Source organism: Ferrimonas lipolytica, from assembly GCF_012295575.1.
GTDB lineage: Bacteria > Pseudomonadota > Gammaproteobacteria > Enterobacterales > Shewanellaceae > Ferrimonas > Ferrimonas lipolytica.
In genome coordinates this window covers 980416-1211101 of record NZ_CP051180.1, presented here as the reverse complement: position 1 = coordinate 1211101, position 230686 = coordinate 980416, and the positions used below count along the sequence as shown (strand labels likewise).

Annotated in this window: 186 protein-coding genes, 42 tRNA genes, 3 pseudogenes and 3 riboswitches (2 of these 234 running past the window's edge); of the genes and pseudogenes, 96 read left to right on the top strand and 135 right to left on the bottom strand. The window is 48.9% G+C overall.

The features are described 5' to 3' along the window. A protein-coding gene (locus HER31_RS05785; RefSeq protein ID WP_168659675.1) for an efflux RND transporter periplasmic adaptor subunit crosses the window boundary here: on the bottom strand, positions 1–289 show its beginning. 854 nt of this gene lie to the left of the window's left edge; only the first 289 of its 1143 coding nucleotides appear in the window; it begins with the start codon at positions 287–289; the stop codon falls past the left edge of the window. Between the two features lie 147 nt (positions 290–436). Beyond that, a complete protein-coding gene (locus HER31_RS05780) occupies positions 437–1735 on the bottom strand; it encodes an MFS transporter (protein WP_168659674.1) in 1299 nt (432 codons plus the stop codon). 84 nt (positions 1736–1819) lie between these two features. On the opposite strand from HER31_RS05780, the gene HER31_RS05775 reads away from it, so the two are divergent. Next, on the top strand, positions 1820–2356 hold the full coding sequence (locus HER31_RS05775; RefSeq protein ID WP_168659673.1) for a hypothetical protein: 537 nt from the start codon (positions 1820–1822) through the stop codon (positions 2354–2356). Between the two features lie 154 nt (positions 2357–2510). Then, entirely contained in the window at positions 2511–4199 is a 1689-nt protein-coding gene (locus tag HER31_RS05770; protein WP_168659672.1) for an NAD-dependent malic enzyme, read from the top strand. A gap of 347 nt (positions 4200–4546) precedes the next feature. Here the strand turns inward: HER31_RS05770 and HER31_RS05765 are convergent, their stop codons facing one another. The 6 genes from HER31_RS05765 to ppsA all read right to left on the bottom strand — a co-directional run bounded on the left by HER31_RS05765 (position 4547) and on the right by ppsA (position 13379). Then, on the bottom strand, positions 4547–4975 hold the full coding sequence (locus HER31_RS05765; RefSeq protein ID WP_168659671.1) for a hypothetical protein: 429 nt from the start codon (positions 4973–4975) through the stop codon (positions 4547–4549). A gap of 85 nt (positions 4976–5060) precedes the next feature. Next, positions 5061–5879 (bottom strand): MaoC/PaaZ C-terminal domain-containing protein, encoded by an 819-nt coding sequence (locus tag HER31_RS05760; protein ID WP_168659670.1) that lies wholly within the window; start codon positions 5877–5879, stop codon positions 5061–5063. A 250-nt stretch (positions 5880–6129) separates the two neighbouring features. Further along, a complete protein-coding gene (dsdC, locus tag HER31_RS05755) occupies positions 6130–7077 on the bottom strand; it encodes a DNA-binding transcriptional regulator DsdC (protein ID WP_168659669.1) in 948 nt (315 codons plus the stop codon). A gap of 198 nt (positions 7078–7275) precedes the next feature. Beyond that, positions 7276–7779, bottom strand: a complete 504-nt coding sequence (locus HER31_RS05750) for a DUF1285 domain-containing protein (RefSeq protein ID WP_168659668.1) — start codon at positions 7777–7779, stop codon at positions 7276–7278. A gap of 30 nt (positions 7780–7809) precedes the next feature. Then, positions 7810–10815 (bottom strand): D-2-hydroxyglutarate dehydrogenase YdiJ, encoded by a 3006-nt coding sequence (gene ydiJ / locus HER31_RS05745; RefSeq protein ID WP_168659667.1) that lies wholly within the window; start codon positions 10813–10815, stop codon positions 7810–7812. Positions 10816–11003: 188 nt separating this feature from the next. Continuing rightward, a complete protein-coding gene (gene ppsA, locus HER31_RS05740; RefSeq protein ID WP_168659666.1) occupies positions 11004–13379 on the bottom strand; it encodes a phosphoenolpyruvate synthase in 2376 nt (791 codons plus the stop codon). Between the two features lie 142 nt (positions 13380–13521). Here ppsA and ppsR point away from each other — a divergent pair, with 142 nt between their 5' ends. The 6 genes from ppsR (at position 13522) to HER31_RS05710 (ending at position 19136) form a co-directional block, all read left to right on the top strand. Continuing rightward, entirely contained in the window at positions 13522–14334 is an 813-nt protein-coding gene (gene ppsR, locus HER31_RS05735) for a posphoenolpyruvate synthetase regulatory kinase/phosphorylase PpsR (RefSeq protein WP_168659665.1), read from the top strand. A gap of 153 nt (positions 14335–14487) precedes the next feature. Beyond that, positions 14488–15546: a 3-deoxy-7-phosphoheptulonate synthase gene (locus HER31_RS05730; protein WP_168659664.1), complete on the top strand. Its 1059-nt coding sequence runs from the start codon at positions 14488–14490 to the stop codon at positions 15544–15546. A 99-nt stretch (positions 15547–15645) separates the two neighbouring features. Further along, on the top strand, positions 15646–16293 hold the full coding sequence (locus tag HER31_RS05725; protein WP_168659663.1) for a response regulator: 648 nt from the start codon (positions 15646–15648) through the stop codon (positions 16291–16293). A gap of 183 nt (positions 16294–16476) precedes the next feature. Then, positions 16477–16836, top strand: coding sequence for a hypothetical protein (locus tag HER31_RS05720; RefSeq protein ID WP_168659662.1), 360 nt, complete (start codon positions 16477–16479; stop codon positions 16834–16836). A gap of 323 nt (positions 16837–17159) precedes the next feature. Continuing rightward, complete coding sequence (locus HER31_RS05715; protein WP_168659661.1) at positions 17160–17498, top strand: hypothetical protein; 339 nt, start codon at positions 17160–17162, stop codon at positions 17496–17498. Positions 17499–17768: 270 nt separating this feature from the next. Next, positions 17769–19136, top strand: a complete 1368-nt coding sequence (locus HER31_RS05710) for an MBL fold metallo-hydrolase (RefSeq protein WP_168659660.1) — start codon at positions 17769–17771, stop codon at positions 19134–19136. Positions 19137–20294: 1158 nt separating this feature from the next. Here HER31_RS05710 and HER31_RS05705 read toward each other — a convergent pair. After that, on the bottom strand, positions 20295–20597 hold the full coding sequence (locus tag HER31_RS05705; RefSeq protein ID WP_168659659.1) for a DUF3861 domain-containing protein: 303 nt from the start codon (positions 20595–20597) through the stop codon (positions 20295–20297). Positions 20598–20664: 67 nt separating this feature from the next. Further along, complete coding sequence (locus tag HER31_RS05700) at positions 20665–21156, bottom strand: DUF2798 domain-containing protein (RefSeq protein ID WP_168659658.1); 492 nt, start codon at positions 21154–21156, stop codon at positions 20665–20667. Between the two features lie 95 nt (positions 21157–21251). Here HER31_RS05700 and HER31_RS05695 point away from each other — a divergent pair, with 95 nt between their 5' ends. Further along, positions 21252–21680, top strand: a complete 429-nt coding sequence (locus HER31_RS05695) for a MarR family winged helix-turn-helix transcriptional regulator (RefSeq protein ID WP_168659657.1) — start codon at positions 21252–21254, stop codon at positions 21678–21680. 131 nt (positions 21681–21811) lie between these two features. Here the strand turns inward: HER31_RS05695 and HER31_RS05690 are convergent, their stop codons facing one another. The 4 genes from HER31_RS05690 to HER31_RS05675 all read right to left on the bottom strand — a co-directional run bounded on the left by HER31_RS05690 (position 21812) and on the right by HER31_RS05675 (position 26563). Continuing rightward, positions 21812–22777 carry an ABC transporter permease gene (locus HER31_RS05690; RefSeq protein ID WP_168659656.1) on the bottom strand — a complete coding sequence of 322 codons (966 nt, stop codon included), beginning with the start codon at positions 22775–22777 and terminating at the stop codon, positions 21812–21814. Between the two features lie 3 nt (positions 22778–22780). Further along, the gene (locus tag HER31_RS05685; protein WP_168659655.1) at positions 22781–23893 is read right to left on the bottom strand and encodes an ABC transporter permease; all 1113 of its coding nucleotides are present in this window, start codon (positions 23891–23893) and stop codon (positions 22781–22783) included. Further along, positions 23890–25464 carry an ABC transporter ATP-binding protein gene (locus tag HER31_RS05680; protein ID WP_168659654.1) on the bottom strand — a complete coding sequence of 525 codons (1575 nt, stop codon included), beginning with the start codon at positions 25462–25464 and terminating at the stop codon, positions 23890–23892. Before HER31_RS05680 ends, HER31_RS05685 begins: the two co-directional genes overlap by 4 nt. Before the next feature lie 94 nt (positions 25465–25558). Next, complete coding sequence (locus HER31_RS05675; RefSeq protein WP_168663177.1) at positions 25559–26563, bottom strand: BMP family lipoprotein; 1005 nt, start codon at positions 26561–26563, stop codon at positions 25559–25561. Between the two features lie 540 nt (positions 26564–27103). Between HER31_RS05675 and HER31_RS05670 the strand changes: the two genes are divergently transcribed. Together HER31_RS05670 and HER31_RS05665 are read left to right on the top strand one after the other, a co-directional pair. Next, complete coding sequence (locus tag HER31_RS05670; RefSeq protein ID WP_168659653.1) at positions 27104–28633, top strand: MFS transporter; 1530 nt, start codon at positions 27104–27106, stop codon at positions 28631–28633. 565 nt (positions 28634–29198) lie between these two features. Beyond that, positions 29199–29591 (top strand): nuclear transport factor 2 family protein, encoded by a 393-nt coding sequence (locus HER31_RS05665; protein ID WP_168659652.1) that lies wholly within the window; start codon positions 29199–29201, stop codon positions 29589–29591. Between the two features lie 134 nt (positions 29592–29725). Here the strand turns inward: HER31_RS05665 and HER31_RS05660 are convergent, their stop codons facing one another. Next, positions 29726–33142 (bottom strand): hybrid sensor histidine kinase/response regulator, encoded by a 3417-nt coding sequence (locus HER31_RS05660; RefSeq protein ID WP_168659651.1) that lies wholly within the window; start codon positions 33140–33142, stop codon positions 29726–29728. A 781-nt stretch (positions 33143–33923) separates the two neighbouring features. Here HER31_RS05660 and acs point away from each other — a divergent pair. Further along, on the top strand, positions 33924–35879 hold the full coding sequence (gene acs / locus HER31_RS05655; RefSeq protein ID WP_168659650.1) for an acetate--CoA ligase: 1956 nt from the start codon (positions 33924–33926) through the stop codon (positions 35877–35879). A 619-nt stretch (positions 35880–36498) separates the two neighbouring features. Beyond that, on the top strand, positions 36499–37098 hold the full coding sequence (locus HER31_RS05650; RefSeq protein WP_168659649.1) for a GNAT family N-acetyltransferase: 600 nt from the start codon (positions 36499–36501) through the stop codon (positions 37096–37098). A gap of 49 nt (positions 37099–37147) precedes the next feature. On the opposite strand, the gene HER31_RS05645 is transcribed toward HER31_RS05650, so the two are convergent. Next, positions 37148–38701, bottom strand: coding sequence for a peptidoglycan DD-metalloendopeptidase family protein (locus HER31_RS05645; protein ID WP_168659648.1), 1554 nt, complete (start codon positions 38699–38701; stop codon positions 37148–37150). 377 nt (positions 38702–39078) lie between these two features. Here HER31_RS05645 and HER31_RS05640 point away from each other — a divergent pair, with 377 nt between their 5' ends. The 4 genes from HER31_RS05640 to HER31_RS05625 are packed head-to-tail and all read left to right on the top strand — an operon-like array spanning position 39079 to position 45465. Next, the gene (locus tag HER31_RS05640; protein WP_476702605.1) at positions 39079–42765 is read left to right on the top strand and encodes an ATP-binding protein; all 3687 of its coding nucleotides are present in this window, start codon (positions 39079–39081) and stop codon (positions 42763–42765) included. Continuing rightward, on the top strand, positions 42762–43394 hold the full coding sequence (locus HER31_RS05635; protein ID WP_168659646.1) for a condensin complex protein MksE: 633 nt from the start codon (positions 42762–42764) through the stop codon (positions 43392–43394). Before HER31_RS05640 ends, HER31_RS05635 begins: the two co-directional genes overlap by 4 nt. Beyond that, positions 43391–44608, top strand: coding sequence for a phosphoenolpyruvate carboxylase (locus tag HER31_RS05630; protein WP_168659645.1), 1218 nt, complete (start codon positions 43391–43393; stop codon positions 44606–44608). The genes HER31_RS05635 and HER31_RS05630 overlap by 4 nt, the downstream gene beginning before the upstream one ends. Beyond that, positions 44596–45465: a DUF7281 domain-containing protein gene (locus HER31_RS05625; protein ID WP_168659644.1), complete on the top strand. Its 870-nt coding sequence runs from the start codon at positions 44596–44598 to the stop codon at positions 45463–45465. Before HER31_RS05630 ends, HER31_RS05625 begins: the two co-directional genes overlap by 13 nt. Here HER31_RS05625 and HER31_RS05620 read toward each other — a convergent pair. Then, positions 45462–46247 carry a methyltransferase domain-containing protein gene (locus HER31_RS05620; RefSeq protein ID WP_168659643.1) on the bottom strand — a complete coding sequence of 262 codons (786 nt, stop codon included), beginning with the start codon at positions 46245–46247 and terminating at the stop codon, positions 45462–45464. The genes HER31_RS05625 and HER31_RS05620 overlap by 4 nt on opposite strands. A 150-nt stretch (positions 46248–46397) precedes the next feature. On the opposite strand from HER31_RS05620, the gene HER31_RS05615 reads away from it, so the two are divergent. From HER31_RS05615 to cspE (HER31_RS05605), 3 genes are all read left to right on the top strand, one after another. Further along, the gene (locus HER31_RS05615; RefSeq protein ID WP_168659642.1) at positions 46398–47588 is read left to right on the top strand and encodes a class I SAM-dependent methyltransferase; all 1191 of its coding nucleotides are present in this window, start codon (positions 46398–46400) and stop codon (positions 47586–47588) included. A gap of 310 nt (positions 47589–47898) precedes the next feature. After that, the gene (cspE, locus tag HER31_RS05610) at positions 47899–48108 is read left to right on the top strand and encodes a transcription antiterminator/RNA stability regulator CspE (RefSeq protein WP_168659641.1); all 210 of its coding nucleotides are present in this window, start codon (positions 47899–47901) and stop codon (positions 48106–48108) included. A 113-nt stretch (positions 48109–48221) separates the two neighbouring features. Then, the gene (gene cspE / locus HER31_RS05605) at positions 48222–48431 is read left to right on the top strand and encodes a transcription antiterminator/RNA stability regulator CspE (RefSeq protein WP_168659640.1); all 210 of its coding nucleotides are present in this window, start codon (positions 48222–48224) and stop codon (positions 48429–48431) included. 79 nt (positions 48432–48510) lie between these two features. Here cspE (HER31_RS05605) and HER31_RS05600 read toward each other — a convergent pair whose 3' ends face one another. Further along, a complete protein-coding gene (locus tag HER31_RS05600; protein WP_168659639.1) occupies positions 48511–48858 on the bottom strand; it encodes a hypothetical protein in 348 nt (115 codons plus the stop codon). 199 nt (positions 48859–49057) lie between these two features. On the opposite strand from HER31_RS05600, the gene yfcE reads away from it, so the two are divergent. Together yfcE and HER31_RS05590 are read left to right on the top strand one after the other, a co-directional pair. Next, entirely contained in the window at positions 49058–49603 is a 546-nt protein-coding gene (gene yfcE, locus HER31_RS05595) for a phosphodiesterase (RefSeq protein WP_168659638.1), read from the top strand. Continuing rightward, positions 49600–50175 carry a VOC family protein gene (locus HER31_RS05590; protein WP_168659637.1) on the top strand — a complete coding sequence of 192 codons (576 nt, stop codon included), beginning with the start codon at positions 49600–49602 and terminating at the stop codon, positions 50173–50175. Before yfcE ends, HER31_RS05590 begins: the two co-directional genes overlap by 4 nt. Here HER31_RS05590 and HER31_RS05585 read toward each other — a convergent pair. Together HER31_RS05585 and HER31_RS05580 are read right to left on the bottom strand one after the other, a co-directional pair. Further along, positions 50172–51299: a MalY/PatB family protein gene (locus HER31_RS05585; RefSeq protein WP_168659636.1), complete on the bottom strand. Its 1128-nt coding sequence runs from the start codon at positions 51297–51299 to the stop codon at positions 50172–50174. The genes HER31_RS05590 and HER31_RS05585 overlap by 4 nt on opposite strands. A gap of 38 nt (positions 51300–51337) precedes the next feature. Next, positions 51338–52144, bottom strand: a complete 807-nt coding sequence (locus HER31_RS05580) for a M23 family metallopeptidase (protein ID WP_168659635.1) — start codon at positions 52142–52144, stop codon at positions 51338–51340. Between the two features lie 85 nt (positions 52145–52229). Here HER31_RS05580 and HER31_RS05575 point away from each other — a divergent pair, with 85 nt between their 5' ends. After that, complete coding sequence (locus HER31_RS05575; protein ID WP_168659634.1) at positions 52230–53576, top strand: dihydroorotase; 1347 nt, start codon at positions 52230–52232, stop codon at positions 53574–53576. Positions 53577–53934: 358 nt separating this feature from the next. On the opposite strand, the gene HER31_RS05570 is transcribed toward HER31_RS05575, so the two are convergent. Then, positions 53935–54795 carry an OmpA family protein gene (locus HER31_RS05570; RefSeq protein ID WP_238786897.1) on the bottom strand — a complete coding sequence of 287 codons (861 nt, stop codon included), beginning with the start codon at positions 54793–54795 and terminating at the stop codon, positions 53935–53937. Positions 54796–54914: 119 nt separating this feature from the next. Between HER31_RS05570 and rnt the strand changes: the two genes are divergently transcribed. Further along, positions 54915–55589 carry a ribonuclease T gene (rnt, locus tag HER31_RS05565; protein WP_168659633.1) on the top strand — a complete coding sequence of 225 codons (675 nt, stop codon included), beginning with the start codon at positions 54915–54917 and terminating at the stop codon, positions 55587–55589. Between the two features lie 139 nt (positions 55590–55728). On the opposite strand, the gene HER31_RS05560 is transcribed toward rnt, so the two are convergent. Then, positions 55729–56334 carry a peroxiredoxin C gene (locus HER31_RS05560; RefSeq protein ID WP_168659632.1) on the bottom strand — a complete coding sequence of 202 codons (606 nt, stop codon included), beginning with the start codon at positions 56332–56334 and terminating at the stop codon, positions 55729–55731. Between the two features lie 308 nt (positions 56335–56642). Between HER31_RS05560 and HER31_RS05555 the strand changes: the two genes are divergently transcribed. The 3 genes from HER31_RS05555 to HER31_RS05545 all read left to right on the top strand — a co-directional run bounded on the left by HER31_RS05555 (position 56643) and on the right by HER31_RS05545 (position 60161). Continuing rightward, on the top strand, positions 56643–57989 hold the full coding sequence (locus HER31_RS05555) for a Na+/H+ antiporter family protein (protein ID WP_168659631.1): 1347 nt from the start codon (positions 56643–56645) through the stop codon (positions 57987–57989). Positions 57990–58115: 126 nt separating this feature from the next. Beyond that, positions 58116–59852 (top strand): DNA repair helicase RadD, encoded by a 1737-nt coding sequence (gene radD, locus HER31_RS05550; RefSeq protein WP_168659630.1) that lies wholly within the window; start codon positions 58116–58118, stop codon positions 59850–59852. A gap of 45 nt (positions 59853–59897) precedes the next feature. Further along, the gene (locus HER31_RS05545; protein WP_168659629.1) at positions 59898–60161 is read left to right on the top strand and encodes a GrxA family glutaredoxin; all 264 of its coding nucleotides are present in this window, start codon (positions 59898–59900) and stop codon (positions 60159–60161) included. Between the two features lie 111 nt (positions 60162–60272). Here HER31_RS05545 and HER31_RS05540 read toward each other — a convergent pair whose 3' ends face one another. The 8 genes from HER31_RS05540 to HER31_RS05505 all read right to left on the bottom strand — a co-directional run bounded on the left by HER31_RS05540 (position 60273) and on the right by HER31_RS05505 (position 68541). Next, the gene (locus HER31_RS05540) at positions 60273–61436 is read right to left on the bottom strand and encodes a DcaP family trimeric outer membrane transporter (protein WP_168659628.1); all 1164 of its coding nucleotides are present in this window, start codon (positions 61434–61436) and stop codon (positions 60273–60275) included. Between the two features lie 360 nt (positions 61437–61796). Further along, complete coding sequence (locus HER31_RS05535; protein ID WP_168659627.1) at positions 61797–62048, bottom strand: hypothetical protein; 252 nt, start codon at positions 62046–62048, stop codon at positions 61797–61799. A 317-nt stretch (positions 62049–62365) separates the two neighbouring features. After that, positions 62366–62441: transfer RNA gene (locus HER31_RS05530), tRNA-Lys, on the bottom strand. 161 nt (positions 62442–62602) lie between these two features. Continuing rightward, positions 62603–63526, bottom strand: coding sequence for a glycosyltransferase family 2 protein (locus HER31_RS05525; RefSeq protein ID WP_168659626.1), 924 nt, complete (start codon positions 63524–63526; stop codon positions 62603–62605). Continuing rightward, positions 63519–64628: a polysaccharide pyruvyl transferase family protein gene (locus tag HER31_RS05520; protein ID WP_168659625.1), complete on the bottom strand. Its 1110-nt coding sequence runs from the start codon at positions 64626–64628 to the stop codon at positions 63519–63521. The genes HER31_RS05525 and HER31_RS05520 overlap by 8 nt, the downstream gene beginning before the upstream one ends. Then, positions 64628–65905, bottom strand: coding sequence for an O-antigen ligase domain-containing protein (locus HER31_RS05515; RefSeq protein WP_168659624.1), 1278 nt, complete (start codon positions 65903–65905; stop codon positions 64628–64630). Before HER31_RS05515 ends, HER31_RS05520 begins: the two co-directional genes overlap by 1 nt. After that, a complete protein-coding gene (locus tag HER31_RS05510; RefSeq protein WP_168659623.1) occupies positions 65860–67257 on the bottom strand; it encodes a GumC family protein in 1398 nt (465 codons plus the stop codon). Before HER31_RS05510 ends, HER31_RS05515 begins: the two co-directional genes overlap by 46 nt. A 12-nt stretch (positions 67258–67269) precedes the next feature. Further along, positions 67270–68541 (bottom strand): polysaccharide biosynthesis/export family protein, encoded by a 1272-nt coding sequence (locus tag HER31_RS05505; protein ID WP_168659622.1) that lies wholly within the window; start codon positions 68539–68541, stop codon positions 67270–67272. Positions 68542–69016: 475 nt separating this feature from the next. Here HER31_RS05505 and HER31_RS05500 point away from each other — a divergent pair, with 475 nt between their 5' ends. From HER31_RS05500 to HER31_RS05465, 8 genes are all read left to right on the top strand, one after another. Next, entirely contained in the window at positions 69017–70639 is a 1623-nt protein-coding gene (locus HER31_RS05500) for an LruC domain-containing protein (protein WP_238786896.1), read from the top strand. 42 nt (positions 70640–70681) lie between these two features. Then, positions 70682–71251, top strand: coding sequence for a hypothetical protein (locus tag HER31_RS05495; protein ID WP_168659621.1), 570 nt, complete (start codon positions 70682–70684; stop codon positions 71249–71251). Between the two features lie 398 nt (positions 71252–71649). Next, positions 71650–72225 (top strand): heme NO-binding domain-containing protein, encoded by a 576-nt coding sequence (locus HER31_RS05490; protein WP_168659619.1) that lies wholly within the window; start codon positions 71650–71652, stop codon positions 72223–72225. Continuing rightward, complete coding sequence (locus tag HER31_RS05485) at positions 72218–73183, top strand: sensor histidine kinase (protein ID WP_168659618.1); 966 nt, start codon at positions 72218–72220, stop codon at positions 73181–73183. The genes HER31_RS05490 and HER31_RS05485 overlap by 8 nt, the downstream gene beginning before the upstream one ends. Before the next feature lie 26 nt (positions 73184–73209). Next, a complete protein-coding gene (locus HER31_RS05480) occupies positions 73210–74667 on the top strand; it encodes a sigma-54-dependent transcriptional regulator (protein WP_168659617.1) in 1458 nt (485 codons plus the stop codon). A 563-nt stretch (positions 74668–75230) separates the two neighbouring features. Beyond that, positions 75231–76235: a glycosyltransferase family 2 protein gene (locus HER31_RS05475; protein WP_168659615.1), complete on the top strand. Its 1005-nt coding sequence runs from the start codon at positions 75231–75233 to the stop codon at positions 76233–76235. Positions 76236–76257: 22 nt separating this feature from the next. Then, on the top strand, positions 76258–77091 hold the full coding sequence (locus HER31_RS05470) for a hypothetical protein (protein ID WP_168659614.1): 834 nt from the start codon (positions 76258–76260) through the stop codon (positions 77089–77091). Continuing rightward, entirely contained in the window at positions 77088–78362 is a 1275-nt protein-coding gene (locus tag HER31_RS05465) for an oligosaccharide flippase family protein (RefSeq protein WP_168659613.1), read from the top strand. The genes HER31_RS05470 and HER31_RS05465 overlap by 4 nt, the downstream gene beginning before the upstream one ends. Here the strand turns inward: HER31_RS05465 and HER31_RS05460 are convergent. The 20 genes from HER31_RS05460 to psrA all read right to left on the bottom strand — a co-directional run bounded on the left by HER31_RS05460 (position 78350) and on the right by psrA (position 88989). Further along, positions 78350–78425: transfer RNA gene (locus HER31_RS05460), tRNA-Lys, on the bottom strand. The two genes, HER31_RS05465 and HER31_RS05460, sit on opposite strands and share 13 nt — an antisense overlap. Before the next feature lie 60 nt (positions 78426–78485). After that, positions 78486–78561, bottom strand: a tRNA-Lys gene (locus HER31_RS05455). Positions 78562–78621: 60 nt separating this feature from the next. Continuing rightward, a tRNA-Lys gene (locus HER31_RS05450) sits at positions 78622–78697 on the bottom strand. A 60-nt stretch (positions 78698–78757) separates the two neighbouring features. Further along, a tRNA-Lys gene (locus HER31_RS05445) sits at positions 78758–78833 on the bottom strand. A gap of 60 nt (positions 78834–78893) precedes the next feature. Further along, positions 78894–78969, bottom strand: a tRNA-Lys gene (locus tag HER31_RS05440). Positions 78970–79029: 60 nt separating this feature from the next. After that, positions 79030–79105 (bottom strand) — tRNA-Lys (locus HER31_RS05435). Positions 79106–79165: 60 nt separating this feature from the next. After that, positions 79166–79241: transfer RNA gene (locus tag HER31_RS05430), tRNA-Lys, on the bottom strand. A 60-nt stretch (positions 79242–79301) separates the two neighbouring features. Then, a tRNA-Lys gene (locus HER31_RS05425) sits at positions 79302–79377 on the bottom strand. Between the two features lie 60 nt (positions 79378–79437). Continuing rightward, positions 79438–79513 (bottom strand) — tRNA-Lys (locus HER31_RS05420). A 60-nt stretch (positions 79514–79573) separates the two neighbouring features. Beyond that, a tRNA-Lys gene (locus HER31_RS05415) sits at positions 79574–79649 on the bottom strand. Between the two features lie 60 nt (positions 79650–79709). Further along, positions 79710–79785 (bottom strand) — tRNA-Lys (locus HER31_RS05410). A gap of 174 nt (positions 79786–79959) precedes the next feature. Further along, positions 79960–80706: a tol-pal system protein YbgF gene (ybgF, locus tag HER31_RS05405; protein ID WP_168659612.1), complete on the bottom strand. Its 747-nt coding sequence runs from the start codon at positions 80704–80706 to the stop codon at positions 79960–79962. Positions 80707–80721: 15 nt separating this feature from the next. Beyond that, the gene (gene pal, locus HER31_RS05400; protein ID WP_168659611.1) at positions 80722–81264 is read right to left on the bottom strand and encodes a peptidoglycan-associated lipoprotein Pal; all 543 of its coding nucleotides are present in this window, start codon (positions 81262–81264) and stop codon (positions 80722–80724) included. 32 nt (positions 81265–81296) lie between these two features. Further along, on the bottom strand, positions 81297–82640 hold the full coding sequence (tolB, locus tag HER31_RS05395; protein ID WP_168659610.1) for a Tol-Pal system beta propeller repeat protein TolB: 1344 nt from the start codon (positions 82638–82640) through the stop codon (positions 81297–81299). Positions 82641–82653: 13 nt separating this feature from the next. Further along, a complete protein-coding gene (gene tolA, locus HER31_RS05390) occupies positions 82654–83607 on the bottom strand; it encodes a cell envelope integrity protein TolA (RefSeq protein WP_168659609.1) in 954 nt (317 codons plus the stop codon). Then, the gene (gene tolR / locus HER31_RS05385; protein WP_168659608.1) at positions 83600–84031 is read right to left on the bottom strand and encodes a protein TolR; all 432 of its coding nucleotides are present in this window, start codon (positions 84029–84031) and stop codon (positions 83600–83602) included. The genes tolA and tolR overlap by 8 nt, the downstream gene beginning before the upstream one ends. Next, positions 84031–84720 (bottom strand): protein TolQ, encoded by a 690-nt coding sequence (gene tolQ / locus HER31_RS05380; protein ID WP_168659607.1) that lies wholly within the window; start codon positions 84718–84720, stop codon positions 84031–84033. Before tolQ ends, tolR begins: the two co-directional genes overlap by 1 nt. Then, positions 84710–85120, bottom strand: coding sequence for a tol-pal system-associated acyl-CoA thioesterase (gene ybgC, locus HER31_RS05375; protein ID WP_202983610.1), 411 nt, complete (start codon positions 85118–85120; stop codon positions 84710–84712). Before ybgC ends, tolQ begins: the two co-directional genes overlap by 11 nt. 209 nt (positions 85121–85329) lie before the next feature. After that, positions 85330–87468, bottom strand: coding sequence for a prolyl oligopeptidase family serine peptidase (locus HER31_RS05370; protein WP_168659606.1), 2139 nt, complete (start codon positions 87466–87468; stop codon positions 85330–85332). A gap of 852 nt (positions 87469–88320) precedes the next feature. Next, positions 88321–88989 (bottom strand): TetR family transcriptional repressor PsrA, encoded by a 669-nt coding sequence (gene psrA, locus HER31_RS05365; protein WP_168659605.1) that lies wholly within the window; start codon positions 88987–88989, stop codon positions 88321–88323. Between the two features lie 297 nt (positions 88990–89286). Here psrA and HER31_RS05360 point away from each other — a divergent pair, with 297 nt between their 5' ends. Both HER31_RS05360 and HER31_RS05355 read left to right on the top strand, forming a co-directional pair. After that, the gene (locus tag HER31_RS05360; protein WP_420811017.1) at positions 89287–91077 is read left to right on the top strand and encodes a M2 family metallopeptidase; all 1791 of its coding nucleotides are present in this window, start codon (positions 89287–89289) and stop codon (positions 91075–91077) included. A 95-nt stretch (positions 91078–91172) separates the two neighbouring features. Further along, positions 91173–91979 (top strand): ribosomal protein S12 methylthiotransferase, encoded by an 807-nt coding sequence (locus HER31_RS05355; protein WP_168659604.1) that lies wholly within the window; start codon positions 91173–91175, stop codon positions 91977–91979. A 3-nt stretch (positions 91980–91982) separates the two neighbouring features. Here HER31_RS05355 and HER31_RS05350 read toward each other — a convergent pair whose 3' ends face one another. Further along, on the bottom strand, positions 91983–92696 hold the full coding sequence (locus HER31_RS05350) for a TetR/AcrR family transcriptional regulator (protein WP_168659603.1): 714 nt from the start codon (positions 92694–92696) through the stop codon (positions 91983–91985). 169 nt (positions 92697–92865) lie between these two features. On the opposite strand from HER31_RS05350, the gene HER31_RS05345 reads away from it, so the two are divergent. Genes HER31_RS05345 through HER31_RS05335 form a run of 3 tightly spaced genes read left to right on the top strand, consistent with a single transcriptional unit; the run spans position 92866 to position 97990 of the window. Then, positions 92866–93873, top strand: a complete 1008-nt coding sequence (locus HER31_RS05345) for an efflux RND transporter periplasmic adaptor subunit (protein ID WP_168659602.1) — start codon at positions 92866–92868, stop codon at positions 93871–93873. Then, positions 93873–94946 carry an efflux RND transporter periplasmic adaptor subunit gene (locus HER31_RS05340; RefSeq protein ID WP_168659601.1) on the top strand — a complete coding sequence of 358 codons (1074 nt, stop codon included), beginning with the start codon at positions 93873–93875 and terminating at the stop codon, positions 94944–94946. Before HER31_RS05345 ends, HER31_RS05340 begins: the two co-directional genes overlap by 1 nt. Further along, positions 94943–97990: an efflux RND transporter permease subunit gene (locus HER31_RS05335; protein WP_168659600.1), complete on the top strand. Its 3048-nt coding sequence runs from the start codon at positions 94943–94945 to the stop codon at positions 97988–97990. Before HER31_RS05340 ends, HER31_RS05335 begins: the two co-directional genes overlap by 4 nt. Positions 97991–98686: 696 nt before the next feature. On the opposite strand, the gene nrfA is transcribed toward HER31_RS05335, so the two are convergent. Beyond that, positions 98687–100021, bottom strand: coding sequence for an ammonia-forming cytochrome c nitrite reductase (gene nrfA / locus HER31_RS05330; RefSeq protein ID WP_238786894.1), 1335 nt, complete (start codon positions 100019–100021; stop codon positions 98687–98689). Between the two features lie 278 nt (positions 100022–100299). On the opposite strand from nrfA, the gene HER31_RS05325 reads away from it, so the two are divergent. Together HER31_RS05325 and HER31_RS05320 are read left to right on the top strand one after the other, a co-directional pair. Beyond that, the gene (locus tag HER31_RS05325) at positions 100300–100596 is read left to right on the top strand and encodes a GIY-YIG nuclease family protein (RefSeq protein ID WP_168659599.1); all 297 of its coding nucleotides are present in this window, start codon (positions 100300–100302) and stop codon (positions 100594–100596) included. Continuing rightward, positions 100593–101042, top strand: a complete 450-nt coding sequence (locus tag HER31_RS05320) for a nucleotide triphosphate diphosphatase NUDT15 (RefSeq protein ID WP_238786893.1) — start codon at positions 100593–100595, stop codon at positions 101040–101042. Before HER31_RS05325 ends, HER31_RS05320 begins: the two co-directional genes overlap by 4 nt. Here the strand turns inward: HER31_RS05320 and HER31_RS05315 are convergent. From HER31_RS05315 to smrA, 14 genes are all read right to left on the bottom strand, one after another. Further along, positions 101032–101514 carry a GNAT family N-acetyltransferase gene (locus HER31_RS05315; protein ID WP_168659598.1) on the bottom strand — a complete coding sequence of 161 codons (483 nt, stop codon included), beginning with the start codon at positions 101512–101514 and terminating at the stop codon, positions 101032–101034. The two genes, HER31_RS05320 and HER31_RS05315, sit on opposite strands and share 11 nt — an antisense overlap. A gap of 157 nt (positions 101515–101671) precedes the next feature. Beyond that, a tRNA-Leu gene (locus tag HER31_RS05310) sits at positions 101672–101757 on the bottom strand. Between the two features lie 36 nt (positions 101758–101793). After that, a tRNA-Cys gene (locus HER31_RS05305) sits at positions 101794–101867 on the bottom strand. A 42-nt stretch (positions 101868–101909) separates the two neighbouring features. Continuing rightward, positions 101910–101985, bottom strand: a tRNA-Gly gene (locus tag HER31_RS05300). A 16-nt stretch (positions 101986–102001) separates the two neighbouring features. Next, positions 102002–102087 (bottom strand) — tRNA-Leu (locus HER31_RS05295). A gap of 36 nt (positions 102088–102123) precedes the next feature. Then, a tRNA-Cys gene (locus tag HER31_RS05290) sits at positions 102124–102197 on the bottom strand. Positions 102198–102239: 42 nt separating this feature from the next. Next, a tRNA-Gly gene (locus tag HER31_RS05285) sits at positions 102240–102315 on the bottom strand. Between the two features lie 16 nt (positions 102316–102331). Further along, positions 102332–102417, bottom strand: a tRNA-Leu gene (locus HER31_RS05280). Positions 102418–102453: 36 nt separating this feature from the next. Then, a tRNA-Cys gene (locus tag HER31_RS05275) sits at positions 102454–102527 on the bottom strand. 42 nt (positions 102528–102569) lie between these two features. Continuing rightward, positions 102570–102645 (bottom strand) — tRNA-Gly (locus HER31_RS05270). Positions 102646–102837: 192 nt separating this feature from the next. Next, on the bottom strand, positions 102838–103389 hold the full coding sequence (pgsA, locus tag HER31_RS05265) for a CDP-diacylglycerol--glycerol-3-phosphate 3-phosphatidyltransferase (RefSeq protein ID WP_168659597.1): 552 nt from the start codon (positions 103387–103389) through the stop codon (positions 102838–102840). Positions 103390–103436: 47 nt separating this feature from the next. After that, a complete protein-coding gene (gene uvrC, locus HER31_RS05260) occupies positions 103437–105275 on the bottom strand; it encodes an excinuclease ABC subunit UvrC (protein WP_168659596.1) in 1839 nt (612 codons plus the stop codon). Between the two features lie 12 nt (positions 105276–105287). Then, positions 105288–105929: a UvrY/SirA/GacA family response regulator transcription factor gene (gene uvrY / locus HER31_RS05255; RefSeq protein WP_168659595.1), complete on the bottom strand. Its 642-nt coding sequence runs from the start codon at positions 105927–105929 to the stop codon at positions 105288–105290. Between the two features lie 382 nt (positions 105930–106311). Then, entirely contained in the window at positions 106312–106890 is a 579-nt protein-coding gene (gene smrA, locus HER31_RS05250) for a DNA endonuclease SmrA (protein ID WP_168659594.1), read from the bottom strand. Between the two features lie 185 nt (positions 106891–107075). On the opposite strand from smrA, the gene HER31_RS05245 reads away from it, so the two are divergent. Both HER31_RS05245 and HER31_RS05240 read left to right on the top strand, forming a co-directional pair. Continuing rightward, on the top strand, positions 107076–107618 hold the full coding sequence (locus HER31_RS05245) for a YybH family protein (protein WP_168659593.1): 543 nt from the start codon (positions 107076–107078) through the stop codon (positions 107616–107618). Beyond that, positions 107615–108073, top strand: a complete 459-nt coding sequence (locus HER31_RS05240; protein ID WP_168659592.1) for a YchJ family protein — start codon at positions 107615–107617, stop codon at positions 108071–108073. Before HER31_RS05245 ends, HER31_RS05240 begins: the two co-directional genes overlap by 4 nt. Here the strand turns inward: HER31_RS05240 and HER31_RS05235 are convergent. The 3 genes from HER31_RS05235 to HER31_RS05225 all read right to left on the bottom strand — a co-directional run bounded on the left by HER31_RS05235 (position 108054) and on the right by HER31_RS05225 (position 111180). Continuing rightward, the gene (locus HER31_RS05235; RefSeq protein ID WP_168659591.1) at positions 108054–110192 is read right to left on the bottom strand and encodes a sensor domain-containing protein; all 2139 of its coding nucleotides are present in this window, start codon (positions 110190–110192) and stop codon (positions 108054–108056) included. The genes HER31_RS05240 and HER31_RS05235 overlap by 20 nt on opposite strands. A gap of 86 nt (positions 110193–110278) precedes the next feature. Continuing rightward, a complete protein-coding gene (locus HER31_RS05230) occupies positions 110279–110557 on the bottom strand; it encodes a DUF406 family protein (RefSeq protein WP_168659590.1) in 279 nt (92 codons plus the stop codon). A 125-nt stretch (positions 110558–110682) separates the two neighbouring features. Then, complete coding sequence (locus HER31_RS05225; RefSeq protein ID WP_168659589.1) at positions 110683–111180, bottom strand: VC2046/SO_2500 family protein; 498 nt, start codon at positions 111178–111180, stop codon at positions 110683–110685. Positions 111181–111358: 178 nt separating this feature from the next. Between HER31_RS05225 and HER31_RS05220 the strand changes: the two genes are divergently transcribed. From HER31_RS05220 to HER31_RS05200, 5 genes are all read left to right on the top strand, one after another. Beyond that, a tRNA-Tyr gene (locus HER31_RS05220) sits at positions 111359–111443 on the top strand. 109 nt (positions 111444–111552) lie between these two features. After that, positions 111553–111637, top strand: a tRNA-Tyr gene (locus HER31_RS05215). Positions 111638–111746: 109 nt separating this feature from the next. Further along, a tRNA-Tyr gene (locus tag HER31_RS05210) sits at positions 111747–111831 on the top strand. Positions 111832–111940: 109 nt separating this feature from the next. Next, positions 111941–112025: transfer RNA gene (locus HER31_RS05205), tRNA-Tyr, on the top strand. A gap of 109 nt (positions 112026–112134) precedes the next feature. Continuing rightward, positions 112135–112219, top strand: a tRNA-Tyr gene (locus HER31_RS05200). A gap of 563 nt (positions 112220–112782) precedes the next feature. On the opposite strand, the gene HER31_RS05195 is transcribed toward HER31_RS05200, so the two are convergent. After that, complete coding sequence (locus HER31_RS05195; RefSeq protein WP_168659588.1) at positions 112783–112992, bottom strand: DUF3820 family protein; 210 nt, start codon at positions 112990–112992, stop codon at positions 112783–112785. Between the two features lie 43 nt (positions 112993–113035). On the opposite strand from HER31_RS05195, the gene HER31_RS05190 reads away from it, so the two are divergent. From HER31_RS05190 to rrtA, 3 genes are read left to right on the top strand one after another with little or no spacing between them, the layout of a single operon-like run. Next, a complete protein-coding gene (locus HER31_RS05190; RefSeq protein ID WP_168659587.1) occupies positions 113036–114097 on the top strand; it encodes a PLP-dependent cysteine synthase family protein in 1062 nt (353 codons plus the stop codon). Between the two features lie 3 nt (positions 114098–114100). Beyond that, positions 114101–114814 carry a 7-cyano-7-deazaguanine synthase QueC gene (gene queC, locus HER31_RS05185; RefSeq protein ID WP_168659586.1) on the top strand — a complete coding sequence of 238 codons (714 nt, stop codon included), beginning with the start codon at positions 114101–114103 and terminating at the stop codon, positions 114812–114814. Continuing rightward, positions 114807–115415 (top strand): rhombosortase, encoded by a 609-nt coding sequence (gene rrtA / locus HER31_RS05180; RefSeq protein ID WP_168659585.1) that lies wholly within the window; start codon positions 114807–114809, stop codon positions 115413–115415. The genes queC and rrtA overlap by 8 nt, the downstream gene beginning before the upstream one ends. Here the strand turns inward: rrtA and HER31_RS05175 are convergent. Next, positions 115375–115773, bottom strand: a complete 399-nt coding sequence (locus tag HER31_RS05175) for a hypothetical protein (protein ID WP_168659584.1) — start codon at positions 115771–115773, stop codon at positions 115375–115377. The two genes, rrtA and HER31_RS05175, sit on opposite strands and share 41 nt — an antisense overlap. A 396-nt stretch (positions 115774–116169) precedes the next feature. Beyond that, positions 116170–118176: an excinuclease ABC subunit UvrB gene (gene uvrB / locus HER31_RS05170; protein WP_168659583.1), complete on the bottom strand. Its 2007-nt coding sequence runs from the start codon at positions 118174–118176 to the stop codon at positions 116170–116172. An 893-nt stretch (positions 118177–119069) separates the two neighbouring features. On the opposite strand from uvrB, the gene HER31_RS05165 reads away from it, so the two are divergent. From HER31_RS05165 to HER31_RS05095, 15 genes are all read left to right on the top strand, one after another. Continuing rightward, positions 119070–119145 (top strand) — tRNA-Asn (locus HER31_RS05165). 68 nt (positions 119146–119213) lie between these two features. After that, a tRNA-Met gene (locus tag HER31_RS05160) sits at positions 119214–119290 on the top strand. 25 nt (positions 119291–119315) lie between these two features. Beyond that, positions 119316–119391, top strand: a tRNA-Asn gene (locus HER31_RS05155). A 68-nt stretch (positions 119392–119459) separates the two neighbouring features. Continuing rightward, positions 119460–119536, top strand: a tRNA-Met gene (locus HER31_RS05150). Between the two features lie 25 nt (positions 119537–119561). Then, positions 119562–119637: transfer RNA gene (locus HER31_RS05145), tRNA-Asn, on the top strand. 68 nt (positions 119638–119705) lie between these two features. Continuing rightward, positions 119706–119782 (top strand) — tRNA-Met (locus HER31_RS05140). A 25-nt stretch (positions 119783–119807) separates the two neighbouring features. Continuing rightward, a tRNA-Asn gene (locus HER31_RS05135) sits at positions 119808–119883 on the top strand. 68 nt (positions 119884–119951) lie between these two features. Continuing rightward, a tRNA-Met gene (locus tag HER31_RS05130) sits at positions 119952–120028 on the top strand. Between the two features lie 25 nt (positions 120029–120053). Beyond that, a tRNA-Asn gene (locus HER31_RS05125) sits at positions 120054–120129 on the top strand. 68 nt (positions 120130–120197) lie between these two features. Then, a tRNA-Met gene (locus tag HER31_RS05120) sits at positions 120198–120274 on the top strand. A 25-nt stretch (positions 120275–120299) separates the two neighbouring features. After that, positions 120300–120375, top strand: a tRNA-Asn gene (locus tag HER31_RS05115). A 68-nt stretch (positions 120376–120443) separates the two neighbouring features. Beyond that, positions 120444–120520, top strand: a tRNA-Met gene (locus HER31_RS05110). 174 nt (positions 120521–120694) lie between these two features. After that, positions 120695–120771, top strand: a tRNA-Met gene (locus HER31_RS05105). Positions 120772–120946: 175 nt separating this feature from the next. Next, positions 120947–121023 (top strand) — tRNA-Met (locus tag HER31_RS05100). 175 nt (positions 121024–121198) lie between these two features. Further along, positions 121199–121275 (top strand) — tRNA-Met (locus HER31_RS05095). 504 nt (positions 121276–121779) lie between these two features. Here the strand turns inward: HER31_RS05095 and HER31_RS05090 are convergent. The 16 genes from HER31_RS05090 to HER31_RS05015 form a co-directional block, all read right to left on the bottom strand. Beyond that, positions 121780–123129 (bottom strand): MATE family efflux transporter, encoded by a 1350-nt coding sequence (locus HER31_RS05090; protein ID WP_168659582.1) that lies wholly within the window; start codon positions 123127–123129, stop codon positions 121780–121782. 112 nt (positions 123130–123241) lie between these two features. After that, positions 123242–124051: an ABC transporter ATP-binding protein gene (locus HER31_RS05085; RefSeq protein ID WP_168659581.1), complete on the bottom strand. Its 810-nt coding sequence runs from the start codon at positions 124049–124051 to the stop codon at positions 123242–123244. Next, positions 124044–124853: an ABC transporter ATP-binding protein gene (locus HER31_RS05080; RefSeq protein ID WP_168659580.1), complete on the bottom strand. Its 810-nt coding sequence runs from the start codon at positions 124851–124853 to the stop codon at positions 124044–124046. The genes HER31_RS05085 and HER31_RS05080 overlap by 8 nt, the downstream gene beginning before the upstream one ends. Continuing rightward, complete coding sequence (locus tag HER31_RS05075; RefSeq protein WP_168659579.1) at positions 124846–126375, bottom strand: ABC transporter substrate-binding protein; 1530 nt, start codon at positions 126373–126375, stop codon at positions 124846–124848. Before HER31_RS05075 ends, HER31_RS05080 begins: the two co-directional genes overlap by 8 nt. Positions 126376–126414: 39 nt before the next feature. Further along, a complete protein-coding gene (locus tag HER31_RS05070; protein ID WP_168659578.1) occupies positions 126415–127236 on the bottom strand; it encodes an ABC transporter permease in 822 nt (273 codons plus the stop codon). Further along, complete coding sequence (locus tag HER31_RS05065) at positions 127233–128174, bottom strand: ABC transporter permease (protein ID WP_168659577.1); 942 nt, start codon at positions 128172–128174, stop codon at positions 127233–127235. The genes HER31_RS05070 and HER31_RS05065 overlap by 4 nt, the downstream gene beginning before the upstream one ends. Before the next feature lie 476 nt (positions 128175–128650). Next, a complete protein-coding gene (gene cobA / locus HER31_RS05060; protein WP_168659576.1) occupies positions 128651–129988 on the bottom strand; it encodes a uroporphyrinogen-III C-methyltransferase in 1338 nt (445 codons plus the stop codon). Then, entirely contained in the window at positions 129981–130757 is a 777-nt protein-coding gene (cobM, locus tag HER31_RS05055; RefSeq protein WP_168659575.1) for a precorrin-4 C(11)-methyltransferase, read from the bottom strand. Before cobM ends, cobA begins: the two co-directional genes overlap by 8 nt. Next, positions 130754–131581: a precorrin-3B C(17)-methyltransferase gene (gene cobJ / locus HER31_RS05050; RefSeq protein ID WP_168659574.1), complete on the bottom strand. Its 828-nt coding sequence runs from the start codon at positions 131579–131581 to the stop codon at positions 130754–130756. The genes cobM and cobJ overlap by 4 nt, the downstream gene beginning before the upstream one ends. Beyond that, on the bottom strand, positions 131578–132390 hold the full coding sequence (locus HER31_RS05045; protein ID WP_168659573.1) for a sirohydrochlorin cobaltochelatase: 813 nt from the start codon (positions 132388–132390) through the stop codon (positions 131578–131580). Before HER31_RS05045 ends, cobJ begins: the two co-directional genes overlap by 4 nt. Then, the gene (locus HER31_RS05040; protein WP_168659572.1) at positions 132387–132866 is read right to left on the bottom strand and encodes an NAD(P)-dependent oxidoreductase; all 480 of its coding nucleotides are present in this window, start codon (positions 132864–132866) and stop codon (positions 132387–132389) included. The genes HER31_RS05045 and HER31_RS05040 overlap by 4 nt, the downstream gene beginning before the upstream one ends. A gap of 2 nt (positions 132867–132868) precedes the next feature. Beyond that, positions 132869–134317, bottom strand: coding sequence for a cobalt-precorrin 5A hydrolase (locus HER31_RS05035; protein WP_168659571.1), 1449 nt, complete (start codon positions 134315–134317; stop codon positions 132869–132871). Further along, entirely contained in the window at positions 134318–135073 is a 756-nt protein-coding gene (gene cobI / locus HER31_RS05030; protein WP_168659570.1) for a precorrin-2 C(20)-methyltransferase, read from the bottom strand. Positions 135074–135075: 2 nt separating this feature from the next. Next, a complete protein-coding gene (gene cbiE / locus HER31_RS05025; RefSeq protein ID WP_168659569.1) occupies positions 135076–136326 on the bottom strand; it encodes a precorrin-6y C5,15-methyltransferase (decarboxylating) subunit CbiE in 1251 nt (416 codons plus the stop codon). Further along, on the bottom strand, positions 136323–136967 hold the full coding sequence (locus tag HER31_RS05020; protein WP_168663165.1) for a precorrin-8X methylmutase: 645 nt from the start codon (positions 136965–136967) through the stop codon (positions 136323–136325). The genes cbiE and HER31_RS05020 overlap by 4 nt, the downstream gene beginning before the upstream one ends. Positions 136968–136979: 12 nt before the next feature. After that, positions 136980–138077, bottom strand: a complete 1098-nt coding sequence (locus tag HER31_RS05015; protein ID WP_168659568.1) for a cobalt-precorrin-5B (C(1))-methyltransferase — start codon at positions 138075–138077, stop codon at positions 136980–136982. Positions 138078–138229: 152 nt separating this feature from the next. Beyond that, a riboswitch (cobalamin riboswitch) is annotated at positions 138230–138403 on the bottom strand. Between the two features lie 189 nt (positions 138404–138592). Between HER31_RS05015 and HER31_RS05010 the strand changes: the two genes are divergently transcribed. Next, entirely contained in the window at positions 138593–139150 is a 558-nt protein-coding gene (locus HER31_RS05010) for a histidine phosphatase family protein (RefSeq protein WP_168659567.1), read from the top strand. Between the two features lie 79 nt (positions 139151–139229). Here the strand turns inward: HER31_RS05010 and cobD are convergent, their stop codons facing one another. Then, entirely contained in the window at positions 139230–140258 is a 1029-nt protein-coding gene (cobD, locus tag HER31_RS05005; protein ID WP_168659566.1) for a threonine-phosphate decarboxylase CobD, read from the bottom strand. Then, a complete protein-coding gene (gene cbiB / locus HER31_RS05000) occupies positions 140255–141181 on the bottom strand; it encodes an adenosylcobinamide-phosphate synthase CbiB (RefSeq protein WP_202983608.1) in 927 nt (308 codons plus the stop codon). Before cbiB ends, cobD begins: the two co-directional genes overlap by 4 nt. A gap of 255 nt (positions 141182–141436) precedes the next feature. Then, a riboswitch (cobalamin riboswitch) is annotated at positions 141437–141625 on the bottom strand. A gap of 299 nt (positions 141626–141924) precedes the next feature. On the opposite strand from cbiB, the pseudogene HER31_RS18785 reads away from it, so the two are divergent. Then, positions 141925–142212, top strand: a pseudogene (locus HER31_RS18785) (IS5/IS1182 family transposase); the annotation flags it as partial. A 148-nt stretch (positions 142213–142360) separates the two neighbouring features. Here the strand turns inward: HER31_RS18785 and HER31_RS04995 are convergent. Further along, positions 142361–143104 carry a Crp/Fnr family transcriptional regulator gene (locus HER31_RS04995; protein WP_168659565.1) on the bottom strand — a complete coding sequence of 248 codons (744 nt, stop codon included), beginning with the start codon at positions 143102–143104 and terminating at the stop codon, positions 142361–142363. 223 nt (positions 143105–143327) lie between these two features. Between HER31_RS04995 and HER31_RS04990 the strand changes: the two genes are divergently transcribed. Genes HER31_RS04990 through HER31_RS04975 form a run of 4 tightly spaced genes read left to right on the top strand, consistent with a single transcriptional unit; the run spans position 143328 to position 149425 of the window. Further along, a complete protein-coding gene (locus HER31_RS04990) occupies positions 143328–144257 on the top strand; it encodes a DmsE family decaheme c-type cytochrome (protein ID WP_168659564.1) in 930 nt (309 codons plus the stop codon). A gap of 11 nt (positions 144258–144268) precedes the next feature. Further along, positions 144269–146269, top strand: coding sequence for an MtrB/PioB family decaheme-associated outer membrane protein (locus HER31_RS04985; RefSeq protein WP_168659563.1), 2001 nt, complete (start codon positions 144269–144271; stop codon positions 146267–146269). Between the two features lie 22 nt (positions 146270–146291). Continuing rightward, entirely contained in the window at positions 146292–148775 is a 2484-nt protein-coding gene (locus tag HER31_RS04980) for a molybdopterin-dependent oxidoreductase (protein ID WP_168659562.1), read from the top strand. A gap of 14 nt (positions 148776–148789) precedes the next feature. Beyond that, complete coding sequence (locus HER31_RS04975) at positions 148790–149425, top strand: DMSO/selenate family reductase complex B subunit (protein ID WP_168659561.1); 636 nt, start codon at positions 148790–148792, stop codon at positions 149423–149425. 211 nt (positions 149426–149636) lie between these two features. On the opposite strand, the pseudogene HER31_RS18780 reads toward HER31_RS04975, so the two are convergent. Next, positions 149637–149927 (bottom strand): annotated as a pseudogene (locus HER31_RS18780) (IS3 family transposase); the annotation flags it as partial. Between the two features lie 505 nt (positions 149928–150432). Beyond that, positions 150433–151176 carry a Crp/Fnr family transcriptional regulator gene (locus HER31_RS04970; protein WP_168659560.1) on the bottom strand — a complete coding sequence of 248 codons (744 nt, stop codon included), beginning with the start codon at positions 151174–151176 and terminating at the stop codon, positions 150433–150435. 228 nt (positions 151177–151404) lie between these two features. Between HER31_RS04970 and HER31_RS04965 the strand changes: the two genes are divergently transcribed. From HER31_RS04965 to HER31_RS04935, 7 genes are all read left to right on the top strand, one after another. After that, on the top strand, positions 151405–152334 hold the full coding sequence (locus tag HER31_RS04965; RefSeq protein WP_168659559.1) for a DmsE family decaheme c-type cytochrome: 930 nt from the start codon (positions 151405–151407) through the stop codon (positions 152332–152334). 11 nt (positions 152335–152345) lie between these two features. Then, positions 152346–154346 carry an MtrB/PioB family decaheme-associated outer membrane protein gene (locus tag HER31_RS04960; RefSeq protein WP_168659558.1) on the top strand — a complete coding sequence of 667 codons (2001 nt, stop codon included), beginning with the start codon at positions 152346–152348 and terminating at the stop codon, positions 154344–154346. A gap of 23 nt (positions 154347–154369) precedes the next feature. After that, positions 154370–156787, top strand: coding sequence for a DMSO/selenate family reductase complex A subunit (locus tag HER31_RS04955; protein ID WP_168659557.1), 2418 nt, complete (start codon positions 154370–154372; stop codon positions 156785–156787). A 10-nt stretch (positions 156788–156797) separates the two neighbouring features. Then, complete coding sequence (locus tag HER31_RS04950) at positions 156798–157430, top strand: 4Fe-4S dicluster domain-containing protein (RefSeq protein ID WP_168659556.1); 633 nt, start codon at positions 156798–156800, stop codon at positions 157428–157430. 124 nt (positions 157431–157554) lie between these two features. Further along, positions 157555–158175, top strand: coding sequence for a TorD/DmsD family molecular chaperone (locus HER31_RS04945; protein ID WP_168659555.1), 621 nt, complete (start codon positions 157555–157557; stop codon positions 158173–158175). A 165-nt stretch (positions 158176–158340) separates the two neighbouring features. After that, the gene (locus HER31_RS04940; RefSeq protein WP_168659554.1) at positions 158341–160824 is read left to right on the top strand and encodes a molybdopterin-dependent oxidoreductase; all 2484 of its coding nucleotides are present in this window, start codon (positions 158341–158343) and stop codon (positions 160822–160824) included. A 14-nt stretch (positions 160825–160838) separates the two neighbouring features. Then, a complete protein-coding gene (locus HER31_RS04935) occupies positions 160839–161474 on the top strand; it encodes a DMSO/selenate family reductase complex B subunit (RefSeq protein WP_168659553.1) in 636 nt (211 codons plus the stop codon). Positions 161475–161764: 290 nt separating this feature from the next. Here HER31_RS04935 and HER31_RS18775 read toward each other — a convergent pair. From HER31_RS18775 to HER31_RS04920, 4 genes and pseudogenes are all read right to left on the bottom strand, one after another. After that, positions 161765–162055, bottom strand: a pseudogene (locus HER31_RS18775) (IS3 family transposase); the annotation flags it as partial. A gap of 336 nt (positions 162056–162391) precedes the next feature. Then, on the bottom strand, positions 162392–164407 hold the full coding sequence (locus tag HER31_RS04930) for an MtrB/PioB family decaheme-associated outer membrane protein (RefSeq protein WP_168659552.1): 2016 nt from the start codon (positions 164405–164407) through the stop codon (positions 162392–162394). Between the two features lie 11 nt (positions 164408–164418). Then, positions 164419–165339, bottom strand: a complete 921-nt coding sequence (locus HER31_RS04925; RefSeq protein WP_168663161.1) for a DmsE family decaheme c-type cytochrome — start codon at positions 165337–165339, stop codon at positions 164419–164421. Between the two features lie 209 nt (positions 165340–165548). Continuing rightward, positions 165549–166448 (bottom strand): ABC transporter substrate-binding protein, encoded by a 900-nt coding sequence (locus HER31_RS04920; protein ID WP_168659551.1) that lies wholly within the window; start codon positions 166446–166448, stop codon positions 165549–165551. A gap of 185 nt (positions 166449–166633) precedes the next feature. On the opposite strand from HER31_RS04920, the gene HER31_RS04915 reads away from it, so the two are divergent. Together HER31_RS04915 and HER31_RS04910 are read left to right on the top strand one after the other, a co-directional pair. Then, positions 166634–167512, top strand: a complete 879-nt coding sequence (locus HER31_RS04915; RefSeq protein ID WP_168659550.1) for an ABC transporter ATP-binding protein — start codon at positions 166634–166636, stop codon at positions 167510–167512. Further along, entirely contained in the window at positions 167509–168492 is a 984-nt protein-coding gene (locus HER31_RS04910) for an ABC transporter permease (RefSeq protein ID WP_168659549.1), read from the top strand. The genes HER31_RS04915 and HER31_RS04910 overlap by 4 nt, the downstream gene beginning before the upstream one ends. 916 nt (positions 168493–169408) lie before the next feature. Here HER31_RS04910 and HER31_RS04905 read toward each other — a convergent pair. The 6 genes from HER31_RS04905 to HER31_RS04880 all read right to left on the bottom strand — a co-directional run bounded on the left by HER31_RS04905 (position 169409) and on the right by HER31_RS04880 (position 175971). Further along, a complete protein-coding gene (locus tag HER31_RS04905; protein WP_168659548.1) occupies positions 169409–170695 on the bottom strand; it encodes an FMN-binding protein in 1287 nt (428 codons plus the stop codon). A gap of 80 nt (positions 170696–170775) precedes the next feature. After that, the gene (locus HER31_RS04900; RefSeq protein ID WP_168659547.1) at positions 170776–171084 is read right to left on the bottom strand and encodes a hypothetical protein; all 309 of its coding nucleotides are present in this window, start codon (positions 171082–171084) and stop codon (positions 170776–170778) included. A 16-nt stretch (positions 171085–171100) separates the two neighbouring features. Next, the gene (locus HER31_RS04895) at positions 171101–172537 is read right to left on the bottom strand and encodes a reductive dehalogenase (protein WP_168663159.1); all 1437 of its coding nucleotides are present in this window, start codon (positions 172535–172537) and stop codon (positions 171101–171103) included. Between the two features lie 180 nt (positions 172538–172717). Next, positions 172718–173656 (bottom strand): SphA family protein, encoded by a 939-nt coding sequence (locus HER31_RS04890; protein WP_238786892.1) that lies wholly within the window; start codon positions 173654–173656, stop codon positions 172718–172720. A 52-nt stretch (positions 173657–173708) separates the two neighbouring features. Further along, positions 173709–174200: a cytochrome c3 family protein gene (locus HER31_RS04885; protein ID WP_168659546.1), complete on the bottom strand. Its 492-nt coding sequence runs from the start codon at positions 174198–174200 to the stop codon at positions 173709–173711. 61 nt (positions 174201–174261) lie between these two features. Continuing rightward, positions 174262–175971 (bottom strand): FAD-dependent oxidoreductase, encoded by a 1710-nt coding sequence (locus HER31_RS04880; RefSeq protein WP_168659545.1) that lies wholly within the window; start codon positions 175969–175971, stop codon positions 174262–174264. A gap of 193 nt (positions 175972–176164) precedes the next feature. Here HER31_RS04880 and HER31_RS04875 point away from each other — a divergent pair, with 193 nt between their 5' ends. Together HER31_RS04875 and HER31_RS04870 are read left to right on the top strand one after the other, a co-directional pair. After that, positions 176165–177784, top strand: coding sequence for a sigma-54-dependent Fis family transcriptional regulator (locus tag HER31_RS04875; protein ID WP_168659544.1), 1620 nt, complete (start codon positions 176165–176167; stop codon positions 177782–177784). Between the two features lie 536 nt (positions 177785–178320). After that, on the top strand, positions 178321–179214 hold the full coding sequence (locus tag HER31_RS04870; protein WP_168659543.1) for a LysR family transcriptional regulator: 894 nt from the start codon (positions 178321–178323) through the stop codon (positions 179212–179214). A gap of 312 nt (positions 179215–179526) precedes the next feature. Here HER31_RS04870 and HER31_RS04865 read toward each other — a convergent pair whose 3' ends face one another. From HER31_RS04865 to HER31_RS04840, 6 genes are all read right to left on the bottom strand, one after another. Then, positions 179527–181476 (bottom strand): hypothetical protein, encoded by a 1950-nt coding sequence (locus tag HER31_RS04865; protein ID WP_168659542.1) that lies wholly within the window; start codon positions 181474–181476, stop codon positions 179527–179529. An 86-nt stretch (positions 181477–181562) separates the two neighbouring features. Beyond that, positions 181563–182117 (bottom strand): helix-turn-helix transcriptional regulator, encoded by a 555-nt coding sequence (locus HER31_RS04860; RefSeq protein WP_168659541.1) that lies wholly within the window; start codon positions 182115–182117, stop codon positions 181563–181565. Positions 182118–182986: 869 nt separating this feature from the next. Continuing rightward, complete coding sequence (locus tag HER31_RS04855; protein WP_168659540.1) at positions 182987–183379, bottom strand: GIY-YIG nuclease family protein; 393 nt, start codon at positions 183377–183379, stop codon at positions 182987–182989. A gap of 650 nt (positions 183380–184029) precedes the next feature. Beyond that, the gene (locus HER31_RS04850; protein WP_168659539.1) at positions 184030–184710 is read right to left on the bottom strand and encodes a hypothetical protein; all 681 of its coding nucleotides are present in this window, start codon (positions 184708–184710) and stop codon (positions 184030–184032) included. A 155-nt stretch (positions 184711–184865) separates the two neighbouring features. Next, positions 184866–185495: a hypothetical protein gene (locus HER31_RS04845; RefSeq protein ID WP_168659538.1), complete on the bottom strand. Its 630-nt coding sequence runs from the start codon at positions 185493–185495 to the stop codon at positions 184866–184868. Positions 185496–186251: 756 nt separating this feature from the next. Next, entirely contained in the window at positions 186252–186968 is a 717-nt protein-coding gene (locus HER31_RS04840) for a DUF554 domain-containing protein (protein ID WP_168659537.1), read from the bottom strand. A 683-nt stretch (positions 186969–187651) separates the two neighbouring features. On the opposite strand from HER31_RS04840, the gene HER31_RS04835 reads away from it, so the two are divergent. Continuing rightward, positions 187652–188746 carry a porin gene (locus HER31_RS04835; protein ID WP_168659536.1) on the top strand — a complete coding sequence of 365 codons (1095 nt, stop codon included), beginning with the start codon at positions 187652–187654 and terminating at the stop codon, positions 188744–188746. A 527-nt stretch (positions 188747–189273) separates the two neighbouring features. Here HER31_RS04835 and HER31_RS04830 read toward each other — a convergent pair. The 15 genes from HER31_RS04830 to HER31_RS04760 form a co-directional block, all read right to left on the bottom strand. Next, a complete protein-coding gene (locus HER31_RS04830) occupies positions 189274–190284 on the bottom strand; it encodes a TIM barrel protein (RefSeq protein WP_168659535.1) in 1011 nt (336 codons plus the stop codon). Continuing rightward, on the bottom strand, positions 190281–191150 hold the full coding sequence (locus HER31_RS04825) for a cobalamin-binding protein (protein WP_168659534.1): 870 nt from the start codon (positions 191148–191150) through the stop codon (positions 190281–190283). The genes HER31_RS04830 and HER31_RS04825 overlap by 4 nt, the downstream gene beginning before the upstream one ends. 29 nt (positions 191151–191179) lie before the next feature. Continuing rightward, entirely contained in the window at positions 191180–191764 is a 585-nt protein-coding gene (gene cobO / locus HER31_RS04820) for a cob(I)yrinic acid a,c-diamide adenosyltransferase (RefSeq protein WP_168659533.1), read from the bottom strand. A gap of 61 nt (positions 191765–191825) precedes the next feature. Then, positions 191826–192581: an adenosylcobinamide-GDP ribazoletransferase gene (cobS, locus tag HER31_RS04815; RefSeq protein WP_168659532.1), complete on the bottom strand. Its 756-nt coding sequence runs from the start codon at positions 192579–192581 to the stop codon at positions 191826–191828. Then, on the bottom strand, positions 192578–193927 hold the full coding sequence (locus HER31_RS04810; protein WP_168659531.1) for a cobyrinic acid a,c-diamide synthase CobB: 1350 nt from the start codon (positions 193925–193927) through the stop codon (positions 192578–192580). The genes cobS and HER31_RS04810 overlap by 4 nt, the downstream gene beginning before the upstream one ends. Further along, positions 193921–195375: a cobyric acid synthase gene (locus HER31_RS04805; protein ID WP_168659530.1), complete on the bottom strand. Its 1455-nt coding sequence runs from the start codon at positions 195373–195375 to the stop codon at positions 193921–193923. The genes HER31_RS04810 and HER31_RS04805 overlap by 7 nt, the downstream gene beginning before the upstream one ends. Beyond that, on the bottom strand, positions 195368–196453 hold the full coding sequence (locus HER31_RS04800; protein ID WP_168659529.1) for a nicotinate-nucleotide--dimethylbenzimidazole phosphoribosyltransferase family protein: 1086 nt from the start codon (positions 196451–196453) through the stop codon (positions 195368–195370). Before HER31_RS04800 ends, HER31_RS04805 begins: the two co-directional genes overlap by 8 nt. Position 196454: 1 nt before the next feature. After that, entirely contained in the window at positions 196455–197084 is a 630-nt protein-coding gene (locus HER31_RS04795; RefSeq protein WP_168659528.1) for a histidine phosphatase family protein, read from the bottom strand. Beyond that, positions 197081–197602 (bottom strand): bifunctional adenosylcobinamide kinase/adenosylcobinamide-phosphate guanylyltransferase, encoded by a 522-nt coding sequence (gene cobU / locus HER31_RS04790; protein WP_168659527.1) that lies wholly within the window; start codon positions 197600–197602, stop codon positions 197081–197083. Before cobU (HER31_RS04790) ends, HER31_RS04795 begins: the two co-directional genes overlap by 4 nt. Beyond that, on the bottom strand, positions 197599–198465 hold the full coding sequence (locus HER31_RS04785) for a cobalamin-binding protein (RefSeq protein WP_238786891.1): 867 nt from the start codon (positions 198463–198465) through the stop codon (positions 197599–197601). Before HER31_RS04785 ends, cobU (HER31_RS04790) begins: the two co-directional genes overlap by 4 nt. Continuing rightward, the gene (gene cobU, locus HER31_RS04780; protein WP_168659526.1) at positions 198462–198992 is read right to left on the bottom strand and encodes a bifunctional adenosylcobinamide kinase/adenosylcobinamide-phosphate guanylyltransferase; all 531 of its coding nucleotides are present in this window, start codon (positions 198990–198992) and stop codon (positions 198462–198464) included. The genes HER31_RS04785 and cobU (HER31_RS04780) overlap by 4 nt, the downstream gene beginning before the upstream one ends. Continuing rightward, entirely contained in the window at positions 198989–199984 is a 996-nt protein-coding gene (locus HER31_RS04775; protein WP_168659525.1) for a FecCD family ABC transporter permease, read from the bottom strand. Before HER31_RS04775 ends, cobU (HER31_RS04780) begins: the two co-directional genes overlap by 4 nt. Beyond that, entirely contained in the window at positions 199971–200813 is an 843-nt protein-coding gene (locus HER31_RS04770) for an ABC transporter ATP-binding protein (protein WP_168659524.1), read from the bottom strand. Before HER31_RS04770 ends, HER31_RS04775 begins: the two co-directional genes overlap by 14 nt. A 52-nt stretch (positions 200814–200865) precedes the next feature. Further along, positions 200866–202668, bottom strand: coding sequence for a TonB-dependent receptor domain-containing protein (locus HER31_RS04765; protein ID WP_168659523.1), 1803 nt, complete (start codon positions 202666–202668; stop codon positions 200866–200868). Positions 202669–202843: 175 nt separating this feature from the next. Next, positions 202844–203014, bottom strand: a riboswitch (cobalamin riboswitch). A 243-nt stretch (positions 203015–203257) separates the two neighbouring features. Next, complete coding sequence (locus tag HER31_RS04760; RefSeq protein WP_168659522.1) at positions 203258–203983, bottom strand: helix-turn-helix transcriptional regulator; 726 nt, start codon at positions 203981–203983, stop codon at positions 203258–203260. A 236-nt stretch (positions 203984–204219) separates the two neighbouring features. Here HER31_RS04760 and HER31_RS04755 point away from each other — a divergent pair, with 236 nt between their 5' ends. From HER31_RS04755 to HER31_RS04730, 6 genes are all read left to right on the top strand, one after another. After that, positions 204220–206304, top strand: coding sequence for a hypothetical protein (locus tag HER31_RS04755; protein ID WP_168659521.1), 2085 nt, complete (start codon positions 204220–204222; stop codon positions 206302–206304). A 1871-nt stretch (positions 206305–208175) separates the two neighbouring features. Next, a complete protein-coding gene (locus HER31_RS04750) occupies positions 208176–208562 on the top strand; it encodes a hypothetical protein (RefSeq protein ID WP_168659520.1) in 387 nt (128 codons plus the stop codon). Positions 208563–208705: 143 nt separating this feature from the next. Beyond that, positions 208706–209845 carry a Shedu anti-phage system protein SduA domain-containing protein gene (locus tag HER31_RS04745; RefSeq protein WP_168659519.1) on the top strand — a complete coding sequence of 380 codons (1140 nt, stop codon included), beginning with the start codon at positions 208706–208708 and terminating at the stop codon, positions 209843–209845. Positions 209846–209955: 110 nt separating this feature from the next. Further along, positions 209956–211356 (top strand): KAP family P-loop NTPase fold protein, encoded by a 1401-nt coding sequence (locus HER31_RS04740; protein WP_168659518.1) that lies wholly within the window; start codon positions 209956–209958, stop codon positions 211354–211356. Positions 211357–211389: 33 nt separating this feature from the next. Next, complete coding sequence (locus tag HER31_RS04735; RefSeq protein WP_476702600.1) at positions 211390–211938, top strand: hypothetical protein; 549 nt, start codon at positions 211390–211392, stop codon at positions 211936–211938. A gap of 106 nt (positions 211939–212044) precedes the next feature. After that, positions 212045–212344, top strand: coding sequence for a hypothetical protein (locus tag HER31_RS04730; protein ID WP_168659517.1), 300 nt, complete (start codon positions 212045–212047; stop codon positions 212342–212344). Positions 212345–212462: 118 nt separating this feature from the next. On the opposite strand, the gene HER31_RS04725 is transcribed toward HER31_RS04730, so the two are convergent. The 4 genes from HER31_RS04725 to HER31_RS04710 form a co-directional block, all read right to left on the bottom strand. Continuing rightward, on the bottom strand, positions 212463–212924 hold the full coding sequence (locus HER31_RS04725) for a DUF302 domain-containing protein (RefSeq protein WP_238786890.1): 462 nt from the start codon (positions 212922–212924) through the stop codon (positions 212463–212465). A 324-nt stretch (positions 212925–213248) separates the two neighbouring features. Beyond that, positions 213249–213932, bottom strand: coding sequence for a TetR/AcrR family transcriptional regulator (locus HER31_RS04720; RefSeq protein ID WP_168659516.1), 684 nt, complete (start codon positions 213930–213932; stop codon positions 213249–213251). A 63-nt stretch (positions 213933–213995) separates the two neighbouring features. Beyond that, the gene (locus HER31_RS04715) at positions 213996–215786 is read right to left on the bottom strand and encodes a hypothetical protein (protein ID WP_168659515.1); all 1791 of its coding nucleotides are present in this window, start codon (positions 215784–215786) and stop codon (positions 213996–213998) included. A gap of 16 nt (positions 215787–215802) precedes the next feature. Next, positions 215803–216351, bottom strand: coding sequence for a helix-turn-helix transcriptional regulator (locus HER31_RS04710; protein WP_168659514.1), 549 nt, complete (start codon positions 216349–216351; stop codon positions 215803–215805). Between the two features lie 1524 nt (positions 216352–217875). Here HER31_RS04710 and HER31_RS04705 point away from each other — a divergent pair. From HER31_RS04705 to HER31_RS04695, 3 genes are all read left to right on the top strand, one after another. Further along, positions 217876–219975, top strand: a complete 2100-nt coding sequence (locus tag HER31_RS04705) for an ATP-dependent nuclease (RefSeq protein WP_168659513.1) — start codon at positions 217876–217878, stop codon at positions 219973–219975. 2 nt (positions 219976–219977) lie between these two features. Continuing rightward, entirely contained in the window at positions 219978–221738 is a 1761-nt protein-coding gene (locus HER31_RS04700; protein ID WP_168659512.1) for a UvrD-helicase domain-containing protein, read from the top strand. 126 nt (positions 221739–221864) lie between these two features. Continuing rightward, entirely contained in the window at positions 221865–222569 is a 705-nt protein-coding gene (locus tag HER31_RS04695; RefSeq protein ID WP_168659511.1) for an HNH endonuclease, read from the top strand. Positions 222570–222694: 125 nt separating this feature from the next. Here HER31_RS04695 and HER31_RS04685 read toward each other — a convergent pair whose 3' ends face one another. After that, positions 222695–223246: a TetR/AcrR family transcriptional regulator gene (locus HER31_RS04685; RefSeq protein ID WP_168659509.1), complete on the bottom strand. Its 552-nt coding sequence runs from the start codon at positions 223244–223246 to the stop codon at positions 222695–222697. A gap of 100 nt (positions 223247–223346) precedes the next feature. On the opposite strand from HER31_RS04685, the gene HER31_RS04680 reads away from it, so the two are divergent. Next, the gene (locus tag HER31_RS04680) at positions 223347–223805 is read left to right on the top strand and encodes an HPP family protein (RefSeq protein ID WP_168659508.1); all 459 of its coding nucleotides are present in this window, start codon (positions 223347–223349) and stop codon (positions 223803–223805) included. Between the two features lie 420 nt (positions 223806–224225). After that, positions 224226–224567, top strand: coding sequence for a hydrogenase maturation nickel metallochaperone HypA (gene hypA, locus HER31_RS04675; RefSeq protein ID WP_168659507.1), 342 nt, complete (start codon positions 224226–224228; stop codon positions 224565–224567). 27 nt (positions 224568–224594) lie between these two features. Here hypA and HER31_RS04670 read toward each other — a convergent pair whose 3' ends face one another. The 6 genes from HER31_RS04670 to HER31_RS04645 form a co-directional block, all read right to left on the bottom strand. Beyond that, positions 224595–226394, bottom strand: a complete 1800-nt coding sequence (locus HER31_RS04670) for a SelB domain-containing protein (protein ID WP_168659506.1) — start codon at positions 226392–226394, stop codon at positions 224595–224597. Beyond that, complete coding sequence (selA, locus tag HER31_RS04665; protein ID WP_168659505.1) at positions 226391–227758, bottom strand: L-seryl-tRNA(Sec) selenium transferase; 1368 nt, start codon at positions 227756–227758, stop codon at positions 226391–226393. The genes HER31_RS04670 and selA overlap by 4 nt, the downstream gene beginning before the upstream one ends. Before the next feature lie 42 nt (positions 227759–227800). Beyond that, positions 227801–227892, bottom strand: a tRNA-Sec gene (locus tag HER31_RS04660). Positions 227893–228038: 146 nt separating this feature from the next. Next, positions 228039–228935: a formate transporter FocA gene (gene focA, locus HER31_RS04655; RefSeq protein WP_168659504.1), complete on the bottom strand. Its 897-nt coding sequence runs from the start codon at positions 228933–228935 to the stop codon at positions 228039–228041. Between the two features lie 311 nt (positions 228936–229246). Then, positions 229247–230134: a formate dehydrogenase accessory sulfurtransferase FdhD gene (gene fdhD / locus HER31_RS04650; protein WP_202983606.1), complete on the bottom strand. Its 888-nt coding sequence runs from the start codon at positions 230132–230134 to the stop codon at positions 229247–229249. Positions 230135–230188: 54 nt separating this feature from the next. Then, positions 230189–230686: the 3' portion of a sigma 54-interacting transcriptional regulator gene (locus HER31_RS04645; protein WP_168659503.1), read on the bottom strand. The gene runs 1266 nt beyond the window's last position; only the last 498 of its 1764 coding nucleotides appear in the window; the start codon falls outside the window, past its right edge — the gene reads right to left on this strand; it ends in the stop codon at positions 230189–230191.

Below are 230686 nucleotides of genomic sequence, written 5' to 3'. Positions count from 1 at the left end.
GATCAATCTGATAAAGCTGCTGACCCTTTTCAACCATCGAGCCTTCTGTAAACAGCTGGGTAAGCACAATGCCGTTAACCTGCGGACGTACCTGTGCTTCAACCGAAGCGCGAGTCCGCCCAGCCAAAACCGTCGTTAACGTCACAGGTTGAGCGCTGACGGTAACAACCGTTACCTGCGGCGGTGGCATTCCTTGTTGCCCTTCAGGTGCCTTATCACAGCCACTAAGAGCCAAAACCCCTGCACATATCCAAGCTAGCGACGCTTGCCGCCACAGCACTTTATTCATATAACCCCTACCTAAATTCAGCGCGTAATATAAAAAAACACTATTTAAAAATAGCAGGTGTGGCATCAACACGGCGGATTTGCGTTTAATTTAACCAACCAAATTGAATACTTAGAAACTGCTAATGGGCAAGGCGCAACAGCCAGATTAATCGTTATTGGCTTGTTTTATCCCCTGCTCAATCGGCAACTTAATCACCAGTGCTGCACCGACAACAAAAAACAGCATAATCACCAATAACGCTTGCCGAGTTGAGACCAGATCCGCAACCATGGCAAATGCTGCGCTACCGATGATTGCCGCCAACCGAGCGAACATGCCCCAGTAACCGAACATCAATCCGCTGTGTTGGGCGGGGGTGAGCAAACCGACAATGGTGCGACTGGCACTTTGAGTTGCCCCAAGACCAGCACCTGCCACAACGGTACAGACAACAAATAGGGTATTTTCTGGCGTATTAAGCAGCTCCGATAACTGCTGTAATTGGTAGATACAGACAAGTCCAGCCAACCACCACAACAGGGTTAAAAACACCGTTAACCGTGGCCCAAGGCGAGACTCAAGTAAGCCAAAACCCACCGATCCCAGAAAGGCTGATACCTGCAACGCCAAAAACACAGTGGTCTTTTCAGCAGCACTCAGGGTTAATTCAGCTTCAACAAAGATCCCGAAGAATTTGATAACCGTCGCCATGCCGGCGCTATAAATGGTGAAAACAATAAAGAAGTTAAATAGCACTGGAAGGCGCTTGCTTAGGGCCCAGCTATGCTGAAACTGCAGTATTGACCGATGCCAGACCTCGCGCCAGCAGACCTGGCTTTTATCGAAGCCTCTAGGCTCAGGCAACCAGATCATAGTGGGCAGCGAAACGATAATAAAATACATCGCAACTGCAACCATAGCCCATTGATTTTGCTCGATATACTCTGCTTCACCAGCAACACTAGTAACCACCCCAAACAGCACCATCACCAAGCTAGCTAGCCCACCAAGGTAACCGAGCCCCCAGCCGAGGCCAGAGATCCAACCCATCGAAGACTCATCGGCAATGTCGGTTAAAAAGCTGGCACAAAACACCTCGGACAACATCCAACAACTATTACTGACAATCAGCAGCAGTAGCCCCAACGATATCATGCCTGGTTCAACCCAATACAATGACGCGGTGGCGCTGGCACATAACCACATATTAATCAGCAGTAGCCGCTTTTTTCCGCCGTACAGATCAACCCAACTACCGAGCAGCGGAGCCAATAGCATTGCCATGGCACTGGACAATATCATCGCCAACGCCCACCAGCTGTTACCCCAACTACTCTGCTGCGGCACAATTTGGCTAACGAAAAATGCGCTGTAAACCACCGTAACAACAACGGTGGTATAAGCGGAGTTAGCCACATCGAACATCGCCCAACCAAATAGCTGGCGTTTGCTGCTTTTGCTCATCCTTGTGCCTTGCCTATCTTTTTAATCACCCTAGCCTAAAGCCACTATGCTTGGTGATGCAAAAATGATCGAGGATTGATAACAATGGTGAGATTAATCGGGTTGCTGTGGTTGGTTGTGGCGACAGCCGCAAGTGCGGTTGAGATGTCGCGGCAGCAACAAACGCTATTGTTGTCGCTCGTTGGTGATTGGCACGGCACCATGGAGCTGGTCGATCAACAGGGTAAATCACAACAGCAGCAAACACGATTACGTGTTAAGGCGCGACAAGATATGCGTAGCCTTTCTATTGAGCGCCATTTTAGACATATCGACCAGACCGACAGTCTGGTAATCAGCAGCTTGGGACAACCGGCAAAGATGGTGTATCGCAGTCGCGACAACGAGCAAACCTTTTATAGCCGCACCAGCAATATGCAAGTGCTTAGCGCCGACAGCTGGGTCTTGGTTCAGGAGCACCAAGCGATAGAGCAGCACCGTCCGGCGACAGTTCGGTTTACGCTGCAGCGCAACGGTAGCGAACTTTCCAGCACCAAAGAGATCGACTTCGCCGACGATAAATACACGTTTTGGCAAGTTCGCTACAAAAGCCGCTATCAACAATTAAACCCCACTCAATAGATGCTCAAACGGGCCTAACAAAACAATAAAAGGCGTCAATCAAACAATCCATATAAACCCGTTTCATTGTCCGCTTTATTACTACAAGGGGCTGATTAACATGGTAAGATCGCGCTACTTTGCTGTTGCCAACCCCAGTCCGAAAAGGTCATCCATGGACGATAATAAACGCCCGTTATTTATCCACTACGCCGGTCCGGTGTTGCTTGAATCTCCTCTGCTCAACAAAGGCTCTGCCTTTACTGATGAAGAGCGCTCCTCATTTAACTTGCATGGACTACTGCCACGAGCGGTAGAGACCATTGAAGAACAAGTAATCCGGGCGGCGGAGCAATACCGTTCATTTACCACCGACATGGATCGCCACGTTTATCTGCGAAACATCCAAGACACCAACGAAACCCTGTTCTACCGTTTGGTTGAAGATCACATCAGTGAAATGATGCCGATCATCTACACCCCAACCGTAGGTGCAGCCTGTGAGCAGTTCTCAAATATCTACCGTCGTTCCCGTGGTTTGTTTATCTCCTATGAGGATCGCGACCGCGTTGATGAAGTACTCTACAACGCCGTTGGTCACAACGTAAAAGTGATTGTAATCACCGACGGCGAGCGGATCTTAGGTCTAGGTGATCAGGGTATCGGTGGTATGGGGATCCCAATCGGTAAATTGGCTCTCTACACCGCCTGTGGTGGTATTAGCCCTGCTTATACGCTACCGATTGTATTGGATGTCGGTACCGACAACCCACAGCGCCTGAACGATCCGGTCTACATGGGTACCCGCCATGCCCGAATCACTGGCGATGAGTACAATGAGTTTGTCGATACGGTAATGCAAGCGATCAAACGTCGCTGGCCCCAAGCGCTGGTACAATTTGAAGATTTCGCTCAGCGAAATGCTATGCCGTTGTTACAACGCTACAAAGACAATATGTGCTGCTTCAACGATGACATTCAAGGCACCGCCGCTGTCACCGTTGGTAGCCTGTTGGCTGCATGTAAGGCACAAGGTAGTGAGCTTAAGGAACAAACCATCGCCTTCTTAGGCGCCGGCTCTGCCGGTTGTGGTATAGCTGAAGCGATTATTGCTGAGATGGTATCGCAAGGCTTAACCGATAAAAAAGCGCGCTCTCAAGTGTTTATGGTCGACCGTTGGGGCTTGTTACTTAAAGGCATGCCAAACCTACTCAACTTTCAAGAGAACTTGGTGCAGCCACAACAACTGATTGAACAATGGCAAACCGGTAGCGACAACATCTCCTTGCTTGAGGTTGTTCAGAACGCCAAACCAAGTGTGTTAATTGGTGTCTCTGGTACCCCTGGTCTGTTTACTCAGCAAGTTATCGAATCGATGGCTGCCCATCACGACAAGCCGGTAGTATTCCCATTATCGAATCCAACCAGTCGTGTTGAAGCCACGCCAGAAGATATTCTGCGCTGGAGTAACGGCCGTGCCTTGGTTGCCACCGGCAGCCCATTTTCCCCGGTAACCATCGACGATACCGAGTTTGTTATTGCCCAATGCAATAACAGCTACATCTTCCCTGGGGTGGGTTTAGGGGTGCTCGCCGCTGGTGCCGATCGGGTAACCGACAACATGCTAATGGCCGCTAGCCGTGCTCTGGCGGAGTGTTCGCCATTGGCACAAAAAGGCGAAGGTGCGTTACTACCAAGTTTGGAGGAGATTCAAGAGGTAAGTAAACAGATCGCCTTTGCGGTTGGCAAAACGGCTATGGCGGATGGCGTCGCAATGCGGGTAAAACTTGACCACTTGCGTGAGGCTATCGACAACAGCTTCTGGCAACCTGAATATCGTCAATATAAGCGTTCAGCCTTCTAAACTTTAATCAGAAAAACAAAAACGCGGACTCGATAATGAGTCCGCGCTTTTTTAGGCGGTGTAGCAACTAAGTGTTGTTCTTTCCAATGCTGGTGGCTAGACCAGTTTTGGTACAAGGGGAAAGCACCACCGCTATTGATCTTCTGTCGCATTGGAACAGTCCAGCGAAGCGTTTTCGACTGCGACCTAAGGCAAGGGACGATTGCAAAGGGGGCGAAGCGCCCCCCTAATGCATACAACAATGTGCCGTCGCCACCGCGACATAACCTCTTAAGAGTACTGCAACCGGTAGAGCCGAAGGCTTAAGGTAAACTTCCACAGCTAACGACGACACCGCCTTTTATTAGCTAACGCACTACTTCGGTGCTGCTAAGCATCGACAATAATTCACGCTGGCTACGCTGCCATGTCTGGCCGCAGGCATTGCAACAACACCACTGTTTCATCTGAGGGTGTTCAATTACCTTCAACGCAGCATTAAATGCTAGTCTCGCTTGCTCCGCCGAGATCTTACAGCGACGGGCGTATAGTCCTTGACGCCGGTTTAACCAGCGCTGCGCGCTTGCAGGAATACGCTGGTGGTTATGGCTATAACATGCGGCAATGACTTCCGCCGATGCCAAGACCTCCCAACATAACTGTAAATCCCACGATCGAGAGCCATCCAATAATTGGCTATGAGGTGCCATTAACCGTGTTATACCGCGGCTGGTAACAAGGGTATTTAGCCATTGTTCGCCGTAACGGTTTTTAAAAGTGTGGCACGATTGCTTCACTTGCTGCTCCTGTGGTTTCTTTTGCTGTACCTCATCACCAGCTCAAGAAAACGAACTATTTACCAATAGCGACAGCCGCAAGCCTTCAGCCAAATTGGCATTCAACCACCGGCTTGTTCTTGTCATTAACAAAGCGCATTGCGCCGTCACAGCCTTCTACGGCACCGGATATCGGTAGCAGGGCTGGTCGTTTAAATTCAAACGACGCTTTAGTTAGATCGGTTGGACTTGCCGCCAATACCTTGGCAACCATATACATGCCATGGGCAATCGGTTCATCAAACCCAAATGGTTTCGACAATAATCGGTGCAAGTGAATCGGGTTATAATCGCCAGACAGACGCGCATAACCACGAGCTTGGGTACTATCAAGTTGCAACGGCGTTAACGGCGCCCATGTGCGCTTGACCGGTTTTACCCTAGCGGGGCGGCCACTGCCTTTGGTGCCTTCCATCTTAATAAAGCAGCGCGAGCGATAGCGTGCTACCGCTTCTCCATTGAGACTAAACTCGCCTACCAACTCGAACTCCAGGCCGCGCTCACCACGCTGTTGCTCGCCAACACTAAGTTCGAAACGATAACTTTCAGCACAATTAAATGGGGTTATTTGTTCAAAACTGACCCCCATGTGGATCATGCCAAGCGGCGTTACTGGGATACGATTATCCGTTAAGAATATAAGCTGTACGGGCTGTGTAGCGACGAAGGCGTAACAAAGTGGAAATGAACCAGACTCGAAACCGCAGTAACGGTTATATTTCTCAATCGCAGCTTCATCGAAACAAAAATCGTCAACCTGTACCCGCAACAACGGCAGCTTTGCTGGTTGAGTTTTCTTGGTGAACACCTTCCATAACAAGGAGATATGGGAGGGGATCTGCGATTGCTTCAGGCTAACCTTCATTACATTAATCTCGATGAATCTAAAGTTTTTCGAGCGCTAAGCTTACCCGCACTGCCATCGATTACAGGCCTGACCAGTAAACCACTGTTTTTACTAACATCAAATCAACAGTGCGATAACCGTACAATTGGGCTGATAGTTAAAACTGGAACAGTTTTACTAATTAAGCCACTAGACTTATTGGCAATTTCAATAAAAAACGCCGCTGGCATAACCAGCGGCGTTTCCGTGTCTTACTCGAAGCTCGTTGTTAGCTAAAACTCAGCAACTGTTTGTGTTTCATCATCAGCTCTTGGCTCTGTTCCGCTTGGAATGCCAGCCAATCAAACATCGCTTTGATTGCCGGTACATCACGGCGATCTGGATGGCAAACCGTTAGGTAAGATTGTTGCGATGGCACAAAGGCGTCAATCGGCACCACCAAGTTACCCTTCTCTACCTGCGGCGCGACCATTTGCCACCGCCCCAATGCAACCCCTTGACCAGACATCGCAGCACGATAGGCAAGGTCTGACCGGTTGAAGATAAAACCATGGGTAACATTTAGTGAGGTTAACCCCGCCTCTTTGGCCCAGTAGGTCCATTCATCATAATTAGCCGCACCACGCCATGCGCTTTCGTCATGGAGTAACAGGCAATTTGCCAAGGCTTCTGGGTTTTGCCACAGGTTATGCTCCTCAGCGTACTCTTTACTACACACTGGCACCAAGGTCTCACCAAACAGCACCTGCTGATGCAGGTGTAACCGCGCAGGGGTGTCGTAATACACCGCTACATCGACCTTCTCGTTCTGAAAATCGGTGGTGCGGCTCTGGGCACGAACCTGCAGTGTCATTTTCGGATATTTACTGTGCAGATCGCCCAAGCGTTCTGCCAACCAGCAGCGAGCAAAACTGTGGGGAACCGCAATACGTACGCTGGAGGTGAACTCCTGTTGGCGCAGGTCGCGAATGGCACCGTCAAGATCACCTAAGGAGCTATCCAATACAGCCAACAAGCCTTGGCCTTGATCAGTGAGCTGCAAGCGTCGGTTAAAACGCAGAAACAACTTAAAGCCAAGTTGCTCTTCCAACTTTTTTATACGGTGACTAACCGCACTTTGAGTGAGATGGAGTTCCTCTGCTGCCTTGGTAAAACTTAGGTGGCGTGCAGCACTGGCAAAGCAGAACATAGACGACAAGATGGCGCTACTTAACATAAGCTGGTCTCAGATTATCTTGATTCATTCGAGACCAGCTTATGGTGGATTACAAAATCCGCAACTAATCGCATTGAATGAGCATCAACAACGAGAGTCAGCTCACAAAGTTAGCGCCATAAAAATGGTGTTACCTCCAGCAACCTTCAACCAGACTCGTTGACGTTCAGTTCCTTGGCGTAATGCTGTAGCAAAGCACTAACAGGCGTCTTGCAGGCCTAAAACACACCACTGACCAGCCAGTTCAATTCCAAGCTCGTTACCTCTAGATAACGCTTTATCCGCTAGTTGATAGTATAGCGGCCGGCTCAACCTGGCCCAGTTGCCGTGCCATAATCTAACCGCTGGGATGCCATCAATGAGTTGCCATGGATGATCTGAATTCACCTTACACTCAATACCCAACGGCCCTGACAAGGTCGAACCGTGGTCATCACTGTGCAGCTGTGTTAACACAAATGGCAGATCATCGACCTGTAGGCGCCACTTCTCTACTGGGGTTACCAAATAGTAATCGCCATCTTGTTCTCGCCGCAGCACACTGGCGAACAGGCGCACCATGCGGTCGCGGTTGAACGGCGTTCCTTGACAGTGCCACTGCCCTTCCCGATCAATGCGAATGTCGATATCACCACACAGTGGTGGTTGCCACAGTTCCAGCTTCGGGTGTTCGCCTACTTGGGTAATCAGACGCTCTAACATGACTCTGCCTCCAATCTCTGCGTTGAATAGCTACTCAACCAGATCCAACAACGCTTGCAGCGGATGGCGCATCTGCCGTTTGTCCAAACGTTTAACTTGGCTACGACATGAATAGCCACTCACTAAAGCTTCACCATCGCCTTGATACAAGGGCCCGGACCAGTGCATCTGATACAGCTGCTTGGATATCTCAAGGTTGGCAACCTCATGGCCGTAGGTCCCAGCCATACCACAACAGCCAACACTAACAAGGTTAAGCTCGGCACCAAAATGACTCATCAACTTTTGCCACTCTGCAGCACCCTGCGGTCTAACACTGCTTTCTGTACAATGGCCCATCAAGCGAAACTTCTTGCCGGATGTAGGCACAGCTTGCCAGCGTGATAGGTGGCTAAGTAAAAACGGCGCTAATAACTGTACTTCAAATTTGATCGCCTTAATCCCAAGCGATTCAACGTACTCGTCTTGATAAGTCAGCACCATCGCTGGATCAATACCCACCATCGGCACACCGTAGGTCGTTAATCGGTTGAGCACCTCAGTGGTTCGAGTAGCGGTCTTCTTAAACAGGTTAGTGAAACCTTTAATATGTTGCGGCTTACCATGAGCTAAGTACGGCACCAAAATCGCATTAAACCCTAATTTGCTCAGCAGGTGTAATGCTTGCTCCACCACCAGCGCATCATAGTGGCTGGTAAAGGGATCCTGCACCAACAACACGGTGTTAGCGCGCTCTTGCTCATTGAGACGATGCAGTTGCTGCTCGAGCTGCTTAATGCTCTGTGGTTGGCTTGGTGCTCGTTGTTGCAAGGTCGGCACCGACAGTGCTGGCGCATCGACATAACCGAACAACAGCTTAATTACGCTTACAGCAATAGCGTTCTGGCTTAACGCATTAACCAACTTCGGCATCTTCGATTGCAGCGGCAAGGTGTCTTCTAAGCCTGCAACCAAGTAATCTTTGGCTGGACGGAGATAACGGCCGTAGTAGTGGTGAAGAAATTCTGCCCGCAAGGTTGGGATATCCACTTTAACTGGGCAGGCTCCTGAACACGCTTTGCAGGCTAGGCAGCTTTGCATTCCCGCATAGACTTCGTGAGAAAAGTCGTCGCCGTTGCGGTAACTGTTCTTGGTTCGCTCCCACACACTTGCTGGCTTGGGTGGGTATTGGCTTAAGTCGATGCCCTGCTCTGCTAGTAATCGCAACCATTCCCGCATCAGATCAGCGCGCCCTTTAGGGCTTTCAACTCGGTCGCCACTGGCCATGTATGACGGACACATCGGCGATTGTTTTTGGTAGTTGAAGCACAAACCATTACCGTTACAGCGAATGGCGCGCTCATACTCTTCACGGCTGTGGGGGCTGATCTGACGGTTAAATGCACCGCGGCTTTTGGTTTGCAACGGCAACAGTTGGTCGTCGCTGCCCAGTGGTGTACAGATCTTGCCGGGGTTGAGTTTATTATGAGGGTCAAACCACGCCTTAATCTGGCGCAAGTCATCAAACAGCTCACCAAACACATCCGGACCATATTTCGAACGAATACCGCGGCCGTGCTCCCCCCACATCAAACCGCCATACTTTTGGGTTAAAGCTGCCACCTCATCAGAGAGCCGATACAGCAGTTGTTCATCGGCGGGATCCGCCATATCCAGCGCAGGGCGAACGTGCAGTACCCCTGCGTCAACGTGACCGAACATGCCGTAGTTGAGCTTTTCTCTATCCAAAATAGTACGAAATTCAGCGATAAAGTCGGCCAACTTCTCCGGTGGTACTGCAGTGTCCTCGGCAAAGGCTATCGGTTTACGACTGCCCTTAGCTGCAGCAAGCAAACCAACGGCCTTCTTGCGCATGCCATACACTCGGCCAATGCTAACCAGATCGCGACAAACCTTATAACCAAGAATCGAGCTAGGTTTGGTATCTAATCGCGCTAGCAAGGCATCAACACCGGCTGCAACATCTTCTTCGCTACCAGCAAACTCAACCATATTGATGCCATCAAAACGACTGTCTGTTTGTTCAGGCTCAACTAAAGCGGCAACGTTATGCCAAATGATATCTTGCTTAGCTAAGCCAAGAACTGTGGCATCGATGGTTTCAACCACAGTAGCATTTGCTTCAACCAGTGACGGCGCATCGCGTAGTGCACTATCGAAACTGTCATATTGAATATTAACCAACACCCGTTGCACCGGAATATCGGTGAGATCCAACCGCGCTGCAACAACGAAACCCAAGGTGCCTTCAGCACCGCAAAGCAAGCGGGTAAGATCGAGAATATCGGTTTGTGGATCGTAGCAGTGCTTAAGATCGTAACCGGTAAGAAAGCGGTTTAACTTCGGAAAACGGGACTCGATCTGCTCCTGTTTCTGCTGGCACAGCGCCAAGATATCTTGCGCAAGTTGACGGCCACGGCCGGTCAATTTGGCTCGCGCCTCGGCATCCCACGGTGCGGTCTCCAACAATGAACCGTCATCGAGCACTGCGGTAATGCCCAACACATGATCGGAGGTCTTTCCGTACACCAGTGAGCCAGCACCAGAGGCGTCGGTGCTGATCATCCCACCAATGGTGGCGCGATTTGAGGTGGAGAGATCTGGCGAGAAAAACAGTCCGTGAGGCCGTAACTCATCATTAAGCGCGTCTTTAATAACCCCGCATTGCACTACCGCAGTCTTTGCGCTTGGCTCAACAACATCGACCTTAGTCAGATAACGGGCAGTATCGACAATGATACCGGTATTCAGTGCTTGGCCGTTGGTACCGGTGCCGCCACCGCGGGGGCTAAAACTAAGCTGTTGATATTGCACACTGCTAGAAGCAAGTTGCAGTGCTACCTGCAGATCTGCAACGGTCTTTGGACTGATGATCGCTTGCGGTAACAGCTGGTAGATACTGTTATCAGTGGCGTAGTTGATACGGTGGCCATAGCGCGTTTCAATATCGCCCCTAAAACCAGCCCCCTTCAGTGCGGTAAGAAATTGTTGGTAATCGGCGGCAACAGATGCCTCTGGGTGCAGTGCGGGCAGCATAAAAAGTCCTTGTAGAGCCACGAGTTAGAACCTAACACAGTTGGTATTAGTAACCGTGGCGGATCCGCTGCCAACAAACAAGATGGCATGGATCGAATCTGCGATCTAAGTTGCACTAGCATAAAAAAAAGAAGCCGCTTTAGCAGCGGCTTCTTTCGGATGTGTTTTTATTAGGTTATCTGATTAGCTTATTTTGCTAATTTTTTACCCAAGTACAACCAGGTATCAACCACAGTATCTGGGTTCAAGGAGACCGAATCGATACCCTCTTCCGCCAACCACTGAGCAAAATCTTCGTGATCGGAAGGCCCCTGACCACAGATCCCAACGTATTTATCACGCGCCTTACACGCTTTGATAGCCATAGACAGCAGTGCCTTGACTGCTTCGTCACGCTCATCAAACAGGTGGCTAATGATACCGGAGTCGCGATCTAGACCCAGAGTAAGCTGAGTCATGTCGTTAGAACCGATAGAGAAGCCATCGAAGTGATCCAAGAACTGATCCGCCAGCAATGCGTTTGATGGCAGTTCACACATCATCTGCACTTTCAGACCATTCTCGCCACGCTTGAGACCGTTCTTAGCCATCTCAGCAATAACTTGCTCAGCTTCGCCAACGGTACGAACGAACGGGATCATCATCTCAACGTTGGTAAGGCCCATCTCGTAACGAACGCGCTTAATCGCTTCACACTCAAGAGCGAAACAATCGCGGAAGCTATCGTCGATGTAACGGCCCGCACCACGGAAGCCCAACATTGGGTTCTCTTCTTCTGGCTCGTAGCGATCACCGCCAACCAAGTTAGCGTATTCGTTTGACTTAAAGTCAGACATACGAACGATAATGCGTTTCGGGTATACCGATGCCGCCAGAGTAGCCACACCTTCAGCCAAACGAGCGATGTAGAACTCACGCGGGTTATCGTAGCCCTGCATCATCTCTGCAATTTCAGCTTTGGTTGATGCATCCTGATCTTCGAGGTTCAACAACGCTTTCGGGTGCACACCAATCATACGGTTGATAATGAACTCAAGGCGGGCTAAGCCGATGCCTTCGTTTGGTAAACGACCGAAATCGAAAGCACGATCTGGGTTACCCACGTTCATCATGATCTTCATTGACAGTTCAGGCAGGCTATCAACGCGAGACTCTGTCACGTCAAACTCAAGCTTGCTGTCGTAGATAAAGCCAGTATCACCTTCAGAACAAGAAACAGTAACCTCTTGGCCATTCGCGATAACGCTGGTTGCATCACCACAACCTACTACTGCAGGAATGCCCAATTCGCGGGCGATAATTGCAGCGTGACAGGTACGGCCACCACGGTTAGTAACGATAGCTGCAGCACGCTTCATGATTGGTTCCCAATCTGGGTCAGTCATGTCGGTAACCAGAACATCGCCTGGCTGGATCAAGTCCATCTGCTCGATAGAATCCAGAACCTTAGCGGTACCAGCACCAATCTTATGGCCAATTGCGCGGCCTTCAATCAGTACATTAGAACGGTTGGCAAGGTTAAAGCGCTCAATAACCTGCGCGTCTTCATTAGAGCGAACGGTCTCTGGACGAGCCTGTACGATGTACAGTTTGCCGTCTAAGCCATCTTTAGCCCACTCGATGTCCATTGGACGACCGTAGTGCTTCTCGATGATTACCGCTTGCTTAGCCAGTTCCATCACCTCTTCGTCGGTGATAGAGAATTTGCTGGTCATCTCAGTAGGAACGTCGATGATCTCAACTTGCTTGCCGTGGGCTTCGTCACCGGAGTAAACCATTTGGATCAGCTTAGAACCGAGGTTACGACGAACAATGGAGTTGTGCCCCTGCGCCATGGTTGGCTTATGAACGTAGAATTCATCAGGGTTAACCGCGCCTTGAACAACCATCTCGCCCAAGCCGTATGCCGAAGTGATAAACACTACGTCTTCGAAGCCAGATTCGGTATCAATTGAGAACAACACACCTGAAGATGATTTGTCAGAGCGAACCATGCGCTGTACACCTGCGGACAACGCGACACCGCGGTGATCGTAGCCTTGGTGAACGCGGTAAGAGATGGCGCGGTCATTAAATAGGGAAGCGTATACGTGGTGAATAGCAAGCTTTACAGCGGCGATGCCACGAACGTTTAGGAAAGTCTCTTGCTGACCAGCGAAGGATGCATCAGGCATATCTTCAGCAGTAGCAGATGAACGAACCGCAAATGAAACCTCTTCGCTACCGTCAGCAGAAAGTTCAGCGTAAGATTCTTCAATGGCGCGGTTCAAGTCGCCTTGGAAAGGTGTATCGATAATCCACTGACGAATGTTCTTACCAGCTTCGGCAAGCGCATTCACGTCATCGACATCAAGCTTATCGAGAACTGTGTAGATTTTTTCGTTCAGGCCACTTTGTTCTAAAAATTCGTTAAAAGCATCTGAAGTAGTAGCAAAACCACCCGGCACCTGCACACCTGCGTTTGCTAGGTTACTGATCATTTCGCCCAACGAGGCATTCTTTCCGCCAACTCGGTTGACGTCGTTCATACCAAGTTCCTGATACCAGAGTACATATTGGGTCACAGTTCTATCCTCACAACCTCGGTTTTTAATTATAAACCCCCTTCCAGTAGGGGCGTCGGCATTTTACACTGACGTTGAAGCAACGGTAAATGACTAATTTTATTTGTAATTTTATTACTACATTATCCACGAAGAGGTAGTTATGGGACGTAAAGTGTTTTACATTTCGGATGGCACGGCAATCACTGCAGAGGTGTTTGGTCACGCTGTTTTGTCACAATTTCCCATAGAATTTGAACAAACAACCATCCCTTTTGTGGAGACAACGGCAAAAGCAGAAGATGTTAAAAAGCAGCTTAATGACTGTTTTATTACCACAGGAGAGCGACCTCTCGTATTTCATTCGATTGTTAATCCAGAGATACGTAGCATTATTTACTCCTCGGAAGGATTAGATTACGACTTTCTAAATACGTTCGTGGCTCCGCTTGAACAACAGTTAGGGATTAAATCCGACCCTAAAACACACAGAACCCACTCAATTGACAACGCTTCTTACAACGATCGTATCGACGCTATCCATTTTGCGATGGATAACGACGACGGTATCTCGATGAAGAATCTGGATCAGGCTGATGTCATTTTGGTGGGAGTGTCACGCTGTGGCAAAACGCCGTCGAGTCTCTACTTGTCGATGCAGTTTGGCGTAAAAGCCGCTAACTACCCATTTATTGCTGAAGACATGGATGAATTGAAGCTGCCTACTGAGCTAATGAAGCACAAACATAAACTGTTCGGTCTCACCATTGATCCTATGCGTTTGCACGAAATCCGTAATCAACGCTTAGCTGGCAGTACCTATGCGTCGTTGCGCCAATGCCGGATGGAAGTAAAAGAGGTAGAGATGTTATTCAAGAAACAGCGTATTCCATTTCTAAATACCACCTTCCATTCCGTTGAAGAGATCGCCACCAAGATCCTGTCGGAAACCAAGCTTGAACGTAAGATGTTCTAACCCGAAACCCTCGCTTATGGTCTGTTGATTGCACAGATAAGCAACAGACCTGCATTACCTCACAATTCGATCCGCCACATCGACGCCAAATTCGGTATACTCATGCCAATTTGCCGCCCATTGGCGGTTTTCCAGTTGTCCCGTTGGAAGCGCATGACCATAAAAACAGATGAACTTCGCACAACACTGTTGTCGAAGGTAATTTCTCCGGCTGAGCTGGCCGCAGAATACCCATTGAGCACCGTAGCTGCAGACAATCTTGTTCAAGCCCGCCGCGATGTTGAATCCATTTTAGGCGGCCAAGATGACCGTCTGGTAGTGATTATCGGCCCCTGTTCGATTCACGATACCAGTGCGGCTATCGCTTACGCTGAAAAGCTGGCTGAACTACAGCAAGAGCTAAAAGACGACCTGCAGATCGTTATGCGAGTGTACTTCGAAAAGCCGCGTACCATTGTTGGTTGGAAAGGCCTGATTTCCGACCCCGATCTGGACGGCAGCTTCAGTGCCAACAAAGGCCTGCGCTTAGCGCGTAAACTGTTGGTAGACATCACTGAGATGAACCTACCAATCGCTACCGAGTTCCTCGATATGGTCAATGGTCAGTACATCGCTGACTTGGTGACTTGGGGAGCCATTGGTGCTCGTACCACCGAAAGCCAGATCCATCGCGAGATGGCTTCGGCCCTGTCCTGTCCAGTTGGTTTCAAGAACGGCACCGACGGCAACATGAAGATCGCCATTGATGCTGCTCGTGCCGCCCGCGAACCACACATCTTCTATTCGCCAGATAAAGATGGTCAGATGAGCGTATACCGCACCCATGGTAATCCATTTGGTCACGTAATCCTGCGCGGTGGTAAACAGCCGAACTATCAAGCGGAATACGTTATTGACGCCAGCGAACGCTTGGCCAACAGCGGCGTTATCTCCAAACTGGTTGTCGACTTCTCTCATGGCAACAGCTTAAAGCAACACCAGCGTCAGCTATTAGTTGCGGATGACATCATCGAACAGATGAGCCAACCCCACGGCGATCAAATTGGCGGTGTAATGGCAGAGAGCTTCTTAGTTGCTGGTCAGCAGAGTGTTGAACCAGGTAAGCCACTGACCTTTGGCCAAAGCATTACCGATGGCTGCCTTAACTGGGACGACTCAGAACAGTTATTGCGTAAACTCGCCAAAGCAGTACAAGCTCGTCGTAACCGTTAAAAAACACAACGTTTCTCACCCCAATCCAAGGTTGGGGTGACTTTTGTCTCAATTTAGTTTTTTATAGTGGTACGAGTCACTTACTAAAGAATGAGATAGATGGACAGCACTGCACTTAATATCGTAATTGCCGACGACCATCCGCTGTTTCGCAGCGCCCTAAAACAGGCGTTGAATAGCCAAATGGAAGCCACTTGGCTCGAAGCCGACGGTGCCGCAGTGTTGGAAACCATCCTGTCACAGCACGACATCGATTTGGTATTACTTGATCTAGAGATGCCTGACAGCCACGGCTACTCCACCCTCATTCATCTTCGTAGCCATTACCCCGCAGTACCGGTTGTGGTTATCTCTGCCCACGAAGACACTACCACCATCAGTAAAACGCTTAAGTACGATGGTCAGGGTTTCATCCCTAAGTCCGCCCCACCTGCGGAGTTTGCCGCCGCCATTCAACAAGTGCTTGATGGTGAAACTTATATTCCAGCAAACCTGTCTGAACAAGACTTAACAAGCGAGAGTGATGACGTAGGTAATCGCTTAGCTGAACTAACACCACAGCAATATAAGGTGTTGCAGATGTTTGCCGAAGGGCTGCTCAATAAACAGATCGCCTACGATCTTGAGGTATCTGAAGCCACAATTAAAGCTCACGCAACCGCCATTTTTCGCAAACTTGGGGTTCGCAACCGCACCCAAGCCGTTATTGCCTTACAACAATTAGAGATGGCAAAAAAGGCTCTGTAACGGTTAATGAATGACACTGATTGTCGCTTTGCTAACCCTATTTAAGCACAGACGCACTGTCATCTAACGGCCTAACTAGTTCATTTTTAATTTGAACCCAGTCTGAATAACGGTCACTAATTGCTCTCTCGATAGTTACACTTGTGATATCATTCCACCATATTTGATTGGGAGACGACCGTTATGATGAGCATTCAGCCGATTATGCCGGCACCGATTACGATCCAACCGCAACCTACTCCATTGCCAGAGCCAATCGTTGATGACCCTAAGTCACTCAGCGACAATCAAAAAACAGCTGTGGTGGCCAAGGCACAGGTAAACCATTACCAAGGCATGATTGAGAGCTATCAAAATGGCTCCGACAGCGATAATGCCGAAAGTTCTGATGACAGTAATTCGGTTTCAATGCAGCAAGCCGTTGAGCTTAATCGCCAGATCCAGCGGGCAGAAACGTTAGAGAATCACAGCCAGAACTTTATTGAGTCGCGCTACTCTGAGCAGACACCAACAGCACCAATTGCCATCAACATCGCCGTCTAACGCGCTCGGCTGTGCCATCGCTTAACTCTGCTCAAACTGCCGTCATTGGACGGCAGTTTTCTTTCCAAGCAAATAATAATTGGTTCTAAACCGCTCTCAGCCCCGATGCAACGAGCGGCTGAATTGAATGGCATCATGTTGTCACATTTTTGATTATTTTCGAACCAAACGATCAATCAAAACACACAGAACACAATTCATCGACGAAGTTGAATGAAGCCTGAATCTAGCTTGTACGCTAACTGAATACGGATTCGTTATTATTCGAAGTACATAAATCAATCGGGCACCATTAACTTAACGTTATAAAGCAGCTGATTGTTATGTCGATAAGCATCATCCCAATACCTAAATTGCCACAAGCACGCTCACAATCTGAGTCGCAGCAACAGCAATCGCAGATGTTCTCGCTTCCTACAGAAGAAGCCAGTGTCGTCTGGGCCAATGATGTTACCGCAGCACCTAAGCCAAGCTTAACCGCTCAAAACGATTGGAACGGTAACTCGCAGCTTGATAGTCTCGACGCCATCAAGTTGGCATCGGCCTTCAACGAGCAGATCCAACGTAACCAGACGGCACTACCTAACGCACAACTGCCGCTGTCCGAGCGTTACTCTATCAAGCAAAACGTGCGCCCTAAACATATCAACATCGCGGTATAACCGCTCACTATCTACCGTGGGTATGTCGCTGCCATCGTCACTAATGGCAACCAATGCAGACAAACGCCCAGCCCAAACGCTTTGCTGAACTACTCCAATGCGGCAGAAGAACAACGACGGTAGTGCTTTGCCCTTGAATCGCAACTCGCCTAGCCGGTGCTTTAACAGCCTTGGAAAGAACAACACTTAGTTGGTACACAGCCTTAAAATATCTAACCGATTTAGACTAAGTTAACGTTAACTTAATCAAACACTCAGTTAGGGTTAGCGATGCGTATTGATCATCACGGGGCCGTCTCAGGCGTTACCGGTTCTTGTCACCAATTGTTCCTAAACGATAATCACAGCCTTCTCATCGATTGCGGTCTATTCCAAGGTGCTGAGAAAACAGCCGCAGTTGATGGCGACGAGCTGCCAATTGATTTTGCTATCGACACTATTGATGCATTGCTAGTGACCCATAGTCATATCGATCACGTTGGCCGCATTCCCTATCTACTGGCGAGCGGATTTAACGGCCCCATCTACGCCAGCGAAGCCACGTCAGCGTTGCTGCCATTGGTATTAGAGGACGCGCTAAAAGTCGGGGTTACCCGCAACAGTCGTTTGATTAACGCCGTAATCACCAAACTAAAGCGGCAGTTGCAACCGTTGCCATATAAGCAATGGCAAACCATGCCCAATCAACTGGCAAGGATCCGCTTACAGCCTGCGGGGCATATTCTGGGTTCAGCTTATATCGAGATCCAAACCTTAACGCTACAACCACAACAAACGGTGGTATTTTCTGGCGATCTCGGTGCGCCTTACACGCCATTATTACCTTCACCTAAACCGCCCTATCGCGCAGATATATTGGTTATTGAAAGTACTTATGGAGACAAACTTCACCAGCGAAGAAAAGCACGACGTGATGCCCTACAACAAACTATTGAGCGTGCTGTAAGCGACAACGGAATAGTATTGATCCCAGCCTTTAGTATGGGTCGGACCCAAGAGTTGCTGTATGAATTAGAGCAGATCCATCATAAAGGGGTGCCGCTGTGGCAGAAGTTAGAGATCATTGTAGACTCCCCCCTCGCAGCCAAATTCAGCGATTATTATCAACAGTTTAAACAGTTGTGGGATAAGGAAGCCAAACGAGAATTAGCCCAAGGGCGACACCCGCTCGACTTCGACACACTCTATACCGTGGATAGTCACGCTAATCACCTAGCCACCATCAACTACTTACAGCGCCGCAACAAGCCGGCTGTGGTTATTGCAGCAAGCGGTATGTGCAGTGGCGGCAGAATAATGAACTATCTCGAAGCATTCTTGCCAGACCCTCGCACCGACATTGTATTTGTTGGCTACCAAGCACAGGGAACCCCTGGACGAGATATCCAACAATTCGGCCCGAAAGGCGGTTACGTCATTCTCAATGGCAACAAGATCAATATTAACGCCAAGGTACATACAATCAGCGGCTACTCAGCCCACGCCGATCAGAAAAACCTAATCAGCTTTGCAACGCGAATGCGTCACCCACCTAAACATATCCGTATAGTCCACGGCGACAACGAAGCCAAACAACGGTTGCAATACAAGTTGCAGCAACAGCTAGTGGATGCTGCCGTGATAATTCCAACTAAATAATAACCAATAGCGTTGCAATACAGGTTAACTGCGTTCACACAAAGCCAGCAGTGAAGATGATTTAAGCCAACCTTTCTACGGTAACTTTTTCAAAGGAAAGTAACGTAAATTGATTCAGCATCAATATAAGGTGCAACTATTTTAAATTTTAGAGTGTGGTTAGATATTGCGTTTGAATAGAGAATCATTACCACTGACAACCTGCTATATAAAGCCATAAATCAAGGGAAGAGAAGAAACATTGGCTTCAACAAACAGCACTCGACTAATACCATACTAACGGCTCTCTGTAGTACCCTTAAGGGTTATGTCACGGTGGCGACGGCACATTCTAGTATGCATTAGGGGGGAGCTTCGTCCCCGTTAAAATCCCCGTTGCCTTAGGTCGCAGTCCAAACGCTTTGCTGAACTGCTCCAATGCGGCAGAAGATCAACGGCGGTAGTGCTTTACCCTTTGTATCAACACTCGCCCAGCCGGTGCTACTTTTTCTTGACCACTACAAACAGCATTGGAAAGAACAATACTTAGTTGGTACATAGCCTTCTAAAATAGGTAGCTCTTTAAACAGGGTCCGCACCACGAGGCCGACAACGACACATCCACCAGCTGACCGCTATTATCACTGACATAAATCTGATTGCCGCGGGGATCGGTTCCCAAATAATTTGGAGCTAGCTCACCAACCTCAACAGCATAAGCAGAGCCTATTCCCAGAGTACACATTGTAAATAACCCGATAAGGGTTAATACCACACGAGACATATTGCGTTCTTTCTATCTGATTTAACGGTCTGTACATCCTCCTATTTTACCCCCCATGCCGCCTGCGCATTGTTCTAGATTATCAAACCACAGATTAAAGCTCGCCGTTAGCCCATTTACTACCGCGACTAGCGCACAGAATTACAGCGACAACGCAGTATGAGCATTAAATAACATTGCAATAGTTATCAAATTAGCCGCAACGGGGCTACATTGGCCCCAACAATAAACGACAATATTCACCATGATATTCGTCGTTCGGTATTGCAAAAGGAAATATTAGGTCAGTATTTATTGACTGGTTTAAGTTTATAAGTGAGCATAGCTCACCATTAATCTGCCTCAGTAACAGAGCTAATCAATTGCCCAAATGCTGATTACATTTGAGCTCGACTCTACAGGCCCCGTTGCTGCTTCACTGTTGTTTTCAGGTTATGCATAAACGTTTTAAAGTGCGGCATAAAATCACTAAACAGCGCATGCTTCCGGTTGCCCATCATCACAGGGCCAAGCAAACGCAGTGCTACTCCGACACGGGTTGCATCAGCTTTTTCCAAGCCGCTGTGTTGGCCAATTTTATCGACCACATTGAGCATATCTTCACGATCATCAAACTCAAATTGTAGCGTGGCCGATGCCTGTTGCGATTCAGGATCAATCTCTTCAATGGTTACGCGATAATGATGTGGTTGTTTCATAGTTAACCCTTTTTCAATTAAAATTAGTCTTCTAATTAGTGCAAAACATTCAACTTATTTCGCACCATTAACTTCTTAAAAACGCTTCTACCTTAGGCTTTACTGTCATCGACATTATCAGCATTAATGTCAGTCCTAGCGGCAATGCAAACAGCAGCCCATCTAACCAGCCGCGCATGAACATACCTGCATCAGTAAAACCAATGTTCTTAATCGCTGTAGTAAACGACATAATCGATTCCATGATCAGTGCCATGCTAATGCCAACGACTGCATTTCGAGCGTTGCTACTGGCACTAGGTATAAAGTAAGTGGCCAACTTGCTAAGCAGCAAATTCATCAACACCCCGGTAGGCATCATTACTAATGCGGTGGTAACAAATGCGCTAAGCCAGCTTTGATAAAAGCTATCGGTATACCCAATGTTTGAATAGGTCATTACCCCGGTTAACGTGCCGCCAATCACAATCACCAAAGCCATTACAACCAGTACTTTTTGGAATACAGGCGTCTTTGTTTGCTCGGTGCTGTTTGTCACAGCTAAAGTCGATACCGTCATCACACCTCCGTCGTTGATGTTGCCAAGCATTTAGTTGATAATGTCAACTATAGCCTTTTGGTTGACATTGTCAACTATATTATTGAGGGATTTTTATGCAAGGCCAGTTCAATCCATTAGAAAACCTGTTTGGACTAGTGCACACGCTTAAGCGACAGGTCCATGCAGACATTGAACAATTGCATCTCGATATCACGCCGATGCATGTCCGTGTATTGAAGATCATCAGCAGTACACCGCAGTGCACCGCTAACGACATTGCCCGCTTTCTAAGCCGTGATAAAGCGCAGGTAACTCGCTTACTAAGCACGTTATTTTCGTTGGACTACCTACAAAAGCAGCCCAACCCCAATGACAAACGCAGCCAACTGTTGGTTGTTACCAGCGAAGGAGCCGCAGTGATGAAAAAGATAAGGGAGATTGATGCTGCACGATTACGCACCATGACCCAACATATGACCGAAGCAGATCAACAGGAGCTGCAACGATTATTAGGGTTGATGCTTGAGAATCTGCAAGATTAATTGCAACAATCGACGAAATTAGATAGCGCCGTTGCTCAATAACGGCAAAGGTATATGAGCGCTCTCGAACAGCAAAAAGGCCCCAACTATTGCTAGTTGGGGCCTTCATTCAGTGCTGCGCTAATTGGCGATTAACGCGACTTCTCGTATGGCGTGCCGACCGCTTTAGGGCCAACCGCTTTACCGATGAAACCAGCCAATAACAGTACAGTCAGTACGTATGGTAATACTTCAATCGCCTGCACTGGTACTTCGCCGATGACTGGCAGTTCAACACCTTGCAGACGTACTGCCAATGCATCCAACAAACCAAACAGTAAACAACCGAACATAACCGTAACTGGACGCCACTTACCGAAGATAAGTGCAGCCAACGCGATGAAGCCTTTACCTGCACTCATGTTTGGTACGAAACCAGCAGCGTGCGCGGTAGACAGGTAAGCACCGGCAATACCTGCCAATACACCAGCAATCATTAGTGCGCGGTAACGCATCCAGGTTACAGAGATACCAGCGGTATCGACTGAATGTGGATTTTCACCAACAGCTCGTAACCGCAAACCAAAGCGGGTACGTTGCAGTATCCACCAAGAGATTGGAACTAAGGCAAAGGCTGAGTAAACCAGCAGATTGTGACCAGACAACAAGGTGGAGTACAACGAACCGATTAACGGTACGTCAGCCAATGCATCTGCGAATGGCAGCGTAATGCCGGTAAAGCGCTGGTCACCGACCAATGCTGGGGTTTGTCCCCCCATTTCGAACCAGTAACGGCCCAAAGCAATGGTTAGACCCGCTGCCAACATGTTAATAGCGGTACCAGATACAATCTGATCGCCCTTGTGGGTAATGGACGCAAAGCCGTGGATCATTGCGGTAATAACACCAACAACAATACCAGCTAATAGACCAATCCAAACGCTGTTACTCCAGTAAGCCGCTGTGGCCGCAGCAAACGCCGACGCCAATAGCTTACCTTCTAAGGCGATGTTTACAACGCCTGAACGCTCAGAGAACAACCCAGCCAATGCCAATAACAATAGCGGCGTTGAGATCCGTAAGGTCGAATCAAGCAGCAAAATCACGGTATCAAACATGGCTTAGGCCTCCTTCGCTTGGCGGCTAGAAACGGCTTGGTAAATCTTGGTTACTGGATTTACCAGCATCATCGCCAAAGCACCGGAGAACAGAACAACCAGCGCCTGAACCACCACAACCATTTCACGGTCGATGTTGTCGTATTCAAACGCTAACTCGTTACCACCTTGGAACAGCACCCCAAATAGGATTGAAGCGAACAGGATACCGATTGGGTGACCACGGCCGATAAGCGCTACCGCAATACCGGTGAATCCGTAACCGGCAACGAAGTCCAAACGTAACTGGTGACTGTAACCGGTGATTTCGTTCATGCCCAACAAACCAGCCATAGCGCCAGAGATAAGCATTACGATTACGGTTAGGCGTTTCGGGTTGATGCCGCCGTAGTTAGTGGCACTTGGGCTAGCACCCAACGCTCGAATGGCAAAGCCCCAGCGGGTACGCCACAACAATGCCCAAACGAATACCAATGCAGCCAAGGCAATCAAGAAGCTGGCGTTAAGAGGGCTTTGCTCTAACTCAATGCCAACCCAACCAAACATGTCATGAATGAACGGTAAACGCGCACTTTCTTCAAGCAAACGTGAAACCGCAGACATCTGACCTTCTGGCTTCAATACGTTTACCATCAAGTACACCATCAACGAAGAGGCGATGAAGTTAAACATAATGGTGGTAATTACCACGTGGCTACCACGATATGCTTGCAAGTAAGCCGGAATAAATGCCCACAGCGCACCAAACAGCATGCCACCAAGCATCGACAGTGGGAACAGAATCCAGAACGGCATGCTGGCATCAAGTGCCAAACAAACCAAACCAGTGCCTAAACCACCAATGTACGCCTGACCTTCCCCGCCAATGTTGAACAAACCAGCGGAGAACGCGATGGCAACCGCCAAACCGGTAAAAATAAAGTTAGTGGCGTAATACAGGGTGTAGCCAATCCCCTCTTCGTAACCCAGAGCGCCTTCAATGATTAATCGAGCGGCTTCAACGGGATCTACGTCGATGGCGATAAATACCAAACCGGCGATAGCGAACGCTAAAATAAGGTTTAGTAACGGCAATACTAGGACGTTAATCCAAGTTGGTAAGTTATTATTGTTCACAGGTTTTCTCCTGCGTTTTGCTGTAGTAATTCATCTGGCATTACGTTCGCCATCATCATACCGAGGATGCGCTCATTGGCTTTATCCGCTGGTACTTCACCAACGATATTGCCGTCGAACATCACGACGATGCGATCAGATAGCGCTAAGATTTCATCAAGCTCTACTGAAACCAGTAAAACCCCTTTGTTTTGGTCACGCATGTCGATAATGCGTTTGTGAATGTACTCAATTGCACCGATATCAACACCACGAGTTGGCTGGCCAATCATCAATACATCAGGATCTTGGTCAACTTCACGGGCAATAATCAGCTTTTGCTGGTTACCACCGGAGAACAGCGAGCTACGCAGTTTTGGATTACGTGGGCGCACGTCCCACTCTTCCATCAGCGCGGCACACTTTTCAGTGATAGCTTGTGGTTTATTGAAGATCTTGCCGGTGTACTGCTCTTGCTCGTGGAAGCCAAGCATCGCTGACTCTTCGGCGCTAAAGCTCTTAATAAGCCCCATCGCCAAACGATCTTCTGGTACATGGCCGACGCCCATATCACGAACGTGTTTTGGATCGCTTGGGTTTTCAGCAGTGATGATGTGTTCACCAATCTGCACCTGACCTTTAGTTGGTACCAAAATACCAGACAGCACTTCCATCAATTCGGACTGACCATTACCGGATACACCAGCAATGCCCACAACCTCACCTGCGCGCACTTCAATGTTGACCTTTTTCAACATATCAACGCCACGACTGTCGGTGTAGGTTAGATCCTTAGTGGACATCAACACCTGCTTTGGTGTCGCTGCTTCTTTTTCAACTTTAAGACGAACCTTACGGCCTACCATCAGTTCAGCAAGTTCTTCTTTGCTGGTTTCTGAGGTCTTAACGTGACCCACCATGGCGCCTTGGCGCATTACTGACACATTGTCTGTAACCGCAAGGATTTCGCGCAGTTTATGGGTGATAAGCAGGATGGTTACGCCTTGCTCACGCAGAGTGTCTAAGATCTTAAATAGATCGTCAGTCTCTTGCGGAGTTAGTACACCGGTTGGCTCATCAAGAATCAACACCCGTGCACCACGGTAGAGTGCTTTGAGAATCTCTACTCGCTGTTGCAAACCCACTGGAAGCTCTTCAATTGTGGCGTCCAATGGAACCGTTAACTGGTATTCGTCGGCCAGACGTTGCAGCTCTTTACGAGCCTTACGTAAGCTAACGTTTAGCATTGCCCCTTCTTCCGCACCAAGCACTACGTTTTCAAGCACAGTGAAGTTATCAACCAACATAAAATGTTGGTGAACCATACCGATGCCTGCAGCAATCGCTTCTCGGGAGTTAGGGATGTGACATAATTTTTCGTCAACTAGAATCTCACCCTTATCCGCTTCGTAGAAGCCATAGATGATATTCATCAAGGTTGATTTACCGGCACCGTTTTCACCGATGATACCGTGAACCGTTCCGGCTGGAATTTTCAGGTTGATGTCTTGGTTGGCACGCACTTCGCCAAACCGCTTATCAATTCCGCGAAGTTCCAACGCCATACGTGGCGCGTTCGAGGCTTGAGCCATTGCTTTTCTCGCTATGCGGGTAACACTTTTTGGGGCAAAAGACTCACCAAGCATCGCTTGGTGAGGCTTTAATAGAGCGCTAATTCAGGACGAATTAGTAGTTACAGGTGCTGTCAGACATGTAGTCGTGAACCTTGATTTCGCCTGCAATGATCTTCGCTGCGATAGCGTTAACCTTTGCTTCTTGATCAGCAGAAACCAAGTCACGGTTGTACTTATCTAATGCCCAAGTGATGCCGCCGTCAGCTAAGCCATTCGCTTGGATACCAGCTTTGAAGTTACCAGCTTGGTAATCTTCGAATACTTTGAAGGTGGTGTAACCAACGCGCTTAACCATTGAGGTCAGCATCACACCTGGGTGCAGGTGGTTTTGGTTTGAATCAACACCGATGGCCAATTTGCCTTCGTCTTTAGCCGCTTGGTAAACACCGTTACCAGTACCGCCGGCAGCAGCGAATACTACGTCAGCGCCTTGAGAGAACTGAGACTTAGCCAGCTCAGCACCACGTACTGGATCTGCAAACGCAGCAGGGGTAGAACCGGTCATGTTTTCTAGTACTTTTGCGTCTTTAGCAACGTACTTAGCACCCTGCTCGTAACCACAAGCGAACTTACGGATCAGAGGGATGTCCATGCCACCGACAAAACCAACTGCATTGGTTTCAGACTTCATAGCTGCCAAAGCACCTACCAAGAATGAGCCTTCATGCTCAGCAAATACCAACGACTTAACGTTTGGCTGATCGACAACGGAATCGATGATTACGAAGTCGGTCTCAGGGAACTTAGGAGCAACTTTGCTCAGTGCTGCTGCGTAGTTAAAACCTACAACTACGATTGGAGAGTGGCCACGTTTAGCCAGCTTTTCCAAACCCTGCTCACGCTGAGTGTCGTTAGAAGGGGTGTATTCTTTAACCTTTACGCCTTTCTCTTTTTTGAAAGCGGTAACACCGTTTTCGTAAACAGCTTGGTTAAAAGATTTATCGTGTTTACCAGCAGTATCGTAGGCTACAGCAGGCTTGAAGTCTGCTGCAGAAGCAGCAAATGTGGTCAAGGCCAGTGAAACTGCAACAGCAGTAGAAGCGAGCGCTTTTTTCATCATTGATCTTCCGTTGTAGTAATTTTCTTATTAAATTCCCTTTAGTAGGGAACCACACCCACATCGATATAACGCTAGCCAATGACAATCAAGAGAGATAACCTTCCAGCTCCAGCGAATGTGATGCGCATCACACTATTGAGCTACTCCAACTAATCTGCGCTCAAAACTCGCTCAAGCTTTCGACAATCTCTGGTGAGCAAAAAAACACCAAATGTAGTTTTATTACGAACATATTACATTCACTAGCGAAAAAACTCCTGCGAATTTTCAATGATTTAGAAAATTTTGAACAGAACAGACTGTTCATAAATTGAGGTCGAACAAGAGAACAAACCATAGCCACCTTGGTTCACCATCTGCAACAAACCCACTACCGCAATCAAGTGCCTGAATCACACTTTTCGTTTATGCCACATTTTGTAAAAAAATAAGCACAACATGCTTTCTCTAATCGTTCAACTATCGAGCTGGCGCATGTAATTAGTTATCAATTTGATGTATTTTTACCGCCAAATTAAACAATGACGTTACGAATCTATGACAGGGAATACAACGCACGCCGACAATGACTTGCGTGAAGTAAAACAACTCGGACTATGGGCCTCTATTGCCAGCCTCAGCTACGTATTTTGGTTAGTTGGCGGTATGGAGCTAATTGAGCGCTTCGCTTACTACGGAATTAAGAGCAGTGCCGCGCTGTATGCACAGGCGCCCACTTCCGCAGGTGGTTTGGGGATCACCATGGGTGATTTCGGTATCATCTTGATGATCTGGGCATTGCTGCAAACCTTCGTGCCAGTTTTTACCGGCGGGATCTCAGATCGGGTTGGCTATAAAGAGACCATTTTCGCATCAACCATTTTGAAGATTGCTGGTTACTTAGTGATGGCCACCTTCCCTTCTTTCTATGGCTTTCTTGCCGGCGCCATATTGCTGGCAACCGGCACAGGTATTTTCAAACCGGGGATCCAAGGCACACTGGTTCTGGCAACCAAGAAAGAAAACGCATCCATGGCTTGGGGCATCTTTTACCAGACAGTGAACATTGGCGGCTTCCTTGGCCCGTTGATGGCGGTGCATCTGCGTCAGCTCGCGTGGGAAAACGTGTTCTACGCCTGTGCTGCTATTATCTCGCTTAACTTCATTATGTTGCTGGCCTATAAAGAGCCCGGCAAGACCGAACGACTTGAGCGCCAAGCTAAAGTGAAGTCTGGTGAGGTTGTCCAAACCGCGCTGTGGAAGGACGCCTTTAACGAACTAAAAAAACCAATCGTATTTTGGTACATGCTAGTGTTCTCTGGCTTTTGGTTCCTGTTCAATGCGTTATTTGATGTTCTGCCGGTTCATATCTCTGAATGGGTCGATACCTCCATTATTGTGCGTGACCTATTTGGTCCAGAAGGAACCCAAAACGGTTTCGCCCAATTCTGGTTGGGACTTGATAACTCTGGTACTAAGGTGATGCCTGAGGGCATGCTTAACCTAAACGCCGGTATGATTATGACCAGCTGTTTCCTGATTGCTGCGCTAACCGCTAAGTTCCGCATCATGCATGCGATGCTTGCCGGTGCCGTCGCCTCGATCGTCGCCTTCTTTATTATTGGTTCCTCCAACTTTGCTTGGGCAATGGTGTTTGCTATTGCTCTGTTCAGTTTAGGCGAGATGATGATCAGCCCGAAGAAGAACGAGTTTATGGGCAATATCGCGCCGGAAGGAAAGAAAGCGATGTACCTTGGTTTCGTTATGTTGCCGCAAGGAATTGGCTGGGGGCTGGAAGGCTACTGGGGACCAAAGCTTTACGAGATGTACGCTTCCAAAGAGATGTTTGCTCGGCAGATGTTTGCTGAGCAAGGTGCCTCTGCAGAGATGGTAGCCGCAATCCCCCATGGTGAAGCGTTCACCCGCTTGGTTGAGTTTACCGGCATCGACGCCATTACTTTAACCGAGCAGCTCTATCTTAGCCACGATATCGGCTTTGCTTGGTACCTAATTGCCGCTATTGGCAGTTTATCGGCACTCGGAATTATGCTTTATGGCTCTTGGTACCAACGTTTACAACAACGTTAATACCATAATGCTTAGTCACTACAGATAATGCCGCTCGCTCATCCGAGTGGCATTTTTGTTGGCTGTGTCGTAGTTAGCTGTTGAAGCTTATCTTAAGCCTTCGGCTTCATCGATTTCGGTGCTTTAGGGGTGAATGTCGCGGTGGCGACGGCACATTCTTGTATTCATTAGACCACTACACTCCGCCCCCTTTGCAATCCCCCCTTGCCTTAGGTCGCGGTCCAAAACGCTTCGCTGAACTGCTCCAAAGCAGCAAAATATCTACGGCGGTAGTGCTTTGCCCTAGTATTGGGACTCACCGAGCCGGTGTTTTAACAGCATTGGAGAAAACAACACTTAGTTGGTACACAGCCTTTTTATTTGCTGGCTGTTGATATTATCTGGTTAACGCCCCCCCTGCCCTAATCAAACTGACAACCCTCTAGCCCACCACAACATTCCCCTCGCACATCTAACCTTGGCTCGACTCAGCCACGGAGTATTAAAACCAGCTAAGCAAAAGCACTAGCCAGTGGATGTTTTCTGCGGCAGGATAAGTTGTCTCTCTAACAACAAGGAAAGTGACATGAATAGAACAGCTTACTGGCACGAGATGATCTCCAAACGCAATATCGGTGCCTTGGATGAACTGCTTGCCGATAACGCCACGTTCCACTCGCCAGTCGTTCATACGCCACAGGAAGGCAAACCTTTGGTAAAGCTGTATCTAAGCTCAGCCTTTTCAGTGCTACTAAACGACAGTTTTAGCTATGTCCGTGAAGTTGAATCTGGCACTAACACCATTTTGGAGTTCCAGCTGCAACTGAACGGCATCAGCGTTAATGGTGTTGATATGATTGAGTGGGATGACAACGGCCAAATCAAGGATTTTAAAGTAATGCTGCGTCCACTCAAGGGGATGCAACAGGTACAGATTGAGATGGCAAAGATGCTAGAAAAGGCCAAATCTAAAGGCTAAGCCTCAGCACGAGAAACGCCTATCGTAGCGCCGCCGACCATGAAGTTACGGCGCTGCTATCACTATCCTCGGCTGCTATTTAAACCAGTAAGTTCAAGGCTAACGCAAACCCTTTGATGGCACTGACATTGTCATCAACCGCGTGCCCGCAACATCGATGACATCATCGCCCGCAGTGCCGCCGGTTTCACCATCTTTGCCATAAAGCCAAAGTTGAGTGAGTCCACCTGTTCAATCAGTTCTTTACGGTTATCGGCGGTGATTAAGATCCCGGGAATATCATTCCCGTAACTAGCTCGAATCGCTAACATCGCATCTAAGCCGGTTTTATTGTTATCCAGATGATAATCCGCCAGCATCACATCCGGTGCTACCCCGGCAAAGCCAAGCTGGAGCTTAGCTTCCTCGAGACAGGTTGCGGTAACCACCTGGCACTGCCAGCGCTCCAACAAGCTTTTTAACCCAGACAGAATCGCCGCTTCGTTATCGATACAGAGCACTACTATACCTGCCAATGGTTGCGTTCGATTGGCTATCACACTGGTTTGCGTTTTGGCCGCGACGGCTTCGCTAGTAATAGGGACAGTAACTGAGAACATCGAACCGCGGCCCAGCGAAGAGGTTGCGGCCAGAGGATGATTTAACACTTTGGCAATTCGATCGGCAATGGCTAAACCTAACCCCAGCCCATTACCGCCGCGGTGCACATCCACTTGTTTAAATTCGGCAAAGATAAGCGACATATCGGCGTCATCAATGCCACAGCCGGTATCAAGTACCTGGATCTCGACTGCACCATGACGACGACGGCAACCAAGCAAGATGGTGCCGCGATCTGTGTAGCGTAACGCGTTAGTAAGAAAGTTCTGCACCACCCGACGGAGCATATTTGGATCAGTATCAACGTTTACATCTAACAACCGGTGACGAAAGCGCAATCCAGCCCCGGATACCATCGCTTCAAACTCAACCACCAAAGGTTCGAGTATCGACGATAACGCCACCGGCCGCCGTTTAATCGACAACGTGCCAGACTCTAACTTGGAAATATCGAGCAGATCCGACAACATCTCTCCGGCACTACGAAGCGAGCCGGCAATGTTCACCAGTGATGCCCTATCTGCTTCACTATGTTTAGTTTCTTGCAACAGTGAAGCAGTAAACAGTCTGGCGGCATTCAACGGCTGCATTAAGTCATGGCCAACAGCAGCGAGGAAACGAGTTTTTGACTGGTTAGCTTGCTCTTCCGCTGCCTTAGCCTGTAACAAGCGTTGGTTTAATTGGGTCAGCTCTTGAGTTCGCTCAGCAACCCTTAGCTCCAGCGTTTCATTTGCTAGGGTGAGCTCCTGCTGCTGTCGCCTAAAATCGGTGATGTCGGAGAATGTCATCACAAAACCACCGTCAGGCATAGGGTTACCTTGGATTTGAATCACGCGGCCATCACCGCGGCGACGTTCCGATTTATGGGCAGAGCCGGCCTTCATAAACGACACACGCTTAGCCACATGGTCTTCAACGGTTCCTGGTCCACAGCGCCCTAAGCTAGCGTTATAACGGACAATATCTGCCACTGGCATTCCCGCCACCAGAAAGTCTTGTGGATAATCGAATAAGGTTTCGTAGGTACGATTCCATGCCACCAGATTTAGATCCCCATCGACCACGCTGATCCCTTCTGCAGCATGCTCAATAGCGCCGCGCATCTGATCTTGACTCAACAGAATCTTGGCACTGGCGTCATCAACCAAACTGAACACTTGGTCAATGGCCAGATCTTGCCCCAATAACACACTATCGAGTACCGCCGATGCCGATGCCGCCCCAAGTACCGAAGCTATCAACCGTTCGCCGGTTTCCACCATGGCAGGGTCAGCGTGCTTGTTCCACGTATCGCGGGCGATCGAACTGGGGAATTGCTGGGCAAAATGTTGATAGGCCCGCTCTGGGCCAACAAAACGGCTCACTAGCAGTAACAAGTCTTGTTGCGAAATCGCCCCTGACCGGCGCTCGCTATTTTTGTCGCTTACCTGCGTTTGGGTGAAGATCCGCGCCTGTACTCTATCTGTTACCGACGGCCTAACCATGGTAGATACGGCGACATAAATTAGCCCGTTGATGGTCATTACCAACAACAGTTGGCTCATATCACTGGTTAGCCCAAACCAATCAAATGGCATTTCAACCGCTGGCCAAATAGGTTTCGCCAGCACCATTGCCCAGCCAATGATCCCTATGCTCAGTCCCGCTAAAACCCCGTGACGATGTCCACCACGCCAATACACCGCGCCTACTAGTGCGGGTCCAAGTTGAGCAAAGGCACCAAAAGCAAGCATACCTATCCGAGCCAAGCTTGGCGCATCACCGACTTGCAGATAGGCGCCGTAGGCACCAAACAACACCACTACGATAATAAATCGGCGGGTGTTAAGTAGCCGGGTTGAGAATTGATTAAAATTTTTGCCTCGAATACGACCACTGCGCAGTAACAGCGGGATCATCCATTCATTAGAGATCATGATGGCAACACTAACCACCGCCACGATCACCATCGAACTGGCCGCAGAGATCGCCCCAAGCAGTGCAACCACCGCTAGCCACTGCATCTCCAATACTTGGGGCAACACAATTACGTAAGTATCGGGGCTGGCTTGGTCACCAATCAATACCCGCCCGGCTATCGCAAGGGGAATCACAAACAGCGAGAACAACATTAAATAGATAGGTAACGACCAGCGGCTACGATTGATGTCCTGCGGCCGCTGATTCTCAACCACCAATACATGAAACATGCGCGGCAGCGCCACAAAGGCTGCCATCGCAATAATGGTGTCTGGAGCAACATCTAATAGATCGAGGCTAAGTGGCGGTAACTTCTGTTGCTGCTTAGCCTGTGCAAACAGATCCCACGGGCCATCAAAGGCGGTGTAGACCACCACCAAACCAACCAAAATAAAGGCCGCCAACTTAATAATGGACTCAAACGCCACCGCCATAATCATGCCGGGGTTGTGCTCGGTGGCATCGAGCTTTCTGGTACCAAAAAAGATAGCAAATATCGCCAGACTGATGGCAATGCCCAAAGCTAATAGGCTGGGGTCGATGGGGTGCTGATCTTGAAAAAGATTTATCGATACCACCATTGCTTTCAACTGCAGAGCGATGTAAGGCATCAATCCCAACAGAGCTAACAAGGTAACCACAACGGCCAGCACCTGTGACTTGCCATATCGTGCGGCAATAAAGTCAGCTACCGAGGTGATGCTTTGATCATTGGCAACCCCAACAACCTTACGCAGGAAGCCAAAGCCAAGGCTAAACAGCAGAATCGGGCCGATATAAATAGGCAAAAATGCCCACGGACTTTCGACCGCTTGGCCAACCGTGCCAAGAAAGCTCCAGCTTGAGCAATACACCGCTAACGACAAACCATAAATTGCTGGCAGCGCTCGCTCCATCCGCTTTCCGGTCCACCGCTCTCCAGCCCACGCCACCAAAAACAACAAGGAAATATAGAGCAATGAGATGGTGACAATGCCAAGCGAGCTATTCATGAGCCTTATTCCTTGATGATAACTTGTTCACATTGTGACATCTCGCCCTAACAATCAACCGCTTACAAAACAAAAGGCTGTGTGCCAAAGAAGTGTTGTTCTTTCCAATGTTGTTAAAGCACCAGCTAGATGAATTTTGATACAAGGGGAAAGCACTACCGCCGTTGCTCTTGCGCCGCATTGGAGCAGTCTAGCGAAGCGTTTTGAACTGCGACCTAAGGTAAAGAGGGATTCCAAAGGGGGCAAAGCTTCCCCCTAATGCATACAAGAATGTGCTGTCGCCACCCCGACATAACCCTTAAGAGTTCTGCAACCGGTAGAGCCGAAGGCTTGATATCAGCCGCAACACTTAACTGTGACACAGCCAAACAAAAGCCACTGTAGCCTTGCGTGGCTAGAGTTTTTAAGGGCATGGCTTTAGTAGTTGCTATATGCACCGTGCTTGCTGGTAAACGACTATAGAGTGACGGCACCATTGCTGCTTATCTGGGTACAATGTTGATGGTCACATCTCTATTTAAACAACATTGCACCGACACAATAACGCCGGATAGCTTGCAAAAAAGCTAAGCAAAAAAGCAATCTTTGCGCCCCATTGAGCGTGACTTATATCACACTCAACACCAAACCCAATGAGATCCAGCTCACGCAAAAACATTTAAAACCTAACAATCAAACGGTTACGATGCGATATTGGCCGGTAGACCATGGTCTAATGGTTGCGATCCGATGTGATTGCGACACTTAAATTAATTCTTTAGTTAGGAGAGGGAAAAACCTAATGAGTACGCAGTCTCTCTATCCAGTGAGTCCTGAACTGGCCGAAAACAGTAAAATTAATGAAGACCAATATCGCAAGATGTACCAAGAATCCGTGGTTAACCCTGAGGGTTTCTGGCGCGAACACGGTCAACGAATTAGCTGGTTTAAGCCTTTTACCAAGATTAAGAAGGTCTCTTTCGACGACCATAACTTATTCATCAATTGGTTTGCCGACGGCACCCTTAACGCAACCTACAACTGCGTTGATCGCCACCTTGAAGCACGCGGCGACAAGACCGCCATTATTTGGGAAGGTGACGACCCCTCTGAGCAGCGTACTCTGACCTATCGTCAACTGCATATAGAAGTATCAAAGTTTGCCAACGCGCTTCGTAGTCAAGGGGTTCGCAAGGGCGATGTAGTGACCATCTATATGCCAATGGTGCCAGAAGCTGCGATAGCGATGCTAAGTTGTGCCCGCATTGGTGCGGTACATTCGGTGATCTTTGGCGGCTTCTCGCCAGACTCTATCGCTTCTCGCATCAACGATGGTTCATCTCGAGTGGTTATTACCTCAGACGAAGCCATCCGCGGTGGCCGCACTATCCCTTTGAAAGCTAATATCGATTTAGCACTGCAGTCGCCTGACGTTAAAACCGTCGAAAAAGTGATAGTACTAAATCGTACTGGCGGCCATATCGACTTCGTCGAAGGTCGAGATGTATGGTGGCATGAGCTTATGGCTGTGTCGTCTGAATATTGCCAAGCGGAAGAGCAGAACGCAGAAGATCCGCTGTTTATTCTCTATACCTCCGGCTCAACTGGCTCACCTAAGGGTGTGCTGCACACCACAGGCGGCTATATGGTGTACGCCTCGATGACCCATGAGTATGTCTTCGATTACCGTGAAGACGAGGTGTACTGGTGTACTGCCGATGTAGGTTGGATCACCGGTCACAGCTATATGGTTTATGGTCCGCTAGCCAATGGTGCCACAGTGCTGATGCACGAAGGGGTACCTAACTGGCCAGACATCAGCCGCATGGGAGAGATGATTGAACGTCACAACGTCAATATCCTCTACACAGCGCCAACTCTAATTCGCGCATTGATGGCGCAAGCCACAGAAGGATACCCAAATTTCGACAGCAGCAGTTTGCGTATTATGGGCTCGGTTGGCGAACCGATTAACCCAGAAGCGTGGCGTTGGTATTACCAAGAGATTGGTAAAGAGCAGTGTCCTATTGTTGATACATGGTGGCAAACCGAAACCGGTGGGGTCTTAATTAGCCCGCTGCCCGGCGCGACCGATCTTAAGCCCGGTTCAGCCACTCGCCCATTCTTTGGGGTACAACCAGCGTTAGTAGACAACATGGGTAACCTGATTGATGGCGAAGGTGAGGGTAACTTAGTTATTCTCGACTCCTGGCCCGGACAAATGCGCAGCGTCTACGGCGATCATGAACGCTTTGTCTTAACCTATTTTAAGACCTTCCGCGGCATGTACTTTACTGGTGACGGTGCCCGCCGCGACGGCGATGGTTACTACTGGATTACTGGTCGCGTTGATGACGTAATTAACGTTTCTGGCCACCGTTTGGGTACGGCGGAGATTGAATCCGCCTTGGTTGCTCACCCTGATGTAGCCGAAGCTGCTGTCGTTGGATACCCCCACGATATCAAAGGACAAGGGATCTACGCCTACGTTACCCTTAATGCCGATAAAGAGGAGAGTGAAGAGCTACGTCAGGCGTTACGCCAATGGGTTCGCTCCGAAATTGGCGCCCTCGCCTCTCCAGATCTGGTGCAGTGGGCTCCTGGGTTACCAAAAACCCGCTCGGGCAAGATCATGCGTCGTTTTCTCCGTAAGATCGCCGCGGATGAAGTATCAGCCTTGGGCGACGCCAGTACCTTAGCGGATCCAACAGTACTTGATGGCCTGATCGATCAACGGATGAATCGCGGCTGCGACTAACCGATAAGGTCACCCAAACTACAAAATGCCATTCAGCTTAGCTGTCTGGCATTTTGCTGTTAGTAACAGCAACCACTTCCATTAGCTTTTGGCTGTTATCATTGGCTGTGTCGCAGTTAAGTGTTGAGGTTTATATCAAGCCTTCAGCTACACCGACTGCGGTGCTTTTAGGGAACTATGTAGCGATGGCGACGGCACATTCTTGTATGCATTAGGGGGGGAGCTCCGCCCCCTTTGGAATCCCCCTTTGCCTTAGGTCGCAGCCCAAAACGCTTCGCTGAACTGCTCCAATGCGGCAGAAGATCAATGACGGTAGTGCTTTTCCCATGTACCAACACTCGTCTCGTCGGTGCTTTAACAGCATTGTAAAGAACAACACTTAGTTGGTACACGGCCATTTAATTGGCTGTATAATCCGAGTCAATTTACATCGGTTTTTACAACCTGTGTGTCAATCAATTCCAATAGAGTTAAAGACTTATACCCAGAAAGGGTTATAGTCACTAGTGGCTTCGGTCACGTAAATTTAATTTTTATCATTTGGTTAACAAATTTAGTGCGGCGCCACACTTGCACCGTAACGGGCTGGTTATACTGGAATTAATAGAGGTGCTAAACAATGACTAATTCCAATCGTTTAACCGCTGAGCAGGCGGCACAGATATCGATTCCAGCCCACGCCACTGATGGCGAAGCGGTGCTGATCCGTGCCACCCGCCCACAAGACGCGGAAACCATTCTCGACCTCTACCCTGAGATCTCCACTCGCTCGTTATACATGCGTTTTTTACGTGTCATTGATAAACCGACCCTCAAGCAAGTGCAGCGTTATACCAATGTCGATTTTGATATCCATCTCGGGCTAGTGGTGCTCTACGGCCCTGAGCAAAAGCTGTGTGGTGCTGGCAGAATTATCCGTACCAAACCGGAAGAGTCGATTGGTGAGCTGTCGTGCATGATGATCGATAAGATGCAGCGTAAGGGATTAGGTCGACTGTTGGTGGCAACATTAATTGACCAAGCCCGCGCTTGGGGCATTACCGAAGTGGTTGCCTTGGTACACCCACAAAATGGGCCGATGCTGCGGCTGTTTAAGAGCCTCGGCTATCCCTGCCAAATAGTATGGGAAGAGGGAGATTACATGGTGAGCATCGACAACCGCCTGCCACCCGATTTCGAACTCAACCCGCCATACCAAAAGACGCCAGCGTCAGCTTAGCGTCCGTTATCTGGTCCGAAGCGCAATCGCTGCGCTTCAATAGATCCATTTAGTTGGTGCTGGCTAGCTCCGACGTACCACCCTGCTGTCTGGCCAACATCTCATTCATTTGGGTACGGTAGCGATTTACCTTAGCCAAAAACTGCTGCTTTTCATCACTATTTACTGATGTCGCCATCGGGATTTTCGCCCGTAACGAATCCACCGCACGGCCGCGAATATGGAACTCATAGTGAAGATGAGTTCCAGTCACTCGACCGGTTTTACCTACAGCACCAATTCGCTGGCCACGGCTTACCGTTTGGCCACGTCGAACGTCAATGCGCGACATATGAAGGTAACGAGTTCGGTACTCCCCCCCATGTTGGATAACCACGTATTTACCGGCGATAGGGTGATTTTCGACTCTTTTAACCACACCATCACCTGCTGCCAAAATTGCCGTACCGTATGGGGCAGCGTAATCCGTACCATTATGCGGTGAAACTCGTTTGGTTACCGGGTGTAAACGACGGGGGTTGAAACGCGAACTTAGCCGTTGATCGTTGGCAAATGGGTGGCGTAAAAACGCTCGCGCCAGGCTCTGGCCCTCGGCGTCGTAGTAACTACCGTCATCGTGGAGGTAGGCAGTGTGCTGCCAGTTACGGCCTTCAAATTCGATCGCCAGTAGACGTTCGTTACCGGTAAGCTCGCCGTCGATTGACTGCTGCTGTTTCAGCACCCGCACGGTATCACCGGCACGTAAAGCCCGGCGGAAGTCGAGCTTGTCCTTAAACATGTTGTAGATCTGCTGATTGAGTGCACTACTCAAACCAGCTTTTTGCGCCGAGCCAGAAAAGCTACCTTCAATCGAAACTTCGATACTTTTTGCGAGCCAATCGCCTTCTACGATAACTTCGTTTACTTCGTAACCCTCTGCAGCACGGGTAAATACCACCTGATGGCTGCGATCGAACTCAATCTCAAACTTGGTAAGCGTACTGTCAGCATCAATCCACAATTTAATCAAATTGCCCGGCATCAAAGTATCCAGAGCCAACAGCGCATAATCCGCTTCGAGCAGTTGGTACATCTGTTGTTGGCCAACCGCAAACCGGTCAAAAATACCGCTTAGGGTATCGCCCTTTTGGATCTGATATTCAACTTGGGGGCTGAATATCGACGGTTCCGGCGCTTGCACTTGTTCGTCAGTTGTTACTGCTGGAGTTGGCGCGGCATCAATAGTGCGTTCGGCTAAAGGATTGCCGGTTACTGATGAAGCCACTGGCGCAGTGCTGCTGATGGAGTTGTTAACCAACACTGGGGTTGAGCTGGACACTGCCGTAACATCACTTCGCTTGGAAAAGTCGAGCGCCGGCAGGCTTTGACGTTGATTGTTGGATAGCGGTGCCGTTTGCTGCTGACTAAATAGGTAGCCGAGTCCGACCAACACCAGCAAGCACAACATCGTTTTTTGCGCGGCCGGAGTCGTCGGTAACAAACACAGCAATTTTGAACGTCGAGAAGCACCATAAGAATGACGCCGAGCTTGGGGACGGAATCGACGTTTGGGACCGCTGAAGATGGCACGTTCGCGACGTGTTTTTAGCCAGTTAAACAACAATTTTTCACTCTTTGCAAAATAAAACGCGGTCTACGATGCAGAAGCAAAATGGAAACGTCAAATTGGAATGCGAGGATTATGACCCAGCCCGCATCCCTGAAACTGAGCTGTGACAACCGTTACAAGGGATCTGCCGCCAATGCTCATTCCGAGTGAACTGCCATTTTCGAACATTTAATGGCCAATCAATACATTAGCTCGGCTATTTATGGCGATTTAGCATTCAAGTCGATGCATAGAGCAATGCGTTAAAGATAAAACTTAGGTACATTACTTTGACAGTGTTATTGCTCGCACTCTGTCTGCTTTATCGACAGCGCCCTGACTGGCAAACACACAAACTAATTTGTAATTTAATCAGGCTTCATTAACACCCTATGTCGACACTAAATCGGATACTCTTGATCAACACCCACCTTAGTGGTGAGGTTGAGCTCAAATTGAATGGACACACCAACATTTGTGGCACCAATGCCTCCGGCAAGACCACGCTCCAACGACTTGTTCCGGTGTTTTATGGTGAGTATCCGAGTAAGGTTGTCCCCGCGACTCGCGATAGTTTCGAGCGTTGGTACCTGCCGACAGAATCCAGTTTTATCATCTACGAATACCTCCGTCCTAGTGGCGAGCTAGCGCAAACGGTGATGTCCAGCAGTGGCGACGGCAAAGGGGTTCAATACCGCTTTGTTGGTAAAGCCTTCGATATGGACGATTACATCAAGCGCCGTGACGGCAACAGCGTTGAGTGTAACAACGCCACCGAGTTGCGCCGCGTCTTCAAAGCGCAAGGCGTGCCCTTCTCCAACGCAATTAGTAGCGTAAAAGAGTATCGCGCGGTTATCCAGAATGACCGTAGCTTGATGAACACCGCCAGCAATGCCCGCGAATTACGCCAGCTCGCTAGCGTATTCTCCTTAGCCGAATCCAACGCCAATCTGCGCCACATCGAAAAACTGGTGCGCGCGGTTCACTCCAAAGAAGGCAAAATGGAGACCATCCGCTCGATGGTAGCGGCCATTTTGGAAGAGGATGGCGTAGAAACCCCAAGCACAAAACTAAAAGCAAGCAACGTCGACGAGTGGATCAAAGAGAGCATGTTAATGGCTCACTTCGAGTCGATTCGGCCAGATTTTGTCAAACTGGAACAGCGTTACGACGCGTTGGGACACTGCGAACTGCAACTGAAGGCCTTAGCCTTTGGCTTTGATAGCGACAAGATCCTGCTGACTGAAGCGATAGAACAACTCGAACGCGAACTCCGCGAAATTCGCTATCAGCAAGATGAAGCGCAAAAGCAGTACGACGAACAGTCCGCAGTAAAGAAAGGTCTACGCAGTGATGCCAAAGCGGATGAAGACAGCTTTAGCAAACGCCTCGACCTAATCGAACAAGATCATCAAAACTGGGAAGATCTTGGCATCGAAGAGGTTAAGCGCGATCTCGACCGACTACCGCAGTGGCGAGCCGATGGCGAGTCGATGCAACAACGGCTCGCGCTCCTGACCGAGAAACACCTCGATATTGAAGCCAGCTATAACCAACGTCGCGGCCAGATTGAGATCAGCAACAACGCTGCGATAGAAAGTCTGCGGGAAAAACAGGAACAGGCCCGCCAGCAACAGACCGACCTCCAACGTCAGCAGCAAAACGAACTGCGCCAGTTAGAAGATGGTTTCCGTAATCAAGCCAGCGCCGCCGAACAGCAACATCACCAACAAACTAAGGTGTTGGAGCTGAGCCAGCAAAAATGGCAGCTGCAGATCGATGCGGTCAGTTTCACCGCCGATGAACGACAACAGGTCGAACTGCTTGAAGGACGCATTGAGCGGGCCTTTAGCCAAAGCCAACAAGCGGAGAATGGCTTAGAACAGGCACGTCGTGAAGAACATAAGCTCAACCAACAGCGTCAACAGTTGCAACAGCAGCTGACCCAACAACGCTTAGTGGTTGAACAAGCACAACAACAATGGAACGCCATCGACGAGCTGCGCTTTCCAAAAGACAACTCGCTGTTGAAGTTCTTGCGAGAAGAACAGCCTGATTGGTGCAACAGCATCGGTAAGGTTATCCGCCCTGAACTGCTTAGCCGCAACGATCTAAAACCCGTTGTCGCCGCCCAGACTAGTGGTCTGTATGGCATAGCGCTAGAACTTGATCGAGTAGACCCACCTGAATACGCCCAAGACGAAGCACAACTGGCCAGCCGCGCTGAACAAGCTAGGTTGAAGTTGGAACAGGCTCGTTCCGCTCAAGCCGAGCTCGAAAGCGATATCGATAAACAGCAAAGTGGACTGCAGCAGCAAGCGGAAGTTGTTATCCGTGCCAATACCCAATACCAAAGCGATAAAGCCTCCCACGCGCGCCTGCTGGATGAAAAGCGCAGCTTACTGCAGAGCCAAAAAGCAGCATTAAGCGATCGCAAGCAGCAAGCGCAGCAGCAACTTAAGCAAGTTCAACAAGAGTTGGCCAAGCTGAACAGCCAGTATCGTACCTTCGTTGATGAGTTAAAGGGGCAGCAGCTTGAAGCGAGAATGGATAAAGAGTCCTTCTGGCAGGAGCGTATCGGTAACATCGAGCTACAACTGAGCCAGTTCAGTGCCGATTTGAGCAGTCGCCGCGAACAAAAGAAAACCGAGCTGAGCGAATGCGAACGCTGGTATCAAGCCGAACTGAAGGATCGCGGTGTCGATGACACTCAGATCATCGAATTACGCGAGCAGATCCAAACCCTTGAACAACGCATCATCAAGGTCGAAAACCTGCGCGATAAGGTGTCCGATTACGATCGGTGGTTTGCTACCGCTTTTAGTATCGAACAACCTAAGTTACAAACCCAGCTCAACATCGCTAAGCAGGAGATCCTCAGCCTTGACCAGCAACTGGCAACCATCGAACGCGACTTTAAGACGTTGCGTAATGAGCTTAAGCAAGCACACGGCGATAACGACCGTCAATTAAGCCAGAGTCGAGAGCAGCTGACCAAGTTAACAGAACTGCTCAGCGCCTTAGCCAAACTTACTCTGCCGGGCCTTACTGCTACTGATACCGTCACCACTGCGCCACTGGATGAGCGCTTACGCGATGCTGATGAACAGCTGAAACAACGCGAGCAACATCGCAGCGTAATCAAGGAACAGGTTGATAGCTTTGACAGCCAGATTGGTCATAAAGCTGGCCCGGAGCTCGCAGCCAACTGGGAACAGTGGCGCAGTGAATGTATAGAACAAAGCGACAACGGCGTTGCCCGCTTAAATCACATCAAGCTGGTACCATCGTTGCGTAACCTAATGAATCACTTGGTGCCACAGCGGATCGAAGTGCTACGTGGCCTCGGTCAAACCTATGGTATGGAGTTGGAAGGCTATTACGCCATTTTGGCTGATATCGACAAACGCATCGGAACTCAATCCAGTCGCATCACCAAAGAGGTTAGTGGCGAATTAACCCTTGATGGCGTATCGGGCTCGGCAGTGAAGATCCGTTCAAAAATCGGTGAGTTGGAGTTTTGGGATGAACTGAAGCAATTTAGTGCAGCCCACCAGAAATGGCGGGATCAGGGCTTCAACGATCTACCAGGGGAGGAGTACGCACAGCTGCTCCGCCGAACTCTTGAAGTCATTGGCCGCTCTGCTCTTACCGGCTCGGTCTCGAAATTACTGGAGATCGAGTTGCGTCTGCGCGAAGGCAATTCCGATCTGGTTATTCGGACCGACCGCCAACTCAATGAATCGTCAAGCCACGGTATGGCTTACTTGATTCTGTGTAAGTTCCTATTGGCCTTTACCCGCCTGCTACGGGGTAACTCCAACGCGATCATTCACTGGCCAATCGATGAGCTGGGGACTCTCCACCACGGTAACGTGAAGAAGATTTTTGACGCCTGTGAAAACAACCGTATCGCCGTGCTGGGAGCATTTCCGAACCCTGAGTCAGATGTGCTAAGCCTGTTCAACAACCGCTACATCATCAATAAACAGACCAAACAGTTGCAAGTTGTGCAACCGAAAGTCAGCCCTATCGCCGCGCGATTAGCGAAGCGCCAACTTGAGGAGCACAGCGCATGAAAACCGAATTAGGCCAAGTGATGGAGCAGCTATTGCAGGGGCAATTTATCTGCCGCATTAGCGATGAACAAAGCTGGACACTACTGAGCAGCGAAGACAAACGCCAACAGCTTAACGACATGTTGCGCCCGCTCAACCGCAGTGTGGCAACCGCGGCGGCTGGTACGGTGTTTTTCTGTAGTTACCAAGATCTTGGTGATAATGAACGCAAGGTTATCGGTAGTCAGTTCAACGATACCGTAGCCGCGTTGCAACCGTTGGTAAACTGGATGGTATTAGTGCAAGAAGCTGCCAGTGGCGATGAACCATTGAGTGAAGGGGTTCGAATTCGTCTTAATGAGATTCAAACCACGGTGGAAGATGTGCCGGCGCTGCGCGAGCAGTTGGAAAAAATCAGCCGCTATCGCCTGTTTAATTCAGCCTCTGCAGCGGTTGATGGTCAGCTCAAGCAGATCTTCAAGCGTTTGGTCGAGATGGGTTATCTCATCCGTCCTAATATCGAAAAACAGATCTATCAGGTAACCGGTAAAATTGAGTACCTGTATGAAGTTATCCGCTTTATTGACGAGACCGAGTCGCTCGCACTAGAGCAGAAAGCGGAGTCCGGCAGTCAGGAGAGCTTGTTGTGAGCGAGAACCTCAAGCAGGTAGGTAAAAAGTTTCTAGCGCTGCTTAATCGCAATGCCGATCTGTTACTCGACACCTATCTATCTGGCACCGTTAACGACGACGCGGATCCGAAAGCGGTCGACAAGCTGGTAAAACAGGGCGTGTTACGGCGCCCCGATGCTGGTGAATCGTTACGCCTAGCGCCATCGGTGCGCGATATGCTCGGCGAAGCGCTCAAAGATGAACGCAATCGCCAAGTCGATGCCAACGTTGGCTCGGCCATCAGCACCATGAAAACCCTAGCTGCACATTACAAAGAAGCCTTGCACCACAAGCGCTTCAGTGACGCTGACGTCTATTTAGGCGATCTCACTGAGGTGGTGTTTAGCCTCAAAGAGAGCTTGCGTCAAAGCACTCGCAGTTTGTGGTCGCGTATTAACAATGACTTTGGCTATGTGGGTTCCATCGACGCAAAGATCCGTGAAAACCAACTAGCCCAAGAGCAGGTCAGTGAACTCCTTATCAGCCTTGAACTTTTCCGCTTCGACGAACTGGCAGAATTGGCCGGCGACGCCCGCGAGCTGCGCCGTTTGTTGGTAATAAGCCTGCAACACGCTTTGGTCGATTGCGCGCAAGAGCTTGGGGTAGTACAGAACCGTTTGCTCGCCCTGCTTGGCCGTTTTCGCGAAATCCAAGGCCGTACTCGTTTGCTCAAAGGGTTCTTGTTGCACGTTGAACAGCACCCTGATTATCGGGTTGGAGAACACGCCGACCGAGTTAATGTACCGCCACTATTTAACCAAGCCAGCGCCTGTATCACCCCCGCTGCAGTAAACGTGAACGACAGCAATGAAGAACACACCCTACTGCAGCTGGTTAGTCAGATCCGGCGTAGCCAGAATAACGATAGCCACGCAACGACAAACCAGGCGACTGCATTTGAGTTAGGCCAAGCTGAAGCGTTTGAATTGCCAGATGAAGCGCTTAAACAAGCAGTGGATCAGTTTTATATCGAAGCCATTGATGGCAGTGGTGTTAAAATGTCAGCGCTCGAATACCACCAAAAAGCTGAGTTAACCTTTGCCGAGGAGACCTGGCTCTATCAGGTAATTTGTGGCTTTGATAGCTTGCCGTTAGAGCAGCGGCAGTTCTTCGAGTTGGAGTACGAGCAAACCCCACATCCGCAATTTTCCGGCAACCTCTTTATCGAAGATGTACGGGTATGGCTGCAGTAGGTCAAGTTACAACGCTCACCCGTAGCATGGTCAAGCAGGTCGATAAACTTCGGCGCGACCCCAGTGGCCGTGCCAAGCTTAACGTCAACCTCAACAAGCTGCACCTGCAGTTTGAGTTTGGCAGCACCGTTCTCGAGCATGGCTATCTTCGTTATACCCCAGAGCAATTAGCCCAATTAGAACGCGAGATCACGGCACTGGGTGGTTTTGCCGACAGCCGAGAAGTGGCCCAGCGTTGCGGAGACCGCCACCAAATGGCGGGCATCAGTAGTCAAGAAAAGTTAGCCGCACACACCCCCTCCCACGATAAAATCTACTATCGTCCCGGCGCCGATGATCTGGTTCATTGGGGCTTAGCTAATGATCGCGTCGATATGAGCCTGCGGATTGCGTGGCAGCAGCTACCACCATTAACCTCGGTACTGTTGGTGGAAAACCTTGATAGCTTCGATTGCATTCGCCAGTATCCACTTACTGATGAGTTGGCCAAGCTGCCGGTTATCTATCGTGGCCATGGCATCGATGCCAAAGCAGTCAAAGCGCTATTAGCTGCGCGGCCTCAACTGAAGGTAATTTGGTTTGGGGATTGGGATCCTAAGGGCTTGCTGCTGGCAGTAGAGTTTGGAGCCGGCGCCATTGTTCTACCTGCGTCGTTCGACAAGCTCAAAGGGGATCCGCATAAATGGCTCCAACAAGACCGACAACAACAGCAATTAGAGCAAGTAGCAAACCACGCAATCAAACCAATATGGCAGCAGCTAAAACCGCATAAAACCTGCTGGATGCAACAGCAAGTGCTAGCACAAAAGGTACCGTTAGTCGTGGTGCCGCTAACCCCTGCTGCGCTAAAGCGCTAATCGGTAAGATAAGGTTTACGCAGCAACAAATGAGTATAACGTCCTAAATCGCGATATAGCGGTTGCTGGCAGTACTCAATCTCCAACTCTATCAAACGTTCCAACTTGGTTTGTTGATGCGACTTATCACGCAGATAATCGTGAATCACCCGCACTCCAGCCTGCGACACCAGCTCAAACCCCAGCGCTTGTGTCATGGCCAACACCTGTTCATTTTGGAGTGGGCTATGGGGTACCAATCGAACTCGTTTGGTTTTTTTGGCGGTTAGTGCGGCACCGACATTATCGAAGTTGCCAGAGACCAAATTGTGCAGTTCAGCGCCGCGAAGATTAAAGAATGCCAACGACAACAAACCTCCGGGTTTAAGATGGTCAAACAGTTGCACGATCACCTGTTCCGGCTGCTTAACCCACTCCAATACCGCATGACATATCACGCCATCAAACTGGCCAAGTTGGTGTTGCTGCAGTTGTTGAATCGGCCCTTCAATCAGTTGTAATTGAGCCGCTACCGCTAGCTGTTGCGCTTGTTGTTGCGCGAATTGCAACATCTCGCTGGAGAGATCGGTCAGTACGACTTCATACCCTTGCTGGGCTAAGCGCAACGTCATCTGCCCTTGGCCACCACCGGCATCCAATACGCGACCACCGCAACACAAGCTCGGTAAAAATTGTTGCTGCAATAAGTGCCATAACACCGCTTCACGCACCTTCCCTTTGGTTGTGCCGTAGATGTTATTGGCAAACTTAGTGGCGCGATCGTCAAAGTTGGTGTCGTTCACTACATGGCCTCACTAAAAAATGGGGCGTTATTGTGCCATATTCCCAGCTTAGTTCGAGATGACGAACCGACAATTTTGAGCTGAACTTGCCCTGATGCGGATCCATGCCTACAATCCGCCCTCTTTCTCCCCAATATCAAAGTCGTAGCTATGTCAGCCAAAGTAATCCTCAAAAAAGCCCGTGATAAATCTCTACAGCGCCGTCACCCTTGGGTGTTTTCCAATGGTATTGAACGCGTTGAGGGCAACGCTGAGCTTGGTGGCACCGTTGAGGTGTACTCTAAAGAGGGCAAATGGCTAGGCCGTGGCGCTTACTCGCCACAATCGCAGATCCGGGTAAGGATCTGGACCTTCGATCAAGATGAAGCCGTGGACTTGGCTTTTTTCCAACGACGCATCGAACGCGCTCAAGCGGGCCGCGAACATGTCATCGCCCAGGGCGGATTAACCGGTTATCGCCTTGTTGCTGGCGAATCTGATGGTCTGCCAGGTATCACCATCGACCGCTTTAACAATGTATTGGTGTGCCAGTTATTGAGTGCCGGCGCCGAAGCGCAACGAGAGTTGTTGATTGAAGCACTACGTCTGCAATTTCCAAAGTTGTGCATCTACGATCGCTCCGACGTTGAAGTACGCAAAAAAGAGGGATTAAAGCCAACCTCTGGTTTGATCCATGGCGAACTGCCACCACAGCCAATGACATTCAGCGAAAACGGTTTAGAGCTGTTGGTTGATGTTATTAATGGACACAAAACTGGTGCTTACATTGATCAACGTGATAATCGCGCCATCGCTGCTAAATACGTCAAAGACCAGCGCGTACTTAACTGCTTCTGTTATACCGGTGGCTTCGGTACCTATGCACTGCGTGCCGGTGCTGCAGAAGTGGTTAACGCCGATGTATCGGCGCCAGCGCTAAAGTTAGCCCAACAGACGGCCGAGTTGAACCAACTCGATACCAGCAAGCTGACCAACGTCGAAGCCGATGTATTCAAGTTGCTACGCAAGTATCGCGAAGAGAAAGCGCAATTTGACGTCATTATTCTTGATCCACCAAAGTTCGCTGATAATAAGGCGCAGCTACCGGGAGCCTGTCGCGGTTACAAAGACATCAACATGGTTGCGATGCAGTGCTTGAAGCCTGGCGGAATCTTACTAACCTACTCCTGCTCAGGTCTGATGGACGCACCACTGTTTCAAAAAATCGTTGCTGACGCGGCATTAGATGCGGGTCGCGATGGCCAAATCATTGAGAAGCTAACTCAAGCTGCAGACCATCCAATTGGTTGTGCCTACCCTGAAGGCTTTTACCTCAAAGGCTTAGTAGTGCGTGTTTGGTAATTTTCCATTGGTTAGATAATGCATGATTAGATCAATAATTCTCCCAACAGAATTGTTTTTCTTTCTGAAAATATTATTTATCCAAATATTTAGCAGCAGAACAATGGTAATCGTCGGCTCACATGGTATAGTGCGGTTGTCCGTTTTTGGACGAGACCGCCACAATTTGATTTTGAACTCTTCCGCTCAAAAGCTTGTTCTACCAAATTTCAAGCCTTGTCGTCGTGAAGCGCTTCTCACCAAGCGACCACATAAGTGGTCTATTTGTGCGAATTGTGTGCGTTTAGTTTTAGTAGATTCAGGAGAGATCATGTCTCAAGCAACAGGTACCGTTAAGTGGTTTAACGACGACAAAGGCTTCGGTTTTATCAGCCAAGATAACGGCGGTGGCGATGTATTCGTTCACTTCCGCGCTATTCAAGGCGATGGTTTCAAATCACTGGCAGAAGGTGCTGCAGTGAAATTTGACGTTGAGCAGGGCCCTAAAGGTCCACAAGCTGCTAACGTAGTTCGTCTGTAATAGTTCTTGGGGATAATTCCCTTTAGCTATACTTACTACAGCCGCAAGGCTGTAGTCTTTTTTTAAATTCATGCTGATTAGCGTGAATTGCACAATTGATTCAGGAGAGACCCATGTCTCAAGCAACTGGTACCGTTAAGTGGTTCAACGACGATAAAGGCTTCGGCTTCATCAGCCAAGACAACGGCGGCGGCGATGTATTCGTTCACTTCCGTTCTATCCAAGGCGACGGTTTCAAATCTTTGGCTGAAGGCCAAGCTGTTAAGTTCGATATCGAACAGGGTCCTAAAGGTCCTCAAGCAGCGAACGTAGTTCGTCTGTAATTAACAGCCGGTGCGTTTAGCACAAGCTTAAAAAAACCCGCATCTGCGGGTTTTTTTGTATCTATTGAATTGGATGTTATTAATGCAGATGCTGCTTGGCGAACTGCGCATGATAATAACTTTCAGCGACCTGCTTCGCTAACTGCTTGCTTGGTAACGTCAGTGCCAACTTGCGGTTATATAACTCAAACACTTCAACCATTATGTCCGGCAAAGGAATGGTTTCCTCCTCCGCCACCTGAACTGCAATACCCAAATCAAATGCCAATTCCATATTGCTGTCGCCAAACTGCTCCAGATGCTGTTTATCAACAGCGGCAAGTAAGCACAACATCATAGTTGCTAACAGGCCATTGGGTAGGCTGTCAGTAGAATCATCTTGCGCAGCTGGACTTGAATGAAAACCGTCTTGTGAGGTGTTCTTCATATAGCCTCCTCGGCGCAAAGGCCCATCAATGCTTGTTAATTTAATGTTTCATCAACATTAAAATTACACTACTCAGTGCGCTAAAGACACTATTCTTTGCAGCCACTAACGGGTGCATTTGAACCAGCCGCAGTTAACACTAGCCCCTTTGGTTTTGGACGAGTAAAATCACAAAAAACCTATTAAGAGTCGCCATCCAATGCTGTTTATTGCTGATATTCACGGTTCGCTCCCCGCCCTTGAATCTGCCCTCCGTTGGCAAAAAAAATTACAGGCCTCAACCTTGGTTATACTAGGCGATGTGCTCAATCATGGGCCCCGAAACCCACTCCCTGCAGGCTATGATCCACAAGGCGTTGCGGCACTGCTAAACCAGCGAGCAGACAACATTATCGCCATTCGAGGTAATTGTGACTCCGAAGTCGATCAGATGCTGTGCGACTTTCCATTGTTAGCCGAATACAACTGGTTAGTGCTTAATGGCCGCAGATTGTGCCTTACCCATGGCCACTTATTAGGCCCCAACAACTTGCCACCATTAAAAGCAGGGGAAGGAATTGCTTATGGCCATACCCACCTGCCAATTGCACAGTGGCAGGAGGATCGACTTCATTTCAATCCTGGCTCGATCAGTTCACCAAAAGGGGGTAATGTACCTAGCTTTGGTCACTTTGACGGTAACGACTTCTCGGTTATCGATTTTGATGGCAACACCTTAGCCAGCGCATCTTGGAATAACGCATGAACTTCGAACAATTAATGGCCGGTTTGCCAGAGTTTGCCGACAAAGCTTATCGACTGGCGGATCGCCTCGGTTTTGTTAGAGCCCAGCTGCACGCCGATCATATCGCTTTGCGCATTACCGAATTAGCCGACGCCATTGCCATCAAAGAGGCATTACTGCAACGGGGCAAACTGCTATCAGAAAAGCAGATCAATGGCCGCCCCATTCTATTGATTCAATTAGATACGCCAATGCAGGTCGGTCCATGGGCGATTGAGTTAGTTGAACTGCCGTTCCCTGATGGTAAGAAACGTCGCGATGGCTGGGAGCACGTCGAGTTGGTGTTACCCTGTGATGCAGAAGATAAAGCGCAAATGCTATTGGCGATTCGCCAAGTTCCCGCAATTATCGCCAAGTGGCCAGTATTGTCTGATAGCAGTATTGGCATCGAGATGAAGGCTAGCTGCCCTAAAGGTGAAGGCGAACCTCTATCAAACCCCACCGTGGCGTTTCGCCACGACGGAATAACGGTAAAGGTTCACCCCTGGGATATTCGCCAAATTCTTGGCCTTATGCCGGTAGAAGATGTTTAACGACTCGCTTCCACCGCTAACCTAAATCGTGCCAATCCCTGCGCTAAGGTCTCTTTAGGGCAACCAAAATTGATCCTAACGAAGCCCGGTTTAGCGAATTCGGTGCCGTCAGAAACCCCAAGTCCAAATCGGCGTAGATGTTGCGCCGGTTTGCTCCAATTTAGCTTGCGACAATCGATCCAAGCCAAATAGGTCGCTTCAGGTCTTATCACCTCAATCTCGGGCAGATCCGCCAGCGTCGACATCAGATAATCACGATTCTCGGTTAACACCGTCAACAGCTGATCTAACCACGCCTCACCATGTAACCACGCCGCCTTTAGCGCTGTCATCGCCGCCACGCACGGAGATGGGGCAAAACCACTGAGTTTATCTTGCAGCGATTTACGCCAATGACGGTTCGGCACAACTGCAAAGGCAAAGGGTAAGCCGGCGATATTGAACGCTTTACCGCCAGCGACCAACGTTAGTACACGCTCTGCTATCTGTGGGCAAGCTTTAATGAGCGGCAAATGCTGCTGACCATCAAGCATTAGGTCGCCGTGAATATCGTCGCTGACCACATAGGCATCAAAACGCTCAATTAGCTCAGCCAAGGCTTGATAATCGTCCTGACTAAAACATCGGCCAATCGGGTTTTGGGGGCAGCACAGCATTACCGTGCGGGCACCTGCTTGTAGCTGTTGCTCTAGCTGTTGTAGGTCCCAACCATCGGCATCTACGCCGAAGGTACCGCCGCCAAGGTTGAGGTGACTAGCCACCTTAGCAATCGGCCCGTAGACCGGATTAGGCCAAGTTATCTTGCCTGGGTTATCAAGGGCTTGAACCGCGTAGTTTAATCCAGGAACCACCGCTGGAATAGCCACTAACCAACTCGGATCGATATGCCAATCCCAACGTTTGGCGAACCAGGCAATGGCAGCATGGACGAGCTGTGCATCAACATGGGCGTAGCCGAACACGCCATGGTCAACCCTATCCGCCAGCGCCTGCTTAATGGCTGGTGCAATGGCAAAGTCCATGTCGGCGACCCACATCGGGATCACATCCTCATCACCGTAGCGGTTCCACTTGATACTATCGCCATGACGGCGATCAATGTGTTGCTGAAAATCGTATTGCATGTCTATCCCTTTAAACGCAATGTTCACTTAATCCAAGGCTACTTTGTCATTGCTGGCACTAGCAGCTGTGGGTCAACCCGCTCTCCAAACCAGTTCATGCGCCAATCTAAGTGCGGTCCTGTGACTCGTCCCGTCGCACCGACTTGACCGACTAACTCGCCCTGCTTGACCTCTTGCTCAACCTCGACCGATAGCTTACTTAAATGAAGAAAGGTTGAGCTAACACCGTAACCGTGGTCAATAATCACCGTGCCGCCAGAATAGAACATATCCGGCACCGCTAAAGTGATGATGCCATCGGCTGGGGCGACCACAGTGGTACCGGTCGGCGCGGCAACATCAACACCATAGTGCGGGCTTTTCGGCTCGCCGTTATAGAAACGCTGGCTGCCGTATACGCCAGTGATAGGTCCTGTAACTGGCCAGATAAATTGCTGCTGCCAACTTTGGCGCTGTTCAAATCGACTGCGAGCTTGTCGAGCTTGTTTAGCATCCTGTTGCGCGCGGTCAACATTGGCCGGATTGGGCTTCATGATCTTTTTGGCAATACCTTCAATTCTTTGAATGCGATAATCACGTTTAGTTAGTGTAATGGCTTGGCTTTGAACTTCACCTGCAGGGCTCACAACCTCCAGCGTGTGTCCCAACGGTGTGTCGCGGCCAAAGCCAATAACGAAGTGGCCGGTTTCAGTTACGTTCACATCATCACCGTTCAAACGAACAGTGCTACCGGCTTCTACTTCACCACGGACTAAGCTTCCTTGGGTAAGTTCTCCATCCAGCTCGATAGATTGCGCTAAAAAACTCACTGAAATCAGCACAGATGCTGACAATAAACGAACCATCGAGTTACTCCTTTAATGGGCATATGTGTGATAACCCGTTATTATTAACAATGCCCTGTTAGTCAGAACAAGACGAAAAAATAATATGACCACCACTTTGATCAGTAATGCGAATATTCTCAACGAAGGGATCCGCCAAAGCGGTGATCTTCTTATCAAAAATGGCCGAATTGAACAAATCGGTGGCCAGATTGCCGCGCCAGCTGGTGCTGAGGTAATCGACGCCCAAGGCAAGCTATTGATGCCGGGTATGATTGATGACCAAGTTCACTTCCGCGAACCTGGCTTAACCCAAAAAGGTAGCATGGCGACTGAGTCGCGCGCAGCCGTTGCCGGTGGCATCACCTCCTTTATGGAGATGCCTAACGTTAACCCGCAAACCACCAATATAGAAGCGTTACAAGCTAAGTTTGCCCGCGCGGCTGAAGTTTCAGTTGCTAACCACAGCTTCTATCTCGGCGCCACCAACGATAACTTAGAGCAGATTAAGGCACTAGACCCCAACGCCGCCTGTGGCATAAAAATCTTTATGGGTGCATCGACCGGTAACATGCTGGTGGATAACGAGGAAACCCTTGCGGGGATCTTCGCTAATGCACCAATCCCAGTAGCGACTCACTGTGAAGACAGCCCGATGATTGCTCAACTGGAAGAGCAAGCTCGTGCCAAATATGGTGAAGCGGTACCGATGCAGATGCACGCTAACATTCGTTCCCGCGAAGCCTGCATCAAATCCACCAAAACCGCGATGGAGCTAGCACGCCGTTACGGCACCCGTTTGCACGTATTGCATATCTCAACCGCGGAAGAGCTGGCGTTATTCGAGGCACATAAGAAGCTTTCTTCATTAGCGACCGCCAACATTACCGCTGAGGCATGTGTTCACCACCTGTTCTACAGCGAGCAAGATTACTTAACCCTCGGCAGCCAGATTAAGTGCAACCCATCAGTGAAGACTGAACGAGATCGTTTGGCTCTACTTGATGCGGTTCGTCGTGACGTAATTGATATTATTGCTACTGATCACGCCCCACACACATGGGAAGAGAAACAGGGTACCTACTTTAAGGCGCCATCTGGTGTACCGCTGGTTCAACACGCCCTCCAATCGTTGTTTGAGCACTACCATGAGGGTGCATTGAGCCTAGAAACCATCGTACAAAAGACCAGTCACGCAGTTGCTGAGCGCTTCAACCTTAAGGATCGCGGCTACCTACGCGAAGGCTATCACGCCGATTTGGTATTGGTTGACCTTGATAAGCCTTATCCAGTGAACAAACAAAACCTGCTATATAAATGTAATTGGTCATCATTTGAAAACACCGTAATGCGCAGCACCATCAGCTCTACTTGGGTTGGTGGCCATCGGGTATTTGACGGTAGCCACGCTTCTAGCGAAGCCGTCGGCCAGGCGCTGACTTTCAACCGTTAAGCCCATTGCTAATTACTTCTATTAGCCCGCATCTTGCGGGCTTTTTTGGGCTGTGTCGTAGTTAACTGTTGAAGTTTATCTTAAGCCTTCGGCTTCACCGATTGCGGTGCTTTTAGGGGAGGATGTCGCGGTGACGACAGCACATTCTTGTATGCATTAGCGGGGAGCTCCGCCCCCTTTTAGAATCCCCCCTTGCCTTTGGTCGCAGTCCAAAACGCTTCGTTGAACTACTCCAATGCAGCAGACGATCAACCGCGGTAGAGCTTTCCCATTGTATCAACACTCGTCTAGCCGGTGCTTTAACAGCCTTGGAAACAACACTTAGTTACTACACAGCCGCTGTTAACCGGGCTAATTACTAGAACGGCTCGATTCTTAGCACAACTCGGCGATTACGCTGGCGTTCTTGATCGCTGCGGTTGTCCGCTACATGCCGTTTTTCACCGTGCGCTTGAGATGTAATTCGCTGTTCATTGATGCCATTAGAGATAAGATCCTCTTTCAGCTTTTGCGCTTGTTGTCGGGTTAGCGCCATATTGGTTTTATCTGTGCCGTAGGAATCGGTATAGACGTCAAGCAAGATGATTTCCGAGCGCGGATCTAAACTTAAAAACGTGATAATCCGGTCTAACTGTTCCACCGACTCACGAGTCAGCTCACCGTACTTATCGTGGTGCAACACGGTAAACGAGATATCGTCAAAATTGTAAGGCAATAAGCTATTGAGGCACTGTGAGAACTGATTATAACTGTGGGCAAAATTGACACTGGAAAGAGCAACCGAAACCGCTTGTTTATCTTGCCAATCTTGGTAGTAAAACGTTGGCTGCATACCCCGCTCTAACTCACTCAAGATAAGCCATGCATCGTCCTTCTCTAACTCACCGTCAAACTGACGATAAAAGGTCAGTTCGGTTAGCGGTTGCGACGGTACACCGGGGCGCCAACTTGGTGGCACAGATTGCAGCTTCACTTCGGTTTTCGAGTCTGGTTTGCGTAACATATGCAGGGTGAACTGCATATTAAGCAACTTCGAGGCATGACTGACGAACTCGGCGCTGCCGTAGCCCGGTATCTGATGGCGCAACACACATTGCAACGGCGAAGATTCACTGAGTTGCCATTGCGAGTTATCCAACTCAGCTTGATACTGGCGAATTCCTGCGTTACTGGTTGTGGCTGCCATAGTTAATAGCAGTGCCGCCAATCTTGTCATCATAATCCTCAAAGTCTACCGTTCAATTATTTATCGACTTCGCCAGCAAAAGCTTTAGAGCGTTTGCTAGCGCGTCTCGGTATGTAATAATGGCGCGCTAATCATAAGGCCTAATGAATTGCATGAGCAACACCGAAGACAACTTGTTATCCCAACGATTCCGCGGCTACTACCCCGTGGTTATCGATGTTGAAACCGCCGGCTTCAACTCTCAAACCGATGCGCTGCTCGAGATCGCTGCTGTTACCCTGAAAATGGACGATAATGGCTGGTTGCAGATCGATCAGACCTTCCATTACCACGTAGCCCCATTTGAGGGGGCGAACCTCGAGCCTGCCGCGTTGGAGTTTAATGGCATCACCGAACCGTTCTCCGCCTTACGTGGTGCAGTAGACGAAAAGGAAGCACTGTCCGAGATCTTTAAAGGGGTACGCAAAGGCCAAAAGGCAGCAGGATGTAATCGCTCCATTATCGTCGCTCACAATGCGACCTTTGATCAGAGCTTCGTTAACGCGGCCTGTGAACGCGCTAAAATTAAGCGAGTGCCTTTTCATCCCTTCGCCAGCTTCGATACCGCCAGCCTCGCCGGTTTGGCGTTAGGACAAACGGTACTGGCCAAAGCCTGTCGCGCAGCGCAAATTCCGTTTGATAACAAAGAAGCTCATAGCGCCCTGTACGATACCCTTCGCACTGCTGAACTGTTCTGTTTTATCGTCAACCGCTGGAAGCAGTTAGGCGGCTGGCCATTGGTGGCTGAGCAACCACAAACCCCAAGCGAAACCACCAGCGAGCAGTAGCAACAAACCGCTAAAGTTAGCTGAATATGCCAATGCCAGTCAGATCGCTGACTGGCATTTTTGCTGTTAGCGACATACAAAACGGGCCGGTCAGAAAACTGACCGGCCCGTTACCGTGAACTGGTACGACTAAACCGTCTTACAGGTCGTCGGTGTGCTCAGACAGAAAGCGTGCTACGCCGTCTGGAGAAGCGTCCATACCTTCTTTACCTGATTCCCACTGAGCTGGGCATACTTCGCCATTCTCTTCGTGGAACTGCAGTGCATCAACCATGCGCAGCATTTCGTCGATGTTACGACCCAGTGGCAGATCGTTCACTACTTGGTGACGAACCTGACCTTCTTTATCTACTAGGAATGAACCACGGAAAGCAACACCTGCTTCTGGATGCTCAACATCGTAGGCTTTGCAGATTTCATGCTTAACGTCTGCAATCAATGGGTATTTAACTTGGCCGATGCCGCCATCTTCGATAGCAGTGTTACGCCATGCGTTATGGCTGAACTGAGAGTCGATAGAAACACCGATTACTTCAACACCGCGCTTCTGGAACTCTTCAAAGCGCTTGTCGAAAGCGATCAACTCAGAAGGACATACGAAGGTGAAATCTAGTGGGTAGAAGAAGATTACCGCTGGCTTACCTTTAATCGCAGTAGCCAGGTTAAAGTTCTCAACGATCTCGCCGTTGCCTAAAACTGCTGCTGCTGTGAAATCAGGTGCCGGACGGCCTACTAATACGCTCATGTTTACTCTCCAATACTATGGTTAGATATTCCGTAATGGCTAACCTTGCGTTAACCGATGGACCCATTATAAATCGATTTTTCATACTGGCAATTGCATTTGGTTTCGATTTTACCGATTGCAACATTAGGTATTTTGAATGACTAATTAAGTGAGAAACTGTGGGTCACATCACTATTTTGCTAGCCTCGGACACGATATTACACTTGCGCAGCTGCACACAATGCGTTTTCGCCTTAATATGTTCAAGCTCAAAATAAAGCTCAAAATAAAGCTAAATTAAAGAAGAATAGAGAGAACCTAAAAGCATGAACGCTGTCATCATCGCCGTAGTTCTAATGTTGGGCTTAAGCCTAGTTAGAGTTAACGTCGTTATCGCCTTAATTATTTCGGCATTAGCGGCCGGACTAAGCTCTGGTATGAGCTTATCCGATACCATCTCCACCTTTAACAGCGGTCTGGGAGGCGGAGCTGAAGTTGCTCTGTCTTACGCACTACTTGGCGCATTCGCAGTTGCCCTAGCGCATACCGGCATCACCGATTTACTGTCGCGCGGTATCATCAGTCGTTTAGGCGCGTCTAACGACCCAAACACCGCCAAACACCTTAAGGTGTTACTGTTGGTTGCCATCATGGCAATGGCTGTCATGTCGCAAAACGTGATTCCGGTGCATATCGCCTTTATCCCTATTCTTATCCCACCACTATTACATGTGATGGAATCGCTCAAGCTTGATCGCCGCCTTGTTGCTTGTTGTATCACCTTTGGTTTGGTTACCACCTACATGTCGGTGCCAATTGGCTTTGGTCTGATCTTCCAAGAAGGCTTATTGCTGAAAAATCTGCTTAGCAATGGTCTAGCCGAAGTAGCCGGCGACAGCATTACCGTTGCCAACGTTGCTACCGCGATGATCATCCCTGCCCTTGGTATGATTGGCGGTTTGTTGGTGGCTATCTTCATCAGCTACAACAAGCCACGCCAATACGATGAGACCAAAACTGCGGCGGTATCACCCCAGCACGACGGGCCATTAAACAAACGTCGTATTACCGTTGCAGCCATTGCCATTGTTGTCACTTTAGGCGTACAGATATCGACTGGCTCGATGATCTTTGGTGCCCTTATCGGCTTCGTTATTCTCTCTTTGGCTGGTATCGACAAAAAAGAGATCAGCGCTCAGGACGCCTTTACTCGCGGCGTTCATATGATGGCTACCATCGGTTTTATCATGATCTCTGCACAAGGTTTTGCCGACGTAGTAAAAGCAACCGGTGAAGTTCCAATGCTGGTTGAATCCATCCAAGACATGATCGGTGACAGCAAGGCACTGGCAGCCATGCTTATGCTGGTTGTAGGCTTGTTCATCACCATGGGGATTGGTTCGTCGTTCTCCACTATTCCAATTATTGCCACCATTTACGTACCTCTTGGGATCAGCTTCGGCTTCTCACCAATGGCGATCATCGCTTTGGTTGGTACCGCAGCAGCATTGGGTGACGCCGGTTCGCCAGCGTCTGATTCAACCTTGGGACCAACCTCTGGTTTGAACGCCGACGGCCAGCATGATCACATCCGCGACTCTGTGATCCCGACCTTCCTGCATTTTAACCTGCCGCTGTTGGTATCAGGTTGGGTAGCAGCAATGGTGCTGTAATCAGTTAACCAGTATGGAAAAACCCCAGCAAATGCTGGGGTTTGTCATTCTAAGGGCATCTATCTTGTCCAATTACTGGTTACAATAACGCTATTGTCACCCTCATTGCAGACCACACTCACGTTCATGGCCTATACCCTTCGCCCCTATCAGCAAGACGCCGTTGATGCCGTTGTTAAGCACTTTCGAAAACATCGAGCCCCCGCGGTGGTGGTACTGCCCACCGGTGCAGGCAAAAGCTTAGTGATCGCGGAGCTGGCAAGGCTCGCCAAAGGCAGAGTATTAGTGCTAACCCATGTACAGGAGTTGGTGGCGCAAAACCAAGAAAAGTTTGCCGCCTTTGGCGAATACAGCACCATCTATTCAGCAGGACTTGGCCAAAAAGATCGCAGCGCTAAGGTAGTATTTGCTTCGGTACAATCGTTGGCTCAAATCAGCGATAAAATAACCGAGGCCTACTCCATTGTTATCATTGACGAGTGTCACCGGATAAGCCTCACTGACGATAGCCAATACCAACGATTACTGGCTAGACTCGGTCAACTTAATCCCCGTTTGTGTGTACTGGGATTAACCGCAACACCCTACCGACTGGACAGCGGCTGGATCTATCAACAACACATCAACGGTACAGTTCGCAGTACCGAACCAAAACCATTTCGAGACTGCGTGTTTGAATTGCCTATCGGTCAATTGATTAAACAAGGGTTCCTAACTCCGCCAACCATGGTTGATGGTGCCGTTGCCAGCTGGCTACTGCCTAATGAAGAGGGAGAACTGCCGCAGGTAAACCCAGAGCTGCGCGGCCGTGCTACCACCCTTATTTGTCAACAAATCATAGAACAGGCACAACAGCGCCAAGGGGTAATTATCTTCGCTGCTACGGTGCGACATGGAGAAGAGGTCCTAACCCAGCTTCCCACTGCGCAAGCGGCGCTGCTTACTGCTAAAACCAGTAAGGCAGAGCGCGCTGAATTGATTGAACAGTTCAAACTGAAGAAGCTTAAGTACCTAGTTAACGTCGCTGTACTCACCACCGGCTTTGATGCGCCTCACGTCGATCTTATTGCGTTGATGCGACGCACCGACTCAGCGGCGCTATTTCAACAGATGGTCGGCCGTGGCTTGCGCTTAGCGGAAGGTAAGACTGACTGCTTGGTGCTTGATTATGCAGGCAACGGCTATTCAATCTATTCGCCTGAAGTCGGCGAGCCTCGGCCTCATAGCGACACCGTTGCGGTTGAAGTTCCTTGCCCTAAATGTGGCCATCAAAATGCATTTTGGGGACGCAAGGACGAGTTCGATTTGGTCATTGAACACTTCGGCCGGCGGTGCCAAGGCTCGCACCAGTATGAAGGTAAGACGGAGCAATGCGACTATCGTTTTCGCTATAAAGAGTGTCCCGATTGCCTCGCTGAAAATGACATTGCCGCACGAGTGTGCCACAGCTGTAACAAGCAACTTGTTGACCCAGACAAGCGTTTACAAGAGGTGCTTAAACTCAAAGACTATAAAGTGATTCGTTGCGGCGGAGTACAACTGAGTAAGAGCCAAGGCAAAGATGGCAACGCGCGATTAAAAGTAACCTGGTTTGACGAAGACGGCGATGAACTTAATCGAACATTTGCCTTTGACGCGCCAGCACAAAAAGGGCATTTTTATCATCAGTTCATGCGACAGCATTTAAAGAATCCTGGCCAACCGTTGCGATTGAATAGCATCGACGAAGTAATCGCCCAACAACAACTGTTGCGCCACCCAGACTTTGTCATCGCTCGATTGGAAAAAAAACGATTCTGGAAAGTGATTGAAACCCTATTTGATTATTCTGGCCGCTATCGCAAGGCAGATAGCGCCGGCTAGCCCCGAAACTATGGTATAACGGGGCACTGCGTAAAAGGAGCAAACATGTTTGTAGTAATCTTTGGCCGCCCTGGCTGTCCTTACTGTGTTCGTGCGAAAGAGATCGCCGCAACACTTAAAGAAAACCGTGACGATTTTAAGTTCCGTTACGTTGATATGCACGCTGAAGGCGTGAGTAAAGAAGAGTTAGAAAAAACCGTTGGCAAGCCGGTTAACACCGTGCCGCAGATCTTCGTTGATCAAAACCACGTTGGTGGTTGTGATGAGTTCGAAGCCTACGCCAAAGCAAACTTAGGCCTTTACGCTTAAGCTAGCTTGTTCAAACAAAGCGACCTCAATGGTCGCTTTTTTATTGCCTAACTCGCGCTAACAATAAAGCCAGAGCATTGCTCTGGCTTTTACGACAATCTAACCAATAGCTTAGAAAGCGTATTTAACGCTCATCTGGACACGATCCATATCGGCGTCGCTACCATCAGTTTTTTCGTTCTCTGCATGCATGTACTCAATGCCGACAGTTAATGGCTTAATTGGCGAGTACAAAATGTTAGCCAAGTAGCTCATCGACTTCTCATTCATTGCAACCGTTGGGTTAGTATCGTAATCCGCCTCTAATGCCGATACCACAAAGTTAGAACGCCATTTATCGCTCCACCAATGCTGGTAGGTCGCAAAACCAGACATCACTTCGATCGTTTCTAACTCATCGTTGCCCGTAAGCACCGCATCATTAATGTAGTTTACCGCCAAGTAACGACCAAAGCCGTCGCCGTAGTTAACCATAAACTTGAATTTGTCGTTGCCTGCAACCGGCACAACACCAGAAAAACTCACACCGTAACCGGTATCAGTTTCATCCACCTTTGTGCCATTTACTGTTTCTTCAACACTGATCTGACGCAACAGCGCCGCCACTGACATCTTGGCTCCGCCAGCGTTGAAGTTATAGCGAGCAACAGCATCTGGCAGTAGTGAGCTACTGGTGGTTTCTTTCTCATAGGTATTCGCGCGTACATCAGAAATAACCGTTTCTGGGTTTTCTAATGACAACTGCAAGCCACCGTTGGTATAGCGTAACTGCGCTTGGCGAACGAACACCGTACCTTCAGCTGCACCGATGAAGTCTAATGCTTCTGGTAATGCTCCTGGGTTTTGGAAGGTACTCCAAGTTTGACCAGCCAACCAATTATCATAGGAAACATAGGCGTGGCGGATACGAGGGGAATAACTGTTCGAAACGGTTTCAGTGCCATCTTTATGTGGCAAAAAGTCCAGTTCAATAAAAGATTTTAATTTATGACCATCGAGGTTGGTGGTGCTGGATAAATTAAAGCGAGACTCACGAGCAGTAATATCGGTTACCGCGCTATCTCTATTCTCATCACCACCGACTATTGTGCCTGGCACATAAAAGTCACGACCTGTGCTGTCATCTGCAGGCGCACCTTCACTGTAATCAGATACCAATACGTCTAATTTAATGTAACCACCAAACTTAAAAGCAGTGTCATTCGCTTGAGCAAAAGGAACAGCTGCCAAGACTGCTACGGCAACAGCCGCTCGAGAAAAAGCTGTACAGTTCATCAATATTCTCCCTGTTTGTGATGAAACAGCGTCACTATTGATTGATTTATAACCCCATTCAACAAAATGTTCGACTGATCGTCACAATATTGCCATTACCATGATCTCACCCCAGATAAGTGAAAAATGAATGTGACCATGATCACATTGCATATCATTGGAAGGCTTTGACGGAATATGACTAATATTCTAAAAATAACCAAATCGGGAAGGTAAATACCTAATAAGGAATATGAAGTTATTAATAAAAACAGAGCGACAAGGTGGGAGTAATATAGAAAAAATATCTAACGTTATATAAAACGCTTAGCAAAACCGAGAAGGCGATCCATGCCTAATCAGTAATTGGTAACGAGCAAACTAATTAAATAAAAACTTAGCCTTACTATTAAGCAACCAATTAGTCGATGCAACAGCGACTGGTTTATCGTCACCAACGGCACTGGTTTCCATGGTTTCAATGCGCTCAATGACCTGAAGCTGAGCTGCAATATCGGTTACGAGCTTTTCTAAAGCAAACAGATCAGTCTCTCTGTCTCGCTTCAATCGAGCCTGATGCAAACGACTGTAACGAACTTGAAGTAATGAATAAACCTTGGATTCACCCTGCATAATTACCGCCAACCAGTTATTGATTTAGATCAAAGTTTAGTGGGTTAGTCGGCATTACACAATAATGAAACATAATTCAATAAACGATAACGAAATTCATCCAAAAATATCACTTTCGCAAGTGGTTGTTGCTAACTAAAGCAACCGAAGTCGATATTTTACGCTAGATGAGTTCTTGTGGAATCGAGACTAATTGCAGCCCATAGAACTGTGAATAACGCTCATCGAGTTTTTTTCAAGACGAAAAAAAACCCACCGCATAAGATGCTTGTGGGTTTTATTCATTGTTGTCGCGGCGAGGCCACAACAATTGTATTTGGTGGGTCGTGAAGGATTCGAACCTTCGACCAATTGGTTAAAAGCCAACTGCTCTACCAACTGAGCTAACGACCCGTTTGGTTCGGATGAGTTACCATCCAAGCACCGTATATTGCGGCACCCCTTAGAACGACGCGCATTATGAGGGTGAACCCCCACGGCGTCAACCCTAAATATAGAATTTACGCTAACTTTATCAATTTTATTAGAAAAATTAGACGGTGAGCTCTAACCCCCTAATGCTGAACCGCAACCAGCTGACAGCGTAGCCACCACCACCATTTTCTTAACCACAGTCTATCGACAACCTTTTGCTGTAACAGGTCTTTAGCTATCGTCACCTGCTTATTGCGAACATGCAGCGAAGCCAGATGAAGAATATGAGCGGCGCGATAATTGTCGATGCTACTGCACAACGATTCAGACTCAAGCGTTTGTGTTAGCTGATGTAGGCGAACACTAAACGGACACTCCTTGGCGGGGATATGCTGCAGACAAGCTCTGTTAGAAGCATCTAAATGATAATTCGCCAGTACCTTAGGGTTATAAGCGATACTGCTAAACAGTGCCGCTCGACAAAACAGCTCTTGATCTTCCCCCATAGGTTCGTTCAGTGGAAAACCTCCTAGTTGAGCCATAACATCCGCCCGAACAGCGATGGACGACATCGTAAATGGAAGATCACCACGGGCGCCGATATCAAAGTAATCGTCAAGTAGTCGTGACTGCTGCCCTCCTCGCCCACCGAAACGGATCTTAGGCAGGCGATATTCCTGTTTATTGATGCAGAATTGATAACCAGTGGTAAATACCCCCGCTTGCGGGAAACCTTTCGTTAAGATGACTATCTCTTGCAAAAATTGTGGTAACCAACGGTCATCGGCATCGATAAAGGCGATAAGATCACTGCTGGCCGCAGCAACACCCGTATTACGCGCGGCTGACACGCCGGCATTTTGTTGCTGCACCAAGGTCACGCGTTGATACTGGCGGACGATATCAGCGCCGTCATCAGTAGAACCGTCATCAACAACAATAATTTCAGTTGGCTGGAGAGTTTGGTTAAACACTGAAGCTAAGGTGTCTGCAATGTGCAGCGCCTTGTTAAAGAGTGGGATAACCACCGCAATGGTCGGCGGTAAAGTCGGTTGATTAACCATAATTACAGCTCCAATTTTGTTTAGCAGCGGCGATTGCCTCGGCGCGACACAATTGGCTCTGAGTAAAACCGTGCTCTAGCCCCTGCAGCATCACCTTAGTTAGCTGAGCTGGGTCTACGTCAGTCGCGTTAAAGCGCAGCTCTGGCGCCATACCAACTTGGTCACACCAACCTTCGCATTTACTGTGATAGTTCAGTGAAACCACTGGGGTCTCGGCTAAATAAGCCAAGATTGAGCCGTGCAAGCGCATGCTGATAACCACCTTAAATGCCGCAAGCGATCGTAATACCTGCTGCGGATCGGCGTTATATTCAACCATTTGTACCGGTACCTGCGGTCCTAAACATTGCTGTAGCTGCAAATGTACCTGACGATCACCCAAAGATGGATGGCCGTTGAGATTAACCAGATAGATGGTTTCGCCGCTGAGATTATGAACCGCAGTTAAAGCTTGTGCCAAGCGCTCGATACGACGCTGTTCAGCCTGCGGGTTGCCACTAAGCCGCTCTTTCGGGCATAAACATACTGCGATACCAGCTCGATGCTGACGTTGAGGCATGGCAATAGACGCATCGGCATTGCACAGCAGCAGTGGCGCCAGATCAAAGGTTAGCTTGACGTTAGCCGCAGGAGCCAATGCGGTTGCCATCTGATAGCTTTGCTGGTCGCGCAGACCGACAAACGAGCAACTATTAAGGAATTTGGCACAAGCTTTTTCAGCGGCAACATTAGCAAAGGGTCCTAAGCCAACCCCCAATGCAAGGTGGTTGTTGTTGCCAGCGATCATCATCATATGGCGCTTAACGTTGATGTCTTGCTCATTGTGGAATACCGAACCGCCGCCAAAAATAACCCGTTGAGCTTGTATCGCTTGGGCATAACGTTGCAACCGGTGCTGCGCACGAAAGCGCTGTGCCGTTGCTAAGGTAGCAGCAAAGGTTAATTTCTGATTCACTCGCACATCCGCTTGAGTGGTAACCGTTAATTGACGTGCATGCAGATAGGTTTGCGCGCCCCAAGCGGTGGCCGCAAGCAGTGCATCGTCACCACTGTTTTTCATGCCGTAGTAACCGGCGATGCAGGTATCAAATCGAGTCATCATTAGTACGCCACCTTTTGCAATGCGTTGGTTTTAAGGGGGTTCAGCGCTGCGCCTATCCAAAGTAACGCAGGCCAAAACAGATAAACCAAAATCTCTAGATTTTCAAAGAAGCTGTAGCCAACCAAAGTCAGTGCCAACAACAGCGCGGTACGCGAGACAGCAGAGCGAAACGCATCAACGAGCAGATAAATAACCGTAATGGCTAGCGGCAATGCTAACGCTAAGGCACCCACTGCTCCTTTAACAAACAGCAAGCCATACCAACTGTGATGAGTGCCAATGGGCATGTACTCAACCATTTTAGGGCCACGCTCAACGATTCCATGGCCCCAAATCGGCGCTTCAGCTTGCCACCGCTGCAGCGCAATATCGGCCAGAGCGCTTCGCACCCGGGTCGAGTCTGGTCGGCTATCTTTAATATGCTGATAAGCATCATTGCCATGCTCGAACAGCCACTGGCTCGATAGCATCATTACGACTGTGGCAATAGCAGCCACCAACAACATCGACGGGCTAATAGCGCGCCCAAACAACACCAGTAACGGAATCAATCCAGCAAACAACACCCAACCGGCTCGCGACTGACACAATAGACACATCACCGCCGTGCCGATAATACCCAATGCCCGCCAGCGAGGGTTCTGCTCTTGCCAACAGATAACCAAGCAGATGCAGCTCATCAAGCCGGCAGCAGGAGCCCATGGTGCGAAGAAGCTCCACCGCGGCAACCCAGTCTCTAGGTTTAACGCAAACCACCGCACCGTAAAAAACTCATAACCGGGGCCACCAATCGCTTTGAGCGGCGACAGGTAGATCTCTCCCGACCAGCCCAAAGCCACTGCAACTAACGAGATCAACGCCAATATGATCGACTGAGCTGCAACGATGCAGGTGCCGCGAGTAAGCAGAGCTAACCGAAATGGCAACACTGCCCCCAACAACAGAAACAGCGCCAACAATGCCCAGCCTTTGGCCCAACCGATGGTCGATTTGATGGTTTTAGCTAAACCCAACTGCCAATCAATATGAGCCACAATTAACGCTACTAGCATCAACGCCATCGCGGTAACCCATAACCATACGATTAGGGGAACTGGGCCATAATCAGCGCGCCCATCGACCCAGCAGCGCAATATCACCAGCGCTAACATCAACCAACCCAAAACACTGCCCCAGACATACAACGCCCCAAGCACATACATCGGATAACTGAGCACCAGCCCATACCAGATCAGCTTCTCTTCAACAGTTGTTTGATTAAGTAGTGGCGTTGCCATGCGATCAGCACTCCTACGGTTATCAAAATGAATCCAAACAGCGCAGCCGCAATGGCGATAACTGGGTTGGGGCTACGTTGTTTGGTTGGTACTGCCGGTGGAGTAAGCATCTGCACAACCGGGTAAGAGGCAAATATATTAGCCTGGCCCGCTTCCAGACGGGCAGCAGCGGAGGTATAAACCGCTTCAGCCAGTCGGGCTTGTCGTTGCAAACGTTCGAGCTCTGCGGACTCCCGCGCATACACCTTTAAGCGGTCCTGCAGTTGTTGTTGCGCCAACACCATCGATTCAATTTTGGCTTGATCCCCTTGTGCGCGCGCATAAGCATCAACTAAATCGGCAAACAGCTGTGCTCGCCCAGGGCTAACGCTCAAATCCATAGTGTGCAGTAACTCTGCAGTTGGCTCGCCAATCAATGAGGCGCTGCGTTGAAAGAGCGCGGTGCGAGCAAAAGCTAAACGCTGCTGCTCGGCTTTAACCTTTGGGTGGTTTTCGCCCCAGTGTGAGGAGAAACGAGTGATAAGCGCCGAACTGTCATCTAGCTCACGCATGTAGCCACGAAATTGAGTGTCGGTATTAAGGGCAAAAGCTTGCCCTGCTAGCGCCGGCGATACACCTAAATCAAGACTCAATTGACGGACGAAATTTTCACGACTAGTGAGCTCCGACTCCGCGTACAACCGCTTCTCTTTAAGCTCGGTTAAGGTGCGTATGGTTTGCTCCATCTGTGCCGACGATACCAATAACGAACGTTGCTGAAACTCAACCACAGCGCGGCGCTTCTCTGCCAGCTGGGCCTCATACTCAGTTAATACTCGCTCAACCCCCTGACTGTGGCGCAACACTTCGTCACTACGGAGATTATCAAGTTGTTGCTGGAACGATTGGTATAAGCTCCACGCTTTATCTTCCGCACCAAGCGCTGATGAGCCAGCGACGGTAATGGCCAAAATCGATGTTTGTTCAGTTAAGGTGACTCGTGGGTCTCCAAATTGAGTCTCATCTAAACCGATGTTATTTGCAGCTCGTCGAATCACGTCGCGGCTGGTTAAGATCTCTTTGTAATTGACCCTAGGGTTGAAGCCACCGCCACTAAAGGGCGACTTAGTTTGGGCGCTGGCCTGACCAACATCCTCAAGGCTGAAATTGCTGCTGGAGCCTGAGCCAGGTAGCACTAACGCCATGTCACTGTGGAAACGTGGCGCTTGCAACAGATAGATGGTCACCAGAATTACCACTAGGGCGTAGCCTAAGCCAGCAACCAGCACATAACGACTGCGACAAAACTGGTACAGCGCCGCCCGGCGGGAGTCTGCTCGGGTTCTTACTGCTATTGGATAGGTCATCGACATATCGGTATATCCCTACAGTAATTTGAACGGTGAAATAACGTCAACCAAACTGCGGGCAATGTCACGGAGGTTGGTTAGATCCGAGTCATAGCAAGCCACCGCGTCATTGGGCATAAGGTAGGGATTCACCGCGGCAATGTGAGGCTGGCGCATTAATTGTTCGACCGAGCGTTCAATCACCTGAACCTGTCCGGTAAGCGGGTTGTGCCCGGCGAGGAGTACTTTACGTGGCGCGTTGGTCCACTGTTTGCCACCGATGCAGTTGGCTGATACAGCCGCTTGCAATAAGCGACTACCGTAAGGCATGTTGCTGCTAAAACGCCCTACTGCGGCACTGGAGTTATTTGCAGCTGAGTCAATCAGGTTGGACATAAATACTCGCAACCCTTTAGGGGTAATTTGGGTCGGTCGAACCAGATGGGGTTGAAAACAACCGGTGCTTGGCACAACGATTCGGTCCCCCGCGACCAAGGCGATATCACGGGAAGAGGTACCAGTCATTACCCCGCTCATATCAAGCTGTACCTGCCAACCACTGCGCATTAGGGTAACTTGGTCGAGTTTGGCGTCTGGACGGATCCCCGATGCTGCACGCAGAGCTTCTGACAACATTCTATCGCCACTGTAATCGCCATAGGCGTTAATCCGTTGCTCGAGCACCTGTTCAGGGATGTTGCGATTAATCCGCACTCGGCCTGGTTCAAACACCGCCCCAGAAACCGTTACCTCAATGTCTGACCACTGTAATAAACGCAGATCGACCCGTGCAGTTGCTGGACGGAACAACTCTGCTCGTACCAAAGCCAACTCAATTTTCTCAGCCACCAGTTCAATTGGTAGGCCAAATACCATCATCGGCTCTAGGTATGGCACAACCAGCAAACCATTGGTGTTAACGACATAGTTACCACTAAAGCCGTCGCCATTTTCGATAGATAACGACACTAGATCGCCGGGGCTAAGCGGCACAGTGCCATGGAAATGGGGATCGGTTGGTCGTGACAGAGGCACATGTTCAGCGCCATCACTGATAATTTGATCGGCACGGTAATTAACCGCAGCAAAATTACTGCTGTAGGCGCGGCAATCTTTGGTGCCATAGCGCAACGAGTCAGCGGGTTGTTGGTGCTGGATAAACTCACCGGTTCCAGCAACTTGCTGGTAGGCGTTGCCATAGAAGTTGTCGTGGGGGACGGCTGAGTCTTGCAGACCGTGATGCTGGGTACAGCCCATCGTCACCATCGCTGCCGCTAATACTGCCCATAAACGTTTAGTCTTATCCATCTTATCCCCCAAGCTCCAAGCCCCTTTGCTTCTGGCTATAGCTAAAGCAACCGTCATGCCAATAACATCAATTAAATAAAATCAAACACTTAACCTAAATTTAATGTGGCAGATGAGAGAGAGCCTTTGCTGATGTTCGCAAAACAAAAACCATTACTCGAACTATTCGCAAATTGGCAAGGGACGCTTGCTAGCCGATATGAGTACGCACAGTGCAAAAATCCAACATCATCAAATAAGAGTCACGCCAATTCTCATTTAGCTAATCGATGCTAGTCATTTGCAGTTTGTTTCGCACAGTGCAAATGGTACTGGCTAACCCTGGTTAGAACAGACCAACAAACAACGCCACCTCCCAATTAAGCACCTGTTTAATAAAGATTATTTTTAGAGTCAAATTATTGGCATCGTTTTCGCATTGGTTTGCATCAACGTTCAATCACGCGTTCAACTTACCTTTGCCAGGAGTTTTATTATGGATAAAAAGCTGGGGTTACCTTTGGGCTTAATTGCCTGTATGTCTATGGGCTTATCGGCGCCGACAAGCGCGACCAACCAAGTTAACAATCAATACGTTTGGGAATTTCTTAGCGGAGAGAACTGGCCCATTGGCTATAACCAAAATACCGGTAAACCGGACACTCTAGCGTGGCACTACAACGACTACTCGCCGGAGTTCTTCGCTAGGATCAACAACGCGCTACCCGAGGCGCGGGTGAACGAAGCCTTTATGACGACGGACGACGGATCCAACGTTACCTTGACTGAAGAAGCAGAGGTATTCATCACCTTTATTCACGAAGGAGCTGGCTATAAGAATGCGTTCGGTTACTTTACCTTCGATAAAAATAATCCACCGCAAACTGCTGACGAGATTGATGAGATCATCGCCTTTCCCAATCTGTCGTTCCCGCACCTAGCTAATGGTCACCGTGTGAGTTTGGGGGTATTTCCGGCGGGAACCAGCATCGGTTTTTTCATCGCCGCCAATGGCTTTTCCTACTACACCGGCGTTAAATCCAACCCAGTTCCCTATTACTACTCACTCAAACACTTAAATCCCGATCCCACTGACGAATTGAGACAGCACAATGTCTTGCTGTTCGATCAAGAGGTGGCTGAGGTAATTATTGGTTTTGAGGATCTACCTCGTACTTGGGGCGATAACGATTTTAACGATGCCGTATTTTCGGTAAAGACCACCCCTGAAACCGCCATTGATACCAGTAATATCGTGGTTATGCCAGACGTTGATGACAGCGACGCCGATGGCATTGCCGACAGCGAAGATCAGTTCCCTAACGACTACCAGCGGGCGTTCAGCTCGTACTACCCTAGTGACTCCGATTGGGTAACGTTAGCGTTCGAAGACAACTGGCCGAACGTCGGCGATTACGATATGAATGATCTGGTGATTCGAGAGCGTCTACAAACCATCTACAATGCTGACGGTGCCATCTCAGGGTTTAAACTGGCTGGCTTTATTGATGCCCGTGGCGCCGACTTTCACAACGGCTTTGCGTTACGATTGATGGGCATCGAGCCGGACACTATTGCCAGTGCGGCGTTAGAGGTGAATGGGGAGTCATTCGATAAAACTACCGAAGCGGATCAAACCGATGCGGTAATTACCCTATGGAATGACAGCCATCGTTTTACTCAAACCAACGAGCCGGGTAAATGCCAACACTTTAATACGGTTAAGAGCTGTACCCAGTTCGACCCAGTTCCCTTTAGTCTGGACGTGCGCTTAAGCGAAACCATCGACGCCCTGCCCCATTCAAGCTTCGACTTCTTCCTGTTCCGTCGTGATTACCGCGGCCGTGAGATCCACTTCGCCGACTACCCACCAACGGATCTGTTCGATTACAGCCAACTTGGCCGTAAAGATGACACCTCTGACGTAGCCAGCGCACGCTATTTCCGCAACAGCGACAACCTGCCATGGGCGTTAAAGATCCCAACAAAATGGCGCTACCCACAAGAATATATCGATGTAATTTGGGCCTACCCGGATTACGAGGTATGGGTGGAATCGTCAGGCAGTGAAGCAACCAACTGGTTCACCACTAGCGATTTAGATAGCCATTTCTATTAAGCCAACACCGATGTCGACCCCTTGTCAGTTTGGAGAACAATTATGAACAATTACTTTACTCGCTATCACGTGCTTATCGGTGCCAGCATACTGCTGCTTAGTGCTTGTGGTGGAGGCGGTGGATCGGGCTCAGATCCAAGCGAAGTGGACGCCGGCGTAACAACACCACCGGTAACTGCGCCGCCAACGACACCACCACCGGCAGAAGATCCAACCACACCAGAACCGGATAATAGCTATGAGCCTGACAGCGAACGATTGACAAACGAGGCAGAAAGTTCAAGCGAGCTATACGCTGCTCCGGACTTTAATTTCGATCTTACCCGTCAGGTCAATGTGTTCTTAAGTGCTAATGATGCCTTAGGCGAACCACTAACAGACACCATCATTAAGATGTATGCCGTGCCTAATAATATTGAAGCCGTCGAAGATCTAACCGCTGAGGACAGCCAACTGATTTTTATCGGCATGACTAACGACAATGGTGTGATAGATCGCATTGTTGAGTTAACCCCAACGATACAAAAGGTGATGGTGGTGGTTGCTACCTTAGGCATTGACAACAAAGCGCTGCTTAACATCAACGAGGACTCGCTAAGTCATCACTTCTAGCCTTTGGATTTCCGCCTACAATCAAAGTTATTGAGCAAAGCCCCCGAAACGGTTCGGGGGCTTTTTAGATAAAAAGTTGATTACACTGCCCCTTTCCTCATCTACCGCGTTCAACTGAATGCGCTAGTCGCAACAACATTAGATAGCACTAGATCGACGTTCATCGTCACCATTGCCTGCTGTTCACACCAGTTTTCCATTTTAGCTAACCCTTGCAAAATGCAAATCGCTGGCCTAACAATGACCAATAACAATCGCTTTATTTGAGATTTAACAACTCATCAACCGCTACTGGCAAACGATGATAGCCACGATTCTCATACTCAAGCAGGCTGGGCCCAGAAGCGAGCATTGTTGCCGAGGCTCAAAAACGTGTGCTTGTAATCAGAGGTTTAACCATGAAAGGTGCTGTTTTTATTGCGTTTAATGAAATGATTGAGTCCACCGCGGGGATCGATACGTGGGAGCAATTATTACAAAAGGTGCAGCCGCAATCCGACGGAGTCTATACCTCGGTTGAAAGCTATCCCGACGAAGAGCTGTTTAACCTGGTGCAAGCGTTGTCGGAGATCAGTGGTATTGAAGTCGCTAGCCTGGTTGAGGCCTTCGGCCGTTCGTTATTCAAGTCACTCAATGATAAATACCCTCAGTTTACCGCCCAAGAAGAGACTTTCTTTAGCTTCATTAAAAGCATCGATGGCACCATCCATAAAGAGGTAAACAAGCTTTACACCAACGCACACCTGCCTAAAATCCAGTGCAGCAACAACAACAACGATGAACTGCTTATGCTCTACAACTCACCGCGCAAGCTGTGTGTATTGGCAGAGGGATTGATCGCTGGTGCCGCCTTACACTACAAGGTTGATTGCACCATAGAGCACCAACAGTGCATGCACCACGGCGCCGACGAATGCCTGATATTACTGCGTATAAATAGCCCGCAACCACCCCACGGCGTTGCCAATGAATAGTGCCGTAAACTATAAAGCCGCCTACGAAAGACAAAAGAAAGCACGAGCTAAGGCTGAAGATATCCTTGAGACTAAGTCACGAGAGCTGTACGACAAAAATCAATCGTTGGTTGAAGCGTACAACAACCTCAAAGCTCACAAGGCGCAGTTGGTCCATAAAGAAAAATTGGCCTCAATAGGACAGCTATCCGCTGGGGTTGCACACGAAATCAACAACCCGCTCGCATTTGTAAAAAGTAATCTCAATTCGCTTGGACGTTACACCGCAAACTTTAAACTGATGCTCGAGTGTTATGAACAAGCCTTTGCACAGCTATCAGAGCAGCAACTGCCGCCGGGCCTTAATAGTCACATCGAGCAAATGAGGAGTGAGTTGGATATGGCGCATTTGCTTGAGGATCTTGACGATCTGATGTCGGAGTCGCTGTCTGGCATTACCCGAATTGAAGACATCGTTAAGGGGCTAAAGTCATTCGCCCGCCCACCCAGTGACCAAAGTGAACCGTTCAATATCAACGATTGCATCAAAAACACCATTAAGCTGGTTTGGAACGAGATTAAGTACAAGGCCAAACTAGATGTGTCATTGTCGGAGGTTCCAGATACCGTTGGTTATCCCGGAGAGATAAGTCAGGTAGTTCTCAACCTGTTGGTTAATGCCACCCATGCAATTGACGATACTGGCACCATCACCGTAACCACGAGCTGCAACGATAACCTCATTGAACTGCGGGTTAGCGACAACGGTTGTGGGATAAGCGAACATCATCTCAGTAAGATTTTTGACCCATTTTTTACCACCAAAGACAGCGATAGCGGCACTGGCTTAGGGCTGTCCATTGCCCATGCAATCATCAAGAAACACCGCGGTAATATCGATGTAACGACGCAAACGGATCAAGGCACCACCTTTACTATCTGTTTACCCATACTCGACAGACCACTGCAGCATCAATAGCGTGTTTTCCCATAGGAGTGGGCCTTATGTATAACGGCGATAAGATAAGTACCGCCACAGTACTGTTTGTAGATGATGAACGGGAGATTTTGTCTTCGCTCAAACGTTTAGTGCGTAAACTTGATGCCCAGTGTCTATTCGCTACTAGCGGTGCTGAAGCACTGCAATTAATGGCGCAAAACAACATCGATGTGATTGTGTCAGATATGCGAATGCCGGAGATGAACGGCGCCGAGCTACTGGCATCAGTAGCAGATTTTTACCCGGAGTCTATCCGTATCGTGTTGTCTGGCCACAGTGACAGCGATATGGTGATGGCAGCGGTAAACGAGGGCCGGATCTGGAGCTACATCAATAAACCGTGGGACGATGAGCAGCTAATCCTAACCCTTGAGCAAGCAATATACACCCAACAACTGATTGCTGAACGCGCGCTGTTACGCCGAACGCTCGCGCAATATCAATTAACCAACAAAGAGCAATTTCAGGGGTTTATCGGTCGCTCTGTACCGATGCAATTCATCTATAGTGCCATCGAGCGGGCAGCACCGAGCTCGGCATCGGTATTCATCACCGGAGCGAGTGGTACTGGTAAGGAGTTAGCAGCTAAAGCGATTCACGATTTAAGTCAACGGGCCAGCAAACCATTCTTAACCCTTAACTGTGCCGCTATTCCTAATGAGTTGATCGAATCGGAGATCTTTGGTCATGTCAAAGGTGCGTTCTCTGGGGCGATAAGCCATCGCGATGGCGCGGCAACACTAGCAGACGGTGGCACACTGTTTCTGGATGAACTTTCAGAGATGGATATCGGCCTGCAAGCTAAGTTGTTGCGATTTATCCAAACTGGCACCTTTCAAAAGGTGGGTAGCAGCACGATGGAAACGGTTAGTATCCGTTTTATCTGCGCGACCAATCGCGACCCGCTCGTCGCTATTAAAGATAATAAGCTGCGTGAGGATCTGTACTACCGTTTGAACGTAATCAGCCTAAACCTACCGGCTCTTAGCGACCGCGATGCTGATCCGGTACTGCTAGCACAGCACTTTGTCCACCATTACGCGCAACTTGAAAATAAAGACGTCGTTGGGCTGTCACAGCAGGCCGAACTGTTGATATCTCAATACCCATGGCCCGGTAACGTGCGTCAATTGGAAAACTGTATCTATAGCTGTGTGGTTATGGCGACCGAATCGCTGTTGGATAATAGCGATTTAATTAACGCCTTGTCGCTCAGTGATACTGAAGCTGAACCCCTGTTACATAGCAAGCCACGCACTGCTATCAGCACCGTTGAACACCAAGCTTCACCACCGTGCAATGAGCCTATGTTGCCACAGCATATTGTTCCTCTGGCGGAAGTCGAAAAAGCCGCAATCCAGCAGGCGATTTCTATATGTGATGACAAGGTGGTTAAGGCTGCCGGTTATCTGGAAGTGAGCCCGTCAACTCTATATCGCAAGATGCAAGCGTGGGAGAACTAACCTATTAGGTTGCTGTTACTGCCTTTAGACGCCCTAAATAATTTTGGCTGTGTACCAACTAAGTGTTGTTTCCAATACTGTTAAAGCACCGACTTGGCGAGTGTTGATACAAGGGTAAAGCACTGCCGTCGTTGATCTTCTGCCGCATCGGAGCAGTTCAGCGAAGCGTTTTGGACTGCGACCTAAGGCAAGGGGGATTCCAAAGGGGGGGCGAAGCTCCCCCCCCTAATGCACACAAGAATGCACACAAAAATGCATACAAAAATGCATACAAGAATATGCCGTCGCCACCGCAACATCGTCCCCTAAAAGCACCGCAACCGGTGAAGCCGAAGGCTTAAGATAAACTTCAACAGCTAACTGTGACACAGCCTTTCTATATCGCATATCGCATATCGCATATCGCATATCGCATATCGCATATCGCATATCGCAATGCAGAATAGAAAGTTCGGTTAACAAAATCAAAAAATAAAAATTAAATAGTTATAAATCAACAACTTAAATATTGGCACTTAGATTGCTTTAGTTACTTCGACTTTCTGAAATTCGAGGTAAATGTGATGAAAACAGAACCACGCCCAGCCTTTTCGGTAGTAATTCCAATCTACAATGTCGCAGCTTATATTGAGCAGTGTCTTGATTCGGTACTCAAACAAACATTTACCGATTTCGAAGTTATTTGCGTTAACGACGGCAGTCTCGACAACTCCATTGAGTTAGTAGAGCAGTACCGCGACCCTCGCATCCACATTATTCACCAACCGAATGCAGGACTCTCGGCCGCCCGCAACACCGGCATAAACCACAGTCGAGGTGAATTTGTGGCGTTATTGGATGCAGATGATTTTTGGCTTCCCACCAAGCTGGCGAAACACTTTCGTCACCTAACCCAAAACCCACTTATCGACATCAGCTACTCAGCTTCGGAGTTTGTCGATAGCAAGGGTAAGCCGATGGGCATAGGCCAAAATCCGAGACTACGCAACATCGAAGCTGAACATATTATCTGCCGTAACCCAGTTGGTAATGGCTCCGCAGCGGTGTTACGGCACGCCTTTTTACAACGGTTTCAAGAACCAGCTTACAGCTCTGCACCAATTCGAACTGAGTACTTTGATGAAAGTTTGCGTCAGTCTGAAGATATTGAATTCTGGCTGCGCTCAGCCTTAGACATGAATGCCCAGTTTGAAGGCATTGCTGAACCCCTAACCTGTTACCGCGTCAACGCATCCGGTTTATCAGCCAACTTAGTAAAGCAGTACAACTTTTGGTGTGACGGCATGCAGAAGAACCGCGCCAACCACCCGGCCTTTTTTGGTCAATGGTTCTCACTGGCTAAGTCATATCAACAGCGCTATCTGGCACGCCGAGCCGCACAATCAGGCAACTCAGTTGAAGCACTGCGCTGGATGCATCGAGCATTACTCACCGATGTGCGCATTCTCACCCAGGAGCCAGCGCGAACTTTAGTGACATATGCAGCCACTCTGTGTTCGTTGTTGCCGCAAAAATCCTACAGCTCATTACAAAAATTGGCGATTGGCACCATAGGCACTCGCGCATAATCATTTGCCAATAGGAGCAGCTATGACAGGGACAGCAACAAGCAATAACGTATTGGTATTCAGCATCGCAGTGAATGGTTACCAGCAACTGTATCGGCGTAATCTTGCCAGCCATCAGCAATACGCTGATGGCCACGGCTACCATTACCAATGCGTCCAGCAGCCACGCTTATCACATTTAGGCAAAGAGGCGGTGTGGCTTAAAGTCGCGCTGATGATAAAGGCGCTGCAACGGGGCTACCGCTGGGTGATGTATGTTGATGCCGATGCATATATCGGAGCTGATACCCCTGATCTTTGCCAACTACAGCGCCCAGATAAGTACCTTTATGTCGCTAAAGGCTTTAGTGGACGTCTCAATTCAGGGGTGCTTATTGTCAACAATAGCCGTTGTGTTATCGACTACTTTCAACAAGCCTTGCGCCATGCTCACATGCCCTTGCCACCGGCTGATGATGTCGGCTGGGGAGAAAACGGCCATCTTATCTATTTTGCCCACCAACAGCCGTTCGTCTGTTTTATCGATAAACGCTGGAACAACAACACTAGCGCTGATTTAGACGACTACATTCGTCACTACAGTCGTGGGCCGCTATACCATCTTCACCGCGCCAACCTTACCGATAGACTCCGCTTTCGGCTATACCACTATGGCTGCTTTCTAGTTAAAGTTTGGACACGAATAGCGCATCGGCTAGCTCGAACTAAACCGCAGTCATTGCAAGTTGAAATCGACCAGCTGGTAACCCGTGTTGAGCGCCACTATGACTGTTTCAGCCACCCTAGTCGTCCCACCAATCAAAGCACATACTCAGCAGCGCCATCGAGTAAATCACGCTTGTGGGAGCAGCAATGATCTCCCTACAAGCGACCCAGCAACAACTTGCTGCCCTATTTCGCCATAAGGGGCTATTTAGTAACCTATCTTGGATGTTGTTGGCTGAAGTTGCAGCGCGACTATCTCGCCTTGTCACCGTTGTTTGTCTTGGGGCTTACCTAACTCCAGTGCAATATGGTACGGCGATGCTCGCCATCGTTTGCAATGATCTGCTGCGGGTATTTACCCGCATCGGCACCGGTGCCAAGGTGATTCAATGTACCTCACAACAACTGCCAGCATTTGCAGGTAATGCTGTCACATTGCAGTGGGCGGTATGCATTAGCCTTACCGTAGTGCAATTATTTACCGCTGAGATGGCCGCCAACTACTATCAAAACCCGCAGCTGGTGCTACCGCTGCAACTGATGGCGCTGTGCAATCTGCTCTACCCATTGGTAACCATTCGGGTGTTCTTGCTCCAACGAGACAACAACATGCGTTACTTTGCTATGGCAACGGCAATCACAATCATTATTGAGAATCTAGGTACGGCGTTGTTGGTGATCTGTGGCTTAGGCGTAATGGCCGTTGCCTACGCTAAAGTGGCTGCAGCACTCGCGTGGGTTGTTCTTTTTGCGTGGGCACGCGTTGCCCACTACCCCGCTACGTTCAATCGTAATTGTATGCGCCAACTGCTTGGCTACTCCAGTAAGATCCTCACCAGTGAGTTAACCAAAACGCTAAGATTACAGATAGATACCCTCTTTGCTGCAAAGATCCTATCCCCAGATCTATTCGGCCTATACAGCTTTGCCAAAAGCGCCGGCGTAGGCTTATCACAGTCGTTAAGCAACAGTTACCTAAGCAGCCTCTACCCCTACTTGACCCAACAACAGCGCCACAACGCTTTGCCTGCAAGCATCAACAAGGCCTACCTTATTGCCGCAGCGATCTCGGTGATATTTATGGTTCAAGCGTTACTTGCGCCCCTGTATATCGAATTGCTCTTTGGTCAACGTTGGCATGATGCTGCTTCATTGATGGCTATCCTCTGCCTCAGCGCGATACCAATTCTATTTATCGACGTCACTGCCACGATAATGCGTGCAAAAGATCAGGTAAGTACTGAAGTGATGTTATCGCTTTACAGCTTGCTGGTGTTAGCAACCGCTTTGATGATGCTAAATACCGACATTGCGCAGACGTTAGCGATGACAGTCGCTATCAGCAACATGGCAGTTTTGATAACCGTAATGATTTTTAGGGGGATTAAACGAGGTATTACAAGAAGAGATGGTGGGTCGTGAAGGATTCGAACCTTCGACCAATTGGTTAAAAGCCAACTGCTCTACCAACTGAGCTAACGACCCAAATTGTGTTCTTCTGCGCCGTAGCGCTACTCCCGTCTTTGGTAACGAAAGTAAGGAAGATGGTGGGTCGTGAAGGATTCGAACCTTCGACCAATTGGTTAAAAGCCAACTGCTCTACCAACTGAGCTAACGACCCAAATTGTGTTCTTCTGCGCCGCAGCGCCACTCCCGTCTTTGGTAACGAAAGTAAGGAAGATGGTGGGTCGTGAAGGATTCGAACCTTCGACCAATTGGTTAAAAGCCAACTGCTCTACCAACTGAGCTAACGACCCAAATTGTGTTCTTCTGCGCCGTAGCGCTACTCCCGTCTTTGGTAACGAAAGTAAGGAAGATGGTGGGTCGTGAAGGATTCGAACCTTCGACCAATTGGTTAAAAGCCAACTGCTCTACCAACTGAGCTAACGACCCAAATTGTGTTCTTCTGCGCCGTAGCGCTACTCCCGTCTTTGGTAACGAAAGTAAGGAAGATGGTGGGTCGTGAAGGATTCGAACCTTCGACCAATTGGTTAAAAGCCAACTGCTCTACCAACTGAGCTAACGACCCAAATTGTGTTCTTCTGCGCCGTAGCGCTACTCCCGTCTTTGGTAACGAAAGTAAGGAAGATGGTGGGTCGTGAAGGATTCGAACCTTCGACCAATTGGTTAAAAGCCAACTGCTCTACCAACTGAGCTAACGACCCAAATTGTGTTCTTCTGCGCCGCAGCGCTACTCCCGTCTTTGGTAACGAAAGTAAGGAAGATGGTGGGTCGTGAAGGATTCGAACCTTCGACCAATTGGTTAAAAGCCAACTGCTCTACCAACTGAGCTAACGACCCAAATTGTGTTCTTCTGCGCCGTAGCGCTACTCCCGTCTTTGGTAACGAAAGTAAGGAAGATGGTGGGTCGTGAAGGATTCGAACCTTCGACCAATTGGTTAAAAGCCAACTGCTCTACCAACTGAGCTAACGACCCAAATTGTGTTCTTCTGCGCCGTAGCGCTACTCCCGTCTTTGGTAACGAAAGTAAGGAAGATGGTGGGTCGTGAAGGATTCGAACCTTCGACCAATTGGTTAAAAGCCAACTGCTCTACCAACTGAGCTAACGACCCAAATTGTGTTCTTCTGCGCCGCAGCGCTACTCCCGTCTTTGGTAACGAAAGTAAGGAAGATGGTGGGTCGTGAAGGATTCGAACCTTCGACCAATTGGTTAAAAGCCAACTGCTCTACCAACTGAGCTAACGACCCAAATTGTGTTCTTCTGCGCCGTAGCGCTACTCCCGTCTTTGGTAACGAAAGTAAGGAAGATGGTGGGTCGTGAAGGATTCGAACCTTCGACCAATTGGTTAAAAGCCAACTGCTCTACCAACTGAGCTAACGACCCATCTAACTGTCTGCGGTGTCGGCGTTTACGGCCTCCCCTGCTGACGGGCGGCTATAATACCAAGTTCGTTTTGGCTTGCAATAGGAAAATCATATATCCGTGCCGCCTGCCCACAAAAGCGCCTAAATGAACAAAAAACAAAAACAATCTGCCCAAAGAAGCGCTAACTGACTTTTACTTAATGTGTTTCTGCGCCATTTTAGCTGCGCTACTACCTGGGTATTGTTCAATCAATTTTGAAAAATAGCCGTTGGCAGCCGTTCGATCGCCCTGCCGATCCGCAATAAGTCCTTGCTTCAACATCGAATCAGCCCGTTTTCCTGAATTTGGAAACTGATTAGCAACGCTAGCAAACATCTTAGCGGCTTCCGCCATCTCACCTTTGTTATATAACAGCTGTCCGAGCCAATAATAGGCATTAGGTGTGTAGTTCGACTTTGGATATTGCTTGATAAAGTCACGGAACGCTGGAATAGCATCATCGAAGCGACGCTCTTTGGTCGCTAGGTTTAATGCTGCGGTGTAACTGTCCGCTTCAGACAACGACACCGTAGTGGTCGATGCTGAGGTTGCCGACGCTTGAGTAGCAACAGCCTTAGCAGGTGTACTCTTTACTTTAGCCAGTTGCTGATAAAGCTGACGTTGACGCTCCAGCATCTGTTCAATCTGGTAGCTTTGCGTTTCAGTGATACCACGCAACTCGCCAATTTCTCGCTGCATCTGATCAACCATCTGCTCTAAACGCAGTTGAGATTGGCCATTGCTACGCAGCAGTTGTTCAAGCCGAGCAACTCGACTATTAAGATCACCAGCAGCAACTGCTGATGTGGCTCCATTAGACACCTCGACAACTGGAACAGACGCAGCCATCGACTGCGTCCCCCAGCTGAGCAGTGCCGCAACAATCACGGCTCTTTTCATTAGGCTAGTTTCCGATTAGTACACCAAAACGGCACGACGGTTCTTGGCATGAGCGGCATCGGTTGCGGCGCTATCCAACAGTTTCTCTTCGCCATAAGGAACTACTTCCATCTGGCTGGAAAGCACACCGAGGCTCTGCAAGTAACGTTGTACCGCTTTACCACGACGCTCCGACAGAGCGATGTTGTATTCTGGCGTACCACGCTCGTCAGCATGGCCTTCAACAATCACCCGAGTCGATTGGTTCTCAACCAAGAACGCTGCATGGGCTTCCAACATCTGCGCGAACTCAGGGCGGATATCACTGCGATCGTAATCGAAGTAAAGGATATGCTCTTGACGAAGTTCAGCGTATTTTTCACGTTGAATCTCTTCTGGAGTCATTGGTGCATTGATGCCACCCAACTCTGGCCCAGAACCATTCACACCGCCATTGCCCGCAGATTCATTGATTGCGGTTTCTGATTCAGCATCAACGCCTGAGGTTGAGCTACATGCGGTCATTGCCAATGCAGGGATAACAATCAACATTCCCTTCAAGATTTGGTTAAGTTTCATCTCTATGAATCCTTTTATATTTTTACTAAAAATTATAAGAACGGTGACCATGCGGGTGCTTTAACGTGCCCGACTTGCATCGGTAACCGTGCTTTGAATCGTCCGTCCATTGAAACTGCCGCCAACACTTGGCGACCGTTATGACTGGTGCCATAAATGATCATGCTGCCGTTTGGTGCCACACTTGGAGATTCATCCAAATAGGTTTCCGTCAGTACATCGATCTGGCCACTGCTTAGATCCATTCGAGCAATGTTATATTTGCCGTTGGTGCGGTTGACCATCACCAAGTTACGGCCATCAGGCGTAATCGAACCGCCTAAATTCCATTCCCCTTTAAAGGTGATTCGCTTGACCTTACCGGTCGCTGGGTAGACCCGATAGATCTGCGGTCGACCGCCACGCTCACTGGTAAATACCAATGACTGGCCATCTGGGGCCCAAGATGGCTCGGTATCGATGGAGTAATGGTTGGTTACTCGCTTCAAATCTCTAGTGGCCAAATCCAAGATATAGATCTCAGTGCTGCCATCTTTCGACAGCGTTACTGCCAGCGACTTGCCGTCTGGTGACCATTGCGGTGAGCCATTAATGCCTGGGAACGAGGTTACCCGCTCGCGTTGGCGGCTATAAAGATCCTGTACGTAGATTTCGGAGCGACGATTTTCAAAGGAAACATAAGCTAACTTTCGGCCGTCCGGTGACCAAGATGGCGACATCAGCGGTTCACTGGAGCCAAGCAACATAATTTCGTTATAACCATCGTAATCAGCAACCCGCAATTGATAGCGGTTCTTGCTACCTGCATCCGCCACCGTGACGTAGGCAATCTTGGTTAAGAATGCCCCTTTATTACCGGTAAGCGCTTCATAAACAATGTCGGAAATACGGTGGCCAAAGCGACGAAACTGCGCCGCAGGGATCACCGTCTTGCGGCTTTCCAGAATGTGAGCCTTAGTTAGCTCAGGTCCCGCAGTCGTTTCTTGTTTTGCTTGAGCACGCAATAGATCCACTAAATCAAACGCAACTTCAAACTGATCAGGGCCAATTTCAGTAATGGTGCCTACTACCGCAGCTTCCGCTCCGGTTGCAACCCAATCATCAAGGGTCATCTGATCTTCACTGCCGACCCCGGTTTGTGGCAGTTCTGACAGCGGCAGCGGGTTAAAGGATCCACTGCGGTGCAGATCAGAGCTAACCACATCACCCACTTGGCTTGGCAGTGGCGAGGTGCCTTGATATACAAAAGGGACAACTGCAACCGGACGTGCGGCATTTACCCCTTCGGTAATGACGATATCCAAAGCGGCCCACGCAGAGCTAGTGCTAACGGCTGCCCACAGCGCAAATGCAGCTGTTACTAAGGGGTTTCGCATAGTTATCATATCCTTACTGTTCTAGCGCGATGCGCAAGTTAATCTCTTTCATCTGTTCGTATACATCCGCTTCTGGCGATACTGGCAGGTTACCAGCGGCGCGAATGGCGGCTTCTGTGGCACGGCAAAGATTAGCGTCTCCACCTAATACCTTCGAGCTAAACACAAACCCATCAGGGGCCAAGCTCAGTCGCACCTGACACTCTTTACCAATGGTGTTTGGATCTGAGCGTAGGTTTCGCTTAATCGCTTGCCGTATCAAGATGGAATAACGCTGTACTTCCGTTAACACCTGCTGCTGCCGCGCCTGATTCAGCTCAGTTTGCTCAGCGGCCATCTGCGCCGCCAGTTCCGCTTCCGCCGCCAGGCGCGCGGCCTCTTTGGCTTTGCGCGCTGCTTCCTCTTCAGCTTTACGTTTACGCTCCGCAGCGGCGGCTTGCTCTTTGGCCTTACGATCGGCTTCCTGTTTGCGCGCTAGCGCTTCGGCATCTTTGCGTTTTTGCTCTGCGGCTTTTTGCGCTTGTTCCTCTTTACGTCGCTGCTCTGCCGCTTGCTTCGCTTTCTTCTCTTCGGCGTCCTTTTTCAACTTGGCTTGCTTAGCTGCTTCTTCAGCCTTCTTAACCTCAGCTTGTTGCCGCTTCTTCTTTTGCTCCAGCTGCTTTAAGTTCTCTTGCTCAGCTTTATTTTTGCGTTTTGCTTCCGCCAATTGACGCTCAAGTTCCTGCTGACGCTTGTTCTCCGCAGCTCGCTGAGCTTGTTCCTGCTTTTTAATCCGTTCTACCTGAGCTTGCACTTTGGCTTGATCTACCATGGTCGCTTTAACGATTGGCGCTGCCGTTGCTGAGCTTGGTTGTGGCTTTGGCTGATGGGAGAAATCAACACTGAACATCAACAGCGCCACCACACCGATGTGCAGGAAGATGGCTCCAGTAATTGGCAGACCAAGCGCGGCTTTATCTTTATTCATCGCCTGGCTCCGTCATTAACCCAACCGATGGCACACCAGCACTTTGCAACGACACCATCAACTGAATGATCTGATCGTAAGCAACCTGGCGGTCACCATTAACAACAACTGGTCGATCTGGGTGTACTTGCAATTCAGCGGCCACCAACGCTGCCAATTCGTCTAGCTGCAACGGCATGCCTTCGTCGACAGAGCCATTGTCCAGAAAGTACTCCCCCTCAAGAGTGACCGAAGCAACTAGTGGCGGCTTGCTATCAGTGGACATCGGTTCAGCTTCCGCTTGCGGAAGATCGACACTCACGCCTTGGGTAATGGCAGTAGCGGTAGCCATAAAGATGATCAGCAGTACCAACATCACGTCGATGTAGGGCACCACGTTAATTTCGGCGACCTTACGGCGCCGTTTCCGTGGCTGATACTGCATTACTGGGCGCGCTCCGTTTTGCTATGGGCTTGGCGGTGCAGAATCGCTGAGAATTCATCCATAAAGTTAGCGTAGCTGTTTTCCAGCTTTTCTACCTTAGTGCTCAAACGGTTATAAAAGATCACCGCTGGGATCGCGGCAAACAAACCCATAGCCGTTGCAATCAATGCTTCAGCAATACCAGGGGCAACCATGGTGAGGGTGGCATTCTTAACCTCACCTAACGCAATAAATGAGTTCATGATCCCCCATACGGTACCAAACAGGCCGATGTATGGGCTGGTCGAACCGACGGTTGCTAGCAGAGGTAGATTCATTTCGAGTTTGTCGACTTCGCGGCTAAGCGCCACTCGCATCGCTCGGTAACTGCCGTCCATTACGGCATCAGCGTGGGTCGCACTTTTGCTCAGACGGATATATTCCCGAAAGCCATTAGTAAACATCAGCTCCATACCGCTGTTACGTTCGCCACGAGCAGACAACTCTTTATATAACTGGTTAAGATCAACCCCAGACCAGAACCGGTCTTCAAATCGTTTGGCAATCAATTCGGCGTGTTTTAGCACCCGCTGACGCTGGAAAATTACCGCCCAGGCGGCAATCGACAACGCTAACAGCAGCAACATCACCAGCTTTACCAGCACACTGGCTTGCAAAAATAATCCAATAAACGAGATTTCAGCGTGCACGCATTAACTCCTTGCGAATGGGTTGGGGGATCCGGCATGGCCGAAAATGTTGGCAATCAACGCAAACTACCGTTACTACCGTTTGGCAATACTCGGTGTTAGCGTCATCAATCAGTGTTTGAGTAAATTCGAGGCTTACGCCACGAGCTTGGGTTATCTCAGTTACCACCACTAAGCTTTGATTTAACTTGGCTGGTTTACGATACTTAATCGACAAATCTGCAACCACAAACATCCAACTCTGGCTATTATCGTGGGATTGTTGATAACCCACACTTCGTAGCATTTCAGTCCGTGCGTGTTCGAAAAAGTTCAAATAGCTGCCATGATAAACCACACCGCCGGCATCGGTATCTGAGTAATAGACTCGAATTGGCCAAGAAAAAATTGGATTGCTCACCGATACGCCGCCAGTAAATAGTCAATCCTACTACTATACCCGACCAAGCGCAGTGCTGGGAGGGGCAAACGTGGTTGATATTGGCCACAAATACGACAATCAATGCCGCTCCGGTGCATTTTTGATCCAAGCCCAAATAAAAATACGCCACCTTTTCTAAAAGCAAAATTAGTGGCGCATATAAACTGCCAGCGAGTTAACGCTAAGCGTTAGATTTTACTTGGTAAATCTTTCTCGAAGTTGGTCATTAAGAAGGCAAAAATGTCGCGATATTCGGCAATTTTCATGGCGGTCGGCTTACCAGCTCCGTGGCCAGCGTTATGCTCAATTCGGGCAATTACTGGCGCATCACCACGCTGTAACTGTTGCATCATGGCGGTGAACTTAAAGCTATGACTTGGCACCACTCGGTCATCATGATCGGCGGTCATCACCATTGTCGCCGGATAATCTTGAACCTTAAGATTGTGGTATGGCGAGTACTTATAGAGATATTCAAACTGCTTCGCTGAATCGGCACTGCCGTATTCCGATACCCATGCCCAGCCGATGGTGAATTTATGGAAACGGAGCATATCGAGCACCCCTACTGCCGGTAATACCGCAGCAAATAGATCGGGCCGTTGAGTCAGGGCGGCGCCCATCAATAAACCGCCATTGGAACGACCATAAGCACCGAGCGAGGTCGAAGTGGTGTAACCCTGATCAATCAAGTACTCTGCCGCAGCATAGTAATCATCAAACACATTTTGTTTGTGCTCCAGCATCCCAGCTTGATGCCACTCTTCGCCATACTCAGAGCCACCACGAATGTTTGGCACCGCATAAACACCGCCCAGATCCATCCAGGCAATGTTCGCCGGTGAAAAACGAGGGGTAATATTGATGTTAAAGCCGCCGTAGGCATACAGCAGCGTTGGGTTGCTGCCGTCCTTCTTTAAGCCTTTCTTGTAGGAGATCAACATCGGTACTCGGGTACCGTCTTTGCTGCTATAAAACACCTGTTCGGTTTGATAGTCACCTGGATTAAAAGCGACCTCTGGCAAGTTGTATGTTTGAATACCTTTGCCGTCGAAATCATAGCGGTACACGCCAGTAGGATGGATGTAACTATTAAACTCAAAGAATAGCGAGCTCGAGTTGCGCTTTCCCTTTAAGTGACGAACGCGACCCGCTGCCGGTAATTGCAAATGCGTTTCCAAAGTACCGTCAAGACGGTAGACATTCATGTCCGCCAGCACATCTTTTAAACTCACCAACACCAAGCGTTCGTTAACCAGTGCCATGTCGGAGATTGGTTGTTGAGTCTCAGCGATTACCTCGTCCCAATTGGCTTTTGCTGGGGCGTTCGGATCAATTGCGACGATCCGGCCCTTAGGCGCTTGGTAATCGGTAAAAAACAGCAAACGATCGTCGCGTTCGCCCAAATAATCATAGGCAGCCTCAAGCTCAGGCAACAACGGCGATACCTTTAAGGTCGTTAGATCCTGAATGAATACCCGACGGCGCGGATCTGTGCCTTGTGAAGCATAAATAATAAGCTGATTACCGCTTTCTGTCAGATCGACACTGAAGCCCCATTCCTTCTGATCTGGACGTTGGTACACCAAACGATCTTGTTGTTGGCTTTGCCCCAAGGTATGGAAATAGAGCTTCTGGTCATAGTTGACCTGCTCCATCTTATTGCCATCTTTAGGCTCATCATAACGAGCATACCAAACGCCACTGCCATCCTTAGCCCAAGTAGCGCCAGTAAACTTAAGCCATTTAAGCTTATCACCACGGGATTGACCGCTATCAATATCGATAAATTGCCACGTTTGCCAGTCAGAGCCTGAAACCGAAGTGCCGTAGGCAAGAGTTTTGCCATCAGGACTCACTGAAACATCAGTCAGGGCAATGGTGCCGTCACTAGAGAACGTATTGGGATCAATCACCACTTGGGCTTGCGCGCCCTCGCTGGCCTTCATATATAAAACGTTCTGGCTTTGCAGACCGTTATTGGCGAAAAAGAACTCGCGACCATTATGAAAAAACGGCGCTTGGCTACTGGCGTAATCCCACAGTTCAGAGATCCGTTGCTCAACAACATCGCGATTGGGGATCTGGGCGAGATAATTATCACCGTATTGTCGCTGTGCGTTAACCCATTGGTTGGTCTTGGCACTATCGAGCTGCTCCAAGTACCGGTAGGGATCGGTAACGGCCACTCCATGGAGTTGTTCAACCAGAGGCTCTTGCTGAGAAACCGGGGGATGCAACTCATACTGAGTTACATTTGCGCTTTGTTGGCAGGCACACAGCAACGAAACCGTCACCGCCGCAATAGAGGCTTTTATGATATTCATCCACTTCTCCCTATGGATTATTATTTTTCGACACAATGCTATTAAACAGTGCACAAGTGTAGCGATGGCCGGATCAATTACGCAAGGCAAATGACTGCTTATGCATTGCAGCTTCATAACAATTTTTGTATGGATTTATGTATCACTATGTAATTTGCAGATATTGTGTCGAATGCTGTACAGCTTGAGTTAAGCTAGCCAAATGCAACCACTAGCGACAGCAGAAACACCCATCAGTAGATTAGAAAAAGTAATGATTGGTAGGTAGTTTTTCTTGGTTGTTAGGCCGACCGTCCATCCCTACAATGCATTGCATTATCGGAGCACACTGATTCGTCAGACATATCCGACGCGATTGAGATTGAGCACCTTGACTGCGTTCCCTGGTTCTTTGCTTAACTTCCCTTATTAGATTGTTGATTTTATTCAATCTCGCCCGCTGATGATTATCGGCGGGCTTTTTTTTGGCTGTGTCACAGTAAAATGTTGAGGTTTATATCAAGCCTTCGGCTCTACCGATAGCAGTACTCTTAAGCGGGGTATGTCGCGGTGGCAACAGCACATTCTGGTTTGCATCAGCGGCGAGCTTCGCCACCGTTGGAATCCCCCCCTTGCCTTAGGTCGCAGTCCTAAACGCTTCGCTGAACTGCTCCAATGCGGCAAAAGAGCGACGGCGGTAGTACTTTATCTTTGTATCAACACTCGCTTAAGCTCTGCTTTAACAGCATTGGAGAGGACAACACTTAGTTGGTTAGCCGCAACTTTTACCACAATTTCAGTAACTTGCACCAAAAACAACAAAGCACTGCCATCGGGCAGTGCTTTGGTTAGCGCGCTTAGCTGTTATTTAGTTCAATTGCCAAATACCGCTTCCGGCTGAGCCGCAAATTGTGGCATCGGCGCCGCGACGCCAGCGGCAAGGTATGGAATAATTCTTCGCAATACTGATTCAACATCATTCGATTGGTCGTAATCGGCTTGGGCGATGTCCGCTAATGCATCAAACGAACTCATAGTGAATACCAGTGTTCCCAAGGTAAAGTGCAATCGCCAGAACACTTCGACCGGTGATACGTGCGGTGCCGCCCTATGAACCAGCGTCGACATATACGACAACACATCACCATGGTGCGTGGTGACAAACCAGCGTAAGTGGCCTTGGCTCTCAATATAGCCTCGCCCTAGCAGCTGCAAAAAGATGGCGGTGCCGTTTTGCCGCACCTGATTGACCGACATCAGCGGTGTCACCATCGCTTCAAACACATCTTGCAGTTCAAGCGTTGGACGCTTGGCCAATGCTTCAAGTTCTTTATGCATCGCCGGCATAGAGTGATCGAGATAGCGTGCGAGCACCGCTTGAATCAACTCCTTTTTCGAGCCGAAGTGATAGTTTACCGAAGCTAAATTGACCTCTGCTTTACTCGTAATCAAACGCAATGACGTTTCTGAAAAGCCGCGTTCAGCAAACAAACGTTCCGCTGCATTCAAGATTCTATCTTTGGTAGTCAGTCTATTAGCCATGGCTCTAATTCCGCGCAGAAGTAATTAAACGTTTGTTTAAAATAAGCGGGGCGCTTTCTGTTGTCAAAGTAATGACCGTCACATCAACGTTATTTATTCATATTCAGCGATATCTATCGAATAAATGAATGGCAGCCAACCGTTATCACCAGTGAGTCGTTCCCACTCCCGCCGATATTTGTGTTATCGGTAGTGACTTCGATACGATATTTCAGCTGACTCGCGTTGAACAAAAATAGGGAAATCACTGTGCATCAACATCTCAAATGGATTTTTAGCGCAACCTGCCTCGCAGTCTTGCCAGGCTGTGCCCCTGCAGAACAAACCGCACATGCAGCCGTGGCAGAAATTCAACCACTAGCTATCGATCCAAAACGATTCATAGAAAATGCCGAAAAGGATATGGAACACAGCAGTGAGATAGCCGGTCGCGCCAAATGGATCTACGCTAACTTTATTACTGAAGATACCGCGGCACTGGTTAGTGAAGCGGGCCGGATCTACACCGAAAAGGCAGTACGATATGCCTCCGACGCTGCAGCCTTAGACAACAGTAAACTTAGTACGGTTGAGCAGCGTAAACTCGAAATGCTCAAACGAGCAATAACCCTACCCTCTCCAGCGGATCCGAGTAAAAGTCAGCGTCTGGCCAACCTTGGCACCGAACTTAACGGGCTCTACGGCAAAGGTCGCTTCTGTTTAAGCCAAGACAACTGCCTAAGCCAACCACAACTGTCATCGATTATGGCCAACAGTCGCGACCCTGAGCAGCTAAAACAGGTGTGGCAGGGGTGGCGAGAGATAGCCAAACCGATGCGGGCGCTCTTTACCGAGCAGGTACAACTTGCCAATGAAGGGGCTCTGGCACTGGGATATAACGACGTCGGCGAGTTGTGGCGAAGTAAATACGACATGCCGGCGCAGCAATTCCCGCAACAACTAGATGCCCTCTGGGAAGAGGTAAAGCCACTGTATGAATCATTGCACTGCTATGTTCGTGGTGAACTCAACCAGAATTATGGTGACAACGTGGTGCCACCACGCTCGCCAATTCCTGCCCACCTACTGGGCAACATGTGGGCACAGCAATGGGGGGCTATCTACCCTATCGTTGCCCCTAAAGAGACTCCCGGAGCGGATTACGATCTCACCGAACTGCTGAATGCAAACGGCTATGATGAGATCACCATGGTGCAGCAAGCCGAACGCTTCTTTACCTCGATGGGGTTCGAGCCACTGCCGCAAACATTCTGGCAACGGTCGTTATTCGTAGAACCGCAAGATAGACACGTAGTTTGTCACGCCTCCGCCTGGGATCTGGACAACAAAGACGACATTCGCATTAAGATGTGCATTCGTAAAAATGGTGAAGATTTTAACGTTATCCATCATGAACTCGGGCATAACATCTATCAGCGCGCTTACAAAGATCAACCGTTCCTATTTAAAGGCAGCGCTAACGACGGCTTCCATGAAGCGATCGGCGACGTTATCTCACTGTCACTGGGTCCCAATTACCTTAAGCAAATCGGCCTGATTGATAAACAACCCAGTGCAGAAGCCGATATAGGCTTACTGTTGCGCCAAGCATTAGATAAGGTGGCGTTCCTGCCGTTCGGTTTGATGATCGACCAATGGCGTTGGCAGGTGTTCTCCGGCGAGATCACTCCAGAAAACTACAATCAATCATGGTGGCAACTGCGGCAACATTACCAAGGAGTGATGGCGCCCGTTGCACGTACTGAAGCGGATTTCGATCCCGGTGCAAAGTACCATATTCCCGCCAGCGTTCCCTACAGCCGCTATTTCTTAGCGCACATTCTTCAGTTCCAGTTTTTTCAGGCGTTGTGCAAAGAGGCCGGTTATGAAGGGCCTATCCATCGTTGCTCCATCTATAACAGCAAGAAGGCCGGCGCTAAGCTAAATAACATGCTGGAGATGGGCTTGAGTGAACCTTGGCCAAAAGCCTTGGCTAGCATCACTGGCAACGAACAGATGAGTGGCCAAGCGCTGCTCAACTATTTTGCGCCACTACAACAGTGGCTAGACCTGCAAAACGAAGCCGCTGATCGTCAATGTGGCTGGTAACTAACGATATTTAGTTCAGGAGCGCATTGCGTTCCTTGTTTTTGCCCGCTGAATGCTACACTCCGGTTTATTAGACCACAGTCAATGGGATCACAATGACCTTACCCTCGCACATTGCGCAGTTACCATTAGCGGATAACCATAATCATTATTTCAGTATCGCCAATTTGGTTGAGCAAGCTACCCATTTAGCCCAGCAAGGTTCGGTTGAGATCCATCTGATTGATAACAACGGCAGTGGCTATAACGATAACCAACAACATCAACAAACGGCGCTATTCAGTTTATGCCAACAGTTAGCTCAACTCGGAGTGTGGATCCGCTTACCACTCTGTTTGCCGAGTACCGAACTCGATGAACTATTACCACTGCTCGTAACTGGGCAAGTGCTGCCGTACTTTGAGCTGAATTACATCCATGCCAGCCCAGAGCTGTTACCGCAGCATCATCCAAGCATCGATATCAATACGCTCGACCAGCTCGACTATTGGCGAGAGCAGTGTCCAGATTTAGTGGTCGTTGGCCATTTAAGCATTGGCGATGACACCCCAGGTCAATTCGAGTTAATGCAAGACTGGTTGGCTGCCGCTCAACTCGACCGAGTCGAAATCGCAACCCGTGGTGAGGCCACCATTGCCAACTTACGTCAGGGGCAACTGCAACAGTTGCAAGAACCCATCAGCGCAAGCAAGAATTACAACCGAGTTGAGGATGAGCTGTTGGTGCTGATTGATGAGATTGGCGAGGATGGTGCTATTGGCCGTTACTTTGGCCAGTCCTACGGTTTGGGTAAAGTGATTGTTGGCGGCGAATACGATGTTAACGTCGGCGATTTTATTTGGGTAGCCATCGAATTCGCAGATCATGAAAATCTATATGGGGTTTTGCTCGAAGACGAGTGAAGCTTAACAAGCTGAGCAACTACGATACTTTATTGGTGGAGTAGCTACCTGACTCAAACTGTTAACCTTAGGTAGCTGTTCCATATCAATATCGAGCATGGCGGCGACCATTCGGCAAACTAAGCGCCAGTGTTGCAATCTAGCTTGTTCCAAATCGCTGGCGTAGGTGTCGCGCATCATCGGTTCCAGTAGCGCTGGCGCCTCGGCGAAGATGCACATCATCCACTTAACTTCACTAGCCAACATCCCCTTTAGGTAACCCTGCTGTTGTACCTTAATCAGCTCCTTTTCGAACAACGCCTCAATCTGCTGCGGTAACTCTCTGAACAGCGCAAAGCGTTCATCATCACCGCGAAAACCATCGGCCATCAGCTTCATCATCTTTGGATCGTTGATGTGCGATGCCTGCAACGTCGTAATCAAGGTGAAGAAGCGTTGATTTGGTGCCAAAGCCGGATCAAGATTGTTTAGAACGAATTCCAGCTCTTGGTAAACGTCATCCAGAATAAACTCACAGATCTTTATCCAAATCTGCAGCTTATTACCAAAATGGTGGCGAATTAACCCATGTGAAACCCCAACTTCATCAGCGATCTCACGAATTGATACGGCATTAAACCCCTTACGACTAAACAGTTCGGCTGCAGCACAGACGATATTATCACGGGTTTGGTTGGCGGATTCAGCGGATTGCCGACCGGATTTTTTCGCTGTCATTTGGCTTCTCTCATCTTCAGGCGGCCGGACTATACCATAAATAAACGCGTGCAATGTTACTATACGTTCGTGTAGCATAACGACTATACAAATGGATAGTAAATTAATTTCTCCCCCGAGTGTAGTTATGATATCGACATTATCAACGTACAAAGTAGTCGCTTTAGCCATGTTAGTGGGCGTCTCAGTTCCAGTCTTGGCTACTGATACCAATACATCAGCTCCACTAATTCAACCAGTCAAAGCACTGCAGATCAGGCAACCAACTACACTGGCGCCGTTTGCTGCTGATATTGAGGCGAGCGAACACGTGCAGATTGCATTTCGCATTGCTGGACAGCTACAGCAAGTATGGGTACGAATGGGTGATGATGTTCTAGAGGGTCAACTATTGGCTGAGTTAGATCCCACTGACTATCAATTGGCGCTGCAAGCTCGCCAAGCTGAGTTTGACCTTGCGGTGATCCGCGCCAAACGCGACCAAAAGCTGTATAGCCAAAACTTAATCAGTGAAGACCAGTTCGACCGCAGTAAGACCGCACAGCTCACCGCCCAAGCTCGACTGCGCCAAGCTAAAGTCGATCTGGACGATACTGTTCTGCGCGCTCCATTTGATGGTTACGTGTCTTACACCATGGCCAAACAAGGCGAAGTAATGCCAGCCAACCAAGCCATTATGACGGTTGAAAATAACAGTCATATCGATGTCCATTTTAACCTACCAGTACCGCACGCCCATTATGGTCAAGAGGCTGGGCTAACCGAAGCCAGCATACGCTTTGGTGGGATGCAGCAGATCTACAAAGCGTCGGCGGTTAAGGAGTACTCCTCAACTCCAGATCCAGACACTAACAGCTACCGCGTAACCTTAACCCTTGATAAGCCTGAAGACATCAACCCATTAACCGGCATGAATGCTTGGGTCGAAGTAGGCCAAAGTGCTGGCCTTAACGAGGTACACCTACCAACTAGTGCACTGTTCAATCGCACTGGCAACAAGGCGAAGGTTTGGAAAATAAACAGCGATAACCGCATTACCGCGGTCGATATTGAAGTCGATGAACACGGCAAACTGCTCGCAGGGCTAAAACACGGTGACCGAGTTGTTGCAACTGGTGTCGATAAGCTCAAGTCACAACAATTGGTTCGTATTTGGGAAAGGGAACGCGGGATCTAATGAACAATAACAATCTTCGCGCAGTAACAGCGATAGTTGCCGCACTTACGTTGAGCGGTTGTGGTAGAGCACCGGACGAAACCGCGCTCCCTATCGCCGCAGTCAACGTCGTTACCGTTGCACAATCACAACAAAAGACCGAACGCTACTTCACCGGTCAGGTAGTGGTTGCCGAGCTAACTAACCTCAGTTTTCGAATCGAAGGTAAGCTGGAGCAACTCGATCTAGTTCAAGGTCAAAAGGTACGCAAAGGGCAACTATTGGCGCAACTTGACGATACCAGTGCACGACAAAACTGGTACGACGCCAACGCGCAACACCAGCTGCTGCAGCGTAACTACAGCCGTAGCGAGCAGCTGTTAAAAAAAGGATTATTAGCACAATCTGAATTCGATGAACTCAGTGCCAACCTACGTTTGGCCAGCGTGAATTTGGGAATCGCAGCGGCGCAGCTTAGCTACACCGAGTTACGTGCACCGTTTGCAGGGGTAATAGACCAGATAAATAAAGAAAACTACGAAACTGCAGCGGCTGGGGAAAGTGTCATCAGTATCTATCGAGACGACCGAACGGATGTCGAGCTGCAGATCTCCGATACGCTTCTGATGGGTACCGGCGGCCTAACCCGCAACGAAGATTATCAACCGATGGTCGAGTCGGACTCGCATCCAGAGCCGTTAGCCATGAATTACCTCGAACACTCATTGCAGATCGACAGCTCCACCGGCGCGTTCCACGCACGGATCAGCACCGATAAGCCAACCAAACTGCTTCCTGGTGAAGCAGTACGGATCCGCATCAACCTCGCCGATGCTGGCTTGCCGGTCATTAACGGCTACCTAGTGCCTTTAAGCGCAGTCCAACCACAAAGCGATAATCACGGTTTTCAAGTTTGGCGAGTTGAAGATGGTGTGGTAGCACCGGTGCCAGTCACTGTTGAAAACATTGGCCAACAAGGGGCGCTGATATCCGGACCAATCACTCCGGGTGAGCAGCTCGTCACTACACGTTTATCGCAACTGCGTCCACAGCAACAGGTTGAAGTCGTATCACAGGAGCACAGCGCTCAATGAACATCGCATCACTATCGATTAATTACCGTGTCATCAGCTGGCTATTCCTTATCCTGTTAGCCATCGGCGGATCCAACTCCTTTTTGAACTTGGGTCGTCTAGAGGACCCGTCATTTACCATTAAAGAAGCGATGGTGATCACCGCTTATCCTGGCGCCACTGCCGAAGAGGTGGAAGAAGAACTAACCTACCCGCTAGAACGCGAGATCCGGCGACTGCCTTACGTGGATTTTATTACGTCCACCTCAGCTCCAGGTCTGTCGCAGATCATGGTGTCAATGAAGATGGAGTACGACGAGCACGAACTGCCACAAATCTGGGATGAACTGCGCCGAAAGATCAACGATCTACAGCCGCAACTCCCTACTGGCAGCGCGCCACCATCAGTGATGGACGATTTCGGTGACGTCTACGGCATGCTCTATATGGTTACCGGTAACGACTACCAATTTGACGACCTAAAACAGTACGTTGATGGCGTTCGCCGAGAACTTGAAATGGTTGAAGGCGTTGGCAAAATCAACATCGAGGGAGATCAACAAGAGCAGGTCTTCATTGAGATGTCGTTAACTCGCTTAGCCGCGCTGAACCTCGATATGAACACCGTAGTGCAGTTGCTTACTGAGCAGAACGCCGTACTCGATGGCGGCCAAATGACCATCGACGGTGAATCACTGCACCTGCGGTTAACCTCTGCCGGTTCGAGCATTGACCCAATTATCCATGGCCGCGATTCCGGCCAATTGGTTCGGCTAAGCGATGTCGCTACCCTCCACCGTGGCTTCCAAGAGGTGCCTACCAACCTACTCCGCTACAACGGCCAACAAGCGCTCAGCCTAGGGATCTCATTCACCAAAGGCGTTAACGTTGTTGATGTCGGCGCCGCGGTCGACAAACGCTTGCAAGAGCTGTTGCAGGATCGCCCGATTGGGATCGAGCTCAACTCGCTCTATCACCAGCCTCAGGAAGTAGAGAAATCCATTAACGGCTTTTTGGTGTCGCTGGCACAGGCTGTTGCCATCGTGGTGATTATCTTGCTGTTCACCATGGGCTTTCGCAGTGGCATCATCATCGGCACGGTATTGCTACTGACCATGCTCGGTACTTTTATCGCCATGGAGTACCAAGGTATTGAGCTGCAACGGATCTCATTAGGTGCATTGATTATTGCCCTGGGGATGCTGGTGGATAACGCCATTGTCGTGGTTGAGGGTATTCTGGTTGGGCTGCAGCGCGGTCGTACTAAACTGCAAGCTTGTGCAGACATTGTCTCGCAAACGCAGTGGCCGCTGCTGGGCGCCACCATCATTGCCATTATCGCTTTTGCTCCCATTGGTCTGTCACCGGATGCTACCGGCGAGTTTATGGGGTCGCTGTTTTATGTTCTGTTGTTCTCGCTGTTCCTTAGCTGGGTAACCGCACTAACGTTGACACCGTTTCTGGCTGAGAAACTGCTCAGGGCGCCAAAGCAAGACGATACAGATAGCGATCCCTATGCGGGCAAACTGTTTGGAGTGGTGCGGGTATTGCTGCGAGTGTGCCTGCGCTTTAAGAAAACCACAGTTATCGCCATGGTACTGATGCTTGCCACCGCATTAGTTGGCTTCGGACAAGTTAAGCAAGCGTTCTTCCCAGCCTCTAACACACCGATGTTCTATCTCGACATGTGGTTACCAGAAGGCAGTGACATCCGCCAGACGGAGAAGGTGCTAAAACAGGTTGAGCATTACGTTCTTGCGCAACCCCAAACCGAATACGTAGCAAGTACCGTTGGCCAAGGACTACCCCGCTTTACCTTGACCTACGCGCCAGAAAAATCTTACAGCTCCTATGCGCAGTTGGCGATTCGTAGCCACGATTTACCGCAGATGATGGAGTTAGCCAAACATTTAGACGCTCAGTTACCGCGCCAGTTTGCCGGTGCTATTTTCCAGATCAAGTTGATGGAGTTTGGCCCCTCGCCAAAATCTAAGATTGAAGCGCGGATCAGTGGTGCTGACCCACAGGTGCTCCGCTCCGTTGCGGCGCAGATTGAAGATATTTTGCGGGACGACTATGGCGCACGCGGTGTTCGTCATGATTGGCGTGAACACACCAAAGAGTTGCATCCAATTGTCGACGAATCGCAAGCACGTCGATTAGGAATAAGCCAAGAGAGTATCGCTAAAACCTTAAAGGTTGCCTTCGATGGCGCTGTGGTTGGTACCTTCCGCGACGGCACCCGCATGTTGCCAATCGTTACCCGTCTGGAACAGCAATATCGCGACGATTACGCCACCTTGGATAACCTTAAAATATGGAGTCCAAGCCTACAACACTACGTACCGCTGCAGCAGGTTGTGCACAAAATTGAGCTGGTATCCGCCGAGGCGCTCATTCAACGTCGAGATCGTAAGCGGATGATCACCGTACTGGCCGATCATAATGTGTTAGGTGAGGAAACCGCCGCGCAGTTACTTGCTCGTATCAAGCCTAAGGTTGAAGCGCTTAAATTACCGATTGGTTACGAACTGGAATGGGGCGGCGAATACGAATCCTCAAACGATGCCCAAAAAATGCTATTTGCCTCGTTGCCAATGGGTTACCTATTCATGTTTATCATTACCGTACTGCTGTTCAACTCATTTAGGAAGCCAGCGGTAATTTGGTTAACGGTACCGTTGTCGCTTATAGGCGTAACCGTCGGCCTATTGGCAACCAACCAGCCGTTTAGCTTTACCGCGTTGTTAGGTTTGTTGAGCTTGAGCGGCATGGTATTAAAAAATGGCATTGTATTGATGGATCAAATCAACTTGGAATTAGCCAACGGCAAGGAGGCTTATCAGGCCGTTGTTGACAGTGCCATTAGTCGTGTACGTCCAGTAACCATGGCAGCCCTAACCACTATTCTTGGTATGATCCCACTGATATTCGATGCCTTTTTCGCATCAATGGCGGTAACCATTATGTTTGGTCTAGGCTTCGCCACCATTCTGACATTGGTGATTGTGCCGGTATTGTACGCGCTGTTCTATCGCGTTAATGCACCAATCCAACAGAGCTAACGTCGTTGAACAAAGTGCCAATGCAAGCAACCGACAAGCTGCTTGAGCTTAGCTGGGCTAACGTAGCTGAATCGACCGAATAAATGGTTGTGTCGTAATTAGCTGTTGAGGTTTATCTCAAACCTCAAGCCTTCAACTGAGGCGATTGTGGTGTTTGAGAGGGGCTATATTGCAGTCGCGACGGCACATTCGTGTATGCATTAGGGGGGTCTCCGCCCTCTTTGGAATCTCCCCTTTGCCTTAGGTCGCAGTCCAAAACGCTTCGTTGGACTGCTCCAATGCGGCAGAAAATCAACGGCGCTAGTGCTTTAGCCCTTGTCTCTGGACGCACCTAGCCGCTGCTTTAACTGTATTGATTAGCACAATACTTAGTTGGTACACCGCCAATAAAAAGCCCGGAGAACCAATGGTTGTCCGGTTTTCTAGCTGGGGGGTGATTCGCTAGTGCGGTTTATATTAACGCTACGACGATAGTAATTAATAGGCGCTAACAGGGTTATGCGCGGTGGCGATACCTCTCAACGGAGTAGCTTTGCTTCTGGCATTGGCTAGCGTTCGCTGTAGATAACATTTAGTGGAAATCAGCGCCGTACTCCCAACGCTTAACGGCTAGCACCAAGGTCGCTACAATTCCCTTGCCGTACAATGTAAAAAACCCAGCACAAGGCTGGGTTTTTAGTCGTGGCAACTAAACCGTTATTTACGGTCGTGTTTCCACTGGGTATCAACAACATCTTTTAGGAACTTAGCTTTCGCTGAGTCCATTGCGGCTTTATCCAAACCAACCGCCTTTTGAGCCGCTTCTTTGGTAGACAGATCTGGCAGAGCAACAGGCTGTTTAACACCATGCTTGGTCAGAACTTTAGCCAGCTCTTGCTGAGCTTCTTTACCGATTTCTTGAGCCGCTTCTAGCAAACGTAAGCCTTCAGCTGGGTTATGCACCGCGATGCCGTGAGAAGCAATTGCGAAATCCCAACGCCATTGCGCTTTACGGATCAGGTCCAGCGACTTAGCCATTTCAGCTTCGGTGGCACCAGCATCCCAAGCGGCTTTCGCTTCGTAGTGAGCGCGAACAATGATTACTTCAGCAGCCAGTTTGTTTTCGTCAATCTCAGCTTTATTTGCTGCGATAACTTCTTCCATCTCAGCTTTGCTGTCGTGACAATCGGCACAAGTGTTGTCAAATGCGTCTAATGCATTACCAACGTTGTGATCAGAGAACTCTTGACCCTTATCGTTAGTCTTCTTAGGCATGTGACATGTAATACAGGTTACGCCCATTTCCGCGTGGGCACTGGTCGCCCAAGTTTCAAACTCAGGGTGCTGTGCTTTCAGCATTGGTGCTTTAGAGATCTTGTGGGTCCAATCTTTAAATTGAATCGCATCGTAGTACTGCTCAGCGCCTTCACCAGAGAAGCCGTTTTCCCAAGGGAAGCGAACATTGATGTTGTCGGTTTTGTCGAAGTAGTACTCAACGTGACATTGACCACAGGTTTGTGCAGCCTGCATGTCTGCGTCTTGATCAGCAAACTTAAGATCAACTTTTTCCATCGCGCGTTCAGCATATGGACGAGACATGATGTTCTCAGGGGAACCGCTAGCGTGACAATCAGCACAACCGATGCTGTTGTTCATCTCTGCGCCCCATTTGCCCCACTTATTGTTGTTGAAGGTGCCTTCACCAACTTTATCGTACATACGTGGTACATCAGGTGCTTTACAAGACCAACATGCGGCAGCCATTGGGCCGTCGGTATCGCCCATAGGCGCACCAGTACGCAGTGTTTGAATAACATCGGTTAAGGCATAGTAGTGACCACGAGCCTTGTTGTAATCTTTAGCAAAACCGTAGCCGGCAAACATTACCGCTAGGTTAGGATCTTGTTCGATCAGATCAACAATTTCTGAGGTCTCAGCAGTGGTTGCCCAGGTATTGTATTGATCAGGGAATTGGCCTTTCCAGTTTTCATTAACCGCGTCATGTTCGGTTACTTTTGCAACTGCAACTGTGGCAACGCTAGCCATAGCCATTGAAATTATAATTTTATTTAAGGTTTTCATCATCATCCTCACTGTTCGCTACTGATGTGCGAATTTCATAACTAAGAGTAGGTAGTACAACATGCCCCTGATATACCCCTTTAGGGATATGACAGTACATATGTTTCCATGATCACCAATTTAAGAGCAAAATCGTAAAAAGTTTCACCAATTACTTTTATAAATGTGGCGTGCACCAATACAAATTAGCAGGTTCATTGTTTAACATATTGTTGTTGCGCAAAAAATTTCAAATTCCGGGCAAAAAAATGAGCACAAGAAACTGGCACTACTACCTGATAGAAAACAGCTTGAGCCAGCTCTACACTGGAATTACTACCGACGTTGAACGCCGCTTTGCTGAACATCAAGCAAATGGAGCAAAAACCGCAAGAAGTTTACGGGGCAAAGGCCCTTTAATACTGCGTCATCATAGCCACGCCGGTGATCACAGCAATGCACTCAAATTGGAACGCCGAATTAAGCGACTTTCACGAGCACATAAGTTGGCGCTAATTGCCGGCAGTATCTCTATCGAACAACTTTGGCCGGAGCTCACCCCATGAGTATGAGACCCTCTACAACAACGCAGCGTCCAAGCCTTGGAGTTGGCATTATTGTTCGACGTGCTGATGGCGCTATCTTGTGTGGCAAACGCAAAGGCGGGCATGCACCATTTTGGTCAATCCCTGGCGGCCATGTGGAGGCCGGCGAATCATTTGAAGCAGCGGCGAAGCGAGAGTTGCAAGAGGAAACAAGCTTATCGGTACCAGAGGTTAAGGTAATAGGCTTAACCAATAATCTTAAAACCTTTGCCTTAGAGGGCATTCATTCGGTGTCGGTTTGTGTGTTAGCTGATTACACCGGTGGTGAGGTGATCAACACCGAACCGGATAAATGTGACGGCTGGGAGTGGTTCTTACCCACTGACTTACCACAACCCCATTTTGACGCCAGCGAACAATCGATCCATTGTCTGCTAAGCGGCAATTTCTATCAGCCTACAGCTTAGCGACGAACCAGCGATCGCATGCACTATGGCCGCTGTTACCCCACGGCTCGGGCTGTTCTCGAAATCCCAAGCTTCGATATAACTGTTGTGCTTGCGTCATCGGCCCATAGGTTTCTAGATAGCAATATTGATAGCCCTGCTCTTTGGCGAATTGCAGCAGTCGAACCAAAAGTAGTCTTCCTGCGCCTAAACCTCTAGCTGATTGCGATAGATACATCTTCTGCAGTTCACAAACTCCATCGAGGTGGCATCTAAACGGTGCAACACCAGCTCCTCCAAGCACTTGCGTACCCTGCTCAACCACCAGATAACGGCTGTTGTCACTACCATAAACTTTGCTCAAGCATTCCAGTTCAGGATCTTGCCATGCAAAGCCCGGTTGATTCGCACCAAATTCCGTCAACACTGAGCGAATGATAGTTGCTACGGTAGGATCATCACTCGACGTAATTGGGCGTAATCGAAAACTCATGAGCTGCTCCTATCTGATTGAATTAATATATTAAATATCAGTATAGAGAAAGCTGAAAAAAAACCTAAGCGGGGATAGAGGCAGGCGATAAATTTTAGATACAAAAAAACCAGCACAATGGCTGGTTATTTTGTCCAACTTTCCCCTTAAGAAAAGATGGTACCCGAGGCCGGACTTGAACCGGCACACTCTAAGAGCGAGGGATTTTAAATCCCTTGTGTCTACCAATTCCACCACTCGGGCAACAAGTGCGATAACACCGAAGTCTTACCGTCTAAGTGGAGGCGCGTCCCGAAGTCGAATCGAGGTCCACGGATTTGCAATCCGCTGCATAGCCACTCTGCCAACGCGCCTTAAAACATTTTTGTCTGCGGGTCGAAACCAACAAACTAATTTGGAGCGGCACACGAGGTTCGAACTCGTGACCTCGACCTTGGCAAGGTCGCGCTCTACCAACTGAGCTAGTGCCGCATACAAACCACCAAAGTGGTACCCGAGGCCGGACTTGAACCGGCACACTCTAAGAGCGAGGGATTTTAAATCCCTTGTGTCTACCAATTCCACCACTCGGGCAACAAGTGCGATAACACCGAAGTCTTATCGTCTAAGTGGAGGCGCGTCCCGAAGTCGAATCGAGGTCCACGGATTTGCAATCCGCTGCATAGCCACTCTGCCAACGCGCCTTAAAACATTTTTGTCTGCGGGTCGAAACCAACAAACTAATTTGGAGCGGCACACGAGGTTCGAACTCGTGACCTCGACCTTGGCAAGGTCGCGCTCTACCAACTGAGCTAGTGCCGCATACAAACCACCAAAGTGGTACCCGAGGCCGGACTTGAACCGGCACACTCTAAGAGCGAGGGATTTTAAATCCCTTGTGTCTACCAATTCCACCACTCGGGCAACAAGTGCGATAACACCGAAGTCTTATCGTCTAAGTGGAGGCGCGTCCCGGAGTCGAACCGAGGTCCACGGATTTGCAATCCGCTGCATAGCCACTCTGCCAACGCGCCTTAAAACTTTGTTGTCTACTCGTCGTAACCAGTAAACTAATTTGGAGCGGCACACGAGGTTCGAACTCGTGACCTCGACCTTGGCAAGGTCGCGCTCTACCAACTGAGCTAGTGCCGCTTTAAACATTTAGAAAGCAAAGATATTGTAACCTTTGCTTTCGCTTTGGAGCCAACAACTTAGGCCAGCCCCGAAGACGAAACGTATTCTAACTGAAACAATGATTAGGTCAACGCCCTATTTCGTTAAAGTAGATCGCTTGCCGCCTTTTCAATCAAGTCGTTGCAAAAGGCATCGAAGCTAGGTTATCGATTAGCCATGCTGAGTCAAATCACCCCAAGCTGCGCGAATGTAGGAGAGCATAGACCAAACCGTTAAGAAGGTTGCGATATACAACAGGTATAAGGACAGTTGGTCAACCAAAGGGCTCCAATGAGCAATTAGGCCAGTAATAGATGCCATCTGGGCAGCAGTCTTAAATTTACCGAGCCACGACACCGCTACGATGCCCCGTTTACCCATCTCTGCCATCCATTCGCGCAACGCCGATATGACAATTTCACGACCAATCATCACCACAGCGGCAAAGGTGACCATTGGGTTGTGCAACTCCGCAACCAGAACAACCAGTGCGGTCGCCACCATCAGTTTATCAACAACGGGATCGAGGAACGCACCAAATGGTGTGGACTGATTAAGACGACGAGCTAAATAACCGTCGAGCGCATCTGTTAAAGAGGCGATGACAAATAATATTGCGGCTGCAATAAACGACCATTTCCACGGAATGTAATAGAGTCCGACAAAAAGCGGGATCATCACCAAGCGGGAAAGTGTCAGAATATTGGGGATGTTCAGTTTCATAGTTGATCCGGCTTCACGTTATCCACGCAATCATGCCGCAATAGCAGCTAACTGCGCAACGCATCATGGATTTTTTGTGCGAGTTGATTGCTAATTCCTGGCACTTTAGCGATCTCAGCCACACTTGCACGCTTAAGTTCCTGCATACCACCTAAAAATTTAAGCAATTGTTGCCTTCTTTTTGTACCAACCCCCGGTACCGACTCGAGCGTCGACTGAGTTCTGGCTTTGCCCCGTGCAGCTCGGTGTCCGCTAATGGCAAAACGGTGCGCCTCATCCCGAATATGCTGAATGAGGTGCAACGCCGGTGCATCGGCAGGAAGATCAATAATTTCCCGACTAAAACCAAGGATAAGCGTTTCCAGTCCGGGCTTTCTGCCCTCGCCTTTTGCCACCCCAACCATTAATGGCATTGGCAATTCGGTGTTGCCGATGGTTTGTTCCATCACTGCTTCCGCCTGAGTCAGCTGCCCTTTACCGCCGTCAATAAACAATATTGTTGGTAGTGTATTGGCTTCGGTACTGCCTTGATAACGACGTTGCAACGCTTGGGTCATTGCGGCGTAATCATCGCCTGGGGTAATCCCGCTGATGTTGTAACGTCGATATTCCTGCTTTGCTGGTCCTTCGCGATTGAATACAACACAGGAAGCCACGGTTTTCTCACCCATGGTGTGGCTGATGTCGAAACATTCCATCCGGGCTATTGGCTTATCAAGCTCTAATGCTTCAGCAAGCTGCCTAAAACGCTCAGTAACGGTACTCTTATGAGCAATCTTGCTGCTCAATGCGGTGCTGGCATTGGTGGCAGCTAACCGCTGAAACTGAGCCCGATCGCCACGAACGTTAAACTTAAACTGCACCCTAGTACCGCTGCGCTGTGTCAACGCCAGCGCCAGTTCCGTTAACTCGTCGTGATCGACATTAACGATGATCTCTTTCGGAACCATACGCTCATCGCCACCGCCCAGATAGAACTGCGACAGAAATGCCAACGTGACTTCGTCAATGCCGGTGTTACTGGGTAGCTTCGGAAAATAGCTGCGACTACCGACAATTTTACCCTGTCGTACAAACAGTACATGGACACAAGCCATCCCACCTTCAATAGCCACACCAACAACATCGGACTCGCCATCGCTACTGCCCTGCACCCCCTGCTGCTCTTGTACTCGTCGTAACGCCAGCAGTTGATCCCGATACTGAGCTGCCTGTTCAAACTCCAATGCAACACTCGCAGCTTCCATCTTCTCAACCAACTGGCCAAGAACCTGCTGGCTCTGGCCCTGTAAAAACAGTTTGGCCATCTGCACCTGCTGCTGATAGTCGTCGTCGCTGATCATCTCTGTGCATGGTCCAGAGCAACGTTTGAGTTGGTATTGCAGACAAGGTCGGGAGCGGTTGCGATAGAAGCCGTCTTCGCACTGGCGAATTGGGAATAGTTTCTGCATTAGGTGCAAGCTTTCGCGCACTGCCCCGCCATTAGGATAAGGCCCAAAGTAGCTACCCTTGGCGCGTTTAGGGCCACGATGAAAGGCTAAACGGGGGTGGCGGTGATCGGACAGCAAAATATAGGGGTACGACTTATCATCCCGCAGCAACACGTTATAACGTGGCATATATTGCTTGATGTAGTCATGTTCGAGAATGAGTGCATCGGTTTCAGTATGGGTTACTGTCACCTCGATATGGCCAATCTGCGCCACCAGAGCACGAGTTTTAACGCTTGGAATGTTCGAGCGGAAGTAGGAACTAAGGCGCTTTTTAAGATCTTTCGCTTTGCCGACGTATAATACCGTGCCTTGGGGCGTATCGTACATTCGGTATACACCAGCTTCGCTGGTTACCGAGCGCAAAAACGCTCGGTAATCGAATTGTTCAGTCATAGACTCGCAGAATTAAATTTTCTCTGCGTCCAACATACCATATCGAATGGCCAGACGAGTCAGTTCTACATCACCACTGATCTTAAGTTTTTCGAATAAGCGATAGCGGTAAGCATTGACCGTTTTCGGGCTGATATTCAGTTGTTCAGCTATCTCCGACACCTTTTGGCCAGAGGTAACCATGATACTGATCTGCAACTCGCGATCGGAAAGTTCATCAAACGGATTCTTCTCAGGGTTAAACGGACGCAACGCCATTTGCTGTGCAATCACCGGATCGATATAGCGTTGGCCAGTAGCCACAGCACGTATAGCCTGCACCATATCCGCTGGAGGCGCATTCTTAGTGAGGAAGCCAGCAGCACCAGCAGCCATCACTCTAGAAGGAATTGGCTCTTCGGTGTGAACGGTTAGAATGATGATCTTCACTTCTGGGTTGAAGTGTAAAATTTTCCGCGTCGCTTCTAGGCCACCGATCCCTGGCATGCTCATGTCCATAACCACTACGTCAGCACTGTTTTTACGACACCATTGCACCGCTTGGTCGCCGTCACCAACCTCACCCACGACTTTAATGCCACGCTCGTCTTCTAATATGCGTCGAATACCAGTGCGCACTAAGGCATGGTCGTCAACTAGAAACACGTTAATCACAATAAAATCTCCAAACGCTGGACAGCCCAGCAAAATAGGTTTTGTTATTAGTCAACAAGGCGTTATGCCCGCCGAATATCATTCAGTCATTTATCACGCTGGCAGCAGCCCAAAGGCGTAATGGCGTTCGCAATGCACACCGCTAACTCTGCAAAGATGACAAAAATTTCATTAAAAGCAAAGAATTAAAACTCATACAGGTAATAATTTTACCGCAACTCACAAGCTTCAACAGATACTATTCAACTTTGTTAATCTAACACAGTCGATTAATTGAGAACATAAAACCAATTCGGTAGCAAATAGTTGAGCAATTACTCCAAAAAGCTTACCTTTCCCCTTATACCACAACAATCGTTACCTTGTTGTCATGTTGCCCAGATCACTTCTTCTGGTGCCGTTCGCGATTTTCGAGCTTTTCATTGGGGCTTTTTTTCATCAGTACGTACACCGCACCGGTACCGCCATGGTGTGCTAGCGCGCTATGAAACGCCAATACTTCCGCTATGCAAGGCAACCATTTAGCGATATAGCTCTTTAATATCCCGCGAAACGGTTTGGAGTGGATCCCCTTGCCATGCAAGATCAAGGCACTGCGAATGTTGTTGCGTTGGCAATCAACGATAAATTGCAGTAATGCCCGTCGTGACTCCTCTACGCTCAAACCATGTAAATCTAAGCGGGCATCTTGCGCATACTTGCCTAAACGAAGGTTTTTATAAACACCATGCTGCATGCCTCCTCGGGTCCAGCCAATAATGTCCTCTGGTTCCACCAGATCAACCGCATCTAGCGTAAGTTGATCCGCGGCTTGTTGATCGTCTTGCTGAGCTGCTTCTCGTCGCGCAATTTGCGCTGCGGTTAACTGCTGTTCGCTCTGTCGCTGACGAACTTGGTTGTGCTGCAATGGCTTAACATCGGACATCTCTGCCATAAACAGGTCTTGTTCTTCATGATTCACTGGTGTTGCCCCTGATTGTTCGATGTTTCGTTATAAGCAAACTATTATAACTCGATCTGAATTGGCGGCACTCCCATACTCACACTTTGTAAAAGTTTTTCACTTTACAAAGTGCAGCAACAAGCCAAAATAGCCGCGAGACCGATATGGACGAGGTTAGTTTGCAAATTTCAAAGTGGTTTCTCATGCTACTGCTTATCCCAAAAGTGGGCTTTGCTAGCATTGAAGTAAACGACAACATCAACCGCTTTTATGATAATTTTTCTGTTGCCTATGAAACTCTTGATAGTGAATCGATTAAGCAACAGTACAGCGATCAAGCGCTGATGATGGGGGTTTCCGACAAGATTCCTATTGTAGACGGGCGCAGCGAGATCTTGGCTGCATACAGTAAATGGTTTAGCAAAGTGCAACAACGCGATGCCACCATTGAAATCCGTTTTCGTTGCAGCAATCGTATTCAGCACGGCGACGTCGTGGTCGATGCGGGCTACTATCAGATGCGCTATCAACCGCCAAAAGAGAGTGGCGAGGCTGCAACCCAATTCGGGGGCAAATACCTATTTACCTTTGCTAAAGATGGTAACGGTGAATGGAAGATATTGGCCGATAGCGCCAATCGAGTGAAACAAAACCTGTTTATCGACGCCAAAGCGGTACCGGGTTTGGTGTACGATGCGGCCTTTGAACCCATTAATACTCAAGCCAGAGCACCACTATCACAATGAACTTATGTCCCTGTGGCAGCCAACGAAATTACTCGATGTGCTGCCAACCGCTACACCTAGACAACGCCGTGGCCAGCAGTGCCGATAGATTAATGGCTTCTCGCTATTGCGCCTTCGTGCAAGGACAGGCGCATTATCTATTGGCAACCCATCATGCCAACTTTCGCGGTGAATTGACCGAATCTGAGCTCGCTAACGCCTGCCAACAAACTGACTTTTGTCGCTTGGATATCATCGATGTAGTACATCAAGGAGATACCGCTGAGGTCGAGTTTAAGGCATGGTACCGCGAATCAACCGGGTTGGGCGTTTTGCATGAGCGCTCACGTTTTGTTAAGGAGCAAGGGCGTTGGCTTTATTGCGACGGTGACATCAACCAACTCAGCCCAATGCCGCAACGGAATGACCCTTGCCCCTGCGGCTCAACAAAAAAATTTAAGCGTTGCTGTGGCTAACTAAATGGTTTTCAAATGAGGTTGCCGGAATCGCCTTACTGTAGAAGAAGCCTTGGATCTCATCGCAAAGGTGCTTACGTAAAAACTGCTCTTGGAATTGATTTTCAACCCCTTCGGCGGTGATCTTCATATTTAATGCCTTGCCCATTGCCACGATCGCAGGCACGATCAAACGGCTCTCTTTCGAGTGTTCAAGATCGGCAATAAATGAACGGTCAATCTTTAGCTTCTGTACTGGCAACTGCTTCAAGTAACTCATCGAACTGTAGCCGGTACCGAAGTCATCAATAGCCAACACCAGCCCCAATTCACCAAGCTGTTCACAAAGGATCCCAACCGATTCCACATCCTCCATTAGAGTATTCTCGGTTATCTCTAAGACCAAGCTGCCAGGTTTAACCCGATAACGATTTAGCTGGTTCCAACAGATCTCGAAGAACTCATCGGTCAAAAGCTGTTTAACCGAAACGTTGACGTGCATCTGTAACTCGGGCCAACGGCGCTGCCACAAATAAAGCTGATAAAGCGCCGACTCAAACACCCAACGCCCTATCGGCTCAATAAGGCCACTGCGCTCGGCAATATCGATAAAACGACCAGGATAGATCAAGCCTAAACGTGGATGTTGCCAACGGATCAACACTTCGGCGCCACTGGTTACCCCCCGACTGACGTCAATCAGCGGTTGAAAATGCAATTCTATCTGTCGTCGTGCCACTGCGGATTTGAGCTCTGATTCAAGCTCGGTCTCGTCGAGAAAACGCTGCTGAATTTGCTCATCAAATAGTTGAAATGATCGGCATTGCTTGGCTTTAATCATTGCCATGTCCAGTGCCGCCAGTGGCGAAATCTGCTCTGACAGTACGCTTAACTCAAGACCAGCCATAATGGTGTCGATGCGATGAATATGGCCGTCAATAACAATCTCTGCATGCAATCGCTTACCCAGCGAAATCGCTATATCCACAAGCTCTGTTGTTGGCGTTGTTTCAAAGCCAATAACAAACTCATCGGCACCAATGCGATAGGCATGTGAGCCAGCAATAGCTTCACAAAAATGGTTAATTCGGCGTCCTACCTCTTTTAGCACGCCATCGCCAAACTGCTCGCCAAAACGATCGTTTAGGTTTTTGAAGCCACGGATGTCGATTAACATCAGCAATGGTAACTTTTGATTTTTTAGATCGCTTAGACACTTGGAGCGATTATTTAGCCCCGAAAGCTGACAACGCCATGCCAGAGATTCCAGTTTTTGCTGATGACATCGTTGTGCCGAAACGTCTTCCGACAAACTGACGACGTAATCTTTGTCACCAACAGTAATCGCTCTAGCTTCATACTCAAACCATTGGGGCATGCCGTCGACACCGGTAATAGTAAACTCGCCGTCGATATGCCGCTGCGCCAATGCTTGGACAATAAGGGCATCGCACTGCTGCGGAAACTGCTTATAACTTCTTAGCTTTTTAATTGATTGACCAACAAGCCAATGGGGAGACTGGCGATTGAAATTAGCGAGAGCGTCGTTGACGTACACCACTTTGAGGGTGTCAGCTTCGATAATGATGATGCGCTGCTTGGTATTTTCAATGGCGCATTCAAACAACTTAAAACCAATTTCCGGTTGGAGTTGATATTGGCCATTGAGAAAGCCACCTAAATCGTTGGTGAGACGTTGTGCGTTTAATATTTGTTCTGGCATTAATTGAGTTGGGTAATCAAATTCAAGTATTACTAGCCCTAGGCATTGAGGGTTAATCTCAATGGTTAGCGCAAATAGGGAATGGATCCCATCAACAATCAGGTGGGTCTGATTAAAACAGGATGTCGCAGGATGGAGTCGTGCGGCTTCGGCTACCAACACATTACTGTGGTCGAAAAATCGAAAGAACTGAGGAAAATCTGAACGGTGTAATGAGGAAAAGGTGGAAAACTGGGACTGATTAGCGCAACGAGAAAGACAAGTTAAATGTTGTCGGTCGTTGGAAAACAACCAAGTAGTGCAAATGCTGCAGTTAAAATCGTTAACCAGTCTCTGCGTAACTGCATTAGCTGAAGCGTCTAAACCTGCATTGACTAAAGCGGACTCTGACCCATCGATTTGTTCATGCTCAGCCATTACTCGTCCCACTACAGCTTCAACGTAAAACAAAAACAGGCATTACATTTTCCATAAAACCCTGTTTTATCGCTTAATTTCTTCGATTACGCGCCCATTTCAAAAATGAGTCGTTCTGCTGCACAGCTAAATACAACATGGCCAACAACGGCCTGCTTATCATTCTCCCAGTTAGCTTCACCGGTGACGTCAGCAAATCGAGCTTGTGCTTTTACCAGCAACTCAGCGAACTGCACCATACCAGTGGCTTCATCTTCAGCGTTGAAGTGAATATCGAGCACGTTGTCTTCAGCCGAGATAACACTACCAATGTCAGCATACGCGCCACAGCAATCGGCTGAGGTCTGTTCAAGTTTAAGTGACATTTCGCACTCCTATCTTTGGTTAACGTAAGCAGGGAATTATATAGTTGCCACTATTCTTGACCGTGACCTTGATCACAGCGGATCCGATGTAACTACTTTGTCACATAAGAGAACGCTAGTGATTATTACGCAGCGGCCAGTAATGCATTGCTCTGAATTCGCTGTTGAGCAATCAAATTGGCTAGATCCATTTGTTGCGGGAAGCGTTGCATCTGTACTGCAACTTGTTGCCGTTTACTGACCCACGGTTCGGCGTTATTCAGCGCCTGCTGAATGCCATAAGGGTGTTGACCTTGAATATCAACTGCTTCCGGTTGTAAGCAGTTTTGCAAACGGCTTTGAACCAAACCACCTTGCTGGAAGGCGTCTGCATTTACAATGGTACGCCCTTCTTGTTGATATTGGCTTACTAATGCCTGAGGTTCTGCGAGATGCAATTGCTGACGAACCGAAACATTATCGCCCTGCTCATCTTTACCCAATTGAAACTGGCTCTGAAAACGCACATCTTGAACCATCATAGCCAGCAACAGTGAGAAGTCCTCACGGCGATCTTGTTGAACCGCCTGATTAAGGGAATCACCTAACTGTAATTCATTGACTAAAATAGCGTCAGTGCGCATAGAAAATATCCAGAAATAAACCGTTCATAAAATTTATCGGGGCAAAGCGCTAAAACTTTAGAAAAAATTTGGCTTGAAGGGTTTACACCGAAAAGGAAATTGTTAGTATACGCCGCACTTACAGAGGAGCTGCAACGTAGCTTTGATACGGTAAGTGGCAATAGAGCAAGACCCCTGTGGAGGGGTTCCCGAGTGGCCAAAGGGACCAGATTGTAAATCTGATGGCACTGCCTTCGGTGGTTCGAATCCACCTCCCTCCACCATATTCCGCTACTTCGCCCAAGCGAGGTAGACAAACCAAGTTGATGCGTAATATAACCTTCTAACGGCCTTAGAACGTTGCATCGGTTGGACAGTTTAGTAAGACCCCGTGGAGGGGTTCCCGAGTGGCCAAAGGGACCAGATTGTAAATCTGATGGCACTGCCTTCGGTGGTTCGAATCCACCTCCCTCCACCATATTCCGCTACTTCGCCCAAGCGAGGTAGACAAACCAAGTTGATGCGTAACATAACCTTCTAACGGCCTTAGAACGTTGCATCGGTTGGACAATTTAGTAAGACCCCGTGGAGGGGTTCCCGAGTGGCCAAAGGGACCAGATTGTAAATCTGATGGCACTGCCTTCGGTGGTTCGAATCCACCTCCCTCCACCATATTCCGCTACTTCGCCCAAGCGAAGCAGACAAACCAAGTTGATGCGTAACATAACCTTCTAACGGCCTTAGAACGTTGCATCGGTTGGACAATTTAGTAAGACCCCGTGGAGGGGTTCCCGAGTGGCCAAAGGGACCAGATTGTAAATCTGATGGCACTGCCTTCGGTGGTTCGAATCCACCTCCCTCCACCATATTCCGCTACTTCGCCCAAGCGAGGTAGACAAACCAAGTTGATGCGTATCATAACCTTCTAACGGCCTTAGAACGTTGCATCGGTTGGACAATTTAGCAAGACCCCGTGGAGGGGTTCCCGAGTGGCCAAAGGGACCAGATTGTAAATCTGATGGCACTGCCTTCGGTGGTTCGAATCCACCTCCCTCCACCATATTAAAAAAACGCCATCCATTCGGATGGCGTTTTTTATTGCTGTGTCGTAATTGGCTGTAAAGATTTATCTCAACTCTTAAGAGTACCGATTGCAGTACTCTTAAGGGTAATGTCACGGTGGCGACGGCACATTCTTGTATGCAATTCTTGTATGCATTAGCGAGGGGGAGCTTGGCCCCTTTGGAATCCCCTTGCTTTAGGTCGCCGTCCAAAACGCTTCGCTGGACGGTTCCAATGCGGCGCAGCAGATCAACCGCGGTAGTGCTTTCCCCTTGTATCAACACTCGCCTAGCCGGTGCTTGAACAACATTGGAAAGAATAACACTTAGTTGGTACACAGCCTTTTTGTTAGCTCCGATTAAGCCCCTAACGACATTGCAACGAGCCCTAAGCATCCATTCACAGCAAACCTTGCTCAACATCAGCATTCCCGCTACATAGGCATTATCGCTACAACACTGGTTACGCTGTTTAGTCGAAATAATAATGAGTAATCGTTCGCTGCTCGGCGGCGATAACTTAAAGCAGTGATAGGTTAAAGCAGTGATAACCAATTGCACCTTAGCGTCGCAATGGTTTTAACAAATGGCTCAATCCGTTGTGTTTAATTTCCAGCATTAATGCCATTTTCGGACCTAGTGGTGCTGCCGGCCAGCCCTTGTTTTGCATCCATACGTAATAAGCGATTGGCACATCGCTCAAATACCGCCCGGCATACTTCCCAAAAGGCATCTTGTCGTTGGCTAATTCTTTTAACAGTTCTGGGTTCATACGGTACCATTGGCGCAAACATATTGATCTCGATGGAACTATTATGACACGCAGTTGGGTAAATTGGGCGATTGGACAGATAGAAGCAGACTTTCAACGTAGTGCTGACACCCACCTTATTAAGCTTGATATACCAGCGCTTAATAACATCGACATCTACCTTAAAGATGAAAGCACCCACCCAACCGGCAGCCTTAAGCACCGACTTGCCCGTTCACTGTTTCTCTATGGCCTTAGCAACGGCTGGATCACCCAAGGCTCACCTATTATTGAGTCTTCCTCGGGCTCCACTGCAATTTCCGAAGCGTATTTTGCGCGCTTACTTGGCTTAGAGTTTATCGCCGTTATTCCGCACTCAACAGCGCAAAGTAAGATCGATCAGATTGAATTCTATGGCGGCCGCTGCCACCTAGTTGCCCCTGCTGATATCTATGTTGAAAGCCAACGTTTGGCGGATGAGCTCAATGGCCACTACATGGATCAATTTACCTACGCTGAACGAGCGACCGATTGGCGCGGTAACAACAACATTGCCGATTCGATCTTTAGTCAGATGTCACGAGAACGATTTCCAGAGCCAAGCCACATCGTAATGAGCCCTGGCACCGGCGGTACCTCGGCAACCATTGGTCGCTACCTTCGTTATCAATGCAAGCAAACTCGTTTGTGTGTGGTTGATCCGGATAACTCCGTCTTTTTCGATTACTTTCAACAACGGGATGCAACGATCACCACCAACGCCTGTTCACGGATAGAAGGCATCGGTCGACCTCGCGTTGAGCCATCTTTTATCGCCAACGTTGTCGACGAGATGATTCAAGTTCCCGATACAGCGTCTATCGCTACCATGCTGTGGTTAGCGCAACTGCTGGGCCGTAAAATTGGCGCCAGCACCGGTACCAATTTATTTGGTGTGCTGCAACTTGCCGGCAAAATGCAACAACAGGGCCAGCAAGGATCATTGGTTACCCTGTTGTGTGACTCCGGTGAACGTTACCTAGATAGTTACTACGACCCTCAGTGGGTTAGTGACAACATTGGCGACATCAGCTCATACCAACAACAACTGATCCATTTCGCTGCACACGGCAGCTTTGAGAAATAATCTATGACTACCAATAAAGCCGTAGTGGTATTTAGTGGGGGCCAAGACTCCACTACCTGCTTAGTTCAAGCCATAAAACAGTTCGACGAGGTCCACGCGATTACCTTCGACTATGGTCAACGCCACAAAGAGGAGATTGAGGTAGCGAAAGCGATCGCAACCGATCTCAATATCGCTGCCCACAAGGTGTTAGATGTTAGCTTACTCAATGAGCTTGCCATCAGCGCGCTAACCCGAGACAGCATTCCGGTTGCAACCGAGTTGATGGACAACGGCTTGCCCAACACCTTTGTTCCCGGTCGCAATATTCTGTTTCTCACTCTAGCGGGTATCTATGCCTATCAAATTGGGGCCAGCACCGTTATTACTGGCGTTTGTGAAACCGATTATTCAGGTTATCCAGACTGCCGCGACCAATTCGTCAAGAGCCTGCAGCAAGCGTTAGAACTCGGCATGGACCGCCCACTTAGTTTGAGCACACCACTAATGTGGTTAGATAAAGCGGAAACCTGGGCACTGGCAGATAACTATCAAGCACTTGAACTGGTGCAGCAGCGTACCCTCACCTGCTACAACGGTGAGCTTGGTGACGGCTGTGGCACTTGCCCAGCCTGCATTCTGCGAGCCAATGGTTTAAACGATTACTTAAGCCAACGAGACACCGTTAACCAACAGCTGCGACACAAACAGCAACAGGGGTTGTGCCAACTTGACTAAAGGTAACTCGTGGCCAACTTGGTCCCAACTGGCGTTGCCGCTGTCGCTGTGTTTCATGGCGCTGATTTTGGCTACCATGCCAGAACTAAAAGACAACCTTGATTGGTCACGAGTCGATATTGAACAAGGGCAATACTGGCGCTTAGTTACCGGCCACCTACTCCACACCAATAGCTACCACCTGTGGATGAACCTCGGCGGACTTTGGCTGATATTCGGCTTACATCAGCCCTATTACGGCGACCGTACCATCTGGTTGGTTACCTTGGCGATGATGTTAATTATCAGTACAGGGATCTACGTCTGGGTTGCCGATACATGGCGATACGTTGGCCTAAGTGGGCTACTGCATGGCTTATTTACTTGGGGCGCGTTACTCGACATAAAGTGCCAATGGCGTTCAGGTTGGCTGTTGCTCGCAGGTGTCATAGCCAAAGTGAGCTGGGAGAATGTTGTCGGCGCAAATGCGTCCACCACCGCGCTAATCGATAGCCGCATTGCGGTGGAGTCACACCTGCTTGGGGTTATCGCAGCGCTGGTGCTATTTTTACTATTTCAGCTTACCAATTATTGGCGTAACTGCCGCTTGGCGAACCGCTAACAAAGCTCATGGCCATAAGACGCATCGCCTGCTCGTAATTACCCTCGGACGCGGCAAGGTGCTGCTGTTCGAGAATTACTTGGCCGTGAATAGCACCAGAGGCAGTAGGAAAGTCTCGAAGCAATTCATTGATGTCAGCTTCATCCTCAGGCCCATCGCGCATATCAAAACCAACCCCATCTTGAAAGGCGCTGCCGTCGTACATACGTTTAGCCATCGCCCCATAGAATTCACTCTGTTGCTTACTCAACGAAGTTTGGTTTGGCGCGGCAGGTTGCGGTGGAGCGACAATGGCTACACCAACGGTGATGGCGAAAAAGGCCGCTACAAACAGCCATCGATTCTGCAAAGTTGTCATAGTCTCTCCCTTTTTGGCGCATTTATGACCTAAGTATGGCCTAACGTACACCTAGTCGCCCCCCAGTTACACTAGCTGTGTTTTATATATGTTAATGCTATTGCGATATAGACGGCTCCAATGCGGCAGATGAACAACAGCGGTAGTGCTGCTCCCCTTATATCAACACTCGTCTAGCCGCTGCTTTAACAGCCTTGAAAAGAACAACACTTAATTGGCACACAGCCTTAAAGACGAGACTGAAAGAAGATTCTGTAGCTTATTAACTTAGTTAACACAGATATATGAGGGTGCGATTTGTTCGGCGATGTAACGTTCGTGCCTCGTTGTTTAATCGAACGCTGGTACTTAGGCGATGTAAGCACCAGCGTAAAATCGGTGTGCCTTTAGTGGTAATTAACTATTAACCAACTGCTGGCGTAACTTGCCAATATCATCACGCAGGCTTGCGGCTTGCTCAAACTCCAAATCTTGGGCGTGTTGGTACATCTTCTTCTCAAGTGCGGCGATCTCTTGTGCCAGCTGTTTTGGTGATTTGCTTTGGTATTGTGGCGGCGCATCAGCAACGTAAGGCAACGGCGCCTTAGCTCTTTTACTGCCACCGCCGAGATCCATTACATCATTAACTTTCTTAACCAAGCTCTTCGGCTCAATACCGTGTTCAAGGTTAAAGGCGTGTTGCTTGGCTCTACGGCGTTCGGTTTCATCAATTGCTCTGCGCATCGAACCGGTGATCTTATCGCCGTACAAAATCGCTTTACCGCTGACGTTTCGTGCCGCGCGGCCGATGGTTTGAATAAGTGAACGGTCAGACCGCAAAAAACCCTCTTTATCGGCATCAAGAATAGCCACCAGCGATACCTCGGGCATGTCTAACCCCTCACGCAACAGGTTGATACCAACCAATACATCAAACACGCCTAAACGCAGATCGCGGATGATTTCGCTACGCTCTACCGTCTCAATGTCCGAGTGCAGGTAACGCACCTTGACGCCGTGTTCATCCAAGTATTCACTCAGATCCTCAGCCATACGCTTGGTTAAGGTAGTCACCAACACCCGTTCTTGTTTGCTCACTCGAATGCGAATTTCAGAGAGCAGATCATCAACCTGAGTCGCTACTGGGCGCACCTCAATCTCAGGATCTAATAATCCCGTTGGTCGCACTACCTGTTCAACCACGTCGTCTTGCGATTTCTCCAACTCGTATTTAGCCGGGGTAGCCGACACATAGATAGTTTGTGGCGCGATGGCCTCAAACTCATCAAACTTCAGTGGGCGGTTGTCCATTGCCGACGGTAAGCGAAAACCAAACTCAACCAAGGTCTCTTTGCGGCTGCGATCGCCCTTATACATGGCACCAATTTGCGGCACTGTAACGTGTGATTCATCTAAAATCAGCAGGCCGTCGTCAGGTAAGTAGTCGAGCAAGGTTGGTGGCGGTTCGCCTGGGGCGCGTCCAGAAAGGTAGCGAGAGTAGTTCTCAATACCGGAGCAATAGCCCAGCTCCATCATCATCTCTACATCGAATTGACAACGTTCCTTGATGCGTTGCGCCTCTATTAGCTTGTTATTATCGAGCAAAAACTGATGTCGTTGAGTCATCTCCGCCTTAATCTTATCGATTGAACCGATGATGGTTTCACGCGGAGTAACGTAGTGGGTTTTCGGATAAACGGTAAAACGTGCAACGGTACGCTCGATCGCGCCGGTTAGTGGATCGAACAAGCTTATCCGCTCCACTTCTTCATCAAACAACTCCACCCGAACCGCATCTTGCTCAGAATCAGCAGGGAAGATATCGATAACCTCGCCACGAACACGGAAGGTACCGCGATCAAAGGCCATATCGTTGCGTTTATATTGCAACTCAGCTAAACGCTTTAAGATATCGCGTTGATTCATGATGTCGCCAACTCTCAGGTGCAGCAACATCGACATGTAGGACTTAGGATCGCCCAAACCGTAGATTGCCGACACCGAAGCCACCAAAATAACGTCTCGACGCTCCATCAACGCTTTGGTCGCAGACAGACGCATCTGCTCTATGTGAGCGTTTACCGAGGCATCCTTTTCAATAAAGGTATCGGTGGTTGGTACGTAGGCTTCTGGTTGGTAATAATCGTAGTACGACACGAAGTACTCAACGGCATTATCAGGGAAGAACTCCTTCATCTCACCGTAGAGCTGTGCCGCCAAGGTTTTATTATGGGCCATAATGATTGTTGGCCGCTGCAACTGCGCCACCACATTAGCCACGGTAAAGGTTTTACCCGAGCCAGTAACCCCCAATAACGTTTGGTGGGCTAATCCAGCCTCAAGCCCATCAACCAGCTTCTCAATTGCTTGTGGTTGATCACCAGCAGGCTCAAAACGTGATTCCAAATTAAATGAACGGCCCATAACACCTCAACGCATTAAAACAGCAACAACAAAAGCAACTAGCCGATCATCTTACCGTCTTTAGTTACGACAATTCGACCGAAAATCATTACCTTTAGGTCGATAAGCGACGACTTGATTGAAAACCACTGCCAATGGAGAGAATTGGCCGAGTTGCTGGCTTAAGCGCGACGATGGTGAAGCTCTTTACCTTGGGCGCAGCAATTGCGACGATGCCGTAATGGTTAAGATTAATCTTTTGTCAAATAATCAGTCGACAGAATATGAGACCAAACCAGTTAACAACTCAATCTCAAGTTTAATGCACAGCCATAACATTTCATCAATTAGACCGAGATCAATTTTACTTCAAATTTTGCGCCGCTAAAAAAGATGAAGCTAAGTTGCTGTTTTTTATAACAAATACAGTTATGCACAGTAAGTCATCAATCGTAACAAAACCCAGTAACGACGCGGGTTTGCGAGCCATCAACAAAGGAAATCAACACACTTATCCACAAAAACAGTGGATAACGACTCTAACCCCCCGAATTGATTGGGTTGTTGAAAGTCAATACAAAATTGAGATTGAAGCATCCCCCATTAATTTCGATCAATCGAACAGTAGCTCAATTAGTTAGTCACTTTATGAGTAACGACAAAGGTCAATTACCGTTGTCCTTTTGAGCAACTTTTGATTTGTTTTCGGACAGTTGGTGGCAAGGTGAGCAAACAACACCTAAAATCCCGATTTTTCAGCCATCAGTGTTGACTCATTTCGGGGTCCCCTTTACTATGCGCTCCGTCTTCAGGGCACGGCGACCGAAACTGGTTTACGAAAGTTAGCTTGAGGTTATACAATCTCGCTTCTTGCCTGTTGGGTTAACTACCCAGTAAATACTGCAGACATCTGTTCCCCTTTAGTTCAGTTGGTAGAACGGCGGACTGTTAATCCGTATGTCGCTGGTTCAAGTCCAGCAAGGGGAGCCACTATTTAGAATCATTGCTTCGGCGATGTTTCGACATGCTCGGCAGCGAGCTAAAATACTGCATCCGGTCGCGGGATGGAGCAGCTTGGTAGCTCGTCGGGCTCATAACCCGAAGGTCGTTGGTTCAAATCCAGCTCCCGCAACCAATTCTCGTTTGAGAATACAATCTGTTCCCCTTTAGTTCAGTTGGTAGAACGGCGGACTGTTAATCCGTATGTCGCTGGTTCAAGTCCAGCAAGGGGAGCCACTATTTAGAATCATTGCTTCGGCGATGTTTCGACATGCTCGGCAGCGAGCTAAAATACTGCATCCGGTCGCGGGATGGAGCAGCTTGGTAGCTCGTCGGGCTCATAACCCGAAGGTCGTTGGTTCAAATCCAGCTCCCGCAACCAATTCTCGTTTGAGAATACAATCTGTTCCCCTTTAGTTCAGTTGGTAGAACGGCGGACTGTTAATCCGTATGTCGCTGGTTCAAGTCCAGCAAGGGGAGCCACTATTTAGAATCATTGCTTCGGCGATGTTTCGACATGCTCGGCAGCGAGCTAAAATACTGCATCCGGTCGCGGGATGGAGCAGCTTGGTAGCTCGTCGGGCTCATAACCCGAAGGTCGTTGGTTCAAATCCAGCTCCCGCAACCAATTCTCGTTTGAGAATACAATCTGTTCCCCTTTAGTTCAGTTGGTAGAACGGCGGACTGTTAATCCGTATGTCGCTGGTTCAAGTCCAGCAAGGGGAGCCACTATTTAGAATCATTGCCTTGGCGATGTTTCGACATGCTCGGCAGCGAGCTAAAATACTGCATCCGGTCGCGGGATGGAGCAGCTTGGTAGCTCGTCGGGCTCATAACCCGAAGGTCGTTGGTTCAAATCCAGCTCCCGCAACCAATTCTCGTTTGAGAATACAATCTGTTCCCCTTTAGTTCAGTTGGTAGAACGGCGGACTGTTAATCCGTATGTCGCTGGTTCAAGTCCAGCAAGGGGAGCCACTATTTAGAATCATTGCTTCGGCGATGTTTCGACATGCTCGGCAGCGAGCTAAAATACTGCATCCGGTCGCGGGATGGAGCAGCTTGGTAGCTCGTCGGGCTCATAACCCGAAGGTCGTTGGTTCAAATCCAGCTCCCGCAACCAATTCTCGTTTGAGAATACAATCTGTTCCCCTTTAGTTCAGTTGGTAGAACGGCGGACTGTTAATCCGTATGTCGCTGGTTCAAGTCCAGCAAGGGGAGCCACTATTTAGAATCATTGCTTCGGCGATGTTTCGACATGCTCGGCAGCGAGCTAAAATACTGCATCCGGTCGCGGGATGGAGCAGCTTGGTAGCTCGTCGGGCTCATAACCCGAAGGTCGTTGGTTCAAATCCAGCTCCCGCAACCAACTTTGGTTTAGTAGATACCTTAAGAACACACCCTCGGGTTCGCTCTTATCACCTCTCAAAGGTCATCGGTTTAACCCCCGCCTTCCTTACCAATTCTCTTTCAGAGAAAAACGTCTTAATACTGTTTCAGTACAACAGACTCTCGGCAGCGAGATTAAATACTCACATCCGGTCGCGGGATGGAGCAGCTTGGTAGCTCGTCGGGCTCATAACCCGAAGGTCGTTGGTTCAAATCCAGCTCCCGCAACCAACTTTGGTTTAGTAGATACCTTAAGAACACACCCTCGGGTTCGCTCTTATCACCTCTCAAAGGTCATCGGTTTAACCCCCGCCTTCCTTACCAATTCTCTTCTAGAGAAAAAACGTCTTAATACTGTTTCAGTACAACAGACTCTCGGCAGCGAGATTAAATACTCACATCCGGTCGCGGGATGGAGCAGCTTGGTAGCTCGTCGGGCTCATAACCCGAAGGTCGTTGGTTCAAATCCAGCTCCCGCAACCAACTTTGGTTTAGTAGATACCTTAAGAACACACCCTCGGGTTCGCTCTTATCACCTCTCAAAGGTCATCGGTTTAACCCCCGCCTTCCTTACCAATTCTCTTCCAGAGAAAAAACGTCTTAATACTGTTTCAGTACAACAGACTCTCGGCAGCGAGATTAAATACTCACATCCGGTCGCGGGATGGAGCAGCTTGGTAGCTCGTCGGGCTCATAACCCGAAGGTCGTTGGTTCAAATCCAGCTCCCGCAACCACATATTCAGAGAAAGCCAACCTTAGGGTTGGTTTTTTCGTATCTACTCCCGCCCTTCTAAATCGGTTACACCTCGCCACTTAGCCAGCAAACTGATTCGTGCTTTAGCTATCAATTTGGTTCGATGTTGGTGTTTGAATAACATCGAGGCTGCGGTCGTACGTTCAGCGAGCCAATCTGTTAAATTGGTTATATAAATTGCGTACCAAGTAAGTGTTGTTCTTTCTAAGGCTGTTAAAGCACTGGCTAGGCGAGCACCGATACAAAGGGTAATGCACTGCCGCTATTGATCTTCTGCCGCATTGGAGCAGTTTAGCGAAGCGTTTTGGACTGCGACCTATGGCAAGGGGAATTCCAAAGGGGGCGAAGCTCCCCCCTAATGCATACAAGAATTGCATACAAGAATGTGCCGTCGCCACCGCGACATAACCCTCAAGAGTACTGCAATCGGTACAGCCGAAGGCCTGATATAAACCTCAACAGCTAACTACGACACAGCCATTAATTAAACCTTCAGCGAACTAGCCGCTTGCTGCTTAACGCTTCTATCGCCTATACATTTGCGCTTAATCTCGCCAATGTAGGGGTACAAAAACACAAACCTGCCGGCATAAAACAGACTAACTGCACACCACAAGCCATGGTTGCTCCACTGTTCAACCAGCATCGGTTCAGCCACTAAAAACAGCAACAGCGCTGCGGCACTGGAGCGAAACACCGGTCGTGTTGTCCCAGTACCGGTAAAGATCCCGTAAAGGGTTAAACCGGCGCCAGCAACCAGGGGAAATAACACTAACCAACCGCTCATCTGCTGGTACAGCACAATCAACTCAGGCAGTGGCGTAAACAACAATACGAGCTGATCTTTGCTTAGTGCTAATGCCGTGGTAAGCACCAGCATCGCCATCAGCGTCCACTGCGTATTAAGGCGCAGTACCTGCTGCAGCAGCCTACTATCTTTGGCTCCAACCGCTTTACCTGCAAACACGCTCGACGCATTCGCAATGCCATCAAAAAGGTAACTGACGATAAAGATTACCTGCATCAATATCGCATTGGTCGCCAATATCTCCGTCCCTAACTGAGCTCCGGTGCGCGCCATCAAATTGAAAAAGATCAGAATACAAACGGTGCGCAGCAATAGATCGACATTGGATGAGGCGATCAATTTCACATCGGCTAACGTTATACGCGCGAATCTAAGGTAGTCGAACAGCGAAAACGAGGTGCAATTTGCGCTAACCAATACCCCCACCATCAGCATGACGAACTGGGCACTGAAACTGGCGTAAGCCACTCCCGCTATACCAAGATCAAAAGCGATTACAAACAACAGATTGAGCGCGATATTTAACAGGTTGCCAAAAACCTGAATCAATAAGGTTTGCTTAGCCTTGCCTTGCCCCATCAGCCAGCCGATAACGGTGTAGTTCGCCAATACGAAAGGCGCACCGAAGATCATAATGTCAAAATAGATATGGGCATTGGCGGCAACGTTAGCATCTGGTTCGATAACCAACAGCGCCCCCTGCCAGATGGGTTGCCGTAATAGGATAAACAGCCCACCTACCGCAATGGCAACCACCAACGGTCGGATTAAAGCGGCCGCTTGTTCGGCGTAATCGCCCCGCCCCACCGCCATCGCACTTTGGCCGGTGGTGCTTACACGAAAAAACCCAAACAGCCAGTACAGGGTATTCATCACCACTGTGCCAATGGCAACTCCGCCAATTAGCGCGGCCACACCGAGCTGGCCGATAACGGCGGTATCAACAGCGCCTAACAACGGCTGTGTAACCGTTGCCACAATAAACGGCAACGCGAGATTCAAATAATCTTTATGGGTAAGTTTCATGATTCGTTTTCTTATGGTGCACGACAGCAACTACTGAGTAAAAACAGCAAGCAATCACACCGAACGTGGCGCGTCCGAGCGAACGCGCCAAAAATGGTTAAATCGTGGCTGGTTAACGGTCGGTTTGTACGTATTGCGCTAACGCCACCGCCGCGGACAAGTTACAACTGGACTCAATCATCCGCTGGGTACAGGGGTGTTGCGCTTCACTAACGATGTTGCCACTGGTCAACGTCTCAACGATGCGGCCATCTTCCATCACATGAATAATGTCGCAGAAAGACTCAGCCAAGGCTAAATCATGAGTAATGAACAAGCTGGCGAATCCTGCTTGCTGTTGTAGCTCATCAAACAGGCTCAGCACCTGTTTTTGAATGGTGGCATCCAGCGCTGAGGTTGCTTCATCGCAAATTAATAGCGATGGGTTTAACCCCGTCGCGCGGGCAAACACTATCCGCTGCAGTTGCCCACCAGAAAGCTGATTGGGGTAGCGCTGTAGTATTGCTTCCGGCAGATGCACCTTCTCCAGCAGCGCTTTTGCTAACTGGTGCGGCTCCTTGCCCTGTAGCCGTTTAAAGTTTTTAAACGGCTCTAACAGGTATTGTTCTACCTTCATCCGTGGTGGAAAGCTGGCTAATGGGTCTTGAAACACCATCTGCACCTGTTGGAAGTAATGCTTAGCAGCAATGCTATCTATCGGCTCGCCTGCAAACAAAATGTCACCACGCTCTTGTTGATGAATACGGCACAGCAACCTAGCCAAGGTTGACTTACCGCTGCCGCTCGCACCAACAATACCGACATTTTCGCCAGACTTAACTGACAAGTTAATGCTTTTAAGCACATGTTTGCTGGTTTCACCATTATCAAAATACTTATCTACATCGCGTAACTGCAGCAAAGGCTGGGTCGTGTTATCCATCGGTCATCACCTTCAGGTGCGGCACCGATCGCAACAGCTGGCCCGCGTAACTGTCCTCTGCACGGCCAAGAATATCAGCCACGCTGCCAGAATCATTTACCTTACCGGCTTGCATCACTAGCAGCTTATCGGCAACAGAGGCGCAAGCGCTGATGTTATGACTAACCAAGATAACCGAACTGCCATCAATCCGGCGGCGCAGCTCAAGCTCTTTCATCACCAGTTCTTGGGTGGTTACATCCAACGCCGAGGTCGGCTCGTCGGCAATAATCAGTTGTGGCTTCATCGCCAGTGACATGGCTATCGCCACCCGCTGCTTCATACCGCCACTAAGTTGCCACGGACGAGAGGCGAGCACACGCTCAGGCTCATCTAACCCAAGCTTGCTGATCTCAGCCAAGGCAATAGCACGGGCGGCCGCTTTAGTGATGTCGCGGTGGTTGCGAATCGCTTCAACAAACTGCCGTTCAATGGTTAGCATCGGGCTCAGGGATGCCCCTGGGTTTTGGAAAATCATCGCAATATGGTTACCACGAAGCTGGCGCCAACCTTCACTGGTCAATGTGGCAGTATCGACACCATCAAACCAAATATGGCCTGCCTCGATTGAGGCACCGCTACCAAGCAGGTTGATAATGGCGCGAATCAAGGTAGTTTTGCCCGAGCCACTTTCACCAACAATGCCCACAATTTGCCCCGGCAGCAGGGTAAAACTAACGTCTTCCACCACATTGGCGCCGCCAGCGTAGTTGATGCACAGCGACTGAACATCAACTAACGGGGTTGCTTCAGCACTATTCATTAGCCAATCCTAACCGCTCATCGATGTAATAGATCTCAGAAACAAACTTATGAACACCGGAGATCCGCTTGTTGTGGACCACGTTGCCACGTTGGTAGAAAAGGAAGATGGCCGCAACATCATCCATCAACATCTTAGCGCCCTTCGCCCCAAGCGCCGCGCGCTTATCACCATCAAGGGTATTGTCCATCTGCTCCAACAGCGCATCCAACTTGGGGTTACTGTATTGGCCGGAATTTCCCCGTGCGCCGGTTTTAAAACTGGACTCTAAGAAGTACTGCGGATCGAGGGTTGGTGCCGACGTCCAGCGTTCAAACAGGAAGTCGTACTTACCCTGCTTCGACGCTTCAGCAAAATTCTCCATCTGTTTTACGTCCATACCAATGCCAACCTTCTTCAACTCAGACTGCATGGCAATGCCGATGTTACGAGCCTGAGCACCGTGGTTGGTCATGCTGATGTACTGCAAGACGATGTTTTGCCCATTTAGTTCGCGAATGCCATCGCCGTTAGTGTCAACCAAGCCTGCATCATCAAGCAGTTGAATCGCTTTTTGTTGGTCATATGGGTAGGAATCATCCCCTTGGTGACCAAACGACAACAGCTTATTGAATGGGCCCCGTGCAGGAATACCGCCAGCAATCTTTTCGGCGTAAACGTCCTTATGAATCGCGTGGTGCACCGCTTGTCGAAACTCGGGGATCTGCATCCACGGGTGGGCAAAATTGGTACGAATATGGAAAATCCGCAGGTTTGGGCCGGTTATAACGTTAAGGTTTTCATTTTTTTCTAAGATACTGAGATCCGCTGGGCTGATCTGCGCTGCAAAATCCAACTCGCCGGATTGCAACGCCATCGAACGGGTACTGGCATCACTAATGTACTTAACGTTGATTCGGTCCACCTGGGGTTCACCGGCCCAGTGGCCAGTGTGTTTGTTAATCACCAAGCCCGTTTCACTGGAAAAACTTTCAACCTGAAACGGCCCAGTTGTCACCGGTTTGTATTTGAATCCAGCAGGGTCTTGCTCGGCTGCTTTAGCATCAACAATAATGAATACCGTATCAGCCAACATATTCAACAGCGTTGCATAAGGACGAGTTGTTTTGATGGTTAAGGTATTACCACTGGCACTAATAGTATCAATTGGAATAACCACATCTTGACGGTCAGTAATATTTATCGCGCGTTCTAACGACTCCTTTACCGCTTGCGCATCAACAGCACGACCATTATGAAAGGTCACACCTGAGCGAATATTAAACACGGTAGTTAGGTCATCAATCTTTTGCCAACTTTCGGCGATCACTGGTTTGTAATCTAGATTTTCATCAATTTGCAGCAAGTTTTCGCCAATACCACAGCGAGTTAATGTCCAACCATGCCAACCAGAGGTCGGTTCAATATCACCATCTAACCAAAATATCGACATATTAACGGTTTTTTCTGTTTCGACAGCCTGTACTGACGGTGGTGTAAACACTAATGCCAACGCAGCAACTAACGGGGTGAGTAATTTCATTTTATTCACTTTCATTCTATTGATTTTTATTTGCAACTGTTACAGCCGCTCTGGATTCAAATATTTTCGGGTGGCATCACCCAAGATGTTAAACACGATAACCACCACAAAGGTGGCAATGCCTGGGTAGATCACCAGCCATGGGGCACTCTGCAGATATTCCCGGCCTTCGCTCAGCATGTTGCCCCACTCCGGTGTCGGTGGTTGTACCCCCAAACCAAGAAAGGACAGCCCAGCCAATGCCAACATCATGTTGCCAATGTCTAAACTAAGCTGAGTCAGCATCGGCGGCATGATCGACGGTAAAATGTAGTGCCGAACCAAGGTAAAGCCGCTGGCACCAGCCATCCGTCCCGCAATAACTGCATCGCTTTGTACAGTGGTTCGTACCAATACTCGGCTCAAGCGGGCAAATTTAGTCCACCAGATGATAGCCAGTGCACACATGGTGTTAACCATGCCGGGGCCCAACAAACCAACAACCGCAATAGCAAACACCAGATCCGGAAAGGCCAAAATGGTATCGGCAATGCGCATAATAATGGTGTCGAGCCAACCGCCACGGATGCCAGCAACAACCCCAATAGCAATGCCCAATACAAAAATGACACTGAGCATGGCAAAGGTCATTCCTAACGAGATCTGCGCCCCATAGAGCAATCGAGACAGGATGCAGCGGCCGACTTGATCAGTGCCCAACGGGTACAGCGCGCTCGGCGGCGCCAGAATGTGCAGAAAGTCGGTCTCTAACGGGTCGTGTGGCGCTAAAAACGGCCCTAGTAAAGCGAAGATAATGAGCGACACACATAAGCCAATGGCTAGTTGAAACTGACGTTTCTTACTCAATAGTGCCCGTTTCATCGTTTACCACCACTTAGTGACAAACGCGGGTCCAGTATCTCGGCCACAATATCAGCGATAAAATTGATGCTAACGTAGATGAACACCATGATGACCACATACGCTTGCAGCACGGGATAATCGCGATGGGTAATCGATTCAATCGCCATGCTCCCAAGGCCGGGCCAAGAGAATATCGATTCAACCACAACCGTGCCCCCTAGCAGTAACGCACAAGAGAGGCCAAATAACGTAGTTAGGCCACCTAAAATAGCAGGCAATACGTGCTGCAAGATAATCGCCCACTCAGTACAGCCCCTTGCCCGCGCCCCAACCACATAGCTCTTAGTCATCTCTTCGCTGATCATCGACTGGATCTGGCGGGTATAACGCCCGGTTAGCGGGATAGCCAGTGTCAGCGCCGGTAACACCACACTCTTGAGCGCATACGGGTCGGTAAGTGGAAACCACTGCAGATAAACGACAAAATTGAGGATTAACATCAATCCAAGCCAAAAGTCAGGCATGGATACCCCAGCAAAAGAGAATAGCCGAATGGCATAATCCGCCGGCCCTCCTTCATTCAAGCTGGCTACAATGGCCAACAAAAACGACAGCACTAGCATTAGCGTAATCGCCAACAACGACAACTTGAAGGTCATCGCAAAGCGCTGTTTAACCATCTGCGCTACCGGCTCACCAGTACGCAACGAAACGCCAGCGTCAAGTTGTACAATACCGCTTAGCCAGTTCCAGTATTGCACCGCAAATGGTTGGTCTAATCCCATTTTCGATTGCATAGCCAGCAGCGCATCGGCTGTTGGCGCAATGCCACGAGATTCAAAATATATTTCTGCCGGATCCCCGGGGCTAACCCAAGTCAAAAAAAATGTTAGCAGCGTTGCCGCTAACATAACCAAAATAAGTTCTGGGACTTTCTTAACGATGGTCCTAAACATAATACAGCCTACGTTGGTGAGAATAGTCGCCGGATAAATAAGTCATCACGTCTACAATCAACATTCTGCAGGTATTACTAAGTTGTGGTTAAAACATGCCCGCCGATTATCTAACCAACGGGCCAAACTGAATTTAGGGTTATAAAAAACCACCAAATTCTGATTGACTTAATTGTTCTGAAAAAATATAGTTTGATTATCAAATAAAAACTAAACACCACTTTGGTTCGCAGCCGGTGGTTTATTAGCGTTCAGTCAAACTGCATTTTTTGCATAACAAATAGCACAACATAGAATGAGTAGCGCATCGGCGCCATTCTTATACTGACAGAATAGTTATATAAATGAGCGTATAAGTTGTTGCTTATGCGCGCATTTATTTCAAATAGCGAATGTTCATTCGCCGATATTAGTTGCCATTGGTTTAACCAAAGATCAGAGCGCTCAGAAAAGCACGCTCTAACCTTTGTACTCCACTACGCCGCCAAATCCATTAGACAAGCACGAATAGCTAACGGCGTATCGGTCGCCAACAACACTCGGGCGCTATAACCTCGATTCTGGGCAGTCTTCACCAACTCAGGACAGCGGCTTAGGATCAGATCCGGGCACAGTTCGGTGGCCAGCAAACATTCAAGTGCTTTGATGTCGTCCAAAATAGCCAGCTTGGCATCAGGGAGCTCGTAGTCCGGCAACTGGTAACGACCAGAGGCCGCATCAATCTCATTCGCACCGACGCCGTTAGACAGCACTAACGCCTGCTCTAGACGCTCCGCAGCAATCACACCGGCTTTTGCCAAAGACTCGGTCGCTGCTTGATCACCACTAAGATGCCAATGCCACTTACGCATATCCAGTTTGTTGGCGATGCAGCTACGAATTAAGGTACAAACCGAATCGGCACCAACAAGATGAAGTGCGTCCGCAGCCAACACCCGTTGCCAATCCGCATCGTTCAGTAATTGCTGGTGCTTGATAAACGACTCAACCACCACCGCGCCAGCGAGTTTAATCTGTTGCAGTAGACTCTGCTCCTGCGTGCAAGCCAATACTTGATAGCCACGCAGCGGCAAGTCGTTGCGCCAATTTAGCTCCGGCGATAAAGACACCACCTCGCCAATAATGACCAACATCGGATCGCCGTTATCAAACAGATCGATCTGATCGCCAACCTCACCTAAGGTCGAGCTAAGCATACGTTGGTTAGCGCCAGTGGCAGCGGAGATCACCGCTACCGGCGTATCGCTGCTTTTGCCCTTCGACATCAGCAATTGCGCATGAGTATTAAGCTTCTTCGCGCCCATGTAGATCACCAAGGTGCCAGAGCTTTGCCCTAACGCCGCCCAGTTCGACAGCGTCTTTGAGGTTTGATGGCCGCTAGCAAAGGTAACGTCCGACGCCATGCCGTTGCTGGTTAGCGGAAAACCAGCGTAAGCGGCGGCACCAAGCGAGGCGCTGATCCCTGGTACTACCTGATAGTCGATGCCGTGGTATGTTAGACAGCGGCACTCTTCGGTAGCACGGCCAAAGATAAACGGGTCACCCGCTTTGAGGCGCAAAACCGTTTTACCGGCTAAGGCCTGCTCAACCACCTCTGGGTGCATACCATATTCAATACTGGTACCGCAGTAACCTCGGTATCCCACCGGCAGTAACTCCTTATCAGCTGGGATCTGCGACAAAATCGCCGCCCCAACCAACAGGTCATAACACACCACATCGCAGTACTGCATCAGCTCGACTGCCCGCTGGGTTAGCAGGCCGGGATCACCCGGGCCTGCGCCAACCAGAAAAACCGTTCCTGGCTTAGTCATCAATCACCTCAGCAACGCGCGCTTTGCGGAAACCATGGGAGAAGTTGGCGGCGTACAAACGCGAATCATTGAAATCGGTTTGCTCCAGCACCTTACTAACAATAATCATTGCAGTAGCACGGATCCCAGCGCTTTCTACCTGCTCAACAATGGTGTCCAAGGTGCCGCGGATGATGCGCTCTTCTGGATGCGATGCCTTTTCCACAACTGCCACCGGCCAGCTGCCTGGGTAAACCTCTTTCAGTTCACGGGCAACCTTGCGGATAAGAGTGGCAGATAGGAACAAACACAGGGTCGCTTCGTGTGCTGCCAGCGATTTAAGGTTCTCTTTCTCTGGCACTGGGGTGCGCCCACTGGCACGGCTTAAAATAATGGTTTGGCACTGCTCTGGTAACGTCAGTTGTTGCCCTAATGCGGCAGCGGACGCTTGGAATGAGCTCACTCCAGGTACCACTTTCCAATCGATGCCCAGCGGGTCTAAGCGACGGGTGGTTTCGGCCAACGAGCTGTAGATAGAGAGATCACCGGTTTGTACCCGCGCTACATCCTCACCACGTTCATGAGCTTGTTTGCAGACATCGATGATGTCATCCAAATCCATATCTTCAGAGCTCAGTACCAGTGCATCTTCACGCGCACGAGCAACCACCTCTTTTGGCACCAACGAACCGGTGTACAACACCACCGGACACTGCTCGACTAAACGAGCGCCCTTAACGGTGATCAAATCTGGGTCCCCTGGCCCGGCGCCAATGAAATATACGGTCATGCTGATAACTCCTGAGTGTTCAATGTTTTGCCACGTTGTTGGCCTTGTTTAACTGCACCACTTTCAAAGCAGTATTTATTGTCGTAGCCACGTGGGGTAATAATCTTGTCGGCAAAGAGGTAGCTTTGGCTGTTGCCAATCACCACCGCCGCCGTCATCGCAAATTCGCAGTTGGTAAAGTTCGCCAAGTCACTGATCTGAACGCTTTGCTCATCGCCGCGGTAGGCGTTATCGACAATCGCTACCGGTGTATCTGGGCTGCGATGTTGCAGCAAAATCGCTTGAGCAATCTCAATCTGATTAGTGCGACGACGGGAACGAGGGTTGTAGAAGGTAATAGCGAAATCAGCCTTAGCGGCCGCTTCAATACGCTGCTCAATCAACTCCCACGGGGTCAGCAGATCTGATAAAGAGATAGTGCAACCGTCATGGCCTAATGGGGTGCCAACCAAGGAAGCACAGGCATTGGCAGCAGTGATTCCAGGGATCATATTGACGCGAGTAGGATGATCGACATGCCATCCATGCTCCTGCAGCATTTGGTAAACCAAAGAGCCCATGGCGTACATGCCAGCATCGCCTGACGAGATAACCGCAACCCGTTTACCAGCAAACGCCATTTCTACTGCCGCTTGCGCACGTTCAACCTCACGGGTCATGCCATTGGCTTCGATCGTTTGGGTGGTTAACAGCGATTCAATCAGCTTTACGTAAGGCTTATAGCCAACAATAACGTCAGCCTGTTCGATGGCGTCGCGCGCCATTGGGGTAACCAAGCGAAGATCGCCCGGTCCAATACCTACAATCGATAGATGACCACTCATGCTAGCTCTCCAAGCTTGTTAAATTCGGTGTCAATTTGCTTCCACAGGGTCTCGGTTACCGCAGTTAAATCCAGTAAGCAGAAGCGTTCTGATGTGATTGGGGCAGCAATCTCGACCTCGGTAAGCTGCTGCAGATCTGCTTGAATAGACACCACATCGTTAACCGCATGGTTGCCACTGACCAACAGCAACGGGATCAAGCGGACGCGCTTAGCCGCCGCTAATTGTTGCTTCAGCTTGGCCGCTACCAGCGGGTATGGGTTCGCCCCTTCCAGTGAGCAACAGTGATTGCGCTCGCCCAGCTGCTCAAGCAACTGTTGGCTATACCAAATGGCGTTATAACCGGCGTTATCCAGCTGCGGCGCGCCGTGATGGATAAACAGATTGTGAACACCCTCCTCCATTGGGAAGCGTGCAGCTAAAGCGGCCAAGATCGAATTAGCGCCGTTAACTGTTTGCAATAACGCCGGGGTATAAGCCAAACGAGACAAACTGAACTGTTTGAAACCCTCAACCACTTGCTTCAATTGTTGATGTTCTTCGGTTGGGTATAAGTAACAAGAGGCCACCAAGATTTGCCGATAACCACCGCGATCCAGCTGTGCCAATTGCTCCGGCAAAGTATATAGCTCACGGTCGCTCAAACGGTTCAGAACCATACGCGAACTCACCGCTAAGCGGACTTCGCAATCGGGGTAACGTTTATGTGCTTGCTCGAGTAACGCGTCAAAGCGCGCTTGGTCAACCACAGAGCCGAAGCAGCAAATAACCAGTGCTCGTCCTTGTTGGTAATGACGTTGTCGTTTCATATTGTGCAAAGACCTCGTTGTATTTTTATTAGTTCGTGGGCCAGTTGTATGGTGTGTTTTCGAGTTTGTCGTGGATTGCGGCCACTGCCAGAAAGCGCTAGTACGTTATCGCCAACACTGCGGCTGCAAGGGTTAACGAAATTGCCTAAGCGCGGCTGGCAACTGACGCACAGCAAGGCGCCCTTGGCGATTAATCGACTGGCCAGCTCGGTTAGGTGCAACTGCAACGACAGCTGTTGTGGCCACGGCAGCGCCAAGTAAACCAAGTCATAACCGACGAACGTGGCGTCATCGCACTGGTACAGATCCGCTTCGATATGGACGCAGTCCAAATCGATGCAATCGTCGGTTAACGCCGGGGACAACAGCGTCACTTGCTGGTTATAACGCAGTGCAGTCCTGGCCTTGATTGAGGCAGCTCGACCGCCACCAACCACCAGCACCCGTAATGGCTGGGTTAAAGTAATTGGCATCATTGTTAGCGTGCCTCGCTCAGGCAGGCAGTCTGAGCAATGAACTGAGGTTCAAGCAGCTCGGTCCAGCGCTGTTTACTTGGCAACGCCTGAAACAACGCTCGCCATTGGCCAAATGGCATATCTTCCAAATGCTGCAGCCACACTCCGTGGTTAGGATCAGTTTGTTGGTCGTGCCGATACAGCACCGCGCGCAAGCCAGTACGACAGCCACCAACGCAGTAACTGCGGGTGATCTTCAGCCGCTGCTCTGGTGCAAGTTCAACCGCGGCTAAGCGCCGCAATTTGCTCGCAAATGATTTCCCGTTGCCATCATCACAATGGCGGCCACCACACAAAATCAAATGGTAGCGATAGCCTTTCATCGGCTTGGCTTGTTGCAGCATCGACGCCGCTGGCTTAACAGCTTGCTCGACACAAGCGGCAACGGTGACGTTGAAGCCGTGCGCCTTAAACTTGAACTTAGGTGCCAATAGCGTGCTGCAACCACTACCGAACAAACAGGCAGCTTCAGCCACTGAGGAAACGCCTATGCAGCGCTCAACCGTAGCCGACGGGTTTTCAATCCCGGCAACGTTGGCCAATTGCTGTTTGTGGTAACAGCGAAATGGCACTCCAATCTGTTTGGCATAACCAATAAGCCCAACTTCATCGGCCTTAAGGTCGATACTGTTGATGCGGCGAATAGACAGCGGCGACAGTTGATGTTGCTGACAGAACGCCGTCACTGCTGCGGCAATAACGTGCTGGGGCGTGTTGCGATCGCAACCAATGCCTAAGTCCAACACCGATGGGCGCCAAATCACCGTTGGCCCAGCAAATGCTGGCGTATCGGTGCTGTGGCTTATCACCACCCGCGCGGTAGCGCCATCTGCACTGCTGAGCCAATGGGTCGGCCATGGTTTCTGATGCGGCCACCACTGGCGATGGCCACTGGTTTGCTCAAAGTAAACCGGCTGGTTATTAACAACAGCCGCGCTAACCGCGGTAATGTCGTCTTCACAGCAAGGATCAAGCTGCCAACCATAGGCAGCACCAAGCAGATCCACCGCTAAGGTAGCGCTAGCGTCACTGGCGGTGGTGATCACCGCTTGGCCGCCTACGACCTCAGCAATACGCATGGCCCACGCATTGGCACCACCACGATGGCCACTGAGCACTGGCACCACAAATTGGCCTTGCTCATCCATGCAGATCACCGCTGGATCATCACGCTTGTTGGTGGCGAGATCCGCCAACACTCGGGTCATAATTCCAACCGAGCAAATACACAGGTGAGCGCCAAAATCATTAAAGATTGCACCAAAGTGCGCCTTGAATGAGCCAGTAATTGTGCTTGCAGCGCCGCCCTCTTGGGGGTACATGGCAAAGCCATGCGCCGGAGGCAGCGCAGCCATCAGTTGCTCCGCTAACTGCGTACCGTTGCGGGTGATGGCGTGAATGGCCAGCGACATTTAGGCAGCCTTACCGTGGCGTAGACGACCTTTACGGCCGCGAATAGACAGCTGCACCATGGCAAAGTAGCGATGTTCTTGCGGTACTTGGCGCAGATCCTCGTACACCTCTTGGTTGTCACCGCTGGCGTACGATACATAGCGGGCGCAATGCAACATATCCATGGGCTCTAATAGCTCAATCAACGGTTCAACCATGCGGCCTGCTTTAATCAGGATGATGGTGTCAAACTCTTCCATCAGCCGTGGCAGCATCTCAATACCGTAGGTCGCAGGCACAACGCAGAAACGCTCTTCGCCATCAGCCAGTGGTACACCGGTTGCTGCTGGTACCGCGGTAATGGAGGACACCCCAGGTACAATCTCAACCTCAACCTGTGGCAAGCTTTCTGCCAACTCTTCCTGCAAATAAGCCCAAGTACTGAATACCGAAGGGTCACCTTCAGTAATGAAGGCCACATCTAAGCCCTGCTGTAGGCGCTCAATGATGGCTGCAGCAGCCCGTTGCCATGCCGGCACGGTAATAGAGACATCGCGGCTCATCGGGAAATGCAGGAACAGGGTTTCACCTTGGATCTCTTTGGCTGCGACAGCGCCAGTAGCAATCGCCCAAGCGAAGGAGTCTTGCTTGCCTAAGGTTTTCTCAGGAACCGCGACTACGTCGGTTTCGCGCAACAAACGAGCCGCGCGCAGAGTCATCAGATCGCTGGCACCAGGGCCGACGCCGATTGCGTATAATTTTCCGATTTTAGTCATGGTTAGAATTCCGGTTTTTCAAAAATAAATAGATGAATTGGATTGTTGGCTTGGTAGCTAACATACGGGCCTATCGCCCGCTCTTGAGAGGTTTGGATCAACAACATCTGCGCTGATAATTGATGTTTTTTGGCCAGTTGCGACAGCTCAGCTACGGTTTCCAGTGTCACCGCGCTAAATACCATTCGGCCGCCAGATCGCAGACGACGCCACACCAGTGGCAATAGCTCATCGAGTTGACCACGGGAGCCACCACAAAAAACCGCATCGGGTGCAGGTAGCGCCGCTAAGCCCTCGGGTGCCTTGGCTTGAACCAGCCGCAGGTTGTCCACTTTTTGTAACACTCGGTTGGCCTCAATCTGTGGCCAACATTGCGGGGTGCATTCAATCGCAAACACCGGCGCGCGATAAGCAATCTTAGCGGCCTCAATGCCAACGGAGCCGGAGCCAGCGCCGATATCCCAAACAACGGAGTCTTGCTGCAAACACAGGTTTGCAACGGCAACAGCGCGCACTGGCGCCTTGGTGATCAAGCCGCTCTTGGGCATGCGTTTAAGATATTCGTCGTCTGGGCGATGGCCTTTACAACCGTGCCACCTAGGTTGGCCGTGGCGTTGTAACAGCAGAATATTACGATTCGAAAACTGCCCTGCGTCGCCAGCAGCAAGCTCCTTCGGACTGAACTCAGTGATCTTTTCATCACAACTGCCGAGATCCTCACAAACCGCAACGCGCCAATCGAGTTCACCGAACTCAACCAAGTAATTAGCAATGGCAACTGGGGTATTGGTTTTGTCGGTCAGCACCGCCAACAGATTAGCGTGCTGCATTCGTGCGACGAGACCGGGTACCTTGGCAGCGTTGACCTGGCCATGCAGCGACACAATATCGACCTCGTTACAGGGTAAATACAGGCGCGCACAGGCCAACTGAACACAGCTGGAGTTAGGAATTACCTCAACGTCGCATGGGATAACCTGACGAACCAAGGTTTGGCCAATGCCGAAAAACATCGGATCGCCGCTGGCTAATACCGAGACAAAACGGTCCTCAGCTTGTTCCATCAGCTCAATGACCCACGCGTCGATCGGCATCGACAACTTCACTTTCTGACCGGCAAATTGCGGGAAGAACGCCAACTGCTCTTCGGTACCTGCCAGCACCTCAGATTCTGCCACCGCATTGATAGCGCGACTGGTGAGGCTGGGACAGCCATCGGCGCCAATACCGATTAGAAACAGTTTGCCGCTCATTTCGCTGCCTCAACCATGAGCGCGTGCAATGCCGCAACCACCAAGGTGCTGCCACCTTTACGGCCACGGCAGCTAATGTGTTCTAAGCCGCTGTCCATCAGAACCTGCTTAGATTCATCCGCACGGACAAAGCCAACCGGTAAGCCGATGATCAACGCCGGTTTAATCTCGCCAGCTTGAGCCATACGGATAAACTCGAATAACGCCGTTGGTGCGTTACCAATGCCGATGATGGCACCGTCTAATAGCCCGGCTTTGGCCGCCTGATGAGCCGCTTCGATAGCACGGGTTTTACCGCTGGCAACCGCCGCTTCAATCACTTGTGGCTCGCTGATTAAACAGTGGGCGCTGTTACCAAACTGGGCCATACGGCGGTCGCTAAGGCCGGTAACAATCATATTGACGTCGGTAACGATGTTGGCACCATTGCGAATAGCAGCGATACCGCGCTCAGCAGCGTCTTCGCTAAAGCAAAACAGATCAGCAAACTCAAAGTCACCGCTACTATGGATTACCCGACGAACCACCGCCCACTCTTCGTGAGTGAAGTTGTGACCACCGTGGTCGCGTTCGATCTCCAGATCAATCTGACCAAAAGAGTCACGCTCAATCTGCTGGCCTTGAGCCGTTAGCTGTTTCATTTGTTCCAAGGGTTATTCTCCGTGACAAGCCGTTGCCAACAAGGAGCCGTCGAAGTCAATTAACTCAACTTCAACAATCACCTTATTGTGGCTGTATTGGTAACAATGACGCGCTGCCATCTGGCACAGGCGCTGAAAGAATTGTTGATGCCATTGAACCGGCACCAAACTAAACAGATGTCGACCGGTGTTGGCCGCTGCGACGGACCGACACACCTCGGCACTGGCGCCCATGGCCGCGAGTTCAGCGGCCAGCAGTTTGAATTGAATCGCACGGCCAGTAACGTGGGTCATGGTGGTGCCGCCGGCTATCTTGCACAACTTGCCAATCATGGTGACAAGGCTTATCCGTGTTACTCCATAACGAGCCGCCGCACGCAAGCCAACACCGCAAAAGTCACCAGCTTGGGCAAACTGAATCTCTTCCCAGTTAGGCCGTGCTGCCATTGCCGCACGCTCAGTGCGGCTGCCGGTGGTTAGAACCATCTGGGTATGGCCAGCTGCTACAGCAACTTCAACGTTTTGTCGAACAGAAGCGGCGTAAGCCGACGTTGAATAGGGGTATACGGTACCGCGAGTACCTAGAATCGAGATGCCACCAATTAGGCCTAAGCGACGCCCAATGGTGTGTTCCGCCATCGCCTCGCCGCCAACAACCGCAATGGTTACCTTAGCGCCACAGTGCTGATGTTGTTGCAACAATGGCAACAGGTGTTCACGTATCATCTTGCGCGGCACTGGGTTAATAGCAGGCTCACCAACGCCAAGCTCCAATCCCGGCTTAGTTACTGTCGCAACCCCTTCGCCGGCAACAAACTCAATGCCACTGCGCGAGCTCAGTTCAACCGTCGCGGAGATATTGGCGCCGTGGGTGCAATCGGGATCATCACCAGCGTCTTTGATGACAGAAGCAAAACCCAATTGGCATTGCGCTAAATCAAAGCGAGCATCACTGCCGCCCGGCAGCTTGATGGTTACAGCCGCTGGTGTAGTGCCGCCTAGCAAGGTTTTGAGCGCAGCCAAAGCGGCAGCCGTGGCGCAAGCACCGGTGGTATAACCGGTTCTTAACTCACTTCGGTGCTTACTTTGTTTTATTGCAGTAACGGTCACGACTTAAACACCACGGTAGTGGCGCGGATAGCAGCTTCAGCAAAGAAACCGTCAACACATCCAACGCCTAACAAAATCGATAGATATGGAACGGGAGATAGACTGGCGCCAGAAGGTATGGTGCATCAGACATTGAGTGATCCCGCTCAATCTGTAATACGGTATTCATGGCGGGTATCCTGACTTTTGGCTTTGACTAACTCACCCTTCCCAGCATTTCGCCAGTGGCATATGAGTTAACTTACCAATTACAGTTGCGGGTACAGTCCAGAAATTTCATCTGGTTCCCCTTTAAGCACTAATGCTCCACGAAACTGACGCTAGAGTAGGACAGCAAGGGGCATCAATAATATGTGATAAACGACAGTATTTATTCGGTAAGGCAAATAACGTGATATAGATACAATAAATGATTATCATTCTGTAAATTTGAGTAAGCGCGGTTGAAGCTAGAGCTTTAAATAACTTAGTCTAAATATCTTGCCGTTAACCCACCTAATGATTTGTAGTTAGAAATGAATTTATATCTGTGCCGACATGGCGAAACCACTTGGAATAGAAAAGGAATAATCCAAGGCCACCTCGAAAGCTCGCTGTCTGCTCAAGGAATAAATCAGGCACAAGCGCTATCACGTCAGCTCAAAGATACGCCGATAGATGCTATCTATAGCAGCGACCTATCTCGTTGTATTGAAACAGCAAAACTGATATCCACTAACGCGGAACTGAGGGTAGATCCGCGCCTAAGAGAGCGCCATATGGGGGCATTACAGGGAAAGTCGATCAGCGAAGAGCCGAGCCTAATGGCTGGTTACCATGGTCGTTTCAACCAGAATGCAATGGATATTGAAGGATCAGAGTCGACCTTGAGTTTGCTTAATCGCATCCGTCGTTTTTTTGAAGTAATTAATATTAATAACAATTCATCCATTATCATCGTCACCCATGGCGAATGGATTAGAACTTGCCTGAACTATTACCATGGGCTGCCGCCTTGGAGTAAGGAAACACTAGTTCCAGCCAACTGCGAATTAATTGAGATTGATTACGAAAAAATATCAAGGCTACCATGAAAATTTGATAGCCAAGCGACATTAATGGTTGAAACATATTATTTTAGCGAATTTGTTTTCTGCAAAAAATAAAATAACGTTAAGTTAACTTACTAATTGCCGCCGCCAAACGTTGCCACTGCTGCTCATCATCAACCAGACCAAAGCGAATACCATCCTGTTCATCGGTAAGGCGTGTGAATACGCCATCCGCACACAACTGCTCGTGCCACTGCACTGCCTTGTTGCTGTAGAGGGTTTGAAACAGATCGGTTCCCGCCAACGACGCACCATGGCACAACAACGGCTGCAATAGCGCCTGCAAACGTACCGTTGCTGCTGCTAAGCGCTGTCTTTGTGTTAACTGCCACGGTGTATCTTGCAACGCCCGCATGCAGATCTGCCGAGCAGGGCCGGCAATAGTCCACGGGCCAAGCTCATAGGCGCAAGCACTTAACAGCTGGCTTGGGGCTAACACAAACCCAGCTCTAATACCGGCTAAGCCAAAAAACTTACCAACCGAGCGCAATACCACTAGCCCCGGCTGTGGGCATAAGTGACTTATCGACTGGCTTAAATCAACGTCAGCAAAGGCTTCGTCGACCACCATTAAGCCACCTTTTTTTGCCAGTTGTTGCTGCCACTGCAACAACGTTTTCGCATCGTATAACTGCCCAGTGGGATTATTGGGGTTTATCACAACCAGCGCATCAACCCCAGCAACAAACCGATTATCTAACGACGGCGGATAATGGTTAATGATCCAACCTGCTCGTTGCCACGCTTTTTGATGCTCTTTATAACCCACCTGTGGCAAACCAACTCTCATCTGCTCAGCGCGCCAGTCGCCGCTAAGCTCAAGTTGTTTGCGCCAAACCTCGGGCAAGGTTTGAATGGCCGCTTGCGAACCAGCTACCGCCAACAGCGATTGGCACTGATAATAGTCGCGCGCGGCTTGTTCGAGGCCATCTTCCTCCTCCGGCAAGCGGTTCCAATGTGCTGCTGCGATGGCAGTATGAGGATAGGTCCAAGGGCTGACACCAGTAGACACATCTAACCATTGTTCTCGGGGAATGTTGTAGCGAGCGATCATTGGCGCCAAACGGCCACCGTGGTGGATTAGGCTCATACCAATGTTCCTGTAATAAAGTATAAAACGATGCAGAGCAGCGCTAACCCACCAGCCCAAGCCCAAGCACCATAATCCACAAGTGCGCAAGCCTTGCGGATGGCGCTAGCGTCGGCATAGGTGCCAACACCAAGCAGCGGTTTATCGCAGCGGTAGCCGTCGTATTCAGCGCCGCCGCCGATGGTTACGTTCATCGCCCCTGCCCCTGCGGCCATAACCGGACCTCCATTAGGGCTAGCGCATTGCCGCCCCTGCAGCCAAGCACAACGCAGCGATTGGCGGAAGTTACCTTGAGCGGCGTAGGTCAGTACGGTTAGTCGTGCAGGGAGCCAATTAAGCAGATCATCAAACTTAGCGGCTGCCCAACCGAATTGATTAAAACGCTCATTTCGATAACCCCAGCGGGCATCTAAGGTGTTGGCAATGCGGTAGATGATTGCCGCAGGTGCGCCACCAACAATAAACCAAAATAGCGCGCCAAAGACGGCGTCATTGCCGTTCTCAAGCATCGATTCTACGGTCGCACTAACCACTTTAGGTTCGTCGAGGCTGTCGGTTTTTCTGCTAACGATGTAACTCACTTTAGTGCGGGCGTCCTCGATGGTACCGCTGGCCAGCGCCAGCGCAACGGCAGTGCCATGCTCGGTCAAGCTGCGCCCACCAATAACCAAATAGAGGATAATAATCTGCAACCACAGCGGTAACTCAAGCAGATAAAGTACTAAGCATGGCAACACCAGTAGCGCTAGCGCAGCTACGCCAAATAGCTTGCTGTCGTTATTGAGGCGGGCTTCAACCTTGGTGATGATCCTACCCAGCCCAACCAGTGGGTGGAAACGACGAGGCTCCCCCAACAAGTAATCGAGCAGCAGTGCCATCATCAGCGCCAGTGAGATCTGCCACAGCGGCATCGTTGTTATCATTGTTGTCCGGCCTATAAGTGGTCATTTCTAGCCTTAGCCAGTAGCTCATAAAAGATGAGCATCAGCGTAGACTGAGATAGGTAAACATTTACTTGGATTACCAAGCAAAATCATTATCAAAAACGGATGGAACGTTAACGGCGCGGACAACGGCAGACAGGAATAGCGGACCGACCACCATTGCCTAAAAGAAGGGCTATGGCCTTAAAATTAGTCGATCATATTTGATGCTTATCTGCTCAAGAAACCCGCTTGAGTCAAATCAGAAATGAGGTAGGTATCCTGGCTTCCAGTCTCTAGCAATGCTCCTTCCCAGCTGATACGTAGTTAGGTTGTATCGGCCAGTGGTTCTTGCATTGCGCTCTGGTTACAGTTGCGAGTACAGCTACGGTATTTATCCGTATTCCCTATTAAGCTTAAAGCGCCTCACTCTTGCCAAAGATAATAGCTTTAACTTCAACAGCATATAACTGTGGAGATCACACTCTCCCATTCACCAACTAAAGTGTGTGACTTTCTACAGTCATTCGACACTGATATAGAAATGCTCTGTGATGTTGGTTGCTGCTGACTGGTGTTAGGCCTGCGGCGTGGCAGCAGTTGTGTTTTCATGGGGCGGATGTCGCTGTAGCGACGACACATTCTTGTATGCAAGAATGTGTGTATTAGGGGCGCTTAGTCCCCTTTGCAATACCCTCTGCCTTAGGTCGCAGTCCCAAACGCTTTGCTGAACTGCTCCTATGCGGCCAACAACCCAACCCAGCTCTAACGCTGCTCTGTAAAAAGGCCAGCACCCTCGAAATGAAGCCGTAAAAGCATTGCAAAAGGATAAATTAAAGCAGTGGAAAAAGGATAACGAATACCACCTTCGGACGTTGTCACAAACGGCCATCTAACGTTATAAACAACTCGTTAGTTCAAAGCTCAGGCTGTGTTATTACAATCGGCAAGTTGCTGAAGCATTAGCTGGTGTTGAAGCAATGAACAAACTCATAGTGCTAGGTATTCCCGTTCGTCAGGCATCTGCATAATCAACTAGATGTCTTGATTCAGCTGAATCTTGAGCAGGAATTTGATCATATATGGACGCTCCGGTTTCGTAAGTAATCATCAGTTAAAACCGTTAGCTAAGTTGGAGGGGAGGTGCGTCCATGCCATTAACAAGGCCACTATTATCCACTAGGGCATTTGAGGGTCTTGCTCTGCCATATTTTCTATTAAATCCAAGTCAACTAGATCAGTGAAAAGCTCGAAAGAAAGCACTTCAATCCCACCATACTTTTTCTTTATCGCTCCAGTTTTAACCGCTTCATTAATAACTAAATTTGCGTAAGTTTGAGTCACACCACAATATTCAGCGACATCTTGCTGACGAATAGTTACTTCCTCACCACTTTTTAGTTGATAAATTGATAATAAATATAATGTAGTTAATACGTATTGTTTCTTGTCTATGGCAGAGCCTAAGACCAACCAGTTACGCTCAGCATATAACTTATAGGTGTATACTTTGATTGTAAGCTCAAAGATAGAAGAAAATTCTTTTGCCAACCTTTGTAGATCCTCACCACGAATGGAAATGACTCTACTTTGCCGCAGTGCTATGTAATTGGTAACTTGTCGCCCGCCCGGAGGGTCACCATGAAAACAGTAACCAGCAGCAGCAAACCCGGCACACCTAAGGGTACCCACAGGGATTTCCAGTAACGACTTTAAAAAGCCAGAACAAAGAAAATTAACGGCTGACATTTCATAATCGGCAGTAAAAGTTTCGCCTTTATCTAGTTCCCGAACAATGCAGCAATCAAGCACGCTAGCGATGGCATCATCATTCAAATTAGATTTTCTTAAGAAACTTTCAAAGTCATTTTCGAATGCGTGACTGATTTTATCAAAATCCGATTCACCTTTAAATTCCGACAAAGGTAACCCCTTACTATTGAATGCATAAAAAAACGAACGCAGCTCGAAGAATAACACCCTAACATCAGGTTAATTACCGCCTAACTCACGACATTAAAAATTATTAATTACTATTGAGGAAAACGAGTCATGAGTCAATGGGATTATTATCTAGTTAATAATTAGATAATATCCAATGTTGCATAATAACGTTGTTCCAAAATTTAAAGGCACAAGGAATATTATGAATTCAATATGCAACTTATGGTTACGAAGGGCTGCAATCGGCATAATTTTAGCCTTCCCGTCGATAGTTACCCATGCCAATCCTGCCACCCAATCCCTGCTACAAGATAAATTCATCGCAGGCAAATACTCCACTAAGGGCGCCGACAGCTGCCTCATGTGTCACGCCAAGTCCGACACCGTCATGGCCCTGTTCGCCGGTGCCCATGGCAACACTGCCTCCAGCGACGGTCCCATGGCACAGCTGCACTGCGAAAGCTGTCACGGCCCTCAAGGCAAGCACAAGGGCAAAAACGAACCCATGATTGCCTTCGGTGCCGACGGCAACGTCTCCGCCGAACTCCAAAACACTGTCTGTCTTTCTTGTCACCAAGACAATGAGCGCCTGGCTTGGCATGACTCCGTCCATGTCGATGCCGACGTCAGCTGCGTCAGCTGTCACCAAGTTCACGCAGCCAACGACACGATACTAGCTCGCGATCAACAAAACGCCGTCTGTAGTCGCTGTCATACCGAGCAGCGCGCCGCCATGCACAAACGCAGCAGCCACCCGCTGGAAAACAACGCCATGGTCTGCGGCGACTGTCATACGCCCCACGGCTCCCTATCAGAGGCCGCACTTAAACAACCTTCGGTTAACGACAGCTGCTTTGAATGTCACGCAGAGATGCGTGGTCCATTCCTGTGGGAACACGAAGCGGTCGTCGATGACTGCAGCAACTGCCACAACCCTCACGGCAGCGTCAACGACAACCTGCTAACCCGCAAGGCCCCGCAGCTGTGTCAGAACTGCCACCAGCCCGACGGTCACCAGTTCAACGTTGAACCTACCGACGGCAACGTCTTTACCACCGGGCAGAGCTGCCTGAATTGCCACAACCAGATTCACGGCTCCAACCACCCTAGCGGTAATTACCTACGTAAATAAGGAGAGCAAGCATGAACGCAAAACTCAGTCTGGTTGCCCTCGCCATCATGAGCGCCGGCACCGCACACGCTTCCGGGTTTGACCTTAACGACGCCAACCTCGAAAGCATCAACAAGAACAAATGGAGTTGCAAACGCTGCGTAATCGAACAGCATGATGGCTACATCGGCATCAGTGCCCTCTACGTCGATGCCGACGATGCCCGCGCAGCCACCCGTTTCGGCGATGAAGACGGATTCACCGGTGCCCTTCAGGCCGATATCGATGCCACCAACGACGGTGCCCGAGTACAACTTCAAGCCGACGACTTCGGGCTAGAGACCGGCCGCATTGAAGGTCAGTATCGCAACGACATCCTGCGCCTACACGGTGGCTATCAGTCCATCCTGCATGTCAACGCAGATGACGCCATGACTGACTATGCCGTTGGCAACGACGTCATTACCGATACAGGTAGTGCTCACAACACCACCCTCGAGCTTAAGCGCGAGAACTGGTTTACTGGCATCGCCTTGAATGGCGAAAGCAGCGATATTGGCTGGAATACATTTATCGATTATCGCTACACCGATAAGACCGGCCAGCAGGTCAAATCCAGCCAGTTTATCGACCTCCCCGACGCCAATGATTCCACCACCCCGGCCAACTACGTCGCTCCAGTCGATAACCAAACCCAGATCATCACCGCCGGCGGCCAGCTTAGCGGCCAACACTGGCTTGCAGGCCTGAATTATCACGGCAGCCTGTTCGACAACAAGCTCTCCGGCATCAACAACTCCATCGGCGGTAACGTTCAGGCCTATGCGCCCGATAACGAAGCCCATCGAGTCAGTGCTGACGGCCTCTATCGTTTTGACAATAACAGCCTCAGCGGCCGGGTAGTCCGTGGCTGGCTTTATCAGGACGATGACTTTGTCACCATCGACGGTGCCATACCCGGCATCACCAGTACCGACGCTGAAGTCGAAACTTGGGACATCAATCTCCGTTGGAACTTCCGTGCCAGCAGTGCCTTACGCATCAAGGCAAAAGTGGATTATCGAGAGCGCGACAACAAGACGCCGATTCGCGCCTTTGAGTCTATCGACTTCGATCCCAGCAACGGCCGCGCTGTTGAAAACGTCGCGCTGGACAGCGAGCGCACCGCCTATCAGCTGCAAGCCAACTACCGGATGATGACCGGGGCCAAGCTGATTGCCGGATATCAGTACATCGATAAAGAGCTCACCGATACCGTCACCGAGGACACCAGCGAAGACCGTCTGTTTGCCAGCTTGCGTTACACCCGTCTGGCCAACTGGGACTTCAACCTCGATGCCGAATTCGGCAGCCGCGATGGCTCCGGCTATCAGGCCGATGCCGCCACCAGCGACGAGGACAACGCCCTGTTGCGTAAGTACCACATTGCTGACCGTGACCGCACCCAAGTTGAACTGGCGATTCGTCATACCCCACTGGCTGACCTCAGTATCGACACCAAGCTGCGCTACGCCATCGATGACTACAGCGACACCCAAATCGGCCTGACTGAGTCCACCGACACCGGCTACGACGTCAGCATCAACTACCAGCCGATGACCAAGCTCGACCTGTATCTGTTTGCCAGCCAACAGTGGATTGACTCCGAGCAGACCGACCTCAGCTTGGCCAGTCGCTATAACACCGACTTAAGCGACCAGTTCGGCTTCGTCGGCCTCGGTGCCAGCTACGCCGGCCTGATGCAGGACAAGCTCACCCTCGGCATCGACTACGGCTACGCCGAGTCTGAATCCGAGACCGAACTGAGCACCGGCAGTGCCTATGGCGATTACACCGCCTGGTCACACAACGTCGACCTCTACGCCGAGTACCAACTCAGCCAACAAACCAAGGTCAAGGCCAACTACGGCTACGAGCGCTACTACGACAACAACTTCGGCAGCGTCAACAGCAGCAGCTACACCACCCTGGGCAACCTCAACAGCAACTACGTCGCACACTCGGTCATGCTGACCCTCAGCTACGCCTTGTAAACCATTAAAAAGGAAACTATTTATGCAAAGACGAGACTTCTTAAAACTCAGTGCCGCCACAGGTACTGTTAGCTGTGTCACCGCTTGTGGCAGTAAAAGTAACGATGAGCCAGTACCCACAATACCTGAGGTAGCTGAAGTCGAAACACTTTCGGCATGCGAAGCAAACTGCGCCGCAACCTGCGCATTTAAGGTCATCAGCCAAGATGGCGTGCTCAAACGCGTCGAACAAGAGAACTTCTACGAGGATGGTTTTGACATTCGTCAGCATCGCCCCTGTGCCAAAGGCTTAGCCGCCTTCCAGAAAATATACTCTCCTGATCGCATTCAAAACCCTCTCAAGCGGGTTGGGCCTCGTGGCTATAAAGACAGCTACGTCGAGATCAGTTGGGACCAAGCCTTTGATGAAATCGCTGAGAAACTAACGGCAATATACGACAATTATGGCCCTCGAGCGGTACTGAATGGCGGTGGTTCCAATTATGGGGGGAGTCATTCAGGCTTTTGGGTAACAAACCTACTGTCCGCAGCCGGTGGCTGCATCACAACATTTGGAGCCATGAGTTTTGCTCAAGTCGCACGTATCATGGGTCACGTATTTGGTGGTTTCGATGCCGAACGCGACTTTTCATCAGTAGTAGAGATGCAAAACAGCGACTTTATCTTGTCGTTTGGCTTCAATCCACTGGAAACCGCTGCAAACGGCAGTGGCATGGGGTTCGAATACAACCACGTGGTTGATGGCAAGCCACTGATCATCTTCGATCCGCGCTATACCGATAGCTGCTTGGGTCGAGAACAGGAGTTTCACTTTGTACGCCCAGGCACCGACGCCGCCCTAATTGAGGGCATGGCCTATCACCTGATTGAAAACAACCTGATAAATGAGACCTACCTAAGGGAAAAATGTTACGGCTTCTTCGCCGAAGACGAAATGGTCAGCCCTCATGACAGCGATCGTGTTTTACCTGCAGTATCTGAGGAAGATAGTTATCGTGGTCACATCCTTGGCCTCAAAGACGGTATCGCCAAAACCCCAGCATGGGCAGCCAAAATCAGTGGCGTACCTGAAAGTACAATCAAATCTACCGCCGAAAAACTCGCAGCAGCCAAAAGTCCCTTTGTCGTTGCAGGTTGGGGGATGCAGCGTCAGTTTACCGGTGAGGATAATGTGCGTTCTGTGACTACCTTAGCGCTAATGGTTGGAGCAGTAGGTAATCGCGGTAACAGCACTGGCGAATTGCCTGATTCAAAAGGTTACCTCTACCCCATTCCACCATTGGTAGCCAACCCAATCGCTTGCGCAGTGCCGGTTCATGGATGGCCGCGACTGATCCGTGAGGGCGAAACCATGACTGTACTTAAAGATAACATTCGTATTGCGGACGACGACCTCGATGCTAATGGCGATGGAGTTATTGGACAAAATACCAAGGCTATTTTCGTGCGCGGCGGCAACCCATTTAACCAGCAGTGCGATTCAATGAAGATCCGTGAGTTGCTGACCGATCCTGCTGAGGTAGAACTTATTGTCACCATCGATACTCACCTGACCCCCTCGATGTACGTTAATGACTACATCTTGCCCGACAGTACCATGTATGAGCGCGAAGATTTTCCTGCTACCAACATGGATAACGGTGCCATGGGTTTCCTTATTGCCACTCAAGGAATACCACCAATTGGCAATGTGAAATCGACTTTTGAAATCTGTTTAGAAATCGCCAAAAAAATGGGGATTGATGAACTGTATAGCTCTGGCTGCAGCAACGACGAAGAGGCACTCGTAGCTACCTACAACTTCACCCGTATGATCCGCCCTGATCTTCACCCTTACATGCCAGAAACCTGGGCAGAGATGAAAGAGAAGCAAATGGTGAAATGGGCTCGGCCGGTGGAAGACACCGATGAATCCGCCCGCTGGCACGTTGGCTATTGGGATTACGTACAATATGGTACCGAACCTTTGAACACGCCCACCGGTAAGATCGACATCTATTCACACGATTTGCAGGAATATTCTGAAAAAAGTGAGATACCTGAATATTGGCCTAAAAATTCTGGTGGTTATATTAACGCCACTCCCAAATTTATGATTGGTCCCGAGTCTTACTTGGATAGCTCCGAGACTCTTGATGAGTTTCCATTGCAACTTTGCGGCTATCACACTAAGGCTCAGGTACATACTCAATATCAAAGTACATGGGTAAAAGAGGCGATGAACCCAGCCGCATGGGTTAATCCGATTGATGCAGCCGCGCGCTCAATAGTCTCTGGCGATATGATTGAGATTGAATCACCGCGAGGCAAGACCCAAGTTGAAGCTAAGGTAACCCCACGAGTTATGCAAGGGGTGGTTGCTCTTGGTCAAGGGTTAAAATTTAATCCAGAAGGGGGAGTATGCAAAGGCGGCAGTTCTAATACACTGACCTCACATGACTATAGCTCTCCGGTTGATAAAGCCTGTGGTGTTGCCACTTGTCGCATCAATATTCGTAAACTTTAAAAGGGGCTAAAGACATGACAGATGAAACTCAATTGGCATTCCATTTTGACCAAACCAAGTGCAATGGTTGTAAAGCGTGCCACATGGCTTGCAAAGTAAAATTAGAGTCCAATCTAAACGAGATACCCCGCCGAGTATATGAATACGTTGGTGGCGGGTGTGTCGATAACGGCGATAATACATTTACTACAACAGTATTTGGGTATTATACCTCCGTTGGTTGCAATCACTGTAGTGAGCCGGTATGTGTCAAGGCATGCCCTACAGGCGCGATGTACAAGCAAGCTAGTGATGGATTAGTTAAAATCGATCAATCGGTGTGTATTGGCTGCGGTAGCTGCGCTCAGGCGTGTCCCTATGATGCTCCGCAACTTGATACGGCTCGCCAAGTAATGACTAAGTGCGATGGTTGCAGTGATCGACTTGCGCAAGGCAAACAACCGTACTGTGTTGCTAGTTGTACTCAGCGAGCACTCGACTTTGGTACAGTGGATGAAATGATTTCAAAATACCCTAATGCAGCAAGAGCTGATACCGCTCCACTGCCATCGGTTTCGATAACTACCCCCAATCTGTTCATCAGTGCCAACCCTAATGCTAAAGCATCTGGAAGTGCCGAAGGATATATCATAAACCTAAAAGAGGTTTAACATACAAGGCCGCTTAATTAAGCCTATTAAGCGGCCTATCTATTAACTAAAATATAAAATGATTTATTTACTTAGAGTGTAAAATATAAAAGTTAGCATTAACATAAAGTCAAGCAACTGGGAGTTCAGACCGAGAATTTAAACATTCAGAAGGTCAATCAATTCAGGGGGCGTTGTTGAGCAATTTGATCCGGTCAAAGTCGACACCGGACTAAGCACTATTCTTTTGTTCATTGTTTTCTGAGCTGAGATAGCTAGGAGGGTTGTGCCTTCTCGTTCTGTTGTAATCACCCTCAATCTACTCAAATACGGCCTGCCGCATGGTTTCACGATCCATGATGGGTTTATATTAGGTAGCCTCGACCTTTAGCGAATGAAACAATCTCTCGACGCAGGCATTGTCCCAGAAATTCACCTTACGGCTCATGCTTTGGCGATATTAATATTTTGTCAGCAGCGATCTTAAAGCCAACGAGCAATATTGGCTCCCGCGGTCGCAGTAGTCTTTAGGGGCGGATGTCGCGGTAGCGACGACACATTCTTGTGTGTATTAGGGGGCGCTTAGTCCCCTTTGCAATACCCTCTGCCTTAGGTCGCAGTCCCAAACGCTTTGCTGAACTGCTCCTATGCGGCCAACAACCCAACCCAGCTCTAACGCTGCTCTGTAAAAAGGCCAGCACCCTCGAAATGAAGCCGTAAAAGCATTGCAAAAGGAGAACTACCCACTTGTGTTTCATCCTGCCCGAGGCGAGCATTAGACTTCGGCACAATGGAAGAATTGACAGCAAAATATGGGAATAATGCCGACCTTAGCCCACTGCCATCATCAAGCATTACTTCACCAAATGTTATTATTAAGAAAAGCAAGCATGAGAATGCTACCGCTCAACTAATGAACCCTAATGAGTTGTGACTTTTGCAATAAGTCAGTAATGACGCAGCGCTAAGACAAAAGCCCTCGCAATCGCGAGGGCTTTATAATTACTTTACCAAAAGTAATGTGCCTACTAAAGAATTTGAGGTATGTGCTCGATAAGTTCCTTGATTAACTTCCAATCAACCAATTCAATAAATTTCTTGCGGTCAAGAACCTCTATCCCCCCATAACACTTTTTGAAGGCTCCTGAAGCAGTGCTCTCGTTGATTGTCGAGACGACATAAGGAACAGTAACGCCGGAAATATCGGCTAAGTCCTGATGCCTAACAACCACTTTTGGGTTACTCTCAATTTGAAAAATACATATAAAAAACAAAGACATAAGCACATGTTGTTTTTTATCTATCACTGAATTTAGAACCCACCAATTCCGCTCATGATAAAGTTGATACGTATAAACTTGTAGCGTCAAATCAAATATTGCAGCATCGAGTTGAGCGAGTTCTCTAAGACGCACACCTGGCACAGAAATGACCTTGCAGTCTTTTAAGGCTGTGTAGTTAGCAACTAACCTAGAAGAGGGCGGCGCTCCATAAAACCCCCAACCTGGAAGCACAAAACTTGCAACTCGAGCATTATCCTCAACCAACATAAGTTCATTTTTAAGCAGGCCAGACTCCAAATAATTTATTGCTGAAGAATCATAATCAAGGCTAATACTTTCCCCCTTAGATACCTCCCTTACGTAAGAGGCTGAAGAAATATTATCAATAGATGAAGTAGATATTTCATACATGCGTAAGAAATCACGAAAACTTCTCGCGCATGATCGCTTAACATACTCGTAAGTTGCTCTGTCTTCACCGTTCAACATTTTTAAACCAACCCTGTTCTATCACAACCATATGCAAGATATTTTTATCGAAATTATATCAATCAACTATCTGCATTTTGTGTTCAACCTCTAGTTTTTCTCACATCAGAAAAGGTCTGAGTCGAAACTTAGATTCCAAACCTCGCCAACATTAAACTGGTTAATATTTGAGGAAGTGCGACTTCTGCATAATCTCCAGCTTACGGATCTCCACATCTAAGGAAGACCATGAGCCTAACCAAAATAACGAAGAAACAAGCATTGGCGCTTAGCTGTCTGTTTGTGATACCGACGATAAGCGCTAAACCCCTGCAACCGACTCAGCAGTTGCTGCAAGATAAATTCATCGCTGGCAAATACTCCACTAAGGGCGCCGACAGCTGCCTCATGTGTCACGCCAAGTCCGACACCGTCATGGCCCTGTTCGCCGGTGCCCATGGCAACACTGCCTCCAGCGACGGTCCCATGGCACAGCTGCACTGCGAAAGCTGTCACGGCCCTCAAGGCAAGCACAAGGGCAAAAACGAACCCATGATTGCCTTCGGTGCCGACGGCAACGTCTCCGCCGAACTCCAAAACACTGTCTGTCTTTCTTGTCACCAAGACAATGAGCGCCTGGCTTGGCATGACTCCGTCCATGTCGATGCCGACGTCAGCTGCGTCAGCTGTCACCAAGTTCACGCAGCCAACGACACGATACTAGCTCGCAATCAACAAAACGCCGTCTGTAGTCGCTGTCATACCGAGCAGCGCGCCGCCATGCACAAACGCAGCAGCCACCCGCTGGAAAACAACGCCATGGTCTGCGGCGACTGTCATACGCCCCACGGCTCCCTATCAGAGGCCGCACTTAAACAACCTTCGGTTAACGACAGCTGCTTTGAATGTCACGCAGAGATGCGTGGTCCATTCCTGTGGGAACACGAAGCGGTCGTCGATGACTGCAGCAACTGCCACAACCCTCACGGCAGCGTCAACGACAACCTGCTAACCCGCAAGGCCCCGCAGCTGTGTCAGAACTGCCACCAGCCCGACGGTCACCAGTTCAACGTTGAACCTACCGACGGCAACGTCTTTACCACCGGGCAGAGCTGCCTGAATTGCCACAACCAGATTCACGGCTCCAACCACCCTAGCGGTAATTACCTACGTAAATAAGGAGAGCAAGCATGAACGCAAAACTCAGTCTGGTTGCCCTCGCCATCATGAGCGCCGGCACCGCACACGCTTCCGGGTTTGACCTTAACGACGCCAACCTCGAAAGCATCAACAAGAACAAATGGAGTTGCAAACGCTGCGTAATCGAACAGCATGATGGCTACATCGGCATCAGTGCCCTCTACGTCGATGCCGACGATGCCCGCGCAGCCACCCGTTTCGGCGATGAAGACGGATTCACCGGTGCCCTTCAGGCCGATATCGATGCCACCAACGATGGTGCCCGAGTACAACTTCAAGCCGACGACTTCGGGCTAGAGACCGGCCGCATTGAAGGTCAGTATCGCAACGATATCCTGCGCCTACACGGTGGCTATCAGTCCATCCTGCATGTCAACGCAGATGACGCCATGACTGACTATGCCGTTGGCAACGACGTCATTACCGATACAGGTAGTGCTCACAACACCACCCTCGAGCTTAAGCGCGAGAACTGGTTTACTGGCATCGCCTTGAATGGCGAAAGCAGCGATATTGGCTGGAATACATTTATCGATTATCGCTACACCGATAAGACCGGCCAGCAGGTCAAATCCAGCCAGTTTATCGACCTCCCCGACGCCAATGATTCCACCACCCCGGCCAACTACGTCGCTCCAGTCGATAACCAAACCCAGATCATCACCGCCGGCGGCCAGCTTAGCGGCCAACACTGGCTTGCAGGCCTGAATTATCACGGCAGCCTGTTCGACAACAAGCTCTCCGGCATCAACAACTCCATCGGCGGTAACGTTCAGGCCTATGCGCCCGATAACGAAGCCCATCGAGTCAGTGCTGACGGCCTCTATCGTTTTGACAATAACAGCCTCAGCGGCCGGGTAGTCCGTGGCTGGCTTTATCAGGACGATGACTTTGTCACCATCGACGGTGCCATACCCGGCATCACCAGTACCGACGCTGAAGTCGAAACTTGGGACATCAATCTCCGTTGGAACTTCCGTGCCAGCAGTGCCTTACGCATCAAGGCAAAAGTGGATTATCGAGAGCGCGACAACAAGACGCCGATTCGCGCCTTTGAGTCTATCGACTTCGATCCCAGCAACGGCCGCGCTGTTGAAAACGTCGCGCTGGACAGCGAGCGCACCGCCTATCAGCTGCAAGCCAACTACCGGATGATGACCGGGGCCAAGCTGATTGCAGGCTATCAGTACATCGATAAAGAGCTCACCGATACCGTCACCGAGGACACCAGCGAAGACCGTCTGTTTGCCAGCTTGCGTTACACCCGTCTGGCCAACTGGGACTTCAACCTCGATGCCGAATTCGGCAGCCGCGATGGCTCCGGCTATCAGGCCGATGCCGCCACCAGCGACGAGGACAACGCCCTGTTGCGTAAGTACCACATTGCTGACCGTGACCGCACCCAAGTTGAACTGGCGATTCGTCATACCCCACTGGCTGACCTCAGTATCGACACCAAGCTGCGCTACGCCATCGATGACTACAGCGACACCCAAATCGGCCTGACTGAGTCCACCGACACCGGCTACGACGTCAGCATCAACTACCAGCCGATGACCAAGCTCGACCTGTATCTGTTTGCCAGCCAACAGTGGATTGACTCCGAGCAGACCGACCTCAGCTTGGCCAGTCGCTATAACACCGACTTAAGCGACCAGTTCGGCTTCGTCGGCCTCGGTGCCAGCTACGCCGGCCTGATGCAGGACAAGCTCACCCTCGGCATCGACTACGGCTACGCCGAGTCTGAATCCGAGACCGAACTGAGCACCGGCAGTGCCTATGGCGATTACACCGCCTGGTCACACAACGTCGACCTCTACGCCGAGTACCAACTCAGCCAACAAACCAAGGTCAAGGCCAACTACGGCTACGAGCGCTACTACGACAGCAACTTCGGCAGCGTCAACAGCAGCAGCTACACCACCTTGGGCAACCTCAACAGCAACTACGTCGCACACTCGGTCATGCTGACTTTTAGTTACGATTTGTAATGGTTTTAAAAGGAAACAACATTATGCAAAGACGTGATTTTCTAAAACTCAGTGCCTCCGCCAGTGCGGTCAGTTGCATCACTGCCTGCGGCAGCAAGGACTCCGATACTCCGCTACCTCAAATACCAGAAGGCAGTAATGAACAAGTCCATTGGTACGGTTGCAGCTCCAACTGCACCAGCATTTGTCCAATCAAGGTGATCACCGAAGATGGCGTAGTGACTCGCATCGAGACCGACGATCTTATCGAAGACAGCAGTGGCAACCCGCAACACCGCGCCTGCCTGCGTGGCCGTTCGGCTCGCCAGAAGGTATTGGCGGCAGAACGATTGACAGTTCCTATGAAACGAGTTGGCCCCAGAGGCTCAGGCGAATTTGTCGAAATTAGTTGGGAGGAAGCATACGACACCATCCACGCTAACCTCAGTCGAATTCTCAATGAATACGGTAACGAAGCGGTTTACTTTCCAAACGGATCTGGCACCGTTTTCTCAACGATGTCTGGTCAGGATTGGTATGGAGCCGGTGTCTGGGGCGCCAAGCTAATGAATCTGCTTGGAGGCCACCTAGGCAGCTATTATGGCTATAGCTATGCCGGAGTGATGGAAGCGTATTACCGCACCTTTGGTACGGTGGAAGCGACAGGTAGTTCCATGAGTGTCGCGCAAGAAAGTGATTTGATTTTCTCACTCGGTTACAACCCAGCAGAAACCTCAACCGGCGGCGTGGCTGGGCAATTCCAGTGGCAGAAAGCAATCGATGGCATCGAAACCATCGTTGTCGATCCCAGATACACCGACTCCATGCTCAGCGGGTCGCAATGGGTACCAATCCGCCCGGGAACTGACGCCGCACTATGTGAGGCTTTGGGCTACGAAATCATCACCAACGATAAGGCAGATGAAGCCTTTCTCAACAAGTACTGTGTTGGATATGACGCCACTACCATGCCCGAAACCGCCGACGAAGGTGCCGACTACAAATCCCATATCCTAGGTTTAGGCCCAGATGGCACTGAAAAAACGCCGGAATACGCTGAACGCATTACCGGCATCCCGGCAGCCACCATTCGGAAGCTGGCAGAAAAACTCTGGAGTGCAGAACGTCCTTTCGTGGTGATGGGGTATGGCCCTAATCGCCACGCTAACGGCGAACAGAATGTGCGCTCGGTAATGATGCTGCCACTGCTGCTCGGTAAGGTCGGCCTCCCAGGAACCAATAACGGCGTATTAGCTAACACCATGTACAGCCTTCCCTGGGGAATCGGAATTTCCTCAGGCGAAAACCCCGTAAAGGCCACCATTCCATTTTACAGCTGGCTCGATGCCGTAGAGCGTGGCATCGAGATGACTGCAACATCACATGGCGTTCGGGGTGCCGAAAAACTCAACTCAAACATAAAATTTATATGGAACCACGCCAGCAACACCCTAGTAAATCAGCATGGCGATACCTACAAGTGTGCTGAGGTACTTAGTGATGAAAGCAAGGTTGAGTTTATCTTGGTACACGATATCAACATGACCTCTTCAGCCAAGTTCGCTGACATTCTGTTACCAGACCTCATGGACATTGAGCGTGATGACCTGATGATCAACAGCGGTGCTGAAAGCGTTTTGGTTATTCCGGCAACCTCCAAAGTTAAAAGCATTGCCGATGGCAGGTCGTCTTTCGAGGTCTGTTTGCAACTGGCTAAACGATTTGGGCTGGAGACAGAGTATGCAGAAGGCCGCAGCTACCGAGAGTGGCTTGCCTATAGCTATGCGGTAACCCGTGGGTTTTATGCCGGCTACTTCCCCGAGACTGCTACGCAACTGCCAGAAGACTTCGAAACATTTATGGCGGGAGAGCCGGTTCGGCTTTCTGCGGTTATGCCCAATATTGCTCTCCAGCAATATATCGCTGGAGATGGCCAAGCAGAACTGCCTACACCTTCAGGCAAGATTGAGATCTATTCTGCAGCGATGCAAGAGTTGGCCGACTCCTTCGAGCTCGAAGAGGGCGAAGAGATCCCTGCTATCCCCAAATATGTCCGTACTTGGGAAGGCTACGAAGACTTTGAAACCAAGAAGGATTATCCGCTGCAATGCTTTGGTTTCCACAGCAAAGGTCGCACCCATTCCAGCTATCACAATCTAAGTTGGCTACGTACCGCCTACGAGGACGCCATCTGGATGCACCCTCAAGACGCCGACAACTATGGTGTCACCGACGGCAGTTATGCCTTAGTAGCCTCCAAGCGAGGCACCATCAAGATAAAGGTAAAAGTCACTCCGCGCATCATCCCCGGTGTTGCTGCGCTGCCTCAGGGCATGTGGTTTAAAGACGTCAACGGCGTCGATGAAGGGGGCTGTATTAATACCCTGACATCCTTAAGGACACAGGCCAGTGGCAAGGGTAACGCTCAACACACTATCCTCGTCAACGTAAAGCCAGCTTAGGAGAAGAAAAATGGATAACAATGAAAAGTACGCATTCTACTTCGACTCCAGCAAATGCACTGGCTGCAAAGGTTGTCATATTGCGTGTAAAGATAAGAACAATCTAAGTGAAGATGTGTTACTGCGTCGCGTCTACGAATATGGCGGTGGCGGTTGTACCGAAGGGGCCAACAACACTCTGCAAAGTTCAGTGTTTGTCTACTATATGTCAGTAGGATGCAACCACTGCGACAAGCCTGTGTGTGTCGCTGCTTGCCCCACGGGTGCCTGCTACAAAAATAGTGACGGCTTGGTGCAGATCGATCAGAAGCTGTGTATTGGTTGCTGCGCCTGTGTTCGCGCCTGCCCATACGATGCTCCGCAGTTCGATAACGCGCGCCAAGTGACTTACAAGTGCGATGGTTGTCGAGACCGATTGGCAATGGATAAAGTACCAAGCTGTGTCTCTGCGTGCACTGGTCGAGCGTTAGACTTTGGAACAACTGAATCTTTGCTAGAGAAGTATCCAAATGCATCTGACAGCAGTATTGCACCATTGCCAGCATCTGAGATAACCCAACCGAACCTACTAATTACACCAAATAAAAGCGCCAAAGTTAGTGGCAGCCTTGAAGGCCAGGTTCTTAATGAAACTGAGGTTTAGCAACAACTAAACACCCAAATAGATATGAAGCATATTAACTCATCGAGCCGCTTAATCAGAAAATGATTCATCGGCAAGATGAAAATTAGTTAATTAACTGTGCAATGACAGAATCGGATAATAAATGAATAACTCACAATTTATCAATTATGCTTCGGCAATTAGTGGTATTTTGCATAACCTATATTTTATCAAACCCACTCCGGAGTTCCTCGCAAATTTCCGCGAACCTGTTTTTTTAAACAGCTGGCCCACAATGGGTTCAGTGGAGAGACACAACCTTGCAATTGAGCTTATCAAACGTTCTCTTTTAACTATGTCAGATAAAGAGATTGAGCGAGATTACTATAGTTTATTCATCGGCCCTGGCGCGATGAAAGCCTACCCTTGGGGCAGCGTCTATACGGATAAAGAGAATCTGCTATTTGGCGCTACCTGCGTAGCCTACACACGCTTCTTAAGATCTTGGCAGATTGAAATTAACTTAGATAAAAATCAACCCTATGACCATATAGGTCTGATGCTTGGAGTTATCTCAGAGTTACTAAATAACAATCAACTAACGGCGTTGGACAAGCTACTGAGTGTTCATCTACTGCCGTGGTCAAATCGCTTGCTAGAGTGTATCGATATTCACGCTAATAGCGGATTTTATCGAGGAATGGCAATGCTGACAAGTGAGCTGTTAAACGCATTAGCAAGACGTCGTAAATTAACCCCATCAAGAGTAGAAATATATAAGTAAATAATTTATTCATATCGATTTAAATCACACCCAAAGCTCACAAGTTATTCAGGCGTCATAATGCTCGAAGAATGTTGTATTTATCAAATAATTTCAGGCTACACATTTAATTACGTGAAGCAGCCCTTGATATAACTCTAACAAATTTTAAAAAGGAAACTATTTATGCAAAGACGAGACTTCTTAAAACTCAGTGCCGCCACAGGTACTGTTAGCTGTGTCACCGCTTGTGGCAGTAAAAGTAACGATGAGCCAGTACCCACAATACCAGAGGTAGCTGAAGTCGAAACACTTTCGGCATGCGAAGCAAACTGCGCTGCGACCTGCGCATTTAAGGTAATCAGCCGCGATGGCGTATTAAATCGCATCGAGCAAGAAGATTTCTATGAAGATGGCTTCGATATTCGTCAGCATCGTCCCTGTGCCAAAGGCATGTCTGCGGCTCAAAAAATCTATGCGCCCGAGCGAATTAAGAACCCACTGAAACGAGTCGGGCCTCGCGGTTATAAAGACAGCTATGTCGAGATCAGTTGGGAACAAGCCTTCGATGAAATCGCCGAAAAGCTTTCTGCAGTCTATGAAAACTACGGACCTAAGGCCGTCATGCGTGGAACCGGCACTAACCATGGCGGTAGCCACTCTATTTTTTGGGTAGACAATTTACTTTGTGCAGCAGGCGGATGCATCACCCCATTCAGCGCAATGAGCTTCTCGCAGGTCGAACGCATCATGGGCTACGTGTTCGGTAAGTTCCGCCATGAGCGAGATTTCTCCTCCGTCGTGGAGATCCAGAACAGTGACTTTATACTGTCGTTCGGCTTTAACCCGCTTGAGGTCAATGCCAGCGGAAGCGGACTTGGGTTCGAATACAACCACGTGGTTGAGGGTAAGCCGATGGTGGTCTTTGACCCACGCTACACCGATAGTTGTTTAGGCCGCGAACAAGAATTCCACTTTGTCCGCCCAGGCACCGATGCCGCACTCATCGAGGGTATGGCCTATCACCTTATCGAAAACAACCTGATCAACGAGTCCTATCTGCGTGAAAAATGTTACGGTTTTTTTGCTGAAGAGGAGATGATCAGTCCCCACGACAATAATCGTATTCTGCCTGCAGTAACTGAGGAAGAGTCGTATCGAGGCCATATTCTTGGTCTCAAAGATGGTGTCGCCAAAAACCCAGCCTGGGCAGCCAAAATCAGTGGCGTACCAGAGTCGGTGATCAAATCCACTGCCGAACAGCTCGCAGCAGCTAAAAACCCTTATGTCGTTGCTGGTTGGGGGGTGCAACGTCAGCTAACCGGTGAGGATAATGCACGCTCAGTCACCACGCTCGCCCTATTGGTTGGCGCAGTAGGTAATCGCGGTAACAGCACCGGAGAATTGCCTGATTCTAAAGGATACATGTTCTCGCTTCCCCCTCTAGTACCAAACCCAATCACCTGTAGTGTCAATTATCACGCTTGGCCACGCTTGGTCCGTGAAGGCGAAACCATGAGCGTTATCAAAGATAACGTGGTGCTGGATCCAGCAGATCTCGATGAAAGTGGCGATGGCGTTATCGGCCAAAATCTCAAAGCCCTCTTTGTTCGTGGCGGTAACCCATTTAACCAAGCGGGTGATACCCATAAGATCCGTGAGCTGCTGTCAGATCCCGCGGAAGTGGAACTGATCGTAACCATCGACACTCACCTGACGCCTTCGATGTATGTCAACGACTACATCTTGCCAGACAGCACCATGTATGAACGCGACGACTTTGCATCAACCAACATGAACAACGGCGCCATGGGCTTCCTTATAGCTACCCAAGGCATCGAACCCGTTGGCAATGTGAAATCCACCTTTGAGATCTGCTTGGAGATCGCTAAGCGAATGGGTATTGACGACGTATACAGCTCAGGCTGCAGCAACGACGAGGAATCTCTTGAGGCAACCTACAACTTCACCCGCATGATCCGCCCTGATCTTCACTCTTACATGCCAGAAACCTGGGCTGAGATGAAAGAGAAGCAGATGATTAAGTGGGCCCATCCAGTGGAAGATAGCGATGAATCCGCCCGCTGGCACGTAGGTTACTGGGATTACGTGCAATATGGCACCGAGCCACTTGAAACACCAACCGGCAAAATTGACATCTACTCTCATTCGCTCAGAGAGTTCGCCGAAATCAGTGAAATCCCGGATTACTGGCCAAAGGATTCCGGTGGTTACATTAACGCCATTCCAAAATTTATGGTGGGTCCAGAATCCTACTTGGACAGCAATGAAGCTTTGGATGATTTCCCTCTTCAACTTTGCGGTTATCACACCAAAGCTCATGTGCACACACAATATCAAAGCACCTGGTTAAAAGAGGCGATGAGCCCAGCCGCTTGGGTCAACCCTACAGATGCTGCAGCTCGAGGCATTAGCAGTGGCGACATGATCGAGATCGAATCACCTCGAGGTAAAACCCAAGTTGAAGCCAAGGTTACTCCGCGGGTCATGCAAGGCGTCGTCGGGCTTGGACAAGGATTGCGTTTCAACCCTGAGAACGGTACCTGCACCGGAGGCAACTCAAACGCGCTTACCTCACACGACTATAACTCACCGATTGAAAAAGGTACTGGCGTTGCCAACTGCCGAATCAACATTCGTAAAGTATAAAGGGAGTCAAAGACATGACTGATAAAACCCAATTGGCATTTCACTTTGACCAAACCAAGTGTAATGGCTGTAAAGCATGCCACATTGCGTGCAAATCAAAATCCGATGCCAATATTGGTGAAATCCCGAGACGCGTTTATGAATACGTTGGTGGCGGGTGTGTCGATAACGGCGATAATACATTTACTACAACAGTATTTGGGTATTATACCTCCGTTGGTTGCAATCACTGTAGTGAGCCGGTATGTGTCAAGGCATGCCCTACAGGCGCGATGTACAAGCAAGCTAGTGATGGATTAGTTAAAATCGATCAATCGGTGTGTATTGGCTGCGGTAGCTGCGCTCAGGCGTGTCCCTATGATGCTCCGCAACTTGATACGGCTCGCCAAGTAATGACTAAGTGCGATGGTTGCAGTGATCGACTTGCGCAAGGCAAACAACCGTACTGTGTTGCTAGTTGTACTCAGCGAGCACTCGACTTTGGTACAGTGGATGAAATGATTTCAAAATACCCTAATGCAGCAAGAGCTGATACCGCTCCACTGCCATCGGTTTCGATAACTACCCCCAATCTGTTCATCAGTGCCAACCCTAATGCTAAAGCATCTGGAAGTGCCGAAGGATATATCATAAACCTAAACGAGGTTTAACATACAAGGCCGCTTAATTAAGCCTATTAAGCGGCCTATCTATTAACTAAAATATAAAATGATTTATTTACTTAGAGTGTAAAATCTAAAAATCAGCATTAACATAAAGTCAAGTAATTGGGAGTTCAGATCGAAAATTTATATTACCGACACTATAAATCTTACCAATTAATCAAACTGCAGTTTTAAAATGGTCACTTATTATAAATTCGAGAATTTAAACATTCAGAAGGTCAATCAATTCAGGGGGCGTTGTGGAGCAATTTGATCCGGTCAAAGTCGACACCGGACTAAGCACTATTCTTTAGTTCATTGTTTTCTGAGCTGAGATAGCTAGGAGGGTTGTGCCTTCTCGTTCTGTTGTAATCATCCTCAATCTACTCAAATACGGCCTGCCGCATGGTTTCACGATCCATGATGGGTTTATATTAGGTAGCCTCGACGTTTAGCGAATGAAACAATCTCTCGACGCAGGCATTGTCCCAGCAATTCACCTTACGGCTCATGCTTTGGCGATATTAATATATTGTCAGCAGCGATCTTAAAGCCAACGAGCAATATTGGCTCCCGCGGTCGCAATAGTCTTTAGGGGCGGATGTCGCGGTGGCGACGGCACATTCTTGTATGCAATTCTTGTATGCATTAGCGGGGGAGCTTCGCCCCCTTTGCAATCGTCCCTTACAATCGTCCCTTTGTCTTAGACCGCAGTCCCAAACGCTTTGCTGAACTGCTCCAATGCGGCAGAAACCCAACGGCGATTGTGCTTTCCCCTTGTAGCAACACTCGCCTAGCCGGTGCTTTACAGCCTTGGAAAGAACAACACTTAGTTGGTACACAGTCAAAAAAAAGGCCACTTACGAAACGAAAGTGGCCTTTACCCTAGCAGGGGTTATTTGGTTTAAAAAAAACCAAATTCTTTACAGAGCGTAACTAAACGTCGCCATGATCATGTGCGCGTTGTAGTTCTGGCTTAGGTAACCCAAAGTGGTTAAACCGTAAACGCCATCACCCGGATAGTTTTCAATCGCTATATCCGCGTAGTCGCTGTCTTCATAACGCTCGTACTGGTACAACAATCCAACGGTTGCTGCTTCAGTTAGCGCGTAGCTCGCGGTTAGCTTGGCACTGTGAGTGGTCGACTCATAGTCACCCAAGTAATCCGCAGAGCTGCTGTAGCTGTTGCTCAAAGAGCGAGCGTAATCGTATTGTGCGCCCAGTAAGATGCCCCAATCGGCAAGGCCCGAGTAGTTCATCTCAACACCAGCAAAACCAAACTCATCTTCAGACTGTGCTGACCATTCGGCGTAAGAGTTGTTGGTGCTGCCAAGTTGATCATTGTTGATCCACTGGTAACCACCATACACATCCACAACTACAGTCGCGGTTGGTTGGTAGCTAACACTTAAATCATAGCCGTAATTCTTAGACTCAACCAAACCCACTTCAACGCTTTCGTAGTCATCTAATGCGTAGAAGCTGCGCAGATCGATAGCTAGGTTTTGCAGTGGATTGTGGCTTACTTCAAGGACTACTTCGCTACGGTTACGATCCGCAAGGTTGTACTTACGCATCAACTCATTTTGTTCAGATGAGGTAGCTGCGTTGGACTCGAAATCAGAACCGTCACGCTCGGAGTAAACCCCTTTCAGGCGTAAGTCCCACAGTTCGAATGCAGATAGATTGTAGCTGGCCCACAGTTTGGTTTCGTCGGTCTCTTCACGCTGGCCTTCGCTGCGCTCAATGTTCTCGTACTCAACACCGGCTTTAACTTTGTGGCCAGTCGCAATACGGTAGTTACCGCCAAACTTGTAGGTGGCACGAGTGATATCAACCGCAGTGGTGGATTTCACTTCGCCGCTTACGTCGTCAAAGCTGAACTGCTCGATGTCGTACCACTGAGAATCGTTGTCACGATCGGAGTAGTCGAAGCTGGCGTTCAGGTTAAGACGACGAGCAACGCGGCTGTTAATCCGCAGGTTGGCATCGGTGGTATCCACTTTAACATCAACACTGTTGGTGCCAGCTGGCATGCCCGTTAGGCTCACCAAACCAGAATCTTGCTCCATTTCACCCATGGCATAACGACCAGCAATCTGGGTTCGGCCAAGATTGTAGAAGCCGCTGGCGTAAATGGTGTACGCAGTGTTATCTACCGCACCAGCTTGTGATGGGAACTGGGCGTCAGCAAAGCTCAGCGCCTTAGCGTTGTTCTCAAACCAACTGGCTTGATAACCAAGCTCAGTAAACCAAGTTTTACCGGTTGCGTTTACGCCAGCACGAACATTAACGGTGTCAGAATCAATCGCTGCCACCATGTTTTGGGCATAGCTGTATGCGCCGCTGGTGATGCTTGAGGCTTTGTTACCTTCACGGCTTTCTTGGCTTAACTCAACAAAGGTACCGAATTGGCCAATCAGGTACTTAGCGTTAAACCCTAGCTTCTCCCGCTCAATCTCAAGGTCTTGCTCAACCAAGTTGTCTTGACGAACTAAGGTTCCGCCAGCAACGGTTAGGTCGCTTTGCACGTCGGTCGCGTTCACCTTGTACTTTTTGTCGTACGAGGCTTCCACGGCCCATGCGCCTGGCTGACTTACCTTAATAGAGGCGTCACCGCGCTTTGAGCCAAGCTCATCGGCGATGAGACGATGACGTACGCCACCATCGGTGGTTGCTGAGTAATCGGCGTTTACCGCACCAGCAAAACCATCGTCATCGCCAAAGGCGTTAGCGGCATGGTCATCGGAACTATCAACCGAGCCAACAGCCAAGCCAACGGAGCCTTGTGCACCAGCGTCGGTGCTGCATTTCTTACATTGCCACTTAGCATTGTTAATGGTGTCGGTTTTCGCCGCGTTCACACCAAAATCAAAAGCAAGTGCTGGGCCACTCAACGCCAATAGCGATGCAGCCACTAAAGTTAGTTTTGTTTTCATTATCTTATCCTTTAGAACTGAAACGCTTGGCCTTGGGGATGGTTAGAACCGTGGATCTGGTTGTGACAGTTCAAACAACCTTGACCAGCAGTCTGAATGCTGCCGTTACCACCAGGTACAACGCTTGGGTGACCATCTTCGCTGTGACATTGTTTACACAACATTGGTACGCGGGTCTTAAGCAGGTTTTCGTTTACAGAGCCGTGGGCATCGTGACAGTTAGAACAATCGTCGATTACTGGCTGGTGTTCCCACAGGTTAGGACCACGCTTATCGGCGTGACAGCTGTAACAGGTGTTGTTAACCGTGATTTCATTCAGCGCGCTTGGGCCCATGGCACCGTGCGGGTTGTGACAATCAGAACAGGTCATCTCATCCCACTTGATTGGGTGAGCAGAGCGCTTGTTCATGTCTGCTTTAGCTTTGCTGTGGCAGCTTACACATTGAGCAGTTTGGCCGGCAGATTTGAGTACTGGGTCGTTAGCTACGTGGATTTGGTGACAATCGGCACAAGCAACATCTTCTTGGAAGTGAGCAGAACCGTGCCATGCCATGCGCTCGCTGTCTTGGTGACAAGCGATACAAATGCTGTTTTGCATCTCAGCGGTAAGGGCAGCGTCGTCACCAAAGGTAACCATTGGCTCGTTTTTGCCGCGGTGCTTGCCTTGTGGGCCGTGACATGCCTCACACTGCAGGCCAGCCATTGGGCCCTTACTGTTATTCACATCGCCGTGAACACCAGCAAAAATGGCGGTAACAGTTTCGTTCTTGCGGTGGCACATCATGCAGCCATCCGCGCCTTTCTTAGAGTAAGTTCCCGCAGAAAACTTTTGTTGCAACAGCTCTAAATCGCCTTCAGAAGCAGTTGCCACGGAACCAAAACTTAGTGCTAATAGCACGGCTGTTCCAAGGCCAAAAACTCGTTTCATCATCATAATCTCTGCCAACACGTTGGTTAGTATTCTTTTAATTACAAACAACATTGCCGACTCGACGCGGCAATATGCAGCGACACTAACCCGATTAAATGACGAATTCTCTGGGCCTTTTAACAGTAGTTTCGGTTTTGGGAGGGAAATAACGGCTTTTTTTTCGTATTTTATGACAAGACAGGCACCGCGATTGGTGCCCGTCATTTTCGTTACAGGATGGTGTTGCCGTAGATCGCTTGCGCTAATAGCCGGGCGGCTTCAGGGATGCTTGGCCCCGCCTGTTTAGTGCGAGCGGAATCAATGAAGCGAATTGCGTCAGCCTGAACCGCGCTCACCTGATTAGCGTCATCACGACTGGCAACCTCATCGATGGTAGTGGTGCCGTTGCCAGCATTTGGGCCTTCAAATACTGGTGGCTGTGCGTCGGGCCAAGTTGGAATCAAAATCACGTCTGGATTGGCGGCAACCACTTGCGGCCAAGTCACCATTGGGGCAATGCCTTTGCCATCAGCCAAGATAGGCTCCGCGCCAATCAACTCCATCAATTCGGTAATGTAGGAGTCGCTACCCGGCACGCATTTGTAGTAGTAATTGAGCTCGTAATAGACCTTAGGGCGAATGGTATTAGTGTGTTGCTGTGCAATCAACGCCAACTCAGATTGAATCGACTCGTTCAATGCTTCGGCGTTTTCGGCCAGCGCCAACGCCTCACCTAGCTTTGCGATCTTGCGATAGATCTCGTCCAAACTGGACTCATCCATATGGATAACCGTCAACCCTTGCTCACGCAATTGTTGCGCTAGCTGGCGCTGCAAACCGGTGGCAGTAAGCACCAGATCAGGCTTTAAGCCAACCACGGTGTCCACATCAATGTCGGTGAAACCGCCAACCACAGCCAGCTCCCCTGCTTCCACTTTGGCTGGAATAGCCGCTGGAAAGCGGGCGTAGCGAGTTACCCCAACCAACCGTTCAATGGCACCAACCTCAGCAACGGTATGACTCCAGTTCGGCGCCAACGACACCACTCGTTGTGCCTCGGCCCAAACCAACTGGGTTTGCAACAGCAACAATGCTATTGAAAAGCGACTAAACCATCGGAAATAACGCATGCTGATACCCATTACTGAAATGACGCATTTTTCGTTGCCAGTGGCGGCCACTCAAGCCCAGTCAGTAGGAAGTTAGGGCTACTCCACAGAAATAGGACAAAGGCCAAAACACTGTTAAAAGCCCCAGTGTTTTTAGTTGGTGCATTTGGATAATTTGCCGCAAAGTAATATTTAGGAATGTCCGTTTGACTGCACTGCTGCAAGCCCGTGGGCTTAAGAAAAATTACGGCGACATCGAAGCAGTAAAGGGAATTAATCTAACCATTAAGCAGGGATGTTGTTTCGGGTTGTTAGGCCCCAATGGCGCCGGTAAATCGTCCACCCTCGAGATGCTCGAAGGGTTAACCAAACCGCACGCTGGACAAATTTTATTTGCTGGCAAGCCTATCGATAAACACTACACCCAACGTATTGGCATTCAGTTCCAACAGACTACCCTACCGGATTACTTAACCGTTTTTGATTGCCTCAAGCTGTTTGCCAGTTTTTATCGCCATAGTGCCGATCTAGAGCAGCTTGTTGAATTGTGCCAGCTTGGGGAGATCCGCGAGCAGATGCATTTCCATCTGTCGGGCGGCCAAAAGCAGCGACTGCTGTTGGCGTTAAGCCTAATTAATGAACCGGATCTGCTGTTTCTTGATGAGCCAACCACTGGCCTTGACCCCCAAGCCCGGCAGAATTTTTGGGAGCTTATCCACTCCATCAAGCGGCAAGGCAAAACCATAGTGCTAACCACCCACTATATGGATGAAGCCGAGCAGCTGTGTGACACCATCGCCATTATGGATCACGGCAAAATCATTGCTGAAGACACCCCAGCAAAGCTGCTCGCTAACGAGTTCTACCAAAACATCGTTTGCATCGACGGCGAACTACCACAAGGCGAAGCTCAACAGCTGAAACACCAATACCGTGGTGGGCAAACGCTGATTGAATGCGATCAACTTGAGCCGGTATTAAGCCAACTGAGTCGTCACGGGATTTCGCTGCAGGGGTTAACCATCCGCAAACCTAATCTCGACGATCTCTTTCTAAAACTGACAGGCCACCAACTTCGCGCATGAAAGCACTCTTCGCTCTGATCCACAGCCGTAACCTAGAATTTGTTCGCGATCGCTCCGCCCTTGGTTGGTCGTTGGCGTTTCCATTAATTTTGGTTATTGCCTTAGCGTTGGTCTTTGACGACAACGATAAGCCGCTCTATCAGATCGGAGTGGTTGGACAGCCGGCTGCGCTTGAACAGATTAAAACACTGCGCCACATTGAGTTTATTCAATACGACAGCAGCGACGAAGCCCAACACAAAGTGGCGCGACACTTGGTTGATTTGGCTGTTACCGAGGAAGGCTATTGGGTTAACCCTGACAGCGCCCGCGGCGACATAGTCGAACAACTGGTGCATTCCAAAGCTCCAGCGCTTAGTAAACAAATCATCAGCGGCAGCGCAGTGCGCCACGTCGAATGGCTGTTGCCTGGCATCATCGGTATGAACATGATGTTCTCCGCCCTCTATGGTGTTGGCTATGTAGTCATCCGCTATCGCCGTAGCGGCGTATTAAAGCGGTTGCAGGTTACGCCACTTGGCGCCTACCAATTCTTAGCGTCACAAATGCTGTCACGGCTGCTGGCAATTGTTGCTACCGCAACCGTGGTGTTTGTGGTTGCCGCGCTTATCTTTGATATTCGTCCTGTTGGTAATCCGCTGCTGTTGCTAGTTACCATGACCTTGGGCACCGCAGCGATGATCAGCATCGGCTTATTGGTTGCCAGTGCAACTCGTTCAGAAGAGTTTGGCAATGGCGTACTTAACCTCTTGTCGTGGCCAATGATGTTCCTATCGGGAATATGGTTCTCGCTAGAGGGCAGTAAACCGTGGGTAAGAATTATTGCTGATTTCCTGCCGCTGACCCACCTTAACGACGCCAACCGCGCCATCATCATCGACGGTGCCAACCTTGTCGCCATTGGCGACCATCTGCTGGTATTAACCGCCATCACTATCGGCTCGCTGGTTATTGCCGGCTGGCGCTTCAAGTGGCAGTAATGGCTTAGAGAGCAAATCGCCATTGCTCTGTTCAGTTAGATTGGCTCCAACAAAGCTAACCATGCTTCGGCTTGCTGTGCTTCTAACAAATCGAGGCGGTAACTGGCCGTACCTAAACCCTCACAGGTGCTGCTAATTAAACGCTGTGTCGTAGTTAGCTGTTGAAGTTTAGCTTATGCCTTCGGCTTCACCGATTGCGGTGCTTTTAGGTGAGGATGTCGCGGTGCCAACGGCACATTCTTGTGTGCAATTCTTGTGTGTATTAGGGGGGGGGAGCTTCGCCCCCTTTGGAATCCCCCTTTGCCTTAGGTCGCAGTCCATAACGCTTCGCTGAACTGCTCCAATGCGGCAGCAGACCAATAGCGGTAGTGCTTTACCCTTGTATCGCGACTCGACTAGCCAGTGCTTTAACAGCCTTGAAAAGAGCAACACTTAATTGGTACACAGCCTAATTAAGCGCCTAGACATCTGCTAATTCAACGTTAAATCGATGGCCTTGTGGCCGTGGTTCGGTTCGTTAGCGGCGCCTGCATTGTGAGCATCAATAAGCGATAGGCTGTAATCCATCTCATCAGCGCCCTGCTCCATCATTCACGCCGCAATGTGGTCTTCATAAGCGCCCAAGTGGATCTGCAAGCTACCACCTTTGCTTAGCTCGATATGCGCCCAACAAAAAAGGGAAGGCCACAGGCCATTCCCAGTTTCGTTTTGCTAGGCACTACCAACAATGGCGTAACGCACTGCATAGCACCCAGCGTCACCAGCCCAGTGCCACTGACTGAAGCGCTACCTCATGAAGCGTTCGTTGCTGCCTTCATCTCCTCGGCGTAGTGCAGCTCATACAATAAATTTGTACCAATATCGAATACGATCAACCCAGCACAAATAACAATAAACAGGATAAGTAGAGGCTCTACTAGGCTTTTCTTTTCAGGCTTAGGTTCTGCCATAACTCTTTAGTCCAACTTCGAATCACTTTGATAAAGGCTTCAATGGGTTTAATCGGGCATAGATACCGACACCACGGTCTATGCACAAACATCGCAACCAACAGTACTAAGCCCAACAACATGAACTGAGGCACATTGCCTTCGAGATCAAACAGCGTGCCGAAGACCTCGTAACTTGAGAGCCCTGGGTTGCGGTACAACAGCGCCACAATAACAGCGAACAAAGCTAAGCTGCGTTGCAACCACATTAACTGGGTTTGAAATCGACGGGCGTTATGCGCCTTAGCCCCACCTACCTTCCCCATGCATTCTTGCGCCGCACCGAACGGACAAATCCATTCGCAATATGGGTTTTTGTTCACTGCGGTGAGTGAAAAGATCACCCCACCGAGCAACATGTACCAATACAGGTGGGTGTGCCAATCTGGCCAGAACCCCAGCAACATTTTATTCAGCATCGAGATGGTAAGTGGATTGGTGTAAACGAAGCCAAGCATCACCATGCCGCTCAGCATGCATAGCCACCGCATCTTTTTGGTGTGGCGGAACGAACGCCGCCGGCCGATGATCCCAAGGGCAAACAGCGCTAACAGCGTTAACTCTGGCAAACCAAACTCGACCGTGGCGGCGGGCGTTGGCGCAACCCTAAATTGAAGCTCCTGTGCCGCAATACGTCGGCTCGCATCGGCGACGGCGTCAGCGAGCCCGCGCGAGGTATAGGTTGCACCAGCTAAACCGTCAACATCGTTACCCAGTGCAAAGGGGTCGGCATAGCTTTTATCAAATAGGCGCGATACCAATGCATTGCGGTTAACCCGTTCAAACCACGCCGGGGTTTCTAAATGGCGAACGACCTCGATACCGGTAACACTGCCTTCAAGGTTAATCGCAACGGCGAGGTGCATTGGGCCGCCGTAACCACTGCCCTGACCAATGGTGACATAACCGAGTAATTGCTCACCGCGATAGCCCGCAAAATTGCCATTGGCGGTTGCTTCAAGGCGTTGCGCTTGTGGCATGGTTTGGTAAAGGTAGGGCTCGATGTCGGTACTCTCGCGATATAGCCCCAAAATCCACACGGCGATAAGTAATACAATGGTTAGTGCCGCTAAGTGGCGCTCTTTACGCTTTTTATTGGACACTCTCGGTTTGTTGGCTGGTTGGCAACCTGACATGCGGCTGCAACGCTGTGGCGTTGGCTCGGTTGATTTCGACTTTTCTACAGCCGATTTTGCAATCGCTTCTGCTTGCATAGGCTTTCTACATCATTAGATTTACGGTCTCTCGCTGTTGGAACCCGCCAGCTCTGAGGCGGGTTCCAACGGCTTCACTATTACAGGTTACGGTTTGCGCTTAACCGGCCACGGTATGAACGAACAACGCCTACGGCCATAACGAAAATTGGCAGCCCCATAAACACGATGGTTAACCATGCAACCCGTGGATGGCCCTCATTTAACGAGGCAATAAAGGTTTGTCCCATCAACATAAAGGCAAAGAAAGCAATGCAGGTGACGGTAAATTCATACCACTTAAATCCAGCGCATTGCTGCTTTATTAAGGTGTATAAATACACCGCACCGCCGCCCATGATAAAACCGAGCAACACATACCAGAACCAGTTCCAGCTGATAATACGCATACTATTTTCCTTCTTATTATGAGCGTGATTTATCTAAACCAAACAGTGGGATATCCATATGGTCGACATCCCACGGTGATTTGTCGGCTGCCGGCTCTTCACCGTAACCAAAGACATCGTCCATCTTACGAATCGCGTCGTTAAGCAGCGGCGCTTTAGAAATAGAGATGCGAATCAAGTCGTGCATTACCGCTTCATCGTATTTAGTGAACGGACACACCGCCTGACAGCGGCTGCAATCGGGATCGCCGCCTAACATGTACGAGTAGCATTTCTTCGCGTCTTGATACCAACCCTTGTACCCTTTCGCCTGCCATGGTTTGTCGCCGCCCCAGGTTGGTTCGTCATCCATAGGGATCGCTTCTGACGGACACATCTCAGCGCACTTTTTACAGGCCTTACAGAACTCAAAAATACCGGCATCGATCGGCTTCGATTCCGCCAGCGGTAGATCGGTCACGGTTAACATTACCGTTCGGAAGTTGGTACCCCATTGCGGGCTAACCAAGATCCCAGCACGACCAGCCTCACCCAACCCCGCCAGCACCCCAAACGGCACACTGCGGCCAATAGCACCGGTATCGCCGCCGTAATATTGGTAGCCCAAACCACGTAAAAACACGTTGATTCGGTTTGAATAGATGTTGGCGCGAGAATACGCCGCAGTGTTGGCAGCTGCCCAGCTCATGCGGTCCGTGTATTGTGCCATCCACAAACTCTGCGGGATCACAGCACAGATAACCCACAAATCCTTGTTCGGTAACACCACGGTGCCATCGCCCGGATCATAGCCACGCTCGACATCTTCAAAGCGGATGTTGCCATACAGCAGCTTCTTGGTTTTTTCAGTTAACTTAACAAAGCCCATATCGGCCGCACCAAGCACTCGCCCTGCTACGCGCAGCATCTTAGCGTTTTCCTCAGGGGTTCCTTCATAGCGTTCCACCCCCCACTGCTCTGGGGTGTAGAACATGGTTGGGTGTTCCCAGCTATCGATTGCCTGTACCTCAGGGCCGGTCCAAGACGGCTTAACTGAGGTATTGGTGCCCCAGCCCCAACAGTTGGCATCGGCTAACGCACGGTCACGCAGTGAGTAGCCCGGTACGTTGTCTCTTACTTTTTCAGTGGTGCTGGCAATGTTTGAATCACGGGCCGCAACCCACTCTTCTGGGTTGTCCCATGAATTTGGATTAAATAGGGTTTGATGCACCCCGGGAAACACCTCCATGTTGTCCCAATCCATTTCAATTGTTGGCTCATCGACCTCTTTTACCCACCACGGTAGGTTGCGTTCGGCGTAAGGCGACTTCATCGCTTCATCCATGCTGGCAAACGATTTACCGGCAATGGTGAATGCACCGGCGGCACCTGCGCCCGCCCCCAACATCTTCATAAAATTACGTCTATCAACCGTTGGTTGAAGAGCTGACTCTTGTGACCCAGACTTGCTCATATTTTTGTTCCTTAACGTTAATTTGTTGGCGCCGTTGCGCAACCGTTATTGACGTCCGATTGGATTACTTGGCGTGGCAGAACAACACCAAATCAACGCATTAGTACTGATTATTGTTAGTGAGTTATGTGTATTGCTCATAACGCAGAGGCTGGAGCACAACGCTCCAGCCCGTTGCGCTTAAAACGATTTAGTAAAGGTTAAGTTGATGCAGTCCCCTTCAGCGTTGCTTTCTGCACCAAAGTCAGAGCCATAACGAATATTGGCCTGCAGTAACCACGGCATATACATCGCGTTCATTTCAACCCCAAAGCCATACACCTGCTTGTGGTCGTCTTCATCAATGCCAGCGTTGAATGGATTATCGCCATCGATATCGTCGTCGCTGATCTGCCACGACGCCGCTAAGCTCACGCCCGGGCGTACCATCCACTTATCATTAACAACGATGTTTTTACCGATGCCTGCCTCAACCACAAACTCCATGCCTGGGGTAATGTTGGTGTCGTCTTGTTCACCGTTGTAAAGGGTTCGAGTTAGAACGCTAACGCTCCAGCCTCGTTGGTCATCAAGGAAGTAAGTACCACCGGCAGTTACCATCGCCGACCAATACCCCATTCCAATCGCGGCAGGGTTATCGGCGTCGTAATCACCGGTAGGGAGAATGGCCGCAACAGCTAAAATGGCATCCCAACGAGGGGTGTACCAAAACAACGCCAACGGCTCGAGAATGATGTCTCCAACTTGAAAAGACTCACTGGCATCAATCCCTGCAGCATCAATACTCATGTCTTTATCAACCATTGGTATCAACACGTTATAGGCGTAGTTAGCGCCGAAAATTTTCTTGTCAGTAACGTGAATAAAACGATGTACTTGGGCGTATACATCGATGTCAAAACCGTTATCAATTTCGTCACCATTGGCATCATTTAAGGTGTCGGCACTGTAGAACGAGTTGTACATCCGGTAGTGATAACCCGGTGGTGGGGGCGTACCCGCTTCTACCCCTTCAGTTGCAATGGAGTAATGGGAGCCAGAGGTGGACGCTTGTGCCGTCGGAGCCAAAGCAAACAATGTTGCCAAAGCGACAGCGGAGACTGAGATCGTTTTCATCATTATTTCCTAACTATTGGTTGTTAGTATTAGTGCGTTGATTTAGTGCGTTGATTTAGTGCTGTACTTCCCACCCTTCCGGCAAGCGCTCTTCCCACTCAGCGTGGTGGCATTCTGAACAGATAAACGTCGACGGACGATGGGCGTTATGACAGAGGTAACACTCTGCTTCTTGATGGTTTTCGTGCGGATTAAGGTTCCACTTGTGGTGCAACGATTGGGTCGCTTCAATCAGTGCAGCGCCGCCTTCGTGACAACGCAAACAGAAGTCATCCTCAAACTCTCGCTCCCACATTGGGTCGTCGTATTCACCTGCGGCGTAGGCACGCTGTTCGTCTTGGCGGATCTGTTCATCCTGCTCATGGCAATCGATACATTCCAGCCCAACCGCAACGTGTTTTCCCGCCAGCCAATTGGGTTGGTTAATGCTTGCTACATAGGGTTTGATAATGTGACATTCACCAGCACAATCGTCGCTAGCTAATGCGGTTTGGCTTAGCAATAAGGCAGCGGAAGCCATCCCCAATCTGAATAGAGAGGTTTTCATTAATAGACCTTTGAGGTAGGTGGCTGAGCCACCAATCGTGATGATTGGTGGCTCGATGGGGTTAAACCATGATGGAAGGAAGCAGCTTATCTACATCGCCACCGGCAGCCATAATGCCCGCCATACGACCGAAGGTCAGACAGCGACCATGGCCGATACCCGGACAAATGGTTGGGTAATCGTTCGCAAAGAACTCCCCTTGCGCGGCGCCAACCACGTATAAGCCAGGGATAGACTTACGGTTCTCATCACGTACCAACAGCGAAGAATCGGTACTCAAACCACCACACATAGTCAGTACCGTGGAAGCCAACTTACCGGCGTAGTAAGGAGGCTTACCGATTGGAGTCAGTAGCTCTTTACGTTTACCGTAATCCACGTCGTTTTGCAGTTCGTACAGCTCGTTGTAGCGGGCAACGTTCTGTTCCAACTGTTTTGCTGGTACGCCCATTTTGTCTGCTAACTCCGCAATCGAGTTTGCTACCACAACCTTGCCATCGTTGATGTGCGCCGCTTGGGTTTCAATCTCAACCTCTTTGTTGAAACCTTTGCCCCACGGTTGCCACATTTGGCCGTAGAACAGGCCACCTGCAAGGTTGGCGTCTACCTGTGATTTAACCTGATCCGCCCAATCGCGATCGTAAATAGTCCATGCAATGCCATCAGGCTGTAGCTCTTTGGTACAGCTCTTAGATTGGGTGTTCACATCTTCGTTTTTGAAACGATCGCCATTAGCGTTTACGTGCAAGAAGCCATAACTTGCGGCACCAGCTTCGAGGTGAATAACCGCTGCGTGTGGTTCGTGCTGCTGCATCGCGCCACCAGCCTGCATCGCTTGAATCATGCCGTCGCCAGTGTTGCACTTATTCGGGAAGTAGATCTGCGCATCAGCTTGCAGTGCGAATGGGTCGTAGCGTTGCATCATTTCGCGGTTAGAGGCGTAGTCACCGGTAGCAATAATTACTTTGCTGGTGTTGAACTTGGTGTATTTGCCTTTCTTACCGGCGATAACACCAACGGTGTTGCCCTGCTCATCACGCAAGATCTGCACTGATGGGGTTTTGTAGTGAATATCCACGCCTTGAGCGCGCGCTTCTTTTTCCATTGCCGGAACCAATGCCGCGTTACCAATGCCTTTAGAGTTACCATATAGGTAAGACAGTTCAGCGCCCTTCTCGTGGAAGAAGTGTGTTACCGGCTGCTCAGTGTAGTCTGGGCCCTTGTAGTAACCTTCCCACATGGTTACGTCGAGATCGTGTTTCTTACCCATGTCGATGGCCCAATCCATCGCAGCACCACTTTTGGCAAAGAAGGTACGGATCAACTCTTCATCAACTCGGCCCTGAGCCCAGTACACCAACTCACGGATGATCTGGCGCGAATCATTTTCAATGCCCATTTTCTTCTGCAGGCTACTGTCTACCGCAGTGATGTGACCACCGCGAAATGCTGGGAATTTATTCTTTTCAATTAGGTCAACTTTTACCCCCAGTTCACGGGCAGAGATTGCTGCAGACAAACCACCAAGACCGGCACCAATAACCAGTACGTCGGTATCAACCTCTTTTTTAATGTGGCGCGCAGGGATAGGCTCTACTGGTTGTTCCCAGCTCCATTTATGCCCCTCTTCTGCAGGGTGGCCAATAACATCGCCACCAGAAGCCAATGCAACACCAGGTACAACACCTGCAACAGCAACCGCACCAGCAGCGGCGCCGCCCTTCAGAAAGCTACGGCGAGAATTATTTTCGATATTCTTATTATCATCCATCGTTTATTCCTCAGTTAGTTCATTTAAGCATTTCGCTTAACTGAGTAATCGCAAACCGCATGCCAACTTTTTTCAGCAAGAATTATTGATCACCCTCTCAGTTATCTTGTTGGTTTACTGATTTAATTCCGACAATAGGAATTTCATTTCCGAAAAACGGAATTCCACATTCTGAAAACAAAAATGGTAAAGAATGAAAATCGAAGAGTTATCACTAAGCAGTTTATTAAGCCACTCGAGCAAAGATGCGTCGGTTCATTTTATGCAACAACGAGTACTTATTTTCGATGCGCTTTCACAAGGCCTGTTGCGCAAAGAGCTGCTTGATACCTTTGGTTACCATAAAACCAGAAAAGTACTCACTCGGTTTGGCTTTGCCCATGGCTGGCGCACGGCGCAGATGATTAAGAGTGATTTCCCGGAAGTACTGGATGGTGGCCACGGTGGTGAATACCTGCACCAACTATTGGGTTTAGTGAACACCACTAAACTTGAGATGACCGATGGCGAAGGCGAGCAACCGTTGATTCGGTCGGAAATGGAAAACTCCTTTGAAGTAGAACAACACCTAAACCTTATTGGCCCAGCCAATGAATGCGTGTGCTGGACCTTAGTTGGGTTTGCCAGTGGTTATGAAACCTTTAAGCACAACCGCGAGGTCTACTTTATAGAGACCAAATGCGTTGCAAAAGGTGATCCCTATTGTGAGATGGAAGGCCGCTTTAAAGAGCGCTGGGACGGGCGTTTAGACAGCCATCTGCCCTACTTTGAAATGGACAGCAGCCGCAAAGCATTGGACGAACAAGAGCGCCATATTAAGGAGCTAGAGCAACGCCTAAGCGCCCGTAAACAGGAACTGTCACTGCTCGAAAACCCAATAGATCCAATCCCCGGTTTTATCGCCCGCAGCCCCAACATGACCAAACTTATCAACATCGCTAGCAGGGCTGCTCAAGTAAATGCAACGGTTTTGGTGAGCGGCAGCAGCGGTGTTGGTAAAGAGCACATCAGTCGTTATGTGCACCAAGCGTCATCGCGCTCAAACGGGCCTTTTATCTCAGTAAACTGCGGTGCGTTAAGCGAAACATTGCTCGAAGCAGAGCTATTTGGCCATACCAAAGGCGCATTTACCGGCGCCGACAAAGCACGAACGGGCCTATTTGAAGAAGCCAACGGCGGTACTATTTTTCTCGATGAAATAGGCGAAACCAGCCTAAATATGCAGGTAAAGCTACTGCGTGTATTGCAAGAAAAAGAGGTTAAGCGGATTGGTGAAAATATTAGCCGCAGCTTGGACGTGCGAGTTATTGTTGCGACAAACCGAAATTTAAGTGAAGAAGTAAATAAAGGAAACTTCAGGCAAGATCTATTTTATCGGCTTCGTGTGATCGAGCTCAACGTACCAAACTTAGCCGAACGAAGAGAAGATATTGTACCTATTGCCAATCTGTTTTTGCTTAAGTTTAACCTAAGTATGGAACGCAATATTATTGGCTTATCCCGCTGTGTTGTAAAACGCTTAATGGATTACAGTTGGCCCGGCAATGTTCGTGAACTGGCCAACACCATAGAATATGCCGTTGCCCTTTGTAACAGTGAATGGATTGAAGAGAGCGACCTGCCAGCAGAGCTCACCTCTGCCTGTAGCCAGCCCCATTGCAACGACCCACTACTGCAATTAGAAACGGTGGAAAAACAACACATATTGGCAGCGTTAGAGCATCACCAAGGCGACAAAATAGCAACCGCAACCAGCCTTGGCATCGCCCTTTCAACCCTCTACCGCAAGCTGTCTCTATATCATTTGGCCTAACAGAGAATCGAAAAACATAGCCTGTGTACCAACTAAGTGTTGTTCTAACCAATACGGTTAAAGCCGCGGTTAGGCACGTCTAGATATAGAGAGCGAAGCACTACCATCGTTGATCTGCTGCCGCATTGGAGCAGTTCAGCGAAGCGTTTTGGACTGCGACCTACGGCAAAGGGGGATTGCAAAGGGGGCGAAGCTCCCCCCTAATGCATACAAGAATGTGCCGTCGCCACCGCGACATACCCCCCTAATGCACACAAGAATTGCATACAAGAATGTGTCGTCGCCACCGCGACATAACCCTAGCAGTGCTGCTGGCCATGCAGCAGTTACAACTGCGCCACAGTTATTACCAAATGCTATGCCACAGTTATGACCGATCCTATGCCATAGCTGACAAATTTTTGCTTCAGCCCTCAAAAACGCAGTCACCAATGCAATAAAATAGAAGCTGGAAAATGGCTAGGCTAGTGTGCAACAACGTTGCTTCAGCCCCTCCCTTGGCCATTCGAACTATCTAAACTGGAACTCTGCTACCTATGAACCTTGAAGGACTTGAGATATTTCTGGTTGTCGCCAAATCAAAAAGCATGGCGCGATCAGCTGAAATATTGGATATGACCGTTTCTTCAATTAGTCGCAAGATTAAGAAGCTAGAAGAGGAGCTCAATACCGAGCTATTCCACCGTGGTGGCAAAGAGTTCCACCCAACCAGCCAAGGGGAGATCATCGCCCAACGTGCCGAGATCTTACTAGCAGAAGCGCAAAATATCCGTAACTTGGTTAATAGTGACGATAAACTGCATGGCCCAATCCGAATTCTGATTCCGCCGTCGTTGGCGGATATCTTGTCGATACAATTCTTCGCCCCATTCATGCAGCGCCACCCAGAGATTGAACTGCGGGTAAAAGTTACCTTAGGGCGTAAAGTCGACACCCTGTATGACAACGACTTTGCCTTTAGTCCTAACTTGCCGCAAGACACCTCGTTAATTGCGCGGCCACTATTTGTTGGCAAACGCTACTTTTATGCTGGCCCTGAGTTATTAGCAAAGTACGGCATGCCCGAAAGCCCTGCGGATTTAAGCCGCTACCCCTTTGTTGGGTTGTTAGACAACAACAAATACAGTGGTGGTTTATTAACTTGGGATAACGGCTCTGGTCGCAATGGTCAAATTGCCGTTTCTTGCCAAATCACCTCAGATTATCCAGATCTGTTGGCCTCTATGGTTTCTCAAAATCTTGGGGTTGGTTGCCTTACTGAAGGCGCGTTTAGGAACCTGCCAAAATCGAGTTACGTTCGCTTGTTCGACGACGAAACCTACGACGAAGCTACGCTATACGGAATTTTTGCCTCGCGAGAACATCGCCCTCACCGAGTTAACGTGTTTGTTGAAGAGTTAATTGAGTTTATTGGCAGCAACCTAATTTGATTAACCATGCTCATCGGCATTAGCGCGTTGTTACCCCCGATGTCTGCCGGATTAGCTGGTAATGGCAGTGGCGCAACAATCCTAAACAGCACCGGCAAGGCCAGTGTTGATACAAGGGGAAAGCACTACCGCCGAATGCATACAAGAATGTGCCGTCGCCACCGCGACATCCTCCTCAAAAGCACAGCAGTTGGTACAGCCGAAGGCTTAAGATAAACCTCATCAGCTAACTAAAACACAGCATAAAAAAAACCAGAGCGATTACTCGCTCTGGTTTTTGCCGTTTATCGAACCTGCACTCTTAGCGACGCATCACTTATTTGGATGACAAGTCATGCAAGACAGTGGATCTGGGAAGCTTTCACTGGTGCGCCAATCGCTGTTGCCGTACGTAATACGCTTGTCCAACTCCAACTCAATGTAAGCGCTAGAGTTATCAGCAATATCCTTAATTTCACGGTGCCATGATGGTGAGGTTTGTTTCACCGCGTCAGCACATGGACCAACCAGACCATCAATGTTGATGCCTTTAGCCTTAGTGGTACCGGAACATTCAACATCGTCAAAGTACATCGGTTGTGATGCTTCGCCGTGGTTTGCCATCAGCTTGTCGTTGGAGTGACACCAGAAACAGCGCGCTTCTTCACCGTGGCCTTCTGGAGCACCATTGCTGCCGTGACATGAAGCACAGAAGTAAGGCTCGGCAGAGCTAGGGAGAATTGGCGAGTCACCATTTAGGTGGATGTTATCGATGCTATGGCACAAACCACAGTCGGCAATTTCCCAACCGAAGTGAGTGTTATCCAATGGCGCAATGGCGTCGTCGATGTCGGCAATTAGCTTGGAATCGGACGGAACATAGTTGCGATGCGCCATTTCCCATGCGTTTTCCATGTTGCTAAACCATTCAAACTGCACATACTCATGCGGCATTACCATAGGTACGGTATCGGCCATGCGGTGCGTGTTGCGGCCACCAAACATGTTAAACCATTCATCAATGCACAACTGCGCAGCAGCGTCATCTAACGCGCCGTTGTCGTCGCGCAGGAACTCACAAGCACTGGCGAAGCTGGCATTGGTTTGCAAATCGGTAGCCAGTGGCCATTCCAAATTTGGCTTGTAGAAGTTGAAATCTTTCGAGGTAAAGTCTTCACCGCGATACAGAATCCAGCCATAGAAACCGTGGGCGCGATTATCATCAATCGAGGTTACCGCGTAAGCGCCAACATCTGAGTTAGTGGCAATGGTAGGCCAGAAGTTAACGCCAAACTTAACGCCGTATTCATCGTGGGCAGTCAACACCACATCAAGAACGGTAATTACGTCTTGTTGGAACACGTCTGGACGTAAGTTATATGGTTTAACTTCGATGTTTTGCGCTACTACTTGGTAGCTGCTATCGCCTTCAAACAATACACGTAGCTCAGGTAAAACTACCTTGCCACCGTTAGCGTTAAAGCGCTCAACCTCAGCCTTTAGGCTTTGCTCGCGGCGCTCAACCATAACATCGGACTCTGGCTGGAAACGCAGGTGCATAGAATCTTTAACCCACAGCTCATCCATGCGCTCATACAGTGGCTCTAATGCTGGAATGCCGTTACTTTTCTTGGCATCGCCACCGCTGTACAGCATTGCTGCGTACCAATTTTTGCTGTCTTTGTAGTCGTCAGCATCATCAAAATCACCGTCGTTGTTGGCGTCAAACGAGGTAGTGAATTCAAAGGTATTCATCTCTTCATTGAAGTCACCTAAGGTCACTTCAAAGTCGTCGCGAATAGAAGCAACGTAAAGCAGCACGTCTAGAGCAGAATAGTGCCCAGCCACAAAAATATCATTACGTACTGATTCAGCAGCAAAACTCTTAAGATCTGCGGCATCAATCTGCATGGTGTAATCATCAGCACCTGGCGCTGGCGCAACTGTAGTGCGGTTGTACTTTTTGTTGTAGCTGCCGTCAGCATTGCCTTTGGCGTATTCACCGTTAAGGCCTAATAATGGCAATACTTCTGGGGCGTCATCGGTACACATTTCACGATGTAGATCAGAACAGGGGTACCAGCGCCCAAGGTAGACGTTAATGGTACCTTCAAGTGATGATTTCGGAGTAACCGCAACTTCTAACGCGCTGTGCAGTTTGCCATTATCATCAACCGGAGTTGCAGGAGCAGGGCTTGAATTTGAGTCTGAGTCTGAGCCACAACCGCTCAGCGCCAGCAGCGACGATAGCGCTGCAGCGATAGGTAGTTTTTTTATCATCATATTTTTTCTTTGAAATGGAGAAGCCGAAACTTCTACGTGGGTGATTAGAACAACTGGTAACCACACAGCAAGCGAGCGGGGGCGAATCAAATCCAACCGTATTGGTTAGCTTTAAACACCAAATTAGCCTTGTTGTTAGCGCCTAATTTTCGCTTCGCTTGTTCAATGTGGTAATCAACACCGCGAGTGGTTAAATGCAGTAATTTAGAGATCTCGCGGGTATTCAGGCCCAAAGCGGTTAGGTTAACCACTAGCTTGGTTTTGTTATTACTTTTACTGTCTTGTAGCCCAGCAATATTAATTACTTGGCTAAGCTTCATACCGCTTACCAGCGCATCTACAGACTGATTTTTTGGTTGCAGCCAAATAAACGCTCCCACCAATACGTCGCCATCGCGCAACTCAAAACAATGGCGCGTCAGTTGGTTATATTGTTGCCATAACAACTCAACATTGGCCGATGCGGTTTCCAAGTTGGAGATAACCAGAAAGCTGGCAATGCTTTTTAGTTCATCATTAGAGGTGTGGTAATCAACAAAGGCGTTGTTCAACAGATCACTGCAACTAAACGCTCGACCAATGGTTGCAGTGCCCGCTTCGAACGCTGGTGATTTCAAGATAATCCAGTTTTGCTCTTGCATACTGCCCCATTGGATTGATGAACCGGTTAATCACCTAGTTAGGGAACAGCCGATCAGTTAACTACTTCGATATAGGTAGGCTAACCGCAGCAGCAAAAAGGTTCATGCTCAAAACCGAGACGCGGCGTTGCAAAAAGTGACAGATAACTTGGGCAGTGGCTCACAACGTCAACCATAGTCGCGACACCTACGCAATTTCCGCTCGGCGGCAGTAATTATTTTACTAGCCAAAGTGTTGTTCTTTCGAAGGCTGTTAAAGCACTGGCTAAGTGAGTCGCGATACAGAGGGTAAAGCACTACCGCCGTTGATCTGCTGCCGCATTGGAGCAGTTCAGCGAAGCGTTTTGGACTGCGACCTAATGCAAGGGGGATTGCAAAGGCTGTGTACCAACTAAGTGTTGTTCTTTCGAAGGCTGTTAAAGCACTGGCTAAGTGAGTTTTGATACAGAGGGTAAAGCACTACCGCCGTTGATCTGCTGCCGCATTGGAGCAGTTCAGCGAAGCGTTTTGAACTGCGACCTAAGGCAAAGGGGGATTGCAAAGGCTGTGTACCAACTAAGTGTTGTTCTTTCGAAGGCTGTTAAAGCACTGGCTAAGTGAGTCGCGATACAGAGGGTAAAGCACTACCACCGTTGATCTGCTGCCGCATTGGAGCAGTTCAGCGAAGCGTTTTGAACTGCGACCTAAGGCAAAGGGGGATTGCAAAGGGGGCGAAGCTCCCCCCTAATGCACACAAGAATTGCATACAAGAATGTGCCGTCGCTACAACGGTTTGGCGTTGCCGCAAAATTATGTAGAGTTATTAACAACTAATTTTAATGGACAAAATATACGCATAAAAACATCAACATAAACCTCGACGAAAAAAGCTATGCTGAATTCCAAATAGGTTTAAATTTCTTAATAAATGCGATTTCCTCTACGCATTCCATCGGTATATCTTGCTCATCTAACATTGCGTGGCAATCGCTTTTACGAGCGTAGATTTCGTAGATGCACCCAGTACTGAACCCATTTCTAAATCGCTGTGCGTGTTTCTTGCCTGTAACACTATTTTTAAAACCATTGATATGTTGCCGACAACGATTTTTAAGCGTTTTGCCAGCTTTGCCGACGTAAACAATGGTGCTAGCGTGGGCAGATTTTTCTAACCACAGATAAACATAACCATGCCTTTGGTCAAAATTGGTATTTGTGAACAACGGAATGTCATTAACTAGCTCAATATCGCCAACCTTTTTAAAAGAGTATTTATCTAACACGCCGCTCTCCTCCACTTCACTTACTACCAACAACCAACAACGCCTGCGTATGGGGCGATGCATGCTACATAACTCTGTTAAGTTGCTTAAACAAAAAGCATTTATCAGCCCGGTGTTGCCCCAGCTCAACTGGGCTGCTTATCATTGTATCGCCTTTTTTGTTCACTTCGTTTTTGAGTATAAGACCGCCGCCTGCCTAACCAATGCAAAATTGTCTGTTCGCCAGAAAGGTTGCGTAATTACCCCCGTGTTTCTATTGGTTTGTTTGTAGCCAGTACACTCTGCGTTAAAAAGCGCTACAAATGCTTGATGTAAATTGTTATCTAACGATTTACCGCTTAACGAAACGTCATACCCCACGTTACTAGGATTAACGTAAAGCCGACCATTAGCACCAGAGATACTCATATTAGCAAGGATTTTAGCTTGCTGATTAAACTCTAACCTTAGGTTGTTCGATTCATTCAGTTCACTGACTAAACCAATTAGCTTCGATTTCAAAATTTCAGTTTTCGACATAATATTTTTATTAAAACAAACCCATAATTTCAACTATAGACAAAATAAACCACATGAACCACTGGCAATAAAATAACGCCCAAATCAGGTGCGCCGTAGGCGTCACCTGGATTTGCTTGTTATGTGCCTGATTATAAAAGTGAGCTTAATAAGCCCAGCTTCCATATCGTTAATATAAGGGCTGCAACTCCGAGGAAATATGGACCAACTAAATCCAGATTCTCTCTGTATTTGAAGAATGCTGCACACTGATATTTAAACTCATATGTAAGTAACTTTAGATAATCCTCTCTGCGCCAATCACTTGTAAAATTCGTCAGAGAAATAAGTTCTTCATATTCATCAACACCATCTTCATGATGATGTTCTGTTGGATATAACAAACCACGTTTAAAAATACCTGAAACGTGGTATTTAGATGCTTGAATTCCAGGCTCATCGCCACCCCAAACATTTACTGCGTTTGCAAGTAGACCATCGACTCTTTCTGCTTCATAGTGATAATGAAAGATTTTACGATCCTTTAGCATTCGACTTGACCACAATTTATATAACTCGTCGTGGTAATGATGAGCATAAGTGTAATAACGAATCAGAAGGAAAACTACAGCTAACAAAAGAAAGTAGCTAAGTCCTGATTGATTTGTAAATTCGATTTTAAATATAAATGTATTTGCTTCCTTGAATGTTGCCCCAGTAAAATTTATGACAAGCATCAGAATGGAAAGACCTACAAGTAATTTTCTTTTGCCTTGAAGCCCTTCGTCTTCATCGAGTTTTTTTCTGTATTCAACTAATTTTTCTTCTGACATGTACTTCTAAATAATCCTCATGTTGTTGAAGTGTTCAAGTTGTGGTAGCACATAACGGCGCGTAGGTTGGCGCTGTTTTTGCCGGCTTTTTGTTTTTAGCAAAAACCGCGACAACCGTAATGCGTCCGATTTGATTGCCTTGTTATAAGCACTTGTTAACCATAATTCGGCTTACATTCATGGAGCATAAGGATCTTTTCAATTTGCTCAGAATAATCCAGTGCAGCTTTCATAAATAATGTTGTAACACCAAATTCATGTTGCTCTTTATTAAAAAACTCAACCATTTTTTCTAATTGTGTATCGCTGTAATCTCTTGCACTAGATAAACGACGAAGCTCTGAAACTGAAAGATTGGAAATATAATCTACTTGAATTTCAAATTCCTGACTTTCATCAACCAATGTTTTTACCATCATTGATTTTTTCTGTAGCGTGCTATGAGATAAGTGAATATTATAATTTCTAAGTAGCTTTATCATATGGAATATTGGATTTAATGATTTATAAATTCGATAGTTAATTTTAGGCAAATTTGGATACGTCTCTTTTATATACTCTTCAATACCAACAAACTCAGATAAAGCAGCTCGTATGTGAACCGTATTCTTCGCTTCTGTACTTATTATAAATTTATCTGAGTCTCCACCAACTTTTGCAAGCATGTAAATAACACCACAAAAACGATCATAAATATCAAGGTATTTTTTTAACTCTTCTCGAGGTCGCGGTATCATTAAATAACCTGATTCAACTTTCGTATATTTTTCAAAATCTAGCTTCAAGTTATAACCTCTAGAAGTGCTTATAACAGCTTATTATGATGCGCGAGGCTTTGTAACACACGATGCTTCGGGCATTGTATGCACATTCAGGCAAAATCTTACCTTCGTCAATTGTATTTAACATTCAATGCCTTACCCAAATCACCGCCGCCAAAAATCCGTTTTTCTTGCGTAAACCACGCCACAACACGTTAATTACCTCGCCGCGTTAAAGTCGCAACTGCAATTAACGCCGTATTGGGCCAAACCGTGTGCCGCTGTTTCATTGTTGCCAGCCTACATGCCTTTTTGAGTGCGAAACATATTCGAAATCAAGTTTTTCAACTAATTGTCATCTGATTTAGTCAAACTATGCTAGCGATGGGGTTTTATAGTGCGCTGTAAGGGGGCGGCTGCCGAGCCACACAGATGGTTGCGCCAATTGCAGTAACAGCGCATTGGCATAATTGATAGAAGGAATACCCTTAAAGGTGGCTGGGTTACATGAGTTAGTTGGATTACATGAGTTAGTTGGATTGTGTGAGTTAGCTGAATTGCATGAGTTAGCTGGATAGATAGCGATAGGCTAATTTTGAATCCCTGCGCCAATCCACTAGCGCCAACGCCAAATAGGGGCGATTAATTGAACAAGGCGAAAGCCGCCGCTACTCGGTGTTAGCTTGGCCACTGCGGGGATTCAGAATTGTTGCAAGCTTGCAGCTGGCTGGGTTCGCCTTGGTGAGATGCCAAATTAGAGTGCTATCTAACTAACCGCAGTTAACTAAAACCTAGATGCGCCCAACCAATGCTAAACGGCACAACGAGGATCAGCCCAGGAAGGTAGTTTACTACTGAAAAATCCATGATCTTAGCAATTCGCAACCCTATGGCTACCATGATGATGCCGCCGAGTGCGGTAAAATTGGCAAATGTTGCGCCGTCCATCAAAGGCATAATGGTTTGCGCTAACAAAAACAGCACGGTTTGCACCACAAATTGAATTACGGCAATAAAGATAATGCTCGAGCCTAAGCTGATGGCGAAAATCATTGCGGTCAGAAAATCCATAAGTGACTTCATCATCAACAGCTGGTTGTCGCCGGTAAGCCCTTCCGTTAAGGCACCTATAACCCCAAGGCCACTGGCACTAAACAACACAATAAGTGAGGTATATTGCATCGAAAATTCGGTTTGAGATAAACCACGAGGCAACGGTAAGCGCTTTTTAAGCCGGCTCTGTAACCTTTGCGCGCCACTACCTGCGGCGTTTTCAAGGCGGAGAAACTCCCCTAAAGCGGTACCTATAATAAATGCCATCACCACCGGCAGCATATTATCCACTTTGCCTAACATGGTTATGCCAATAGCAAATGCAGACAACGCAAAGGTGGCAGGTAGGCCTTGCTCTATCCGCTTAGGGATATGCTTAGCTAACGTACTGCCAAATAGCCCACCGCCAACAATGGCAATAGAATTAAATAATGGTCCAAACATCAATGTTATTCTCATACTCCGTCAAATGTCATACATATTACTATAAGGCATATTGGTTGGCTATACTCACTCCTAATCACCAGCGCATCATTCCGCATTAATCGCACCACTAAGTGTAACTAGGCGTTACCAAGGCCACCTAGAGTGTGCCTGTAGTTAACTACGCCGAACCCTATCCGAATTAATGGCTGGTTAATTTAATGGCGCAAGCAGCCAAAGCTTCAACCTGCGTTTTAGCCTATATTGCAGCGATTGATTAGATAATTGGCTATGCGCAAGGTGAGCTTATTTTAATTAACCTCATCTTATGGTCATATTTGTTCCCATAGGAACACACTTACCCAGCGTTAATATTGGCTAGCATTATAACTAACGTAGATTTAGCGCCGGTCAATTATTGCACAGTGGCTGAAGTTAATTCGCGCACTACGCTACAAAAGTAACCAACTATGTATTAATTCACAGCAATATAAATTTTATTTGGTGATAGAATCGCAGCTCTTTTTTATTAGCCAACAACACATCTATATTCTGTGGCAATTAATTGCCTGCCAGAATTGGTTACTTTGACAAATATTTAACAAATGGATTACCTGAATACAGAGTCTATTTAGATATTCGTTGTCGATTACCGCTTGGCTTTTACCTCATATAACTATTTTAGATTGGATTTAAACCTATTCATGAAACGCTCAACGCTGTTTATTGCCGTTCTTGCCGCTATGTCCCTCCCCTCTCAAGCTATGGAGTTGGTCGACGATGGCGTAAATAAAGTAACTTTGGGCGGCCACCTGTCGGTACAACTGAGTAACTACGATTGGTATCAAGGCATCGATGATTCTACCGAGCTAAATGCTAACTCGCCGCGAGTAAACCTCGCTTTAACACGCGATATGGGCGAAGGCTTTACGGTTGAAGGCAAAATCGAGTCTGGTTTTAATATGGATGAAGGCGGTAACAGCTGGACTACCCGTCTTGGTTACTTGGCGGTAAAACACGACAGCTACGGCCGCCTTTCCGCTGGTAAAGAGTGGTCTACTTACTACGATGTGGCATGGTGGACTGACGTAACCATTGCGTTTACCTCGGATCAACTGGGGATCTACAGCAACGACACCGCTGGCGACGACACCGGTATGGGCCGTGCAGATCAAGTTATTCAGTACCGTAATAACATCGCTCTAGGTGAAAAAGGTCGCTTAAGTGCTGGGGTACAGTGGCAAGGTGAAAATGGCGCCTTGGATTCCCGTGTTGGTGGCAGCCTTATCTACCAATACGACCAAGCGCGAGTGGGCATCGCTTATGTCGGTGGCGATGTAATTGAAGATTACGAGCTATACGGTGCAACCATAATTGATCTGTCTAAACACCAAGATACCCTCGAGTCGTGGCAGCTAAGTGCAGCCTACGGTAAATGGAGTAAGGGCTTGTACGTGGCAGCGGCTTACCAACAAGGCACCAACACCGAAGCTGGCATTCGCTTCGCCGGTGACAGCATCGGTTTTGAAGCCATTGGTTCTTACGGTTTTAAAAGCAATACTACCGCCTTTGTGTCGTACCGCCAGTTAGAGTCAGACGGCGATGTTGACGTAAGCTCCAACTATGGTGGCGACTATGCCGACGACGGTGACGGCGAATGGAACGAGTCGTTCGTAACCGTTGGTGTGCATCAGTTGTTAAGCGCAAACACCATGATCTACACCGAATACAACGTCAGCACCGGTGACGATCGCAATGGTGATAACCAGTACGCTCTGGGTTTCCGATTATTCCTGTAATCGGCCTTGGCACCGCAGTGATTGCTCACCTATTGCCCTGCTATTACCTAAGCATTAGTTAAGCCGCTGGGGTGCCAAATAAAAGATTGTGGCGTAGTTAGCTGTTGAGGTTTATATCAAGCCTTCGGCGGTACCGATTACAGTACTCTTAGGGGTTATGTTGCGGTGGTGACGGCACATTCTTGTATGCATTAGGGGGTTATGTCGCGGTGGCGACGGCACATTCTTGTATGCATTAGGGGGGAGCTTCGCCCCCTTTGGAATCCCCCTTGCCTTAATTGCAGTCCAAAACGCTTCGCTGAACTGCTCCAATGCGGCAGCAGATCAACGGCAGTAGTGCCTTACCCTCTGTATCGCGACTCACTTAGTCAGTGCGTTAACAGCCTTGGCAAGAGCAACACTTAGTTGGTACACAGCCAAATAAAACGGGCGCTATCGTTAAGATAGCGCCCGTTTTGGTTGTATTAGAGCGGGGTAGATCGCGCAATTAGTTACGCTACTAATTGCGCCCCAGACTACACGGCGGTTTAGGCAACAAACTGGTTATCTTGCCCGCTAAGGGGCAGCTGCTGTGCCAACGCGGTTCGCTGCACTGCAATCGCTTCCCCCCAAAGTGCTAACGAGTCTTGCCGTAACTCATGCACTAGATGATTTGGCGCAATAAGCTCAAGCAGCGGCGCTATGTTGGCTTGCGCAAACGGGCCGTGGTTATCAATTTGGCTAACGTGCTTAAGTGCCACATCCAAGCGTTGCCAAAAATCGTTGCAGTGCTGGTATGGCTGCCGAGTTAGCTTGCTCTGCTCAATGTATGCGCCGTTCAAACTGCAGTTAAGGTGTACCGTTTCAATCTCGCGCTGTAGATCAAGCTGCACCATGCGCTCCATTAACCAATCAATGCCCGCTTGTTCAGTGCGTAAACCTGAATTGGTTGCCATCATGTGGCCGGTATCAAAGCACAGCCCACAGTTGTCGTAATTCACCAAGTGCCGCAACAAGTCGTACTCACAGCGATCATCTAAGCGGAAACTGCCCGGCCACCACAGGTTTTCAAACAACAGTTTGCCACTGAAGCGGCTGCCTTTAAGGGCGGCGTTTAGCAGTTCAGCCATCAATACCATGGTGTCGCGCCAGTGCCACGGAAACTGCTGGTCAAAGAGGTTCTCTAGATTGCAATCAACCGGATGAAACACCACATAAGGGGCGCCACAATCCTCAGCAAGATCGAACTGCTTGCGATAGCTGGCAACCAGCTCGTCGGGGCTGTTACAGCCGAAAAAAGTAATGATGTTTTGTTGGCTATCAAACAGCTTTAGCAGCTGGGCATTATCCTGCTGCCAAAACGGTCTAAGGTTGGTGTTGAAGCTAAGGTGCAAGCCACCAACCTGCTCGGTCGGAATGGTGGCAACATCAACATCGCCGTAGGGGTAGATTTCGTAACCATCCATGCCGTGGGTCGCCAACCATTGCTTTGCTGCTGGCCAGTCTTCCAGTAGATGCCCCGGTTGTGGCGACACGCAAACATTTAGCAGCTGTTTCATCGGCTTGCTCCAGTTGCGTTAACGACGCCAGCATAGCTATGCCGCGCTCGTTGCACCGCTTGGCAAATCTCAGCCATACCTGCCAACACCCGTGGGCCGGTGCGATTAACTAAGTCCCGTGGCAGCTTCACCATTAATTGATGTTTTACCGCTGGGATCTCCGGCCAATCTTGCCACTGAATAACGTTTTGGCGCGCGCTGCCGTGGGCCTCTGGCTCTAGAATCAACTGCGGCGACTTCACCAACACCTGTTCAATACTAACTTGCGGATACTCCGCCGCAGCACCAGCAAACACGTTTTCAGCACTGCAATCACTAAGCAGCGAAGTGATCCAACCGCTAGAGACCGTGGTTAACGGCTCTGGCCATATTTGGTAGAACACCGTTATCGGTTGTTGGTTACTGTAGCGCTGGCGTAATTGCGCCAACTTCTGCCGAAACGCTTCAGCTACCCTATCTGCTTGTTGCGGGTGGCCGGTTACCTCGCCAAGCTGCGCCATGCGCTGTGCAACTTGGTCGATGCTGGTTACCGAGGTATCCACAATCGGGATCCGCAGTTGCACAAGCTGCTGCAACAGCAGATCGGCGGTGCTCTGCTTTGAGATAACAATCAAATCTGGCTGCAACAACATCAACGCTTCAATGTTCAGTTGGTTATAGTTGCCAACGCGCAAGATCTGATTTGCCGCCGCCGGATAATCGGCGTAATCAACGGTGGCGATAATCTGCCCGCCGGCGCCAATCTCATACAGCATCTCTACTGAATGGGGCGACAATGCCGCAATGGTAGGCAACTCTTTGGCACTGCTAATGCTGGCCGTAAGGCTAAGCACTAATGTGGCAAGTAACGGCAACAGACGTGGCATCGCACACCCCTTGTTTTATATCGCAGTGGTTAAAAATCAACGCCTTTACGGGCGGCAATCTTGCTTTCAAAGGCGTGTTTTTCAGAGCGAACCTCACTGACGGTATCTGCCAGCGCTTTAAGCTCTCGGTGGGCAGCACGGCCGGTAATCACCACCGACATCTCACTAGGGCGCTCGCGCAAGGCAGTGAGGATGCTATCCAGCTCTAAGAAGCCCCAAGTCACCATGTAGGTCAGCTCATCCAACAACAGCAGATCAATAGTCGGATCTGCCAACCACTGTTGCGCCTGTTGCCACGCTTCACGGGCTTTAGCTTTGTCTTGTTCAATGTCTTCGCTATTCCAGCTAAAGCCGGTATTCATGGTGTGAAACGGCACATCAAGCTTGGTTAGTAGGTTGCGCTCACCGCACTCACCGTTACCTTTAACAAACTGCACCACCGCTACCTTTTGGTCGTGGCCTAACGCACGCACGGCAGTTCCAAAACCCGCGGTGGTTTTGCCTTTGCCATTACCGGTAATGATCAACAAAATGCCTTTCTCAATGGTGGCCGATGCCACCGCAGCCTCTACATTGGCTTTCTGTTTTAGGCGTCGGGCTTCGCTATTTTTCATGTTGTTCTCTTAAACTGTTACCGCAGCAACGGCGTTATTTGCCAGTGCCGCTTTAATTGATTTAGTGCAGGTAAATGGCGCACAGCGCTAGTAAACCGGTGATCTCCGCTACCTGTTGGGTGGCGCCTAGGGTGTCGCCGGTATAACCGCCAATATGAGATTTCATCAGCTGGCGCATTAGCAGGTAGGTAACCAACCAAGTGGCAATAAGCACCCCGGCAGCAGCCGCACTAAGCCACCACAATGGCAAGGTGCCAACCGTGGTTAGCAACACCCAATCGCAACGAGACAAGGTACGAGTGCGTTGCGGGGTTTTGTTGTCACCACTGCGGGCGTAATCGAGCCAACGAGGAAGCCAGCCAGCAACCACCCGCGAACCGCCATGCACTACCAGCAACGCTAGCGCCGCTTGCTCAGTGCTCAGTTGCATTAAGGCGGTAAGCTTAAACGCCACCGCAACAATCAAGGCCAACACCCCGTAGGTGCCGATCATGCTGTCTTTCATAATCTCAAGCTTGCGTTGCCGCTGCCATGCGCCCCAAAAGCCGTCGCACAAGTCTGCTAAGCCATCCTCATGGAATGCCCCAGTAACTAACATCATCGTTACCAATGACAACAGCACAGCAAGCGCATGGCCAACCAAAGGGGCTAATAGCAGCAGTAGCGCCGCGCCAATGGCACCAACCAGCAAACCAACCGCCGGAAACCAACGGGCAGACTGCGCAACCGAGGCAGGATCAAACGGCACCCATTGCGGCATCCGTAAGCGGGTTAGAAAGCCCATCGCCGTTAACAGCGTTAGCAGCCATTGTTTCATTTGCCATCACCTTGGGTTGCACTGGCGCCAAACCACTGCGCCACTAGCTGTGGGCAGCTGCCAAAATACCAATGCACGTAGGAAGCGAGGATTGAACCGTGTTGATACACCCCCTCCTCTACCCGAGCAGAATGGGGCTGCTTAGCAATGGTTAGCGGCGCAACCGCTATATCGGTTTTGGAGTAGTGAAAACAGTGGCCGTTAACCGCACCAGCGCCAACGCCGTTGTCGTCACCGCTAAAGGTGGCGGTAAGCATGCCTATGCCTTGCAATTTCGGCTGCATCGCGGCTTTGCCCGGCAATAGCCCCAACATCTTGCTGCTCACCCCGTCGATATCGGTTAACTCATCGAGCAGATAGAGCATGCCACCGCACTCGGCCACAATCGGTTTATTGCTTGCGGCAAACTGACGGATCTGGTCGATAAGGGCAGTATTGGCCAACAACTGTTGTTGGTGCAGCTCTGGGTAACCACCGGGCAGATAAAGCGCATCCGCTTGAGGCAAAGCGTTGCTGCTTAGCGGTGAGAAAAAGCTCAGCTGAGCGCCCATATCACGCAGTAGCGCTAGGTTGTCGTGATAGATAAAGCCAAAGGCTAGATCCTGGGCAACCGCAATGGTTTTGCCCGCCAACGCAGTGGCGTTAGCTAAGCGCTGGGGGCATGGTTGTTGCGGCGCAAACTCTACTGGTTGCGGCAACGGCATGTCGCAGCTTTCGCTAAGCAACTTGGCGGCACCATCAAGCCAGCAATCAAGCTGTTCCATCTCGTCGGCTTGCACCAAACCAAGGTGACGCTCTGGCAGCGCTAACGCCTCACTGCGAGGCAACCAACCACAAAAAGCGATGGACTCAGGCAAACTGTCTTGCAGCATCTTGCCGTGGCCTGCACTGCCAACCCGGTTGGCCACAACCCCAAACAGATCAACCCCGCTTTGGTAGGTAGCAAGGCCATGAGCAATAGCACCAAAGGTTTGAGCCATCTTAGCGGCGTTGATTACCGCTAACAGCGGCACCCCAAACTGCTGTGCTAATTTGGCACTGGATGATGGGCCGTCGTACATGCCCATTACACCCTCAATTAGAATTAGATCCGCTTGCTGAGCAGCGGCGTGCAGGTGGCGGCGACAAGCGGCGGCTCCCATCATGGTTAAATCTAACTGATGGCAGGGGGCGCCACTGGCGAACTCGTGAAACTTGGGATCGATAAAATCAGGCCCAGTCTTAAATACCCGCACCACCTTGCCTTGGTTGCGCCAGTAGCGCGCCATGGCAGCAACAACAGTGGTCTTACCGCTGTCACTTTGCGGCGCGGTGATCATCAACGCTGGGCAATGAGCGCTTACCATTTGGCTACCCCTGGGAACATCCGCTCTAGATCTAGAGATTGCTCTAAGGCATCCGCTAAGCGATCGATACCCGCTTCGCGCATGGCGTCCATATCTGGTGCAACAGAGTTGGTTAAACCAGCCCAGCTCAGCAACAGTTCACAGGCTTCGGTTTTATCAAACACACCGTGGAGATAGCCACCAATTACTTGGTTATCGTCGCTGATGGCACCATCATTTACGCCCGCCAGTACAAACGGTTGCTCGCCGTTAACGGTGGTAACGCCGGCGTGAATTTCATAGCCCAATAGCTCAGCTTGTTTGCCTTCAAGCGACAAGGTACCGGTTACCTGCTTGAGGGTTTTGTTTTCCGCTAAGGTGGTTTCGGTATCTAGGTAACCAAGGCCGTCGCTACTGCCCGGCTCGCCTTCAATTCCAAGTGGATCGTGGATCCGTTTACCCAGCATTTGATAGCCGCCACAAATGCCCAGCACCTTGCCGCCAAAGCGCAGGTGGCGCTCAATCTGTTTGTCCCAGCCCTGCTGTCGCAGTGCCGCTAAGTCACCACGTACGCTCTTAGAGCCCGGCAAAATAATCAGATCCGCTGCTGGCAACGGCTCGTTCGGGCGAACAAACACCAAGTTAACCTGCGGGTGTAATCGCAATGCATCGAAATCGGTGTGGTTGCTGATCCGCGGCAGCCCCGGAACCACTACGGTAAAGGTTGCATCGTCAGCGGTTTGCGCCACATTGATGGCGTCTTCTGATTCCAGATATAAACCATGCAGGTATGGCACCACCCCCAACACTGGCACACCGGTTTTCTGTTCAAGCCATTCAAGCCCAGAGGTAAGTAAGCTCACGTCGCCACGAAAGCGGTTGATGATAAACCCTTGCACCAACTGCTGCTCCGATTCAGACAACAACGCATAGGTGCCATAAAGGTGAGCAAACACACCGCCACGGTCAATATCTGCCACAATCACCACTGGGCAGTTTGCCGCTTCAGCAAAGCCCATGTTGGCGATGTCACTGTCGCGCAGGTTTACCTCTGCTGGGCTACCGGCCCCCTCAACCAAGCGTATATCCATGCCTTGGCCAAGGCGCTCAAAGCTGTCTAATACAATCTGCAGCAGCTCAGGTTTAAACTTGTGGTAGGTAACAGCATCCATATCTTTTAAGGCTTTACCGCACACGATTACCTGCGCACCGGTATCGGTATTGGGCTTTAGCAGCACTGGGTTCATATCAACGTGCGGCGCCAAGCCACAGGCTTGTGCTTGTACCGCTTGGGCGCGACCAATCTCGCCACCGTCAATGGTTACCGCGCTGTTGAGCGCCATATTCTGCGATTTAAACGGAGCAACCTTTACTCCTTTACGGGCAAGCACTCGCCCTAAACCCGCCACCATTACGCTTTTACCTGCGTCGCTAGTGGTGCCTTGAATCATTAATTTATTATTAGACATGGTTACTCTTAGATATTCGGTCGATGTGAGCCGCAGCAGCGTGGTCTAGTGCGGCAATAATCTGTGCTGATGAGAGTCCAAGTTGCTCTGCCAATACTAAGCAGCCGCCCAAACCACAGCCTTCAACAACTTGTCCTTGTTCGTATCGATGCAAACAGGGCGCCTTGGCCTGATTGAAATCGGTTTGATTCAACCCTAGCGCCACCCCATTGGGCAGAAAAGGCATCACTTGAGCGCCCTCGCCGTCCATAACCCAACGGGTGGTCGCAACGTCAATGCCATCAACGTTGCTGCCCTGCTTGGCTGCTGCCAGCAGTGGCGCAATAAACATCATGCCGCCGGCCAAAATCGGCTTATGCAGCGCCTCTGGCCAGGCGCGCAGTAATCGATAGATGCTGCGTTGAATCGGGTCGTGAAAGCGTCTATCAGCCAGCAGCGTGTCAACGCAAAAACCCGCCTGTGCCGCAGCGTAACTTTGCTCAATCTCCGCCAGCAGGTGCGCTTTCTTGCGTAACTTATCTGGATCGGTGGTGCTGCCTGCCGGACTTAATGGCAAACCGGTAAGCAGCCGCAACCAAAAGGTTGAGAAGGTGGTGCCACCAACGCCGCACTCAGCAATGATGTTAATTCCCTGCTTTGCTTGCGCAGTGAGGTTAGGGATAAGTTGCTCTGTGATCAGGGTGTCGGTATCGGCATCGATACCACCAAAATGCTGGCAATCTTGCCACCACGGTTGTGGCACTGCATCTGGGCACTGCACCCCAAAGTTGTAGCTGCGAAACGCTACGGTAAAGCCCGCTTGCTGCAGTGCCTGCAGTAGCCCGTGGGTTAACACCGAAGGGCTGATCCCGCCATTATCCAGCAACCCTTTGGCCACCAGTGCCGACGGTTTACCTAGCCCCGGCAGTAGGGTCGAGGCCGCTCCCGCCACAATCATTTCGCTATCGCGAGTTGGGGTAAGGTGCATCAAATCGGCACCAGCACCGGCGTCCGAAAGGTTATGTAACCCCGGCAGCTGGGTGGCGGCGGCATTAAGGATATTAAAAAATATCGTGCGGCTATTAGTGGGCAAATTCATGCTAGGCGGGGCTTCCGTCATCAACAAATGTGGATTGCTGTAAGCCCGCCAATTGCGGCCACAACTTCTGGTTTTCGTCTTTGAATGTGGTGAAATCGAGTTTGGCGGCGTGGCTAAGGTGCACTTGCGATAGGTGCGCGTTGCCGCTGTGCTGACCATTGAGCAGCCACCACAGCACCAGCCGAATCACCCCAGAATGGGTGAAGATCAGCAACCGTTGCCCGGGGTAGCGATTGCTCAAGTCGGTAATAGCGGCGCTAACCCGTTGCAGTAGCTGCTGGGTTGATTCGCCATTGGGCGGGCAGTTGTCAAACGGCTGCTGCCAGTACTGATTAAACTCCGGCTGCTGCCATAAACGTTGCAGTAGCTCGCCGTCCCAGTCACCAAAATCTAGCTCTTGCCAGTTATCGTCTATCTGCAGCGGCAGTTGCTGCGACGAGGCAAAGTGGCGAGCAAATGCACTACAACGCTTGCGCGGTGAGCTGATTATCTGCTCCGCTTCTAGCCCAGCACTGGCGTGTGCCATCATCTGCCAGCCAGCGTCTGTTAACTCCGGATCGCTCCGGCCTAAAAGCCGGTCGCAGTCATCAGGCTTGCCGTGGCGAATTAAGGTGAAGTAGGTATAACTCATCGCTTGCCGCCTTTGAGTTGCAGCGGCATTCCCGCCTGACAAAAGCAAACTTGGTCCGCCACTGCAGCAATGGCTTGGTGCAGCTCACCACTGGCGGCAACAAAGGCTTGGCTCATCGGATCGTCCGGGATCAACCCTTGCCCCACTTCGGTAGAAACCAAAATAACCTCGGCGCGGCTTTGCTGCAGTTGCTGGGTTAGCTGCTCAGTAGCCGCAGCTAAATCCGCCGACGCCATCATTAGGTTGGTTAGCCATAGGGTTAAACAGTCGACGATGATCAGCGCTTGCGGCTGGTCTAGCTGCTGCAACAACTCAATAAGCGCTAACGGACATTCATGGCAATGCCAATGAGCCGGCCGCCGTTGCTGGTGCAGCGCAATTCGCTGTGCCATCGACGGATGCTGCCTAGCAGTAGCGATGTAATGAATGTCGTGGCTGCCATTATCAAGCTCGGCAAGGTAATCCTCTGCTAATCCGGATTTACCGCTGCGAGCGCCACCAAGATAGAGACTGATCATGGCGTGTTATCCATAGCTGCGTAGGCGTTACGAGCGTCATCCATTACCTGACAGATCTGCTTCATGCCGTCCACTACGCGGGGGCCGGTACGATGCACTACATCGCCATCAAGGGTGATAACCTGTCCATTCGCTACCGCTGGCAGCTCCGGCCACAGCGTCCAAGAGACTCGTTCTTGGTTGGTTGCGCCTTCATATTTAGGCTTTAAGATCACCTGCGGCGACTTAACCAATACCTGTTCCATGCTCACTTGCGGGTAGTCCGAATGGGCATCTGCAAAAACATTGTGGCCGCCACAATCAGTTAAAATTTGGTTCATCCAACCATCTGAGGTGGTTGTCAGTGGTTCTGGCCACACCTGATAAAACACCGACAGCGGTGCTTTACCTTGGTATTGCTGGCGTAACTGCGCCAGTTGTTGCCGAAACTCGGCGGCAACCTTAGCGCCTTGGGCACTATGGCCGGTTTTGGCGCCTAACAACGCCATTTGATCCGCCACTTGGTCAATGGTGCTAACCGAGGTATCAATAATTGGTACCCCTAGGGTTTCCAACTGCTGGCGGATCTCGGCGGAGGTATCTTGTTGAGCAAACACCAGCAGCTGTGGCTGCAGTAGCATTAACGTTTCCATATCGAGTTGATCGTAGCGCCCTAGCCGCGGGATAAGCTGCGCCGCTTGAGGGTAATCGGCGTAATCAACGGTGCCGATGATCTGCTCACCAGCGCCAACCTTAAAGAGGATCTCCACCGACTGTGGCGACAGCGCCACAATGGTTGGTTTGGCTTCAACGGTGGCCTCGGCTAGCGCGCTTAAGGCGATGCACATTAGCGCTAAGCTACGGCCAATAACCATCAACTTCATCGTTTTAGCTCCACTGGCAAGCCCGCTACCGTCAAGGTAACTTGGTTAACCCGCTGTGCCAGTGCTTGGTGCAGCCAACCACACTCATCAACAAAGTTACGATTGTCTTGGCCAAGTGGTACCACCGCTTGGCCAAGCTCATTGCCAATAAAAATCACTGGGCCATTTAACTGCGCTAACGCCTCAAGCAATGCCTGCTTGGGGTGCGGCCAACTGCTGTTATCAGCAAACATCTCATTGGCAAGCCACAACGTCAGGCAATCAACCACGATTAGGCGGTCTACGCGGCTGTTTTCGAGCAGCGCGGCAGCCAGATCTCGGCTGGTCTCAACCGTTAACCAATGGGCTGGACGATTGGCTTGATGGTGAGCAATACGCGCTGCCATTGAGCCTTCGCCGCTATGGTTTTCAGCGGTGGCGATAACCATTACCTCGCCACCGGTTTGCGTTTGCCACTGTTGCGCTCGGGTTTGTGCTAACCGGCTTTTGCCAGAGCGGGCACCACCAAGGATCAATTGTTGGCTCATTGGCCACCTCGACGTTTAATGAGTAAGCCGATAAAGAACACGCTACCGATGATGGCGGTAACCACCCCCACTGGCAGCTCTTGGGCTGGCAGCAGTTTGCGTGACAGCAGATCAACCCACACCATCAACACCGCACCAAACAAGGCGGTACAGATTAAGGTGACGCTGCTGGCTGCGCCGATAATCATGCGGGTAATGTGCGGCACCATCAGGCCAACAAAACCAATGCCACCGCAGTACGCCACCAGCGACGCGGTAACCAATGCGGTTAACAGCAGCATGCCCAAACGCAGCGGCACCACCGCCACCCCTTGGGTATGAGCGCTTTCGTCGCCCGCCATTAACGCCTGCAATTGGCGCTGACACAGATGCACAATAAAGATGGCAGCAACCACAATGGTGGCGGGATAAACAATGGTGTCCCAGCTGGCGCGGCTAAAGCTGCCCATAGTCCAGAACAGCACCGCCTGTACCGCTTGGCTATCGCCAAAATAGAGCACGAGGTTCGCCAGCGATGACAACAAAAATGAGATGGCAACACCGGCTAAGATCAAACCTTCGACTTGGCCATCGCGGGCCATCACCATCACTACTGCCACGGCAATAAGTGAGCCTAAGAAGGCACACAGCGGCAGGCTTAATCCACCCCAACCACCAGCAATGGAGATAACCGCCCCGAGTGAGGCACCAGCGGAGATACCAAACAGATAAGGGTCAGCCAACGGGTTGCGGGTAACGCTTTGCAGTACCGAGCCTGACACCGCCAAACCGGCACCACAGATCATCGCCAAAATCACTCGCGGTAGGCGCAACTCAATAATGATGCGTTCCGCCAGCTCGGTTGGGGTTTGCCCAGTTAGTGCCAGCCATGCGGCATTGAAGGTGGTGGCCAACTCAATATCGGCACTGCCAAAGGCGATAGCCACTAAGGGCGACAACAGGCACAGCGGCAGCAGTACCAGTAATAACAAACGAGGATTAACCAATGGCATTGCTTTGGGTGACCTCTTGTGTGGCAGGAGCAAATTGGTAAGTAACCCGAGGGGTGTCTTGCAGCGGGTGGCGATCAATAATGGTTTCTACGCCGTAAACCCGTTTTAACTGGCTGCTGGTAAGCACGTCGTCAACGTCGCCCATGGCCACCAGTTTGCCCTGTTCCAGCAACGCTAAACGGTCGCAAAATGCCGCTGCCAGATTAAGATCATGGATGGAAGCGATAACAGTAATGCCAAGGCTTTTAACCAGCTGAAGGGTTTCAATCTGGTATCGAATATCAAGGTGATTAGTGGGCTCGTCGAGCACCATTAATTGCGGTTTTTGCAGCATTGCTCGAGCAATCAATACCCGCTGCTGCTCGCCACCGGAGAGCGACTCAAACCGTTGCTCTGCCTTAGGCAGTAAAGCAACTCGTTGCAGCATCTCATCGACCTGTTGTTGGTCTAACAGCTTGCTGCTGCGCTGCCAAAAACGTTGATGAGCTAATAGACCGGTTGCCATAAACTGGCGCACCGTCATGGAAAAACCAGTTGGGCAGTGTTGCGTTACCACAGCCACCTGTTGGGCGAATTGGCGCTGGGTTAACGACCACACCGGTGTACCGTTAAGCAGTACCTTGCCACTGTCTGGTTTGAGGTAACGATAGAGACAACGTAGTAGCGTTGATTTACCCACCCCATTGGGGCCAAGCAAGCCAACAAATTCGCCCTGCTCTACCTCAAAGCTTATCTGCTCTAGCACCCGTTTTTCGGGGCAAGACCAGCTCACCTGTTCAACCGTTAGGTGAGCAGATTGTTGTTTAGAATCACTAACCAGTTTTAACATACAACTCTCATAACAAAGGCAGCTGACCTTGCGGCCAGCTGCCTTATGATGGTTAGAAGCCCTTATAAGTTAGGCTAACAAACCACTGTGTTCCCGGCTCGAAGTAGTCAGCTTTGGAGATGATCTCTTCGTCCAGAAGGTTGTCGAACTTGGCACGCACTTCCCAGTTATTGGCGAAGGCGTAGCCAACACTTAAATCAACGTCGTGATAGGTATCTAGGTACTCATCGTAACCGTTGTAGCTCTCACCCTGCAGGTGATAGCTCAGTAACACATCAAACTTATCCCAATTGTAACCAACCGAGTAATCAAACTCATGCTCGGAACGGCCAATCAGCTCTTCGTTTGCTTTTGAGTCTTCAGCATCTAAGTAGGTATACGCTACCTTATGGTTGAAGCCATAGGTTGAGAACTCAACAAACAGCTCGGCGCCAAGGATTTCCGCTTCGTTGATGTTGGCTGGCAGCCAGTTGCCAGATGCATCTGGTGCCCAGGCAATCATGTCTTCAATTTGGTTGTAGAACACACTGATGTAACCAGCAACGTTGTTACCGCCGTAGTGCAAACCCAGCTCGTAGTTGTCTGAGTTTTCAGAAACCAGATCTGGGTTGCCGCTGAATGGCCAGTACAGATCGTTAAAGCTTGGGGCACGGAAGCCGGTGCCGTAGCTGCCGGTTAGCCGCCATTGGTCATCGAAGCGGTACGCAATGCTGCTGTTGTAGGTTACTTCGGAGTCGATCTTTTCAACGTCATCATAACGAATGGCCGCTTCCAGCAACCAAGCGCCAACGTCGTAACGAGCTAAACCAAACACGCCCCAAACGTCACGTTCGTCAACGGCGTAATCGCCCTTAACGCTTTCGTTGTACCAATCAACACCGCCGTTGAGGGTTAGCTGTGCCAAGTTAACTTGGTTAGACCAACTGATTTGATCACGGCGGGTCTCGTAGATATTGGTGCCAAGACTCTTATTGCCGTTGATTACCTGCTCGTTAAAATCACGGGCTTGGGCAACCTCTAAACGGCTGGTCCACAGCTCTGTTTGGTATTGGCCAGCAAGGTTCCACATATGGTTTTTGTATTCTGATTCGTTATGACCTTGAATCAGCTCGCCGGTCATCCAATCGCTGTATACGTTGTCGTAGTCGTAGTCGCCATCGTTTAATTGGCCAACCCAAGATAGCGAGAACTGGTCGTTAATCGCTTGGTCGCCACGTAACGCAACGCTTAAACGCTCGTAACCGTCGTCATCGCTTTCGCTGTCGTCTTTTACGTCGTAACCGTCGCTGGTTTCTCGGTTGATGGTGAGGCTGCTGTTACCAATGCCAATACCAGCGCTGGTACGCAAGTAGCTGTCTGACCCTACTTCGGCAGCGGCATACCAATCACCTTGGTCGAGCTTACGAGTAAAGATTTGTACCACACCGCCAATGGCATCGCTGCCCCATACGGCTGCACGCGGCCCCTTAACGATCTCAATACGTTCAATCTGTTCTGGGGAAAGGCTGGAGAATGACACGCTGCCCAAGGTAGCAGAGCTGATACGTACGCCATCAACCAATACTAACGCGTGGGTAGAGCCAGTGCCGCGAATTGAGATTGAACTTTGGGTACCGGCGCCACCGTTAGACTGAACCGACACACCAGGAACGGTTTGCAGTAGTTCGGTAACGGACTTAGGTGAGATTTGATCGATTTCGGCTCGGTCAATGACATTAACAACCGCCAATTGGTATTCCGCACTGCTTTCAAAGCGATCGCCGGTAACAACCATGACATCATCGAAATCTGCCGCAACAGCAGTAGAGGAGGCAATTGCCAGTGCAACAACCGAAATGCGCGTTTTTAAACTCATGAGATTTCCTATTATTTTTGAGTTTCAAAAGCGCGGGAAATTTTTGAGAATGGCCAAAACGCCATCAACTACAGACAGGAACAGCTCAACCGAGAAATCGTTATGGCGCGAACAGTCCTTAGCGACCATAACGTTGCAGAGGTTTAGCTGCATATCTGCTCAAGAAACCCGCTTGAGTCAAATTGATTTTGAGGTAGGTCTCCTGGCTTCCAGTCTCTAAGAATGTTCCTTCCCAGCATCAGCCAGTGGTTACAACATTCCGCTCTGGTTACAGTTGCGAGTACAGCTACGGCTTTTATCCGTATTCCCTGTTATGCCCATGGGCACCTCAAATCTGGAACGGATAGTAAAGCTAACAATGACAAGAAGATAATGCAGAGATCACAATCCGCCGCGACCGCTCAATAGTGTGTGAAAAACTACAGTATTAACGTTCGGGTTGGTTTAAATGCGAGCAAGGTTTTGGCAGGGAACGTTCAGTCAACTTTATTTATGATAACAATCTAGAATTAGTTATAGAATTAGTTGATAACAATTAATAAGACTAAACTAAACGCCTAGCCTTATTAATCATTTGAGAGATATTGATTTATATAAGCATCATTTGATGAGCGACATGAACCAAATGAGAAGTATTTTGAGCTTCCAGTACTATCTTGGCTTTTTCAATATGGTAATCAACCCCACGAGCAGACATATAATGAATGTCTGACAAGTCTTTTCTTGAGCGTCCCTCAGCAAGGTGTTTAATAATTGATATAGTGGATGGCTTAAACAGTTGATAATCTTCAAACGGGCCGGTTAGCACGCGCTCTGACACGATGTGGGTGCCAACCATTTTAATGTCAGCCATCAACTCATCCATGCGGGCAAAGCGCTGTTCGTCTGTCATTGGGCAATCCAGCGCGTAAAATAGGCTATAGCAGCCCTTTAACCCTTGCCAGTTCTGCAAAGGGAAGGTAACTGAAAGCTGTTTAGAAAAACCTAACTCTTTGATTATACTTAGCTTAGATTGTTGTTGCTTTAGGTTTTTGTCTTCCAACCAGACATGCTTATCTTTGTTCGATGCCTTAACCAAATCTGGGTCTAACCGAGTCATGCTACTGCGGCTACGTTCAAATAAATAACTCACCTTTGCCGACGAGAATAATATTGAATCGCGCGACTTAAAGCTTTTAAGCCAACTTTTACCCAAGCGCTCATTCGGCTCGGCAAAGTCGATAATAAATGCCGACTCTACGGCGCCTAAGCGTTGTGTAAGTTCAACAAGTTTACTGCGGCAATGCTCCATCTTAGCCAGTTGTTGCTGATCCATAGTATTTAGAATAACGCCTTAGATATATATTTTGCCGCCACTATATGTCTAATTTACTGCTTAAAATGTTAAACAGATCCAATAACAAAAATTATATCAATGGCGAACCAGATACGAGACATCCAGCACATTTAGTTGGTTCTGACGCAATTCACTGTGTTTTTCCGAAGTAACGATTAGCCGACGCACTCTCATCATAGTTATGGCAATAACATAACAACAGCAAGGATTATGAGATGAAGATAAAACACCCACTTTTGGCAATGGCGATGTCGGCATTGCTGCTTACCGGCTGTGGCAGCGACAGTGACTCGTCGTCTACTCCACCGACAACAACCGACCCGGTTGAGTCGACACCAGCGACCGGCACCGGCGCGTTTGATTACGCAAAAGTGTGGGGGCCAGATGTTAATTGGCAGATTGAAAACCCGTTCTACGCCTATATTGATGAAGTAGCCCGTGAAGATATGCTGCGCCAGTTCCAAGGCACCGGTATTCCAGAGAATGGCTTTAAGGTTGACCCTGCTGATCTGCGTGAACGCAAGATGGCCTCGTTAGCTGCTGGCGACGGTAAATACATCGAAAACGCCGCCTACAATGACAATCAAATTACCTTCGCTGACGTACTGCTGTACTTGAGCGATACGGTAAAGGGTTTCTCGGTTGACTACCAGTTTGACGAACAGCTTAACGCCTACCAATGGCAGGTTACTTGGGACGCAGACGGTGATGGCACCAACGAGTACGAAAGCGACCCCGATTGGTATGCCACCTACATGATCGACTTCGCCGAGTTTCGCCGTGAGAAGTTCTACGACGCTCAGGGTGAAGCACTGTACCTGCGCCTAGAAGACGTGCTGGTAGAGAACAACTCCGGTGTGTTATTTAAATCCTTTAGCCCAGCTATGACCGAACGTCGTGAACAGGTACAGCTTGATCAAGCCGAACGTCGTCGTAACTCTAAGCCGTCTTACTACTCGGAAGATACCGATGTAATTATTGTTCCTTCGGTGATGTTGATTCCAATTGAGGAGTTTGGTGTTGCCGGTGGTACCCCTGTGATGTTGCAGAACGTGGAAGCACGCTCGCATAACCTGCGCCCAGATATCTACAAGAAAGACCAAGCCATTACCATGGCTGACGTGATGCTGAGTATCAACGAGCAGGAACTGGCACAGGTTGGCTACTCCTTCTGGGGGACTTTGGAGTCTGGCGTAGAGCTAAACCACTTTGTGATTAACGAAGTAAACGGCAAGCGCAAAGGTGGTGCGCACGGTTACGTGATTAACACCGGAGTGTCGTACGCCATGAACGACTTTGCCGCTAAGTACCTTGTACCGGGCGTTGTTGGCCACGTTGAGATCTCTGAGTCTTACTGTGATCACAACGGCACCAGCAACTACTTAGACCCAAGCGACACCTCTACCGACTACCCAGATGGTTTGATTGATGCAGAGCCTTCAGCTGCGAGTAAAGAGCTGCACTGTAACCCTGAGACCACCGACGTCGAAGATTGGTTTGTTGACCAAGAGTTCCACCTGTTCAGTGACGTATGGCTGATGAACAACCCGGGCGATACCGTTACCGTGGTTAACTTCCACATGTACGATTACTACCCGCCATCAGAGTCCAAGCGTGTGGCTGGCGATGGCCAATGGCCGGAGTACGACGCTCGCAATGCCAAATTCGCGCTGGATGACACTCACTTCGGTTGGGGCATTGCCAACTGTGGCAACTGTCACTCACTCAGCGGCATTCACTCAGAAGGCGACATTGGCGCAGACTTGGGTGTGAACCCGAAAATTGTAGATATCTACGATACCGGTAAGATCACTTCTCACCCTGTTGATGACGTGTCTGAACTGGTTATTGCCCCGTATCAATGTGCTGAATGTCACGGCTCTAACGGTGCACCAAATGGTCACGGTGAGTTTGCTCGCTGTTACTGGTGTCACGCCGAAGACGTTGTGCCTGAGAACCACGGCTCGGTATCTACTTACATCACTCGTGCCGATGTCTATGGCGCCGATGCTGACAAGCTCGGTGGCAACAGCCCTGCGCTGTACAACCGCGCTTATGAATCTATCGCCGTTAACAGCGCCGATGAAGCGGCTATGGCAGAGTTAACTGCTGAAGTGCAAGGCTGGGATCATCAAGAGTCCACCACCTTCGACATGTTAGCGCCAAACGAAAACGTTAACTGGGAAGGCTTCTGGGGCATGTACCCAGCAGATATGAAGATCCGTACCAACAACGATTGGATGACAGACCCAACCTACCCTGACCCATACGCTTGTGTGACTTGTCACTACGACAAGTAAGCGTAATATTAAGAGCCCCTGCACAGGGGCTTTTTTTGGTCTGTGTTTTAGGTCGCAATTCAAAACGCTTCGCTGGACTGCTCCAATGCGGCAGCAGATCAATAGCGGTAGTGCTTTATCCTTTGTATCGCAACTCACCAAGTCGGTGCTTTTGGGGGGGCTATGTCGCGGAGGCGACGGCACATTCTTGTATGCAATTCTTGTATGCATTAGCGGGGGAGCTTCGCCCCCTTTGCAATCGTCCCTTTGCCTTAGGTCGCAGTGCAAAACGCTTCGCTGAACTGCTCCAATGCGGCAGCAGATCAATAGCGGTAGTGCTTTATCCTTTGTATCAATACTCGCCAAGTCGGTGCTTTTAGGGGGCTATGTCGCGGTGGCGACGGCACATTCTTGTATGCATTAGCGGGGGAGCTTCGCCCCCTTTGCAATCGTCCCTTTGCCTTAGGTCGCAGTGCAAAACGCTTCGCTGAACTGCTCCAATGCGGCAGCAGATCAATAGCGGTAGTGCTTTATCCTTTGTATCGCGACTCACCAAATCGGTGCTTTAGGGGACTATGTCGCGGTGGCGACGGCACCCAAAGGGGAGCTTCGCCCCCTTTGCAATCGTCCCTTTGCCTTAGGTCGCAGTGCAAAACGCTTCGCTGAACTGCTCCAATGCGGCAGCAGATCAATAGCGGTAGTGCTTTATCCTTTGTATCGCGACTCACCAAATCGGTGCTTTAGGGGACTATGTCGCGGTGGCGACGGCACATTCTTGTATGCATTAGCGGGGAGCTTCGCCCCCTTTGGAATCCCCCTTTGCCTTAGGTCGCAGTGCAAAACGCTTCGCTGAACTGCTCCAATGCGGCAGCAGATCAATAGCGGTAGTGCTTTATCCTTTGTATCAACACTCGCCAAGTCGGTGCTTTTAGGGGGCGGTGGCGACGGCACATTCTTGTATGCATTAGCGGGGGAGCTTCGCCCCCTTTGCAATCGTCCCTTTGTCTTAGGTCGCAGTGCAAAACGCTTCGCTGAACTGCTCCAATGCGGCAGCAGATCAATAGCGGTAGTGCTTTATCCTTTGTATCGCGACTCACCAAATCGGTGCTTTAGGGGACTATGTCGCGGTGGCGACGGCACCCAAAGGGGAGCTTCGCCCCCTTTGGAATCCCCCTTTGCCTTAGGTCGCAGTGCAAAACGCTTCGCTGAACTGCTCCAATGCGGCAGCAGATCAATAGCGGTAGTGCTTTATCCTTTGTATCAACACTCGCCAAGTCGGTGCTTTTAGGGGGCGGTGGCGACGGCACATTCTTGTATGCATTAGCGGGGGAGCTTCGCCCCCTTTGCAATCGTCCCTTTGTCTTAGGTCGCAGTTCAAAACGCTTCGCTGGTCTGCTCCAATGCGGCAGCAGATCAATAGCGGTACACTCCCACCAACAACCACCTAGTTGATTAACAGCTTCGAGGTTGATCTCGGTAGCAGCATGTCGATATGCCTTAAAAAGATGGATTATTTACTTCCACGTCTATTAAAGATAAAGCATGCTAGGATATGAAAATAAGGTGTATAAACCTACGCAATCACTTATTAATCCGCATTAAAGGTCGATGCGAGTTGGAGTCACTTGAGGTGAAATTAAAGCTGATTTTTATCGTGAGTGAGCATAAGATTTATCGCCCCCACGGGTGCAATAAACCCGCTGGCGTGTTTTCTACATGCGTAGGCATTGTATCACCCCCAAAAAGCGTTTTTGGCGGCGTAAGTTGGGGGGTAAACCAATGAAGCTAAAGCTAAAAATTACCGAAGATAGCTTTTGGCTGAAAGCACATACAATGCCCCAAGCATTGCGTGTTACAAAGCCTCTGGCATCATAATAAGCTGTTAGGTTGCTATGAAGGAAAGTTTTAGAATCTGGTTTATCGTCGAAATCTCTTTGTTTTCGGCGCCTGTTGCATTGGTGGCTGTTTTGATCCCCTTGATTCTAAGCAAAGGCGGTAGCTCCTTGGGCACAACCATGTTTATGGTATCGATGATGACATCCTGCTTTATGGCTATATTTTCAGTCATTAATCTGATGCTTTTTTCTTTTTCAAATAAAGCGGCTCGCTTCAAAAAAACAACTATCGCAAGTCTCGTTTTATGGTTAGTTCATTGGTTAGCAACGTGCACATTTTTAATGGCTGATTATGGGGTTAAAGCTCTTCTGTCTTTAGTGCCCGTGGCTGTGGTTGCGCACTTGGCGTTTATTAGCAAAGCGTATTTTCAGAGCGAAACCTAACAAACTGTTCAATTGGGACGTCAAAACTACGCGGCGGTTTAGTTTTGGTGCTTCGCAATTTTAATCCAAAACCGCCGCTACATTTTGCCGCCCATTAACAGGGCGTTAGCTTCTTAAGCGTTTCATCATAGAATGGAGTCAATATGAACGATTTTACACCGCCCCCATTAACTGATGAGGACGTAATTTTCAACTCTAAATTAGAGCACTTATACAACCATGAGTTTGGTGACGGACGATTTTTTCAAGTTATATTCTCCGATGAAAATGAAACCCATATAAAATTAGCGGCAAGAACTTGTCTTAAGGTTGTTTACCTCAAAGAAAAAGATGATATTGAGGGATTTGAAATAATTAAAGTTGTTTCAAATAAAGAAAAAGAACGGGTAAAATTATCTAAATTTAACTTGGAACAACTAACTTGCTTCTTAGAGTTTATCAAAGAGCTAAACTTCAAAGATGTTACTAAACGTCGTATATCTTTGGCTGATGATGAATTAAGTGTTTTAGATTCTGAAACTAAAGCAAAAATAGCTACACTTCTATCTGGAGAGGATGGTAGTGATGTAGTTTACGAGTTATTGGACAATGGCTTAATTACCAATCAAGATCTTGTAAATACAGGCTATAGAAAATACCAATTAGAAATATTTGATTCACTACTAAATAGAAACGGTTTAGCGAATTATAAAATTCAAATCGGTAAACCAAATACAAAAGATGAAACAGCTTGGCAGCATTTTTTTCAAGCCAACGAGTGGATATTTGGTTACGGTTTAGATTATAGGTTTCAAGGAATTCTCCAGAAAGAATTTCATGCATCAACATCTAATGCAGCAGGTAAAGAAGAGGTTATTGCTGACTTTCTTTTAGGTGATAAAAAATTCACTACATTTGTTGAATTAAAATTACCAAGTACTGAGCTTTTCAATAAGTCTAAAAATAGATCTAATTGTTGGAGCCTGTCTAACTGCCTAATAGATGCTTTTTCACAGATCCTAGAACAAAAAGCTAGTGGTCAAATTAAAATTGAAACTAGTAAAGAGCTTATTGGTGACAATTACGAAGAAATAACGCAGCATTCATACGATTCAAAAACTATTTTATTAATGGGCTCGTGGTCTCAAATTGATAATGATCCCACTGGTATTAAGCGGATTAAAGAGAAAACCTTAGAGTTATTTCGCAGAGATTCTCGAAACGTAGAGTTGGTCACTTATGATGAACTTTATGAAAGAGCAAGATTTATTGTTCATAACGAGAACCATTCAAAACGAAGCTAACAAGCCAATTCAAAGGACAAAAAACAGCTGGTTTTTGCTCCTGCGTCGCTAATTTTAACCAGCTATTTTATTGCCTCTGATTGGGGCGTTAGCAATCTCAAGGAGTCAGAGTGATTATCAAGAATCGTGAATTAGTAGTTGAGCCGGGTAGACCATTTTTCAATGATGAATTAAAGAGACTGGAAAGCGCAGAAGTTCTCACTCAATTAGTTCTCTCAACTCAAGATCCTATGGTTGTTTGTTTAGATGCTCCTTGGGGGCAAGGAAAAACTACTTTCCTAAGGATGTGGGAACAACATCTTAAAGATAGTGCTGTACCAACTATATATTTTAATGCTTGGGAAAATGATTTTACAGATGATGCACTAGTTTCAATTATTGGGGAAATTAGCTCTGGAATTGACGAACTATCTACACCTGAAGATATCTCTAAGACTAAAGAGTACCTAGATAAGGCTAAAGGGTTTGGAGTAACTTTACTAAAAAGAACTGTTCCTGTTGCAGCAAAGGTTGCAACAGCAGGTGCTCTAGATCTTGATAAAGTAACAGAACAAGCTCTTGCCGGTTTTGCTGAGTCAATCGCAAAAGAAGAATTAGAAAATTATGAAAAATCAAAAAAGACTTTATCTGCATTTAGAGATTCACTACAGGAGCTAGCCACAAGTATTTCATCTAAAGAAGACCCCAAGCCGTTAGTATTTATTATTGATGAACTAGATCGATGTAGACCCAATTTTTCAATTGAAGTGCTTGAGAAAGCGAAACACTTCTTCAATGTGAGTAATATAGTATTTGTATTAGGTGCAGATAAAATTCAACTTGGGCACTCAATAAAGGCTGTGTACGGACAAGACCTCAATGTAAATGGCTATTTGAGAAGGTTTATAGATTTTGATTACCTTTTACCGCCTCCAGAAAAAGGTCTTTTTGTTAAAGCATTATTTAAGAAGTTTAACTTTAATATCTATTTTTCAAAGAAAACAAGAAGAGATTCACAATATGAAGGGCATCAAGCCTTAGAAATTTTTTCTGAATTTTTTGAAATATACAATCTTACTTTAAGAGAACAAGAGCATTGTTGTTCTTTGTTAAGCTTGGCTATTAGAACGACCCCTAATGAATATCCACTTTACCCACTATTCCTATGCTATCTAATAGTTTTAAAAGTTAAAGAACCAGACCTATATAAATCATTTGTTAATGAAGAAATGGGACCAACAGAATTATTTGAACATCTTTCTTCTAAAAGTGGATCCGAAGCATTAATTGAGAACAATTATGGAACGGTTCTTGAGACATATATAATGACATGTAAGTCTCAAAGTCACGATACTGACGGCGTCAAAGAAAAATACAATGCAGTTACTAGTTCTACTACTGCAAGCGATGAACAAAAAGCTCGAGCGCAAAGAATCTTAGGTCTAATAAACAAGTTCGATTGGGATGGCGGTGTTGGTATTTTAGGTTATTTAGTTAATAAAATAGAAATAGCGTCTAGATTCAGCTCATAGATTGCTAACAAGTCGTTCAAAAGGACAAAAAAGTTGGCTTTTGCTCCTGCGTCGCTAATTTTAACCAACTATTTTTTGCCTCTGATTGAGGCGTTATTGGAGATAATCGTGCTAAATAAAGTCGAAGAATGGATTAATTTAACAAACGAAAGGTTTTCTAATCAACGACAAAGTTGTGTGTTATTTGCTCGTAATTTCGCTGGTTTCTACTCTGAAGAGTTTCTATCTGATTCATATTTTGTAATCGTTGATAGCATTCCAAAGCCAGATTTACCCGAGTTACACCAAGCTGGTTTAGGTGACTTTCTTGATATGGAAGTTCAAGGCATTACATATAAAAATACTTATTACATAGTGCCGAGTGTCGCTCAAGATCTCCGTTTACACTTTCATGAATTAGTTCACGTAGCCCAATGGAAAACTCTTGGCGCTAGTGGCTTTTTACAACGTTATATATCAGAGATTCAAAGTGTCGGCTACAATGAGGCACCGCTCGAGAAACTAGCTTATGCATTTGATCATCACTTTTCTCAAGGCCGAGAAAAAGTTGATGTCCCAAGCTATGTAGAAAATAAAATATAACAAAGCATTTACGAGTGATACCTCACGGTTGGCAGTTTCGCTTCGCTCAACATATAGGCAGCGCTGCTCACTCCTTGATTTCGACGTAATAACCCTAGAGGAAAAAATGAAGATTTCGGAAATATTTGAAAATGAACCTACTCAGTGGGGGTTGCGAGGCGATCCTTTTCTGTGGCGCGAGTTGAAGGAAACCTTAACAGCGGTAGATATGCCAGCTACACCGAGCGAGTTGCAGGCTTTAATCGAGGCCGAGTACGAGAATGCAACTGGGCATTCTATTAGCGAACAAAAGCTGTTCTTCATCGAGAGGTTTTGCAGCCATGGTATGTCTAGTGGTGGTATTAGCCCTGATTTTTGGGTAGCCAAGGCCATTCCACTGTTGGTTAGCCGTCATGCAAAGCCATAACAAGGCTAACCAATATCGTACGCTGGGCAGGGTTACTCTTGTGTATCTGCCCTACCCTAGTTGCCATTAGCAGCCATTGCTGCAGCCAGTTAAGCGCGCCCTGTGCTTTAAACGGCAACTAGTTAGCCGCAGCCTTACTCAGTTTGCTCAACACCTTGGTGATCTTAGCTACTACCTCGTCACAGCCTTGCAGTTTATGCCGCGCCTTTAGGTATTGCGGGTCGTTATAGGAAAGCCATACCTTGCCAGCCTCGTCTTGCCATATAAGCATTTTTTGCGGTAAATCGATGGCAGCGGTACGTTGGCACTGCATCAACGGCGTACCAACCTTAGGGTTGCCAAACAGAATGATTTGCGTCGGTGGCAGTGCCATCCCAACCTTTGCTGCGCCAGCGCCGTGGTCGATACGGTTAAATACCGTTAGCCCTTTATCTGTGGCGATGCTTTCAAAGCGTGTGGCGGTGGCTGCAACCGAGTGGTTGCTTTGAACATTAACAACGCCTTGGGCGGCAACGGCGGCGAGTGAAAGTAGTAGCAACAAGGTGGTCGCAGTAATTTTGGCTAACATTTTGGCTAACATCAGTAAGCTCCAGTGGTGAGTCGCATCATTACAATAGTATGGCTGCGGGTACTAGCGGGTATTCGCTGCGACAACAGCAATGAATTTGTGGTTACCGTAGACGCTCTAATTGCGCCAAATTAGCTTCCGCTAAGCGGTAGCAACCGCATTAACAAGGCTGTGTAGTAGTTAGCTGTTGAGGTTTATCTTAAGCCTTCGGCTTCAACGATTTCGGTGCTGTTAGGGGACGGTGTAACGATGGCGGCGGTACATTCTTGTATGCAATTCTTGTATGCATTAGTGGGGGGAGTTTCGGCCGTTATTACGTGTTTTTAAGCGCCCACGCTACACCACGATGCGAATATTGTTATCGCTTAGGGTTCTGAGGGTTGCTAACAGCGCTTTGCGATCCACTTTGGGAGCGTGTTCATGCCACTGCAGCTGCTCTGATGTGGCTTCTAAATAATCGATAACCTCATCGATGGGTAATCTCGATTTGGGCAAAAATACATTGGCGGCAACCACGGAGCTGCCTTTGGAAATAATGTGCATCTGCAGCACAACTTTCTTCAGTTTGGTTTGATCAGCCTCGAAATAGTCGTTTTCCAATAATGTTCGCATCAGCCGTTTACGGCCATGGCCTAGAGAGTGGAAGGCTGCCCTAACCTCATCCAAAAATCGCGGTTGAGTATGCTTAATTAGACCCCAGTTGGTTGCTAGGTGATTAATGCCAATATCACTTCGGTAGATGGCACTGACGAAGAACGGATAGCAGAAGTGGCACAGAAACTTCTCTCGGTCGTTTAAGTTGCTGCGGCTGATTGCAATATCAAGTTGTTGGTAACGATTCAGTACCCGTAAAAAAATCTGGGCGATGATGTCGTCTTTGTTTTTGACGGTGCGATACAGGCTACCATTGGATAGCCCAGTGATCTGACAGAGCTCATTTAACGAGAACGCGAATATCCCTTTTTGCGCGATCAAACGTTCGGCGGCATCGACAATAAGATCTATACGTTGCTCTGACATAGTTGCTTCCGATAAGACAAAAAAACTGGGAGCCAATGGCTCCCAGTAAGAGCACTGATGATATCAGTTATTGGTGTGACAAGTGAGACAGGAGTACGGATCTGGGAACTGCTGATCGGTTACCCAATCGCTGTTACCCAACACCTTGAGGGTGTCGTCGTACTTATCTAGGTTACGCGCAGCATCGTGCACTGGGCGCTTTTTGATACCATCGTGGTTAGCACAAGGGCCCTGCTCTTGGCTTAAGCCTTCGGCACACTCAACGGTGTTAGCATTCACCTTCAGTGACGCCTTGCCGTGGTTCGGCATCAGCAAATCGTTACTGTGGCACCAGTGACAGCGAGATTCTTCACCGTGACCTTGTGGCGCGCCGTTGTTGCTGTGGCAAGAGGCACAGAAGTAAGGTTCAGCGGTGCTTGGCAGTATTGGTGAATCACCATTTAGGTGAATGTTGTCGATGCTATGACACAGCGAACAGTCGGCAATCTTCCAACCAAAGTGGTCTTCAGTCAGCGGGGCAACAGCTTGGCTGATGTCGTAGATAGAGAACTTGCCGTCTTCAGGTACGTTTTGTTCAGTGTTTTCCCACATCGGCCACATGGCAGCCCATTTGTATTCAACGATTTCATGTGGGTAGGTCAGCAACCACGTATCTGGCATTTGGTGGTTGGTGTTGCCGCCAAAACGTTCGCCCCAATCTGCTTTACAGTCGCTGGCATCGTCTGCTGAAAGCGGCTGTGGCAGCCACGTACAGTATTTACCGTCGGAGCCAACCATCGCCTCCAGTGGCACCGTCTCATTTTCAAAGAAATCAAGATCCTTAAAGAAGTCGGAACCTGCATCGTGCTCGCCGGTGTGCATCGACCAACCCTCAAAGCCACGGGCACGCTGGCCATTGATGCTGGTAATGGCGTACGACTCAACGTTAGAGCCTGTGCCCAAGGTTGGCCAGAAGGTTAAGCCAACGTCGATGCCGTACTCGTGATGCAGGGTCATCATCAAGTCAGTCATGCTGAGGGTACCTGGCTGCCACAGATCTGGGCGCAAGTTGTAGGCTTTAACTTCGACATCATGTGCAATGGCAACGTAACCGCGACCGTCACCAAAGTCGGCCACAACCTCAGGGATCACCACTTTACCGCCATGTTCTGCAAGGCGTGCTACTTCGCGCGCTTGTACCCATTCACGGCGATCGGTCATGGCCTGCGAATAGGGTTGCATCCGGACTTCTACGTTCGGACGCAGCATCCATTCCTCGGTGCGTTCGTAAGTGGCTTCTGGTTCACCGCCACCGTCGCGCTTGAAGTCGCCCTCGGTGTAAGCCAGACGTGGATACCAGTTGCTGTTTTCGAAGTTTTCGATACCGTCGTCGATGCTGAATTCACCGTCTTGGTTGGCATCGAACGACACGCTAAAGCGGTAGGTACCGATGCTGTCATCGAACTCACCCAGTTCGAGCTGAAAGTCGTCACGGACGTCGCTGATGTACAGCAACAGATCCAGCAAGGAGTATTGCCCCGCAGCGAATAGCGTTGAGTTAATGGACTGGGCAAAGTGCGCCTTCAGATCGTCGGCGTTTACGGTAATAACGTACTGGCTGTCGTCGGTAGTCAGGGTATTGTTACCGTTGGCGTCACAGTAGCGCTCGTCATCACGGCAGAATGCAACGCGTCCAAGATAGACGTACAACTCACCTTCAAGGGTTGAGTTTGGGGTTACGTCGACAGTGATGTTGTCGTAGCTTGGTGCTAATTCAGGCGTTGTAGGCTGCTCTGAAACCGAATCGGAAGAGTCACCACAGGCTGCAAGCAATAAACTAGCTGCAATGGTGGAGTATCTAAATTTGTTCATCATATCTTCTTTTTTTTATTTAAGTGGCGGTAAACCACCCTTGTTGGCTCGCTTTAAATACCAGATTGGCTTTAGTTGAAGCGCCAAGTAGGCGTTTGGCAGTTTCTATGTGGTAATCAACTCCTCGGGTTGTCATATTGATTGCATTCGATATTTCTTGTGAGTTAAATCCCATTGCCGTTAATAAGACAATCGACTTAGTTTTATCTTTATGTTCGCTCGGTAAGTTAGTCATTTGCCGAGCCTGCTCTAACGCGGTCTTCGCCCAACCTGCACTGGCTTGGGCTGGGCTGCTGCCGTAAGTAAAAAGTACCAGCCTGCCAACCACTACTGACTCTTGTTGCAGCTCAAATTCGAGAATTTTGTCCACTCCCAACAATCGAGTGTCGGCGGCATTGAGCGGTTTATTTAGTAATAGTTTTGCCGCTAATACTTTTAATTTTTCCGAAGATGATAGAAAGCTATTAAATAACGAGTTCTGATTAATTTGATCTCTTTCCGAGGTAATAAGGACGTGTTCCAAACAGGTCTCATCCAATTTTAGTAGGACCCAATCAAATGGTTTCATAACGATGTTATATATTGCTTAACTTGATGATTGGCATTCTAGGTGAGTTTGAATTCGTTAACTCGGCAATAGGTAAAATAATCAAACATCAATAAACCCGTGATTGCGATCACGAATGCCAAACTTTGAATTAACAAAGCCCTCTCTCTGCTACCCCAGTTGTGTGCGCACCAACGCAATTATGCTATTTTTGTCGGGTTGGCGCTTTGGGGGAGTGGCGAGCTTCTCCAGTCTGGCGCGATCGAGATCACATTAGGTTTTTACTCAGTTCGGTATCTAAGGCGACGCTGCGCCGGCGTACTGATGTGGCTATCCAACAGCAACAACAGGTTGTGGAATTGACTGCTGGTCATTTTTACTTGGCGTAGCGTGAAGAGCGCCAATGCCCAGCATAGTGGCAGTTGCGCATCGTACATAGCAGCAATATCGGCACGCCAAGCACTAGGAATAGAGTACCGTTACTACATCAGTTGTAAGGAGTTGCCTCCGGAACAAGCAAGGCAGGCAATACGCACCCAGCAAGGAATGGAATCGATGCACTGGCTAATGGATATTAGCTTTCAACAAGGGGCTGGCCAGATCTAGCGGGAAAATGTTGTTGAGAATTTGGCTGGCGTTCGCCATATGGCTGCCAATATGCTGCGCACCGACCACACCAAGATCAGCGTGCCAAGGAAGCACCAGCGCTACATGATAAATACAGGGTTGTTAGAGGGCGTGCTGCTTGCTGGGTTTACATCAGTGGTTAATTAATGGCGGTGTCACAGTTAAGTGTTGAGGTTTATATCAAGCCTTCGGCTCTACCGATTGCGGCGCTGTTAGGGGACGGTTAACGGTGGCGACGGCACATTCTTGTATGCAATTCTTGTATGCAATTCTTGTATGCATTAGTGGGGGGGGAGCTTCGCCCCCTTTGCCTTAGGTCGCAGCCCAAAACGCTTCTCTGAACTGCTCCAATGCGGCAGAAGATCAACTGCGGTCGTGCTTTGCCCTTGTACCAACACTCGCCAACCCATTGCAGCCACTCCCCGCACCAACAACCTACTAGTTGATTAACAGCTTCGAGGTTGATCACGGTAGCAGCATGTCGATATGCCTTAAAAAGATGGATTATTTACTTCCACGTCTATTAAAGATAAAGCATGCTAGGATATGAAAATAAGGCGTATAAACCTACGCAATCACTTATTAATCCGCATTAAAAGCCAATGCGAGTTGGAGTCACTAAAGGTGAAATTAAAGCTGGCTTTTATCGTGAGTGAGCATAAGGTTTGTCGCCCCCATAGGCGTAATAAACCCTCTAGCGTGTTTTCTACATGCGTAGGCATTGTATCACCCCCAAAAAGCGTTTTTGGCGGCGTAAGTTGGGGGATAAACCAATGAAGCTAAAGCTAAAAATTAGCGAAGATAGCTTTTGGCTGAAAGCACATACAATGCCCCAAGCATCGTGTGTTACAAAGCCTCTGGCATCTTAATAAGCTGTTAGTGCTCTTGTGGGAGTATCAAAGAAATCGAGGATAAGGGATGTACATAAGCTCATTAAGAATACGAAATTTTAGAAATTTTCTAAGTGCAAGTTTCGAGTTTAAAAAAGGCGTTAACACTATTCTCGGTGAAAATGGTTCAGGGAAAACCAATGCGCTTTTTGCTCTGAGGCTCCTTCTTGACGAGTCACTACCCAGAAATATCACAAAGTTACGAGATAGCGATTTTTGCCGTAATCTCGGGGACTGGAAAGGCCACTGGATTGTGATTTCGGTAGATTTTGATGAGCTGTCAGCTCATGAAGGCTGTCAAATGCTAAAACACGATGCTGGTCATATGGATGGCAGCGAAAAAGGCACTTTAACTTATTATTTCAGGCCTTGCCTGAAAATAAGGCAAGCGCTATTTGAAGCGAGTGGAAATGCAGCGTTAGCCCAGCAACTCATTGATGAGATTAGTATAGAAGATTATGAGCCTGTATTTTCTGGGAGAGCTAACGCCGATTTCCTATGCGACCATACATACCGAGACCTAGTTGGTGACTTTCAAAACTTTGTGTTTCCTGATCCTGACGACAAAGATTTTAAGGCTTATGGAGTAAAGCTTTCACCACTGCACGAAGAAGTATCCTTTACTTTTGTAAAGGCATTGAGAGATGTAGTTTCAGACTTAAAAAACTATAGAAACAGCCCGTTAATAGCTTTGTTAAAAGGGCTGGAATCTGAAATATCCGATAAAGATTCCAAAAACATTACTACCCTTGTTTCTGACATAAACAATGCAATTTCTGAGTTGGATGAAATTAAACAGGTTTCCAGAGGAATTCAAAAAACACTGCATAAAACGGTTGGTTATACATTTTCCCCAACCATTGATATTGAGTCGTCTCTACCAAGTGAGCTAGATAAACTGCTACAAAAACTTTCGCTAACTGTCGGTGACAATTATGTTGACGGTTATAGTGGTGACCTCAATGAGCTTAGTCTTGGTGGTGCTAACTTAATTTATGTCGCACTAAAACTACTAGAATATGAGCGAAAACAAGAAGCCGATAAAGCCGCACAGTTCTTAGTCATAGAAGAGCCCGAAGCTCACATTCATACTCATATTCAAAAAACATTGTTTGAAAATCACGCTATTAATAAGACTCAAGTATTCCTATCAACGCACTCAACCCATATTTCATCAGTGGCAAAAATTTCCGAGATGAACATACTTGGGTTGAACGAAAATCACGTTGATGTTTTTCAACCTTCAAACAATCTAAATCCCGCAGATTGTAGCCGCATAGAAAGATATTTGAACGCCACCCGCTCAACACTTCTTTTTGCTAAGGGAGTAATTCTAGTGGAGGGCGAAGCGGAGCTTATATTGATTCCTGCTTTAGTTAAAAAGGCTCTTGGCTTATCACTGGACGAGCTTGGAATTAGCCTAATAAGCATGGATAGCGCCTTTTTCGAGCACATTTCAAACTTGTTTCATCCCGAAAGAATACGAAAACACTGTGCAATTATTACTGACTTAGATACATCTACCGAACCCCTTCCTGATGATGAGGCTGGTGACAACAAGTATCAAAAGTCATGTCGAAACTCTCAAAAATCAGGGTTACTTAGAAAGGACAAGCTAGACGAACATACTAAGGATAATGATTTTATTAGCGCTTTTTACGCCAACTATACTTTTGAAGTTGACTTCGTAGGTGCTGATAATTCAATTGAACTCAAAGAAGTGCTCCCCTCAATTTATCAACAGCAAGCCGATATAGCTAAGTCAATAGGCTTGCTTGAAAATGGTGCAGTTGAAATCTATGGAAAAGAAATACTGCGTCTAGCCGACAAGGTTGGTAAAGGATGGTTGTCTCTGCTGACTTCTGAAAAAGTAACTTCTCAAACTTACGTTCCCCATTACATACTAGATGCAATTGCATTTTCATGTGGTCGCAAGCTTGCGCCTCAAATTCGTTATAAGATGTGCTGTTACAGGCTTTCTAACCCAATGCCAGTAATGAATGATAAAGATAAAGCAATACAATTTTTTGCCGAAAACCACGTGGATATTAATGCCTGTATTGATGAGTTTGAAAAACAATGCCCTGATGATGACTTGTCTTATCTGATTGGACAGCTGGATAGATAAGTATGAAATTAAGCGTTGAACAGCACGCTGCTGTAAACTGCAACGGAAATGCATACGTTACAGCGTGTCCAGGAAGTGGAAAAACTAGAGCTCTTACAGCACGAATAGCAAAAGGCGTTAAGGATTTAAAACATAAAAACAATAAAGTACTTGCTGTAACTTTCACAAACAGAGCTGCCGATGAAATAAAGACAAGACTAGAAGAAAATTATACCATCGAAAGTGGCCGCGTTTGGGCTGGGACGATTCACTCATTTGCACTCGAGTGGATAATCAAGCCTTATGCCTCATATTCTGCAACACTTAATTCTGGTTATTCAATTGCAGATGAATTTGAAACAAGAAGAATTATTAACAAATTAAAAGCTGATAAAGGTTTAAGGATTTTTGATGACGTAAATACAAGCTTTAATAGGCAAGGCATGGTTGAAAACCGTAGTGTCCGAGCAAAAGAAGTAGAGCAGGAATACCGTCAGATACTATCTTCAAGAAAGAAAATTGATTTTGACCAGTCACTCTACTTCGCATTTCAGTTAATGGAAGCGCTGCCAGAAATTGCCCAAACGTTAAGCAATATATTTACTCATATATGCGTTGATGAAGTTCAAGATACACAAGATCTTCAATATGCAATTTTATCCAAAATATTTAACGAGTCACATAAAAAGCCATCTTTGTTTATTGTAGGCGACGAGAATCAAGCAATTTATGGAGGCATTGGGGGGAAATCCCTTTCCTTAGCAGAATTAAACGCAGAATTTATGGGTAGCAATATCAACCTCTTTACATTTAGCGACAATTACCGCTCTACGCAAAGACTGGTTGACTACTTCTCTGTTTTTAGAGGAATTCAAGGAGGCTTATCAAAAGCAACGCATAGAAATGAACATGGAACCATAAGCTTTTTTAATCAATCAGTAGACAAAGACCGTTTGGCCGAAGCTATATCAGAGTTAATTCAAACAGAACTCAATAGTGGTACAAATGAAAATGATATATGTGTTATTGCTCCTCAGTGGGCACCGATAAGGTCAATGACAAAGAAGCTCATAACTTTACTACCGCAAGTAAAGTTTGACGCTCCAGCCTTGTCACCATTTCACGGCCAGCAAGACAATTTTTGGTTAATAGTTTCCAAATTGGTATTGACTGAGTCATCAGGAAGGTTACTAAGTGCTCGTGTTAGATGGGCAAATGAATTGCTAAATAATCTCATGGAAAGTCATCATCATACCCGTGATTTAACCGCTAAAAAGCTGCTTAAAGTTATTAACTCTTTTCACAGTAATACTGTTGTAGGCACAGAATACCTTAAAGAGTGCTTTGAGTTTATGTTGGACGAATTAGACATAGATTTAGCGCACGATTTGTTGCTCAAGGAACAATTTGACCTGTTCTTTGAAAAAGCTACTTCAAATATAGAAAACAACAACGGCCAATATGAAGACACGGTAGTTGCCCTTAAGAGCTTTTTTAAGGAGTCCACTGGAGTAGTTGTAAACTCTTGTCATGGGGTAAAGGGGGAAGAGTATAAGACAGTGATAGCATTCGGTTTACTTAAAGGTTTTGTCCCCCATTGGAGTGACATAATTAATCAACCTGCTCAAGTAGGACAAAATTCTGAGTCCAAAATGCTTTATGTAATAGCCTCAAGAGCAAAAGAGAAGCTTTTTTTATTTGCGGAATATGGGCGCAGAACTCAAGGTGGAAACCCTTATGAAACCTCTGCCATGTTGAGTGCATACAACTATCCATATGATTGAAGGTATGATTTGTTTTGTATTCCTAGTGGTAGCACTAACAAGGCACTGCACTCGGACAAATTTCCACTCCGCTCCAATTTGCCGGTGAGCGCGGCGTTATATGCTTTATTCGATTAGGTAGTTCAAATGAGTCGAAAGAAATTTATGGAGTCTGTGGGGGCAACCTGCAGAAACTGGAATTGGAGTTGGTCATTCGTTAATCACGATGAAAAGTTTGTGGTTTTTGGTCATTGGGATGTACACAAAGATGGCTTAATCTTTGATGAAAGTTGGAAAGGTGCGGGGAGAAAGCAGTCACTCGAGCACGTATCTCTCATTCAGGAGCATGGGTACAGTTTAAAAACGTTCCCAATGCAGTACGATGAAACAGATACTGGTACCGCCAAAATTAAAAGTTTCGACTGGATTCTTGAGGATAAGCATTTAGCGGAAGTTGGTGGTCTTTGGTATGCGTTAAGTTCCTCTGAACACGAGGTTGTCACAGCTATAGAAGAGGTTGTTAACCCCGAGACTTACACTGAGGGTGCAACGAAGAGAATCTCTGTAAATGCATATGAACGTAACGCTGATGCTAGAGCTAAGTGCATATCTCATTATGGGTGCAAATGTTATGTTTGCAACTTTGACTTTCAAAGTGTTTATGGTGATATCGGTAAGGGTTTTATACATGTGCACCACGAAGTTGCACTTGCTGATATAAAGCAAGAGTATGATGTTGATCCAATCAATGACTTAAAGCCTTTATGTCCTAATTGTCATGGAATCATACACAGAACACATCCGCCGATATCCGTCGATGCTTTGATTTCCCTGTTAGGTGACAAGGTTTAAGACGCATATAAAAAACTGTTTAAGAGTGATTCGCAACGCGTGGCATTTTTACTATGCGTTAGCTTTAGTGGTTAAGGTGGTATGCGGCGGCTTCGGTATTTCGCCGCTCACACCTTAATTGGGCGTTAGCACTCAAGGCGTCGCAAAATCTTCACACTGTTCTCTATCACTTCAGAACTTGCGCCTGTCATATAGGCAGTCGTGATTGCCCCTTCTTTTAATAAACATATCGCATTAAGTAAATCCTCTGAATTCCCACCTAGTTTGCTTTGTATTAACTGACGTACTTGCTCTTTGTGGTAGCGACAATAGGCAGATATTTCACTTTGATTATCATGAAATTCCGCCGAAGTGTTTATAAAGAAACAACCGTTAAAACCGCCTAGTTCAGGCTCTTCACCATCAAACCAACCCTCTAAAGAGCGGAATAGTGTATCAATCAACTCTTTATTATTGGCTGTGCTTTCAAGTTTAGTTTCAAGCCATTGCATAAAGGTAAGGTGTCTTTTTTCTAAAGCCTTAAGTACTAGCTCTTCTTTGCTGTTGAAGTGACTGTATAGCGTCTTCTTAGCTACACCAGAAACCTTGACTACTTCATTGATTCCAATGGAATTAATACCGTGTCGGTAAAAAAGTTCTAATGCTGTGCTTAATAGTAAGTCTCGTTTTTTGCTCATAAAAACACCTCAAGATTGATTATGTATATTGACAAAGGTAGACCGATCTGTCTACAATTAAAAGTAGACAGATTGTTCTACTTTTTGTTGTGAGGTTTATATGAATCATTATGTGTCTGCTTTAGTCGCAGGAATTGGGGCTTCTATTACTCTTGGTCTTCTCTTGATGGTAGAGGCTAATGTGGAAAGTGCAGCTTTGGTAATGGCTCCATTTGGGGCAACAGCAGTCTTAGTTTTTGGTTTGCCACAAAGCCCACTGGCTCAACCCAAAAATGTAATTTTTGGTCATTTGATCACAGCTACTATTGGTATAGTGTTTTCCCAGTATGTAGGTGTCACACCAATGAGTTTGGCTATTGCGACAGGGTTAGGGATTACATGTATGTTGGTATCTAAAACAACGCATCCACCGGCAGGCGCGAATCCAATTCTAATTATGTTGGCAGGGCATGGTTGGTTATTCTTAGTTACACCGGTATTGATTGGCTCTATCGTGATAGTTTTGATGAGTAAAGGTCTTCAAAAGGTTCAACAATACAGTTTAAAATCAGAGTGCTAACAAAGCATTTAAGAGTGATTCGCAATGGGTCTCCTTTCTCATCATCTGCGTCTGCAATAGGCTGGTTGGTATAACTCGCTATCTAGTCCAAAACGCTTCTCTGAACTGCTCCAATGCGGCAGAAGGTGTACGGCGGTAGTGCTTTACCCTTTGTATCAGCACTCGCCAAGTCGGTGCTTTAACAGCATTGGAAACAACACTTAGTTGCTGCACAGCCTAATTAATGGTCTCTCATGCAGAAGCCATGACCAAAATGGATAGGCCAACCCATTAACAATGGCAGCAGAATTTATCATTAAAACCATATTAAATGACAAACTATGCCGTGGTTAACAGTATAAGCATCGCCATTGGGTATGATATTAAATAGCCAAGTTCGATGAACAACAATCGATTGTTTATATTAAAATGGAGTTTTAAATGCATGAGTTGTCATTGTGTCTAGAAACAATAGAATTAATTGAACGGCAAGCCGCCAAACATAATTTTAGACGGGTAAAACAACTATGGATAGAGATTGGCGCACTCTCTTGCGTAGAGCCTGAGTCAATTCGATTTGGGTTTGAAACCTCAGCGCGGGGTACCATTGCCGAAGGCTGTAAACTCCACCTAAAGCAAACCCTTGGGCAAGCCACCTGCCTTAGCTGCGAGCGCGAGGTAACGGTTGATAGACGCGGCCAGTGTTGCCCCCACTGCCAAAGCTTTCGGCTTCATGTCACCGGTGGCAATACCATGCGAATGCTCGAACTCGAAGTAGAATAACACCGGCTGAAGTGATTCAGCCTCGCGTTAATGTTGTTGCCATGACCGTAATACCACACGGTCATTTTGGTTGCGCCTAACCCAACCATCCACCTCCATTTTGTTTACCAATGGAATGGCGTATTTACGGCTAAGCCCCGCAGATTCTTTTATTTCCGCCATCGAAACAAGGGAACCAACCTCGCGGTCTGAAACAATTGATTTAATCAGCTGTTGATAAAGTTCAGCGTCGTAAATAATACTCTTATCGAGTACCACTACATATTTTAATCGCGCTAGATTACGGATCCCTTGTTTGTCGCTGCTGCTGGTTAGTTTGGCTAACTCTAACCCCTGCTTGCCTAATTGCCGCGCTTGGCTGAGCAAGCTGCGCTCGCTGTCAACCAGTTCATCCTCGGAGTGGCCGCCGCCTTTTACCCACAAATCGCGACTGAGCCGCACTAGCTGTTGGCTTTTAAGCTGCTGCATTACAGTGGCAACAACCCCCAAATCGAGCCGCAATCTTGACGCAAGCTCTTGGCTTGAAAGTGCCCTTCCCGCTGGTGTTAACAGTTCTAGTAACAGTTTCGAGGTTTGCTCGAGCCACTGGGGCATAAAGGCGTAGTTGCCCTCAATAAGGATTGACGAAGGTGCTAGTTGCGGCGGAATTTCGGCCGCCTCAATGCAGCCAAACAGCTGCAATTTCAGCAGTGGGTACTGCGGCGCTACCAGCGGCAACGGTTGTTTCGCCAGCAGTTGATACAGCGGCTTGCGATAGTGGGTAACAATGGGTTGATGCCACGCTACCTGTGCGCTGTGTACCAGTTCGCTGCCGCCGTGACGGATCAGCGCCAGCCGTTGCCCAAACTGTACCGACACTGGCTGTTTAAAGGTCAACCGTGCCATCCGTTCACCGCGTACATAGACAAAATGCGCCAAGCCATGCCAGGTACCTAGGGCTACCTCAACCTCAAACGCCCGCTTGGTTTGCAGTGGTTTGCTGTCGGTTAGCTTGAGAATCAGCTCATAGCAGCCCAAATCCGCTTGCGGCTCATTGGTGAGTCGACAGCCGCGCACCACATCCCGTCGGTGCACGCCCTTCAAACCAATGGCCACACGGCAACCGGATTGAACGCTATTAACGCTTTGGCGGTAGGCCTGTAACGAGCGCACTTTGGCAAGCCGATTACCCGGTTGCAGGTACACTTTGTTGCCAACCGCAAGTTGGCCTGTCCCTAAGGTGCCAGTGACAACCGTTCCCACGCCATTAACGCTAAAGCTTCGGTCAACGTAGTAGCCAAGGGCGTCGCTAGCGGCACTAACTGCGGCGCTGTCGTCATTGGTTTGCTCAAACAGCAGTTGTTGCAGTGCAGCAATATTGTGTCCGGTTACAGCGGACGTGGTAATAACCTCTGGCACTTCACCAGTCACGTCCATTACCCGCTCTAACAGATCCTCTTCCAACAGCGCCAGCTGGGCAGCGTTAGCAAGGTCAGACTTACTGATGCACACCACATAACGGCGACAGCCCATGGCGTGCACTACGTCGAGGTGGTTGGCGGTCATCGGCATCCAGCCTTCGTCGGCGGCAACAACCAGCAACGTAAGATCCAGATGCCACGCACCAGCAACCATATTGCGTATGTAGCGCTCATGCCCCGGTACATCAATAATGCCAATGCTTCTTCCCTGCCCATCATGGCAATAGGTGAAGCCGAGATCCTGCGTCATTCCTAGTTGGCGCTCATGTTGCCGCGCCACCTGTTGGCCACTGAGCGCTTCCACTAATGCGGTTTTGCCGTGATCAACATGCCCTGCTACCCCAACAATGGCTTGTGCTACCGTCATACTTCGGCCTCTAGCAGTTGCTTATCTAGCTGTTGCAGCAAGGCGATAACGGTTTCCATCTCATCGTCGCCAATGGTGGCCATATTAAGCAATACTTGCTGCGATTGAATGGTGCCAATAATCGGTATAGGCAGCTGCCGCAGCTGTTGCAACAGCCACACTGCTGGGCGCTGGCAGCTAATCGATACCCCCCAACACTGGCGCTGCCATATTGGTAAGGTGCCACCGCCAATCATCAGCGCCATCGGTACGGCCTTAAATCGATGCGGAAAACGCTCAACCAGCTGTTGTGCTCGGATTTCAGTTAGCCCCACCTGCTCAGTTTTTTGGGCGGCAACGCCACTGCCGCTCACATCCTTATTGAGCTTGCGGATCAGCAACTCTTCCAGCAATGAATGAACAATCTTGCTCGGCCTAAAGGTGCGCATTAGTGGGTGACGTTCGATGCGCTTAATCAGCTCTTTGCGGCCACAGAGGATCCCCGCCTGCGGTCCGCCAAGGATTTTATCGCCCGAGAAACAAACCAAGTCCGCACCTGAGCTGAGGTAACTGGCAACCGAGGCCTCTTCAGCGGCAAAGCGCTCGGTGGTCATGCCGGAGCCCTGATCTACCGCCAGAATAATGCCTTGTGGCAACCCTTTGGCTACCTGTTTAATGTCTGGCGATTCAGTAAAGCCCTGAATAGCGAAGTTTGACTGATGCACCATCAATACCATTGCGGTGTTGTCGCTAATGGCATTGAGGTAATCATCTGCGGTGGTGATGTTGGTGGTGCCTACCTCAACCAAGGTGGCACCAGACAGCGCTAAGATATCTGGAATACGGAAACCACCGCCAATTTGGATCTGTTCACCGCGGGATACAATCACCTCTTTGCCGTTCGCCAATGAATGCAACAACAGGTAGATCGAGGCGGCATTGTTGTTAACCACGGTGCAGTCTTCAGCGCCGACCAAGGCGGTAAACAGCTGCGGCAGCAACCCCTTACGCTGGCCGCGCTGACCATCAGCAAGGTTAAGCTCAAGGTTGTTGTAGTGGGTGTTTATCTCAGTAACCGCTTGCCACACGGCGGCATCAATAGGCGCCCGCCCCAAGTTGGTGTGCAGTGCCGTTCCGGTTGCGTTAATCACTCGCTGCAAACGTTGCTGCAGCCGCTGCTCGCAGCCCTGCACAATCAATTGTTCTAGTTGCTCAAGATTGGCGATATCGGCATAACGATTGTGCCGTGCCTGCGCTAACAGTTGCCTAATAACATCGGTGACGATGCTACGGCTCAATCGGCTTTGGTAGCAACTGATAATTGGACGCTGTAACAGTTGTTCGACCTGAGGCGGTTTAAAGGAGATTACTGAAGGATGCGACATGACTCTTCCTGAACATAAAGATGGCTCGAATGAGCGAAGAGTTGGCGGAAGAGGCAGGAATCGAACCTGCCAAAGCTATTTAAGCTCACTTCGGTTTTGAAGACCGGGAGGGCCACCAGACCCCATCTCATTCCGTATTGATATCTATATTACCCACCAATAAATATATTAATTTGACCTAGTTCAAATCATTTAAATGATAAATTAGTTCGATTGTTATTTATAACAATAAAAATACTGGCGCCATATGGCGCCAGTAAATAACATTCAACTTAGCCGACTATTTATTAGTAACCGCATTAGTAACTGAGCTGTTTTCGACGATTAACGTTGGCCGGCGGTGAATAACCCAATACACCAGACCAACAAAGAAACCACCACCGATAATATTACCAAAGGTAACTGGCATTAAGTTCTTAATAAGGAAGTGACCTACTGTTAGATCTGCAAAGTCTGCTGGGTTAGCACCACTGGCAGCCCAAAATTCAGGGCCAGCGAAGTTAGAGATAACAATACCCATTGGGATCATAAACATATTTGCAATGCTGTGTTCAAAGCCACAGCAAACAAACATCGCCACCGGCAGGATCATCGCCATGATCTTATCGGTAACGGTGTGGCATGAGAATGTCATCCATACGGCCAAACACACCAGCATGTTACATAAGATCCCAAGGGTAACCGCTTGCCAGAAGGTGTGGTGGATTTTGTGCTGCGCAATCTTCATGGCGTGAACTCCCCATTCACCACCATTGCCCATGTGCGATTGCGCCATCCAAATAAGGAAGACGAAGAAGAAGGCACCGGCCATATTACCGAAGTAAACCGTCACCCAGTTAACCGCTAATTGTTTATTGGTAATCTTACCACTGGCACGAGCTACGGTGGTTAACACCGTGGAGGTAAACAGCTCTCCGCCACAGATCACCACCAGAATCAAACCAAGACTAAATGCGATGGCGCCGATAAACTTGGCCATGCCCCAAGACATGTCGCCGGAGCCCGTTGTTACCGTTGTATAGAATACGAATGCAATGGAGATGAACACCCCGGCAGTGACCGCCAAAGCAAAGGCAGTTATTGGGTTTTTAGTGGCTTTACCAACCCCAACGTCTTCTGCTTTTTTAGTCATGTCTGGCGGTAACAATGCGTCGAAAGGATTTTTCTGTCCGGCCATAATCTCGCTCTCTCTTATTTTGACAATTCACGGCCAACGAACGATACAAATGGTCAGCCGACTCACAAAATAAATAGCAATGACCGTGCCACAACAATAAATATCGGCCTAAAGCCGCATGACTCCTGCTTGATAGTGCATTAGCTGATGTATGACGAATATTTTTACAGCATAAAAAACGACACTAATGTCGATTATTTAGACGACACAGTGTCGATATTTATAAATGAATAGCAGTCATTAATTGACACGTTAAATAAATTAATGAACGTTATATTTATATTAACTAGAATAGTTACCACTAATATAACTTAGCTCACAATTCTAGATGGTTGGCAGTAAATATTGGCACGACCGGCACGACAAAATCCCACCAGTGTTAATTGATAGTTATTGGCAACGGTAACTGCCAGTTCGGTTGCGGCGGACACCGCCAACAAGATCTCGATTCCGGCACTGGCGGCCTTTTGCACCATTTCGAAACTGGCGCGGCTGGTTACAGCAATAGCATGACCTTGGATTTCGCCTTGCAACATAGCGCCAATAAGCTTATCCAACGCAATGTGACGACCGACATCTTCGCGAATCAACAACAGCTGCCCTTGTTGGTCGAGCAGTGCTGCAGCGTGTGTCGCACCGGTCAGTTTGTTGAGCCATTGCCGTTGTTTCAGCTGGCGCATTCCCAACTCAATCGCATCAAAGTCCATCGATTTGCTGTTGGCTAAGCGTGGTAATGGCCGGATAACATGGTCCAGTTGCTCGGCACCACAGATCCCACAACCGGTGCGCCCAGCCATCGATCGCCGTGCCCGCTTCAACTGTTCAAACCGGCGCCCCGCCAATTCAATCTTTACCTCAACACCATTACAGCCTTGGGCAATTTCCACGCCGTAGATCTCCCGCGAGTGGCTGATGATCCCTTCAGTAAAGGAGAAGCCATAGGCCAGATCAATAATGTCTTGATCGGAACACATCAATACGGTGTGCGCGATGCCATTGTAGCTCAGGGCAATCGCTCGCTCCGCCGCTAAATCATCAATAAAAACACGTTTGTCGCCATCATGCTGTAAGCGCCAGATCTCTCGACTTTGGGATACCGATTTAGCCATCGCAGCTTGGTGTTTAGGAAGGTTTAAACTGGCCAACGTTTCAAAGTTCGTTTCTGCTTCAGTGCCGGCTAACGTCTTGCTGTCGTTCATATCCATAGTGCACCTCAAACGATGATTGGCCACGCCATATGCTGGCGTTATGCATCACCTAATAAAAGTTTTGGTCGAGATCCCAAGCCGCTGCATTCTCGATAATAATGTGGTTCGTTTTAGCCCCAATCGATTGGCTGCGCCTCGTGGACCAGCGACAATGCCATTGGTTTCTTTCAGAATCTGGACGATGCGATCGCGCTCTAGACTTGGCTGTTCAGTGCGATTCGTCGCTTCCGTCGTTTGCGGTTGTGAGCCACTGGGTTGGCTAGCGGGTGTTGGTTGTGACTGGGGCTGGGGCTGGGGCTCCGCTGCCAACGGCTCAAGCTCAAGCATGTGGCCACTTTCCAATTCCGCCAGCGCCTGCAGCTCTGCCACCGGCAGATTGAGTACATTGCCACGGGTTAACACTACCGCCCGCTCAATCACATTACTCAACTCACGGACATTGCCTGGCCAGTCCAACAATGCCAACAGGCGCAGGATTTCAGCGGGAATACTGGTAATGTTGCGGTTCATCTTTTTGGCATAAAGGCGGGTGAAGTGCTTGGC

Coding starts and splice junctions, on each gene's coding strand:
- HER31_RS04865 (WP_168659542.1), bottom strand. CDS start 181,476: ATGATGATAAAAAAACTACCTATCGCTGCAGCGCTATCGTCGCTGCTG.
- HER31_RS05040 (WP_168659572.1), bottom strand. CDS start 132,866: ATGATGCCAATTACTTTAACCCAGCCATTACGGGTGCTGGTGGTTGGT.
- uvrB (WP_168659583.1), bottom strand. CDS start 118,176: ATGGGCCGTTCATTTAATTTGGAATCACGTTTTGAGCCTGCTGGTGAT.
- nrfA (WP_238786894.1), bottom strand. CDS start 100,021: ATGGCTATGGCTAGCGTTGCCACAGTTGCAGTTGCAAAAGTAACCGAA.
- HER31_RS04750 (WP_168659520.1), top strand. CDS start 208,176: ATGAAGGAAAGTTTTAGAATCTGGTTTATCGTCGAAATCTCTTTGTTT.
- cobJ (WP_168659574.1), bottom strand. CDS start 131,581: ATGAGTGGTCATCTATCGATTGTAGGTATTGGACCGGGCGATCTTCGC.
- cobD (WP_168659566.1), bottom strand. CDS start 140,258: ATGAGCCTAATCCACCACGGTGGCCGTTTGGCGCCAATGATCGCTCGC.
- HER31_RS05505 (WP_168659622.1), bottom strand. CDS start 68,541: ATGGATAAGACTAAACGTTTATGGGCAGTATTAGCGGCAGCGATGGTG.
- HER31_RS04880 (WP_168659545.1), bottom strand. CDS start 175,971: ATGGATGATAATAAGAATATCGAAAATAATTCTCGCCGTAGCTTTCTG.
- HER31_RS04870 (WP_168659543.1), top strand. CDS start 178,321: ATGAACCTTGAAGGACTTGAGATATTTCTGGTTGTCGCCAAATCAAAA.
- HER31_RS05345 (WP_168659602.1), top strand. CDS start 92,866: ATGTTAGTGGGCGTCTCAGTTCCAGTCTTGGCTACTGATACCAATACA.
- tolB (WP_168659610.1), bottom strand. CDS start 82,640: ATGCGAAACCCCTTAGTAACAGCTGCATTTGCGCTGTGGGCAGCCGTT.
- HER31_RS04830 (WP_168659535.1), bottom strand. CDS start 190,284: ATGAAACAGCTGCTAAATGTTTGCGTGTCGCCACAACCGGGGCATCTA.
- HER31_RS05245 (WP_168659593.1), top strand. CDS start 107,076: ATGCTACTGCTTATCCCAAAAGTGGGCTTTGCTAGCATTGAAGTAAAC.
- HER31_RS05560 (WP_168659632.1), bottom strand. CDS start 56,334: ATGAGCGTATTAGTAGGCCGTCCGGCACCTGATTTCACAGCAGCAGCA.
- HER31_RS05590 (WP_168659637.1), top strand. CDS start 49,600: ATGAACTTCGAACAATTAATGGCCGGTTTGCCAGAGTTTGCCGACAAA.
- HER31_RS05225 (WP_168659589.1), bottom strand. CDS start 111,180: ATGCGCACTGACGCTATTTTAGTCAATGAATTACAGTTAGGTGATTCC.
- HER31_RS05770 (WP_168659672.1), top strand. CDS start 2,511: ATGGACGATAATAAACGCCCGTTATTTATCCACTACGCCGGTCCGGTG.
- HER31_RS04775 (WP_168659525.1), bottom strand. CDS start 199,984: ATGCCATTGGTTAATCCTCGTTTGTTATTACTGGTACTGCTGCCGCTG.
- HER31_RS04745 (WP_168659519.1), top strand. CDS start 208,706: ATGAACGATTTTACACCGCCCCCATTAACTGATGAGGACGTAATTTTC.
- tolR (WP_168659608.1), bottom strand. CDS start 84,031: ATGCAGTATCAGCCACGGAAACGGCGCCGTAAGGTCGCCGAAATTAAC.
- HER31_RS05720 (WP_168659662.1), top strand. CDS start 16,477: ATGATGAGCATTCAGCCGATTATGCCGGCACCGATTACGATCCAACCG.
- ybgF (WP_168659612.1), bottom strand. CDS start 80,706: ATGAAAAGAGCCGTGATTGTTGCGGCACTGCTCAGCTGGGGGACGCAG.
- HER31_RS04885 (WP_168659546.1), bottom strand. CDS start 174,200: ATGAAAACCTCTCTATTCAGATTGGGGATGGCTTCCGCTGCCTTATTG.
- HER31_RS05490 (WP_168659619.1), top strand. CDS start 71,650: ATGAAAGGTGCTGTTTTTATTGCGTTTAATGAAATGATTGAGTCCACC.
- HER31_RS05715 (WP_168659661.1), top strand. CDS start 17,160: ATGTCGATAAGCATCATCCCAATACCTAAATTGCCACAAGCACGCTCA.
- HER31_RS05355 (WP_168659604.1), top strand. CDS start 91,173: ATGACCTTACCCTCGCACATTGCGCAGTTACCATTAGCGGATAACCAT.
- HER31_RS05080 (WP_168659580.1), bottom strand. CDS start 124,853: ATGAATAGTGCTGAAGCAACCCCGTTAGTTGATGTTCAGTCGCTGTGC.
- HER31_RS04850 (WP_168659539.1), bottom strand. CDS start 184,710: ATGTCAGAAGAAAAATTAGTTGAATACAGAAAAAAACTCGATGAAGAC.
- HER31_RS04705 (WP_168659513.1), top strand. CDS start 217,876: ATGTACATAAGCTCATTAAGAATACGAAATTTTAGAAATTTTCTAAGT.
- hypA (WP_168659507.1), top strand. CDS start 224,226: ATGCATGAGTTGTCATTGTGTCTAGAAACAATAGAATTAATTGAACGG.
- HER31_RS05545 (WP_168659629.1), top strand. CDS start 59,898: ATGTTTGTAGTAATCTTTGGCCGCCCTGGCTGTCCTTACTGTGTTCGT.
- HER31_RS04810 (WP_168659531.1), bottom strand. CDS start 193,927: ATGGTAAGCGCTCATTGCCCAGCGTTGATGATCACCGCGCCGCAAAGT.
- HER31_RS05070 (WP_168659578.1), bottom strand. CDS start 127,236: ATGAAACGGGCACTATTGAGTAAGAAACGTCAGTTTCAACTAGCCATT.
- HER31_RS04710 (WP_168659514.1), bottom strand. CDS start 216,351: ATGAAACCATTTGATTGGGTCCTACTAAAATTGGATGAGACCTGTTTG.
- HER31_RS05470 (WP_168659614.1), top strand. CDS start 76,258: ATGACAGGGACAGCAACAAGCAATAACGTATTGGTATTCAGCATCGCA.
- HER31_RS05510 (WP_168659623.1), bottom strand. CDS start 67,257: ATGTCGATGACCTATCCAATAGCAGTAAGAACCCGAGCAGACTCCCGC.
- cbiB (WP_202983608.1), bottom strand. CDS start 141,181: ATGATAACAACGATGCCGCTGTGGCAGATCTCACTGGCGCTGATGATG.
- radD (WP_168659630.1), top strand. CDS start 58,116: ATGGCCTATACCCTTCGCCCCTATCAGCAAGACGCCGTTGATGCCGTT.
- HER31_RS05485 (WP_168659618.1), top strand. CDS start 72,218: ATGAATAGTGCCGTAAACTATAAAGCCGCCTACGAAAGACAAAAGAAA.
- HER31_RS05370 (WP_168659606.1), bottom strand. CDS start 87,468: ATGAATATCATAAAAGCCTCTATTGCGGCGGTGACGGTTTCGTTGCTG.
- cobU (WP_168659526.1), bottom strand. CDS start 198,992: ATGAGCCAACAATTGATCCTTGGTGGTGCCCGCTCTGGCAAAAGCCGG.
- HER31_RS05230 (WP_168659590.1), bottom strand. CDS start 110,557: ATGTCACTTAAACTTGAACAGACCTCAGCCGATTGCTGTGGCGCGTAT.
- HER31_RS04910 (WP_168659549.1), top strand. CDS start 167,509: ATGAAAGCACTCTTCGCTCTGATCCACAGCCGTAACCTAGAATTTGTT.
- HER31_RS04905 (WP_168659548.1), bottom strand. CDS start 170,695: ATGCAAGCAGAAGCGATTGCAAAATCGGCTGTAGAAAAGTCGAAATCA.
- HER31_RS04960 (WP_168659558.1), top strand. CDS start 152,346: ATGAACGCAAAACTCAGTCTGGTTGCCCTCGCCATCATGAGCGCCGGC.
- HER31_RS04940 (WP_168659554.1), top strand. CDS start 158,341: ATGCAAAGACGAGACTTCTTAAAACTCAGTGCCGCCACAGGTACTGTT.
- cobS (WP_168659532.1), bottom strand. CDS start 192,581: ATGAAACAATGGCTGCTAACGCTGTTAACGGCGATGGGCTTTCTAACC.
- HER31_RS05480 (WP_168659617.1), top strand. CDS start 73,210: ATGTATAACGGCGATAAGATAAGTACCGCCACAGTACTGTTTGTAGAT.
- HER31_RS05690 (WP_168659656.1), bottom strand. CDS start 22,777: ATGTTTGATACCGTGATTTTGCTGCTTGATTCGACCTTACGGATCTCA.
- HER31_RS05640 (WP_476702605.1), top strand. CDS start 39,079: ATGTCGACACTAAATCGGATACTCTTGATCAACACCCACCTTAGTGGT.
- HER31_RS05340 (WP_168659601.1), top strand. CDS start 93,873: ATGAACAATAACAATCTTCGCGCAGTAACAGCGATAGTTGCCGCACTT.
- HER31_RS04770 (WP_168659524.1), bottom strand. CDS start 200,813: ATGTTAAAACTGGTTAGTGATTCTAAACAACAATCTGCTCACCTAACG.
- HER31_RS04935 (WP_168659553.1), top strand. CDS start 160,839: ATGACTGATAAAACCCAATTGGCATTTCACTTTGACCAAACCAAGTGT.
- HER31_RS05075 (WP_168659579.1), bottom strand. CDS start 126,375: ATGAAATTACTCACCCCGTTAGTTGCTGCGTTGGCATTAGTGTTTACA.
- HER31_RS05750 (WP_168659668.1), bottom strand. CDS start 7,779: ATGTTAGAGCGTCTGATTACCCAAGTAGGCGAACACCCGAAGCTGGAA.
- HER31_RS04840 (WP_168659537.1), bottom strand. CDS start 186,968: ATGTTTGGACCATTATTTAATTCTATTGCCATTGTTGGCGGTGGGCTA.
- HER31_RS04720 (WP_168659516.1), bottom strand. CDS start 213,932: ATGTCAGAGCAACGTATAGATCTTATTGTCGATGCCGCCGAACGTTTG.
- pal (WP_168659611.1), bottom strand. CDS start 81,264: ATGAAACTTAACCAAATCTTGAAGGGAATGTTGATTGTTATCCCTGCA.
- HER31_RS05760 (WP_168659670.1), bottom strand. CDS start 5,879: ATGAAGGTTAGCCTGAAGCAATCGCAGATCCCCTCCCATATCTCCTTG.
- HER31_RS04805 (WP_168659530.1), bottom strand. CDS start 195,375: ATGTCTAATAATAAATTAATGATTCAAGGCACCACTAGCGACGCAGGT.
- HER31_RS04965 (WP_168659559.1), top strand. CDS start 151,405: ATGAGCCTAACCAAAATAACGAAGAAACAAGCATTGGCGCTTAGCTGT.
- HER31_RS04980 (WP_168659562.1), top strand. CDS start 146,292: ATGCAAAGACGAGACTTCTTAAAACTCAGTGCCGCCACAGGTACTGTT.
- ppsR (WP_168659665.1), top strand. CDS start 13,522: ATGGGACGTAAAGTGTTTTACATTTCGGATGGCACGGCAATCACTGCA.
- HER31_RS05500 (WP_238786896.1), top strand. CDS start 69,017: ATGGATAAAAAGCTGGGGTTACCTTTGGGCTTAATTGCCTGTATGTCT.
- cobM (WP_168659575.1), bottom strand. CDS start 130,757: ATGACCGTATATTTCATTGGCGCCGGGCCAGGGGACCCAGATTTGATC.
- HER31_RS04890 (WP_238786892.1), bottom strand. CDS start 173,656: ATGATGAAAACGATCTCAGTCTCCGCTGTCGCTTTGGCAACATTGTTT.
- HER31_RS05350 (WP_168659603.1), bottom strand. CDS start 92,696: ATGACAGCGAAAAAATCCGGTCGGCAATCCGCTGAATCCGCCAACCAA.
- focA (WP_168659504.1), bottom strand. CDS start 228,935: ATGGCCGGACAGAAAAATCCTTTCGACGCATTGTTACCGCCAGACATG.
- HER31_RS04670 (WP_168659506.1), bottom strand. CDS start 226,394: ATGACGGTAGCACAAGCCATTGTTGGGGTAGCAGGGCATGTTGATCAC.
- ydiJ (WP_168659667.1), bottom strand. CDS start 10,815: ATGCTGCCCGCACTGCACCCAGAGGCATCTGTTGCCGCCGATTACCAA.
- HER31_RS05045 (WP_168659573.1), bottom strand. CDS start 132,390: ATGAAACGACAACGTCATTACCAACAAGGACGAGCACTGGTTATTTGC.
- HER31_RS05555 (WP_168659631.1), top strand. CDS start 56,643: ATGAACGCTGTCATCATCGCCGTAGTTCTAATGTTGGGCTTAAGCCTA.
- HER31_RS04760 (WP_168659522.1), bottom strand. CDS start 203,983: ATGGATCAGCAACAACTGGCTAAGATGGAGCATTGCCGCAGTAAACTT.
- HER31_RS05465 (WP_168659613.1), top strand. CDS start 77,088: ATGATCTCCCTACAAGCGACCCAGCAACAACTTGCTGCCCTATTTCGC.
- HER31_RS04715 (WP_168659515.1), bottom strand. CDS start 215,786: ATGATGAACAAATTTAGATACTCCACCATTGCAGCTAGTTTATTGCTT.
- HER31_RS04800 (WP_168659529.1), bottom strand. CDS start 196,453: ATGAATTTGCCCACTAATAGCCGCACGATATTTTTTAATATCCTTAAT.
- queC (WP_168659586.1), top strand. CDS start 114,101: ATGACTACCAATAAAGCCGTAGTGGTATTTAGTGGGGGCCAAGACTCC.
- HER31_RS05240 (WP_168659592.1), top strand. CDS start 107,615: ATGAACTTATGTCCCTGTGGCAGCCAACGAAATTACTCGATGTGCTGC.
- acs (WP_168659650.1), top strand. CDS start 33,924: ATGAGTACGCAGTCTCTCTATCCAGTGAGTCCTGAACTGGCCGAAAAC.
- HER31_RS05315 (WP_168659598.1), bottom strand. CDS start 101,514: ATGAGTTTTCGATTACGCCCAATTACGTCGAGTGATGATCCTACCGTA.
- HER31_RS05525 (WP_168659626.1), bottom strand. CDS start 63,526: ATGGTTAATCAACCGACTTTACCGCCGACCATTGCGGTGGTTATCCCA.
- HER31_RS04875 (WP_168659544.1), top strand. CDS start 176,165: ATGAAAATCGAAGAGTTATCACTAAGCAGTTTATTAAGCCACTCGAGC.
- HER31_RS05065 (WP_168659577.1), bottom strand. CDS start 128,174: ATGTTTAGGACCATCGTTAAGAAAGTCCCAGAACTTATTTTGGTTATG.
- selA (WP_168659505.1), bottom strand. CDS start 227,758: ATGTCGCATCCTTCAGTAATCTCCTTTAAACCGCCTCAGGTCGAACAA.
- HER31_RS04955 (WP_168659557.1), top strand. CDS start 154,370: ATGCAAAGACGTGATTTTCTAAAACTCAGTGCCTCCGCCAGTGCGGTC.
- cbiE (WP_168659569.1), bottom strand. CDS start 136,326: ATGAGCGGCAAACTGTTTCTAATCGGTATTGGCGCCGATGGCTGTCCC.
- HER31_RS05535 (WP_168659627.1), bottom strand. CDS start 62,048: ATGCAGGGTGAATCCAAGGTTTATTCATTACTTCAAGTTCGTTACAGT.
- HER31_RS04835 (WP_168659536.1), top strand. CDS start 187,652: ATGAAACGCTCAACGCTGTTTATTGCCGTTCTTGCCGCTATGTCCCTC.
- HER31_RS04685 (WP_168659509.1), bottom strand. CDS start 223,246: ATGAGCAAAAAACGAGACTTACTATTAAGCACAGCATTAGAACTTTTT.
- HER31_RS05325 (WP_168659599.1), top strand. CDS start 100,300: ATGAGCACAAGAAACTGGCACTACTACCTGATAGAAAACAGCTTGAGC.
- HER31_RS05020 (WP_168663165.1), bottom strand. CDS start 136,967: ATGAAACAGCTAACGGCTCAAGGCCAGCAGATTGAGCGTGACTCTTTT.
- HER31_RS05010 (WP_168659567.1), top strand. CDS start 138,593: ATGAATTTATATCTGTGCCGACATGGCGAAACCACTTGGAATAGAAAA.
- HER31_RS05775 (WP_168659673.1), top strand. CDS start 1,820: ATGGTGAGATTAATCGGGTTGCTGTGGTTGGTTGTGGCGACAGCCGCA.
- HER31_RS05675 (WP_168663177.1), bottom strand. CDS start 26,563: ATGAAAAAAGCGCTCGCTTCTACTGCTGTTGCAGTTTCACTGGCCTTG.
- HER31_RS05575 (WP_168659634.1), top strand. CDS start 52,230: ATGACCACCACTTTGATCAGTAATGCGAATATTCTCAACGAAGGGATC.
- HER31_RS04795 (WP_168659528.1), bottom strand. CDS start 197,084: ATGAGTTATACCTACTTCACCTTAATTCGCCACGGCAAGCCTGATGAC.
- HER31_RS04695 (WP_168659511.1), top strand. CDS start 221,865: ATGAGTCGAAAGAAATTTATGGAGTCTGTGGGGGCAACCTGCAGAAAC.
- HER31_RS04755 (WP_168659521.1), top strand. CDS start 204,220: ATGAAGATAAAACACCCACTTTTGGCAATGGCGATGTCGGCATTGCTG.
- HER31_RS05705 (WP_168659659.1), bottom strand. CDS start 20,597: ATGAAACAACCACATCATTATCGCGTAACCATTGAAGAGATTGATCCT.
- HER31_RS05670 (WP_168659653.1), top strand. CDS start 27,104: ATGACAGGGAATACAACGCACGCCGACAATGACTTGCGTGAAGTAAAA.
- HER31_RS04765 (WP_168659523.1), bottom strand. CDS start 202,668: ATGAGTTTAAAAACGCGCATTTCGGTTGTTGCACTGGCAATTGCCTCC.
- HER31_RS04860 (WP_168659541.1), bottom strand. CDS start 182,117: ATGCAAGAGCAAAACTGGATTATCTTGAAATCACCAGCGTTCGAAGCG.
- cobA (WP_168659576.1), bottom strand. CDS start 129,988: ATGACTAAGCCAGGAACGGTTTTTCTGGTTGGCGCAGGCCCGGGTGAT.
- HER31_RS04680 (WP_168659508.1), top strand. CDS start 223,347: ATGAATCATTATGTGTCTGCTTTAGTCGCAGGAATTGGGGCTTCTATT.
- HER31_RS04945 (WP_168659555.1), top strand. CDS start 157,555: ATGAATAACTCACAATTTATCAATTATGCTTCGGCAATTAGTGGTATT.
- HER31_RS05540 (WP_168659628.1), bottom strand. CDS start 61,436: ATGAACTGTACAGCTTTTTCTCGAGCGGCTGTTGCCGTAGCAGTCTTG.
- cobO (WP_168659533.1), bottom strand. CDS start 191,764: ATGAAAAATAGCGAAGCCCGACGCCTAAAACAGAAAGCCAATGTAGAG.
- HER31_RS05035 (WP_168659571.1), bottom strand. CDS start 134,317: ATGTCGCTGGCCATTCACGCCATCACCCGCAACGGTACGCAGTTAGCG.
- HER31_RS05660 (WP_168659651.1), bottom strand. CDS start 33,142: ATGAATAGCTCGCTTGGCATTGTCACCATCTCATTGCTCTATATTTCC.
- HER31_RS05475 (WP_168659615.1), top strand. CDS start 75,231: ATGAAAACAGAACCACGCCCAGCCTTTTCGGTAGTAATTCCAATCTAC.
- cobI (WP_168659570.1), bottom strand. CDS start 135,073: ATGACTAAAATCGGAAAATTATACGCAATCGGCGTCGGCCCTGGTGCC.
- HER31_RS05680 (WP_168659654.1), bottom strand. CDS start 25,464: ATGGCTCAAGCCTCGAACGCGCCACGTATGGCGTTGGAACTTCGCGGA.
- HER31_RS05195 (WP_168659588.1), bottom strand. CDS start 112,992: ATGAACCCAGAACTGTTAAAAGAATTAGCCAACGACAAGATGCCTTTT.
- HER31_RS04950 (WP_168659556.1), top strand. CDS start 156,798: ATGGATAACAATGAAAAGTACGCATTCTACTTCGACTCCAGCAAATGC.
- HER31_RS05520 (WP_168659625.1), bottom strand. CDS start 64,628: ATGATGACTCGATTTGATACCTGCATCGCCGGTTACTACGGCATGAAA.
- HER31_RS05235 (WP_168659591.1), bottom strand. CDS start 110,192: ATGGCTGAGCATGAACAAATCGATGGGTCAGAGTCCGCTTTAGTCAAT.
- HER31_RS05335 (WP_168659600.1), top strand. CDS start 94,943: ATGAACATCGCATCACTATCGATTAATTACCGTGTCATCAGCTGGCTA.
- HER31_RS04895 (WP_168663159.1), bottom strand. CDS start 172,537: ATGAGCAAGTCTGGGTCACAAGAGTCAGCTCTTCAACCAACGGTTGAT.
- HER31_RS05700 (WP_168659658.1), bottom strand. CDS start 21,156: ATGACGGTATCGACTTTAGCTGTGACAAACAGCACCGAGCAAACAAAG.
- rnt (WP_168659633.1), top strand. CDS start 54,915: ATGAGCAACACCGAAGACAACTTGTTATCCCAACGATTCCGCGGCTAC.
- HER31_RS05085 (WP_168659581.1), bottom strand. CDS start 124,051: ATGGATAACACGACCCAGCCTTTGCTGCAGTTACGCGATGTAGATAAG.
- uvrC (WP_168659596.1), bottom strand. CDS start 105,275: ATGACTGAACAATTCGATTACCGAGCGTTTTTGCGCTCGGTAACCAGC.
- HER31_RS05665 (WP_168659652.1), top strand. CDS start 29,199: ATGAATAGAACAGCTTACTGGCACGAGATGATCTCCAAACGCAATATC.
- HER31_RS04990 (WP_168659564.1), top strand. CDS start 143,328: ATGAATTCAATATGCAACTTATGGTTACGAAGGGCTGCAATCGGCATA.
- tolA (WP_168659609.1), bottom strand. CDS start 83,607: ATGAATAAAGATAAAGCCGCGCTTGGTCTGCCAATTACTGGAGCCATC.
- cspE (WP_168659640.1), top strand. CDS start 48,222: ATGTCTCAAGCAACTGGTACCGTTAAGTGGTTCAACGACGATAAAGGC.
- HER31_RS05695 (WP_168659657.1), top strand. CDS start 21,252: ATGCAAGGCCAGTTCAATCCATTAGAAAACCTGTTTGGACTAGTGCAC.
- HER31_RS04970 (WP_168659560.1), bottom strand. CDS start 151,176: ATGTTGAACGGTGAAGACAGAGCAACTTACGAGTATGTTAAGCGATCA.
- HER31_RS05780 (WP_168659674.1), bottom strand. CDS start 1,735: ATGAGCAAAAGCAGCAAACGCCAGCTATTTGGTTGGGCGATGTTCGAT.
- cspE (WP_168659641.1), top strand. CDS start 47,899: ATGTCTCAAGCAACAGGTACCGTTAAGTGGTTTAACGACGACAAAGGC.
- HER31_RS05570 (WP_238786897.1), bottom strand. CDS start 54,795: ATGATGACAAGATTGGCGGCACTGCTATTAACTATGGCAGCCACAACC.
- HER31_RS04700 (WP_168659512.1), top strand. CDS start 219,978: ATGAAATTAAGCGTTGAACAGCACGCTGCTGTAAACTGCAACGGAAAT.
- HER31_RS05615 (WP_168659642.1), top strand. CDS start 46,398: ATGTCAGCCAAAGTAATCCTCAAAAAAGCCCGTGATAAATCTCTACAG.
- HER31_RS04900 (WP_168659547.1), bottom strand. CDS start 171,084: ATGCGTATTATCAGCTGGAACTGGTTCTGGTATGTGTTGCTCGGTTTT.
- HER31_RS04925 (WP_168663161.1), bottom strand. CDS start 165,339: ATGATGAAACGAGTTTTTGGCCTTGGAACAGCCGTGCTATTAGCACTA.
- HER31_RS05730 (WP_168659664.1), top strand. CDS start 14,488: ATGACCATAAAAACAGATGAACTTCGCACAACACTGTTGTCGAAGGTA.
- cobU (WP_168659527.1), bottom strand. CDS start 197,602: ATGATCAGTCTCTATCTTGGTGGCGCTCGCAGCGGTAAATCCGGATTA.
- HER31_RS05175 (WP_168659584.1), bottom strand. CDS start 115,773: ATGACAACTTTGCAGAATCGATGGCTGTTTGTAGCGGCCTTTTTCGCC.
- HER31_RS05090 (WP_168659582.1), bottom strand. CDS start 123,129: ATGAAACTTACCCATAAAGATTATTTGAATCTCGCGTTGCCGTTTATT.
- HER31_RS05515 (WP_168659624.1), bottom strand. CDS start 65,905: ATGGCAACGCCACTACTTAATCAAACAACTGTTGAAGAGAAGCTGATC.
- HER31_RS04785 (WP_238786891.1), bottom strand. CDS start 198,465: ATGAAGTTGATGGTTATTGGCCGTAGCTTAGCGCTAATGTGCATCGCC.
- fdhD (WP_202983606.1), bottom strand. CDS start 230,134: ATGAACGACAGCAAGACGTTAGCCGGCACTGAAGCAGAAACGAACTTT.
- pgsA (WP_168659597.1), bottom strand. CDS start 103,389: ATGAAACTGAACATCCCCAATATTCTGACACTTTCCCGCTTGGTGATG.
- HER31_RS05600 (WP_168659639.1), bottom strand. CDS start 48,858: ATGAAGAACACCTCACAAGACGGTTTTCATTCAAGTCCAGCTGCGCAA.
- yfcE (WP_168659638.1), top strand. CDS start 49,058: ATGCTGTTTATTGCTGATATTCACGGTTCGCTCCCCGCCCTTGAATCT.
- HER31_RS05580 (WP_168659635.1), bottom strand. CDS start 52,144: ATGGTTCGTTTATTGTCAGCATCTGTGCTGATTTCAGTGAGTTTTTTA.
- HER31_RS05320 (WP_238786893.1), top strand. CDS start 100,593: ATGAGTATGAGACCCTCTACAACAACGCAGCGTCCAAGCCTTGGAGTT.
- psrA (WP_168659605.1), bottom strand. CDS start 88,989: ATGGCTAATAGACTGACTACCAAAGATAGAATCTTGAATGCAGCGGAA.
- HER31_RS04730 (WP_168659517.1), top strand. CDS start 212,045: ATGAAGATTTCGGAAATATTTGAAAATGAACCTACTCAGTGGGGGTTG.
- HER31_RS05650 (WP_168659649.1), top strand. CDS start 36,499: ATGACTAATTCCAATCGTTTAACCGCTGAGCAGGCGGCACAGATATCG.
- HER31_RS05585 (WP_168659636.1), bottom strand. CDS start 51,299: ATGCAATACGATTTTCAGCAACACATTGATCGCCGTCATGGCGATAGT.
- HER31_RS05495 (WP_168659621.1), top strand. CDS start 70,682: ATGAACAATTACTTTACTCGCTATCACGTGCTTATCGGTGCCAGCATA.
- HER31_RS05625 (WP_168659644.1), top strand. CDS start 44,596: ATGGCTGCAGTAGGTCAAGTTACAACGCTCACCCGTAGCATGGTCAAG.
- HER31_RS05635 (WP_168659646.1), top strand. CDS start 42,762: ATGAAAACCGAATTAGGCCAAGTGATGGAGCAGCTATTGCAGGGGCAA.
- HER31_RS04975 (WP_168659561.1), top strand. CDS start 148,790: ATGACAGATGAAACTCAATTGGCATTCCATTTTGACCAAACCAAGTGC.
- HER31_RS04985 (WP_168659563.1), top strand. CDS start 144,269: ATGAACGCAAAACTCAGTCTGGTTGCCCTCGCCATCATGAGCGCCGGC.
- HER31_RS04930 (WP_168659552.1), bottom strand. CDS start 164,407: ATGAAAACAAAACTAACTTTAGTGGCTGCATCGCTATTGGCGTTGAGT.
- dsdC (WP_168659669.1), bottom strand. CDS start 7,077: ATGTTAAGTAGCGCCATCTTGTCGTCTATGTTCTGCTTTGCCAGTGCT.
- HER31_RS05190 (WP_168659587.1), top strand. CDS start 113,036: ATGACACGCAGTTGGGTAAATTGGGCGATTGGACAGATAGAAGCAGAC.
- HER31_RS04825 (WP_168659534.1), bottom strand. CDS start 191,150: ATGCCACGTCTGTTGCCGTTACTTGCCACATTAGTGCTTAGCCTTACG.
- HER31_RS05725 (WP_168659663.1), top strand. CDS start 15,646: ATGGACAGCACTGCACTTAATATCGTAATTGCCGACGACCATCCGCTG.
- HER31_RS05710 (WP_168659660.1), top strand. CDS start 17,769: ATGCGTATTGATCATCACGGGGCCGTCTCAGGCGTTACCGGTTCTTGT.
- HER31_RS04920 (WP_168659551.1), bottom strand. CDS start 166,448: ATGCGTTATTTCCGATGGTTTAGTCGCTTTTCAATAGCATTGTTGCTG.
- HER31_RS04725 (WP_238786890.1), bottom strand. CDS start 212,924: ATGTTAGCCAAAATGTTAGCCAAAATTACTGCGACCACCTTGTTGCTA.